At 63.6% G+C, this 223,777-nt stretch carries 228 protein-coding genes, 2 tRNA genes and 2 pseudogenes (2 of these 232 only partly in view); 100 read left to right on the top strand and 132 right to left on the bottom strand.

The annotated features are described in order from the left end of the window. The 7 genes in view from paaH to paaA are tightly spaced (at most 58 nt apart) and all read right to left on the bottom strand, a layout consistent with a single transcriptional unit that may run on beyond the window. On the bottom strand, nt 1-370 hold the beginning of the coding sequence (paaH, locus tag CR103_RS01345; protein WP_099914189.1) for a 3-hydroxyacyl-CoA dehydrogenase PaaH. Its footprint begins 1,211 nt before the window's first position; only the first 370 of its 1,581 coding nucleotides appear in the window; the start codon lies at nt 368-370; its stop codon lies beyond the left edge, outside the window. Between the two features lie 2 nt (nt 371-372). After that, nucleotides 373-1,164 carry a 2-(1,2-epoxy-1,2-dihydrophenyl)acetyl-CoA isomerase PaaG gene (paaG, locus tag CR103_RS01340; protein WP_099914188.1) on the bottom strand — a complete coding sequence of 264 codons (792 nt, stop codon included), beginning with the start codon at nt 1,162-1,164 and terminating at the stop codon, nt 373-375. A gap of 58 nt (nt 1,165-1,222) precedes the next feature. Beyond that, complete coding sequence (gene paaE, locus CR103_RS01335; protein ID WP_099914187.1) at nt 1,223-2,299, bottom strand: 1,2-phenylacetyl-CoA epoxidase subunit PaaE; 1,077 nt, start codon at nt 2,297-2,299, stop codon at nt 1,223-1,225. A 42-nt stretch (nt 2,300-2,341) separates the two neighbouring features. Further along, nucleotides 2,342-2,872: a 1,2-phenylacetyl-CoA epoxidase subunit PaaD gene (paaD, locus tag CR103_RS01330; RefSeq protein ID WP_099914186.1), complete on the bottom strand. Its 531-nt coding sequence runs from the start codon at nt 2,870-2,872 to the stop codon at nt 2,342-2,344. A gap of 5 nt (nt 2,873-2,877) precedes the next feature. Beyond that, nucleotides 2,878-3,651, bottom strand: a complete 774-nt coding sequence (gene paaC / locus CR103_RS01325; RefSeq protein WP_370659407.1) for a 1,2-phenylacetyl-CoA epoxidase subunit PaaC — start codon at nt 3,649-3,651, stop codon at nt 2,878-2,880. Then, the gene (gene paaB / locus CR103_RS01320; protein ID WP_099914185.1) at nt 3,648-3,932 is read right to left on the bottom strand and encodes a 1,2-phenylacetyl-CoA epoxidase subunit PaaB; all 285 of its coding nucleotides are present in this window, start codon (nt 3,930-3,932) and stop codon (nt 3,648-3,650) included. Before paaB ends, paaC begins: the two co-directional genes overlap by 4 nt. A gap of 51 nt (nt 3,933-3,983) precedes the next feature. Next, nucleotides 3,984-4,970 (bottom strand): 1,2-phenylacetyl-CoA epoxidase subunit PaaA, encoded by a 987-nt coding sequence (gene paaA / locus CR103_RS01315; RefSeq protein WP_099914184.1) that lies wholly within the window; start codon nt 4,968-4,970, stop codon nt 3,984-3,986. 202 nt (nt 4,971-5,172) lie between these two features. Between paaA and paaX the strand changes: the two genes are divergently transcribed. Next, nucleotides 5,173-6,093 (top strand): phenylacetic acid degradation operon negative regulatory protein PaaX, encoded by a 921-nt coding sequence (paaX, locus tag CR103_RS01310; protein WP_099914183.1) that lies wholly within the window; start codon nt 5,173-5,175, stop codon nt 6,091-6,093. A gap of 67 nt (nt 6,094-6,160) precedes the next feature. Then, nucleotides 6,161-6,343: a hypothetical protein gene (locus CR103_RS01305; protein ID WP_099914182.1), complete on the top strand. Its 183-nt coding sequence runs from the start codon at nt 6,161-6,163 to the stop codon at nt 6,341-6,343. Nucleotides 6,344-6,398: 55 nt separating this feature from the next. On the opposite strand, the gene CR103_RS01300 is transcribed toward CR103_RS01305, so the two are convergent. After that, entirely contained in the window at nt 6,399-6,659 is a 261-nt protein-coding gene (locus tag CR103_RS01300) for a DUF2442 domain-containing protein (RefSeq protein ID WP_099914321.1), read from the bottom strand. 155 nt (nt 6,660-6,814) lie between these two features. On the opposite strand from CR103_RS01300, the gene CR103_RS01295 reads away from it, so the two are divergent. Next, nucleotides 6,815-7,957, top strand: a complete 1,143-nt coding sequence (locus tag CR103_RS01295) for a M14 family metallopeptidase (RefSeq protein ID WP_099914181.1) — start codon at nt 6,815-6,817, stop codon at nt 7,955-7,957. A 72-nt stretch (nt 7,958-8,029) separates the two neighbouring features. Here CR103_RS01295 and CR103_RS01290 read toward each other — a convergent pair whose 3' ends face one another. The 3 genes from CR103_RS01290 to pmbA all read right to left on the bottom strand — a co-directional run bounded on the left by CR103_RS01290 (nt 8,030) and on the right by pmbA (nt 13,081). Next, on the bottom strand, nt 8,030-10,237 hold the full coding sequence (locus tag CR103_RS01290; protein ID WP_229442593.1) for a TonB-dependent receptor plug domain-containing protein: 2,208 nt from the start codon (nt 10,235-10,237) through the stop codon (nt 8,030-8,032). A gap of 219 nt (nt 10,238-10,456) precedes the next feature. Then, complete coding sequence (locus tag CR103_RS01285) at nt 10,457-11,554, bottom strand: TRAP transporter substrate-binding protein (RefSeq protein WP_099914180.1); 1,098 nt, start codon at nt 11,552-11,554, stop codon at nt 10,457-10,459. 174 nt (nt 11,555-11,728) lie between these two features. Then, nucleotides 11,729-13,081 carry a metalloprotease PmbA gene (pmbA, locus tag CR103_RS01280; protein ID WP_099914179.1) on the bottom strand — a complete coding sequence of 451 codons (1,353 nt, stop codon included), beginning with the start codon at nt 13,079-13,081 and terminating at the stop codon, nt 11,729-11,731. 91 nt (nt 13,082-13,172) lie between these two features. On the opposite strand from pmbA, the gene yjgA reads away from it, so the two are divergent. The 5 genes from yjgA (at nt 13,173) to CR103_RS01255 (ending at nt 15,727) form a co-directional block, all read left to right on the top strand. Continuing rightward, nucleotides 13,173-13,796 carry a ribosome biogenesis factor YjgA gene (gene yjgA / locus CR103_RS01275; protein ID WP_099914178.1) on the top strand — a complete coding sequence of 208 codons (624 nt, stop codon included), beginning with the start codon at nt 13,173-13,175 and terminating at the stop codon, nt 13,794-13,796. Then, nucleotides 13,744-14,391 (top strand): molybdopterin adenylyltransferase, encoded by a 648-nt coding sequence (gene mog / locus CR103_RS01270; RefSeq protein WP_370659406.1) that lies wholly within the window; start codon nt 13,744-13,746, stop codon nt 14,389-14,391. The genes yjgA and mog overlap by 53 nt, the downstream gene beginning before the upstream one ends. 11 nt (nt 14,392-14,402) lie before the next feature. Then, nucleotides 14,403-15,071: an alpha/beta hydrolase gene (locus CR103_RS01265; RefSeq protein ID WP_099914176.1), complete on the top strand. Its 669-nt coding sequence runs from the start codon at nt 14,403-14,405 to the stop codon at nt 15,069-15,071. 173 nt (nt 15,072-15,244) lie between these two features. Next, on the top strand, nt 15,245-15,508 hold the full coding sequence (locus CR103_RS01260) for a hypothetical protein (protein WP_099914175.1): 264 nt from the start codon (nt 15,245-15,247) through the stop codon (nt 15,506-15,508). Between the two features lie 21 nt (nt 15,509-15,529). Continuing rightward, nucleotides 15,530-15,727, top strand: a complete 198-nt coding sequence (locus CR103_RS01255) for a hypothetical protein (RefSeq protein ID WP_099914174.1) — start codon at nt 15,530-15,532, stop codon at nt 15,725-15,727. A gap of 90 nt (nt 15,728-15,817) precedes the next feature. Here CR103_RS01255 and CR103_RS01250 read toward each other — a convergent pair whose 3' ends face one another. The 5 genes from CR103_RS01250 to CR103_RS22385 all read right to left on the bottom strand — a co-directional run bounded on the left by CR103_RS01250 (nt 15,818) and on the right by CR103_RS22385 (nt 20,843). Further along, entirely contained in the window at nt 15,818-16,372 is a 555-nt protein-coding gene (locus CR103_RS01250) for a carboxymuconolactone decarboxylase family protein (RefSeq protein ID WP_099914173.1), read from the bottom strand. Further along, nucleotides 16,369-17,223: a fumarylacetoacetate hydrolase family protein gene (locus tag CR103_RS01245; protein WP_099914172.1), complete on the bottom strand. Its 855-nt coding sequence runs from the start codon at nt 17,221-17,223 to the stop codon at nt 16,369-16,371. The genes CR103_RS01250 and CR103_RS01245 overlap by 4 nt, the downstream gene beginning before the upstream one ends. A gap of 60 nt (nt 17,224-17,283) precedes the next feature. After that, on the bottom strand, nt 17,284-18,498 hold the full coding sequence (locus tag CR103_RS01240) for a YbfB/YjiJ family MFS transporter (protein WP_099914171.1): 1,215 nt from the start codon (nt 18,496-18,498) through the stop codon (nt 17,284-17,286). A 3-nt stretch (nt 18,499-18,501) separates the two neighbouring features. Continuing rightward, nucleotides 18,502-20,568 carry an FAD/NAD(P)-binding protein gene (locus tag CR103_RS01235; protein WP_180279236.1) on the bottom strand — a complete coding sequence of 689 codons (2,067 nt, stop codon included), beginning with the start codon at nt 20,566-20,568 and terminating at the stop codon, nt 18,502-18,504. A gap of 68 nt (nt 20,569-20,636) precedes the next feature. Then, nucleotides 20,637-20,843 carry a hypothetical protein gene (locus CR103_RS22385; RefSeq protein ID WP_180279235.1) on the bottom strand — a complete coding sequence of 69 codons (207 nt, stop codon included), beginning with the start codon at nt 20,841-20,843 and terminating at the stop codon, nt 20,637-20,639. On the opposite strand from CR103_RS22385, the gene CR103_RS01230 reads away from it, so the two are divergent. Continuing rightward, nucleotides 20,826-21,278 carry a cache domain-containing protein gene (locus CR103_RS01230; protein ID WP_099914169.1) on the top strand — a complete coding sequence of 151 codons (453 nt, stop codon included), beginning with the start codon at nt 20,826-20,828 and terminating at the stop codon, nt 21,276-21,278. The two genes, CR103_RS22385 and CR103_RS01230, sit on opposite strands and share 18 nt — an antisense overlap. Before the next feature lie 74 nt (nt 21,279-21,352). Next, nucleotides 21,353-23,086, top strand: a complete 1,734-nt coding sequence (locus CR103_RS01225; protein WP_099914168.1) for a methyl-accepting chemotaxis protein — start codon at nt 21,353-21,355, stop codon at nt 23,084-23,086. 6 nt (nt 23,087-23,092) lie between these two features. On the opposite strand, the gene CR103_RS23945 is transcribed toward CR103_RS01225, so the two are convergent. Next, on the bottom strand, nt 23,093-23,227 hold the full coding sequence (locus CR103_RS23945; RefSeq protein WP_307719655.1) for a hypothetical protein: 135 nt from the start codon (nt 23,225-23,227) through the stop codon (nt 23,093-23,095). 331 nt (nt 23,228-23,558) lie between these two features. Between CR103_RS23945 and CR103_RS01215 the strand changes: the two genes are divergently transcribed. Together CR103_RS01215 and CR103_RS01210 are read left to right on the top strand one after the other, a co-directional pair. Next, nucleotides 23,559-24,416, top strand: a complete 858-nt coding sequence (locus CR103_RS01215; protein ID WP_099914167.1) for an HDOD domain-containing protein — start codon at nt 23,559-23,561, stop codon at nt 24,414-24,416. Between the two features lie 55 nt (nt 24,417-24,471). Next, complete coding sequence (locus tag CR103_RS01210; protein ID WP_099914166.1) at nt 24,472-25,158, top strand: GNAT family N-acetyltransferase; 687 nt, start codon at nt 24,472-24,474, stop codon at nt 25,156-25,158. Here the strand turns inward: CR103_RS01210 and CR103_RS01205 are convergent. Further along, entirely contained in the window at nt 25,155-25,682 is a 528-nt protein-coding gene (locus tag CR103_RS01205) for a DNA-deoxyinosine glycosylase (protein WP_099914165.1), read from the bottom strand. The two genes, CR103_RS01210 and CR103_RS01205, sit on opposite strands and share 4 nt — an antisense overlap. Nucleotides 25,683-25,745: 63 nt before the next feature. Here CR103_RS01205 and CR103_RS01200 point away from each other — a divergent pair, with 63 nt between their 5' ends. After that, on the top strand, nt 25,746-26,204 hold the full coding sequence (locus CR103_RS01200) for an Mpo1 family 2-hydroxy fatty acid dioxygenase (protein ID WP_099914164.1): 459 nt from the start codon (nt 25,746-25,748) through the stop codon (nt 26,202-26,204). Nucleotides 26,205-26,218: 14 nt separating this feature from the next. Here the strand turns inward: CR103_RS01200 and CR103_RS23795 are convergent, their stop codons facing one another. Beyond that, complete coding sequence (locus CR103_RS23795) at nt 26,219-26,344, bottom strand: hypothetical protein (protein ID WP_267873956.1); 126 nt, start codon at nt 26,342-26,344, stop codon at nt 26,219-26,221. A gap of 156 nt (nt 26,345-26,500) precedes the next feature. On the opposite strand from CR103_RS23795, the gene CR103_RS01195 reads away from it, so the two are divergent. Both CR103_RS01195 and CR103_RS01190 read left to right on the top strand, forming a co-directional pair. After that, nucleotides 26,501-27,451, top strand: a complete 951-nt coding sequence (locus CR103_RS01195; RefSeq protein ID WP_099914319.1) for a DMT family transporter — start codon at nt 26,501-26,503, stop codon at nt 27,449-27,451. Beyond that, a complete protein-coding gene (locus CR103_RS01190; RefSeq protein ID WP_099914163.1) occupies nt 27,448-27,960 on the top strand; it encodes a GNAT family N-acetyltransferase in 513 nt (170 codons plus the stop codon). The genes CR103_RS01195 and CR103_RS01190 overlap by 4 nt, the downstream gene beginning before the upstream one ends. A gap of 178 nt (nt 27,961-28,138) precedes the next feature. On the opposite strand, the gene CR103_RS01185 is transcribed toward CR103_RS01190, so the two are convergent. The 9 genes from CR103_RS01185 to CR103_RS01145 form a co-directional block, all read right to left on the bottom strand. Next, complete coding sequence (locus tag CR103_RS01185) at nt 28,139-29,602, bottom strand: glycine betaine ABC transporter substrate-binding protein (protein ID WP_099914318.1); 1,464 nt, start codon at nt 29,600-29,602, stop codon at nt 28,139-28,141. 95 nt (nt 29,603-29,697) lie between these two features. Next, a complete protein-coding gene (gene hutI, locus CR103_RS01180) occupies nt 29,698-30,933 on the bottom strand; it encodes an imidazolonepropionase (RefSeq protein ID WP_099914162.1) in 1,236 nt (411 codons plus the stop codon). Further along, nucleotides 30,930-31,517, bottom strand: coding sequence for a HutD/Ves family protein (locus tag CR103_RS01175; protein WP_099914161.1), 588 nt, complete (start codon nt 31,515-31,517; stop codon nt 30,930-30,932). Before CR103_RS01175 ends, hutI begins: the two co-directional genes overlap by 4 nt. Continuing rightward, on the bottom strand, nt 31,514-32,935 hold the full coding sequence (locus CR103_RS01170) for a formimidoylglutamate deiminase (protein WP_099914317.1): 1,422 nt from the start codon (nt 32,933-32,935) through the stop codon (nt 31,514-31,516). Before CR103_RS01170 ends, CR103_RS01175 begins: the two co-directional genes overlap by 4 nt. Further along, nucleotides 32,932-33,732, bottom strand: a complete 801-nt coding sequence (gene hutG / locus CR103_RS01165) for an N-formylglutamate deformylase (RefSeq protein WP_099914160.1) — start codon at nt 33,730-33,732, stop codon at nt 32,932-32,934. Before hutG ends, CR103_RS01170 begins: the two co-directional genes overlap by 4 nt. A gap of 26 nt (nt 33,733-33,758) precedes the next feature. Then, nucleotides 33,759-35,306: a histidine ammonia-lyase gene (hutH, locus tag CR103_RS01160; protein WP_099914159.1), complete on the bottom strand. Its 1,548-nt coding sequence runs from the start codon at nt 35,304-35,306 to the stop codon at nt 33,759-33,761. Continuing rightward, nucleotides 35,303-37,030 (bottom strand): urocanate hydratase, encoded by a 1,728-nt coding sequence (hutU, locus tag CR103_RS01155; RefSeq protein WP_099914158.1) that lies wholly within the window; start codon nt 37,028-37,030, stop codon nt 35,303-35,305. Before hutU ends, hutH begins: the two co-directional genes overlap by 4 nt. A 104-nt stretch (nt 37,031-37,134) precedes the next feature. Further along, nucleotides 37,135-38,817, bottom strand: a complete 1,683-nt coding sequence (locus CR103_RS01150) for an amidohydrolase (RefSeq protein ID WP_099914316.1) — start codon at nt 38,815-38,817, stop codon at nt 37,135-37,137. A 192-nt stretch (nt 38,818-39,009) separates the two neighbouring features. After that, nucleotides 39,010-39,942: a bifunctional transcriptional activator/DNA repair enzyme AdaA gene (locus CR103_RS01145; RefSeq protein WP_229442617.1), complete on the bottom strand. Its 933-nt coding sequence runs from the start codon at nt 39,940-39,942 to the stop codon at nt 39,010-39,012. Nucleotides 39,943-40,104: 162 nt separating this feature from the next. On the opposite strand from CR103_RS01145, the gene hutC reads away from it, so the two are divergent. The 10 genes from hutC (at nt 40,105) to CR103_RS23130 (ending at nt 47,467) form a co-directional block, all read left to right on the top strand. Continuing rightward, on the top strand, nt 40,105-40,824 hold the full coding sequence (gene hutC / locus CR103_RS01140) for a histidine utilization transcriptional repressor HutC (protein ID WP_099914157.1): 720 nt from the start codon (nt 40,105-40,107) through the stop codon (nt 40,822-40,824). Nucleotides 40,825-41,104: 280 nt separating this feature from the next. After that, on the top strand, nt 41,105-41,431 hold the full coding sequence (trxA, locus tag CR103_RS01135) for a thioredoxin TrxA (RefSeq protein ID WP_099914156.1): 327 nt from the start codon (nt 41,105-41,107) through the stop codon (nt 41,429-41,431). Between the two features lie 141 nt (nt 41,432-41,572). Next, on the top strand, nt 41,573-42,835 hold the full coding sequence (gene rho / locus CR103_RS01130) for a transcription termination factor Rho (protein WP_099787178.1): 1,263 nt from the start codon (nt 41,573-41,575) through the stop codon (nt 42,833-42,835). Nucleotides 42,836-43,109: 274 nt separating this feature from the next. Then, complete coding sequence (locus CR103_RS01125) at nt 43,110-43,379, top strand: type B 50S ribosomal protein L31 (RefSeq protein ID WP_099914155.1); 270 nt, start codon at nt 43,110-43,112, stop codon at nt 43,377-43,379. Between the two features lie 101 nt (nt 43,380-43,480). Continuing rightward, nucleotides 43,481-45,226, top strand: a complete 1,746-nt coding sequence (locus CR103_RS01120) for an ArnT family glycosyltransferase (RefSeq protein ID WP_099914154.1) — start codon at nt 43,481-43,483, stop codon at nt 45,224-45,226. A gap of 170 nt (nt 45,227-45,396) precedes the next feature. Then, nucleotides 45,397-45,867, top strand: coding sequence for a hypothetical protein (locus CR103_RS01115; protein ID WP_099914153.1), 471 nt, complete (start codon nt 45,397-45,399; stop codon nt 45,865-45,867). 110 nt (nt 45,868-45,977) lie between these two features. Further along, nucleotides 45,978-46,062, top strand: a tRNA-Leu gene (locus CR103_RS01110). Nucleotides 46,063-46,227: 165 nt separating this feature from the next. Beyond that, nucleotides 46,228-46,629: an integrase arm-type DNA-binding domain-containing protein gene (locus tag CR103_RS23140; RefSeq protein ID WP_229442591.1), complete on the top strand. Its 402-nt coding sequence runs from the start codon at nt 46,228-46,230 to the stop codon at nt 46,627-46,629. Next, nucleotides 46,520-46,801, top strand: a complete 282-nt coding sequence (locus tag CR103_RS24290; protein WP_441293455.1) for a phage integrase central domain-containing protein — start codon at nt 46,520-46,522, stop codon at nt 46,799-46,801. Before CR103_RS23140 ends, CR103_RS24290 begins: the two co-directional genes overlap by 110 nt. 39 nt (nt 46,802-46,840) lie before the next feature. Next, nucleotides 46,841-47,467, top strand: a complete 627-nt coding sequence (locus CR103_RS23130; RefSeq protein ID WP_229442587.1) for a tyrosine-type recombinase/integrase — start codon at nt 46,841-46,843, stop codon at nt 47,465-47,467. Nucleotides 47,468-47,732: 265 nt separating this feature from the next. Here CR103_RS23130 and CR103_RS01100 read toward each other — a convergent pair whose 3' ends face one another. The 12 genes and pseudogenes from CR103_RS01100 to CR103_RS22380 all read right to left on the bottom strand — a co-directional run. After that, a complete protein-coding gene (locus tag CR103_RS01100; RefSeq protein WP_099914152.1) occupies nt 47,733-48,341 on the bottom strand; it encodes a TadE/TadG family type IV pilus assembly protein in 609 nt (202 codons plus the stop codon). Then, on the bottom strand, nt 48,328-48,807 hold the full coding sequence (locus CR103_RS01095) for a TadE/TadG family type IV pilus assembly protein (protein ID WP_099914151.1): 480 nt from the start codon (nt 48,805-48,807) through the stop codon (nt 48,328-48,330). The genes CR103_RS01100 and CR103_RS01095 overlap by 14 nt, the downstream gene beginning before the upstream one ends. Beyond that, nucleotides 48,804-50,360, bottom strand: coding sequence for a pilus assembly protein TadG-related protein (locus tag CR103_RS01090; protein WP_229442585.1), 1,557 nt, complete (start codon nt 50,358-50,360; stop codon nt 48,804-48,806). The genes CR103_RS01095 and CR103_RS01090 overlap by 4 nt, the downstream gene beginning before the upstream one ends. Next, on the bottom strand, nt 50,332-50,781 hold the full coding sequence (locus CR103_RS21910; protein ID WP_143752489.1) for a hypothetical protein: 450 nt from the start codon (nt 50,779-50,781) through the stop codon (nt 50,332-50,334). The genes CR103_RS01090 and CR103_RS21910 overlap by 29 nt, the downstream gene beginning before the upstream one ends. Nucleotides 50,782-51,512: 731 nt before the next feature. Further along, nucleotides 51,513-52,475 (bottom strand): bifunctional Delta(1)-pyrroline-2-carboxylate/Delta(1)-piperideine-2-carboxylate reductase, encoded by a 963-nt coding sequence (gene lhpI, locus CR103_RS01085; protein WP_099914313.1) that lies wholly within the window; start codon nt 52,473-52,475, stop codon nt 51,513-51,515. A gap of 8 nt (nt 52,476-52,483) precedes the next feature. Further along, entirely contained in the window at nt 52,484-53,239 is a 756-nt protein-coding gene (locus tag CR103_RS01080) for a substrate-binding periplasmic protein (RefSeq protein ID WP_099914150.1), read from the bottom strand. A gap of 92 nt (nt 53,240-53,331) precedes the next feature. After that, nucleotides 53,332-54,480 (bottom strand): glycosyltransferase family 4 protein, encoded by a 1,149-nt coding sequence (locus CR103_RS01075; RefSeq protein ID WP_099914149.1) that lies wholly within the window; start codon nt 54,478-54,480, stop codon nt 53,332-53,334. 31 nt (nt 54,481-54,511) lie between these two features. Beyond that, nucleotides 54,512-55,648: a glycosyltransferase family 4 protein gene (locus tag CR103_RS01070; RefSeq protein ID WP_307719654.1), complete on the bottom strand. Its 1,137-nt coding sequence runs from the start codon at nt 55,646-55,648 to the stop codon at nt 54,512-54,514. After that, nucleotides 55,645-56,592 (bottom strand): GDP-mannose 4,6-dehydratase, encoded by a 948-nt coding sequence (locus tag CR103_RS01065; RefSeq protein ID WP_099914148.1) that lies wholly within the window; start codon nt 56,590-56,592, stop codon nt 55,645-55,647. Before CR103_RS01065 ends, CR103_RS01070 begins: the two co-directional genes overlap by 4 nt. A 1-nt stretch (nt 56,593) precedes the next feature. Continuing rightward, nucleotides 56,594-57,637 (bottom strand): GDP-mannose 4,6-dehydratase, encoded by a 1,044-nt coding sequence (gene gmd, locus CR103_RS01060; protein ID WP_099914147.1) that lies wholly within the window; start codon nt 57,635-57,637, stop codon nt 56,594-56,596. Between the two features lie 241 nt (nt 57,638-57,878). Next, nucleotides 57,879-60,191: an NADP-dependent malic enzyme gene (locus CR103_RS01055; protein ID WP_099914146.1), complete on the bottom strand. Its 2,313-nt coding sequence runs from the start codon at nt 60,189-60,191 to the stop codon at nt 57,879-57,881. 438 nt (nt 60,192-60,629) lie between these two features. Continuing rightward, nucleotides 60,630-61,030 (bottom strand): annotated as a pseudogene (locus CR103_RS22380) (SulP family inorganic anion transporter); the annotation flags it as partial. 2 nt (nt 61,031-61,032) lie between these two features. On the opposite strand from CR103_RS22380, the pseudogene CR103_RS22375 reads away from it, so the two are divergent. From CR103_RS22375 to CR103_RS01005, 10 genes and pseudogenes are all read left to right on the top strand, one after another. Then, nucleotides 61,033-61,182 (top strand): annotated as a pseudogene (locus CR103_RS22375) (Tn3 family transposase); the annotation flags it as partial. Then, nucleotides 61,162-61,326 carry a rubredoxin gene (locus CR103_RS21905; protein ID WP_143752491.1) on the top strand — a complete coding sequence of 55 codons (165 nt, stop codon included), beginning with the start codon at nt 61,162-61,164 and terminating at the stop codon, nt 61,324-61,326. The pseudogene CR103_RS22375 and the gene CR103_RS21905, both read left to right, overlap by 21 nt. 114 nt (nt 61,327-61,440) lie before the next feature. Continuing rightward, nucleotides 61,441-61,623, top strand: coding sequence for a hypothetical protein (locus tag CR103_RS22370; protein WP_180279233.1), 183 nt, complete (start codon nt 61,441-61,443; stop codon nt 61,621-61,623). A gap of 185 nt (nt 61,624-61,808) precedes the next feature. After that, nucleotides 61,809-62,276, top strand: coding sequence for a Dps family protein (locus CR103_RS01035; RefSeq protein ID WP_218968433.1), 468 nt, complete (start codon nt 61,809-61,811; stop codon nt 62,274-62,276). Between the two features lie 53 nt (nt 62,277-62,329). Continuing rightward, entirely contained in the window at nt 62,330-63,307 is a 978-nt protein-coding gene (gene thiL, locus CR103_RS01030) for a thiamine-phosphate kinase (protein ID WP_099914142.1), read from the top strand. Nucleotides 63,308-63,379: 72 nt separating this feature from the next. Then, on the top strand, nt 63,380-63,871 hold the full coding sequence (locus CR103_RS01025) for a CinA family protein (RefSeq protein ID WP_099914311.1): 492 nt from the start codon (nt 63,380-63,382) through the stop codon (nt 63,869-63,871). A 3-nt stretch (nt 63,872-63,874) separates the two neighbouring features. Next, the gene (locus CR103_RS01020) at nt 63,875-64,780 is read left to right on the top strand and encodes a metallophosphoesterase family protein (RefSeq protein WP_099914141.1); all 906 of its coding nucleotides are present in this window, start codon (nt 63,875-63,877) and stop codon (nt 64,778-64,780) included. A 38-nt stretch (nt 64,781-64,818) separates the two neighbouring features. Further along, entirely contained in the window at nt 64,819-65,547 is a 729-nt protein-coding gene (locus CR103_RS01015) for a P-loop NTPase family protein (RefSeq protein WP_099914140.1), read from the top strand. A gap of 5 nt (nt 65,548-65,552) precedes the next feature. Further along, on the top strand, nt 65,553-66,026 hold the full coding sequence (locus CR103_RS01010; RefSeq protein WP_099914139.1) for a hypothetical protein: 474 nt from the start codon (nt 65,553-65,555) through the stop codon (nt 66,024-66,026). A gap of 22 nt (nt 66,027-66,048) precedes the next feature. Next, on the top strand, nt 66,049-67,059 hold the full coding sequence (locus tag CR103_RS01005; RefSeq protein ID WP_099914138.1) for a cation diffusion facilitator family transporter: 1,011 nt from the start codon (nt 66,049-66,051) through the stop codon (nt 67,057-67,059). On the opposite strand, the gene cysK is transcribed toward CR103_RS01005, so the two are convergent. The 3 genes from cysK to tcdA are packed head-to-tail and all read right to left on the bottom strand — an operon-like array spanning nt 67,056 to nt 69,407. Then, nucleotides 67,056-67,988 carry a cysteine synthase A gene (gene cysK / locus CR103_RS01000; protein ID WP_099914137.1) on the bottom strand — a complete coding sequence of 311 codons (933 nt, stop codon included), beginning with the start codon at nt 67,986-67,988 and terminating at the stop codon, nt 67,056-67,058. The genes CR103_RS01005 and cysK overlap by 4 nt on opposite strands. A 50-nt stretch (nt 67,989-68,038) precedes the next feature. Next, nucleotides 68,039-68,503: an FKBP-type peptidyl-prolyl cis-trans isomerase gene (locus CR103_RS00995; RefSeq protein WP_099914310.1), complete on the bottom strand. Its 465-nt coding sequence runs from the start codon at nt 68,501-68,503 to the stop codon at nt 68,039-68,041. Nucleotides 68,504-68,534: 31 nt separating this feature from the next. After that, complete coding sequence (gene tcdA, locus CR103_RS00990; protein WP_099914136.1) at nt 68,535-69,407, bottom strand: tRNA cyclic N6-threonylcarbamoyladenosine(37) synthase TcdA; 873 nt, start codon at nt 69,405-69,407, stop codon at nt 68,535-68,537. Nucleotides 69,408-69,489: 82 nt separating this feature from the next. Here tcdA and pdxH point away from each other — a divergent pair, with 82 nt between their 5' ends. Next, entirely contained in the window at nt 69,490-70,689 is a 1,200-nt protein-coding gene (gene pdxH / locus CR103_RS00985) for a pyridoxamine 5'-phosphate oxidase (RefSeq protein ID WP_099914309.1), read from the top strand. A 26-nt stretch (nt 70,690-70,715) separates the two neighbouring features. Here the strand turns inward: pdxH and CR103_RS00980 are convergent, their stop codons facing one another. Next, nucleotides 70,716-71,393, bottom strand: a complete 678-nt coding sequence (locus CR103_RS00980; RefSeq protein ID WP_099914135.1) for a hypothetical protein — start codon at nt 71,391-71,393, stop codon at nt 70,716-70,718. Nucleotides 71,394-71,489: 96 nt separating this feature from the next. Continuing rightward, on the bottom strand, nt 71,490-72,035 hold the full coding sequence (msrA, locus tag CR103_RS00975) for a peptide-methionine (S)-S-oxide reductase MsrA (RefSeq protein WP_099914134.1): 546 nt from the start codon (nt 72,033-72,035) through the stop codon (nt 71,490-71,492). A gap of 132 nt (nt 72,036-72,167) precedes the next feature. Between msrA and CR103_RS00970 the strand changes: the two genes are divergently transcribed. Beyond that, nucleotides 72,168-72,683, top strand: a complete 516-nt coding sequence (locus CR103_RS00970) for a flavin reductase family protein (RefSeq protein WP_099914133.1) — start codon at nt 72,168-72,170, stop codon at nt 72,681-72,683. A 114-nt stretch (nt 72,684-72,797) separates the two neighbouring features. After that, a complete protein-coding gene (locus CR103_RS00965; protein WP_099914132.1) occupies nt 72,798-73,994 on the top strand; it encodes an acyl-CoA dehydrogenase in 1,197 nt (398 codons plus the stop codon). 975 nt (nt 73,995-74,969) lie between these two features. Here the strand turns inward: CR103_RS00965 and CR103_RS00955 are convergent. Further along, entirely contained in the window at nt 74,970-75,335 is a 366-nt protein-coding gene (locus tag CR103_RS00955; protein ID WP_099914131.1) for a hypothetical protein, read from the bottom strand. A 331-nt stretch (nt 75,336-75,666) separates the two neighbouring features. On the opposite strand from CR103_RS00955, the gene CR103_RS00950 reads away from it, so the two are divergent. Further along, complete coding sequence (locus tag CR103_RS00950; RefSeq protein ID WP_099914130.1) at nt 75,667-76,455, top strand: DinB family protein; 789 nt, start codon at nt 75,667-75,669, stop codon at nt 76,453-76,455. 14 nt (nt 76,456-76,469) lie between these two features. Further along, nucleotides 76,470-77,210, top strand: coding sequence for an alpha/beta fold hydrolase (locus CR103_RS00945; protein WP_099914129.1), 741 nt, complete (start codon nt 76,470-76,472; stop codon nt 77,208-77,210). Between the two features lie 253 nt (nt 77,211-77,463). Here CR103_RS00945 and CR103_RS00940 read toward each other — a convergent pair whose 3' ends face one another. The 11 genes from CR103_RS00940 to CR103_RS00890 form a co-directional block, all read right to left on the bottom strand. Next, nucleotides 77,464-78,144 carry an OmpW/AlkL family protein gene (locus CR103_RS00940; protein WP_180279232.1) on the bottom strand — a complete coding sequence of 227 codons (681 nt, stop codon included), beginning with the start codon at nt 78,142-78,144 and terminating at the stop codon, nt 77,464-77,466. A gap of 66 nt (nt 78,145-78,210) precedes the next feature. Further along, a complete protein-coding gene (locus CR103_RS00935) occupies nt 78,211-79,563 on the bottom strand; it encodes an SGNH/GDSL hydrolase family protein (RefSeq protein ID WP_099914127.1) in 1,353 nt (450 codons plus the stop codon). 226 nt (nt 79,564-79,789) lie between these two features. Beyond that, entirely contained in the window at nt 79,790-80,824 is a 1,035-nt protein-coding gene (locus CR103_RS00930; protein ID WP_370659404.1) for an L-threonylcarbamoyladenylate synthase, read from the bottom strand. 5 nt (nt 80,825-80,829) lie between these two features. Beyond that, nucleotides 80,830-82,047, bottom strand: a complete 1,218-nt coding sequence (locus CR103_RS00925; protein ID WP_099914125.1) for a 5-(carboxyamino)imidazole ribonucleotide synthase — start codon at nt 82,045-82,047, stop codon at nt 80,830-80,832. Next, complete coding sequence (gene purE, locus CR103_RS00920) at nt 82,044-82,565, bottom strand: 5-(carboxyamino)imidazole ribonucleotide mutase (RefSeq protein ID WP_099914124.1); 522 nt, start codon at nt 82,563-82,565, stop codon at nt 82,044-82,046. Before purE ends, CR103_RS00925 begins: the two co-directional genes overlap by 4 nt. Nucleotide 82,566: 1 nt before the next feature. Next, the gene (locus CR103_RS00915) at nt 82,567-83,463 is read right to left on the bottom strand and encodes a phosphoribosylaminoimidazolesuccinocarboxamide synthase (protein WP_099914123.1); all 897 of its coding nucleotides are present in this window, start codon (nt 83,461-83,463) and stop codon (nt 82,567-82,569) included. Between the two features lie 130 nt (nt 83,464-83,593). Then, nucleotides 83,594-84,658 carry a class II fructose-bisphosphate aldolase gene (fba, locus tag CR103_RS00910; protein ID WP_099914122.1) on the bottom strand — a complete coding sequence of 355 codons (1,065 nt, stop codon included), beginning with the start codon at nt 84,656-84,658 and terminating at the stop codon, nt 83,594-83,596. A gap of 81 nt (nt 84,659-84,739) precedes the next feature. Further along, nucleotides 84,740-86,188, bottom strand: a complete 1,449-nt coding sequence (gene pyk / locus CR103_RS00905; protein WP_099914121.1) for a pyruvate kinase — start codon at nt 86,186-86,188, stop codon at nt 84,740-84,742. A 43-nt stretch (nt 86,189-86,231) separates the two neighbouring features. Continuing rightward, nucleotides 86,232-87,437 (bottom strand): phosphoglycerate kinase, encoded by a 1,206-nt coding sequence (locus tag CR103_RS00900; RefSeq protein ID WP_099914120.1) that lies wholly within the window; start codon nt 87,435-87,437, stop codon nt 86,232-86,234. 71 nt (nt 87,438-87,508) lie between these two features. Next, nucleotides 87,509-87,853, bottom strand: a complete 345-nt coding sequence (locus tag CR103_RS00895; protein ID WP_099914119.1) for an AzlD domain-containing protein — start codon at nt 87,851-87,853, stop codon at nt 87,509-87,511. Continuing rightward, nucleotides 87,850-88,599: an AzlC family ABC transporter permease gene (locus tag CR103_RS00890; RefSeq protein ID WP_099914118.1), complete on the bottom strand. Its 750-nt coding sequence runs from the start codon at nt 88,597-88,599 to the stop codon at nt 87,850-87,852. The genes CR103_RS00895 and CR103_RS00890 overlap by 4 nt, the downstream gene beginning before the upstream one ends. Here CR103_RS00890 and CR103_RS21895 point away from each other — a divergent pair, their 5' ends adjacent. The 6 genes from CR103_RS21895 to CR103_RS00865 all read left to right on the top strand — a co-directional run bounded on the left by CR103_RS21895 (nt 88,600) and on the right by CR103_RS00865 (nt 91,460). Then, on the top strand, nt 88,600-88,866 hold the full coding sequence (locus CR103_RS21895) for a hypothetical protein (RefSeq protein ID WP_143752488.1): 267 nt from the start codon (nt 88,600-88,602) through the stop codon (nt 88,864-88,866). Continuing rightward, nucleotides 88,863-89,057: a zinc-finger domain-containing protein gene (locus CR103_RS00885; RefSeq protein ID WP_099914117.1), complete on the top strand. Its 195-nt coding sequence runs from the start codon at nt 88,863-88,865 to the stop codon at nt 89,055-89,057. Before CR103_RS21895 ends, CR103_RS00885 begins: the two co-directional genes overlap by 4 nt. Nucleotides 89,058-89,067: 10 nt before the next feature. Beyond that, nucleotides 89,068-89,496 carry a YybH family protein gene (locus tag CR103_RS00880; protein WP_099914116.1) on the top strand — a complete coding sequence of 143 codons (429 nt, stop codon included), beginning with the start codon at nt 89,068-89,070 and terminating at the stop codon, nt 89,494-89,496. A gap of 39 nt (nt 89,497-89,535) precedes the next feature. Continuing rightward, on the top strand, nt 89,536-90,528 hold the full coding sequence (locus CR103_RS00875; RefSeq protein ID WP_099914115.1) for a YheT family hydrolase: 993 nt from the start codon (nt 89,536-89,538) through the stop codon (nt 90,526-90,528). Then, on the top strand, nt 90,521-91,108 hold the full coding sequence (locus CR103_RS00870; protein ID WP_099914114.1) for a DUF2946 family protein: 588 nt from the start codon (nt 90,521-90,523) through the stop codon (nt 91,106-91,108). Before CR103_RS00875 ends, CR103_RS00870 begins: the two co-directional genes overlap by 8 nt. A gap of 112 nt (nt 91,109-91,220) precedes the next feature. Further along, nucleotides 91,221-91,460 carry a hypothetical protein gene (locus tag CR103_RS00865; RefSeq protein ID WP_099914113.1) on the top strand — a complete coding sequence of 80 codons (240 nt, stop codon included), beginning with the start codon at nt 91,221-91,223 and terminating at the stop codon, nt 91,458-91,460. 8 nt (nt 91,461-91,468) lie between these two features. On the opposite strand, the gene CR103_RS00860 is transcribed toward CR103_RS00865, so the two are convergent. Next, on the bottom strand, nt 91,469-93,082 hold the full coding sequence (locus tag CR103_RS00860) for a M48 family metalloprotease (protein ID WP_502510019.1): 1,614 nt from the start codon (nt 93,080-93,082) through the stop codon (nt 91,469-91,471). A gap of 108 nt (nt 93,083-93,190) precedes the next feature. Here CR103_RS00860 and moaC point away from each other — a divergent pair, with 108 nt between their 5' ends. Further along, on the top strand, nt 93,191-93,694 hold the full coding sequence (moaC, locus tag CR103_RS00855) for a cyclic pyranopterin monophosphate synthase MoaC (protein ID WP_099914307.1): 504 nt from the start codon (nt 93,191-93,193) through the stop codon (nt 93,692-93,694). Nucleotides 93,695-93,743: 49 nt separating this feature from the next. Beyond that, on the top strand, nt 93,744-93,926 hold the full coding sequence (locus CR103_RS21890; protein WP_143752487.1) for a hypothetical protein: 183 nt from the start codon (nt 93,744-93,746) through the stop codon (nt 93,924-93,926). Between the two features lie 21 nt (nt 93,927-93,947). Here CR103_RS21890 and CR103_RS00850 read toward each other — a convergent pair whose 3' ends face one another. From CR103_RS00850 to recA, 7 genes are all read right to left on the bottom strand, one after another. Further along, on the bottom strand, nt 93,948-95,417 hold the full coding sequence (locus CR103_RS00850) for an O-antigen ligase family protein (RefSeq protein WP_180279231.1): 1,470 nt from the start codon (nt 95,415-95,417) through the stop codon (nt 93,948-93,950). Nucleotides 95,418-95,577: 160 nt separating this feature from the next. Beyond that, nucleotides 95,578-96,033, bottom strand: coding sequence for a pilin (locus tag CR103_RS00845; protein WP_229442611.1), 456 nt, complete (start codon nt 96,031-96,033; stop codon nt 95,578-95,580). 407 nt (nt 96,034-96,440) lie between these two features. Further along, the gene (sucD, locus tag CR103_RS00840) at nt 96,441-97,322 is read right to left on the bottom strand and encodes a succinate--CoA ligase subunit alpha (RefSeq protein ID WP_099914110.1); all 882 of its coding nucleotides are present in this window, start codon (nt 97,320-97,322) and stop codon (nt 96,441-96,443) included. 15 nt (nt 97,323-97,337) lie between these two features. Then, on the bottom strand, nt 97,338-98,507 hold the full coding sequence (gene sucC, locus CR103_RS00835) for an ADP-forming succinate--CoA ligase subunit beta (protein ID WP_099914109.1): 1,170 nt from the start codon (nt 98,505-98,507) through the stop codon (nt 97,338-97,340). Between the two features lie 77 nt (nt 98,508-98,584). Then, nucleotides 98,585-99,121: a DUF2889 domain-containing protein gene (locus tag CR103_RS00830; protein WP_307719652.1), complete on the bottom strand. Its 537-nt coding sequence runs from the start codon at nt 99,119-99,121 to the stop codon at nt 98,585-98,587. Nucleotides 99,122-99,484: 363 nt separating this feature from the next. Beyond that, on the bottom strand, nt 99,485-99,940 hold the full coding sequence (gene recX / locus CR103_RS00825; protein ID WP_099914107.1) for a recombination regulator RecX: 456 nt from the start codon (nt 99,938-99,940) through the stop codon (nt 99,485-99,487). Between the two features lie 18 nt (nt 99,941-99,958). Beyond that, nucleotides 99,959-101,047 (bottom strand): recombinase RecA, encoded by a 1,089-nt coding sequence (gene recA / locus CR103_RS00820; protein ID WP_099914106.1) that lies wholly within the window; start codon nt 101,045-101,047, stop codon nt 99,959-99,961. A 209-nt stretch (nt 101,048-101,256) separates the two neighbouring features. Here recA and CR103_RS00815 point away from each other — a divergent pair, with 209 nt between their 5' ends. The 5 genes from CR103_RS00815 to CR103_RS00795 all read left to right on the top strand — a co-directional run bounded on the left by CR103_RS00815 (nt 101,257) and on the right by CR103_RS00795 (nt 107,239). Next, nucleotides 101,257-101,967 carry a response regulator gene (locus CR103_RS00815; protein ID WP_099914105.1) on the top strand — a complete coding sequence of 237 codons (711 nt, stop codon included), beginning with the start codon at nt 101,257-101,259 and terminating at the stop codon, nt 101,965-101,967. Further along, nucleotides 101,964-103,511 (top strand): sensor histidine kinase, encoded by a 1,548-nt coding sequence (locus CR103_RS00810; RefSeq protein ID WP_229442583.1) that lies wholly within the window; start codon nt 101,964-101,966, stop codon nt 103,509-103,511. Before CR103_RS00815 ends, CR103_RS00810 begins: the two co-directional genes overlap by 4 nt. Further along, on the top strand, nt 103,495-103,887 hold the full coding sequence (locus CR103_RS00805; protein WP_307719651.1) for a DUF4212 domain-containing protein: 393 nt from the start codon (nt 103,495-103,497) through the stop codon (nt 103,885-103,887). Before CR103_RS00810 ends, CR103_RS00805 begins: the two co-directional genes overlap by 17 nt. After that, nucleotides 103,884-105,932 (top strand): sodium:solute symporter family protein, encoded by a 2,049-nt coding sequence (locus tag CR103_RS00800; RefSeq protein WP_099914104.1) that lies wholly within the window; start codon nt 103,884-103,886, stop codon nt 105,930-105,932. The genes CR103_RS00805 and CR103_RS00800 overlap by 4 nt, the downstream gene beginning before the upstream one ends. A 92-nt stretch (nt 105,933-106,024) precedes the next feature. Continuing rightward, a complete protein-coding gene (locus tag CR103_RS00795) occupies nt 106,025-107,239 on the top strand; it encodes a 6-phosphofructokinase (protein ID WP_099914103.1) in 1,215 nt (404 codons plus the stop codon). 53 nt (nt 107,240-107,292) lie between these two features. Here the strand turns inward: CR103_RS00795 and purM are convergent, their stop codons facing one another. After that, nucleotides 107,293-108,336, bottom strand: coding sequence for a phosphoribosylformylglycinamidine cyclo-ligase (gene purM, locus CR103_RS00790; RefSeq protein ID WP_099914102.1), 1,044 nt, complete (start codon nt 108,334-108,336; stop codon nt 107,293-107,295). Between the two features lie 137 nt (nt 108,337-108,473). Here purM and CR103_RS00785 point away from each other — a divergent pair, with 137 nt between their 5' ends. From CR103_RS00785 to CR103_RS21885, 7 genes are read left to right on the top strand one after another with little or no spacing between them, the layout of a single operon-like run. Continuing rightward, nucleotides 108,474-109,559 (top strand): AI-2E family transporter, encoded by a 1,086-nt coding sequence (locus CR103_RS00785; RefSeq protein WP_099914101.1) that lies wholly within the window; start codon nt 108,474-108,476, stop codon nt 109,557-109,559. Between the two features lie 58 nt (nt 109,560-109,617). Further along, on the top strand, nt 109,618-110,301 hold the full coding sequence (hda, locus tag CR103_RS00780; RefSeq protein ID WP_099914100.1) for a DnaA regulatory inactivator Hda: 684 nt from the start codon (nt 109,618-109,620) through the stop codon (nt 110,299-110,301). A 10-nt stretch (nt 110,302-110,311) separates the two neighbouring features. Next, a complete protein-coding gene (locus CR103_RS00775; protein ID WP_099914099.1) occupies nt 110,312-110,986 on the top strand; it encodes a histidinol-phosphatase in 675 nt (224 codons plus the stop codon). Then, nucleotides 110,979-112,352 carry a polynucleotide adenylyltransferase PcnB gene (gene pcnB, locus CR103_RS00770; RefSeq protein WP_099914098.1) on the top strand — a complete coding sequence of 458 codons (1,374 nt, stop codon included), beginning with the start codon at nt 110,979-110,981 and terminating at the stop codon, nt 112,350-112,352. The genes CR103_RS00775 and pcnB overlap by 8 nt, the downstream gene beginning before the upstream one ends. Before the next feature lie 3 nt (nt 112,353-112,355). Continuing rightward, the gene (gene folK / locus CR103_RS00765; protein WP_099914097.1) at nt 112,356-112,847 is read left to right on the top strand and encodes a 2-amino-4-hydroxy-6-hydroxymethyldihydropteridine diphosphokinase; all 492 of its coding nucleotides are present in this window, start codon (nt 112,356-112,358) and stop codon (nt 112,845-112,847) included. A gap of 49 nt (nt 112,848-112,896) precedes the next feature. Then, nucleotides 112,897-113,766, top strand: coding sequence for a 3-methyl-2-oxobutanoate hydroxymethyltransferase (panB, locus tag CR103_RS00760; protein ID WP_180279230.1), 870 nt, complete (start codon nt 112,897-112,899; stop codon nt 113,764-113,766). A 22-nt stretch (nt 113,767-113,788) separates the two neighbouring features. Further along, nucleotides 113,789-114,061 carry a hypothetical protein gene (locus CR103_RS21885; protein ID WP_143752486.1) on the top strand — a complete coding sequence of 91 codons (273 nt, stop codon included), beginning with the start codon at nt 113,789-113,791 and terminating at the stop codon, nt 114,059-114,061. A 197-nt stretch (nt 114,062-114,258) separates the two neighbouring features. Here the strand turns inward: CR103_RS21885 and CR103_RS00755 are convergent, their stop codons facing one another. Beyond that, a complete protein-coding gene (locus tag CR103_RS00755; RefSeq protein WP_099914304.1) occupies nt 114,259-115,746 on the bottom strand; it encodes an aldehyde dehydrogenase in 1,488 nt (495 codons plus the stop codon). A gap of 265 nt (nt 115,747-116,011) precedes the next feature. Continuing rightward, the gene (locus CR103_RS23790) at nt 116,012-116,134 is read right to left on the bottom strand and encodes a hypothetical protein (protein ID WP_267873955.1); all 123 of its coding nucleotides are present in this window, start codon (nt 116,132-116,134) and stop codon (nt 116,012-116,014) included. A 16-nt stretch (nt 116,135-116,150) separates the two neighbouring features. On the opposite strand from CR103_RS23790, the gene CR103_RS00750 reads away from it, so the two are divergent. The 3 genes from CR103_RS00750 (at nt 116,151) to CR103_RS00740 (ending at nt 119,352) form a co-directional block, all read left to right on the top strand. Next, nucleotides 116,151-116,399, top strand: a complete 249-nt coding sequence (locus CR103_RS00750) for a hypothetical protein (protein ID WP_188827279.1) — start codon at nt 116,151-116,153, stop codon at nt 116,397-116,399. Nucleotides 116,400-116,579: 180 nt separating this feature from the next. Continuing rightward, entirely contained in the window at nt 116,580-118,046 is a 1,467-nt protein-coding gene (locus CR103_RS00745) for a high affinity choline transporter 1 (RefSeq protein WP_180279229.1), read from the top strand. 214 nt (nt 118,047-118,260) lie between these two features. Further along, nucleotides 118,261-119,352: a DUF5694 domain-containing protein gene (locus CR103_RS00740; RefSeq protein WP_099914094.1), complete on the top strand. Its 1,092-nt coding sequence runs from the start codon at nt 118,261-118,263 to the stop codon at nt 119,350-119,352. On the opposite strand, the gene CR103_RS00735 is transcribed toward CR103_RS00740, so the two are convergent. From CR103_RS00735 to CR103_RS00710, 6 genes are all read right to left on the bottom strand, one after another. After that, complete coding sequence (locus CR103_RS00735; protein WP_099914093.1) at nt 119,341-121,269, bottom strand: serine hydrolase domain-containing protein; 1,929 nt, start codon at nt 121,267-121,269, stop codon at nt 119,341-119,343. The two genes, CR103_RS00740 and CR103_RS00735, sit on opposite strands and share 12 nt — an antisense overlap. A gap of 108 nt (nt 121,270-121,377) precedes the next feature. Continuing rightward, complete coding sequence (locus tag CR103_RS00730) at nt 121,378-122,451, bottom strand: sensor histidine kinase (RefSeq protein WP_229442581.1); 1,074 nt, start codon at nt 122,449-122,451, stop codon at nt 121,378-121,380. 142 nt (nt 122,452-122,593) lie between these two features. Further along, complete coding sequence (locus tag CR103_RS00725; RefSeq protein WP_229442579.1) at nt 122,594-123,298, bottom strand: response regulator transcription factor; 705 nt, start codon at nt 123,296-123,298, stop codon at nt 122,594-122,596. Between the two features lie 95 nt (nt 123,299-123,393). After that, nucleotides 123,394-124,809: an aspartate aminotransferase family protein gene (locus CR103_RS00720; RefSeq protein WP_099914091.1), complete on the bottom strand. Its 1,416-nt coding sequence runs from the start codon at nt 124,807-124,809 to the stop codon at nt 123,394-123,396. 22 nt (nt 124,810-124,831) lie between these two features. After that, nucleotides 124,832-126,202 (bottom strand): glutamine synthetase family protein, encoded by a 1,371-nt coding sequence (locus tag CR103_RS00715; protein WP_099914090.1) that lies wholly within the window; start codon nt 126,200-126,202, stop codon nt 124,832-124,834. Between the two features lie 141 nt (nt 126,203-126,343). Next, nucleotides 126,344-127,105 (bottom strand): gamma-glutamyl-gamma-aminobutyrate hydrolase family protein, encoded by a 762-nt coding sequence (locus CR103_RS00710; protein ID WP_099914089.1) that lies wholly within the window; start codon nt 127,103-127,105, stop codon nt 126,344-126,346. Nucleotides 127,106-127,363: 258 nt separating this feature from the next. Here CR103_RS00710 and gabD point away from each other — a divergent pair, with 258 nt between their 5' ends. Continuing rightward, nucleotides 127,364-128,818 (top strand): NADP-dependent succinate-semialdehyde dehydrogenase, encoded by a 1,455-nt coding sequence (gabD, locus tag CR103_RS00705; protein WP_099914088.1) that lies wholly within the window; start codon nt 127,364-127,366, stop codon nt 128,816-128,818. Between the two features lie 142 nt (nt 128,819-128,960). Here the strand turns inward: gabD and CR103_RS00700 are convergent, their stop codons facing one another. From CR103_RS00700 to CR103_RS00665, 8 genes are all read right to left on the bottom strand, one after another. Beyond that, nucleotides 128,961-129,320, bottom strand: coding sequence for a nucleotide pyrophosphohydrolase (locus CR103_RS00700; protein ID WP_099914087.1), 360 nt, complete (start codon nt 129,318-129,320; stop codon nt 128,961-128,963). A 4-nt stretch (nt 129,321-129,324) separates the two neighbouring features. Then, nucleotides 129,325-129,993, bottom strand: a complete 669-nt coding sequence (gene can, locus CR103_RS00695; RefSeq protein WP_099914086.1) for a carbonate dehydratase — start codon at nt 129,991-129,993, stop codon at nt 129,325-129,327. 67 nt (nt 129,994-130,060) lie between these two features. Then, a complete protein-coding gene (gene dnaJ, locus CR103_RS00690; protein WP_099914085.1) occupies nt 130,061-131,179 on the bottom strand; it encodes a molecular chaperone DnaJ in 1,119 nt (372 codons plus the stop codon). A gap of 100 nt (nt 131,180-131,279) precedes the next feature. Beyond that, nucleotides 131,280-133,229, bottom strand: coding sequence for a molecular chaperone DnaK (gene dnaK / locus CR103_RS00685; protein ID WP_099914084.1), 1,950 nt, complete (start codon nt 133,227-133,229; stop codon nt 131,280-131,282). A gap of 92 nt (nt 133,230-133,321) precedes the next feature. Next, complete coding sequence (gene grpE, locus CR103_RS00680) at nt 133,322-133,864, bottom strand: nucleotide exchange factor GrpE (protein WP_099914083.1); 543 nt, start codon at nt 133,862-133,864, stop codon at nt 133,322-133,324. A 354-nt stretch (nt 133,865-134,218) separates the two neighbouring features. After that, entirely contained in the window at nt 134,219-135,328 is a 1,110-nt protein-coding gene (gene hemH, locus CR103_RS00675; protein WP_099914082.1) for a ferrochelatase, read from the bottom strand. A gap of 277 nt (nt 135,329-135,605) precedes the next feature. After that, complete coding sequence (gene recN / locus CR103_RS00670; protein WP_099914081.1) at nt 135,606-137,270, bottom strand: DNA repair protein RecN; 1,665 nt, start codon at nt 137,268-137,270, stop codon at nt 135,606-135,608. A 51-nt stretch (nt 137,271-137,321) separates the two neighbouring features. Then, nucleotides 137,322-138,224 (bottom strand): NAD kinase, encoded by a 903-nt coding sequence (locus tag CR103_RS00665; RefSeq protein WP_099914080.1) that lies wholly within the window; start codon nt 138,222-138,224, stop codon nt 137,322-137,324. A gap of 86 nt (nt 138,225-138,310) precedes the next feature. Here CR103_RS00665 and CR103_RS24035 point away from each other — a divergent pair, with 86 nt between their 5' ends. From CR103_RS24035 to gloA, 5 genes are all read left to right on the top strand, one after another. Then, entirely contained in the window at nt 138,311-138,544 is a 234-nt protein-coding gene (locus CR103_RS24035; RefSeq protein WP_370659403.1) for a hypothetical protein, read from the top strand. Nucleotides 138,545-138,819: 275 nt separating this feature from the next. Beyond that, nucleotides 138,820-139,140, top strand: a complete 321-nt coding sequence (locus CR103_RS23125; RefSeq protein ID WP_229442576.1) for a hypothetical protein — start codon at nt 138,820-138,822, stop codon at nt 139,138-139,140. Then, the gene (locus tag CR103_RS00650) at nt 139,137-140,459 is read left to right on the top strand and encodes a PQQ-dependent sugar dehydrogenase (RefSeq protein ID WP_229442562.1); all 1,323 of its coding nucleotides are present in this window, start codon (nt 139,137-139,139) and stop codon (nt 140,457-140,459) included. The genes CR103_RS23125 and CR103_RS00650 overlap by 4 nt, the downstream gene beginning before the upstream one ends. A gap of 82 nt (nt 140,460-140,541) precedes the next feature. Beyond that, entirely contained in the window at nt 140,542-140,973 is a 432-nt protein-coding gene (locus CR103_RS00645) for an OsmC family protein (RefSeq protein ID WP_099914078.1), read from the top strand. 69 nt (nt 140,974-141,042) lie between these two features. Continuing rightward, a complete protein-coding gene (gene gloA, locus CR103_RS00640; protein WP_099914077.1) occupies nt 141,043-141,459 on the top strand; it encodes a lactoylglutathione lyase in 417 nt (138 codons plus the stop codon). Nucleotides 141,460-141,482: 23 nt separating this feature from the next. On the opposite strand, the gene CR103_RS00635 is transcribed toward gloA, so the two are convergent. From CR103_RS00635 to CR103_RS00620, 4 genes are all read right to left on the bottom strand, one after another. Next, nucleotides 141,483-142,844, bottom strand: coding sequence for a TolC family outer membrane protein (locus CR103_RS00635; protein ID WP_099914076.1), 1,362 nt, complete (start codon nt 142,842-142,844; stop codon nt 141,483-141,485). 62 nt (nt 142,845-142,906) lie between these two features. Next, entirely contained in the window at nt 142,907-143,230 is a 324-nt protein-coding gene (locus CR103_RS00630; protein ID WP_099914075.1) for a rhodanese-like domain-containing protein, read from the bottom strand. 12 nt (nt 143,231-143,242) lie between these two features. Then, nucleotides 143,243-143,896 carry a protein-L-isoaspartate O-methyltransferase family protein gene (locus CR103_RS00625; protein WP_099914074.1) on the bottom strand — a complete coding sequence of 218 codons (654 nt, stop codon included), beginning with the start codon at nt 143,894-143,896 and terminating at the stop codon, nt 143,243-143,245. A 163-nt stretch (nt 143,897-144,059) separates the two neighbouring features. Beyond that, nucleotides 144,060-144,704, bottom strand: a complete 645-nt coding sequence (locus CR103_RS00620; RefSeq protein ID WP_099914073.1) for a TetR/AcrR family transcriptional regulator — start codon at nt 144,702-144,704, stop codon at nt 144,060-144,062. A gap of 191 nt (nt 144,705-144,895) precedes the next feature. Between CR103_RS00620 and CR103_RS00615 the strand changes: the two genes are divergently transcribed. The 3 genes from CR103_RS00615 to recQ all read left to right on the top strand — a co-directional run bounded on the left by CR103_RS00615 (nt 144,896) and on the right by recQ (nt 147,968). Further along, the gene (locus tag CR103_RS00615; protein ID WP_099914072.1) at nt 144,896-145,174 is read left to right on the top strand and encodes a YkgJ family cysteine cluster protein; all 279 of its coding nucleotides are present in this window, start codon (nt 144,896-144,898) and stop codon (nt 145,172-145,174) included. A gap of 129 nt (nt 145,175-145,303) precedes the next feature. After that, on the top strand, nt 145,304-146,137 hold the full coding sequence (locus CR103_RS00610) for an undecaprenyl-diphosphate phosphatase (protein ID WP_099914071.1): 834 nt from the start codon (nt 145,304-145,306) through the stop codon (nt 146,135-146,137). A 4-nt stretch (nt 146,138-146,141) separates the two neighbouring features. Beyond that, nucleotides 146,142-147,968 carry a DNA helicase RecQ gene (gene recQ, locus CR103_RS00605; RefSeq protein ID WP_099914070.1) on the top strand — a complete coding sequence of 609 codons (1,827 nt, stop codon included), beginning with the start codon at nt 146,142-146,144 and terminating at the stop codon, nt 147,966-147,968. 330 nt (nt 147,969-148,298) lie between these two features. On the opposite strand, the gene trmB is transcribed toward recQ, so the two are convergent. From trmB to CR103_RS23115, 3 genes are all read right to left on the bottom strand, one after another. Then, nucleotides 148,299-148,979, bottom strand: a complete 681-nt coding sequence (trmB, locus tag CR103_RS00595; protein ID WP_099914069.1) for a tRNA (guanosine(46)-N7)-methyltransferase TrmB — start codon at nt 148,977-148,979, stop codon at nt 148,299-148,301. 104 nt (nt 148,980-149,083) lie between these two features. After that, complete coding sequence (locus CR103_RS23120) at nt 149,084-149,458, bottom strand: c-type cytochrome (RefSeq protein ID WP_229442560.1); 375 nt, start codon at nt 149,456-149,458, stop codon at nt 149,084-149,086. After that, the gene (locus tag CR103_RS23115) at nt 149,455-149,997 is read right to left on the bottom strand and encodes a c-type cytochrome (protein WP_229442558.1); all 543 of its coding nucleotides are present in this window, start codon (nt 149,995-149,997) and stop codon (nt 149,455-149,457) included. The genes CR103_RS23120 and CR103_RS23115 overlap by 4 nt, the downstream gene beginning before the upstream one ends. A 93-nt stretch (nt 149,998-150,090) precedes the next feature. Here CR103_RS23115 and CR103_RS00585 point away from each other — a divergent pair, with 93 nt between their 5' ends. Genes CR103_RS00585 through CR103_RS00570 form a run of 4 tightly spaced genes read left to right on the top strand, consistent with a single transcriptional unit; the run spans nt 150,091 to nt 154,402 of the window. Further along, a complete protein-coding gene (locus tag CR103_RS00585) occupies nt 150,091-150,483 on the top strand; it encodes a c-type cytochrome (RefSeq protein WP_229442556.1) in 393 nt (130 codons plus the stop codon). 24 nt (nt 150,484-150,507) lie between these two features. Then, nucleotides 150,508-151,491 carry a cytochrome c oxidase subunit II gene (locus CR103_RS00580; RefSeq protein WP_099914068.1) on the top strand — a complete coding sequence of 328 codons (984 nt, stop codon included), beginning with the start codon at nt 150,508-150,510 and terminating at the stop codon, nt 151,489-151,491. Then, complete coding sequence (locus CR103_RS00575) at nt 151,488-154,043, top strand: cbb3-type cytochrome c oxidase subunit I (RefSeq protein ID WP_099914067.1); 2,556 nt, start codon at nt 151,488-151,490, stop codon at nt 154,041-154,043. Before CR103_RS00580 ends, CR103_RS00575 begins: the two co-directional genes overlap by 4 nt. 2 nt (nt 154,044-154,045) lie before the next feature. Next, a complete protein-coding gene (locus CR103_RS00570) occupies nt 154,046-154,402 on the top strand; it encodes a hypothetical protein (RefSeq protein WP_099914066.1) in 357 nt (118 codons plus the stop codon). Between the two features lie 24 nt (nt 154,403-154,426). Here the strand turns inward: CR103_RS00570 and CR103_RS00565 are convergent, their stop codons facing one another. From CR103_RS00565 to CR103_RS00555, 3 genes are all read right to left on the bottom strand, one after another. Then, nucleotides 154,427-155,752, bottom strand: a complete 1,326-nt coding sequence (locus CR103_RS00565) for a PQQ-dependent sugar dehydrogenase (RefSeq protein WP_099914065.1) — start codon at nt 155,750-155,752, stop codon at nt 154,427-154,429. 203 nt (nt 155,753-155,955) lie between these two features. Next, nucleotides 155,956-156,029, bottom strand: a tRNA-Gly gene (locus CR103_RS00560). 157 nt (nt 156,030-156,186) lie between these two features. Next, on the bottom strand, nt 156,187-156,615 hold the full coding sequence (locus CR103_RS00555) for a hypothetical protein (protein ID WP_143752484.1): 429 nt from the start codon (nt 156,613-156,615) through the stop codon (nt 156,187-156,189). Between the two features lie 137 nt (nt 156,616-156,752). Here CR103_RS00555 and CR103_RS00550 point away from each other — a divergent pair, with 137 nt between their 5' ends. Next, on the top strand, nt 156,753-157,199 hold the full coding sequence (locus CR103_RS00550; RefSeq protein ID WP_099914063.1) for an IS1096 element passenger TnpR family protein: 447 nt from the start codon (nt 156,753-156,755) through the stop codon (nt 157,197-157,199). Nucleotides 157,200-157,270: 71 nt separating this feature from the next. Here the strand turns inward: CR103_RS00550 and CR103_RS24285 are convergent, their stop codons facing one another. Continuing rightward, nucleotides 157,271-157,645, bottom strand: a complete 375-nt coding sequence (locus CR103_RS24285; protein ID WP_441293453.1) for a TOTE conflict system archaeo-eukaryotic primase domain-containing protein — start codon at nt 157,643-157,645, stop codon at nt 157,271-157,273. Further along, nucleotides 157,642-158,187: a hypothetical protein gene (locus CR103_RS00535; RefSeq protein WP_099914062.1), complete on the bottom strand. Its 546-nt coding sequence runs from the start codon at nt 158,185-158,187 to the stop codon at nt 157,642-157,644. Before CR103_RS00535 ends, CR103_RS24285 begins: the two co-directional genes overlap by 4 nt. 597 nt (nt 158,188-158,784) lie before the next feature. Here CR103_RS00535 and CR103_RS00530 point away from each other — a divergent pair. Next, complete coding sequence (locus CR103_RS00530) at nt 158,785-160,107, top strand: amidohydrolase (RefSeq protein ID WP_099914061.1); 1,323 nt, start codon at nt 158,785-158,787, stop codon at nt 160,105-160,107. 218 nt (nt 160,108-160,325) lie between these two features. Here CR103_RS00530 and oxlT read toward each other — a convergent pair whose 3' ends face one another. Further along, nucleotides 160,326-161,648, bottom strand: coding sequence for an oxalate/formate MFS antiporter (oxlT, locus tag CR103_RS00525; protein ID WP_099914060.1), 1,323 nt, complete (start codon nt 161,646-161,648; stop codon nt 160,326-160,328). A 221-nt stretch (nt 161,649-161,869) separates the two neighbouring features. Here oxlT and CR103_RS00520 point away from each other — a divergent pair, with 221 nt between their 5' ends. Continuing rightward, nucleotides 161,870-162,103 (top strand): hypothetical protein, encoded by a 234-nt coding sequence (locus CR103_RS00520; protein ID WP_218968432.1) that lies wholly within the window; start codon nt 161,870-161,872, stop codon nt 162,101-162,103. A gap of 55 nt (nt 162,104-162,158) precedes the next feature. Here CR103_RS00520 and CR103_RS00515 read toward each other — a convergent pair whose 3' ends face one another. From CR103_RS00515 to leuS, 14 genes are all read right to left on the bottom strand, one after another. Further along, nucleotides 162,159-163,739: a UdgX family uracil-DNA binding protein gene (locus CR103_RS00515; RefSeq protein ID WP_099914058.1), complete on the bottom strand. Its 1,581-nt coding sequence runs from the start codon at nt 163,737-163,739 to the stop codon at nt 162,159-162,161. Beyond that, nucleotides 163,715-164,947, bottom strand: a complete 1,233-nt coding sequence (locus tag CR103_RS00510) for a putative DNA modification/repair radical SAM protein (RefSeq protein ID WP_099914057.1) — start codon at nt 164,945-164,947, stop codon at nt 163,715-163,717. Before CR103_RS00510 ends, CR103_RS00515 begins: the two co-directional genes overlap by 25 nt. 84 nt (nt 164,948-165,031) lie before the next feature. Next, complete coding sequence (locus tag CR103_RS00505) at nt 165,032-167,779, bottom strand: M16 family metallopeptidase (RefSeq protein ID WP_099914056.1); 2,748 nt, start codon at nt 167,777-167,779, stop codon at nt 165,032-165,034. A 44-nt stretch (nt 167,780-167,823) separates the two neighbouring features. Further along, the gene (locus CR103_RS00500; RefSeq protein WP_099914055.1) at nt 167,824-169,491 is read right to left on the bottom strand and encodes a tetratricopeptide repeat protein; all 1,668 of its coding nucleotides are present in this window, start codon (nt 169,489-169,491) and stop codon (nt 167,824-167,826) included. 13 nt (nt 169,492-169,504) lie between these two features. Further along, the gene (locus tag CR103_RS00495; protein ID WP_370659402.1) at nt 169,505-171,799 is read right to left on the bottom strand and encodes a putative bifunctional diguanylate cyclase/phosphodiesterase; all 2,295 of its coding nucleotides are present in this window, start codon (nt 171,797-171,799) and stop codon (nt 169,505-169,507) included. 5 nt (nt 171,800-171,804) lie between these two features. Beyond that, nucleotides 171,805-173,997 (bottom strand): HDOD domain-containing protein, encoded by a 2,193-nt coding sequence (locus CR103_RS00490; RefSeq protein WP_180279227.1) that lies wholly within the window; start codon nt 173,995-173,997, stop codon nt 171,805-171,807. A 212-nt stretch (nt 173,998-174,209) separates the two neighbouring features. After that, entirely contained in the window at nt 174,210-175,493 is a 1,284-nt protein-coding gene (locus CR103_RS00485; RefSeq protein ID WP_229442552.1) for a multidrug effflux MFS transporter, read from the bottom strand. Between the two features lie 4 nt (nt 175,494-175,497). Then, the gene (locus CR103_RS00480; RefSeq protein ID WP_441293452.1) at nt 175,498-176,700 is read right to left on the bottom strand and encodes a THUMP domain-containing class I SAM-dependent RNA methyltransferase; all 1,203 of its coding nucleotides are present in this window, start codon (nt 176,698-176,700) and stop codon (nt 175,498-175,500) included. A gap of 81 nt (nt 176,701-176,781) precedes the next feature. Further along, complete coding sequence (locus CR103_RS00475) at nt 176,782-177,390, bottom strand: 2-hydroxychromene-2-carboxylate isomerase (RefSeq protein WP_099914052.1); 609 nt, start codon at nt 177,388-177,390, stop codon at nt 176,782-176,784. A 10-nt stretch (nt 177,391-177,400) separates the two neighbouring features. Then, nucleotides 177,401-177,811, bottom strand: a complete 411-nt coding sequence (locus CR103_RS00470) for a CopD family protein (protein WP_099914051.1) — start codon at nt 177,809-177,811, stop codon at nt 177,401-177,403. An 18-nt stretch (nt 177,812-177,829) separates the two neighbouring features. Next, on the bottom strand, nt 177,830-179,101 hold the full coding sequence (locus CR103_RS00465; protein WP_099914297.1) for a glutamate-5-semialdehyde dehydrogenase: 1,272 nt from the start codon (nt 179,099-179,101) through the stop codon (nt 177,830-177,832). Between the two features lie 31 nt (nt 179,102-179,132). Then, nucleotides 179,133-180,146 carry a DNA polymerase III subunit delta gene (gene holA, locus CR103_RS00460; RefSeq protein WP_099914050.1) on the bottom strand — a complete coding sequence of 338 codons (1,014 nt, stop codon included), beginning with the start codon at nt 180,144-180,146 and terminating at the stop codon, nt 179,133-179,135. Nucleotides 180,147-180,155: 9 nt separating this feature from the next. Then, complete coding sequence (locus CR103_RS00455) at nt 180,156-180,680, bottom strand: LPS-assembly lipoprotein LptE (RefSeq protein WP_099914049.1); 525 nt, start codon at nt 180,678-180,680, stop codon at nt 180,156-180,158. 3 nt (nt 180,681-180,683) lie between these two features. Next, entirely contained in the window at nt 180,684-183,326 is a 2,643-nt protein-coding gene (gene leuS / locus CR103_RS00450; protein ID WP_099914296.1) for a leucine--tRNA ligase, read from the bottom strand. A 198-nt stretch (nt 183,327-183,524) separates the two neighbouring features. Between leuS and CR103_RS00445 the strand changes: the two genes are divergently transcribed. Next, nucleotides 183,525-183,788, top strand: a complete 264-nt coding sequence (locus CR103_RS00445) for a PAAR domain-containing protein (RefSeq protein ID WP_099914048.1) — start codon at nt 183,525-183,527, stop codon at nt 183,786-183,788. A 41-nt stretch (nt 183,789-183,829) separates the two neighbouring features. Beyond that, a complete protein-coding gene (locus tag CR103_RS00440; RefSeq protein ID WP_218968431.1) occupies nt 183,830-184,465 on the top strand; it encodes a hypothetical protein in 636 nt (211 codons plus the stop codon). A gap of 18 nt (nt 184,466-184,483) precedes the next feature. Here the strand turns inward: CR103_RS00440 and CR103_RS00435 are convergent, their stop codons facing one another. The 3 genes from CR103_RS00435 to CR103_RS00425 are packed head-to-tail and all read right to left on the bottom strand — an operon-like array spanning nt 184,484 to nt 186,266. Further along, on the bottom strand, nt 184,484-184,810 hold the full coding sequence (locus CR103_RS00435; RefSeq protein ID WP_099914047.1) for a barstar family protein: 327 nt from the start codon (nt 184,808-184,810) through the stop codon (nt 184,484-184,486). A 37-nt stretch (nt 184,811-184,847) separates the two neighbouring features. Then, complete coding sequence (gene dapB / locus CR103_RS00430; protein ID WP_099914046.1) at nt 184,848-185,651, bottom strand: 4-hydroxy-tetrahydrodipicolinate reductase; 804 nt, start codon at nt 185,649-185,651, stop codon at nt 184,848-184,850. A 12-nt stretch (nt 185,652-185,663) separates the two neighbouring features. Then, nucleotides 185,664-186,266 carry an outer membrane protein assembly factor BamE gene (locus CR103_RS00425; RefSeq protein ID WP_229442550.1) on the bottom strand — a complete coding sequence of 201 codons (603 nt, stop codon included), beginning with the start codon at nt 186,264-186,266 and terminating at the stop codon, nt 185,664-185,666. Nucleotides 186,267-186,344: 78 nt separating this feature from the next. On the opposite strand from CR103_RS00425, the gene fur reads away from it, so the two are divergent. Next, nucleotides 186,345-186,773: a ferric iron uptake transcriptional regulator gene (gene fur, locus CR103_RS00420; RefSeq protein ID WP_099914045.1), complete on the top strand. Its 429-nt coding sequence runs from the start codon at nt 186,345-186,347 to the stop codon at nt 186,771-186,773. 46 nt (nt 186,774-186,819) lie between these two features. On the opposite strand, the gene CR103_RS00415 is transcribed toward fur, so the two are convergent. From CR103_RS00415 to CR103_RS00405, 3 genes are all read right to left on the bottom strand, one after another. After that, the gene (locus CR103_RS00415) at nt 186,820-188,034 is read right to left on the bottom strand and encodes a c-type cytochrome (RefSeq protein ID WP_229442548.1); all 1,215 of its coding nucleotides are present in this window, start codon (nt 188,032-188,034) and stop codon (nt 186,820-186,822) included. Between the two features lie 104 nt (nt 188,035-188,138). Further along, a complete protein-coding gene (hrcA, locus tag CR103_RS00410; protein ID WP_099914043.1) occupies nt 188,139-189,158 on the bottom strand; it encodes a heat-inducible transcriptional repressor HrcA in 1,020 nt (339 codons plus the stop codon). A gap of 129 nt (nt 189,159-189,287) precedes the next feature. Next, nucleotides 189,288-190,019, bottom strand: coding sequence for an HAD family hydrolase (locus CR103_RS00405; protein WP_099914293.1), 732 nt, complete (start codon nt 190,017-190,019; stop codon nt 189,288-189,290). Nucleotides 190,020-190,224: 205 nt separating this feature from the next. Between CR103_RS00405 and CR103_RS00400 the strand changes: the two genes are divergently transcribed. The 3 genes from CR103_RS00400 (at nt 190,225) to CR103_RS00390 (ending at nt 191,914) form a co-directional block, all read left to right on the top strand. Beyond that, complete coding sequence (locus CR103_RS00400; protein WP_099914042.1) at nt 190,225-190,842, top strand: hypothetical protein; 618 nt, start codon at nt 190,225-190,227, stop codon at nt 190,840-190,842. After that, the gene (locus CR103_RS00395; RefSeq protein WP_099914041.1) at nt 190,839-191,456 is read left to right on the top strand and encodes a hypothetical protein; all 618 of its coding nucleotides are present in this window, start codon (nt 190,839-190,841) and stop codon (nt 191,454-191,456) included. The genes CR103_RS00400 and CR103_RS00395 overlap by 4 nt, the downstream gene beginning before the upstream one ends. A gap of 209 nt (nt 191,457-191,665) precedes the next feature. Next, on the top strand, nt 191,666-191,914 hold the full coding sequence (locus CR103_RS00390) for a hypothetical protein (protein ID WP_099914040.1): 249 nt from the start codon (nt 191,666-191,668) through the stop codon (nt 191,912-191,914). Here the strand turns inward: CR103_RS00390 and rsmA are convergent. The 4 genes from rsmA to CR103_RS00370 all read right to left on the bottom strand — a co-directional run bounded on the left by rsmA (nt 191,898) and on the right by CR103_RS00370 (nt 197,492). Then, nucleotides 191,898-192,677, bottom strand: coding sequence for a 16S rRNA (adenine(1518)-N(6)/adenine(1519)-N(6))-dimethyltransferase RsmA (gene rsmA, locus CR103_RS00385; RefSeq protein WP_099914039.1), 780 nt, complete (start codon nt 192,675-192,677; stop codon nt 191,898-191,900). The two genes, CR103_RS00390 and rsmA, sit on opposite strands and share 17 nt — an antisense overlap. 24 nt (nt 192,678-192,701) lie before the next feature. Next, nucleotides 192,702-193,775 (bottom strand): 4-hydroxythreonine-4-phosphate dehydrogenase PdxA, encoded by a 1,074-nt coding sequence (gene pdxA, locus CR103_RS00380; protein ID WP_099914038.1) that lies wholly within the window; start codon nt 193,773-193,775, stop codon nt 192,702-192,704. 19 nt (nt 193,776-193,794) lie between these two features. Continuing rightward, nucleotides 193,795-195,168, bottom strand: a complete 1,374-nt coding sequence (locus tag CR103_RS00375; protein ID WP_099914037.1) for a peptidylprolyl isomerase — start codon at nt 195,166-195,168, stop codon at nt 193,795-193,797. Nucleotides 195,169-195,242: 74 nt separating this feature from the next. Further along, complete coding sequence (locus tag CR103_RS00370) at nt 195,243-197,492, bottom strand: LPS-assembly protein LptD (protein ID WP_099914036.1); 2,250 nt, start codon at nt 197,490-197,492, stop codon at nt 195,243-195,245. A gap of 106 nt (nt 197,493-197,598) precedes the next feature. Here CR103_RS00370 and CR103_RS00365 point away from each other — a divergent pair, with 106 nt between their 5' ends. Genes CR103_RS00365 through CR103_RS00350 form a run of 4 tightly spaced genes read left to right on the top strand, consistent with a single transcriptional unit; the run spans nt 197,599 to nt 201,852 of the window. Next, nucleotides 197,599-198,654, top strand: a complete 1,056-nt coding sequence (locus CR103_RS00365; RefSeq protein WP_099914035.1) for an aminoglycoside phosphotransferase family protein — start codon at nt 197,599-197,601, stop codon at nt 198,652-198,654. A gap of 14 nt (nt 198,655-198,668) precedes the next feature. Further along, entirely contained in the window at nt 198,669-199,388 is a 720-nt protein-coding gene (gene murU, locus CR103_RS00360; RefSeq protein WP_099914292.1) for an N-acetylmuramate alpha-1-phosphate uridylyltransferase MurU, read from the top strand. Further along, nucleotides 199,385-200,716, top strand: a complete 1,332-nt coding sequence (pepP, locus tag CR103_RS00355) for a Xaa-Pro aminopeptidase (RefSeq protein WP_099914034.1) — start codon at nt 199,385-199,387, stop codon at nt 200,714-200,716. The genes murU and pepP overlap by 4 nt, the downstream gene beginning before the upstream one ends. After that, complete coding sequence (locus tag CR103_RS00350) at nt 200,713-201,852, top strand: FAD-dependent monooxygenase (RefSeq protein ID WP_099914033.1); 1,140 nt, start codon at nt 200,713-200,715, stop codon at nt 201,850-201,852. Before pepP ends, CR103_RS00350 begins: the two co-directional genes overlap by 4 nt. Nucleotides 201,853-201,924: 72 nt before the next feature. Here CR103_RS00350 and CR103_RS00345 read toward each other — a convergent pair whose 3' ends face one another. After that, nucleotides 201,925-202,965, bottom strand: a complete 1,041-nt coding sequence (locus tag CR103_RS00345; RefSeq protein ID WP_180279224.1) for a M20/M25/M40 family metallo-hydrolase — start codon at nt 202,963-202,965, stop codon at nt 201,925-201,927. Between the two features lie 76 nt (nt 202,966-203,041). Here CR103_RS00345 and CR103_RS00340 point away from each other — a divergent pair, with 76 nt between their 5' ends. Next, complete coding sequence (locus tag CR103_RS00340) at nt 203,042-203,977, top strand: GGDEF domain-containing protein (protein WP_188827281.1); 936 nt, start codon at nt 203,042-203,044, stop codon at nt 203,975-203,977. 28 nt (nt 203,978-204,005) lie between these two features. Here CR103_RS00340 and CR103_RS00335 read toward each other — a convergent pair whose 3' ends face one another. Genes CR103_RS00335 through CR103_RS00325 form a run of 3 tightly spaced genes read right to left on the bottom strand, consistent with a single transcriptional unit; the run spans nt 204,006 to nt 206,937 of the window. Beyond that, nucleotides 204,006-205,463, bottom strand: coding sequence for an NAD(P)(+) transhydrogenase (Re/Si-specific) subunit beta (locus CR103_RS00335; protein WP_099914291.1), 1,458 nt, complete (start codon nt 205,461-205,463; stop codon nt 204,006-204,008). Between the two features lie 11 nt (nt 205,464-205,474). After that, complete coding sequence (locus CR103_RS00330) at nt 205,475-205,804, bottom strand: NAD(P) transhydrogenase subunit alpha part 2 (protein ID WP_099914030.1); 330 nt, start codon at nt 205,802-205,804, stop codon at nt 205,475-205,477. A gap of 20 nt (nt 205,805-205,824) precedes the next feature. Continuing rightward, the gene (locus tag CR103_RS00325; protein ID WP_099914029.1) at nt 205,825-206,937 is read right to left on the bottom strand and encodes a Re/Si-specific NAD(P)(+) transhydrogenase subunit alpha; all 1,113 of its coding nucleotides are present in this window, start codon (nt 206,935-206,937) and stop codon (nt 205,825-205,827) included. Between the two features lie 243 nt (nt 206,938-207,180). On the opposite strand from CR103_RS00325, the gene CR103_RS00320 reads away from it, so the two are divergent. Together CR103_RS00320 and mnmA are read left to right on the top strand one after the other, a co-directional pair. Further along, complete coding sequence (locus CR103_RS00320; protein WP_099914028.1) at nt 207,181-207,684, top strand: NUDIX hydrolase; 504 nt, start codon at nt 207,181-207,183, stop codon at nt 207,682-207,684. Beyond that, entirely contained in the window at nt 207,681-208,793 is a 1,113-nt protein-coding gene (gene mnmA / locus CR103_RS00315; RefSeq protein ID WP_099914027.1) for a tRNA 2-thiouridine(34) synthase MnmA, read from the top strand. The genes CR103_RS00320 and mnmA overlap by 4 nt, the downstream gene beginning before the upstream one ends. Nucleotides 208,794-209,082: 289 nt before the next feature. Here the strand turns inward: mnmA and CR103_RS00310 are convergent, their stop codons facing one another. From CR103_RS00310 to CR103_RS00300, 3 genes are all read right to left on the bottom strand, one after another. Then, nucleotides 209,083-209,463, bottom strand: a complete 381-nt coding sequence (locus tag CR103_RS00310) for a response regulator (RefSeq protein ID WP_099914026.1) — start codon at nt 209,461-209,463, stop codon at nt 209,083-209,085. A 135-nt stretch (nt 209,464-209,598) separates the two neighbouring features. Further along, nucleotides 209,599-210,378: a 5'-3' exonuclease gene (locus CR103_RS00305; protein WP_099914025.1), complete on the bottom strand. Its 780-nt coding sequence runs from the start codon at nt 210,376-210,378 to the stop codon at nt 209,599-209,601. A 24-nt stretch (nt 210,379-210,402) separates the two neighbouring features. Next, nucleotides 210,403-211,074, bottom strand: coding sequence for a glutathione S-transferase (locus CR103_RS00300; RefSeq protein ID WP_099914024.1), 672 nt, complete (start codon nt 211,072-211,074; stop codon nt 210,403-210,405). 233 nt (nt 211,075-211,307) lie between these two features. Between CR103_RS00300 and CR103_RS00295 the strand changes: the two genes are divergently transcribed. After that, the gene (locus CR103_RS00295) at nt 211,308-213,230 is read left to right on the top strand and encodes a CocE/NonD family hydrolase (RefSeq protein ID WP_099914023.1); all 1,923 of its coding nucleotides are present in this window, start codon (nt 211,308-211,310) and stop codon (nt 213,228-213,230) included. Nucleotides 213,231-213,280: 50 nt separating this feature from the next. Here CR103_RS00295 and CR103_RS00290 read toward each other — a convergent pair whose 3' ends face one another. Genes CR103_RS00290 through CR103_RS00280 form a run of 3 tightly spaced genes read right to left on the bottom strand, consistent with a single transcriptional unit; the run spans nt 213,281 to nt 215,705 of the window. Then, a complete protein-coding gene (locus CR103_RS00290) occupies nt 213,281-213,541 on the bottom strand; it encodes a hypothetical protein (RefSeq protein WP_099914022.1) in 261 nt (86 codons plus the stop codon). Between the two features lies 1 nt (nt 213,542). Continuing rightward, nucleotides 213,543-215,432, bottom strand: coding sequence for a ferrous iron transporter B (feoB, locus tag CR103_RS00285; RefSeq protein WP_099914021.1), 1,890 nt, complete (start codon nt 215,430-215,432; stop codon nt 213,543-213,545). Nucleotides 215,433-215,435: 3 nt separating this feature from the next. Next, complete coding sequence (locus CR103_RS00280) at nt 215,436-215,705, bottom strand: FeoA family protein (protein WP_099914020.1); 270 nt, start codon at nt 215,703-215,705, stop codon at nt 215,436-215,438. 350 nt (nt 215,706-216,055) lie between these two features. Here CR103_RS00280 and CR103_RS00275 point away from each other — a divergent pair, with 350 nt between their 5' ends. From CR103_RS00275 to bfr, 3 genes are all read left to right on the top strand, one after another. Further along, nucleotides 216,056-216,301, top strand: a complete 246-nt coding sequence (locus CR103_RS00275) for a (2Fe-2S)-binding protein (RefSeq protein WP_099914019.1) — start codon at nt 216,056-216,058, stop codon at nt 216,299-216,301. Between the two features lie 8 nt (nt 216,302-216,309). Further along, the gene (locus CR103_RS00270) at nt 216,310-217,014 is read left to right on the top strand and encodes a PepSY-associated TM helix domain-containing protein (RefSeq protein ID WP_099914018.1); all 705 of its coding nucleotides are present in this window, start codon (nt 216,310-216,312) and stop codon (nt 217,012-217,014) included. Nucleotides 217,015-217,078: 64 nt separating this feature from the next. Then, nucleotides 217,079-217,549: a bacterioferritin gene (gene bfr, locus CR103_RS00265; RefSeq protein ID WP_099914017.1), complete on the top strand. Its 471-nt coding sequence runs from the start codon at nt 217,079-217,081 to the stop codon at nt 217,547-217,549. Nucleotides 217,550-217,628: 79 nt separating this feature from the next. On the opposite strand, the gene CR103_RS00260 is transcribed toward bfr, so the two are convergent. Both CR103_RS00260 and CR103_RS00255 read right to left on the bottom strand, forming a co-directional pair. Then, entirely contained in the window at nt 217,629-218,618 is a 990-nt protein-coding gene (locus tag CR103_RS00260) for a PfkB family carbohydrate kinase (RefSeq protein WP_099914016.1), read from the bottom strand. Next, on the bottom strand, nt 218,618-219,226 hold the full coding sequence (locus CR103_RS00255) for a glutathione S-transferase family protein (protein ID WP_099914015.1): 609 nt from the start codon (nt 219,224-219,226) through the stop codon (nt 218,618-218,620). The genes CR103_RS00260 and CR103_RS00255 overlap by 1 nt, the downstream gene beginning before the upstream one ends. 145 nt (nt 219,227-219,371) lie before the next feature. Between CR103_RS00255 and purB the strand changes: the two genes are divergently transcribed. The 4 genes from purB (at nt 219,372) to CR103_RS00235 (ending at nt 222,643) form a co-directional block, all read left to right on the top strand. After that, entirely contained in the window at nt 219,372-220,751 is a 1,380-nt protein-coding gene (purB, locus tag CR103_RS00250) for an adenylosuccinate lyase (protein WP_099914290.1), read from the top strand. A 165-nt stretch (nt 220,752-220,916) separates the two neighbouring features. Then, nucleotides 220,917-221,450 carry a cytochrome b gene (locus CR103_RS00245; RefSeq protein ID WP_370659408.1) on the top strand — a complete coding sequence of 178 codons (534 nt, stop codon included), beginning with the start codon at nt 220,917-220,919 and terminating at the stop codon, nt 221,448-221,450. Nucleotides 221,451-221,470: 20 nt separating this feature from the next. Continuing rightward, the gene (locus CR103_RS00240; protein WP_099914013.1) at nt 221,471-222,034 is read left to right on the top strand and encodes a YceI family protein; all 564 of its coding nucleotides are present in this window, start codon (nt 221,471-221,473) and stop codon (nt 222,032-222,034) included. Nucleotides 222,035-222,073: 39 nt separating this feature from the next. Continuing rightward, nucleotides 222,074-222,643, top strand: coding sequence for a YceI family protein (locus tag CR103_RS00235; protein WP_099914012.1), 570 nt, complete (start codon nt 222,074-222,076; stop codon nt 222,641-222,643). A gap of 75 nt (nt 222,644-222,718) precedes the next feature. Here the strand turns inward: CR103_RS00235 and CR103_RS00230 are convergent, their stop codons facing one another. Beyond that, nucleotides 222,719-223,777: the 3' portion of a hypothetical protein gene (locus tag CR103_RS00230; RefSeq protein ID WP_099914011.1), read on the bottom strand. Its footprint extends 237 nt past the window's final position; the window shows 1,059 of its 1,296 coding nt (coding positions 238-1,296); its start codon lies beyond the right edge, outside the window — the gene reads right to left on this strand; its stop codon occupies nt 222,719-222,721.

The following is a 223,777-nucleotide window of genomic DNA, read 5'->3' as shown; positions in this document are numbered from 1 at the left end:
GGATGCAGGTGTCGGCGACAATGGTTTCGAGTTCGGCGAACAGGCAACGCTTGACCTCGAGATCCTCGACGATCGCCTCGACGACGAGAACGCAATCGCGCACGTCGGCGAGCGTGGCGGCGACCCGTATGCGCGCCTTGGCGGCGTCGGCGTCATGGGCCGTCATGCGGCCCTTCTCGACCAGCCGGGCATACAGCTTGCCGATGGCAGCGATCGCTTTTGCCGCGGCATCAACACGCGTGTCGAACAGGATGACCTGGTGGCCGGCGCTGGCCGCCACCTGCGCGATGCCCGAACCCATGGCGCCGCTGCCGATCACGGCGACGATGCTGCCTTCTTCCAGTGCAGTGTGATTAAAATGCGCTGTCATCGTTACTCTCCGCGGAAATTGGCCGGGCGTTTCGCGATGAACGCGGCGACACCTTCCTTGTAATCATGGCTGTGCCCCAGTTCACGCATCATCGCCGCTTCCAGCTTGAGCTGCTCGGGCAGGGTGTTCGTGTAGCTTGCCTGCAGCGCTTTCTTGGTGAACGCCAGGCCCTTGGTCGGCGCTACTGCGAAGTGCGCGGCCATCGCATTGGCTTGGTCCATCAAGGCGGCGTCGGGCACGCACTTCCAGATCAGGCCCCATTGTTCGGCCGTTTCGGCGTCCAGTTTTTCGCCCAGCATGGCCAGGCCCATGGCGCGCGCGTGGCCGATCAGGCGCGGCAAGTGCCAGGTGCCGCCGGTGTCGGGGATCAGGCCGAGTTTACAAAATACTTCGACGAAGCTGGCCGATTTCGCCGCCAGCACGATGTCGCAGGCGAGCGCGATGTTGGCGCCGGCGCCGGCGGCAACGCCGTTGACGGCGCAGATCACCGGCATCGGCAAGGCTTTGAGCGACAGCACCAGCGGCGCGTAATACTGCTCGACCGAGTCGCCAAGGTCGACGCCTTGCGCGCCCGGTTCGACGGCGCGGTCCGATAAATCCTGGCCGGCGCAAAAGCCGCGGCCGGCGCCGGTCAGCAGCAGCACGCGCACGCTCGGGTCGGTGGCGGTAAGCGCCAGCGCGTGGCGCACTTCCAGGTGCATCGCCTGGGTGAAGCTGTTCAGTTTTTCCGGACGGTTCAGCGTCAATGTGGCGATGCCGTTCTCGATATGGAACAGGATGTTCTGGTAATTCATGTGCTCTCCGAAAAATTTGTACTTATATTTATATTTAGTCGAATTGGTCGAATTGCTCTTATTCGGCCTGGTCGAAGTCGATTACGACCTTGTCGGTCACGGGAAAACTCTGGCACGACAAGACGAAGCCGCGCGCAACCTCGTAGTCTTCCAGCGCGTAGTTGACGTCCATCTCGACCTTGCCTTCGACCAGCTTGCAGCGGCAGGTCGAGCATACGCCAGACTTGCACGAATAGCGCATGTCGATGCCGGCGCGCAGGCCGGCGTCGAGAATCGATTCCTTGTCCTTGTCCATCGTGAAGCTGGTGTGGTTGCCGTCCATGATGACGGTGACGTCGGTCTCGTTGCGTGCCAAGGCGCCCAAGTCGCGTGGCTTGTGCTGATGCTTCGGGACACTGGCGGCGAACAGCTCGATCTTGATGTTTTGCTTGGGCATGCCGGCTTCCTGCAGCGCCGCTGACACCCCGTGCATCATGTCTTCCGGCCCGCAGATGAAGGCGATGTCGATGTCCTCGACCCGAATCCAGTGGCGCAGCAGCTGTTCGGTTTTTTCCCTGGTGATGCGGCCGTTGAACAGGTCGATGTCCTGCTGCTCGCGGCTCATCACGTAAGCTAGCTGCAGCCGCTCCATGTAGATGTCTTTCAGGTCCGTCAGGTCTTCCTTGAAGATGACGCAGGACGAGGCGCGGTTACCGTAAAACAGCGTGAAGCGGCTGTTTGGCTCGGTCAGCAAGGTCGTCTTGATGATCGACAGGATCGGCGTGATGCCGCTGCCAGCGGCAAAGGCGACGTAGTTGCGCGCGTTGGCGGCCGCCAGCGGCACGTTGAAGTGGCCCATCGGCGGCATCACCTCGATCACGGCGCCCGGTTTCAAGGTGTCGTTGGCCCAGGTCGAAAACAGGCCGCTTGCGCAACGCTTGATCGCCACCCGCAGCAGCTTGTCCTGCACCGCCGAGCAGATCGAGTACGAGCGGCGCACGTCTTCGTCGTTGATCAAGGCGCGCAAGGTCAGGTGCTGGCCCTGCTGGTACGTGAAAGTCTCCTGCAGTTCCGGCGGCACGTTGAAGGTAACGGCAATGGTGTCGCGCGTTTCGTTGCGCACCGCGGCGACCGCCAGTGGGTAAAATTTGTTCATGATCGCCTTAGTGGACTTGAAAACCTGATGGCCGTGGTAACTTTAATGGCACTTAAAATAATCGAACGGTTCGCGGCAGTCGAGGCACTTGTAGAGCGCCTTGCACGGCGTCGAGCCGAATTGGCTGGTCAGTTCGGTGTGGTTCGAGCCGCAGTTGGGGCAATCCACCGTCAGTGCGGGCCGCAGCACGCTTCGCTTGACGCCGGCGTGCAGGCCGCTGATGTCGATCACCTGCTGCGCCGGCGGCGCGATGCCGTAGCCCTTCAAAGCCGCCTTGCCGGCCTCGCTCATCCAGTCGGTGGTCCAGGCCGGCGACAGCTGGTTCACCAGCCGCACCGATTGCACGCCGTGGCCGAGCAGCGCTTCGCTCACCGATTCGGCGATCACCTGCATCGCCGGGCAGCCGGAATAGGTCGGAGTGATGGTGACGACGCATTGATCGCCCTGCCACTCGACGGCGCGCACGATGCCCAGGTCGACGATCGAGATCACCGGAATTTCGGGGTCCGAGACCTGGCCGAGCCAGTCCCAGACCTGGGCGCTCGCCGCGTTGGCATCTGGCTGCGGGCGCATTGCCGCTACCACTGGGCGCCGGGATAGGCGCGCTGCAGGAACTGCATCTCGGCGAGGATGAAACCGAGGCGCTCGCTGTGCACGCCCTTCTTGCCGCCGCGCTGCATCCAGGCGTCGGCCGCGGGCATGTTCAGGGTCGCTTCGGCAAAAATTTCGGCGACGTGCTCGAGGAAGTCAGCCCGCAGGCTGTCGGCGACGGGCGCCACGCCCAGCTCCACCATGGCGGTGTCGACGGCGTCGTAGATAAACATCTCGCCGCTGTACATCCACAAGGCGTCGGCCGCGGCCTGGGCCTTGGCGTGGCTTTCGACGCTGCCGTCGCCGAGGCGCACGACCAAATCGCCGCTGCGGCGCAAATGATAGGTCACTTCCTTGAGCGATTTTTCGGCGATTTCGGCCACGCGCGGATCGCTTGAAGAAACCAGCGCCTTAAGGAAAAAATAATGCCAGGTGTCGAAGAAAAACTGGCGCATCATCGTGTCGGCGTAATTGCCGTTCGGCTGCTCGACCAGCAGGCAGCAGCGCATCTGCCGGGCGTCGCGCAGGAAGGCCAGGTCGTCTTCGCTGCGACCAAGGCCTTCGAGTTCGGCGGCATAGGCGTACCACATGCGGGTCTGGCCGAGCAGGTCGAGGGCGACATTGGTGAGGGCCATGTCTTCTTCCAGCGCCGGGCCCTTGCCGCACAACTGGGACAGCTGCTGCGACAGGATCAGGGCGTTGTCGCCCTGGCGCAAAAGATAATTGATCTTGGCGTCCTTGATCTTATTGTCAATCTTCACAGGTTCTTCACTTCTTCAGGCATCGGGAAGAACGTCGGGTGGCGATACACCTTGCTGTTGGCCGGCTCGAACAGTATGTCTTTGTCGGCCGGGCTGGAAGCGACGATGTCAAGGGCGCGCACGACCCAGATCGAGACGCCTTCGTTGCGGCGGGTGTAGACGTCGCGCGCATTATTGATCGCCATTTCGGCGTCGGGGGCGTGCAGGCTGCCCACATGCTTGTGCGCCAGGCCATGCTGACTGCGAATAAAAACTTCCCACAGAGGCCATTCCTTGCTCATTGTCCGCTCCCGGTTCTGCTGAAAATAATGCTTGAGAATTGATCAAACTAATTAAGCCGCGGCGCGCGCCGCTTTCTTGTCGGCGTAGGCCACCAGCGCTTCGCGGAACCAGGCGCCGTCATCCCAGGCCTTGACGCGGGTTTTCAGGCGCTCCTTGTTGCACGGCCCGTTACCCTTGAGGACATTATGGAATTCGCTCCAGTCGATGGCGCCGAATTCGTAGTGGCCGGTCGCGGCGTTGAACTTGAGGTCGGGATCCGGCACCGTCAGGCCGAGGAATTCGGCTTGGGGGACAGTCTGGTCAACCATGCGCTGGCGCAGTTCGTCGTTCGAAAACAGCTTGATGCGCCACTGCGCCGACTGCGCGCTGTTGACCGATTCGGCGTCGGACGGGCCGAACATCATCAACGACGGCCACCACCAGCGGTTCAGCGCGTCCTGCGCCATCGCCTTTTGCTCCGGCGTGCCGTTGCACAGACTGAGCATGATGTCGTAGCCCTGGCGCGCGTGGAACGATTCTTCCTTGCAGACGCGGATCATGGCGCGTGCGTACGGGCCGTACGAGCAGCGGCACAGCGGAATCTGGTTGATGATGGCCGAGCCGTCGACCAGCCAGCCGACCGCGCCCATGTCGGCCCACGACAGGGTCGGGTAATTGAAGATGCTCGAATACTTGGCCTTGCCTGCATTAAGGGCGGCGATCAGGTCGTCGCGCGAGACGCCCAGCGTTTCGGCGGCGCTGTACAGGTACAGGCCGTGGCCGGCTTCGTCCTGGATCTTGGCCAGCAAGATGGACTTGCGTTTGAGCGTGGGGGCGCGCGTCACCCAGTTGCCCTCGGGTAGCTGGCCGACGATCTCGGAGTGGGCGTGCTGGGAAATCTGGCGGATCAGCGTCTTGCGGTAGGCGTCAGGCATCCAGTCCTTCGCCTCGATCTTGACGCCGGCATCGATGCGGGCCTGGAAAGCGCGCTCTTCTTCACCCATGTCGGCGAGCGATTGGACCTGGTTGAGGCCGGTTTCCACCAGTTGCGCGTACATGCTGATCTCCGTTTGCTTAACTCTGATTATCGATAATACGATACACGAATAAAGAAGTACACAGTAAATTTGAATCACATAAATATTGTGTATCCTTATGCCTTTCTTGCAATAAAAAGCAAATTCATCGTGCGCCGATCCGGCGCTAAAGTAAACTGCGGCCTTGCTTGCCAAACCGTCCGGCCGCCCGTGAAAATAACGTATGAAACAACTGACCTGCAGTGAATGGATCGGCCACTTCCTCGCCAGCGAGCCGCCGCGTTCGAAGTCGCTGGTAATGACGATTTTCGGCGACGCCATCGCGCCGCACGGCGGCACGGCGTGGCTGGGTAGCCTGATCGAGCTGCTGGCGCCGTTCGGCGTCAACGACCGCCTGTTGCGCACCAGCGTGTTCCGGCTGGCGCAGGAGGGTTGGCTGCGGGCCAGCCGCGAGCGGCGCCGCAGTTCGTATGCCATCCTGCCGCAGGCGCTGCCGCGTTTCGAGCGCGCCTACCGCCGCATCTACGCGCCGCTCGAGGTCCATTGGGACGGCAACTGGACGCTGGTGCTGGCCGCCGGCGCAGCGCTCGAGGCGCCGCTGCGCGCGGCGCTGCGCAAGGAGCTGCTGTGGGAAGGCTATGCGCTGGTGTCGGCCGGCGTCTTCGGCCATCCGGCAGGCGACCCGGAGGTGCTGCAGGATATCCTCACGCGCCTGGGCGCCGGCGGCAAGCTGTTCGCGGTAAGCGCCACCGCGCTGCCGAACGTGGCCGGGCGGCCGATGCCGGAACTGGTCGGCGAAGGCTGGAACCTGTCGGGCGTGGTCCAAGGCTACCAGCAGTTCATCGACCGTTTTGAGCCACTGCTGGCGGTCGACACCAGCCAGTTGGCGCCAGAGCAGGCCTTCGTCATCCGCACCTTGCTGATTCACGCCTACCGCCGGGTGCAATTGCACGATCCGATGCTGCCGGTCGAGCTGCTGCCCGATCCATGGCCGGGGGCCCGCGCCTACGAGCTGGCGCGCGCGTTGTACCGGGCAATCCACGCCGCCGCCGACGGCCATGTGCTGGCGGCACTGCGGCGCGAAGACGAGCATGTGCCACTGGCCGAGGTGTCGTTCTTCCAGCGCTTTGGCGGGCTTGATTAGGACAACGCTGAGTACTCTGTGGCGCACTCGGGTGTGGGTGCAATCATGCAATTTTTTAACAGTGGAAATGGCGATGCAAATCCGCTTGTCGGGCGCCGCGCTGATTGCGGTTTGCTTCAGTTCCGCAATTTCTATCACCAGCACCGCGCCGATCAACTGCCTGGCCGCCGACGTGGATCTTGAGCAGGCGATATGCGCGCAGCCCGCATTGCTTGCCCGGGACCAGTCGATTTCTGCTCGGCTCGATTGACCGTTTTTTTATTCCCAGCTGGTAAGGCAGTCGAGCCTGGTCCAATGAATCGGGCTTAGCAGTCGTGGCCGGGCCGGTCGTAGTCGCCGGCGAACGGGTTGCGAATGGTGTCGAGCGGCAAGTCGAGGTCGAGGGCGGGCCAGTATAAACGGCTCGCGCTGGGGCACACCACGCCCGTGATCTGGGCGACAGTGGCGTGTTCGAAGCGGGGGAACTCGACGAACGGCAAATACAATTCTTCGGCGCCGAATTGTAGCCAGAAGCCGAGTTTATTGATACTGGTAACCTCGGCATGCGAGAAACAGATGGCGCTCATGGTACTCCCGACGTCGGCTGCGGCAGCGCCGTTGCGCTGCCGAGTTCGAACGGTAGCAAACCCAGGCGTTAAGATTTTGACACGGCACAGGAGATGCGATGGCTGCGCTTCCAGTATCATGGCTATCGCCTTTACCTTCGACAACAGGACCTACCATGTCTATCAAAATCAGCAGCCAGTTCGACGCTGGCGCCATCGACGTCGTCAGCGCTACGAGCGCCGCCAACATCGAACTGAACATCCGCAAGGATTCGCACGCCGACATCACCCAGTGGTTTTATTTCCGCCTGCAGGGTGCGCAAGGGGATGCATGCAGCATCCGCTTCATGAATGCCGGCGACTGCGCCTACCCGGAAGGCTGGAACGGCTACCAGGCGATGGCCAGCTACGACCGGGTCGAGTGGTTTCGCGTGCCGACGGTCTTCGACGGCGCCGTCATGACGATCAGCCACACCCCGGCCATGGACAGCGTGTATTACGCCTACTTCGAACCGTATTCGTGGGAGCGCCATCTCGACCTGATCGACCGCGCGCAGATGTCCGGGCAGGTGCGCGTGCTCGACCTTGGCAGCACGGTCGAGGGGCGCGACATGAATGTGCTGGTGATCGGCGAACCGTCAGCGGCCGGCTCGCCGGACCGCAAAAAAGTGTGGGTGATCGCGCGCCAGCATCCGGGCGAGACGATGGCCGAATGGCTGGTCGAAGGCATGCTCGACGCCCTGCTCGATCCGGCCGACGCTTTTGGACGCCAGTTGCTCAAGGAAGCGGTGTTCTACGTCGTGCCGAACATGAATCCGGACGGCTCGGTGCATGGCAACCTGCGCACCAACGCGGCCGGCGCCAACCTCAACCGCGAATGGAACACGCCATCGATGGAACGCAGCCCGGAGGTTTTTCTGGTCAAGCAAAAGATGCATGAAACCGGCTGCGATTTGTTCCTCGACGTACATGGCGACGAAGGCCTGCCGTACGTGTTCGTGGCCGGCAGCGGCGCGCTGCCGACCTTCACCGCACAGCAGGCGCAGCAGGAGCAACAGTTCGCCGCCGATTTTTGCATCGCCAGCCCGGACTTCCAGACGGAACATGGCTACCCCGAGGCGCCCTACACCGACGAAGTGCTGACGATGGGTTCGCCGCACATCACGCACGCCTTCGGCTGCCTGGCACTGACGCTCGAGCTGCCGTTCAAGGACAATGCCAACGCTCCGGATCCCGAGACCGGTTGGGATGGCGCGCGCAGTGCGCGCCTGGGCGCGGCCATGCTGCAGCCGATTTTGCAGGCACTGCGCCGCGGTTGAGTCAGTAATCGCCGGCCAAGAAAAAACGCCCCGGACTGCGGGGCGTTTTGTTTATGGTCCGTTTATTTGCAATCAGAACTTCATCTCGAGCAGCGCGCGCAGCACCACCGAGGTCGGGGCGATGGTGCTGTCGCTTAGACTGCCGCTGGGGTCGGCATAGCGCGATTGCGTCAGGTTGTCCTGGTGCAGCGCGTTGGCGAGCGATACGCGCAGCTGATTTTTCGGGCTGAGTTTCCACAGCCCGTACAGGTCGAGCGAACGCTTGGGTACCGAATAGGCGTACTGATTGAGCGAAATGCGCACCGGGCCGCCGTTCTGGAAGCTGTAGCTGCCGCCGAGCGTCAGCGGCGCGCTGTCGAGCTTGTAATCGACGCCGACCGTGCCGCTGAACGGCGTCTGCTGGTCGAGCCGGTTGTTCGGGCCCGGCACGGTGGTCAACGTCGACCAGTTGCGCGCCAAGTTGGCGCGCAAATCGATGTTCGGCGCCGTCTTGTAGAGCGAGCGCAGCGGCAGCTTGGCTTCGAGCTCGATGCCACGCGTGTTGGCCACCCCATCGTTGACCGGCATCGATACCCACAGGCCGTCGACCAGGCTGACCTGGTTGCGCGTGATGTCGTCGATGCGGCGCACGAAGGTGCTGGCGGTCAACAGGCCGCCGCCGTCGAGGTAGTGCTCGTAGGCCAGGTCCAGGCCCCACGCCAGTTCGGGTTTCAGCAGCGGGTTGCCCTGCTGGTCGGGGCTGGTCTGGCTGTTGTTGTTGGAGGAGAAGCGGCGCGGTATCAGGCTGCCCACGCCAGGCGCCTTGTAGGTGCGCGTCAGGCCCAGCCGCACTTGGTCGCTCTTGCTGCCAGGGATCTTCCACAGGGTCTGGAACAGCGGACTCCACACGCTCGACTTGTTGTCCACCGGCGCGTAGCCGGCACCGCTGCTGCGCGTCTCGATGCCTTCCCAGCGCAGGCCGGCGTAGACCGACCAACGTGGCGTGACGGTCCATTCATCCTGCGCAAACAACGCCAGCCGGGTGACGTTGGCGGCAAACACCTGGTCGAGGTCTTTCGCCACGCCAGGTACGGGCGACGTTTCGCGCTGGATGCGGTCTTCGTCGCGCTTGCTGTAGCCGGCATCCCAGCCGGCCGCCAGCGCATGGCCTTCGAAGATCGGCGTCGCATACTTGCCGCTGGCGGTTAAACCTTTGTCGACCGCGCTTGAGGTGATCAGGCGCTCGAGCACCTGCTTGCCGGCGGCGTCGAACTGGCGCGACGGCGCGCGCGTGTCGCGCTGGCTGTAATTGACGCCGGCTTTCATGTCGAGCTTGGCGCCCTGGGCCAGCTTGCGGGTCCACGAGAGGTCGCTGCGGAACAGTGCCGAATCCGATTCGATGGCGACATTGGTGGCGCTGTACCGCGGCGCGGCGCCCAGCAGCGTGTGCACTTTTTCGGTGTTGTCGCCGCGAAAGCGGTTGACGTTGATAAAATTTTGCGAAGTGATGACGTCGCCCGGTCCGAGCGTCCAGTTAATCCGCGGCGACAGGTTGAAAGCTTCGAAGTGGCCGCGGTTTTGCTGGTCGGCGCGGCGCAGCAGGATCGGCGCGCCGGCAGCGTTGCCGCCCTCGGTGACGACTTCGGACGGCCGCTCGAATCTGGCATAGGTGATGCCGCCGCCGACCGCGTACGACAGCGGCCCCTTGCGGTCGGCCAGCTGGAAGTTGATGTTGGTGCCGTAGTTGCCGTTGTCTTCCTGCGCGCCCGCCTTGACTTCGCGCTGCGCCGTCACGATGGTACGCTTGAGCACGATATTGATGGCGCCGGCGATGGCTTGTGTGCTGTATTCGGCGGTGGCGGCGCGCATGATCTCGATGCGCTCGATCATGTCGGGCGACAGCGAATCGAGCGAGAATCCGGCCGGACTCGGTTCGCCGTTGAGCAGGATCTGGGTATAGCCGCTGCCCAGGCCACGCATGCGGATATCGCCGCCGCGGCCCTGCACGCCGCCCACCGTCACGCCCGGCAAGCGCTTGAGCACTTCGCCGATGGTGGTGTCGCCGTTGCGCAAAATTTCTTCTTGCGAGACGACGATCTTGGTGGCGGTATCGTTGCGCCGCGCGTCGTACGAGGCGGCGGCGCCCTTGATTTCGACTTTCTGGATTGGCGCCGGGACCTGCTCGGCCGGGACGGCGCCCTGCTGTCCGGCCGCCTGGGCCGCGACCATGCCGAAGATGGCAGGGGCGGCGATCAGCAGGCGAAGGGTAAGCGCGCGTGAAGGAGTGTTGTTGTTAGACATTGTTTTTTTGGAAGTCGTCATGTAATAGGGGGCTGCGGTCGATACCGATGGCGGGCGCCATCATCACAGGTTACGACGAAAAATAGTTGTTATTGCGACAGAATGCTCGAATTCGGGGCCGATCTGCAACAGGACCCGATGCGCGCGATGATGGGCCGGCCCGAACCAAAAACGCCCCAAACTTCGGGGCGTTATATGCTTGTTCTTACTGCCGGCAGCTTACTGGCCCTTGTTGGCGCTGATCAGGTAATTCTGCATGCTGGCCTCGGCCACCGACGCCCAGGTATTCTGCTCGCGGCGGAATACCTTCCACGGCTCGTAAATCTTCTTGAACTTGGGATTTTTCGCCGCTTCCTCTTCCATCATCTCGGTTGCCGCTTTGTAGCCGGCGTCCAGCAGCGCTTTGTTAAAGAAGCGGACCTTCGCGCCGTTCTTGATCAGGCGCGCGAGGGCGGCCGGATTCTTGGCGTCGTAGGACGCCTGCATGCCGACGTGGGCCTCGTAGCTCGCCACCTCGATCGCCGCCTGGTATTGCTTCGGCAGCTTTTCCCATTCCTTGAGGTTGATGTAGAACGACAGCTGCGGCCCGGCTTCCCACCAGCCCGGGGCGTAGTAGAACGGCGCCACTTTATAGATGCCGATCTTTTCATCGTCGTAAGGACCGACCCATTCGGCCGCATCGATCGTGCCTTTTTCCAGCGACGGATAGATATCGGCCGCCGGCAGCTGCTGCGTAACCACGCCCAGGCGCGCCATCGTGCGCCCGGCCAGGCCACTGATGCGCATTTTCAGGCCCTTCAAGTCGGCAACCGTCTTGATCTCCTTGCGGAACCAGCCGCCCATCTGGGTGCCGGTATTGCCACCCATGAAGTTGACGATGTTGTAGCCCTTGTAAAACTCGCGCATCAGATCGCGGCCGCCGCCATGCTCGAACCAGGCGGTTTGCTGGCGCGAGGTCAGACCGAACGGCACCGCGCAATCGAAGGCGAAGGTGGCGTCCTTGCCGACATAGTAATAGGCGGCGGTGTGGCCCATTTCGACGGTGTCGGCACGCACCGCGTCCATCACTTCCAGCGCGGGCACGATCTCGCCCGCGGCAAAAGCGCGGATCGTAAACTTGCCACCGGTCAGCTGGGCAACCCGCTTGGTAAAATTTTCGGATGCGCCGAAGATGGTGTCGAGATTTTTCGGGAAGCTGCTGGCAAGGCGCCAGTTGATGGTCGGCAGGTCGGCCGCCTGAGCCAGCGTTGGCGCGACAGCGGCCGCGCCGACGCTGGCGCCGACTGCTGCTTTTTTGAGAAAAGAACGGCGTTCCATGGTGTTGCCTCCGGTAAGTTCATCGCGGGAAATATCCCAACGTTATTCTTGCTTGGGCTAGTGTATTGGCGCTGTTGAAACCATGCAACGAAAATGTAAAATACGTGCCCCACATGCATGTCGTCCCCGCGCAGCGGGGACGACAGTTCGACGGCTCAACCGGTAAAACGGAAACTAGCTGCCGGCAATTACCATGTTCTCGATCAGGATCGAGCCGGTCGACTTGTTGCCCCGCGTTAGCGTATCGTTGCCGATGGCGACGATTTTCTGGAACATGTCTTTCATGTTGCCGGCGATGGTGATTTCCTCGACCGGGTATTGGATGACGCCATTTTCGACCCAGAAACCGGAGGCGCCGCGCGAATAGTCGCCGGTGACGTAATTGGTGCCCTGCCCCATCAGCTCGGTGACCAGCAGGCCGCGGCCCATCTTGCGCAGCATGCCGGCGAAATCGTCGGCGCGCTTGGTGCTCGACGACGTCATGAACAGGTTATGCGAGCCGCCGGCGTTGCCGGTGGTTTGCATGCCGAGTTTACGCGCCGAATAGGTCGACAGGAAGTAGCCCTGCACGACGCCGTCCTTGACGACGTTGCGGCGCACCGTACGCACGCCCTCTTCATCGAACGGCGCCGAGCCGACTTCGCCGACCAGATGCGGGTCTTCGAGGATCTGGATATGCTTCGGGAACACCGACTGGCCGAGCGAATCGAGCAGGAAGGTCGACTTGCGGTACAACGCACCGCCCGAGGTGGCCTGAACAAAAGCGCCGAGCAGGCCGGCGGCGAGCGGCGCTTCGAACAGCACCGGGCAGGTACGGGTGTCGAGCTTACGGGCGTTCAGACGCGCGAGCGCGCGCTCGGCGGCGTAGCGGCCGACAGCTTCCGGCGAGGCCATCTTGCTGGCGTCGCGCACCGACGTGTACCAGTCGTCGCGCTGCATCTTGGCGCCCTTGCCGGCGATCGGCGCCACCGACAGCGTGTGGCGCGAGAATGGATAGCCGCCGGAGAAGCCACGCGAATTGGCGGAAACGAAGTGCGACTGCTGCACGTGCACGCTGCCGCCCTCGCTGTTGGTGATGCGTGCGTCGACGTCGAAAGCGGCGCCTTCGGCACGCTTGGCCAGTTCTACCGCTTCTTCGGTCGATATGCGCCACGGGTAGCACAGGCGCAGGTCGCGCGGCGCCATTTCGAGCAGTTCGGCTTCGGCCAGGCCGGCGCAGTCGTCGTCGGCAGTGAAGCGGGCGATGTTATAGGCCGCGTCGACGGTGGCGCGCATGGCGGCCGGCGAAAAGTCGGACGTGCTGGCGTTGCCGCGTTTCTGGCCGATATAGACCGTCACGCCCATGCCCTTGTCCTTGTTTTGTTCGATCGTCTCGATTTTGCCACGTCGAACCGACACCGACAGCCCGCTGCCCTCGCTGATGTCGACTGCGGCATCGGTGCCGCCCTTCTCGCGCGCGAACGCCAGAACGTCGGCGGCGAGCTGTTTGAGCTGGTCCTGGGTATGGATAAAAACGGAGTCGTTCATGTCGTGTTTTCGTGGCTGTCCGTGAAAACAGTTATCATAGCAGTCGTTTACTGTTTTCACTGATCGGCCGTGTGCCTGTCAGATTCATATCATGCCAAATCCTAACCGCGGTGCCTGCGGGTTCCAATCCTCCGAATTCGAGCAAGAATACGAGCGTCCTTCCAGGTCCGAAGCCAAGCGCCAGAGCCTCGAAGTGCAAAAGCTGGGCGAGGAACTCGTCAATGAAGCGCGCGACCGCGTCAAGCGGGTGCCGATGCCGGAAGACGTGCGCGACGCCATCCTGATGTGCCAGACCATCACCAACCACGAGGGCCGGCGCCGCCAGATGCAATTCGTCGGCAAGAAGATGCGCACGCTCGATGACGAAGAAATTGCCATCATCCAGCGCACCATCGACAGCTGGAAAGGCATGTCGAAGGCCGATACCGCTTACCTGCACGCGCTCGAGCGTCGCCGCGAAAAGCTGCTGGCCGACGACAAGGCGCTGACGGTATTGTCGGGCGAGCATCCGGAACTGGACGTGCAGCACTTGCGCACCCTGATCCGCAACGCCCGCAAGGACCAGGCCGAGAACAAGCCGCCAAAGGCCTACCGCGAGATTTTCCAGATTCTCAAGGATTTAAGCAAGAAGGGCCAACCGGCCAAATCGGCGGCCGGCGACGATGACGAAAACCTCGACCTGGAACCATCCGACGATGAGCCAGACGACGAATAAGGAACTGGTCATCGGCCTGGTGTCGGTGTCCGACCGCGCCAGCAGCGGCGTGTACGAAGACCAGGGCATCCCCGCGCTGGCCGCGTGGCTGGCGGCGGCGCTCACCACGCCGTACCGGATCGAAACGCGCCTGATTCCGGACGAACGCGCGCACATCGAGCGCACCCTGATCGAACTGGTCGACGAGGAGCGCTGCGACCTGGTGCTCACTACCGGCGGCACCGGACCGGCGCGGCGCGACGTCACGCCGGAAGCGACGCTGGCAGTGGGCACGCGCGAAATGCCGGGCTTCGGCGAGCAGATGCGCCAGATCAGCCTGCGCTTTGTGCCGACCGCGATTTTGTCGCGCCAGCTGGCGGTGATCCGCGAAACGCCCGACCATGCGGCACTGATCATGAACCTGCCGGGCCAGCCGAAAGCGATCAAGGAAACCCTTGAAGGGCTCAAGGACTTGGAGGGCAAACAGGTCGTCGGCGGGATTTTTGCAGCCGTACCGTATTGCGTCGACCTGATCGGCGGGCCGTACATGGAAACCGATCCGGCCGTGTGCAAGGCGTTCCGCCCAAAATCGGCGCTGCGGCCACCACAAACCTGACAGGAATTGGCATGACTGAACTGCTCGACAACATCGAAATCGACACCGCGCCCAATCCTGTCGTCGCGGTCATCTGGATGCACGGCCTGGGCGCCGACGGCAACGACTTCGTGCCAATGGTGCGCGAACTCGACCTGGCCGGCCTGCCGCCGATCCGCTTCGTGTTCCCGCACGCCGACCAGATCCCGGTGACGGTCAACGGCGGCTACGTAATGCGGGCTTGGTACGACATCACCAACGCCGACCTGGTGCGGCGCGAGGACGAAGGCGGCTTGCGCCGCTCGCAGTTGCAGGTCGAGGCACTGATCGCGCGCGAAAAAGCGCGCGGCATCCCGGCCGACCGGATCATCCTGGCCGGCTTTTCGCAAGGCTGCGCGATGACCTTGCAGACCGGCTTGCGCCATCCCGAAAAGCTGGCCGGCCTGATGTGCCTGTCGGGCTACCTGCCGTTGTCGGCCAGCGTCGCCGCCGAGCGCACCGAGGAAAGCCTGGACACGCCGATCTTCATGGTGCACGGCCGCAGCGACGGCGTGATCCCGCTCGCCCGCGCGCAGCAGTCGCGCGATCTGCTCCTGTCGATGGGCTACCAGGTCGAGTGGCACGACTATCCGATGCAGCATTCGCTGTGCCAGGAAGAGGTCGTCGACGTCAGCGCCTGGCTCAAAAAAGTGCTGGCCTGAGCGTCCCGTAGTCCGTCGCCCTCGCAAACGCGGGGGCCTCATTTTTCGCTCGCCGAAGAAATGGGATCCCCGCCTGCGCGGCGATGACGGTTTCGAGGGTAGCTTAGCTATCAAACGCCGTCATTTTTCTGGCGGCGTAAAATCCCCCCAAACAACATCACAGAAAGCACCACATGAAAAAAACCGGCATGGCTAAGAGTGACGCCAAAAAATTGATGGGCCAGATGGTCGCCCCGAACGCCGGCTTCGGCAACAGCGCCGGCATCACCGTCGACCGCCGCGAGCAGCGCAAACTCGATCAGGCGGCCGGCCTGGTGCCGTTTGCCGTCAAGCTCAACAGCGATCTGGTGTTGCAGCTGCAAACCCGGGCGAAGGAACGCGACGTCGACCTTAACGCGCTGGTTGCCGACCTGCTGGCCAAGGGCCTTGCAGCCTGATCATGATCGAAGGGGAATACGATGGCAAAGAAAGAAGAACTTGACGAAGAAACGATGGCGCTGATTAACTGGTGCATCGAAGTGGAGAAGTTTCTCGTCGCCGGCGGCGCCACCCAGGCCGAGGCCCAGGACCATATCGAAGAACAGGTCGAGTGGTTCACCGACCAGTTTTATGACGGCCTGACGCCGGAAGAAGCGGCCAAAGAAGCGCTCGCCTGAGCGCCCGGTCCGCACGCCCTTAAATGGCTGGCAACGGTGATCTCGCTCATGATGCCGGTCACGCCATCGAACGCTGCGCCACAGTGCTATCTAATCGGCCAGCGTCCATCCGGGCGCTGCCGGTGCCGGGGTTTGGGCGGCGTTCATCACCATCGCCAGAAAAGTATAGTAGCCGTTGATGCCCATCAGGTCGACTACGCCGTGCTCGCCGAACAGCGCCAGCGCGGCCGCATAGGTCGCTTCGCTCACCCGTTTTTGCTGATGCAGCTCGATGCTGAACTGGTAAACCGCCGCTTCGTCCGCGCGCATCGACTGCGGCGCGGCGCGCGCGGCAATTGCCGCAATTAGCTCGGCCGAAATGCCCGATTGCGCGGCGATCGGCGCGTGGATTGCCCACTCGACCTGCTGGTTCCAATGGCGCGCGGTGACCAGGATCGCCAGCTCCGACAGCCGCGTGCCGATCGCGCTACGATAGCGCAGGTGTTCGCCCATGCGCTGGGCGTTCTCCATCAACTCGGGGCTGCGCAGCAGCGGCACGAACGGGCCGTACAGCGCGCCGCGCGGGCCATCGATGATGGCCTGGGCGGCGATGCGCTGCTCTGGCGTCATCTGGTTCAGGCCGAGTGGCCCGAGCCGGTCACTCATGTTGCCGTCTTCGGATACGCCAGCACTTGCTGCTGTTGTTCGCCCAGGCCCGCGATACCCAGGCGCAGCGTGTCGCCGGCCTTCAGAAAGCGCGGCGGCGTGCGGCCGATGCCGACGCCGGGCGGCGTGCCGGTGGCGATGATGTCGCCTGGCTCGAGCGTCATGAAGCGCGACAGGTAGCTGACCAGCTGCGCCACCGTGAAGATCATCGTCTCGGTAGAGCCGGTCTGCATCCGCTTGCCGTTCAGTTCCAGGTACAGGTCGAGCCGCTGCACGTCGATCACCTCGTCGCGCGTGACCAGCCACGGGCCGACGGGGCCGAAGCTGTCGCAGCCCTTGCCCTTGTCCCATTGCGAGCTTTCGAACTGGTAGCTGCGCTCGGAGACGTCGTTGACGACGCAAAAACCGGCTACGTAGTCGAGTGCATCGGCCTCGCTGACGTACTGCGCGCGCGTGCCGATCACCACCCCCAGTTCGACTTCCCAGTCTCCTTTTTTCGAGCCGGGCGGCAGCATCACCGGATCGTCCGCGCCGGACAGGCTCGATATGGCTTTCATGAAAACGATCGGCTCGTTCGGGATCGGCATGCCGGTTTCCCGGGCGTGGTCGGCGTAATTGAGACCGATGCCGATGAATTTCCCGACCCCTTTGAGCGGCACGCCGAAGCGCGGTTCGCCGCGCACCAGCGGCAGCGTCTTGACGTCGACCTTCGCCAGCTTGCGCAAGGCTTTGTCGGAGAGCAGTTCGGGACCGATATCGTCGACGATGCCGGCCAGGCTGCGCAGCCTGCCCTCGTCATCGATCAGGCCGGGTTTTTCCTTGCCGGGGCGGCCGTAGCGGACCAGTTTCATATTGTTCTTTCAGAGGGGGCGACAGGCTCGCATTCTACCCGGTCGCGCCGCGGCGGTGTTTCAGGCCGGCGCGAGCTGCTCGCGCCGGCGCAGCAGCGCGATGACGCCGATGCACAAGGCGGAGACGGCCAGTGCGGCGCTGCTGATCACGAACAGCAGCGCGTACGAGTGGCGCGCGCTCATGATCGACACCATGATGCTGGCGGCACCGGCCTGCGCCAGCGAAAAACCGAAGTTCATCGCGGTCCAGTAGCGCCGGTGCTGCGCGGCGCCGCCGATCTCCAGCGCGTAGCTCGATGCGGCGCCGACGATGCCGGGCGAGAAGAAGCCGACCAGCACCGACGACACCAGCAGCGCCGCGCTGCTAGTGGCGAACAGCGGCAGGGCCACGCCCGCCGCTTTCAAAGAGAAGGCAAGCAGCAGCGTCGTCGACAGGCCGATGCGGTCGGCCAGCGCGCCGGTGAGATATGGGCCGCAGGCGGCGCCGGCGCCGAAGCAGGCCCAGAAAAATCCGGCCTCGGCCAGCGGCCGATGCAGTTCGCCCGTGATGTAGTCGGCCCAGAACAGGGTGTGCGGCAGGTAGCCGACGGCGTTGAGCGCGTAGGCGGCCAGCAGCAGCGTGACGGATGCCGGGAAGGGTCTGAATGGTTCGCGTGGTCGCGTCACGGGCCGCGCCGGAACAACGGTAACGGCGGGGGCCGGCGACTGCCAGTGGCTCCAGGTGAGTATCGTCAGCAGCAGGCAGATGGCGCCGAGCGTCAGCCAGGTCAGCGCCAGGCCCTGCTGCATCAGGCTTGGAACCACCGTGGCGGCGGCAACGATGCCCAGGCCGACCCCGGAAAAAATCACGCCGCCAACGCGGCCGCGCCGCGCCACCGGCGTGCGCGGCAGGATCAGCACCGGCGCCTGCACCATCAGGATGGCGCCGCAAGCGCCGGCGATGGTGCGCCAGGACAGGAACCACGCCAGCCCGCCGCCCTGCCAGCCGCAGCTGAAAAAACTCAGCGCGCACAGCAGCATCGACAGCCGCACCATGCGCGCGGCGCTCCAGTAGCGCGACAGCCAGGCCACCAGCCCAATGCCGAGGAAGTAACCAGTCAGGTTGGCCGCACCCAGGTAGCCGGCCTCGGTGCGACTGAACCAGGCCTGCTGCACCAGCAGCGGCAGGATCGCGACGTAGGCGAAGCGGCCGATGCCCACGCCCGTCAGGGTGGCGGCCGCGCCGCACAGGCCGGGGCCGGCCAGGCGCAGGCGGGCCTGCCAGCGGCGCCCCATGCGTCAGTGCTGAAAGTCGGCGGTCAGTTGCGCGCGCGCGAGCGGCGCCGCCGGCGCATCGTCGACGCCGCAATAAAAGGCCGCGCGTTCGTTCGGTGCCTGCTGCGCCTCGGCCGTGCCGGCGTCGACAGCAGCGGCAGCAGCGGCAGCGGCATCGGCAGCAGCATCAGCAGCGACATCAGCGGCGCGGGCGGCATTGCGGGCAGCGATGGCGCTCATCATGTTGCCGACTGCGCGGCCGGCATCGACCATGGTGGTTGAATTGGCGCCGGGCCGCGGCAGCACGAAGGTATAGAATTTGCAGCCCTCAACCAGGGTGCCGAGTGCCCACAGCGTGGTCTGGGCAGCGCCGTCCTGCGCCACCACGTTCATGTTGCGGTCGACCGTGATGCCGCCCGGATGGAACTGGCCGTTCATGAACGGCCGCACGATCCCGCGCTGCACGAGCTTACGCATCAACGGCGACTTGTCCTCCAGCGGTCCGGGCAGCGAGGCGCGGCCGCGCACCAGTACGTTCGCGCTCGCCATTTCACCGGCCCATTGACTGTGCACGGTGAAGCTGGCACCGCTTTCGTCGAGCTCGCAGTAGGCGCCGGGGCCGAAGTCGGCGCGCACAACGCCGGCATCCATCAGCGCCAGCAACTGCGCGATGCGTTCCTTCGGCGGCCCCACCGCGAGCCGGTTCATGATCGGCAAAAATTCTGACAGCACCCAGCGGTGCGAGTGCTCGTACAAGCCGCCGAAGTCGATCGCGCCGCGCACGACGTCACGCACGTCGCGCAGCACGTCACAGGCGGACTTCAACGGGCTGTCGAGATTGCCCAGCTTTGCGTGCTCGAAGTCGCGCCACATGAAACTGCGCAGCCAGTCGTCAAACTGACGCCGGCTTTTCAAAGCCAAGGGCGGCACCGGGTCGACCAGCTTGTCCCACGACAGCTGTTCGCGGCGGTCGATGTGCTGGTCGATCAGCGCCTGGCGCGCCACGGCGTTTTCGCAGGCCATGAATTCGTTACTGAACATCAGCGCCGTCATTTTGTCGCGCTGGGTGTGCAGGTAGGCGAAGTAAAAGGCAAACTGCATGTCGCACCACAACAGCGGAATGATCTGCTTCTGGAAGTCGATCTGGCCGCCGTCGGACTCGGCGCGCAGTGCGTCGAGTTTGGCGAAGGTGAGATATTTTGGCTTGTACTGGCCGAACACGCCCTTCTGGTTGACCGCGCGCGCGGTGAGCGGCAGGCCAGAGCGCGAGTATAGCAAAATCTTCGGTTCCTGGCCGGATGGCCGGTAACGCAAACGGCCGGCCGGTTCCATCTTGCCGCACGGCTCGTAGCGGCCGCCCCTGCCCGCGGTCAGCTGCGAGATCAGGTCGAACGTGGTCAGGCCCATGCCTTCGATGGCCATGGTGTCGCCCGCCGTCACGCTCGAGACGGCATTGCGGATCGGGTATGGTTCGAGCACCAGTTGCAGCCGTGGATTGCGGGTGCGCGCCGCTTCGACCTTCTGAACCAGCGCGCGCTCGGCGTCGCTGAACACTTTGCGCGCATGGCCGGTGGTCAGGTAGACGAAGTCGGCGGGGTAGGCGCAGCCGTCGTACGACACATGCCAGCGGTTGCCCTGCCAGGACAGGTCGTCGACACCAGCGTAATTGTGCAGGAAGATCGTCATGTGCGGCGGTGCCAGCTTTTTCAGGTATTCGAAGCCCCAGCGCAGGTAGTCGCCGAACAGCGCGCGCGAATAGTAGCCATTGCGGTCGATCTCGACCTTGGCGCCGACGCCGTTGGTGCCGCTGCCATTTTTGCTGATCAGCCAGTCCGAAAACGACGGCCCGTACAGCAACGGACCGGCGCCGCGCACGGTGTCGTCCGAAAACTGCGTCATCTGGCAGGCAACGGTGTTGACCAGCAAATGGTCGGCCTGATCGGTGGTGTGGCAACCAGGGCCGAATTCCTTGCTGTCGAACAGGTACAGCTCGATCGGGGTGGCGCTGGCATCGTTGCGCGCGTAGGCAATGATGCGATCAAACACCGATATGCCACGTGGTCCCAAGCCGATAACTGCGATCTTGTACATGTACGCCTCTTTAAATGAATAGCTGCGGAGTGACCAGTGACGGAAACATCGGGTGTTTCCCAAGGAGATTATTTCCGATGAAGAATCATACGAGCAGGAAAAAATGTATAAGTTGCGCCAGCACAATGGCGGAACTTTCTTTTGCCTTCGCCCGACAACCGCGCCGAACCCGCCATGCCGCAAGTTTGCGCCAGCGCAAAAGACCATTTTTTGCGGGCTGTACAGTAGAAGCCGTTAAACAATTTCCCGGAGGAAATATGAAATTTCTTACTCATGCCGCCTTGATCGCCGCCATCAGCTTCGCCCCCGCCGCCTTCGCCGCCGAACCGTCGGAAAAAGATGCCATTGCGATGGTGGAAAAAGGCGTCTCCTTTATGAAGGTGAGTGGCAAGGACGAGATGATCAAACGCATCAATGCAAAAGATGCCGATTATGTGCAAGGGTCGCTGTATCTGACCATGCGCGACACCAAAGGCGTGATCCTGGCTAACCCGGTCAATCCGGCGATGATCGGCAAGGACCTGGTCGACGTGCCCGACGCAGATGGCAAGCTGTTCCGCCGTGAAATCCTTGAGCTGGCCAAGACGAAGGGTAAGGGCTGGGTCGACTACAAGTTCAAGAACCCCGCCAGCGGCAAAGTCGAGGCGAAGACCTCCTACATCTACCTGGTGGGCGACGTCACGCTCGAGGCCGGCATCTACAAGAAGTAAGGGGCCCGGCAACGCTTCAGGTACGGGCGGCGCCGCGTGGCGCCGTCGTCGATTTATCATAGCCAGGAGTTCGCATGCTAAAGAAATTGCGTATTGGCCCGAAATTATTGCTGGCGCCGGGCCTGGTGCTGATCATGCTTATCGTCACGGCGGGCAGCGCCTACTACGGCATGGTGCGGCAGAATGCCTCGCTGGAAAACCTGGTGCAGGTGCGCGCGGCGCGGCTAAAGGCGGCCGCCGACGTGTCGGGCGAAGCGAAGTACGCCCACGCCAACATCTACCAGCTGCTGGCGTGGATCAACGGCAGCTTCGCCCAGGCCAGGGTCGATGGCCTCACCAGCGACATCCACGGCAAGCATGCGACGATCGCCGCCCAGCTGACGGCGCTGGCGGCGGTTGCCGATCCGGCCGAACGCAAGATCATCGATGCCTGCAGCGCCGCGCTGGCGGGTTATCGCAAGAGCGTGCTGGTAACGATCGAGCTGGCGCAGGTCGACCAGTCAACCGCCACCGCGTCGATGAGCAAGGCGGAGAAGGAGTTCGGCCTGCTGAACAGCCAACTGCTGCAACTGTCGACGCTCGAACGCACCCTCAGCGAAGCCGCCTTCGGCGCGGCCAAGTCGGAGTTTCGCACCCTGGTGCTGACGATGGCGGCGCTGGTGCTGCTGTCGATCACGCTGTCGATGCTGGCCACCTTCCTGGTGCGGCGCGCCATGCTGGGCGATATCCGCGCGATCGCCGATGTGGTAGGGGAACTGGCCGAAGGCCGGCTGACGATCGGTGCCGTCAACGACGGACGCGACGAAATCGCCGCCACCTCGCGTGCGCTCGACCACACTATTTCCAGGCTGACGACCACCTTGCGCAGCATCCTTGGCTCGGTGCGTTCGATCGACACTGCGTCACAGGAAATCGCCACCGGCAACTTCGATTTGTCGACCCGCACCGAAATGCAGGCCGCCTCGCTCGAGCAGACCGCCAGCGCGATGGCAACGCTGACGGTGGCGGTCAAGGAAAACGCCAACAACGCCCGGCTTGCCACCGAACTTGCGGCCAGCGCGGCGTCGCTGGCGGCGAACGGCGGCAAGGCCGTCGACCGCGCCGTCAGCACGATGGAGTCAATCAAGGCCAGTTCGCGCAAGATCGTCGAGATCATCGGCGTGATCGACGGCATCTCGTTCCAGACCAATATCCTCGCGCTCAATGCGGCGGTCGAGGCGGCGCGCGCCGGCGAGCAGGGCCGCGGTTTCGCCGTGGTGGCGTCGGAAGTGCGCACGCTGGCGCAGCGCTCGGCGGCGGCGGCGAAGGAGATCAAGTCGCTGATCGCCGCCTCGGTTGCCATCATCGACGGCGGCAGCGCCTCGGTCAACGAGGCCGGTGCCAGCATGGGCAATATCGTCGCCTCGGTGCAGCAGGTCAACGACATCATCGCCCGCATCAGCGTTGCCAGTTCCGAGCAGGCCGACGGCATCGCCGAAGTCAATCACGCGGTCGGCCAGATGGACGACATGACGCAGCAAAACGCCGCTTTGGTGGAACAGGCGGCGGCCGCCGCTGCCAGCCTGCACGAGCAGACCATCAACCTGGGGCAGGCGGTGGCGATCTTCAAGATGGGAGGCGAAGATGAAGCGTCTGACCCGGACCCGCGGCGCCAGCAAGATAGCGCGTTTGACAACGACGGTTTTCATGACCCGGACGAACGCCGCGCGCCGAACAGCGGCATGCGTGGCGCCGCGCCGCGGATCCTGAACAATTCAACCAATTCAACCAATTCGACCAATTCGCGCGGCACCAGAAAAAAGGCCTGAGCCGGCTCAAAAGGGTCGGCGCAAAAAACGCGAGCCGGCCAGAGCGAACCGCCACGGCACCGCCAGCGCCAGCGCCTGGCACAGCCTGCCAGGACCGGAGTACAGCAGGCGAGCGGCGTCCTGGCCGCGCCGCGACCGCATCGCATCGAGCCCGGCCAGCGGCTCGAGCGCGGATCAGCGCCCCCGCGCCATGGCCCTCTTCGCTGTCGTAGGCCGCGGTCTCGACGATGCGCCCGCCGACACCGTCGATCAGCAGCAGCACCCCCCATCAGCTGCCGCGCTACCTCGTGCGAGGGGGCATAAAAGTCGATACCGGCCAACCTCGTGTTCGATGTGTTTGTCATACCCCGAGTCTAGCGCGCGGCATCACACTGTTCTGTCCGCTACGCCACAGATTGCGCAAGTTGGGTGCAGGCAGCAGGGAGTTGGTTTATAGTAGTAAATCTTTTCCCATGGCATTATTATCCGAAAAATGAATAACGCTGCAGTGCTGGCGCCGCCAGGCGCCGACCCGGTCGAGGCGCTGATCAGGTCGATCCGGATCCCTCCCCGTCCCAGCCTGCTCGCCAACTTGCAGGGCGAGCTGGCGTCGGACGAGCCGTCGCTTGACGCCATCGGCCGCATCATCGTCAGCGACGTCGGCATCGCCGCCGCCTTGCTCAAGCTGGCCAATTCCTCGTTCTACGGCGGCCAGCGCAAGGCCAAGTCGGTCGATCAGGCCATCGCTTTGCTCGGCATCGACCAGGTGGCGGCGCTGATGACCGGGCTGTTGGCGCGCCAGGCAATCGGCGCCGACAATGCCGCACTGGCCGCGTTCTGGGACCTGTCTACCCGGCGCGCGCAGGCGATGGTATTCCTGGCGCGCCGGCTGCGCATTGGCGCGCCCGACGTCGCCCACACGTTCGGCCTGTTCTGCGACACCGGCGTGGCACTGCTGCTTGGTCGGTTCGACGATTACGCGGCGACGCTGGCGCTGGCGGGGGCCGATCTGACGCGCTGCTTCAGCGACATCGAAGACAGGCGCCACGGCACCAACCACGTTGCCATCGGCTGCCTGTTGGCGCGCAACTGGGGCTTGCCGCAAGGCGTCTATTGGGCCATCCTGCATCATCACGATTACGCCGTCATCGACGATGCCGCAAGCGACGACGCGGTGCGTTCGCTGGTGGCGCTGTCGCTGCTGGCCGAACGTGCGCTGCAGGCATACCAGGGCCACCGCGAATCGCCCGAATGGAACAAGGGCGGCGAGCGCGCCTGCGCCTATCTCGGCCTGTCGGACGACGAGGCCACCGACCTGCTAGACCAGTTGCTCGACTGCTTCGCCGAATAGCGCAAGCACGCGGCGCCTGCCGTGACGATCTACAATTTCTGCCGAGCGCCGCGACATGCAACGATCTGCCCTCCTCGACCGGATTTTCTGGCATACCCTTACCGGCCCTCACGCCCGATTTGCCGCCGGCGCCGGCGGTGCGCGCCGCTACGCGCGCGGCTTCTCGCCCATCCTGGCGTTCGCCGATGTGCGCCAGCCCGACTTCGCCGCCCTCGCGCCGTACTGCGAAGAAGGCGAACACTTTTATTGCGAAGGCTGGAGCGGCGTTTCGCCCGGCGGCTGGCGGATCGACGCCGAGTCGACCATGTACCGGATGGTATGGAACGCGGCGCCGCCTGCGGCCGACGGCGCGCCGGCGGCGATTGCACTGGGCCTTGCGCACGCACACCAGGCGGTGCAACTGGCGGCGCTGTGCCGCCCCGGTCCGTTCGGCCCGCGCACCATCGAGCTGGGCGACTACTTCGGCTATTTCGACGGTGAGCAACTGGTCGCCATGGCCGGCGAGCGGATGCACGTAGCCGGCCTGCGCGAAATCAGCGGCGTTTGCGTCCATCCCGACTTTCAGGGACGCGGACTGGCGCGCCAGTTGATGGCGAAGCTGGTGCATCGCCAGATGGCGCGCGGCGAGACGCCGTTCCTGCACGTCATGCGCGCCAACGAAGCCGCCCACTTGCTGTATCTGCGGATGGGTTTTGTCGATTACCTGGAGTCGGTGGTACGGGTGGTAACGCCGACGCGCTAAAAAACAATGCGAGCATCCTCATCGAGCGCCAACAGCTGCCACCAGCTCTCCAGTTTGCGATCGAACGACAGCGCTGCATGCGCCGGCGAAGTAGAGGGCAGCACGACGGTCCGGTAGCCGGCGGCGGCGAATTGCATCGCAAACTTGCCTGAGGTCTGGCCGTTGAAGCCGACCATTTCCAGCGCCGGGCACAGGGTGCGCAAACGCGCGAAGTCGTTGGCGGCAGGCTTGCGGATGCTCGAGTCGAGACTGCCTTCGCGTTCGCAGGCACCGAGGACATCCCACAGGCCGACACCGTGCGCCAATAATCGCGGCAAGCGTTCGGCATAGGGCAGCCTGGCCAGGTCCTCGCCAGTGAGCACGGACAGCATCGGCCACAGCTGGTTACGCGGATGCGCATAATACTGTTGCGCGGCGAGCGAGGCGGCGCCCGGGAAACTGCCGAGGATCAGGATGCGCGTGTTGGCGGCGACCACCGGTGCCAAACCGGTCAGACCGGGGGTGGGCGAGGCAGGTTTAATCATGCGGCGATTCTATCCGAGTGTAGACTGTGCAGGCATTTATAAAAAGCCAACGGAGAGCATCGCATGCAACAAACGGCGAAAACGCGGGTAGAGGCGCGCAATATCGACACCTTGCTGGCGAAATACGGCGAAAGTCACCGCAACCACACCAACGAACTGATTCATTTCGTCTGCGTGCCGGTGATCGTGTTCACCTTGCTGGGGATCGTCTGGTGGGTTCATCCACTGGCCGCGGTGGCGGTCAGCCTGGCAGCGCTGTGGTACTACTTTCACCTCTCGCGCCCGTTCGCGGTGGGGATGCTGGTCATGACGCTGCTGATGCTCGCCTTGCTGCGGGCGCTGCCGCCGGCGACCGTGCTGCCGCTGTCGATCGCCATTTTCGTGCTGGCCTGGATCGGCCAGTTGATCGGCCACAAGATCGAGGGCAAGAAGCCATCGTTCTTCGACGACCTGCGCTACCTGCTGATCGGACCGCTGTTCGTGCTGAGCTTTTTGTTCCGGCGCCTGAACGTCGCGTACTGAACGCGGCCGCCCGCTTACCTGTAACCCTGGTAATCGAGGACGGCCGGCGCGTCGCCCTGCCAATTGAGCAGCACGAGCATCGTGCATAGCGCGACATAACCGAGCAGGATAAGGATTTTGAGGCTGAGTGACGGTTTCATGAGCTGGCCTTTTGCACGGTTTAGCCATGATACCGATGGCTGCGCGACGCAAAAAATCGTTGGCAACCGGTTTGTCGCAGCTCAAACTGGATAACGATAACTGTCGTTTTTATAGTAATGCCAACAAGAAACTTCGAAAGCTCGTATACTTTCGCGATGTCCTCACCTCTCCTGTTTGCCATCGCCTCGCTGATCTGGGGCTCGACCTTTTGGGCGATCACCCTGCAGTTGGGCGAAGTCGCGCCGGCAGTCTCGGTCGCCTACCGCTTCGGCATCGCTTGCGCCACCCTGTTTGCCTGGTGCCTGCTGCGCGGCGACCGCCTGCGCCTGCCATGGCGCACCCAGCGCTGGCTGATGCTGCAGGGCTTTTTGACCTTCTGCCTGTCGTACCTGTGCACCTACAACGCAGAGCAGTACCTGGTCTCGGCGCTGGTCGCGGTGTTGTTCGCGCTGATGGTGTTCTGGACGCCGATCTGCAGCCGCATCCTGTTCGGCAGCGCGATCGGCTGGCGCACCTGGTCGGCCGGCGCGGTCGCGATGGGCGGCGTCGGCCTGCTGTTTTCGCGCTCGATCGGCACGGCCTGGCAAGAGATTGTGAAAGGCGGCAGCGGTCATTTTTTGCTCGGCCTTGGCCTGGCGCTGGTGGCAACGATCGCCAGTTCGGCTGGCAACGTGATCGTCGGCAAGGTGCGAGAACAGTGCCCCAATTTGCTGCTGACGATGGCCTGGTCGATGTTTTGGGGCACCGCGCTGGTGCTGGTATGGGTCGCCCTCTCCGGCGAGCGCCTGGTGCTGCCGACCCAGCCGCACTACTGGATGAGCCTGCTCTACCTGTCGATTTTCGGCTCGGTGATCGCTTTTAACGCCTACTTCACGTTGATTAACCGGATCGGCTCGCAAAAAGCGGTGTACGTCGGCGTCGTCACGCCGGTGATCTCGGTGCTGCTGTCGATCCAGCTCGAACACTACCGCCCCGGCGCGCTCGAGTGGCTTGGCATGGTAGTGTGCCTGTCCAGCGTGGCCTGGGCCGTGCGCGCGCCGGCGCCGCGCACGGTGTCAAGCCCAACCGCGCGCATCCAACCAACCCCCGTATTCGAGACTCCATGATTTTTTCCACCGCCGCTGTTACCCCATTTGCGATTCGCCCCGCCAACCCTGCCGACGTTGCCCACATCCACGCCATGATTGTCGAACTGGCCGTGTTCGAAAAGCTCGAACACCTGGTGATCGCCACCGAAGCGCTGCTGCACGAGGGCCTGTTCGGTCAGCATCCATCGTGCGAGGCGATCGTCGGTGTCGAGGCAGGTGAGGTCGTCACTTTCGCCCTGTTCTTCCACAATTTTTCGACTTTCCTCACGCGCAAAGGCCTGTACCTGGAAGACCTGTACGTCAAGCAGGCACAGCGCGGCAAAGGGTTCGGGCGCCAGATGCTGGTCAAGCTGGCCCAGCTCGCCCTCGAGCGCGGCTGCGGCCGTTTCGAATGGTCGGTGCTGGACTGGAACGAGCCGGCGATCCAGTTCTACAAGGGCGTCGGCGCCGACGTCATGCCGGAATGGCGCATCTGCCGCGTCGCCGGCGACGCGCTGACGGAACTGGCCAGCGGCAAGCGCGGGTAATTTTGTAAAGAATCATAAAAAAGCCCACGGCTGAAAACCACCGTGGGCTAACCCATTCGCTGGGGATGGGAGGGGAGACTGGAATTACGTATCGAACGCATCTGTGAAACCAATGCTTCAATAATTACCCAGATGAAAAGTTTCAGGTTGATTTTTGTCAATAGACGGCCACAACAGTCTAGCCTCGCCCGCGCCTGCCGAGCAGCCATTCAAGCACCTCGAACACGCCTTGCGTCAGCAGCGCCAACACGGCCGCCGGGATCGCTCCGGCCAGCAGCATGTCATTGTCATTGAGCGCCAGGCCGATGGTGATCCGTTCGCCGTAACCGCCGGCGCCGATGAAGGCCGCGATGGTGGCGGTGCCCACGCTCATCACTGCCGCCGTCTTGACGCCGGCCAGGATCACCGGCAGCGCCAGCGGCAGGTCGACGTGCAGCAGGCGGCTGCGCCGGTTCAGCCCGAGCGCCAGCGCCGCCATGCGCAGGCCCGGCGGCACTTGCTGGATGCCGGTGCAGGTGTTGCGCACGATCGGCAGCAGCGCGTACACGAACAGCGCCACCAGCGCCGGCACCGTGCCGATCTTCCCCGTGAACGCTATGAGCATCGCCAGCAGGGCCAGCGACGGCACCGTCTGCAGCACCCCGGCCAGCGCCAGCACCGGGTGACGCAGGCGCGGCGCCAACGCCGCCAGCACGCCAAGCGGAATCCCTGCCAGGCAGGCCAGCACCACCGAGAACAGCACCAGCGTGACATGCTCGCGCGTGAGTTTCCACAGGCTCGGGTCGAACAGCTTCGCTGCCAGAGTGCCGCCTTCTTTTGCCGCCGTCGCACTCGGTGTCGCTGTCACGCCGGCCAGCCAGTTGGCGGCAACCAAGGCGAAGCTCCGGCCCTGCAGTTCGGCCGCCCCATTCATTGCGATCATCGCCTCGGCCGAAATCCGGCCCTCCAGCTGTTCGATCGCGTGCCAGGCGGCGGGAAAGCGGCGCGGCGCGTCGAGCCGGTATAGCAGCACCGCGTCGTAGCGCGGAAAATAATGCAAATCGTCGTCCAACAGGCGCAAGCCGTACTGGCCGATCTTGGCGTCGGTCGAATAGATGTCGATCAGGTCGACCTGACGCTGCGCCAGCGCCTCGTAAGCGACGCCGTGATCGAGCCCGCGCGGCTGCTGCGGCAAGCCGTAGCGCTTGGCCAGTCCCGGCCAGCCGTCGGCGCGGCCAATGAATTCGTGCGACAGGCCCAACCTCAGTTCGGGGCGAGACGTCAGGTCCGACATCGTCGCGAAGCTGCCACTGTCGGCGCGCATCGCCAGCGCGTAGGTATTGTTAAAGCCAAGCGGCACACCGACACCGAGGCCGATTTTTGCCAGCGCGACGCGCATCTCGGCCAGCGTCGTCGGCTTCTCGTTTTTGAGGATTTCAAGGTCGATGGTGCCGAGGTATTCCGGATAGACGTCGATGCTGCCGCCCTGCAGCGCGGCCAGCACAATGGCGGTGTTGCCCAGGCCCTGGCGGTGCTCGGCCTTGCCGTGTTGTGCGGCGCTCTGGGTCAGCACCTCGCCGAGGATGTACGATTCGGTGAAGCGTTTCGAGCCGACCTTCAGCACCTTATTGGCGTCGGCCTGCGCAGCGCCGGCCGCCAACATCGCGCCGCTCATAAAAATGAACACCACAGGGATGAACACTGCAAGCCGGCGAACCGCCGTGTCAATTTTGGTGCGCACGCGTTCTCCAGAAACCATCAGGGGCGCCAGCTTACCACCGGCTCGCGCGGTACGCCGCCATTGACCACGCCGCGGCATGGATTAAAGCCCATCGCGTAAGCCAGGTCGGCCGGGCGGTCGATCTCCCACAGTGCGAAATCGGCGCGTTTTCCCACTTCGAGCGTGCCGATCTTGTCCTGACGTCCGAGCGCGCGGGCGGCGTTGACGGTGCAGCCGGCCAGCGCCTCGCGCGGCGTCAGCCGCCACAAGGTGCAGGCCATGTTCATCGCCAGCAGGATCGACATCAAAGGCGAGGAGCCGGGATTGCAGTCGGTCGCCACCGCCATCGGCACCCCGAGCGCGCGCAGCAGCGCCACCGGCGGCACGCGCGTATCGCGCAAAAAATACCAGGCCCCCGGCAGCAGCACGGCAACCGTGCCGGCGCCAGCCATGGCACGGATGCCCGCCTCGCTGACATGCTCGAGGTGGTCGGCCGACAAGCCGCCATAACGCGCCACCAGCTGCGCGCCGCCCTGGTCGGACAGCTGTTCGGCGTGCAGCTTGACCGGCAGGCCAAGCGCGCGCGCGCAAGCGAACACGCGCTCGGTCTGGGCGTTCGAAAACCCGATATGCTCGCAAAACGCGTCGACCGCGTCGACCAGGTTTTGCGCCGCCAGCCGCGGCAGCATCTGAGTGCACACGGCGTCGATGTAGTCGTCCGGCCGGCCGGCAAACTCCGGCGCCAGCGCGTGCGCGCCAAGGAAGGTGGTGACCACGCCAACCGGCAAAATGACGCCGGCGCGGCGCGCCACGCGCAGCATTTTCGCTTCGGTCGCCAGGTCGAGGCCGTAACCGGATTTGATTTCGATCGTGGTCACGCCTTCGGCCAGCAGGCAGGCGATGCGCGGCAGGCTCTGGCGCAGCAATTCGGTTTCATTGGCAGCGCGGGTGGCGCGCACGGTGGCCATAATGCCGCCGCCGGCGCGGGCAATGTCTTCATAAGTGGCGCCGTTCAGGCGCGCTTCGAATTCGTCGCTGCGGTTGCCGGCGTGGACGATGTGGGTGTGGCAGTCGATCAGTCCCGGCGTCATCCAGTGGCCGCCACAGTCAACGGTGGCGGCGTCCTTGCCCGGCGCCTTGGCGCGCGGCCCGATCCAGGCGATGCGGCCGCCCTCGACGCGCACCGCGCCGTCGCGCAGTTCGCCGTTGCAATCACCAAGGTCACCGGCCACCGTCGCCAGGTGGACGTTGGTGAAAAGCGTTGCCCCGGTCATACAGCGGGAGAGCGGTAGAAAAGATCGACGATGAACACGGTCGCCGCCTGTGTCTCGAGCGTCCACACGGTTTCGGTGTCGAACACGATGGCGTCGAAGCGCACCAGGCCGACGCGCTCGTGTTCGCTGCTGACCGACAACGACTCGCCCTCGGCCAGGAACAGCACCGAACGGTCACCCCGCGGCGCGAACACCGAGGAGCCCTCCAGGCGCCGGCGGCCTAACTTGTGATGGCATACCGCGCGCCGGCTCATCACGTTGAAGTCGATGGTGGGGCCGCCGTCGAGGCTGGCCCGGACCGCCGACTCGCCGGCGAACTCGATGATGGCGTCCATCTCGTCGAGCATGAAGCGGCTGTCGTCGATGTCGAGCACCAGGCCGGGTCCTTCGACCAGCGCCAGCGTACGGTCGACGCCGGGGAACAGCGAGAACGGGCCATCCTGTGAAATCGTCGCCAGGCTGATGCGCCAGTCGAAATCGTGGAACAGCGCCCCGGGCGGCAGGGCGAAGATCTCGGTGGTACTGCCGCCGCCGTTTTTCCACGGCACCGGAAGCAGGCCGGCAAACGCAATCAGCATAGTCATGAACGATACTCCCGCAGTGCGACGAGGGTTTGTTTGTAGCGCCGGGCAATGGCGTCCTGGTCGACGTGGCGAGCGTCCCGCACCACCCAGCGCCCGCCCGCCAGCACGTCGCGCACCAGGTTGTCGTTGCCGGCGAAGATGAAGGCGCCGAGCACGTCATCGACGGCGACGCCTTCCAAGTTCGGGTGTTCGCTGTCGAGCACGAGAAGGTCGGCGCGCATGCCGGCGCCAAGTACGCCGACCTTGCGCCCGCTCGCCTGCGCCCCGCCGGCAAGCGCGCCCTGCCACAGGAAGTCGCCGACCCGGCGCTGGCTCGGCGACACCGCCACGTTGCGGCGCTGGTGCCGCAAGCGCTGGCCGTACTCGAGCCAGCGCAACTCTTCGACCGGGCTTTGCGATACGTGGCTGTCGCTGCCGATGCCAAAGCGCCCGCCGGCGGCGATAAACTGCGCCAGCGGATAGAGGCCATCGCCCAGATTCGCCTCGGTGCTCGGACACAATCCGGCCACCGCGCCGCTTCGGGCCACGCGGTCAACTTCATCGGCGTCGATGTGGGTGGCGTGCACCAGGCACCAGCGCTCATCCAACGCAACGTGCTCGGCCAGGTAGCGCAGCGGCCGCATGCCGGTGGCCGCAAGGCACTGGCGCACCTCGTCCTCTTGCTCGGCGATGTGGATGTGCAGCGGCCGGCCGGCCGGCAGCGTCTGCGCCAGTTCCCGGATTTGCGCGATCGTGGCGGCGCGCAGCGAATGCGGCGCAGCGCCGACTTCGAGCTGGCCGCAGCGCTCGGCCTCGAGCGCGTCGACTATGCCAAGCACCTGCGCCGGATCGCTGCGAAAGCGCTGCTGGTCACCCCTCAACGCTTGCTCGCCGAAGCCGGCGTGGCTGTACAGCACCGGCAGCATGGTCAGGCCGATGCCGGCCGCGCGCGCGGCGGCGACGATCCTTTCGGCCGTTTCGGCCGGGCGCGGATACACGCTGCCGCCCGGTGCGCGCTGGAGGTAATGGAATTCGCATACCGCCGTGTAGCCGTGGCGCAGGCACTCGGTAAACAGCTGGGTGGCGATCGCTTCGATCTGGCCGGGGGTGATGTTGCGCGCGAAGCGGTACATCAGGTCGCGCCAGGTCCAGAAGCTGTCCGGATTGTGTGGATTGTGTGGGTTGTGTGGGTTGTGTGGATTGTCGCCGGCGGTTTCGGTCAGCCCGCCCAGCGCGCGCTGGAAGGCGTGCGAATGCAGGTTGACCATGCCGGGCAAGACCAGCTGCGCCTGCTCCACGCCGGGCGGCGCCGCCGCGCCAGGGGTGACCGCCAGCAGGTTTCCTGCGCCGTCCCACTCTAGCAGCACGTCGGCCGCCCAGCCTTGCGCCAGCAGCGTGTGGCGGGCGAACAGCGCGCCCGGGTTGACACTGGCGCTCATGCTGGCGTCCACTGACGCACCCAGCCGGCGGCGGCGCCGATCATCTGGCCCAGCAGGGGCTGGACCTGGGCCGCGAGGTCCGGCCGGTACGCGAACGGCGCGTTCTCGTTCATATACAGGTTCTGGCACATTTCGAGCTGGATCGCATGCACGCCGGCGCTCGGCGCGCCGTAATGGCGGGTGATGTAGCCGCCCTTGAAGCGGCCATCGAGCGCGATGCCAAAGCGCCCGGATGCCCGCGCCGGGGCGATCACAACGTCGGCCAGGGATGCGGCGCACGAAACGCCGCCGGCAGTGCCGAAGTTCAGGTCCGGCAGGCGGCCATCGAAAAACCGCGGCACGGTTGATGCAATCGAATGGGCGTCCCACAGCACCACGCGGCCGTGCAGCGCCAGCAGGCGATCGAGTTCGGCGCGCAGCTGCCGGTGATACGGCCGCCAGTAGCGCGCCAGCCGGTCTGCCACTTCGTCCTTCGATGGCGCCTGGCCATCCTGGTACAGCTGCTCGCGGCCGAACGTATCAAGCGGGCACAGGCTTGTCGTGTCGAGGCCGGGATACAGGTTACTGTCCTCGGGCGGGCGATTCAGGTCGATGACGTAACGCGACCAACGCGCGCTCATGGTCGAAGCACCAACTTCGCCGAGGAAGCCGTACAGTTCGGGCAGGTGCCAGTCGGTGTCGGCCAATGCCTGCGCGCACGGCGCCAGGCGCGCGGCGATGTCATCGGGGATGTCGGTGCCGGCGTGCGGCATCGACACCACCAGCGCAATGCTGCCGGCCGTGAATTGAAAATCCATCACTGAAAATCCATCGTCTGCCCGCCTTATCGATACAGCGTCGAGAACAGTTCCTTGCGCGAGGCGCTCAAGGATCCGCTGATGACCATCTGCTTTGCCGCCTCGATGTCGGGCGCGAAGAAGCGGTCGACTTGGTAAAACGGCACCTCGCGCCGCAGCTGCGCGTGGACCTGTTCGAGGTGCGTTGAACTGGCCAGCGGCCGGTGGAAATCGATGCCCTGGGCCGCCGCCAGCAATTCGATGCCGACGATGACCGCCGTATTGTGCGCCATATCGTCAAGCCGGCGCGCCGCGAAGGTGGCCATGCTGACGTGGTCTTCCTGGTTGGCCGAGGTCGGCAGGCTATCGACGCTGGCCGGATGGGCCAGCGACTTGTTCTCGGACGCCAGCGCGGCGGCGGTGACGTGGGCAATCATGAAGCCGGAATTGACGCCCGCATCGCGCACCAGGAACGGCGGCAGGCCTGACAAGGTGGCGTCGATTAACAGCGCAATGCGGCGTTCGGCCAGCGCGCCGATTTCGGCAATCGCCAGCGCCAGCGTGTCGGCGGCAAAGGCGACCGGCTCGGCATGGAAATTCCCGCCCGAGATGATCTGGCCGCTGTCGGCGAAGATTAGAGGATTGTCGGTCACCGCGTTAGCCTCGATCAGCAAGGTGCGTGCGGCGTTGCCGATGATGTCGAGCACCGCACCCATCACCTGCGGCTGGCAGCGCAGGCTGTACGGATCTTGCACCCGCTCGTCGCCGACCAGGTGTGAGGCGCGGATTGCGCTGCCGGCCACCAGTTCGCGGTACAGCGCGGCGACGGCGATCTGGCCGCTCTGGCCGCGCACCGCGTGCACCCGCGCGTCGAACGCGGCGTCGCTGCCCTTGGCAGCGTCGAGCGAGAGCGCGCCGGCGACAATCGCCGCTTCCAGCAGTCGCTCGGCCATGAACAGGCCATGCAGCGCCAGCGCAGTCGACACCTGGGTGCCGTTGATCAGCGCCAGCCCTTCTTTTGGCGCCAGCACCACCGGCGCGATGGCGGCCGCCTGCAACGCGGCGCCAGCGGCCACCAGCTCGCCGTTAAAGCGCACCTGGCCGACGCCCAGCATCGCCAGCGTCATGTGCGCCAGCGGCGCCAGGTCGCCCGAGGCGCCGACCGAGCCCTTGGCGGGAATCGCCGGCATGATGCCGGCGTTGTATAGCGCGACAAGCGTCTCGACGATCAGCGGACGCACGCCGGAAAAGCCGCGCGCCAGGCTGCCGATCTTCATCAGCATGATGAGGCGCACGACGCCGTCATCCAACAGCGCGCCGGTGCCGACCGCATGCGACAAAATCAGGTTGCGCTGGAGCTGCTCGAGCCGGTCGTCGGCGATGCGGGTCCGGGCCAAAATGCCGAAGCCGGTGTTGATGCCGTAGGCGGCGTCGCCCTTCGCGACAATCGCGCGTACCGCGGCGGCGGACGCCTCGATGACCGGCCAGGCGCTGTCGTCGAGTGCCACCGTTACCGGCGCGACCCACACGGCGCGCAGGTCGGCCAGCGCCATCGCGCCAGGGGTCAGGGTCCAGTTTTCGGTCGCAGTAGTCATGCTTGTTTGAGCATTGGAATATCGAGCTGGTTCCGCGCGGCGCAGGCGATCGCGGTTTCATAACCCGCATCGGCATGGCGCATCACGCCCGAAGCGCTGTCGTTGACCAGCACGCGCGCCAGTCGCCTGGCGGCCGCTTCGCTGCCGTCGGCCACGATGACCATGCCGGCGTGCTGGGAAAAGCCCATGCCGACGCCGCCGCCGTGGTGCAGCGAAACCCAGGTCGCGCCGCCGGCGGTGTTGAGCATGGCATTCAATAGCGGCCAGTCCGACACGGCGTCGGTGCCGTCCTTCATGCTCTCGGTTTCGCGGTTCGGGCTGGCCACCGAGCCGGTGTCGAGATGGTCGCGGCCGATCACCACCGGCGCTTTCAGCTCCCCGCTGCGCACCATTTGGTTGAACGCCAGGCCGGCAAGGTGGCGCTCGCCCAGGCCCAGCCAGCAGATGCGCGCCGGCAGGCCCTGGAACGGAATGCGCGCGCGCGCCATGTCGAGCCAGTGGTGCACCTGCTTTTGCGCCGGGAACAGCTGCTTGATCCTGGCGTCGGTCTTGTAAATATCTTCCGGGTCGCCCGACAGCGCCACCCAGCGAAACGGCCCGCGCCCTTCGCAGAACTGCGGCCGGATATAGGCCGGCACGAAACCGGGGAACGAGAAGGCGTCCGCCACGCCCTGGTCGAAGGCGACCTGGCGGATGTTGTTGCCATAGTCGACAGCCTGGACGCCCATCGCATGGAAGTCGAGGATCGCCTGCACATGGCGCGCGCAGGAGATGGCGGCGGCGGCGCGCAGGCGCGCGTGTTCAAGTGGATCCTTCTGCGCCGCCTTCCACTCGGCTACGCTCCAGCCGGCCGGCAGGTAGCCGTTGATCAGGTCGTGGGCCGAGGTCTGGTCGGTAACAAGGTCAGGCATGATGCCGCCGGCCTTGGCGCGGCGCACCAGCTCGGGCAGCACCTCGGCCGCATTGCCGAGCAGGCCGATCGACACCGCCTCGCGCCTGGCGGTATGGTGAGCCACGCGCGCCAAGGCGTCGTCGATGCCGTCGGCCTGCATGTCGAGGTAGCCGGTGCGCAGGCGAAAGTCGATGCTGTTCTGCTGACACTCGATGGTGAGCGACACGGCGCCGGCGAAGCTGGCCGCCAGCGGCTGGGCGCCGCCCATGCCGCCCAGGCCGGCGGTGAGGATCCAGCGCCCGCCCCAGTCGCCGCCGAAGTGCTGGCGCCCGGCTTCGGCGAAGGTTTCGAACGTGCCCTGCACGATGCCCTGGGTGCCGATGTAGATCCAGCTGCCGGCGGTCATCTGGCCGTACATGAACAGGCCCTTGCGGTCGAGTTCATTAAAATGCTCCCAGGTGGCCCATTTCGGCACCAGGTTCGAATTGGCGATCAGCACGCGCGGGGCGTCCGTATGGGTCTGGAACACGCCGACCGGTTTGCCCGACTGGATCAGCAAGGTCTGGTCGTCTGCCAGGGTGCGCAGCGAGGCGAGGATCTGGTCGAAGCAGGCCCAGTTGCGCGCTGCCCGCCCGATGCTGCCGTATACCACCAGGTGCTGGGGATGCTCCGCCACCTCCGGATCGAGGTTATTTTGCAGCATCCGGTAGGCCGCCTCGGTCAGCCAGCTCTTGCACGACAGCGCGGTGCCGCGCGGCGCGCGGATGACCCGGGTAGGGTCGAAGCGCGGATCAAGGCGCAGGTCGGAATCTTGGCTCGCATCGGTGTTCATGGCAGCTCCGTCGATAAGTGAAGTCGCTCGAGTCTAAGTTGTCTATACAAGATGGTCAACGGTTTTCGGTGCCGTATCAGCCCTATCGCGCCCTGCATACCCGCTTATTTCTGGCCGTACACTTGTCGACCGGCGACCCAGGTTTGCAGCACGACGGTGTTGCGGATCGCCGCGGCCGGTATCTTGAACAGGTCCTGGTCGATGACGATAAAGTCGGCCCACTTGCCCGCCTCGAGCGAGCCTATGGCGTTTTCCTGGTGGCCGGCATAGGCGGCGTCAAGCGTGAAGCAGCGCAGCGCCTGCGTCAGCGTCATGGCTTGCTCGGCATGCCAGCCGCCGGCGGGCATGCCGGCCGCATCCTGGCGCGTGACGGCGGCGTGGATGCCGTAGAACGGATTGGGCGACTCGACCGGGAAGTCGGAACCGCAAGCCAGGCGCGCGCCCTGCTTCATGAAACTGCGCCAGGCATAGGCGCCCTTCATGCGCGCGGGACCAATGCGCTGCTCGGCCATGTTCATGTCGGACGTGGCGTGGGTCGGCTGCATCGACGCGATGATGCCGATATTTTTGAACTGCGCGATGTCGGCCGGTGCCACCACCTGTGCATGCTCGATGCGGTGGCGCAGAAGGCTGCCGCCGGTGGCTGGCGCCAGTGTGCGGTAGGCGCCCAGCACCTGGCGGTTGCCGGCGTCGCCGATGGCGTGGACGTTGACCTGATAGCCCTTCTGCATCGCCTTTTCCATCATCGCGCGCATCTGCGCGTCGCCGCGAAACAGCAGGCCGTGCGACTTCGGTTCGTCGCTGTAGGGTGCGCTCAAGGCCGCGCCGCGGCTGCCGAGGGCGCCGTCGGCGTACAGCTTCACCGCGCGCAGCGCATACATGTCGTTGGCGTACGACTTGAGCGGACCGGCGCTGGCAAGCACGTCGAAGTCGCGCTCGGTGCCGCCGATCATCGCGTACACGCGGGCAGTCAGCTTGCCGTGGTCGGCGTAATCGCGGTACAGGCGGTCGTTGCCGGTGTCGATGCCGGCGTCGTGCACGCTGGTCAGGCCCACGCGGGCGATTTCGGCCAGCGCGCGCTCCAGCGTTGTGCGCGCGGCGGCCTCGGTCTGTTTCGGCAGCACCTTGTTGACCAGGTCCTGGGCGGCGTCGACCAGCACGCCCGTCGCCTTGCCGGCGGCATCGCGCACGATCTTGCCGCCAACCGGGTCGGGCGTGCCGTTGGTGATGCCGGCAAGCTTGAGGGCGGCGCTGTTGGCCCAGCCGGCGTGGCCGTCGACCCGCTCCAGCCACACCGGGCGCTCGAGCACCGCACCATCGAGTTCGGCGGCGGTCGGAAATCGACCCAGCTTCCAGATCTCCTGGTTCCAGCCGCGCCCGCGCAGCCAGCTCTGGCCCGGATTGGCGGCAGCGTAGCTTGCCGTCGCCTTGAGCGCATCGGCCAGCGACGCGCTGCTCGACAGGTCGAGCTGGGTCAGCATGTCGCCCAGGCCAAAGATGTGGCCGTGGGCGTCAATCAGCCCCGGCAGCACGGTCTTGTTTTTCATGTCGATGTGCTTCGCCTTCGGCGCCTTCGCGTTCACGTACGCTGCAACTTCGGCCGCGCTGCCCACCGCGATGATCCGGCCGCTGTCGTCGAAGGCGAGCGCGGTGAACCGCACCAGTTCGTTTTTGCTGTTGAGGGTGTAGCCGTTGGCGTGATCGAGCACCGTATCGGCCTGCGCGGTGTTCAAGGCAGCGAGGGAGGCAACAACAAACAAGGAACATTGCAAGGGAAACAGGCGCATCGATTTTTCTCCGGTCGTCAGGATGGACAGCAATATGGGAAACAGTAATACAGAGTGTATAGAAATTTGCAAAATGGTCAAACTGGTCATTCACACTTACCCGGAATGCATATGTTTCCTGAAAACCGGGTCAGACCCCTTTTTCCTTTTTCACTTTTTCACAGTCGAGCCGGTTGAGCCGGTCAAGCTGCATTACGCGCCGCCCTCGCGCTTTAAAAGCGCCGCCTTGCGCTCGACGCCCCAGCGGTAGCCCGACAGCGCGCCGTCCTGGCGCACCACGCGGTGGCAGGGAATCGCCACCGCGATCGGGTTCGCCGCGCAGGCGCCGGCGACCGCCCGCGCGCCTGCCGCCACGCCGATACGCGCCGCCAATTCGGCATAACTGACAGTTGCGCCGGAAGGAATCGCGCGCAGGGCCTGCCACACGCGCTGCTGGAAAACGGTGCCGCGCACGTCGAGCGGCAGGTCCAGGCCGATGGCCGGCGCCTCCACCAGTCCCACCACCTTCGCCACGGTTGCCTCGAAATCGGCGTCGGCGCCGCGCAGTTCGGCGCGCGGGAAGCGGTCCTGCAGGTCGCGCGCCAGCAGGTCCGGGTCGTCGCCCATCAGGATGGCGCAGATGCCTTTGTCGGTGGCGGCCACGAGGATCGCGCCGAGCGAACAGGCGCCGATGGCAAAGCGGATCGCGCAACCGCTGCCGCCGCCACGGAACGCTGTCGGCGTGATGCCGGTGTGCGATTTGACGACGCGCTGAAAATGGAAGCGGCTCATGGCGCAGGCCTGCGCCAGCGCGTCGAGGTCGGGGGTTTCGGCGGCGGCGTCGATCAGGCGGCAAACCTGCGCCACCGCCTGCGCGTGCCGTTCGGCCAGCGGCGCCAGCTTGGGTTTGCAGCGCAGGCAGGCGCGAAATCCGGCCTGCTCGGCGTCAACACAGCTGTCGTGGAAGCGCACGTTGCGGCGCAAGGCCGCGCGCGCGCCGCACGACGGTCTGCAATAGACACCGGTGCTGCTCACCGAATACCAGAATACGCCGTCGGCGCCGGCGTCGCGCCGTTGCAGCGCGTCCCAGCGCTCGGCGTCGGTGCCGTAGCCGTAGCCGGCGGAAAATTCTCCTTTCACGGTCATCGTTTCTGCCGCGGCGGCGAGCGTTTTTGTGTGCATCATGTTCCTCTGTGTTTTTGTGGCGAACCGCCATCCTGCGCCGCGGCGTGGCGAAAAAAACCCCGCGTCTTGCTTTTGAATTGAAGTGCTAGAATCGGCATTTCGGCCGCACCTTCGGAGGGTAGTTTGGACGAGCAGATCGCGCAAGACAGCACGCCTATTTTCCAGCGCATCAAAGACTACCTGGTGGGCGAGATCGCCGCCGGCACCTGGAAGGAAGGCGAAGTGGTGCCGTCGGAGCTGGCGCTGGTGCGCCAGTTCGGCGTCTCGCGCATGACCGTCAACCGCGCCGTGCGCGAGCTGACGGCCGAGCAGGTGCTGACGCGCCGCCAGGGTTCCGGCACGTTTGTCGCGCCGAAAAAATATCAGGCCACGCTGGTCGAGATCAAAAGCATCGCCGACGAGATCCGCGCCCGCGGCCACGTCCACCGCAGCAGCCTGCGCCTGCTCGAATCGAGCCACGCCGGCGAGTTGCTGGCGCACCAGTTCGCCCTGCTTGCGGGCAGCGCGCTGTTCCATTCCGTGATCGTCCACTTCGATAACGAGGCGCCGATCCAGGTCGAGGACCGCTGGGTCAATCCGGCTTGCGCGCCGCGCTACCTGGAACAAAATTTTTCCGTGATGACGCCGAACGAGCACCTGATGCAGGCGGCGCCGCTGCAAGGCGCCATCTACAGCATCGAAGCACTGCCGGCGCCGCGCGAGGTGGCCGAGATGCTGGCGCTAGAGCTGCGCCAGAGCTGCCTGGTGCTCAGGCGCCGCACCACCTCGATGGGCCAGGTGGCGTCGGTGGTGACGATGTGGCACCCGGGCGCTCTGGTTCAGTATACGGGCAGCGTCAGCTAAGCATCGCCAGGATGCAATAAGTTCGGCCGCCGCATCCGCGCTTGCACAAAACTCAACTTTTCACACGAAGCGTCTCTCTTTTTTTAAAAATAGGTTATTATTTAGTCTAATCCCCCGCCTGACGCCCCCGCGCCGCCCTTCCGCTTATTGAAATAGCGCTTTCCGTCGCCACCATAAGTGTGTTGCAAGAGTGTTGCAAAAAAGGAAGCCCGCCGGCGTGCCGAGCGATCATTCGGCAGTCCTAGGCGTATTTGATCCCCACCCTCTATTGAGGCAAGACATGAGCGAAAATATTAAACACATCAGCGATGCATCCTTCGAAGTCGACGTCCTCAAGTCGGAACGTCCGGTGTTGGTCGATTTCTGGGCCGAATGGTGCGGCCCGTGCAAGGCCATCGGGCCGATCCTCGAGGAAGTTGCCAAGGAATACGACGGCAAGATCCTGATCGCCAAAATGGACGTCGACGCCAACCAGGCCGTGCCGGCCAAGTTCGGCATCCGCGGCATCCCAACGCTGATCCTGTTCAAGAACGGTGTCGCGGCAGCGCAGAAAGTTGGCGCAATGGCCAAGGGCCAGCTGACTTCCTTCATCGACAGCAACATCTGATATGATATGCGACGGCAGCGCGCCCGCACTGTCGTTTTGATCCGGTTGGGAAGTGATTCAGCTTCGTCTGAATTCCTCCTGCCCCGATAAACCCACGCAACTCCCTCCCCTACCTTTATTTCCCGTCACGGGACCCAACTCATGCACTTATCTGAACTGAAGGCGATGCACGTCTCCGCACTACTCGAGATGGCAATTGGCCTCGATATCGACAACGCGGCCCGCCTGCGCAAACAAGAACTGATGTTTGCGATCCTGAAAAAGCGCGCGAAGTCAGGCGAACAAATTTTTGGCGACGGCGCCCTCGAAGTGCTGCCGGACGGCTTCGGCTTTTTGCGCTCGCCCGACGCCAGCTACATGGCCTCGACCGACGACATCTACATCTCGCCGTCGCAGATCCGCCGCTTCAACCTGCACACCGGCGACTCGATCGAAGGCGAAGTGCGCACCCCGAAAGACGGCGAGCGCTATTTCGCATTGGTAAAAGTCGACAAGGTCAACGGCGAGTCGCCGGAAGCGTCGAAGCACCGCATCCTGTTCGAGAACCTGACCCCGCTGCACCCGAACGAGCCACTGCGCCTCGAGCGCGAAATGATGGGCCAGGAAAACATCACCGGCCGTATCATCGACCTGATCGCGCCGATCGGCAAAGGCCAGCGCGGCCTGCTGGTGGCGTCGCCGAAATCGGGCAAATCGGTCATTCTGCAGCACATGGCGCACGCGATCACCGCGAACCATCCCGACTGCACCCTGATCGTGCTGCTGATCGACGAGCGCCCGGAAGAAGTAACGGAAATGCAGCGCTCGGTGCGCGGCGAAGTGGTCGCCTCGACCTTCGACGAGCCGGCCACCCGCCACGTGCAGGTCGCCGAGATGGTGCTGGAAAAAGCCAAGCGCCTGGTCGAGATGAAAAAAGACGTGGTGATCCTGCTCGACTCGATCACCCGCCTGGCGCGCGCCTACAACACCGTCATCCCGGCATCTGGCAAGGTGCTTACCGGTGGTGTCGATGCCAACGCGCTGCAGCGTCCGAAGCGCTTTTTCGGCGCCGCCCGCAACATCGAGGAAGGCGGCTCGCTGACCATCATCGCCACCGCCCTGATCGAAACCGGGTCGCGCATGGACGACGTCATCTTCGAAGAGTTCAAAGGCACCGGCAACATGGAAGTGCACCTCGAGCGCCGCTTGGCCGAGAAGCGCGTCTACCCGGCGATCAACCTGAACAAGTCGGGCACCCGCCGCGAAGAGCTGCTGATCAAACCGGACCAACTGCAAAAGATCTGGATCCTGCGCAAGCTGCTGTACTCGATGGACGAGATCGAAGCGATGGAGTTCATCCTCGACAAGATGAAGGCGACCAAGAACAATAATGAGTTCTTCGACCTGATGAGAAGGGGCGGATAAAACCCGCGGTGAGCCTGGCCGATATGGCCAGGCCGTTTTGCAGACATGCGGCGGTGCCCCATGAAACCCCTGCTGCACCATCACCAAAAGGACGCCGCGGTGTCCTTTTTCGCTGACTGGCGCCTTGGGCCGCCGTTTATTGCCTGATACCTTAAAACGCCTGTATAATCGTCGGTTGCAGTATTTAACCCCTGGCAAGTGATCAGCAATCGGGTCAAGAGGCAAGACGACCGCCGAAGTGCAGTTTGGCTACCAACTTTTAAGAGGCAAGACCATGCGTAAAGATATTCACCCAGATTACCGCGATGTCGTGTTCCACGACGTTTCGTGCGACTTCAAATTCGTTTCCCGCTCGACCATCAACACCCGTGACAAAATCACTCACGAAGGTAAAGAGTACCCACTGGTCAAGATCGAGGTATCGGCTGAATCGCACCCGTTCTACACCGGCAAGCACAAGATCGTCGACACGGCCGGCCGCGTCGAGAAATTCCGCCAGAAATTCGGCGCTGTCGGCTCCAAGACCGCCGTCGCAAACGGCTAAGTTTTCCGCCGCATGTGAAAAAAGCAGCTCCGGCTGCTTTTTTTTCGCGGATACTACCCACTTATTCGAGTCAAGGGCTGTGCCCGCCACAAATGCTATCGATGAAGCCAGTCCGTCTTTCCGCCGCCGCCACCCTGGCCCTGCCCCGCTGGGCCATCTTCGCTTTGGGTTTGCTGTACATCCTGCCCGGGCTGATCGGGCGCGATTTGTGGAAGGACGACGCCGCCAGCTACGGCATCATGTGGACCATGGCGCACGGCAGCCTGGACGACTGGCTGGCGCCCAACATCGCCGGCCTGCCGGCGCTCGACGAAGGCCCGCTGGCGTTCTGGCTGGGCGCCGTCTGCATCAAGCTGTTCGGCTGGCTGGTCGGCGACGTGATGGCCGCGCGCATCTCGACCATCGGCATTTTTGTGACCGGTGCGCTGTCGGTCTGGTACACCGCCTTTCACCTTGGCCGGCGCGCCGATGCCCAGCCGCTGCGGCTGGCCTTCGGCGGCCAGCCCGAGCCGGACGACTACGGCCGCACCCTGGCCGACACCGCGCTGCTGATCTATCTCGGCTGCCTTGGCCTCTTGGTCAACAGCCACGAAACGCTGGCCGTCACGCTGCAAGGCTCGCTGCTGGCGTATTTCCTATACCGCGCGGTGCGCTACGTCGAGGCGCCGAGCACTGCCAATGCCGGCCTGATCGGCCTGGCGCTGGGCGCCCTGACGCTCACGCGCGGCTGGCTGTCGCCCTGCACCCTGATGCTGGCTTTGTTGCTGTGCACCCGTTTCCTCGACATGCCGGCCGGGCGCACGCTGCGCGACATGGCCATTGCCGCACTCGTCGCACTGCTGCTGGCGCTGGTGTGGATCTTGCCGGCCGCAACACTGCACCCCTATCAGCTATCGCCGGTCGCGTCCTGGCAGAGGTGGAACCTGAACCAGATCGGCTGGCCGAGCTGGCATTCGCTCAAGGCGTTTTGCCGAGTCGGGCTGTGGTTTTTCTGGCCGGCCTGGCCGTTTGCCGGCTGGGCGATCTACGCCTGGCGGCGCCAGAGCCGGCTGCTGCACATCGTGCTGCCGCTGAGCTTTGTGGGTGCCTTGACCTTGCTGGTCCTGCTCGACCCGGCGCCCGAAAGTGGCGACTTGCTCAAACTGCTGCCGCCGCTGGCCATCATGGCCGCGTTTGGCCTGCCGGCAATGAAGCGCGGCGCCATCAACGCCATCGACTGGTTCTCGGTGATGGTGCTGACCATGATCGCCGGCCTGGCATGGCTGTGGTGGATCGCCACGCTAACCGGCTGGCCGGCGCAGCTGGCCAAAAATTCAGCGCGCCTGGCGCCCGATTTCCAGAGCGAATTCGGGATGGTCGCCTTCCTGGTGGCCGCTGCCGCCACCATCGGCTGGTTCGTGCTGGTGCACTGGCGCATCTCGCGCCATCCGGCCGTGCTGTGGCGCGCCGTGGTGCTGTCGTCGGGCGGCCTGATCCTGTTCTGGGTGCTAATGATGACCTTGTTGCTGCCCCAGCTCAATTACGGCAAGAGCTACCGCAGCGTGGCCCGGCACATTGCCGCCAACCTGCCAAACAGCGAAGGAGAAGGCGGCGGCTGCATTGCCACCAACGTCTCGCCGGCCCAGCGCGCCTCGTTCGCCTTCTATGGCGGGCTCACCTTCGCCGGGGTCAAAGGCGTCCAGTGCGACCTGCTGCTGCTGCAGGACAGCACCAACCTGAAGGATTCCCGCGAAGTTGAGCAAGCTTTCCGCGGCAAGCATTGGCTGCTGCTGTGGGAAGGCCGGCGCCCGTACGACCGCGAAGAACGTTTTCGCCTGTACCGCCGCGCCACGGTGCCGGCCACATGAAGATCACGGCGAAAATTTCTTACTGATGACGTAACGGCGTGATGGCGCGCTGGCGCCCACGCCCCCCCCCCCAACCGGACACTGCCATGAGAATTGATAAATATCAATTCGCTAATGGCGATGGCGCCGAGAATGACTGAGGGTTAACGGGTCCATTTGGGGAGCTCATCATGAAAAGCGTATCGCTGTCGCAGGTCGTCCGGTCGCACGATAGTTTCCGATTTTTTTGCCCGCTCCAGTCGTGGGGCCAGTCCCTGTCGCTGGCGGTGACGCTATGCGCCGGCCTGGCGTGCATCGCCTTGCTGTTCATGGCGATCGATCCGACAGCACCGGTGGCTTACATCATCGTGCCGGTCCTGCTGGGCGGCCTGGCGCCACTGTTTGCCGCCCTGCCCGGAAAATTCCAGGTGGTGACCCGCTTCCACGCCCATTACTTTCTCAAGACGCTCGACCAGACCATCGTGTCGATGGGCTACAGCGCGCAGCTGCCCGTGACCGGCCACACCCGCCGCTACAGCCGCAGCACGGGCCTGTTCCACTGGAAGGAACACGCCATTGCCGTCACCATGAGCGAGCACGCGATCACCATTGACGGCCCGATCTTTACCTTGCGCATGCTGCAGCAAAAGCTGATCAACTGAGGCGGCGCCGCGCGAAGATTGCGCCACAACGATCGGACTGCATAAAACCCTCGTTTTCTAGCCCGCGGTCGTCTATAATCCTGCTCTTGCGTATGTAGTGCTGTCGTGCTGCCCGGATGGTGGAACTGGTAGACACAGCAGACTCAAAATCTGCCGCTTCGCGGCGTGCCGGTTCGATTCCGGCTCTGGGCACCAGCTTACATACCAACGTTACCAAAGTTTGCCAAAAAGCCCCTAAGAAATCAAACGCTTAGGGGCTTTTTTACGCTCAGGATGCCCGAGTTTGCCAATTGACACTCACTTAGTTTAGGGGCACTATCGGGGGCATTTGCTGATACTGCCCCAAAGGCTGCCCCTAAAATGCCCCGTCTCGTCGCCCCGCTGACCGACATGCGCGTGAAGAACGCGAAGCCCAAGGAGAAGCCCTACAAGCTGGCCGACGGCGGCGGCATGTACCTGGAGATCACTCCCTCAGGATCAAAGCTCTGGCGCATGAAATTTATGCAGTCGTCGGGAAAGGAAAGCCGCCTCTCGTTCGGCGCCTACCCCGAGGTTAGCCTTACCCAAGCGCGCGCTGCGCGCGCAGCGGCGCGGCAACTCAAAGCGACCGATGTTGACCCTGGGCAGGCCAAGCGCGATGTCAAGCTGGCCAATACGGCGGCGGCGCTCAACTCCTTCGAAGCAATGGCGCGCCAGTGGCTCAACAAGACTGCGGCCGAGCGCGCCGAAAGCACGCAGGCGAAAAACACTGCTTTGGCTTGAAAAGAACATCTTCCCCGAAATCGGCTGGATGCCGATATCCACGGTAAAACCGCGCGACGTGCTGGGGGCATTGCAAAAAATTGAAGCGCGTGGCGCCATCGAGTCGGCACACAAGATCAAGCAGATCTGCGGCCAGATATTCCGGCACGCCGTCGCTTCCGGGCTGGCATAACGGGACGTTACGGTCGACCTTCGCGATGCGCTAGCCGCCGTGCCGGAAGCGCACTATGCCGCCATTACCGACCCGAAGCAGGTTGCCGAGCTGCTGCGCGCAATTTATGTCTACACCGGCCACCCCTACGCCACAGCCGCCCTCAAGCTCGCACCTATGCTATTCCAGCGCCCTGGTGAACTTCGGTCCATGAAGTGGGTGGAAATTGACTGGGACAAGGCAGAGTGGAATATCCCCGCCAGGAAAATGAAGATGAAGCGTGATCACCTCGTGCCGCTGTCCACGCAGGCATTGGAACTACTGCGCGGCATCCAGGCCATTTCTGGCCACACCAAATATGTGTTCCCCAGCGTTCGGACTGACGCGCGCTGCATGAGCGATAACACTATTAACGTGGCGCTGCGCAGTATGGGCTACCCCAAGGAAGTAATGACTGGGCATGGTTTCCGGGCGATGGCACGCACGATCATGGACGAGGTACTGGACGAGCGCATTGACCTGATCGAGCACCAACTGGCCCACGCTGTTAAAGACCCGAACGGCCGCGCCTACAACCGGACAGCGCACCTGCCAGCGCGGCGAAATATGATGCAGCGTTGGTCGGACTATTTGGGCACGTTGAGGGCGGGGGCTGAAGTCATCCATTTGCATGGCAAGGCCAAATAAATCTATTCGGCCTTGCCAACCCCGCGGCAAATAATATTTGCTGCTCAACGACTCGGCATCTGCATCAGCATCAGCATCATCATGGTATTCGATTCAACCCCTAGTCCCGACTGGCTAGGCAACCAGCGCATTGGCATTTTGCATGCCACGCAGCGCTCGGCTGGCGAATGATCGTGCCGCCGCGCCGAACTTCATGGCAAGGCCGGTTTTGCTTTCGCCTGCTGCTACGCCCGCGCGCAGCGTACGACATTGTAGGTACCGCCGGTCACGGAGTCGCATTCGATGAGATCCCAAGCGATTCGGCCTTCGCTAAGGTCGTCGCTATGGTCAACGGCATTGAAAAATTGAGTAAGGGAACAATACCCTGGAATTGCATAGGTTCACAATTGGGTGAAATGCCAGATTGACACACCCGTGCCCGCACAATTCGAATGCATGATTCGCTGTTGGGATCAACCAGGCATCCTCTTCGGTTGGCGGCTGGGCTGGACGGGAGAGCGCCCGCCTGGATCGGCATCATTGTCAGAGCGCCATCGGTCTCGCGGCGCACCCACAAGTAATCGATCCGTATCGATTCGTCAGTCAGTTCCTTCATCAGCACCAGTCCACCTGCTGAGCTGCGGAAAATAGCGGATTGTCGGACGTTATTTAATTTGCCGGCGTTGGTGAAATCCGTATTTGAAGCTGCAGTCGCTGCCCTGCGAGTTACCTCTTGAAGCGTATTAAATAGAAACATGAGACGAGCCAATTCAATTACGCCAAACACTACTATGAAGAAAGCAACGATTACCAGGGCAAACTCGACTGCGGCAGCGCCCCGCTGAAGCCGCTTGCGCCTGCACGAATTGCCTATTGGGCGTTTAGTTGCCGACATAAGGCATCCTGACGTCCGCACGTATCCACACACCTTCATTACCCCCAACCTGATCGGAGAACCCGCCGAGAAAAATGTCCGACATCTTCATCCTCACTACTACCCTGACCTGGGTGGGTACACCCCCACCGATACACGCTAAGCTGTCGCAGTAGACTTCAACGCGAGGTGCCACCATCCCGGGATTTAGCTCAGCAATTTCCTCTACAGCTACCGCTTTCGCCAAGGTGGCGATCCCGACGTCCTCACCGTCCGGCCTACTCGTCGCTATCTCCAGGGTCGTCGCATTCGCCAACATGATGACGGCATCATGCGCCGCCTTTTGAGCGACTGTGTAGTGCCAAAGTATGCGTCCGAAAAACAAGGTGAACGCTATCACAAGCATAAGTACTGGTAGGACGATCGCAAACTCGACTGCTGCCACCCCACGCTGGTTCCAAGCATTTTTCAATACGTGATTGTTCATGGGAAGAGCTCCACCTTGCCTCCAATGCTATCGACGGGGACCGCTCCTGCAAACTCAGCGGCCAGGGTGTTGGCAGTGGCCGGAACTGTCATGAAAAACTTTCCGATCGCTAGGACAGTTGCACTGTTGCTCGGCATTGGTGCACAGTCGAGTAGTGGCACATTCAGGACGCGCCGGCCTTTCGCGCCGGGCCTGTGCGCCGCGCTCGGGGCAGAAAAATTTACGCCGGTGAGTGCCTTGTACGGCGTCGACGAGCCTCCCGGATATCCCGCGGATGTCTGGCCTCCATACAAGTTTGACCAGGAGGCCGTTGTAAACGTCGTGTAACCGTTTGGCAAAGGCTCTGGAACGCCGGGGGAGTATGTTGTAAACGGCACGGCTTTGGCGTACGCCCACACAGGGCCATATTGGGCAGCAGGACCGCCGGGAGCGGGCAAGTCGGCAATTGTTTGCAGCTTCGTGCGGCCCGGCGCCGTGCATGTCACGTCCGCGGCGCCCCCGTTACACAATGCGGTCTGCTGACTTGTTGGCGATGGGGGAATGGTCATCCAGGGTATGGCCGAAGAGAAATACGACTTGACGTTCACGTCGGGAGGGGCGGCGTGGAAGTTGCAAAGACCATCTGCATACTGATCAAAACGAGAGTTGAGCTGCTTGTACAAGGATGCGAGCGGAAACGCCGGAACAACTGCAATGGTATCGCCTGTGATGCGTGGAATACCTAGCGTTCCAGTGCAGACGTATGGTCCGACTGACGCCGGTTGCACATCCGCCGCGGAGCCAGGAGTGCCGGGCTGCGCAAGTGGATTCACGAGGAAGTTTGCCCGCAATACTGGTGCTACCCCCGTAGGCGCAAGGTTGTTGAGGTCGTAACTGACCCCGCGCCGGAAGCCATATTGGACCAGTTCAGGGGGCCCTGGTGGGTTGGCGCGCGACGAGTTCGGCGTGTTTGACATGGCGCAAACGGCCAAGGGAGCAGCGTCGATTGTAGCCCGTCCGGCTGTCGCCTCGCTGGCCACGGTCACTGTCACGAAATCAGGCGACACCACGCCCATGAGTAAGGTGCGGACATTGCCGGCATCCGGTAGTTGATCTGTCCTGACCCTGACATAATAGAATCGCCCTGGCGTTGCAGCGGCTGTTCCAGCGTCTACCCAGGCACCCTGCGGGTCGGGGGACGTGCTGAACTTGATTGCAGAGTCAGACCAGCTGAAAGCGGTAGTGTCATACTGGTATTTCAAGGCCGCTACGGCACTTGCGGCAGCGGCCACTGCAGCATTGATACCGCTGGGAGTTCCATTGAGCTTCTTCGCGGCGCCCAGCGCTGCGGCGTTCGCTACATTGCGCAGTTCGACTTTTCGGTTATAGATGAGCCCCAGATCTAACGCCAAGCCGCAAATGCCAACCAGCCCAATAATCATTATGGCGGTTATTACGGCAATTCCTCCTCGCTGATTGCGAAAGGGCGCTGGTTTTTGTCTCAATCGATAGAGAGACGTGTACCGGCTGGTGTTCTGAAGAGAGTCACAAATGCGTGCTTCCATCTCGCTCATGCGCCTTCCCGAATATAAATCCATAACATGCTGCAAGATTTTGCCTTGCAACAAGACTGATTCTATCGACGGACTCGACGCCTTTATTGAGAAATGACAAACCTTCTGATGTCAGCTTTACACGGGCAAAAACGGAAGCTCCTTGCACCCAAGGCGATGGTGCCGGAGAAGGGCGCTTCATCCTTGGTAAGCCAGCGGGCGTGCTCCAGTAACACTGTGCTGCCGGCGCCACGATCAAGTACAGCGGCGGAATTGTTGGTGTGGTGCGTGCATTCGCGGCCGCAGACCATCGCCGTGGCTTTGCCAAGCCCGGATTGGCGCGTGCTTCGCCGAACGTCACGTTAATCTCGACGCATCCAGTGGCGATCTCGACGGCATGGTCGCCGTGCCATTCCAGTGCGACAGCATCAAGCAGCACCAAGCAGCACGCATACGGCCAGCGTATATGGCAGAGTCGTCCGGGCGCCCCGTTGCAGCGACACCGTTCCCGTGCTCCTGCGTACGCAAAACTCTTCAGACGATTCTTCCCTTCAAAGTGGTCAGCCCAGATAGATGGGAGGTCGTACTGCCGGCCCCTAACGCCCAGCATAAGATCATGACAAATATGCTAATTGAGACATCTTTCTTCTCCACCCGCGAAGCAACGCTTCTACCTGTAGGAATGACGAAACATGGATAAGGCGCCGAACATATTTACACTTCAGGAAATATGCGAGATGCTCATCAAGCACGCTGGAATAACAGAGGGGGGTACTGGTCCACAATCGTGGAATTTCAGATGGGCGCTACCTTTGCTGCAGCTGATGGTGGTTTGCCCCTTCCCACCGATCTTGGTTGGTGTAAGTCGGATTGGTCTTCAATCAGTAGCAGCCGACCACCCACAGGCCGTGAACGCGGGTACAGCTGCGAACGCCGCGAAACGGCCACGCACAGCAAAGAAAGCAGCGAAGGTAACGTGATTTAATAACTGGGATTGCGCCGAGCCATACCACTGTTGAGGAGAATATTTGTTTAGGGGCATTTTTAGGGGCACTCCTCCGATCGATCATCAACAAACCTAGCATCCATGGCGGTTTCAAGAGGTTTATCGATTCCGGCTCTGACCAGCTTACATTTCGCAAACCAACACGAAGAGACATAAACCCCTGGATTTCAAGGGTTCGTGTCTTTTTTTTTGCCGCCCGAGTTCTCAAGCACCAGCATCGCCGCCGCCAGATCCTCCAGCGCGGTGCCGACCGATTTAAACACAGTGCGCTCGTTGCCACGCCGGCCCTTGGCCTGGCCGCGGCACAGCGCCTCGAGCGTGCCGCCGATGTCGCTGGGAGCGAACACGCCGCGCGCTATCGGATGAAGCAGGTCGCCCGACTTTTGCAGGGCCTCGAGGGTGTCGACGAACAGGCGCGCGCCGGCGAAGCAGGCGTCGTCGGCTTCACGCATGCGCGGCGTAAAACTGCCGATCAGGTCGAGATGGCTGCCGGGGCGCAGCCACTCGCCGCGAATAATCGGTTCAGTGGCGAGCGTGGCGCAGGCGACGATGTCGGCGCCCCGCGCCGCCGCGTCGAGATCGATGCTGGCACGGGCGTCAAAGCCGTCGGCGCACAATTGTGCCGCCAGCTTCATCGCACTGTTGGGGTTGCGGCTCCACACGATGACTTCCTGGAGCGAAAGCACCTGCCGATAGGCATACGGCAAGAGGCTGGCGACGCGGCCGCTGCCGACCACCAGCAGGCTGGCGGCCCCCGGGGGAGCAAGATAGCGCGCCGCCAGCGCGGAGGCGGCCGCAGTGCGGCGCGCGGTGATCTCGTTGCCGTCGATCTGGGCCAGCGGCTCGCCGGTGGCGGCGTCGTACAGGATATAGGTCGAGAACAGCGCCGGCATGCCGCGCGCTGCGTTGCCGGGGAATATATTGACGGTCTTGATGCCCATGTAGCGCTCCTGCCACGCCGGCATGATCAGCACTGTGCCTGGTGTTAGTTCTCCACCGGGTTGATTGTCGATCGCGTGAACATGCCGGGGCGGCACTTCGCAGCCGGCCACGAACATGGCCTCGATCGCGCCGATCAGCGCGTCGAACGGCAGAGCGTGGCGGGTGGCGGCCGCATCGAAGTGTCGCATCGGCGCACTCATTGTCCGGTCTGCTTGTCGTCGACCCATTTTTCATACTTGCGGTCGATGCGCTTGACAGTGCCGTCGCGCCGCATGGCGTCGACGGCGGCGTTCATCTTGTCGATCAGTTCGGTGGGAACCGCGAGGTTGCAGGCGAGGAAGACGCCGACCCGCTTGAACGACAGCACCGGGACGATCTTCTTCCCCCAGCCGTTACGCGTCGGCAAACTGCTGTCACGGCGGAGTGCCGATGCCCAGACGTCGATGCGGCCCAGCAGCAGCTTGCGCGAATTGATCATGTCGTTGGGGGCGGAGTCGACACGAAAGCCGCGCGCGCGCAGGTATTCGTCGCGCACGTCGCCGTTGTAGGTGCCGATGCGCAACGCGCGCGCGTCTTCCAGCGTGTGCAGACTGTAGTTGCGGTCGGCGCGGCCCAGCAGCACCCATTCCGCGTCATCGGTCGGGCCGACCCATTTAAACAGCGGCTCCCGCTCCGGCGTGCGGGTGGTGGAATACAGGCAAGCATTGGGTTCTTGCTGGGCGAGAGCGTACGCTCGGCGCCACGGCAACAGGTCGATCGCGTAAGCGGTGCCAGTGCGGGCCATGATTTCGACGACTTTGTCGGTACCGCTGCCGATCACCTGGCCATTTTCGAGCATGCTGAGCGGCGGCGAACTTTCGGTCATCAGCCGCAGCCGCGGCGTTTCCGAGGCACACGCCCACGCGCAGAAAGCGGCAAGCAGCGCCGCGACAGATGCTTTGTTCAAAATCATTCGGTGCTTTCCAGCGTGCCGCCAGGCACGGCCACCTGGCACTATGCACCGAGCATACCAGTTGGGGAGAGCAAGTGCCAATCAGCATGAACTCAAACGGCCTGCGCGCCCTCGGTGCGGACCAGGGTACGGCGCGCCACCAGTTCGTGGTATAGCGCGTTGTAGCTGGAAGCCATCGCCTCAGCAGTAAACAGTTGGCGATAGCGCGACTCGGCCCGCTCGCCCATCGCCCGCGCCAGCGCGGGATCGTCCCACAAGGTGCGCATGGCTTCGGCGAACGCTTGTGGGTCGCTCGGCGGCACCACCAGCCCGGTTTCCTGGTCGACGTTGATGTACGACGTACCGGTGCCGATTTCGCTCGAAATCATCGGCTTGCCGTACATCGCGCCTTCCAGCAGCGAAATGCCGAAGGCTTCCGAGCGCAGGTGCGATGGAAACGCCACCGCGTAGCACAGCGTCAGCAGCGCGACCTTGTCGGCTTCGTCGAGCGCGCCGACGAACATCACGTTGTGCAGGCCAAGCCGCGCGGCATGCGCCTTGAGTTCCTGCTCGATCGGCCCGGCGCCGACGATGACGACCGGGTAATTGTTGCTGGCGACGGCGTCGAGCAGGATATGCAAGCCCTTGTAATAGCGCAGCACGCCGACGAACAGGAAGAATTTGTCGCCGGCGCAAGCGCGCCACTTGTCGAGCCGCGCCGGTTCCGGCAGCGGGTAAATGCTCTTGTCGAGGCCGTACGTGATGGTGCGCGTCTTGGCGCGGTAGCGGTCCAGCACCGCCGACGACGCCAGGTAATTGGGCGAGGTGGCGACGATGGTGTCGACGTTTTGCAAGAACCGGTGCTTGAGCGGCTTGTACAGCCGCAGCAGCATTTTCTGGCGCACGATATCGGAGTGGTAGGTCACCAAGGTCGGCTTGTCGACGCCGGCGACGAAATGGGCCAGGTCCATGAACGGCCATGGGAAATGGTAGTGCACCACGTCGCAGGCAGCGGCGCGGCGTTTCAATTCGCCGAAGGCGGCGAACGAAATGCCGTTCGAGGCGATGTTGATGTCGAGCGGCACGCGGCGCACGGTATGGCCCTCGAAGTCGATCGGGCCCAGGTCTTTGCCACGCGTTAAGGTCAGCACTTCGTTGGTCACGCCCAGCCGGCCGGTGCCGACGCACATCTGGCGGATGACCTGCTCGACGCCGCCGATCGAATCGGGGAAATAGTCTTTGTAGAAGTGAAGGACGCGCATAAGATCGGTTTGGGCGGCACGCAGCCGGTGCTTAACTGGATAACAGCGTATGGTACACGGCGGTGGTGCGGCGTGCCGATTCCTGCCACGTCAATTTGGCGGCGCGCATGCGGCCGGCGGCGATGCAGCGCGCGCGCAGGCCCTCGTCGCGCGCCAGCGCCAGCATGGCCGCGCCGATCGCGCCGACGTCGAGCGGATCGACCTCGAGCGCGGCGCCCTGCGTTACTTCCGGCAGCGAGCTGGTGTTCGACGCCACCACCGGCACGCCGGCGGCGAACGCCTCCGCCACCGGGATGCCGAAGCCTTCGTACAGGGACGCAAACACGAACACGCCGGCGCCCGCGTACACATGGCGCAGCGCGGCGCCGCTTGTCAGCGTATTGAGCCACACCACCTGCTCGCCGTTTTCGCTTGCCGCGGCCAGCCGGCGCAGCAGTTCGGAGCAAAGCCAGCCGGCGGCGCCGACGATCACCAGCTGGCGTTCGGCCCGCATCGCGGCCGGCAGCTGCAGATAGGCGGCCAGCAGGCGTTCGACGTTCTTGCGCGGCTGCAGCGTGCCGACGAACAGGAAGTAGCCGGCGCGTAAACCATTGGCGCGCAAGGTCGCCGCCACCGCGTCGGTGTCGGGCACTTGCAGCCAGGCGTCGTCGACGCCGTTCGGCACCACGCTGATGCGGTTCGGGTCGATACCGAAACAAGACACCAGTTCGTCGATCGCGAAATGCGACATCGCGATCACGTGATCGGCCTTGTGCGCGGCCTTGCGCTGCAGCCAGTTTTTCACGCCGCGCAGGCCAGGCCTGCACCACTCGGGATGGCTGATCGGCAGCGCATCGTGCAAGGTCGCGACCTGCGGGCAATCCATCCGCACAATGCGGTAGTCGGTGGCGTGATAGATATCGGCCGGCATGTGCACGCGGTTGGCGCGCGGTGTGAGCAGGTCGCGCAGCGAAGCTGCCTCGAACGACTGCGGCATCGGCTGGCCGACGCTGATGTCGCCCAACGCACCGCCGCGCAGGCGCGGCCACGCGTAAGCGGTCACTGTGCAGCCGGCGCCGGGCAGGTAGCGCAGCATGGCATCGGTGTAGACGCCGATGCCGTCCAGCCGCCCGCCGGTCAGGCCCGGTTCGATCATGTTGGTGCCCAGGCCGACGCGCAGCCCGCTCACGCCTCGAACATCCAACGCAGTGTGTCGGCCAGCGGGATCGGTTCAAGCGGGCCGATGGCCCGCGCCAGCTTGTCGTTGTTGCCGGCCAGTGTCAACACATCGTTGGCGCGCACAAAGGCCGGGTTGACGGACACATCGATATGGTAGCCGGCGATGTGCTCGGCCATGCCGATCACATCGGCGATCGCGTGCGACTGGCCCGAGCAGATGTTGAAGGCTTCGCCGGCGGCGGCAGGACCGGCCGCCAGCAGCCGGCGGTAGGTGCTGGCGACCACCCGGACATCGGAAAAATCGCGCGCGATGGCCAGGTTGCCCAGTTCGATCTTGCGTGCACCGCGGCGGAAATGGGAAACGATTTTTGCGATGAGAAAATTTTCGGCCTGGCCGCGGCCGCTGTAATTGAAGGGCCGCGCGAGGATGACCGGCAGTCTATCCATCCACAACCGCGCCATGTATTCCATCGCCAGCTTCGACACCGCATAGTCATTGGCCGGCGCCGGCACGACGCTCTCGTCGATGCACGCGACGTCGGCGTTGCCGTAGATGTTCGCCGACGACGCCAGCAGCACCGCCGACGCCTTGCGCGACGCGCCGGCCAGCGCTTCGAGCAGGTTGCGGGTGCCGACGACGTTGACGCGGTACATCAGCGCAGCGTCGGCGTGGGCGACAAAGGCAATGCCGGCCAGGTGCACGACGACGTCAGGCTGCACCTGTTCGATGGCGGTGGCCACGGCGGCGCGTTCGCACAGGTCGACTTCGAAGATGTCCGGTCCGCGCGCCTCGCCCGGCAGCACGGTGCCGAACACGCGGTAGCCGGCCGCGGCCAGTTCGCGCGCCATGTAATAGCCGGTGAAGCCGCGCAGGCCGGTGATGAGGGCACGCTTGCCCTGACCTTCGGCCTGTCCGACAGGCGCCACACCGGAAACGATACCAGGCGCGCTCATATCAGAACGAAACGCCGATTTTGTTGCGGCGCATGTCGGCCTCGACCATCATCGCGCACAGTTGCTCGAGCGTGGTATCGGGCGCCCAGCCCAGCACGCGCCGGGCCTTGGACGCGTCGCCGATCAGCAGTTCGACTTCGGCCGGGCGATAGAACTTCGGGCTCACCCGCACCAGCAGCTTGCCGCTGCGGCTGCAATGACCGGTTTCGCTTTCGCCCGCGCCGCTCCATTCGATGCCAACACCGGCGCCCTTGAACGCCATCGTAACGAAGTCGCGCACGCTTTCGGTGCGGTTGGTGGCAAGTACAAAGGTGTCGGGAACGTCGACCTGAAGCATGCGCCACATGCCGTCGACGTATTCCTTGGCGTAACCCCAGTCGCGCTTGGCATCGAGGTTGCCCAGTTCGAGAACGTCGAGTTTGCCGAGCACGATCTTGGCGACCGAGTCGGTGATCTTGCGGGTGACGAACTCGCGCCCGCGCAGCGGCGACTCGTGGTTGAACAGGATGCCGCTGGCGGCGAAAATGCCGTACGACTCACGGTAGTTGACCGTCATCCAGTGCGCATACAGCTTGGCCGCGCCGTACGGGCTGCGCGGGTAGAACGGCGTTTCCTCGACCTGCGGGATCGACTGCACCTTGCCGAACATCTCGGACGTCGAGGCCTGGTAAAACCGCGCCGACGGCTTGACGATGCGGATCGATTCGAGCAGGTTGACCGCACCCAGGCCGGTGATGGTGCCGGTGGCGACCGGCTGCTCGAACGACACGCCGACGAAACTTTGGGCAGCCAAATTATAGACTTCGTCAGGGTCGGCGGACTCCATCAGCCGGATGCCCGACGACAGGTCCGTCAGGTCGTATTCGACCAGCGTCAGGTTCGGATGCGCCTCGATCGCCAGCTCTTCGATGCGCCAGAAATTAACCGAGCTCGAACGGCGATAGGTACCCGTGACGGCGTAACCTTTTTCCAAAAGCAATTGCGCGAGATAGGCGCCATCCTGGCCGGTGATGCCGGTGACCAGGGCTTTTTTTCTTGTTTGCATGTTTATGGTGTGATCGGTGGTGACAAATTGTCGAAACAAGTGTTCTTTCTGACAAGCGGCATTGTAACAGAGCCGCTATCAGTGAATATTGCGATTGAGAAATAAGTGCAATATATACAATATATACAATAAGGTAATTATTATCGCGTCAAAGCCGTACCGCACGGCGCGCGCTTACCAATTGTTACGCAATATAGGAGGAACTTCGGCCAGGTTTCACTGTCCGGCCGAAGTGGCAGAATTACCGCTGGGAGACAGCGTCGACCACGCACAGCGCAGTCATGTTGACGATACGGCGCACGGTGGCCGATGGCGTCAGGATATGCACCGGCTTGGCGCAGCCGAGCAGGATGGGGCCGATGGCCACACCGCTGCCGGCTGCCGTTTTCAGCAGGTTGTAAGCGATGTTGGCCGAATCGATGTCGGGCATTACCAGCAGGTTGGCGTCACCCTTGAGCGTCGAGTTCGGCATCGTCTGGGCGCGCAGCTTCGAGTCGAGCGCGGCGTCGCCGTGCATCTCGCCGTCGACCTCGAGGTTGGGCGCCTTTTGCTGGATTAGTGCCAGCGCCGCGCGCATTTTCTTGGCCGATTCAGTGTTGGCCGAGCCGAAATTCGAATGCGACAGCAGCGCCGCGCGCGGCAGGATGCCGAAGCGGGTCATTTCCTCGGCCGCCATGATGGTGATCTCGGCCAACTGCTCGGCGTTCGGGTTGTCGTTGACGTGGGTGTCGACCATCGCCAGCTGGCGATCCGGCAGGATCAGGATGTTCATTGCCGCATACACGTTCGCGCCGGCGCGCTTGCCCAGCACCTGGTCGATATAGTGCAGGTGCAGCCAGGTGGTGCCGAAGGTGCCGCAGATCATGCCGTCGGCATCGCCCTTGTGGATCATCATCGCCCCGATCAGGCTGTGGCGGCGCCGCATTTCCAGCTTCGCCCAGTCTTGCGTAACGCCCTTGCGGCTGCCCATCTCGTAATACGTCTGCCAGTAGTCGCGGTAGCGCTCGTCGAAGTCCGGATTGATGACATCGAAGTGCTCGCCGATCTTCAGGCGCAGGCCGAATTTCTCGATGCGCTGCGCGAGCACTGCCGGGCGGCCGACCAAAATCGGGCGCGCCAGGTTTTCGTCGATGACGACCTGCACCGCGCGCAGCACGCGCTCTTCTTCACCTTCGGCGTAGACGATGCGCTTCATTGCCGGCGGCGTGTTCTTGGCCACCTGGAACAGCGGCTTCATGAAGGTGCCGCTGCGGTAGACGAACTGCTGCAGGCTCTGGGCATAGGCGTGCAGATCGGCGATCGGCCGCGTCGCCACGCCGGAAATCTCGGCCGCGCGCGCCACTGCCGGCGCGATGTGCGTCAGCAAACGCGGGTCGAACGGCATCGGGATCAGGTATTCCGGGCCGAACGACAGGTTCTTGATGCCGTAGGTGGTGGCGACGATGTCGGACTGTTCGGCGTGGGCCAGGTCGGCGATGGCGTGCACCACCGCAATTTCCATGTCGCGCGTGATGGTGGTGGCGCCGCAATCGAGGGCGCCGCGGAAAATATACGGAAAGCACAGCACGTTGTTGACCTGGTTCGGATAGTCCGAACGGCCGGTTGCCATAACGGCGTCGCTGCGCACCAGCAAGACTTCTTCCGGCAAGATTTCCGGGGTCGGGTTGGCCAGCGCAAGGATCAGCGGCCTGGCCGCCATCGCTGCCACCATCGCCGGTTTCAGCACGCCGCCGGCCGACAGGCCGAGGAAGATGTCGGCGCCGGGAATGACGTCGGCCAGGGTGCGGTGCACTGTCTCCTGGGCAAAGCGCGCCTTGTCCTCGTCCATCAGTTCGACACGGCCCTTGTAGACCACGCCGGCCAGGTCGGTGACGGTGATGTTCTCGATCGGAAAGCCAAGGTCGACCAGCAGCTCGAGGCAGGCCAGCGCAGCCGCGCCGGCGCCCGACACCACCATCTTGCAACTTTTGAGCTGCTTGCCGCACACCTTGACGCCGTTGATAATCGCCGCGCCGACAATGATCGCGGTGCCGTGCTGGTCGTCATGGAAAACCGGAATTTTCATGCGCTTGCGCAGCTGGCGTTCGATGTAGAAGCATTCCGGCGCTTTGATGTCCTCGAGGTTGATGCCCCCAAAAGTAGGCTCGAGCGAGGCAATGATGTCGACCAGCTTGTCCGGATCGGACTCGTTGATCTCGATGTCGAAGACGTCGATGCCGGCAAATTTTTTGAACAGTACGCCCTTGCCTTCCATTACCGGCTTGGCCGCCAGCGGGCCGATATTGCCCAGACCGAGCACGGCGGTGCCGTTGGTGATCACGGCAACCAGGTTGCCGCGCGCGGTATATTTATAGGAGTTGGCCGGGTCGGCCAAGATTTCTTCGCAAGGAGCGGCCACGCCCGGCGTGTACGCCAGGGCTAGGTCGCGCTGGTTCAACACCTGTTTGGTTGGTGCAATGCTGATCTTGCCAGGGCGGGGAAACTGGTGGTATTCGAGCGCTGCAACGCGAAGTTGTTGACGCAGTTCTTCTTTTTTCTCAGATGATGAGTCCATGCTGTGCAGCCTTCCTGTTTTACTGTCGGGAACTGTCGATTTTATCAGACTGATTCTTTCAATAAGCTACGTATTTTCACGAAGCCCGCCCAGCCCCCTATTATTGGAAATTCAAGCACACTAAAACACGAAAAACTATCGATTATATAGAAATAATTGATTTTATTAATCGATTAAATTGCGCTATCGTTTTTCATGCATCGATTGCATTTATTAATTGAATCTTCGGGCAACACGCGACGTGCGGATTGTTGTGGTTGGGCGATACTGCCAAACTCGCCCTTTTTGAACTACGCCCGATATGCGGGCGTCGCTGTCTGCATGATCGGCGGGCCGGCGGTCTAACCAACACGACGGAACCCAAATCATGTTTGTCGGGCCAAACGCACAGCATCATCCACACTCAGGTCACCGAAAGCAGCGTCCGTCAAATCCGGGATGGCTGCCCGGCGCGGCGGTAACGTGAAGCTGTGCTTGCGCCAAAATTCGGTCGGCATTGGCAAAAAAAGGCCGGAATCGGGACGTAGGATCAGGATACCGCTGACCGGCTGCGCTTGCGGATGGGCCGCCTCGCTGACGAAATCATGACTGTCGCCGAGCCGACCAAGGATGGTGACGGATGACTCTGACAAACGCCGTAAGAGCATGATCAGGCTGACTGCAATCGCTCCCAGCAAGCCGTCCAGTACGCCGAAGAGCAACACTGCGAAGACCGCAGCGACACTAATCAGCCTGTCCCTGTGCAGCAAAAAAGAGGGCCGAAAAACAGCAGGGTGAAGGGTGTGGCTGACCGCATGGATAACGATCGCGGCGAGGATCGGCTCCGGCGTCAGGGCGATAGCTGAACCTCAAGCATGTGCGCGCGCATTGGGACGATATCCTGCGCCTGGCGTCGTCGATCAAGCATGGCACCGTGACCGCATCGCTCGCGCTGCGCGAGTTGGGCCGCATTGAACGCACGCTGTTCACCATGAAAACTTACCAATGCATCGTTTGCGGTTTCATCTATGACGAAAGCGCCGGCATGCCGGCCGAAGGCATCGCCGCCGACACCCGGTGGGACGACATCCCGGCCGACTGGTCGTGCCCGGACTGCGGCGTCGCCAAGGCCGACGTCGAGATGGTGGATCTGTAATCATGACGGCGACACTTCCGGTTGTAATCATCGGCTCCGGCATGGCCGCCTACGGTGTCGCCCGCCAATTTCGCAAGCTCGACAAGACCACCCCGCTGACGATGGTCTCTGGCGGTGGCGCCGATCGAACCGAAGGACGACGCGGTACTGGTCGAGACGCCCAGTTGCAAGCTGGCGCCGCCGCCGCAGGGCAGCCGTGGCAAATGGATCAGCGCGGCCGACGGCGAGCGCACGCTCTCGCGCTGTATCGACGAAGAAGGCGTGATGCGCGGCTTCGGCCTGTCGCTGCACAAATAAAATAGCCGGCAGGTAAAACCGCCAAGGATTCCCTGCCATTTTCGAGAACCTGATACGATTGGGCGACATGACAAAATGAGACAAGGCTGCGCCGGTTGCTCGGGCAGCCTTGTCGGCCCGAGCAAACCACAAGCTGATTGACTAATGAGGATTAAACGATGAACAGCCCGAACAATGGAAACAAAATGGTCGATATGGGAATTGCAGACGATGATCGCAAGCAGATCGTCGAAGGCCTGTCCAAACTGCTGGCGGACAGTTACTCCCTCTACCTGAAAACCCACCATTACCACTGGAACGTGACGGGGCCGATGTTTCAAACCTTGCACCTCATGTTCGAGACCCAGTACAACGAACAATGGACTTCCGTGGACCTGATCGCCGAGCGCATCCGCGCGCTGGGCGAGCTCGCTCCCGGGTCGTACGCGCAATTCGCCGCGCTGACGTCGATCCCGCCGACCGTTGGGAACCCGAATGCAGCGGAGATGATTCGCGACCTGGTGGCAGGACAGGCAACCGTCGTGCGAACTGCCAGGGCATTGTTCTTGACCGCTGAAAAAGTGAACGATCAGCCGACCTGCGACCTTCTCACCCAGCGCATGCAAATGCACGAAAAATATGCGTGGATGCTGCGCAGCTTGCTCGAAAACTGAGCACGCAGTCGCGCATCGGCCGGGGTCGGGCTCGAGGGCATGTAAAATTGCACATGCTCTCAGAATTTGACCTCATCAAGCAGTACTTTGTACGCGGCGCGCGCGCAGGCGCCCCCCGCGCGACCCTTGGCATCGGCGACGACTGCGCGCTGCTGACGCCCTCGCCCGGCATGCAGATGGCGATTTCGTCCGACATGCTGGTCGAAGGCCGCCATTTTTTTGCCGGCGCCGACGCTTGCATGCTGGGCCACAAGAGCCTCGCGGTGAACCTGTCCGACTTGGCGGCAATGGGCGCAAAACCCATCGCTTTTACGCTTGCCCTGGCGCTGCCGGCGGCCGACCGGGACTGGCTGGCGGGTTTTTCGCGCGGCCTGTTCGATTTGGCCGACCAATTCGACTGCGAACTGATCGGCGGCGACACGACCCGCGGCCCGCTCACCATCTGCATCACCATCTTCGGCGAACTGGCGCCCGGCCAGGCGTTACGGCGCGATCGCGCGTTGGCCGGCGACGACGTCTGGATCTCGGGCACGCTGGGCGACGCGAGGCTGGCGCTGGCCTGCCTGCAAGGCGAATTAGTGTTTCATCGCGCCACCCTGGAGCAGGCCGCGCCGCGCATGCACATGCCGGCGCCGCGCGTGGCGCTTGGCCGCGCGCTGGCGTGTGGCGGCCTGGCCCACGCCGCGCTGGATATTTCAGACGGGCTGGCCGGCGACCTGGGACACATTTTGGCCGCCTCGAACGTCGGCGCCACGCTCGACGCCGACGCCCTGCCGGCCGGCCCCGCGCTGGCCTCGCAGAGCCGTTCGCTGCGGCGCCAATTTAGCGCCGCCGGCGGCGACGACTACGAATTGTGTTTTACCGCCGCGCCGCGCCATCGCGCCGCTATCGTGGAGGCCGCTGCCGGCTGCGCCACCCTGGTCACCCGTGTCGGCGTTATCGAGCAGGCGCCCGGCCTGCGCTTTGTCGATGCCGACGGCCGGCCGCTGGCGCTGTCGGCGGCTGGCTTCGACCACTTCGCCAGCGCCTGACTCTAGAACACTGGCGCGCATGGTAAAGTCGCTGGCATCGGCTGAAGGGAGTACGACGTGACGAACGACAGGATTGATAACAATATTGATGATATTGCGGCGCGCGTCGGCCAGGCGCTGCATGCCAGGACACTGCTGCTGTGCACCGCCGAATCGTGCACCGGCGGCGGCGTGGCGCAGGCGGTCACCGGCATTGCTGGTTCGAGCGCGTGGTTCGAGCGCGGTTTCGTCACCTATTCGAACGCCTCGAAGGCGGAACTGCTCGGCGTGCCGGCGGCGCTGATCGTGCAATGCGGCGCCGTCAGCGAGGAAGTGGCGGCGGCGATGGCGCAAGGCGCGCTGGCCAATAGCGCGGCGCACGTCGCGCTGTCGATTACCGGCATCGCCGGGCCTGGCGGCGCGATGCCGGGCAAACCGGTCGGCACTGTCTGCTTCGCCTGGAGCCGCGCCGGCGCCACCCGCACCGAGCAACTGGTATTCGGCGGCGACCGCGCCGCGGTGCGCGCGCAGGCAAGCATGTACGCGCTTGCCGGCCTGCTGCTCTTTATTGAAACCATCGAGTAAGCCTTGCCCGCGCCGATCGCACCTACCCTGCTGGCCCTCCCCTCGCTGCTTCTGCTCGCCGCCGGCCTGCCGGCGCCAGCGATTGCGGCCGCCCCTGCCGCCACTACCGTATACGCCGCCGGCGACATCGCGCGTTGCGTACACCTTGATGCGGCCTGGTCGGGCGCCGCCGCCACCGCGGCGCTGATCGAAGCCGGCCTGGCGCTTGACCCGGGGGCCGCGGTGCTGGCGCTGGGCGACTTGACCTATCCGGTCGGCGCGCCGGCAGAATTCACCAACTGCTACGGCCCGACCTGGGGCAAGTTCAAGGACCGCACCTACCCGACGCCGGGCAACCACGAATACGCGACGCCGGGCGCGGCCGGCTACTTCGGCTATTTCGGCGCCGCCGCCGGGCCGGGCTACTACAGCGTGCAATTGGGCGCATGGCGGCTCTATTCGCTCAACAGCAACCTCGCAGCAAACGCCCACGCGGCGCAAATTGCGTGGCTGCGCGGCGAACTGGCGCGCCACCCGGCGCGCTGCACGCTCGCCTACTGGCACCACCCGCTGTATAGTTCCGGAATGAAAGGCAACGACACCCGCATGAAGGATGCGTGGCAGGTGCTCTACGAGGCCGGCGCCGAGATCGTCCTGTCCCGCCACGATCACCTGTACGAGCGGTTTGCGCCGCAAAATGCTAGCGGCCGGCGCGACGCCGAGCGCGGCATGCGCCAGTTTGTCGTCGGCACCGGCGGCGCCTTCCCGACGCCCTTCCTGCGTACGCGGGCCAACAGCGAAGCGCGCGACAGCAACCACAACGGGATACTCAAGCTGGTGCTCGGCGACGATGGCTACGCCTGGCAGTTCCTGCCGGTGGCGGGCGGCGGCGCGGCCGGGCCGGACCGCGGCAGCGACCGCTGTCATTGACGCGCCGCCCGCAATCACATTAACATCTGGAGCATTCGATGCACAACACGGTTCACTTCATCTTGCAGGGCAAAGGCGGTATCGGCAAAACGCTGGTGTCGACCATCCTGGCCCAGTGGCTCGCCGTCAAAGACGAGCAGCCTTTGCGCTGCTACGATACTGACCAGGAAAACGCCACGTTCTCGCGCTACAAGGCGTTGAGCGTCCAGCACGTGCCGGTGATGACGGACACCCGCAACATCGACCCGAAACGCTTCGACGCCTTGATGATCGACCTGCTCGAGGAAGACGGCAACTGCGTCGTCGACAATGGCGCCAACACGTTTTCGCCCCTGATGGGCTACCTGCTCGAGAACGACTGCTTCGACCTGCTGCAGGAGTCCGGGCGCAAGGTCTACATCCACACCATCGTCGGCGGTGGCGACACCTTGCACGACACCGCGATGGGCTTCGTCTCGACCGCCAAATCGACCCGGGTGCCGCTGGTGCTGTGGCAGAACGAGCATTTCGGCCTGCTGCAATCGGCCAGCGGCAAAGTGTTTACCGAGTCGCACACCTACCTTGAAAACGCCGAACGGGTATGCGGGCGCGTGGTGCTCGCGCAGCGCAATGTTGACACCTTCGGCGCCGATATCAAGAAGATGAACATCGCCCGCATGACGGTCGACGAGGTGCGCGCCAGCGACAAGTTCAACGTGATGGAAAAGCAGCGCATCAAGGTGGTGTTCCGCGACCTGTTCGAACAACTCGATAAAGTGGCGTGGTAGCGGCCATGGACCAGCAAAAACTGCGCACCCTCGTGTTCGAGAAAACCGGTGTCCGCATCGACGTCGACGACCCGGTCTTCGCGCTGGTGGCACTCAACGAAGCGGTGCTGGCCGAGGCGGTCGAACGCCACGTCGCCCTGCTCGACAATGCAACGCGCGAACTGGCCGGCCGGCTGCACGATGGCGGCTTGGGCTACCACGCCGGCTCCCTGGCACCGCAGCCGGCGGCGAGCGCATCATCCCAACTGGAGAAGCGGATCATCGTCATCGCCGGCGCCGCGGCGGTGCTGGGGGCGCTGCTGGTCTTGATGGGCCAGGCGCTGTTCTTCAAGCCGGCACCGGCGCCGGTGATCCAGGCGAGCGAGCTGAGCGAAGCGCAGTCGGCGGCGCTGCGCAACGCCGGGAAGCTGGAAAAAATCGTCCAGAAACTCGACGCCAAAACGCGCAATGCGATCCAGGCCGACATGCAAAAACCATGACACAGACACGGAAGATTCAATCATGAACCACGACCACGACCACGAGCCGCGCCCGCACGGCGACCATGGCCATGCGCACGCCCCGACGAAGGCGAAGCACGATCACGCCCATGATCATGGCCACGGCGGCCATGGCCACCACCACCACCCGGTCGATCCGAACGGCAACCAGCGCGCCTTTGCGCTGGCGATTGGCCTCAATACCGTTTTCGTGGCGATCGAATTCGGCTACGGCTTTGTTGCCAACTCGACCGCGCTGATGGCGGACGCCGGCCACAACCTGTCCGACGTGCTCGGCCTGGCGCTGGCATGGGGCGCGGCGGTGCTGTCCAAGACCGCGCCGAACCGGCGCTTCACGTACGGCCTGCGCAGCTCGTCGATCCTGGCGGCGCTGTTCAACGCGCTGCTGTTGATGATGGCGTGCGGGGCGATCGGCTGGGAAGCGGTGCACCGCTTCAGCAACCCGAGCCCGGTGGCCGGCTGGACGGTATCGATGGTGGCGCTGGTCGGGGTGGCGGTCAACGGCCTGTCGGCTTGGCTGTTCATGGCCGGCAGCAAGGACGACATGAACGTGCGTGCGGCCTACCAGCACATGGCGGCCGACGCCGCCATTTCGCTTGGCGTGGTGATGGCCGGCGTCGCCATCATGGTCACCGGCTGGAACTGGCTCGACCCGGCGGTCAGCCTGGTGATCGTAGCGCTGATCGTGCTGACGACCTGGTCGCTGCTGAAGGAATCGCTGCGCCTGGTGCTGGCGGCAGTGCCGGCCAATGTCGACCCGCAACAGGTCAGGCAGTTCCTCGAAGACCGGCCCGGCGTATCGGAAACCCACGACCTGCATATCTGGGCGATGAGCACCACCGAAACCGCCCTCACCGCCCACCTGGTGATGCCGCAAGGCTATCCGGGCGACCAGCAGATCGACGACATCGTCGCCAGGCTGAAGAACGAGTTCTCGATCCACCATTGCACCTTGCAGATCGAACAGGGCACCACCAGCCACGGCTGCTCGCTGCACAGCGAGGCACATTAATTGGCGAGATTGGCGTACAGCGCGGTGCTGAGGTAGCGTTCGCCGAACGACGGGATGATCGTGACGATCAGCTTGCCGGCGTTCTCCGGCCGGCGCGCGACCTGGATCGCCGCCCACAAGGCCGCGCCCGAGGAGATCCCGACCAATAAACCTTCTTCGCGCGCCGCCGCTCTGGCAACCGCGAAAGCGTCGTCGTTCTTGACGCCGATGATTTCATCGTAGATTTTGGTGTTCAGCACGGCCGGCAAAAAACCGGCGCCGATACCCTGCAGCGGGTGTGCCCCCTTGGTCCCTTTGGAAAGGATCGGCGACGCTTCCGGCTCGACAGCGATGACCTGGAAGCCGGGTTTGCGCGATTTCATCACTTCGCCCACGCCGGTGATGGTGCCGCCGGTGCCGATGCCGGCGACCAAAATGTCGGCCTTGCCGTCGGTGTCGCGCCAGATCTCTTCGGCGGTGGTGCGGCGGTGGACTTCGGGGTTGGCGGCGTTGTTGAATTGCTGCGGCATGAACCAGAGCGGGTTGGCCGCGACCAGTTCCTCGGCCCTGCGGATGGCGCCCAGCATGCCTTCCGAACCTGGCGTGAGGATCAGCTCGGCGCCGTAAGCGCGCAGCAAGGTGCGCCGCTCGGTGCTCATGGTGTCGGGCATCACTAGGGTGCAGCGGTAGCCGCGCGCCGCGCACACCATCGCCAGCGCGATGCCGGTGTTGCCGCTGGTGGGCTCGACGATGACGGTGTCGGGCCCAATCCGGCCAGCCGCCTCCGCCGCCTCGATCATCGAAAGGCCGATGCGGTCCTTGACGCTGTGGGCCGGATTGTAAAATTCCAGCTTGGCGACGATTTCGGCCGGCGCGCCCTTGGCCAGGTTGCGGATCCGCACCAGCGGGGTATTGCCGATCAACTCAGTGACATCGTTCGCGATTCTCATGCTGTGTCTCCCCGCTGGTGTTGTTGACGATGTTCCTGCAATATCGCCGGTTATTTAACGTCGAGCAATTCCACATCGAAGACCAGGTCGGAATCGGGCGCAATCGCCCCGCCGCCCGCGCCGCGCTTGCCGTACGCCAGTTCGCTCGGGATGATCAAGGTACGCTTGCCGCCCACCTTCATGCCTTCCACGCCCTGGTCCCAACCCTTGATGACTCTGCCGGCGCCCAACTGGAACTCCAGCGGTTCGCGGCCGGCGTCGAGCGAGGAATCGAACTTGCGTCCGCGCTGGCGGGTGGCCATCGGCTTGTAGTACCAGCCGGTGTAGTTGACCACGACGTTGCTGCCAACGGTGGCTTGCTTGCCGGTGCCGACGACGTTGTCGATCTTGACGAGCGGTTCGGCCACGACAGCGGCAGTGGGGGCGGCGGCCGTGGCTGTTGCTTGGCCGGCGGCCTGGGACATCGATGCGGCCGACAGGCACAGCATCGCGAGAAACATGGTACGACGGATCATGGCGTCTTCTTTCATATGAAAAAAATGTTGATTACACAAGGCTATCATACACCGGGGTCAGAGTTGGCTCTGACCCCGTTGCGCTGTCGGCAAGCTTGCGCAGCAGGTGGGCGGCGGCCACCATGCCGAAACTGGCGGTGACGACGACGCTCGAGCCGAAGCCGGCGCAATTGATCCCTGTAATGCCGGCGATGCCGCGCTGATCGGCATCGAGCGAACAGCCGGCGTCTTCGGCCGGGAACTGCAACGGCTCCATCGAGAACACGGCGTCGACGTTGAACTTGTTCTTCTCGCCGCGCGGAAAACCGTAGTGCGTGCGCAACAACTTGCGCACGCGCTTGAGCAAGGGCTCCTGCTCGGTCTTCGACAGGTCGCGCACGGCAATTTTCGTCGGGTCGGTCTGGCCGCCGGCGCCGCCGATGGTGATCAGGGCAACCGCGTGCTGGCGGCAATACGCGATCAGCGCGGCCTTGTCGCGGGCGCTGTCGATGGCGTCGATGACGTAATCGAAAGTGCCCGCGCCGATCAGCTGGCCCAAGTTGTCGGGGGTGATGAACTGTTCCACCAACGTCACCTTGCAGTACGGGTTGATCTGCGCGATGCGTTCGGCCAGCGCGTCGATCTTGGCCTGGCCGAGGGTAGCGGTGAGCGCCTGGACCTGGCGGTTGATGTTCGATTCGGCGACGTTGTCGAGGTCGATCAGGGTCAGCGCGCCGAGCCCGCTGCGCGCCAGCGCTTCGACGATCCACGAGCCGACGCCGCCGACGCCGATCACGCAGACGTGCGCCGCGCGGAAGCGTTCCAGCGCATTCTGGCCGTATAGCCGGGCTATACCGCCGAAGCGGCGTTCGACATCGACTGGTTCGGCGCAGTCGGCGGGAATAACATTGTTGACGAGTTTCATGCGCCCATTTTAACGGACGTTGCCGGCAGGACTGCTTTAAAATGTTCTCTAGTCAACGAAGAATTTTCCCCGAAAGAACATGATGACACATTCCTTGCCCGATACCGCTCCCGGATTCGACCAGCCGATTGCGGTCTTGAAGCACTGCCACGACCGCATCCGCAAACAGCTTGAAACAATGCAAAAAATGTCGGAACACCTGGCGCGCCACGGCGCCGACGAAGAGGCACGCCAGGCGGCCCAGGCGGTGCTCAAGTATTTCGACAAGTCAGCCCACCTGCACCACGCCGACGAGGAAGATAACCTGGTGCCGATGCTGCAATCGGTGGCCCAAGGCGAGGACGCGGCGACCCTGGCCGCACTGGTGCCCGGCATCCTGCGCGACCACGACGAGATGGATGCGATGTGGCTAGGCCTGCGCGAGGAACTGAACGCGATCGCGGACGGCAGCGCCGCTACACTGACAGCGTCCAACGTGCAGCGCTTCGCCGAGCGCTACAGCAGCCACATGGAACGCGAAGAAACCCGCATCGCGCCGATGGCAAAACGATTATTCAGTGCGGCGCAGATGGCGCAGTTGGGCGAAGCGATGCAGGTGCGGCGCGGTATCTTGCCGGCGCCGATCGCCACCGCAGAAACGACCGGAGAGCGCGTTGCCGCCCTGCGCAAGGATTACGGCCAGGCCACCCTGAACGAAACCGATGTTGCCACCGACCCGTTCGAGCAGTTCAACGCATGGTTCGAGCAGGCGCTGGCCGCTGAAGTGAACGAGCCGAACGCGATGAATGTGGCCACCGTCGACGCCGGCGGCAAGCCGACGTCGCGCATCGTGCTGATCAAGCAATTCGACCGCCGCGGCTTCACCTGGTACACCAATTATGACAGCCAGAAAGGGCGCCAGTTGGCCGCCAACCCGCACGCCGCCCTGCTGTTCTTCTGGAGCGAACTTGAACGCCAAATTCGTATCGAAGGCGTTGTCGAACACACGTCAGCGGAAGAAAGCGACAAGTATTTCCACAGCCGGCCATTGAAAAGCCGGCTGGCAGCCATCGCGTCGGCGCAAAGTGCGCCCGTCGCCGACAGGGCTACGCTCGAACAGCACTACGATGCGGTGGCGGCGCAGTATGGCGAGTTGCCGCCGCGACCCGACCATTGGGGCGGGTTTCGCCTGGTGCCGCAGCGAATCGAATTCTGGCAGGGACGGCGTTCGCGTTTTCATGACCGCATCGTGTACACGCTGCAGCCGGACGGCAGCTGGACACGTGAGCGCTTGCAACCGTAAGGTGCACGCGCCGGCGCCGCTGGCTCTTAGAAACGGTACGACAGCGCCACGCGCAGCACCGGGTAGATGCGCGGTACGTCGCTGATCTGGCTGGCGAAGCTTGCCTGCTCGAGAGCGACATCGCGCGCCAGCGCCTGGCAAACGACAGTGGAAGCGGTGCAGCCGGTACTGACCAGCCGGGCCTCGCCCTTGGCCCGGAAGAAGGCGCCCAAATCGCTCGTGAAATTCCAGCCGGGGGCGGCCTTGACCGCATTGCCCCAGCCGATGCCGATATACGGCGCCGCCGTGCGGTACACCAGGCTGCCGTCGAGGGTGCCGACGTCGGCCGAGCGGTAATTGACGCCATTGACGGTGTAGCTGCCGCCATTGTTGGGCTTGCCCTTGGCGTCGAATTTGCTGCCGTCATAGACCAGGCCGGCGCTCAGGTGGAAACTGCTGTTGTCGCGCACATACCAGTCGATCAGGAAATCAACCGAGCGCAGCCGGGCGTCGATGTCGTAATCGACGGCCCCTTCCGATCCGCTGACAGTAAAATTGCCGCCGTTCAGGCCGACACGCCCATTGACGGTGGGCGCGAGCGGCGCTACCAGGTGGGCGCCAAAACCGGTGGTGCCGAAGTCGGCGGTGACGGCGACCTGGGCCTGCGCGGCGCTGGCCAGCAGCAGGCCGGCGGCCGCGGCAAAGAAAGATTTGTTCGATTTCATATTCGCTATCGGTGATGGATTGGCGCTGAGTTACGCCGCGATATTTTAACCGCGTCTGTCCGCGAAGCAATCACCATTGCAGACGCTGTTGCGTAATTACTTCAGCCGATTCGAAAAAGTTTTCCTGAACTTGCTCACCTTGGGCGCCACTACGAAGGCGCAATACCCCTGCAGCGGGTGCTGGCGGAAATAATCCTGGTGGTAGTCCTCGGCCCGGTACCAGCCTTGCACCGCCGCCAGCTCCGTCACGATCGGCGCATCCCACACATTGGCCATCTCCGCCATCACGTGGCGGGCGGTGGTTTCCTGCTCGGGCGAGGTGAAGTAGATTACCGAGCGGTACTGGGTGCCGACATCGTTGCCCTGCCGGTTCAAGGTGGTCGGGTCGTGGATGGTGAAAAATATCTCGAGGAGGTCGCGGTAGCCGATCTGTTGCGGATCGAACGCGATGCGCACCACTTCGGCGTGGCCGGTGGTGCCGGCGCACACCTGCTCGTAGCTCGGGTCGGTTGCGTGACCGCCCATGTAGCCGGACTCGACCTTCGTCACGCCCAGCACTTCCAGGTACACCGCCTCGAGGCACCAGAAACAGCCACCGCCGAGGATTGCCACATCCGGTTGATGCGCCGCTTGATTCGCCATCTCACACCCCAGCATCTCGTTGCAGATAGCTGTTACTGTAACGCAAAGCGCGGCCATGCGCACCCGCTAGCAAGAGCCAGCAACATCCGGAGCAACAAATTTGGCATAATAGGTCAAACACACAGGGCACCAATGAACACTAGCTCCCCCCGCGCCGCCGCGCGCCAGTTCGACGCCGGGCAGTTCCGTCACGCGTTGTCGCAGTTTGCCACCGGCGTGACCGTCATTACCACCCGGCTCGCCGACGGCAGCTTTCGCGGCCTCACGGCCAGCTCATTTAACTCGGTGTCGCTCGATCCGCCACTGGTGCTATGGAGCCTGGGCGAAGCGGCCAACAGCATGCCGGTATTTAGCGGCAACTCGCATTACGTGATCAACGTGCTGGCGGCCGACCAGGCCGAGCTGGCTGAACGCTTTTCGCGCCGCGGCGACGACCCGTTCGCCAACGTCGAGTACGAACTGTCGCGCACCGGCCAGCCGATCCTGAAGGGAGTTTCGGCCTGGTTCGAGTGCCACAACCGCAGCCGTTATCCCGAGGGCGACCATGTGATCTTTGTCGGCGAAGTCGAAAACTGCGCGGCCAGTCCGCAGACGGCGCTCATTTTTCATGGCGGACGCTTCGGTAGCACCCCGATCCCGGTAAAATAACACTTCAGCAACACCAGCCCCGCCAAGCTGCACACACGTCGCCCCCATGTCGTACACATGTTGCGCCTTGGCCCAAACGGGCCGGCCTCATTGACAAACCAGACAGGACCATCCATGAACCGATCCGAATCGCCGTCCAAGGCCCAATTCCACTGGGACGATGCGCTGCTGCTGAACGACCAGTTGAGCGACGACGAGCGCATGGTGCGCGAGGCCGCCGCCGCCTACTGCCAGGACAAGCTGCAGCCGCGCGTGCTCGAAGCGTTCCGCCACGAGACGATGGATACCTCGATCTTCCGCGAGATGGGCGAACTGGGATTGCTCGGCGCCACTATTCCGCTTGAATACGGCGGCTCGGGGCTGAACTATGTGTGTTACGGCCTGATCGCGCGCGAAGTGGAGCGCGTCGATTCCGGCTACCGCTCGATGATGAGCGTGCAGTCGTCGCTGGTGATGGTGCCGATCTACGAGTTCGGCACCGAAGAGCAGCGCCGCAAATACCTGCCGAAGCTCGCTACCGGCGAATCGATTGGCTGCTTTGGCCTGACCGAGCCGAACCACGGCTCCGACCCGGGCTCGATGATCACCCGCGCCAAAAAAGTGGCCGGCGGCTATAGCCTGTCGGGCGCCAAGATGTGGATTACCAATTCGCCGGTGGCCGACGTGTTCGTGGTGTGGGCCAAGGACGACGAAGGCGCGATCCGCGGCTTCGTGCTGGAAAAAGGCATGGCTGGCCTGTCCGCGCCGGCAATCCACGGCAAGTTTGGCCTGCGCGCCTCGGTGACGGGCGAGATCGTCATGGACAACGTGTTCTGCCCGGAAGAGAACGCCTTTCCGGACGTGCGCGGCTTGAAAGGCCCGTTCACCTGCCTGAACTCGGCGCGCTACGGCATCGCCTGGGGCGCGCTCGGCGCGGCCGAAGCGTGCTGGCACATCGCCCGCCAGTATGTGCTCGACCGCGTCCAGTTCGGCCGGCCGCTGGCGGCCAACCAGCTGGTGCAAAAGAAGCTGGCCGACATGCAGACCGAAATCACGCTCGGCCTGCAGGGCTGCCTGCGGCTGGGCCGCATGAAGGACGACGGCACGGCGTCGCCTGAAATCACGTCGATGATGAAGCGCAACTCGTGCGGCAAGTCGCTCGACATCGCCCGCGTCGCCCGTGACATGCTCGGCGGCAATGGCATCTCCGACGAATTCGGCGTGATCCGCCACATGGTCAACCTCGAGGTCGTCAACACCTACGAGGGCACGCACGACATCCATGCGCTGATCCTGGGACGGGCGCAGACGGGCATCCAGGCGTTTTTCTGATTCGGGCTCGAAGCAATCGGGGGGCTGAGACAAGGCCGGCGACGCTCTTGCGGAGCTGTTGACCAACCCCGGGAAATCAATGAGTTGCGCCATCACCGTCTGCGCCTTCAAGGTCCCCCAAGAGGCTTCCCGGAAAGCCGAGTTTTACAGCCATGTCTGTCCCACGTTTTTACACGGGGAAACTCGGGTTTTTCGAGAAGGACGTCGATCCTGCTGGGTCTTACCGGCGCAACTATCACAAAGAAGTTGGTGCTCAAACTGCGCTGATTCTTCAAACTTTCCTCCAAATCATCTTTATAGTAGCGCCTACGGAAGCCATTACCCCCTAAAAGTTCCGAACAGAGCCGTCAGACCAGCCTTCCGGTGCCCGTTCCCGTATCCCGTATCCCGTATCCCGCGCTCTTGGAAAGTTAGGGGCAAACCTCAACCGCGCGCGCCGCCGGCGCAATCTTAGGCAGTTGCGCTCATCGCACGGTTCGACAGAGAGCCTGGCGATAAAAGAGTTCCCTACCTCTCAGCAGCGTCGATGCTTCAGGCTTCAAGCGAGGACACCCATGGGTACACCGAGATGGTCGACGTCAAGGTTATTTGGAACTAAAGTCGAAAATTTCTATCAATTCCTGAGCCGGGCACGCGCTTGGCATGGCACACGCATCCCATACAGTTGCCCGCTGTCCTCGTCAACGAAAGCCGCGGCCAGCATACGCTCGCGGATCTCGGCCGTACGCTTCGGTTCGAGCTGGTTGCTGAACATCATACTTATCTCGCCGCTGCAGCGGCATGCGCAAATGGGTGATCAGCAGGTCGATCGACTCAGTCTTCAAAATCTAGCGCCGTTCCCGATGGGAAAATGGCATGACTGCGTGAATTCGGGGTGAACAGGGAAAACGGGAAAATAGCACGTTAAGCGGGGACGAGGCTGGCGTTGAAGGGCCGGTTTCGACCCAAAGCTGACATTCTTGGAAACGAACCGGGTTACGTTCTGACCCGATTCGCGGCATGAGTGAGAACTGACCAGCGTTGCGAGACGGCCGGAATGGCCAGTAAGACAATAGCGAAGTACAAAGTAATGTCGAGGATGAGAGCACCTAGGAACAGCTTGTCTTCACCGAACGAGAGCTGCCGCTCTACGGAAACACCCGGTGCGTCAAACAAGTATGCAACCGGGAAGCCGCCCTTTAATACGGGCTTGTAGCACGGATCGACTGCGAGTGGCCCACACAAGTTGCCGTACTGCGCTAGTTCGGGCCCTACGCGCTCAACGTATACCGACAGGAGTGCCAGCGTGATTGCCGAGATAAGTGCAATGCCTATGAGACTTAATTTGGCTGAGAGACGCATGTGCTCCTCATTGTTACGCTCGACTTAAAACTGTCCGCTTTTGGCCGATAGCGGCCTGTCGCCAAACAGAAGTTTTCCGGTAGTGCGTCTTGGTACACCGGACCAAACTACCCGAGAAAAGCGCGTGTGCACGTAAAAGCCTGTCGGATTGCCAAGTGTCCGGAAACGGTACTTTAGACCATTTCCGTCAATGCCAACGGTGCTAAACGGCAATTCCCAAAGCTTAGCGTACTATTTTTTCCGTTTTCTCTCTTCGCCCCAATTCAGTTGACGTCGAGGCTTTATGCTAGTAACGTCGCATTTTGAAACGTTATTTTTTAGACGGATAAAAATGCATTCTCGCTTCGACCGCTTCCGCATTACTTCGCTAGGGCGACAACTCGAGCGTCTGATTGACAGTCCCGAGCGGTACATCGAGTTCGCGGCCCTTTCACGCGCCGAGGTGCCGGCGGTATCGGCTATCGTGCATGATCTGCGGAAGCTGTTCCCCGAAGTGCAGTATGACCAGACGGCCAAGCAGTTTTGCGGGGCGATGGTGGCAGAAGTGATGCGCCGCAGGCACCACGATGTGTTGCGTCCGCGCGGCCGCGTACTGGGCGACTTCTTCACCTATGGCGTGGTGTGGATGGCCGAACCACAGCGCGCAGCTGTCGATGCGTTGCTGGCGCGGCTGGCGGCCATGCCCGACGAGATGACGCGGGTGATGCTTGCCATGCCCGCCGGGCGCTGGCGCACGCGCCCGGGCGGCACTGGCTTCTCGCTCGTCGAGCATATTTGCCACCTGCGCGACCTTGATCGCGACGTCTATCGCGAACGCATCGCACGTCTGCTTGCCGAGGATGGACCCGCTCTGGCGTCGGTCGACGGCGTCGCGATGGCTGCCGAGCGCCGCTATGCGGAACAGGACTGCGCCACCGCACTGGCTGGCTTCAGGCGGGCACGCGCCGACCTTCTGGCCCAACTGACGGCAACGACACCCCAGCAGCGCCAACGCTACGGCATCGTCGATGGCGCGCGCCGCGTCACGCTCGGCGAGCTGGTCGAAGACATCTACCATCACGACCGTACCCACATTCTGGAGTTGGACGAACTCGACGCCGATAGCCTCACGCAATATTAAGGAGAAAACAAGATATGACGACCCCGATCCTGCTCATTCATGGTCTGTTTGGCTCGCTGTCCGATCCGCGCATCGCAGCGGCATTTGGCGAGACGACTGTGCTTGCGCCCGACCTGCTGGGCTATGGCGCATATCGCTCGGCCGACACGGACGGCATAACGATTGAAGCGCAAGCCGACCATGTCGCCGCCTGGATGCGGCAGCGCGGCGACGCACCGGCACATGTCGTTGGCCACTCAATCGGAGGGGCTATCGCGATGTTCTTCGCCAGCCGCCACCCCGAGCTGACGCGATCGCCCACCAGCATCGAGGGTAACTTTACGCTCAAGGACGCCTTCTGGTCGAACCAGATCGCGCAGATGGCATTGTCCGAGGTGGAGGCAATCGTGGATGGCTACAAGGCTAACGTCGGTGGATGGATCTCGGCGTCAAATGTCGCTCCGACCCAATGGGCGCTCGACGTGGCGCAGCGCTGGCTGCACAACCAGCCGACATCGACAGTGCGGGCGCAAGCGCGCGCGGTCGTGGCGGCGACCGGCGGTGCGGAATACCTTGACTTGGTGCGCTGCTTGCTCGACGCCGGCCCGCCGTTTCATCTCATCGGCGGCGCACGCTCGCGCGCCGACTGGGACGTGCCCGACTGGGTCGCTCGGATAGCGGCGTCCAATTCGGACATCGCGGCGACGGGCCATCTGATGATGCTCGATGCACCCGAGCGCTTTGCCGCCGCCATCATGTCGAACTGTCGAGTATAAAGGCCATATTGTCGCCCTCGACTCTTGCTGCGCATCGGATTGCGCCTATAGCCATAGGGCCTGCTGAGCTAACAGCATTTGAAGATGCCTTTGAGCACGAGGTGACGGCGCAGACAGCCATTTTTATTTGCCATATGCGCATCCAAAAGGCCGGGCGGCATGAGCGCCACCCGGCATCAAGTTGAGCGATTACATGTGGCCGCTCGGGTCTACCGCTACACAAGACCGTCCGTCAACCGCACCCCCGGCGCTTCTAGAATTTGTACCCGATGGCCAGGATCACGGCCAGCGGATCGAGACGCACGCTTTGCGTTTGCCCCGTCGCATACCTGGTCTGCACCTCGAGCTTCGACTTCGTCACCGTCAGGTCGACGAACCAGCGCGGATTGATGTTGACCGCCACGCCGGCTTGCAGCGTCGCTGCCGCCTTGGCGCCGATGCTGAAGGTGGTGGCCGGCCCGCCGGTGTTGAGCAGCGCCGTCAATTTGCCCGAGCCGGTTTCCTTCTGAAAGTACGCATACGTCACTCCCAGCCCGACGAACGGACGCAGCATCGCTTCAGGCTGGAAAAAACGGTACTGGATAAAGGCGCTCGGCAGCAGCGCTTCCGCCGTGCCCAGCTGTCCGGTGCCGGCCTGCGTGCCGGCGCCGGACAGCTTGAGCTTGTATGGCAGGTTAAGGCCAAGCTCGGCGGAGATATTGTCGGTCAGGCCGTAGGCGACGATCAACACCGGTGCGGTGGCGTCGCCGACTGCCACTTTGCTGCCTGGGAACGCCGGTGCCGACAGGTCGCCGCTGTCGCCTTCCGGCGTGATTTTGCCGGCGCCGATCTTGGCGCTGAACTGGCCCGCGCTCTGCGCCGAGGCGTTCGCCGCCAGTCCCATTGCGCATGCTGCCGCCAGCAGCGTGACGACGCTCTTCATACGTTGATTCATTGTGTCTCCTGATTCATGTGAGGTGTGGCTCGCGCCAATCGCATTGTCTTTACCGCGCACTCAGCCTTACAGCCAGCCCTTCTGCAGCATGTACTTCGACACGTAGCGTGCCAGCAGCAGATGGACAAACGGCGTCGGGTGCACCGAGTCGGCGAACGCGTAGCGGCTGACATCGCCGGCGATCAGGTTGCCGCCGTTGCACACCAGTGAGCTTCCCAGCGGGTTCTTGGCGGCAGACAGGTCGCACGCGGGCGTGGTCACGTTGGTCAAGCCGTAAGGAGCGGGATTGGTGGCCTGGTCGTGGCTGGCCCAAAACGCGTCGACGTACGCCACCTTCGGTTCGGACGCCAGGCCCGTGCCGAGGGTGTCGTTGAAGGTCTTCACCATGGCGTTGACCAGCGCCAGCGTGGCGGCGTCGTAGCCTGCCGAGGACGGCGTGGTGCCGATGTCGGGCATGTTGTTGACCACTACGTAGTTGGCGCCATTGGCGATGATCCGGGTCTTCACCAACGCGGTCAGCTCGGTCGCCGCGGTCGCCATTGCGGCCACCAGGCTCGGGCTGGTGGCCGCAAAGTAGGCGGCGCCGGCCTTGGCGCCAGCCGCTTGCGCGCTCGCGACCATCGGGCCATACACGGCTGGCGCGCCGACTGCCGAATTGCCGGGCTGAATGGCGGCGGCGCCAACCGCGGCGGCGATCACGCTGGCGTCGGTACGGCCGGGACGGGCCGATTCGGTCTTCAGGGCCAGGCCGATTGCCTGCGCCGCGGTCTGCGGATTGGTCGCGCCGGCTGCCAGCGAGCCAACCAGCGTCGTGCCGAAGCTGGCGCTGCCGGCCGCCGTGGCGCCGGCCGACAGGCCACCCAACTGCATGAAGACGTCGTTGGCGCCGGCCATTACCAGCACCAGTTCAGTGCCGGAAAATTTACCGCTGGACACGCTCAAGTGATTCTGGATCTGGGTGGCGACCGGGACGGTCAGTGCACCGAGCGGGCTGCCGGTCAGCTTGTGCGATGGGCCGACCGGATTGGTCACGCGCGAGCCGCCCTGGGCATAATTGGTGCAGCCGGCATGAAAGACGATCGGCACCGCGAAACCCTTGGTAGAGTCGCCTTCGAGTCCGGTCTGGGCAGCGCACGGCGCCGGCAGGCTGAACTGCGTGGCCATCAGTTCGGTCCAGTTCTTGCCGGTCAACGCCGGATTGACCGTCGTGAGGTCGCCATTGATGCCGAACTTGCCGCCGCCAAGCGCCTTGACGGTGCCCACGGCGTACGAGCCAACGTCCGACAGGCTGTCACCGAACACCACCTGGGCGCTGAACTTGGTCTTTTGGGTCTGGTTGCCGCCGGAACTGCCATCGCCGCCGCAAGCGGTCAAGGCTGCGGCGGCGATCAGCGCAATCGCGAAATGATGTTGACGCATTGTGTCTCCTAATGTTTTTGAACGTAACGGATACTATCGAACGAGCGTGCTATTTGCCGCCCGACTAATATGCCAGTGTTCGATTTACCTGTATAGAAAAAAACATTGTTTTTGCGTCAGTTCTTCGCAACAAGCGCGCGCCCGTATCAGGCTGGCTCAGCGGGCCAGAACCCACTTGAAACATCGCGCGACGGCGTCACCAGGACGGAGCCAGGGAGAAAACTTTTTAAGGCGCTTGTTGGTTGAGCAATCCATGGACGATGCCACTGGAGCCGTGCGCGGCGCGGCGCAGGCGGTCGTTGACGCCGAGCCAGGCGTCGCCCTGCGGCGGCGCCTCGACCAGGATCAGGTCGGCGCCGGTGGTGTCCATGGCCCGCAGCGACGCATACAGGGCGTGCGCAAAGCCGTCAGGAGAGGCAGGCAGGCGGATGTCAGCGTGGGCGGCCGGCATCGCCGAGTAGTGAATCAGCGCGATTTTACGGCCAGCAAGCTGCAATTGAGCGAGCGTGGTTCTCAACGTTGCGCTGTCCTGCATCGCCACCGGCGTGTGCGGGGCGTAATGCGATGCGAGGGTGCCGGAAGCGCGCGGGGCGGCCGCGTCGGGCGCGGCGGGCAACTGGTCGATCACCGCGGCGATGGCCTCGGCGCTGATGCTGCCGGGCCGCAGCAGCACCGGACCGTGGCTGGCCAGGCGCGACAAATCGACGATGGTCGACTCGATGCCAACCTCGCTGGCGCCGCCGTCGAGCACCATGGCGAGGGCACCGCCGGTTTCGCACTCAGCGCGAAATTCGTCACGCACGTGCTGGGCAGTGGTCGGACTGACGTTGCCGAACTTGTTGGCCGACGGCGCCGCGATGCCGCCGCCGCCGCCCTTGAATGCCTGCAGCAGCGCAATCGCCACCGGGTGCGACGGGCAGCGCAGGCCGACCGTGTCCTGCCCGCCCGAAACGGCGGCGGGAATATGGGCGGCGCGTTTGAGGATCATCGTCAAGGGACCGGGCCAGAACGCCGCGGCCAGCTGGTGCGCTTCGCCGGGGATCTCGTCGGCCCAGTAGTCGAGCGCGGCGCCGGGCGCGAGATGGACGATCACCGGATGATCTTGCGGGCGGCCCTTGGCGGCGTAGATCGCGGCGACGGCGGCCGGGTTCTCGGCGTCCGCCCCCAGCCCGTACACGGTTTCGGTCGGAAAGCCGACCAGCGCGCCCTGTTCGAGCGCGCGCGCGGCAGCGGCGATCAGCGCCACGGCGGGTTGGTTCACGCCGGTCACAACGCGATGTTGAGGATGATACAGGCGGCGCGCAGCTGTTGCTGCGCTTCGGCCAGGGAGGCCGCCACGAACGTCGCATGCCCCATCTTGCGCCCGCGCCGGGCGTCTTCCTTGCCGTACAGGTGCAGGCAGGCGCCCGGCAGCGCCGCTACTTTGTCCCAGGCCGGCTCGCGCGCGCCTGCAGCATCACTTTCTGAAAGGCCGTCAACCCCGTCAACCCCGTCAAACCACAGGTCGCCCAGAATGTTGAGCATCACCGCCGGCGAATGCTGGCGGACGTCGCCCAGCGGCAGCCGTGCCATCGCCCGTACCTGCTGGGCGAACTGGCTGGTGACGCAGGCGTCGATCGTGTAGTGGCCGCTGTTGTGCGGGCGCGGCGCCATTTCATTGACCACCAGGCTGCCGTCAGCCAGCACGAAAAACTCGACGCACAGCACGCCGACATAGCCGAGCCGCTCGACGATGGCGCGCGCCGCATCCTGGGCCTTGCGGGCGCAGGCGGCATCGACGTTCGGCCCCGGTACCGTGGTGGTGAACAGAATGCCGTCGCGGTGGACGTTTTCGGCGATCGGATAGACCACCGAGACGCCATCGACGCCGCGCGCCGTCAGCACCGACACCTCGTACGCCAGCGGCAGCATTTTTTCAAGCAGGCACGTCACGCCCATGGCGGCAAACGCCGCTGCCACGTCGGCGCGGGTGTCGACCCGCACCTGGCCCTTGCCGTCGTAACCCATGCGCACCGTTTTAAGGATGCCTGGCAGCAGCGCGTCAGCAATGGCGGCGACGTCGTCCATCGAAGCGATGACCTGGTGCGGCGCCGGCAGCACACCGGACGCTGCCGCGCAGTCGACAAAAAAACGCTTTTCGGCGATGCGGTCCTGGGCCACTGACACGCAGTCAGCGGACGGGGCGACAAAGCTGGCGCCTGCCAGCAGCGCCATGCTGTCGGCCGGGACGTTTTCAAATTCGGTGGTGACGGCGGCGCACAGGCGGGTCAGTTCGGCCAGCGCTTGCGGGTCGCTGTAGTCGGCCGTGATCAGGCGTTCGGCGACGTCGCCGGCCGGGCAAACGGCGGCCGGTTCCAGCACGGCGACCTTGTAGCCCATGGCTTGGGCGGCGTGGGCGAACATGCGGCCGAGCTGGCCGCCACCCATGACGCCGAGCCAGGTCGGCGGATTGGCTTGCGGTAAAAAAGGCAACGGCTTGTTCATACGGGTGGCAACGTCATCGCTTTGGCGGCGGCGCTCTGCTCGCCGCGGAACGCTTCGAGCTTGTCGGCGAGCGCGGCGTCGGTGCCGGCCAGGATCGCCACGGCGGTCAGCGCCGCATTGGCGGCGCCGGCTTCGCCGATGGCAAAGGTGGCCACCGGCACGCCTTTGGGCATCTGGACGATCGACAGCAGCGAATCCTCGCCGCGCAGGTATTTGGAAGGCACCGGCACACCCAGCACCGGCACGATGGTCTTGGCGGCGAGCATGCCCGGCAGGTGGGCGGCGCCGCCGGCGCCGGCGATGATCGCGCGCAGGCCGCGCGCACGCGCGCCGGCGGCGTAAGCGAACATGTCGTCGGGCATGCGGTGCGCCGAAATCACCTGCGCTTCATGCGCTATGCCGAACTGCTCGAGCATCGATACGGCGTGGCGCATGACGTCCCAGTCGGACGAGGAACCCATCACCACGCCGACCAGCGGCGATTTTGCTTTGTCTGCGCTATCTGCATTGTCGGCCATCTTAGGCTTTCAACTTCGAGCCGGTGAGGCGTTCGATCGCCTCGAAGTATTTGGCCTGGGTCTTGTCGATAATGTCCGGCGGCAGGTTCGGCGCCGGCGCCGTCTTGTTCCATTCGGTCAAGGTTTCGAGGTAGTCGCGCACAAACTGCTTGTCGAACGACGGCGGCGAGCTGCCCGGCTGGTATGAATCGGCCGGCCAGAAGCGCGACGAATCGGCGGTCAGCACTTCGTCCATCAGGTGCAGCTCGCCATGCGTGTCGAGGCCGAATTCGAACTTGGTATCGGCGATGATGATGCCGCGGGTGGCGGCGAATTCGCTGGCGGCCTGGTACAGCCTGATGCTGATGTCGCGGATGGTGGCCGACAGTTCGGTACCGATGCGCCGCTCCATGTCGTCGTAGCTGATGTTTTCGTCGTGCTCGCCGAGGTCGGCCTTGGCGGCCGGCGTGAAAATCGGCTCGGGCAGCTTATCGGCCTGGCGCAGGCCTTCCGGCAATCGAATACCGCAAATGCTGCCGGTGGCCTGGTAATCCTTCCAGCCGGAGCCGATCAGGTAGCCGCGCACGACCGCTTCGACCATGATCGGTTCGAGCCGCTTGGCGACGACGGCGCGCCCGCGCACCTGTTCGGCTTCGCCTGGCGCCACTACCGACTCCGGCGCGATGCCGGTCAGGTGATTCGGCACGATGTCGCCCAGTTTGTCGAACCAGAAGTCGGTCATCTGGTTTAATACCATGCCCTTGCCCGGAATCGGTTGGTTCATGACGACGTCGAAGGCCGACAGGCGGTCGGTGGTGACGATCAGGATCTTGTCGTCGCCGACGGCGTAGTTGTCGCGCACCTTGCCGCGGCCGAGCAGCGCCAGGGAGGTGATGGTGGATTGGTAGAGGCTGTTCATAGAATGGGGTACCGAAAAAGCGGGCCGGCGCTTGTGGCCGGCGGGAGGAAGTCAGGCCGCGAGCGCTAGCGGGCGGCCTGTTCGAAGCAGTATTCTACTTGACGATCTGCGTTTTACTTGCCGAGCTGTTTTACTTGACGATCTGCGCCAGGTCGCCCTTGCTATAACGCTCGGCCATCTTATCGAGCGGGACCGGCTTGATTTTGGCGGCCATGCCTTCGCAGCCGAACGACATCATGCGCGATTTGCAGATCAGGGTTGCCGCTTCGCGCGCCGGCTTGAGAAAGTCGCGCGGGTCGAACTTCGACGGGTTCTCGAACAGGTATTTACGCGTCGCTGCCGTCATCGCCAGGCGGATGTCGGTATCGATGTTGATCTTGCGAACGCCGTGGCGGATGCCTTCCTGAATCTCTTCGACCGGCACGCCGTAGGTTTCCTTCATGTCGCCGCCGAATTCGCGGATGATTGCGAGTAACTCCTGCGGCACCGACGACGAACCGTGCATCACCAGGTGGGTGTTGGGAATGCGCGCGTGGATTTCCTTGATGCGGTCGATGGCCAGGATGTCGCCGGTCGGCTTGCGGCTGAATTTGTAGGCGCCGTGCGAGGTGCCGATGGCAATCGCCAGCGCGTCGCACTGAGTGCGGGCGACGAAATCGGCGGCTTGCGAGGCGTCGGTGAGCAGCTGCTCGCGCGTCATGGTGCCGTCGGCGCCGTGGCCGTCTTCCTTGTCGCCCATCATCGTTTCGAGCGAGCCGAGCACGCCCAGTTCGGCTTCGACCGACACCCCGATCGAGTGCGCGAACTTGACCACTTCGCGCGACACGGCGACGTTGTAGTCGTAGCTGGCGACGCTCTTGCCGTCGGCCTCGAGCGAGCCGTCCATCATCACCGAGGTAAAACCGGAGCGGATCGCGGTCATGCACACGGCCGGCGTCTGGCCGTGGTCCTGGTGCATGACGACCGGGATGTGCGGATAGGATTCGATGGCAGCGTCGATCAAGTGGCGCAGGAACGGCTCGCCCGCGTACTTGCGCGCGCCGGCCGAGGCTTGCATGATCACCGGGCTGCCGGTGGCGTCGGCGGCGGCCATGATGGCCTGCACCTGTTCGAGGTTGTTGACGTTAAACGCCGGCAAGCCGTAGCCATTTTCGGCGGCATGGTCTAGCAGTTGACGCAGGGATACGAGGGCCATGGTAGTACTCCAAACAATAGTGAAAATCGGTGCCTGTGCAATGCCAGGCGTTTTAATTGTAATCGCGGGTTAATCGCCGTTTTAATCAAATTCGCCGACACGCACGATTTTAAGGGCGTTGGTGCCGCCGACCTGCCCCATCGGCTCGCCCCAGGTGACGACAATCATGTCACCCTTCTTGACGATACCTTTGGCAACCATCAAATCCTCGGCCTGCTTGAGCACCGCGGCGCTGTCGCCATGCTGCATCAGGTGATAGCCGTGGACGTTGCGGTACTGCGCCACCTTGCGCTGGGTGCTGACGATCGGCGTGAGCGCAAAGATCGGCGTGTCGACCCGGTGCCGGCTCATCCACAGCGCGGTCGAACCGGACTCGGTCAGCGCGACGATCGCCTTTACGCCCAGGTGGTGGGCGGTAAACAGCGTGCCGTAGGCGATCGACTGGTCGATGCGGGTGAATTTAACGTTAAGAAAATCGGTATCGAGGGTGTTGTCTTCCGAGCGCTCCGCTTCGATGCAGACGGCCGCCATCATCTCGACCGTTTCGATCGGATACTTGCCGGTCGCCGTTTCGGCCGACGTCATCACGGCGTCGGTGCCGTCGAGCACGGCGTTGGCGACGTCGGACACTTCGGCCCGGGTCGGCACCGCGTTGACGATCATCGACTCCATCATCTGGGTCGCGGTGATGGTCAGCTTGTTGGAGGCGCGCGCCATGCGGATCATGCGTTTTTGCAGCGCCGGTACCGCCGCGTTGCCCACTTCCACCGCCAGGTCGCCGCGCGCCACCATGATGCCGTCGGAGGCGTCGAGGATTTCCTGCAGCGCCGGAATCGCTTCGGCGCGCTCGATCTTGGCGATCAGCATCGGCTTGTGGTGGTAGGGCTCACCGGCGATGTTGGCCAACTGGCGCGCCATTTCCATGTCGGTGGCGCATTTCGGGAACGAGATCGCCAGGTAGTCGGCCTGGAAACTCATCGCCGTCTTGATATCTTCCATGTCCTTGGCGGTCAGCGCCGGCGCGGTCAGGCCGCCACCTTGGCGGTTGATGCCCTTGTTGTTCGACAGCACGCCGCCGACCCGCACCGTGGTGTGGATTTCATGGCCGGCCACGCGCTCGACGATCAGCACGATCAGGCCATCGTTGAGCAGCAGCTTGTCGCCGGGACGGACGTCGCGCGGCAGCGCCTTGTAGTCGAGGCCGGCGCGCTCCTGGTTGCCCAGTTCGCCGTTCTCGCCCCACTTGGCGTCGAGGATGAATTTGGCGCCGGTCTCGAGGTCGACCTTGCCGTCTTCAAATTTGCCGACCCGGATTTTCGGCCCCTGCATGTCGGCCATGATCGCCACTTCGCGGCCGCACTCGGCCGCCGCGCGGCGCACCGCAGCGGCGCGCTCGATATGGTCTTGCGCGGTGCCGTGGGAAAAGTTCAGCCGCACGACATCGACTCCCGCGCGGATCATGCGTACCAGCATCTCGTAGTCCGACGAGGCCGGGCCGATGGTTGCGACGATCTTGGTGCCACGTAACATAATAGAGTGTCTTCCGGTTAGGGCAGCCGGGCCGCGCTGCCGATCAGTGGGAACTGCGTTGCAACAGGATCTCGACCGCTGGCAAAGTTTTCCCTTCGAGAAACTCCAGGAAAGCGCCGCCGCCGGTGGAGATATAGCCGATTTTATCGGTAATATTGTATTTTGCAATCGCCGCGAGGGTGTCGCCGCCGCCCGCGATCGAGAACGCCGGTGAATTGGCAATCGCCAGCGCCAGCGTTTTGGTGCCTTCGGCGAACTGGTCGAATTCGAACACACCGACCGGACCGTTCCAGACGATGGTGCCGGCCTGCGCGATCTGCGCCGCCAGCGTGGCCGCGGTGCGCGGGCCGATGTCGAGGATCATGTCGTCGTCCTCGACGTCGGCGACATCCTTGACGGTGGCCGCGGCGGTCGGCGAAAACGCCTTGGCGCACACCACGTCGACCGGAATCGGCACCACGGCGCCGCGCGCGGCCATCATGTCGATGATCGCTTTGGCTTCGCTCACCAGGTCCGCTTCGACCAGCGACTTGCCGATGTTCAGTCCGACCGCTTTCATGAACGTGTTGGCGATGCCGCCGCCGACGATCAGGTGGTCGACCTTGTCGGCCAGCGCTTTTAATATCGACAGCTTGGACGACACTTTCGAACCGGCCACGATCGCCAGCAGCGGGCGCTTCGGCGCGCCCAGCGCCAGGCCCAAGGCGTCGAGTTCGGCCGCCAGCAGCGGCCCGGCGCAGACGAGCGGCGCGAATTTGGCGATGCCGTGGGTGGTTGCCTCGGCGCGGTGGGCGGTGCCGAAGGCGTCGTTGACGTAGATGTCGCACAACTTCGCCATCTTCCGGGCCAGGGCGTCGTCGTTGTTCTTCTCGCCGACGTTGACGCGGCAGTTTTCCAGCAGCACGACCTGGCCTGGCGCCACGTCGACGCCGTCGATCCAGTTTTGCTTGAGTTCAACCGGCTGGCCCAGCAGCTCGGCCAGGCGCACGCCGACCGGCGCCAGGCTATCCGCCGGCTTGAACGCGCCTTCGGTCGGGCGCCCCAGGTGCGACGTCACCATCACCGCGGCGCCGGCGCCCTGCGCCGCGCGGATCGCCGGTACCGAGGCACGGATGCGGGTGTCTTCGGTGATGTTGCCGGCGTCGTCTTGCGGCACATTCAGGTCGGCGCGGATGAACACGCGCTTGCCGGCCAGTAGCCCCTGGTCGATCAAATCTTGCAGTCGGGTGAAATTGAGGACGGCGTGCATGGCTTCCCGGGGTGAAAGTGGTAAGAACGCTATTTTACCTGATGAACAAGGTATACAAGACGCCAGGTCAGCTACCCACCCGCACCGAACACATGAAAAACGCGCAACACCGTAAACACCAGCATGCCGAACACGATCGTTTGCAGCATGTTACGCCGCACCAGGTAGAACGCCACGGCAGCTGCGCCGGCCAGCAATTTCGGATTCGATAGCCCGATGTGCAGCTGGCCGCCGCCGTTGACAAGCAGGTCGGGCGCGATGATCGCCGCCAGCGCGCAGCCCGGCGCGTAGCGCAGCACTTCGTGCACCCGCTTCGGGATCGTGATGTGGTGGCCGACCAGCCAGAACGAGCTGCGGGTGGCGGCAGTGGCCAGCGCCAGCACGCCGATGACGGCCCAGATTTCCCAGTCGCTCATGGTCTTCCCTTGAAACGTTCGAGTGTTTCCTCGACCGCCATCGCGGTCAGCATGCCGACCACCACCGCGGCCAGCAGGCCCAGCTTGTACGGCAGGCCGGCCGCGGCCACCGCCACCGCGCCGGCCACCAGCACGCCGCACAGAGCGGCCTTGTTGATGACCAGCGGGACCATGATGCAGACGATCGCCAGCGTGCCGGCAAAGCCGAGCCCCCACTGCGGCGGCACCACACTGCCCAGAAAAACGCCGGCGATCGAGCCCACTTGCCAGGCGGCCCAGTTCGGGTACATCAGCCCTTTCAGGTACGACAGCTTGCCCGGCGCCGGCGCCTCGACGGGGAAGCGCTGCAGGAACAGCGCCACCGAGATGTCGCCCGAGATGTAGCCGAGGGCGAAGCGCTGGCGCCACGGCAAATGGGAAAAATGCGGCGCCAGCAAGGCGGAAAAAATGACGAAGCGCAGGTTGACCGCCAGCGCGGTGGCGAAAATCACCCACACCGGGGCGCTGGTGGCGATCAGCGGCAGCGACGCCAGCTGGGCGGACCCGGCGAACACCAGCAGCGTCATGCCGAGCGCCTGGGGAATCGACAGGCCCGCCTTGACCATCGCGATGCCGACCACCAGGCCCCACGCGGCGATGCCGAACAGCGTCGGCAGGCCGGCGCTGAACCCGGCGCGCCAGGCTTCCTGGTCGTGGGCGTCGGCGGCCGACGGCGCCGCAGGTAGCGCCGACTCAGGCAGGCTCATGTGGCTTTCCGGCCACAGCGCGGGCAGGCTGGCGAGATCAGGAACAAAGATGAGGACGAAGACAAAAACAAAGAACGAGGGAACATCAGGACCACTAACTTGGGTGTGGCGCGCGCACCGCTTTGCATCAAAACTGCATCGAAACGGGGCAACAGGCGGATTTCGTCGAAGCTGTATTTTACCGATCATATCGGTGCGGCGCTCGAATCCGCTAAAATCGTGGTTTTGAAATGGCCGCAAGCGGCCCGCCTCACGGAGAAATCATGAACCAGAACAAAATCGCCGCGGTCGAACTCGAAGCCAAAGACTTGCCCGCGCATTGCCCCAACCCGGCCATGCCGCTGTGGTCGTCCCATCCGCGCGTGTTCCTCGATTTCGGCCACGACGGCACGGCCAAGTGCCAGTACTGCGGCACCGAATACCGCCTCAAGGCGGGCACCGTGCTGGCCCACCACTGATCGGCGCGGCATGAAAAAAGTCCAGCAACTCAATGGCAGCGCGGCCGAGGTCGAAGCCGCGTTTTATGACGCGCTGAACCGCGCCGACGTCGACGCGCTGATGCTGCTGTGGGCCGACGACGACGAGATCTTCTGCATCCATCCGGGCGGTCCGCGGCTGCATGGGCACGCCGCCATCCAGGCCTCGTGGGAAGCGATCCTTGCCCAGGGCGCGCTGCAGATCCGGCCATCCCAGCTGCACCAGGCGCACAATTTGATGAGCTCGGTACATACCGTGATCGAAGGCGGCGTCAGCGCCGGCAGCGAGGTGGCCCACCTGGTCGCCACCAACGTCTACATGAAGACGCCGCAGGGCTGGCGCATGGTGATGCACCACGTCTCGGTGGCGCCGGGCGCGGCGCCGGGCGCCACCCAGCCGCCCGCTTCCAAGCTGCATTGAGCGGCGTCAGCTAGCATGACAAGCAGCACGGCAAGTCATATGTCTTATCGCGCTCCAGCCTGGCTGCCGGGCGGTCATTTGCAAACCATATATCCGGCGCTGGCCCTGCGCGCGCCAAACGTGGCCTACCGTCGCGAGCGCTGGGACACGCCGGACGGCGACTTCGTCGACGTCGATTTCGTCGACGGTGAACCCGACAAGCCGCTGGTGGTGCTGTTCCACGGCCTCGAAGGCTCGTCGCAAAGCCATTACGCCAAAGCCATGATGGCCGAAGTGGCGGCGCGCGGCTGGTCCGGCGCGGTGCCGCATTTTCGCGGCTGCTCGGGCGAGGCGAATCGGGCGCCGCGCTTCTACCACTCGGGCGACGCCAATGAAGTCGACTGGATCCTGCGCCGCCTGCGCCCGCGCGCTGGTGGCAAGTTGTACGCCACCGGCGTTTCGCTGGGCGGCAACGCGCTGCTGCGCTGGCTGGGCGAATCGCAACATCAGGCCGAACTGGTCGATGGCGCCTGCGCCGTATCGGCGCCGCTCGACCTGGCGCGTGGCGGCGCGGCGCTGTCGATCGGCGCCAACCGCATCTACACCCGCATGTTCCTGCGCACCCTCATACCAAAAAGCCTGGCCAAGCTGGCCCACTATCCGGGCCTGTTCGACCGCGACGCGCTGCTGGCCGCGCGCGACCTATACGCTTTTGACAACGTCGTCACCGCGCCGCTGCACGGTTACCGCGATACCGACGACTACTGGAACCGCGCCAGCGCCATGCACGTGTTGAACGACATCACCGTGCCAACGCTGGTGCTGAACGCGCGCAACGATCCGTTTTTGCCCGGCATTTACCTGCCGACCGGCGCGGCGCCGAACGTGCTGCTCGAGTTTCCCGAGCAGGGCGGCCATGTCGGCTTTGCCAACGCCCCCCTGCCCGGCCGGCTCGACTGGCTGCCGCGCCGCCTGTGCCATTTCCTGGAAGGCGAAGCGGGCACGCGCGCGCCGGCGCCGGCGCAACTGTGGGAAGCTGGCAGCCATGGATGATATCGTCAGGCGGGCCATGGCCAAGTGGCCGAACGTACCGGATTGCTACGGCTGGCTGGCGCTCGACGCGCGCGGCGCCTGGCGCATGCGCGACGAACGCGCCCAGCACCTGAACCGGGCGGGCGACAAGGTGACCCAGCCGAAGCTGCTCGACTTCATCAACCGCAATTACGCCGCCGACGAGCGCGGCTGCTGGTATTTCCAGAACGGTCCGCAACGCGTATTCGTCAACCTCGAGGCGGCGCCGTTCATTGCCCGCACCGACCCGCAACAGGGGCTGCTGCTGCATACCGGCGCGCCTTTCACCAACGTGGAGCGCGGCTTCATGACCAACATGGGCGAACTGATTCTGGAAGGCACAAGCAAGCTCGCCCAGGTCGACGACCGGGACCTGGCCCAGCTGTTGGTTGCGCTGCAGCTCGATGGCAAAGCCGCTGGCGACGATGCGCTGCTGGCGTGGCTCGACGGCGCGCCAGGCAAACTGTGCCTGCCCTATCTGCAACAGGTGGTGCCGCTGGAACGGGTCGCGGCAGCACACGTGCCGGCTCGCTTTGGCTTCCAGCGCGCGCCCGCCCCCTGATACAGCTCATATTTTTCCCAGCGTGTTTGCTTTCCTGTAAATTGCTCCACTGATAACGGCAGCCGGCGCCACATGGACGTGTCGCGGCGCCGAAGCATCCGCCCGCTCCGGGTTGAAGATCTACATCAATACCATCCGGCAGTCGAATGCGAACGGCGGCCTGCGCGCGCGCGCCGGCAAGCTATTCAACGACGGCCCCGCACTGGCCTCCGGTGAGTCGATATTGCTGACGCGAATTTCGCATCTCCCGCTGCCGACGGTAGCGCTACTGCCGATGGGGAATCGATTGCTGCTGATCGGCCTGGACAGGACGGGCTACCTGAACCGCACGGTGGTATGGCCGCCCAACTGACTTGGCTGCTACTTCTCCTTCTTTTCCTTCTTTTCTTCGCGCACGCGTTCGCTCAGTTCGCGCTCGCGCGCATCGATCAGCGCCAGGTCGTAAAACGAGGCGTCGGACGCCTTGCGGGCGATGCCGAGCTGATCTACCGCAGCCGGCACCGCGCCGCTGAGCACGTACGATTCGGCCAGCGCGATGTGCTGCAGCGTCTGCTTACCTTGGGCGGCGTAGGTCTTCGCCAGCAAGTCGTACAGCTTGGGCTCCTCGCGGTACAGGCGCACCTCCTCGCGCAGGAAGGCGACGGCCTGCTCGAGCATGCCGCTGGCGATCATCGCCTGGGCGTACTGGCGGGCGATGCCGCGCGACAGCGGGAACTGTTGATACGCCTGCTCCGCCTCCTTCAGCGTCTGCGACCCCAAAGTGGCCGGCTGGCCGGGAGCCAGCTTGATGTCGAGCGACAGGCTGGCAAACATGGCCGCGCCGTCCGAGGTGCTCTGCCCGGTCGAAAACACCGCCCCCGTAGTCGGCTTCATTGTCGCGCGCGCCTTGGCAAGACGCTCGCCGGCTGTCGCCAGCTCGGCTTTTCTCAACGCCAGCAGCGCCAGGCCGTAGTGGCCGGCGGCTTGCTGCTGGCGGCTTTGCAGCTTCAGCTGCGCTTCGAACGCAGCAGCGGCATCGATGCGGCCCTGGGCACTCTCGTCCTGCAGCACGCGGGCGCGGGCGCGCACCAGGTGGAACTCGAGGCCGTCGACACGCTGGCGGAACGGCGCCTCGCGGATGCGCGCGCGGATGTCGGTGATCCGTTCCGAACTCAAAGGATGGCTCATCAGCCAAGGCGGCGTCAGGTCGGAATACACCTTGGTGGCGCTTTGCATGCGCTGGAAAAAAGCCACCATGCCGGACGTATCGAAACCGGCCGCGTCCATGATCTGGAAGCCGACGCGGTCGGCCTCGCGCTCGGCGTCGCGCGAGAAATTGAGCTGGCGCTGGATTGCCAAACCCTGGCCGCCCATGAACACGCCCACCGCCGCATCCGGCCCCGCCTTCGAGGCAAGCGCGGCGAGGATCAGCGCCGCCAGCGGCATCAAGGCATCCTGCTTCTGCTGGCCGATCATGCGCGCAATGTGGCGTTGGGTAACGTGGCCAATTTCGTGCGACAGCACCGATGCCAGTTCGGACTCGTTCTGCGCCGCGATGACCAAAGCCGAGTGCACCGCGATGAAGCCGCCCGGCAGCGCAAAGGCGTTGAGCATCGGATCGCGCACCGCAAAAAAATAAAAGTCGGCGCCGGTCTCGCCGCGCGCGCCGGGATAGGCCGCCACCAGCGCGCTGCCGAAGTTGTTCAGGTATTCGAGGATGGCGTCGTCGTCGAGGAAATCGCGGTCGCGCCTGACGTCACGCATGATCTCTTCACCCAGCTTGCGCTCGATCAGTGGCGACAAGTCGCCGCGCGCGCTGTCGCCCAGGTTCGGCAGGCTGTTGTTGTTCGGCTTGAGCTGCTGGGCGATACCGGCGCCGGGCGCCGTCGCCAGTGCGGCAAGCGCGCACACGCACGCGCCGGCGAGCAGCCGGCGCAGTCGGGGGGGGCCGGGCCGTCCAGCGGCGCGGCGTGGAACTGGGGAATCGGTTTTCAATTTCACGGTGCTATCATACCTGTAACCGTCCCCGCCTTGGCGCACCGCGCCGGCACGAACCGGACCAACGAACGTCCGCCCACCTTCCTTCAGTTTCAAGCAGCCTCGATGACTATCACAGACAACCCCGCAAACACAGGCCTGACCCACTTCGACAGCACCGGCCAGGCCCACATGGTCGACGTCGGCGCCAAGGCCGAGACGCAACGCGTTGCCGTCGCCGCCGGCGCCATCCGCATGCTGCCGGCGACGCTGGCGCTCATTGTGTCGGGCACCGCGAAAAAGGGCGACGTGCTCGGCATCGCGCGGATCGCCGCCATCATGGCCGCCAAGCGTACCAGCGACCTGATCCCCCTGTGTCACCCGCTGGCGCTGACGCGGGTGACGGTCGACTTCGACGTCGACGCGCCGGCCAACAGCGTGCGCTGCCGCGCGCAGGTGGAAACCTTCGGCAAGACCGGGGTCGAAATGGAAGCGCTGACGGCGGTGCAGATCGGCCTGCTGACTATCTACGACATGTGCAAGGCGGTCGATCGGGGCATGGTGATGACGGACGTGCGGGTGCTGGAAAAGCATGGGGGAAAAAGCGGCGACTGGAGCGCGGTGGCGTAGCGGCGCTGCAAGCACGGGCAAGGACCGTAACCGGGGCGGCGAACAAAGAGTGCGCGAGTTCGATTTCGAGGCGATGCGATGCGATGCGATGCGTTTGCAGGTCGACGGCCGGCTGCAGTTAATCACCCACCGCGGTTTCAGGCCGGTGCAGCATTTCTCGACCTTGATCGGCGACGTCAATGACGAGTACATGATTGTCAGGATTGCGGCCGGGAACGGCGCGCCGGTTTAGCTCACTTGTTTAAGCTCCGGGTCAGAAGTATCCGTTGATCCAGATGCGGGGATTGTTCCGCCCCTGATTCTCCTTCGCTGCAGCTGCTCCAAGGCTGCCACGGCTGCCCATGTCCGAACCGGTGCCGATTACTACTGCCGCCAGTGCGAGCAGCAACAGCACGGTGTTAACACAGCGCCGCAATCTCGGCTGGCGCGGCAACTGGCTAGTCGAGTTGATCGACATCACCCAACCGGACGCGCATCCGATGTACAGGGCAATCCAGAGTTGGCTGACGGGCATGATGATGGAGCCCGACACCAGGCCATCGACGAGAATTGCCAGGCCGGTCGCTATCCAGGCCGCCAGCATGTTTTGGTTGCCGTGATCGTCAGCAGAAATACGCGACGCGGTCAGCACCAGGCGCCGCATTGACAGTCCAATGGCGGCAAGCAGGCACAGGAGCGCAGGCAAGCCCCACTCGGCACCGATTTGCAATATCCAGTTGTGAGGGTGCGCGGAGAGTTGCCCGTCGATCGCAAAGTGGGCGTAGTGAAGCGGACCCACGCCCGACCACGGATGGGCTGCGATCAACTCGAGGGCGCGCGTCCATAACGGCCCCCTGAGAGATGTCGGGTCGGCAGCGGTGCGTTGCACAACCTGGCCCGCAAGGCCAAACGGTTCAAGTCCGATTGCCGCGGGAATCCAGGTGAAGAAAACGGCGTACATCGCCATGCCCGCCAAGGCGGTTAACAGCATTGTTTTGCAAAAAGCGCTGGCGTGCTTCCCCCGCACGGCGAAAACACCTACGGTCCCGGCCAACAAGCCGACAAACGTGCCGCGTCCCGCCGTGATGAACAGCAGCGTCCAGCAAAATGCCGTCAGGGCCAAATAGCCCCATTTTGCTTTCCAACCCGGTTTGTCGAGCGCACAGAGCAAGACCAGCAAAGGCAGGCTAATCGTCTGCGCGTGATTCAGGAAGCGGATGTTGCTAAATCCTGGGGTGAAATCCTCAACGCTCGGCTGGCTGCGGAGCGCAAGCGCCGTCAAATAAATCACCACAATTTCGAGTGCATACAGGGCGCTGCCGATCGCGCACGCTTTCAGCACAATCGGGACGTAGTGCTTGCTGTCACCGGCAACTTCTTCGGCGATACGAAGGGCAAGCAGGAACAACATCAGAAAAATTGCGACCTCGAGGAACGCATGGCGGGGCGACATTGCAAGCGCACTTGATACGGAGCCCAACAAGAAGAAAGCCAGGACTGACCACGACAGGAAGTCCCGGTTAGATGACATCGTGGCGAGGGGGTTGCTTTTGCGGAACAAGGCGTTGATGCAAAAAAGACTTAAAAACGCGATTTGCAGCAACCGCTGGTCGTCATGGCCTCGATCCAGAAAATAGCTGCAACCGATTACCGCGCTCAGCAGCATGCTGGTGAAAATACCCGTTCTATCGTCCAGGAACTTGACGCCGGGCGGCCTGCCAAACGGCGGATGGGTGGACGACATTGGCTGCCTTTGAGGTGATGGGACGATCATGACGGCGCAATGTGACGCTGGCGAAATCAGCTGTGCTACCGTTCCCCCTGCCAGTCGCCGCACTTCATTAAATTATGACGCATAATAAAAAAGCCGCCCTCAGGCGACTTTTGAGTATGCTACCGGCGAATTAGCTGCCGCTGGCGTTGTTCTTGGTAACTGCGGCGACCGCTGCCGTGTTGGTCGCGGTGGTTGCATTGACCCAAGTCATCGCCGAAGTGCCCAGGGTTGGGGTCATGGTAATCAACAGGCCGGAGGTGCCCGAACCAATGTCTGCCAGAGTCAACTGGACCACGCCGTTCGCAAGGACCGTACCTGCGGTGACTTCTTTGGTAGCGGTAAATGCCGGGATGTTGGCAGCAGCAGTTCCGCTGGTGCAGGTGGCTACGCTACCGGTCTCTTGGGCGCACATTGCAACTGCGTTCTTGAGCACGCCGCCTGACGACAGCGCGTTGGCGATTTTTGCCTTGACGGTGTAATCGCTGTAAGCCGGAATTGCCACTGCGGCCAGAATACCGATAATTGCAACCACGATCATCAATTCGATCAGGGTGAAACCAGCTTGTGCTTTTTTAACCATTTTCATCGATTTCATTTTATTGCTCCTTTGGGGGGTGAGTTGTAGGTTCCGTGCTACTGTCTTTACATATAGCAATATGTGTGCCAGCCCAGGAATACGCGATTTCGTTAAGGTTAAAGCATGAAATCGGGCTTTGATTGACGTTTATCGTCGGCTTGGCTGACGTTTTTCGTCAGTCGCTGCCAAAAATTGTCAGCATGGCAGCCACTTCAGCAAAATCTGGCAGCGAAACGCATGCGCGTGCCGGTCAACTCGAGCACGTTGCCATCGCGCAGCAGGCGCGCAACATGATCAGTTTTGCCATTGTCGGCCGCCATCTGGGGGCTGTAAACGTACAACGGGGAGCGTTACCGCTCCCCGTTGATTGTGCTTGGGCTGCTGCCGGGTTTGTCGCCCGGCGCAAATGCTTAAAATTACAACATTGCCTGCAGCAGGCGCGCCATCTCGGACGGGTTCTTGGTGGCCTTGATGCCGCACTCTTCCATGATGTCGAGCTTCGCTTGCGCGGTATCGGCGCCGCCCGAGATCAGCGCGCCGGCGTGGCCCATGCGCTTGCCCGGAGGCGCGGTGACGCCGGCGATGAAGCACACCACCGGCTTTTTCATGTTGTCCTTGATCCAGTACGCGGCATTCCCCTCGTCCGGTCCGCCGATCTCGCCGATCATGATGACCGCATCGGTATCAGGATCGTCATTGAACATGCGCATGATGTCGATGTGTTTGAGGCCGTTGATCGGGTCGCCGCCGATGCCGACCGCCGACGATTGGCCAAGGCCAAGCGCCGTCAGCTGTCCGACTGCTTCGTACGTCAGCGTGCCGGAGCGCGATACCACGCCGATGCGGCCCTTGCGGTGGATGTGGCCCGGCATGATGCCGATCTTGATTTCGTCCGGCGTGATCAGGCCCGGGCAGTTGGGACCGAGCAGCAAGGTCTTCGAGCCGGCTTTCGCCATGCGGTCCTTCAATGCCATCATGTCGCGCACGGGAATGCCTTCGGTGATGCAGATCGCCAGATCGAGTTCGGCTTCGACCGCTTCCCAGATCGCGGCGGCGGCGCCGGATGGCGGTACGTAGATCACCGACACGTTGGCGCCGGTTTCTTTTTTCGCTTCAGCGACGGTGGCGAAAATCGGGATGCCTTCGAAATCTTCGCCGGCCTTCTTCGGGTTGACGCCGGCGACGAAGCATTCCTTGCCGTTCGCGTAGTCGCGGCAGCCGCGGGTATGGAACTGACCGGTCTTGCCGGTGATTCCCTGGGTGACTACTTTTGTATCTTTATTGATCAGGATCGACATGTTTATTCCTTCGGATTAGGCTTTACCAGCAGCAGCGGCGACAACGGCTTTCGCGGCGTCTTCCATCGTATCGGCGGCAATGATCGGCAGGCCGGAGTCAGCCAGCATCTTCTTGCCGATGTCTTCGTTGGTGCCCTTCATGCGTACCACCAACGGCACCTGCAGCGAGACCGCCTTCGACGCGGCGATCACGCCTTCGGCGATGACGTCGCAACGCATGATGCCGCCGAAGATGTTGACCAGGATTGCCTTCAGGCCCGGGTTTTTCAGCATAATCTTGAACGCTTCGGTGACCTTCTCGGCCGTGGCGCCGCCGCCGACGTCGAGGAAGTTGGCCGGCTCACCGCCGAACAGCTTGATGGTGTCCATGGTTGCCATCGCCAGGCCGGCGCCGTTGACCAGGCAGCCGATGTTGCCGTCGAGAGAAATATAGGCGAGATCGAATTTCGACGCTTCGACTTCGGCCGCATCTTCTTCGTCGAGATCGCGGTAGGCGACGATTTCAGGCTGGCGGTACAGCGCATTGGCGTCGAAATTGAACTTGGCGTCGAGGGCGATGACACGGCCGGAGCCGTCGACCACGAGCGGGTTGATTTCGGCCAGCGACGAGTCGGTGTCCCAATAGGCTTTGTACAGGCCCTTGAGCTGGACGCGGGCGTCGGCAATCGATGCGGCCGGCACGCCGATCTTGGTCGAGATGTCGTCGGCTTCGGCGTCGGTCAGGCCGACGGCCGGATCGATGGCGATCTGGTGGATTTTTTCCGGGTTCGAGTGTGCAACTTCCTCGATGTCCATACCGCCTTCGGAAGAGGCCATCAGCACGACGCGCTGGCTGACGCGGTCGGTAACCATCGACACGTACAGTTCCTGTTTGATGTCGGCGCCTTCTTCGATCAAGAGGCGGCGCACTTTTTGCCCTTCAGGGCCGGTCTGGTGCGTGACGAGCTGCATGCCCATGATCTGCTCTGCAAATTGTTTGACCTGCTCGAGCGACTTGGCTACCTTGACGCCGCCGCCTTTGCCGCGGCCGCCTGCATGGATCTGCGCCTTGACTACCCAGACCGGGCTGCCCAGGGTTTCGGCCGCTTTGACGGCTTCTTCCACCGACATGCACGGGATACCGCGCGGTACCGTCACTCCGAACTTCCGGAGGATTTCTTTGCCTTGATACTCATGGATTTTCATGCTGGCTTCCCTTCGTCTGATACTGATTTTTAGAAATACGGTTGAACTACGGATGATTGAAGCGTCAACGACAACTGCTAACTGGGCACAGGTTTCACGTGCCAGCGCGGATAATATTTCGCCACCGCCGGGCCGTCGACGCGCAGCGCATAACAGCGGTCGAGCTGGAATGGGCGCACGGTCGATTCATCGGCGCCATCGCCATCGCGCGTCTTGATGACGTCGTTGGCGTAGGCCTGGATCGCGGCGGTGGGCAGGATGAGAGAAAGTTCGGTCAGGTGAGTGCAGCCGAGGACGCCGGAAAGACGGTCCTTCAGGCGCAGCCGGAAATGGTTCGTCAGCGACAGGCCAATCAGGCTCTTGTAGGCCGGCGCGATGGTGTCGCAATAGCCCGGGTAGGGCACTGCGTCGGAGGCCGCTTCGGCGTCGACGATGACCAGTTCACGGTTGATGGTGATGCGCAGTTTCAGGTCGTGCACCGGATCGCCGCCCTCGCGCAGGCCCGATGCGAGCGCGATGTCGCGCGTTTTGACGTCGGTGATGCGGGCATCGAGGTCCCACAGGCCATCGTCGCGCGCGTAGGCGTCTACTTGGATAGCACGGGTATGGCGCAAAGTGCGAGGCACGGAAGGAGACAGGGGCATAGGCACCAAGGCCGGCAATGCGGCGGTAAAAAAGTGATGCAGCCGTGTGCTGATGCACGCCCCCGCAGCTTCTACGGAGACAACCGCTCATGCGACGCTGCTAAAACACTAAAATTCTAGCACACACGTGACCTCAGTTGCGCTGCAACATTAGTTTTGACCGGAATTGACCGGCCTTATTGCATCTTTGGGAAAGTTGTGGTGACGGCGGGGGCACGAAGGTAAATTGGTGTCTGCCAGATGGTGGCGTAAAAAAAGCGCGGCGCCTTCCGCCGGTGAGGAGCATGCGTTTGCAACGGTGGTTGCCGACGCATACAGCGGAAGGCGCTTTGCTTAATCGTCGTCGGGACAGGTGCCCCGCATCGCGGCGCGCACGGCGTTGTGCGAAAAGCCGCGCTGCATCAGGAAGCGCATTTGCTTGCCGCGCCCCTCGGCGTCGAGGGCGACGGCGCCGAACTTGCGCTGCCATACTTCGCAGGCGCGCGCCACTTCGCTGTCGGCAAGCCCGAACTTGAGCTCTTTCAGCGCTGCGCCATTGACGCCATGGCTCTGCAATTCGGCAACAATGCGGCTGTTGCCGTAACGCGCCGAGCGCCGGTGAATCAGCGATTCGGAAAAACGTTCCTGCGACAGCCAGTTGTTTTTTTCGAGGAAGTCGAGCAAGGCGTCGACGTCGTCGCCCTCTTGCGCATACTTCGACAGCTTGCGCCCCAGCTCGAGCCGGCTGTGCTCCCGCATCGATAAAAAACGCAGGGCACGACCTTTCAGGCTCAGTTGTGGCGCGGCCATCTCGTCAGGCCGCCATACTTATTCGGCGACCGCTTTCAGCTTGGCGACGGGAGCAGGCTTGGCCGCCTCCTCGCCGGGAACCGGCGGCAATTCGCGCACGCCGAGCGCGGCACGTACCTTGTTTTCAATCTCGCGCGCCAATGCCGGACGCTCGACCAGATACGTGCGGGCGTTGTCCTTGCCCTGGCCGATGCGCTCGCCGTTGTAGCTGTACCATGAGCCGGACTTTTCGACGATCTTGTTGTCGGCGCCAAGGTCGAGGATTTCGCCTTCGCGCGACGTGCCGGAACCGTACAGGATATCGAAGTGGGCTTCCTTGAACGGCGGCGCGATCTTGTTCTTGACGACCTTGACCTTGGTTTCGTTGCCAATCACTTCGTCGCCCGACTTGATCGAACCGGTACGGCGGATGTCGAGGCGGACCGACGCGTAGAACTTGAGCGCGTTACCACCGGTGGTGGTCTCGGGGCTGCCGAACATGACGCCGATTTTCATGCGGATCTGGTTGATGAAGATGACCAGCGTGTTGGTGCGGTTGATCGAACCGGTCAGCTTGCGCAGCGCTTGCGACATCAGGCGCGCCTGCAGGCCGGGCAGCGAGTCGCCCATGTCGCCTTCGATCTCGGCGCGCGGTGTGAGCGCGGCCACCGAGTCGATGACGATCAGGTCGACGCTGCCCGAACGCACCAGCGCGTCGCAGATTTCGAGCGCCTGCTCGCCGGTGTCGGGCTGCGAAATGAGCAGCTCGGACAGGTTGATGCCGAGCTTTTGCGCGTAACCGACGTCGAGCGCGTGCTCGGCATCGATGAACGCGCAGGTGCCGCCGAGCTTTTGCATCTGTGCGATGGTCTGCAAGGTCAAGGTGGTCTTGCCCGACGATTCAGGGCCGTAGATCTCGACCACGCGGCCGCGCGGCAGGCCGCCGACGCCGAGCGCGATGTCGAGGCCAAGCGAGCCGGTCGAGACGACCTGCACTTCTTCGACCGGGGCGTTGCCGTCCATGCGCATCACCGAGCCCTTGCCGAACTGCTTTTCGATCTGCGCCAGCGCGGCGGCCAACGCCTTGCCTTTTTCAGCAGCGTTCAAATTCATTTTCTTCTCGTCCATGATTTTCTCTCAGTCTGGGATGCTAGAAAAGGCCGGAGCAATCGCTCCAGCGCAGAATAATTCAGTACTGTACAGGCATACAGTAGTTTTTGCAAGCGGTATGCACAACGTGCACCAAAAATGTCAAAACGGCTCCGTCTGCACCAAAAACTCGCGTTGCGCGCTCAAATGAAACACAATGTGCACTTCGATATCAGGGATTTGCCGCCATGCGTATTTTACTTGCCGAAGATGATAGCGTGCTTGCCGATGGTTTGACGCGCTCCTTGCGTCAATCGGGCTATGCGATCGACTGCGTCAAGAACGGCCAGGAGGCGGACACGGCGTTATCGACCCAGGAATTCGACCTGCTGATTCTCGACCTCGGCTTGCCGAAGATGAGCGGGCTGGAAGTGCTGCGCCGCCTGCGCTCGCGTTCGTCGCTGCTGCCGGTGCTGATCCTGACGGCGGCCGACTCGATCGAGCAGCGCGTCAATGGCCTCGACCTCGGCGCCGACGATTACATGGCCAAGCCGTTCGCGCTGTCGGAACTGGAGGCGCGGGTGCGCGCGTTGACCCGGCGCGGCGCCGGCGGCGGCCCCACCGTGGTCCGCCACGGCCCGCTGGTGTACGACCAGGTCGGGCGCAGCGCCTACATCAACGACCAGATGCTGGACCTGTCGGCGCGCGAGCTGGGTCTGCTCGAGATCCTGCTGGCGCGCACCGGCCGGCTGGTGTCGAAGGAGCAGTTGGTCGACCATTTGTGCGAATGGGGCGAGGAAGTGTCGAACAACGCGATCGAGGTATACGTGCACCGGCTGCGCAAGAAGATCGAAGTGGGCGGGGTGCGCATCGCCACCGTGCGCGGCCTCGGTTACTGCCTCGAACGCTACCCCGAAGCGGCGCGGCCGGCGCCTGACGCGGGCCACGAATCGAAGTGAAGCCGCGCGACCAGCCAGCAGCGCCGCCCGCCGCAGCTGACCCTTCGCCGGCCGGGCAGACGTACCAGCCGGCCAATCCGGAGCCGGACGAAAACATCCAGCACTCGCTGTTCGGCGAAATCCTCGACTGGATGCTGGCGCCGCTGCTGCTGCTGTGGCCGATGAGTATCGCAATCACTTACCTGGTGGCGAAGTCGATCGCCAACCAGCCGTTCGACCATGCGCTCGAAGACAGCGTCACCGTGCTGGCGCAGCAGGTAGTCGACACCGACGGCAAGGTGGTGTCGCGGCTGCCCGGCAGCGCGCGCGACATCCTGCGCGCCGACGACGTCGACAATGTCTATTTTCAGATCACCGGGCCGCGCGCCGAATACGTCGACGGCGACCGCGACCTGCCGGCGCCGACGGAGGAGGAACGCGAACGCGCGTTCGGCCCGAGCGTGCGCTTTCGCAACGACAGCATGCGCGGCACCCCGGTGCGGGTCGCCTATTCTTACGTCAACCTGCGGCTGGTGGCAGCGCGCGGCGACGAGCCGCGCCTCGCATTGGTACAGGTGGCCGAGACGCTCGACAAGCGCGCCCAGCTGGCCAACGAGATCATCAAGGGCGTGATCCTGCCGCAGTTCATCATCCTGCCGATCGTGCTGGCGCTGGTGTGGCTCGCGCTGGCGCGCGGGTTGTCGCCGCTGGCCCAGCTGCAGGAGCGCATTCGCGCGCGCCGGCCGGACGATTTGTCGCCGATCGATTCGCGCCAGGTGCCGGAAGAAATTTCGCCGCTGGTCGGTTCCCTCAACGACATGCTGGGACGGCTGTCGCACACCATCGACATGCAAAAACGCTTCATTGCCGACGCCGCCCACCAGATGAAGACGCCGCTGGCGGGCATGCGAATGCAGTCGGAACTGGCGTTGCGCCAGCGCAGCCCGGACGAAATTCACCATTCCCTTATCCAGCTGGCCAAGAGCTCGGAGTCGGCCACCCGGCTGGTGAACCAGCTGCTGGCGCTGGCGCGGGCCGAAAACCAGCCGCAGGCAGGCCTGGCGTTCGAGACGGTGGAGCTGGCAGCGCTGGCGCGCGCCACGCTGCTGGACTGGGTGCAAGCCTCGTTCGTGCAGCAGATCGACCTCGGTTTCGAGCAACCCGACGGTTCGGTCGAGATTGCCGGCAACGCGATGATGCTGCGCGAACTGCTGTCGAACCTGATCGACAATGCGCTGCGCTACACGCCGGCGGGCGGCAGCGTCACGGTGCGCGTGCGGCGCGACGGCATCGACCCGGTCCTGGAAGTCGAAGATACCGGGCCGGGCATTGCGCCGGCCGAACGCGAGCGCGTGTTCGAGCGCTTCTACCGCATCCTCGGCAGCGGCGCCGCCGGCAGCGGGCTGGGGCTGGCGATCGTGCGCGAGATCGGCCACCAGCATGACGCCCAAGTCGAGGTCTTCAACAACCCGCGCAGCGGCAGCGGCATGCTGAAAAAATCCCCCGGCAGCCTGTTCCGTGTGACCTTCCCAACCCTTGATGCGCCCGATGACGATGCCGACTGACCCGATCCCCCTCCCGCTTCCCGCTTCGAGCGCGCCGGTCCTCGACGACGCCGGCGCCGCGGCCCAGCGCCAGCTGGCGGTTTTGGGGGCCCGCAGCCGCCACTGGCAGCGCACCCGGCGTCTGAGCTTCGTGCTGCTGGCCCTTTGGCTGGCCGCCACTTTCTGCAGCGTGTTTTTCGCCCGCGAGCTGGCCGCTTTGTCGCTGTTCGGCTGGCCGCTGTCGTTCTACCTGGCCGCGCAAGGCACTGCGCTGATCTACCTGGCCATCGTCGGCGCCTACGCCGCCGGCGTGCATCATTTCGACCGGCGCTACGCGCGCGAACTGGGGCCAGGGGCAGCACATGAGGGCAAAACGGCGCGCGGAGAGACGCCATGATCGCGGCCCGCGCGCGCTTTGCGCGGCTGTCGCGCCACTACCTGTATTTCACCGGCTGCTTCGGCGCCTTCCTGCTGGCGCTGGCGATACTGGAAAAGCAAGGCATGCCGCGCGTATGGATCGGCTACCTGTTCATGTTCGCCACTATCGTGCTGTACGCCGCCATCGGCGTGTTCAGCCGCACTTCGAATGTATCGGAATATTATGTGGCGGGGCGGCGCGTGCCGGCGCTGTTCAACGGCATGGCCACCGCCGCCGACTGGATCTCGGCGGCCAGCTTCATCAGCCTGGCCGGCGGGCTGTACCTGCGCGGCTTCGACGGCCTGGCCTACATCATGGGATGGACCGGCGGCTACTGCCTGGTGGCGCTGTTGATCGCACCCTACCTGCGCAAGTTCGCCCAGTACACCATCCCCGATTTCCTGGCCGCGCGCTACGCCGGCGGCGCCGGCGGGCGCGGCACCCCGGTGCGGCTGATGGCGGTCGGCGCCACCATCATCGTCTCGTTCACCTATGTCGTGGCGCAGATCTACGCGGTCGGGCTGATTGCCTCGCGCTTCACCGGGGTCGATTTCTCGGTCGGTATTTTCCTCGGCCTGGCATCGATCCTGGTGTGCTCCTTCCTTGGCGGCATGCGGGCGATCACCTGGACCCAGGTGGCCCAGTACATCATCATCCTGGTGGCTTTTTTGATCCCGACCATGTGGCTGTCGGCCAAGCACGCCGACAATCCGCTGCCACATGTGGCATACGGCGCCGTGCTGCCGAAGCTGGCGGCGCGCGAGGCGCAGCTGGCAAGCGACCCAAAGGAGCTGGCGGTGCGCGCCATCTTTACGCAGCGCGCCGATGCATACGCGCAGCGCATCAAGGCCCTGCCAGCGTCGTGGGAAGCGGGCAGGCTCGACATCTTGCGCGAGCTCGACGCGGTACGGCGGCGCGCCGGTTCGCTGATCGATATCCGCGCCACCGAGCGCCGGCTGGCGGCCTATCCGAAGACGGCCGACGAGGCGGCGCGGCTGTGGGCCGACCTGCAGGCGGCGAACCTGGCGCGCGCGCTGCCGCCCGAGCCGCACGCGACGCCGTTCCCCGGCCCTGACCGCGAGCAGTCCGACAGCCGCCGCAACAATTTTTTGGCGCTGGTATTTTGCCTGATGCTGGGCACCGCGGCGCTGCCGCATATCCTGATGCGCTCCTACACCACGCCGTCGGTGCGCGAAACGCGGGTGTCGGTGTTCTGGACCCTGTTTTTCATCCTGCTGGTGTATCTCTCCATCCCGGCGCTGGCGGTGATGGTCAAATACGACATCTACACCCAGCTGGTCGGCAGCGAATTCTCGCACCTGCCGAACTGGGTCTCGTACTGGGCCAGCGTCGACAAGCAAAATCCGCTGATCGCGATTGCCGACATCAACCGCGACGGCATTGTGCAGCTGGCCGAAATCGCCATCGACGGCGACGTGCTGGTGCTGGCCACGCCTGAAATCGGCGGCCTGCCGTACGTAATTTCGGGGCTGGTAGCGGCCGGCGGGCTGGCCGCCGCGCTGTCGACCGCCGACGGCCTGCTGCTGGCGATCTCGAACGCGCTGTCGCACGACGTCTATTACAAGGTCGTCGATCCGGCCGCCTCGACCCAGAAGCGGGTGACGATATCGAAGCTGCTGCTGCTGGCGGTCGCCTTCAGCGCCGCCTACGTCGCCTCGCAAAAGCCGGCCGACATCCTCTCGCTGGTCGGGGCGGCGTTCTCGCTGGCCGGTTCCACGTTGTTTCCGGCGCTGGTACTGGGCGTGTTCTGGAAGCGCGCCAACCACATCGGCGCGCTGGCCGGCATGGTGTCGGGCTTCGCCGTCTGCACCTACTACATGCTGCACACCCATCCGATCCTGGGCGGCAGCGCGGCCGGCCAGTGGTTTCATATCGCGCCGATTTCGGCCGGCGTGTTCGGCGTGCCGGCCGGGATGGCGGTACTGGTCGCGGTCAGCCTGCTGACACGCGCGCCGGACGCGCTCAGCAATAGTTTCATCGACCACATCCGGGCGCCGGAATAAGTTGTTGCAGAGCCTGAGAGCCTGCTAAAGGCCGGCCGGGCGTAATTTGCAGTAATCTGGAAGCAGTTTGCCAACACTCAAAGGAGGTTCGCATGTCATCGGGAAAAATTCTGGTCGCTCAGGGCGGCGGTCCGACCGCCGTCATCAATCAGTCGATGGTGGGGGTGGTGCTGGAGGCGCGCCGCTTCCCGCAGGTAACCAGGGTGTATGGCGCGCTGCACGGCGTGCGCGGCATCGTCAACGAACAATTCATCGACCTGAGCTGCGAAACCGTCGCCAACCTCGAGCTGGTGGCGGCGACGCCGTCGTCGGCCCTCGGCTCGACCCGCGACAAGCCCGACATCGCCTACTGCCAGCAGATTTTCGACGTCCTGCGCGCCCATGAGATCGAGCATTTCTTTTACATCGGCGGCAACGATTCGTCCGACACCGTGCGCATCGTCAGCCTCGAAGCGCAAAAGGCCGGCTACCCGCTGCGCTGCATCCACATTCCGAAAACTATCGACAACGACCTGGTCGGCAACGACCACACGCCCGGTTTCCCGTCGGCGGCGCGCTTCGTCGCCCAAGCCTTCGCCGGCGCCAATCTCGACAATGCCGCGTTGCCCGGCGTGTATGTCGGCGTGGTGATGGGCCGCCACGCCGGTTTCCTGACCGCCGCCGCCGCGCTCGGAAAAAAATTTCCCGACGACGGCCCGCACCTGATCTACCTGCCCGAGCGCACCTTCTCGCTCGACGCTTTTTTGGCCGACGTCAAGCAGACCTATGCGAAGTACGGCCGCTGCGTGATCGCCGTGTCCGAAGGGATCCACGACGCTTCCGGCGAAGCGATCGCCAGCCTGCTGTCGAAGGAAGTCGAGCGCGACGCCCACGGCAACGTCCAGCTGTCGGGCACCGGCGCGCTGGCCGACCTGCTGTGCAATGAAATCAAGGACAAACTGGGTATCAAGCGGGTGCGCGGCGACACCTTCGGCTACCTGCAGCGCTCGTTCATCGGCTGCGTGTCCGACGTCGACCAGCGGGAAGCGCGCGAAGTGGGCGAAAAGGCGGTGCAGTACGCCATGTGGGGCGAGCACGACGGCTCGGTTGCCATCCGCCGCAGCGGGGATTACTCGGTCGAGTACGCGCTGGTGCCGCTCGAATCGGTGGCCGGCAAGACGCGCGTGATGGAGGACGAATTCATCGCCGCCAGCGGCACCGACGTCACCGACGCCTTCCGCCAGTACCTGCGCCCTCTGCTCGGCGCCAGCATGCCGGACGCGCACCGCCTGCGCGCGGCGCCAGTGGCCAAGATTCTTAACAAATAAGCCGGCGAGAGTTAATCGGGCGCGCTCTGGCGGCGCCCGTCAGTTGACGATCTTCAGATGACGATCGTCTGGTGTTCGTCGCCAGCGCGCGCGCGGATGGCGCCGACCCGGAACACGGTCTCGCCGGCCGCGCTCAGCTGCGCAAAGGCGGCGTCGGCCTGTTCTGGCGCGACGATGACGATCATGCCGATGCCGCAGTTGAACACGCGGTGCATCTCGGCGTCGGCCACGCCGCCGTGCTGCTGCAGCCAGTGGAACAGCGGCGGCATTGTCCATGCGGTGGAATCGAGCAGCGCCGTCAGGTGCGGCTGCAGCACGCGCGGGATGTTCTCGACCAGGCCGCCGCCGGTGATGTGGACCATGCCCTTGACGTCGATCGTCTCCATCAGCGCCAGCAGCGGCTTGACGTAGATGCGGGTCGGCTCCATCAGCACGTCGGCCAGTTTGCGGCCGTGGAAGTCGCCGTCGAGGTCGGGCTTGGCCACTTCGATGATCTTGCGCACCAGCGAATAACCGTTCGAGTGCACGCCTGACGAAGCCAGGCCGAGCACGACGTCGCCGGCGGCAATCCGGGTGCCGTCGATGATCTTCGACTTTTCCACCGCGCCGACGGCAAACCCGGCAAGATCGTATTCGCCGGCCGGGTACATGCTCGGCATTTCGGCCGTTTCGCCGCCGATCAGGGCGCAACCGGCCTGCTCGCAGCCTTTGGCGATGCCGCCTATGACAGCGGTGGCGGTCGGCACGTCGAGCTTGCCGCAGGCAAAATAGTCGAGGAAGAACAGCGGCTCGGCGCCCTGCACCAGGATGTCGTTGACGCTCATGGCGACCAGGTCGATGCCGACCGTGTCGTGCCGGTTCAGTTCGAACGCGAGTTTAAGCTTGGTGCCGACGCCGTCGGTACCCGACACCAGCACCGGCTCCTTGAATTTTTTACTGATCTCGAACAGGGCGCCGAAACCGCCGATCCCTTTCAACACGCCTTCGCGCATGGTGCGTTTGGCCAGCGGCTTGATCGCCTCCACCAGGGCATCGCCCGCATCGATATCGACACCGGCATCGCGGTAGGAAAGTGAAACATTTGAAGGTTGGCTCATGGTGGTTTTGGCAGCGAAGGCGGTAAAATAGAAGGCGGCAGAACAATTGCACGCGCGAGGCGATCGCAAAGGTCAATTCGCTATTTTATCAAAACGGCCCGTCCACCACACAATTAACCAAAACAGACCACCAATACATGCCATTTTCTTTCACGCCGGAACAGAAGCAAACGGGGTTTTGGCTGGGTGTATGGCTCGCGTTCGTGGTGCTGTTGTATGCGCTGGGACCGGTACTGACCCCGTTCATCGCCGCCGCCATCCTCGCCTACGCACTCAACGGCGGCGTCGATTACCTCGCCCAGCGCCGCATCGGCCGGCTCCTGGTACCGCGCGCGCTGGCGGTGGTGCTGGTGATGCTGGTGTTCCTGTCGGCCGTCAGCGCACTGGCGCTGATCGTCATCCCGGTGCTGGAAATCGAAATCCCGCTGCTGCTCGAACACATTCCCGCTTTCCTGGTCCGCCTCGACCAGCAGCTGTCGCCGCGGCTGGCGGCCATCGGCATCAAGGTCAAGCTCGACGGCACCGGCCTTCGCGGCCTGCTGACCCAGCAGTTCGCCAGCGGCGACGTCGACCAGCTTTGGACCACCCTGCTGTCGTCGGCGCGCATCGGCGGCACCCGCGTGCTCGGCTGGATCGTGACCTTGATCCTGATTCCCGTAGCGCTGTTTTACTTGCTGCTCGACTGGCACAAGATGCTCGACCGGATCAGCGGCGCCGTGCCGCGCCGCTGGGTGGCGCAGACCCTCGCCATGGCGCAGGAAGTCAACATCCTGCTGGCCCAGTACCTGCGCGGCCAATTGCTGGTCATGCTGGTGCTGGCGGCGTATTACTCGGTCGGCCTGACGATCGCCGGCTTCGACGTCGCGCTACCGGTCGGCATCCTTACCGGCCTGCTGGTGTTCATCCCCTACCTCGGCTTCGGGATCGGGTTGATTTTGGCCCTGGTCGCCGCGGTGCTGCAGTTCGCCGACTGGAGCGGCCTGGTCGCGGTGGCCGTGATCTATGGCGCCGGCCAGCTCATCGAGGGCTTTTTCCTGACGCCGCGCCTGGTGGGCGAGCGCATCGGCTTGAATCCGCTGGCCGTCATCTTTGCCCTGCTCGCCTTCGGTCAGCTGTTCGGCTTCGTCGGCGTGCTGCTCGCGCTGCCCGCCTCGGCCGTGTTGATGGTGGCGTTTCGCCACTTGCGCCACCACTATCTGCGCAGCAGCTTCTATAATGCCTGATGTACACACAGCACATGCCAGCAAACTTGTATGAGACTAACCCTTTGAAACGATCGCCATGAAACAGCTGGTGCTCGATTTGGGCGCAGACCAGGCGCAAAGCCTCGACAGCTTCGAGGTCGGACAGAACGCCGAACTGGCGCATCTGATGCATCAGTTCGCCTCTCGCAGCTCGCGCGAACACTTCGCCTACCTGTGGGGCGAGACCGCCGCCGGCAAAACCCACCTGCTGCACGCGCTGGCCGCCACCCCCGCTTCGCGCTACATTGGCGCCTGCGCGTTGGAGGGCGCCTTCACCTATTCGCCCGACGTCAGCCTGTACCTGCTCGACGACTGCGGGCAGCTATCGCCCGAGGCCCAGATCGAGGCGTTCGCGCTGTTCAACCAGATCCGCGAGCATGGCGCCTACATGGTGTCGACCGGCCCGGTGCCGCCCGCGGTGCTGCCGGTGCGCGAAGACCTGCGCACGCGCATGGGCTGGGGCCTGGTGTACCAGATCCACGGCCTGTCCGACGACGAGAAGATCGCCGCCCTGACGCATGCGGCCGACGCCCGCGGTTTGACGCTGTCGGCCAGCGTGTTACCCTACCTGCTGTCCCATTTTCGGCGCGACATGCGCTCCCTGTCGACGATGCTGGACGCACTCGATCAGTATTCCCTCGAAACCCAGCGCCCGGTGACCTTGCCGCTGCTACGCGACCTGCTGCAGCAGGCCAAGGTCGAAGGCGAACTTAAACCATGAACCGCACACCATGAACAAACTGGCCCTGTTTGACCTCGACCACACGCTGCTGCCGCTCGACTCCGACTACGAGTGGGGCCAGTTCCTGGTGCGCACCGGCGCCGTCGAGCCGAAAGCCTTCAAGCGCGCCAACGACGATTTTTTTGCCCAGTACCAGGCCGGCACGCTCGACCCGGTCGAATACCTCGAGTTCGCGCTCGGCACGCTGGCGCGTTTTACACGGCCCCAGCTCGATGCGATGCACTGCCAGTTCATGCTTGAGGTGATCGAGCCGTCGATTTTGCCGGCCGCGCGCGCGTTGCTGCAACAGCATGCCGATAGCGGCGACCTGGTGGTGATCATCACCGCCACCAACCGCTTCGTCACCGCGCCGATTGCCGCCGCGCTGGGCGTGGAGCACCTGATCGCCGCCATGCCCGAGGAAGACGCGCACGGTAACCTGACCGGCAAGCTGCTCGGCATCCCCACGTCCGGCGCCGGCAAGGTCACCCACACCCACGCCTGGCTGGAAAAAATCGGCAAGCCGCTCGCCGCGTTCGAGAGCAGCCATTTCTACAGCGATTCGCACAACGATATTCCCCTGCTGTCCGTCGTCACCCACCCTGTTGCAACCAATCCCGATGCCACGCTGGCAACCCACGCTACGAACTTTGGCTGGCCCTCACTTTATCTATTCAATGATTAAAAAATTCATCCGCAAGATCCTCGGCGTCAAAGACAAGCCAGCGCGCGACCCGGCCGAACCGATCGTCCTCGGGCCGGCCGAACACGGCATCGATCCGAAACTGGTGTCGTCGAACGCGATCCGCGTCACGTCCTCGCTGCAGGAAGCCGGCTTCAAGGCTTTTGTGGTCGGCGGCGCGGTGCGCGACCTGCTGCTGGGGGTCAAGCCGAAAGACTTCGACATCGCCACCGACGCCACGCCCGATCAGGTCAAGCGGCTGTTCCGGCGCGCCTTCATCATCGGCCGGCGCTTCCAGATCGTCCACGTGATGTTCGGCCAGGACCTGCTCGAGGTGACCACGTTTCGCGGCGCCGGCGAAGCCAACGCGCCCAAGGATGAACACGGGCGCGTCCTGCGCGACAACAGCTTCGGGCCGCAGCACGAAGACGCGATGCGGCGCGACTTCACCATCAACGCCATGTACTACGACCCGGCCACCCAGATGGTGCTCGACTACCACGGCGGCATCGCCGACATCCGCGACAAGACATTGCGCATCATCGGCCAGCCCGAAGCGCGCTACCGCGAAGACCCGGTGCGCATGCTGCGCGTGGTGCGCTTCGCGGCGCGGCTGCAATTTACCATCGAGCCGACAACGCGCGCGCCGATCGCGGTGATGGCGCCGCTGATCGACAACGTGCCGGCCGCCCGCGTATTCGACGAGATGCTCAAGCTGCTCATGAGCGGCCATGCGCTGGCCTGCCTGCAGCAACTGCGCAAGGAAGGCCTGCACCACGGCCTGCTGCCGCTGCTCGACGTCGTGCTCGAGCAGCCGATCGGCATGAAGTTCGTGACCCTGGCTTTGGGGTCGACGGACGAGCGGGTCAGGGCCGGCAAGGGCGTCTCCCCCGGCTTCCTGTTTGCCTCGCTGCTGTGGCACCAGGTGGTGGAAAAATGGACTGCCTACCGCGCCGCCGGCGAATCGCCCATCCCGGCGCTGCACCTGGCCGCCGACGACGTGCTCGATTCGCAGACCGAACAGCTGGCGCTGCAGCGCAAGATCGCTTCCGACATGCGCGACATCTGGTCGATGCAGCCGCGCTTCGAGCGGCGCAGCGGCAAGGCGCCGTACAAGCTGCTCGAGCACGTGCGCTTTCGCGCCGGCTACGACTTCCTGCTGCTGCGCTGCGAGTCCGGCGAAATCGACATGGAGCTGGGCGAATGGTGGACCGCGTTCTATGACGCCGACGCCAGTGAGCGCGAAGACCTGCTCACCAGCGAGCGGGTTGCCCCGGCTGCGGCAAAACGCAAGCGCGCCCCGCGCCGCGCCGCGCGCAAGGGCGACATCGATGGCGCGGCCGTGAGCGGAACCACGAGCGACGAGTGACGCGTGAATAGGAAGCGAACAACAATCGCCTACATCGGCATCGGCGCCAACCTGGGCGACGCCCGGGCCAACGTCGACGATGCGCTGGCGCGCCTTGCCGCGCTGCCGGCAACGACGCTGCTGCTGCGCTCATCTCACTACCGCAGCGCGCCGCTCGAATCGTCGGGCGACGATTACGTCAACGCCGTGGCCTGCATCGACACGCAACTGGCTGCCAGCGACCTGTTGGCCGCGCTGCACGCCATTGAACTTGCGCACGGGCGCGAACGGCCGTACCGCAACGCGCCGCGCACGCTCGACCTCGACATCCTGCTGTACGGCGACGAACTGATCGATTTACCGGCGCTGCGCGTGCCGCACCCGCGCATGCACGAGCGCGCCTTCGTGCTGGCGCCGCTGCTCGAAATCGCGCCCGGCATCGAGGTGCCCGGCCGCGGCCCGGCGCACCGGTTGTTGAGCGCCGTGGCCGGCCAGGCAATCAGCAAGATTGACTGACTCGCATTACACTAACGTTGCGCTCTATTTTCAACTTTCAGGACAACCAATGAGTTCTTATTTGCAGGGTAAAGAGATGACCGGCGCCAGCACGGAAGTGGCCGCGCCGGCCAAGCAGGTGGCGCCGAAAGCGGTGACGATCCCGGCGCTGAACGCCATGCGCGCGGCAGGCAACCCGATCGTCATGCTGACCTGCTACGACGCCAGCTTCGCGTCGCTGATGGACCGCTGCGGCGTTCACATCCTGCTGATCGGCGATTCGCTCGGCATGGTCTGCAACGGCCACCAGTCGACCTTGCCCGTCACGGTAGCGGAAGTGGCGTACCACACCGCCGCGGTAGCGCGCGGCAGCAAAAGCGCGATGATCGTCGCCGACCTGCCGTTCGGCGCCTACGCTACCCGCGAGGCGGCGTTCGACAACGCCGTCAAGCTGATGCAGGCGGGCGCCCACATGGTCAAGCTCGAAGGCGGCGCCTGGCTGGCCGACACCGTCAAATTCCTCACCGAGCGCGCGGTGCCGGTGTGCGCCCACCTCGGCCTGACGCCGCAGTCGGTACACCAGCTGGGCGGCTACAAGGTGCAGGGCAAGACGCTCGAAAGCGCCGAGCAGCTCAAGGCCGACGCGCTGCTGCTGCAGCAAGCCGGCGCCTCGCTGCTGGTGTTGGAGGCGATTCCGGCCGCCCTCGGCAAGGAAACCACCGATTCGCTGACGATGCCGACGATCGGCATCGGCGCAGGTCCCGATTGCTCCGGCCAGGTGCTGGTGATGCACGACATGCTGGGCGTGTTCCCGGGCCGCAAGGCGCGCTTCGTCAAAAATTTCATGGATGGCGAAGTGACGACCATCGAGGGCGCCGTGACCGCGTACGTGAATGCCGTCACCGACCGCAGCTTCCCGGCACTGGAGCACTGCTTCTAAGGCTGAACGAGGGGGTTCCGCCATGACCCACGCTGACGACTTCGCCCGCATTTTCATCGCGCTGTGGCCGGATTCGGCCATACGCGAACAATTGCGGGCCTGGCGCGACAGCCGCGCGTGGCCAAAACCGGCCGCGCCGGACGCGCGATGGAGTCGAAACTGGGCGTTGGTGCGCAATACGAGCTCGTTCGCCACGACCCTGCAACAATCGAATAGGGCGGCACTTGGACAGCAGCCGGCTTGCGCCGCGACCGCGATCCGCGTTGATTCACCAAGCGCGCCGAAGCCTGACTGAAGTCGCACATGATTCGGCTATGTCGATCGTACGCGCCGTATGGGCGGCAATATATCAAGCCAACCGAAAGACCGTCATCCTCGCGCGTACCCAGAGCCATAGTGAGCGCGCCATGTCTGTCAAGCATGCTCAGCATGGGTCCCCGCATTCGCGAGGATGACGTGGTTTTGGTGTGCCGGGGTTCCCGGTGTTCCCGGCTACCCGATCTGGATCCAGGTCGTCTTCAGCTCGGTGTACTTGTCGATCGCGTGCAGCGACTTGTCGCGGCCGTTGCCGGACTGCTTGACGCCGCCGAACGGCACCGTCATGTCGTCGCTGTCGTACTGGTTGACGTGGACGGTGCCGGCGCGCAGCGCCCGCGCGGTCTGGATCGCCTTCGTCAAATCGCGCGTCCATACCGCCGCCTGCAGGCCGTACGGCGTCGAATTGGCCTGGCGAATCGCGTCCTTGATATCGGTGAAGCTGAGGACCGACAGCACCGGCCCGAAAATTTCTTCGTTGGCGATGCTCATCGAACCGTCGACGCCGTCGAACAGCGTCGGCGCGATGTAGAAGCCGCCGCTGTCGAGCCTGGCCGCCTCACCACCCGCCACCAGCCTGGCGCCGGCCGCCTTGCCGGCCGCGATGTAGCCCATCACCGTTTTCATTTGCGTGGCGTCGACAATGGCGCCCATCACGGTCGCTTCGTCGAGCGGATCGCCCGGCTGGAAGCGCGGCATCATCGCCAGCGCCTTGTCGAGAAATTGCTCCCTGATCGATTCTTCGACAAACAGGCGCGACGGCGCATTGCAGCTTTCGCCCTGGTTGAAATAGATCGAGCCGATCGCCGCGCTCACCGCCGCATCCAGGTCCGGGCAGTCGGCGCAGACGATGTTGGCAGACTTGCCGCCCAGCTCGGTCCAGGCGCGCTTCAGGTTCGACTGGCCGGCCATCTGCATGATTTTTTTGCCGACCGGGGTCGAGCCGGTAAAGGCGATGCAGTCGACGTCCATGTGCAGCGCCAGCGCGGCGCCGGCGTCGATGCCGAAACCGGGCACGACGTTGAACACGCCGGCGGGAATGCCTGCCTCGAGCGCGATCTCGGCCAGCTTGAGCGCCGATAGCGGCGATTTTTCAGACGGTTTCAGAACCACGCTGTTGCCGGCGGCCAGGGCCGGGGCGATCTTCCAGGCCGTCATGATCAACGGGTAATTCCACGGCACGATGGCGCCCACCACGCCGACCGGTTCGCGCGTAATCAACGCCAGGCTGGCGTCGCCGGTTGGCGCGATCTCGTCGTAGATTTTGTCGATCGCCTCGCCGTACCAGCGGATGCAGTTGGCGCACGACGCCACGTCGACGCTCTGGCTGTACTTGATCGGCTTGCCCATGTCGAGCGTTTCGAGCAGCGCCAGCTCGGCCGTGTTTTTCAGGATCAGGTCGGCAAATTTGATGAGCGTGCGCTTGCGTGCGGCCGGCGATTTGCCGGCCCAGCGCCGGTCTTCGAAAGCGGCGCGCGCCGCCGCCACGGCAGCGTCGATGTCGGCCACGCCGCCACGCGCCACCTTCGCCAGCAGTCGGCCGTCGATCGGCGAGTGGTCGTCGAAAGTCTGTTCCGAGGCCGCCCAGGTGCGCTGGCCGTTGATGAAGGCGCGGCCGTCGATTTCGAGCGCCGATGCGCGTTCATGCCACTGGGTTGCTGCCATCTTCATCTCCTAAAAAACTTCGCCGTCGCAGCGAGAATGAACTTATTCTACTCCGCCCGCTTGTGCCGATTCCTCGTTATTGGTCATTGTCCTTCGTCGCGTTTGCCGCCAGCAGCGACAAACGCGACGAAATAATAGTCGAAGCGGGCGCGGTCGTCGGCCTGGCAGGCGCCGGAGCACGTCGTCGCCGCCGAGTTCCCTGTCGGCGAGAGAACGCTGCATCGAGCCCTGCTGTGGATCCAGTGGCGTTTTCATCGTTTGTCTTTTATCTGGACATCGCAGGTGACGGATGGCCGCTCAGCAGGCCATCGACCCTGGCAAGGCTGGCATCGATCTCGAGGCCGGCGTCGGTGATGCGCAGGCGCGAGGTGCCTTTTTTGACATACATGGCAACTGGTGCCAGGTTGCTGGACAAACGCCGGCACGTCGGCCACGCTGTGAACGGTGTTGTAGATGCCGGTGAGCGCGGTGAACGACTGCGCGGCGCTGTTGCCCGGCTGGGCTGCCCGCAGCCAGTCGAAGAGAGGAACCACCAGCCGAATCGCCCGCCCCTACAGCGCGCAAAATCCGGTCTCGCCGATCAGCGGACTGAGGTGTTCGGCCAGGCGCTGCCATCGATGCATCAGCGTCTGATTGCGCGCATCGTGGAGTAAAAATTATAGCCCCGTCCCAAAATTTGCAAATTCAAGCGGGCAAGGCGGCGAAGCCGACGCAAGATTGCCCCCAAACCCACAAGCCGCTGAAACATGACAATATCGCCACAGCGGCGTTCTACCGCTATAATCGGCGGATTTTCCGGGTTGAACATCTCCCCGACGAGCGCGCAGGAAACCATGAATACCATACTGATTACGTCTGTTGTCCTGTATCTGGTCGCGACCCTCGCCCTCGGCGTCTGGGCCGGTACCCGCATCAAGAACACCAGCGACTTCGCGGTGGCCGGCCGCAGCCTGCCCTTGATCATGGTCGTCACCACCACCTTTGCCACCTGGTTCGGCGCCGAGACGGTGATGGGCATTCCCGCCAAATTCTTGCAAGGCGGTCTGAACGCGGTGGTGGAAGACCCGTTCGGCGCCGGCACCTGCCTGATCCTGGTCGGCGTATTTTTCGCCGCCAAGTTGTACCGGCTCAACCTCATGACGATCGGCGACTATTACCGCGAGCGCTACGGCAAAGGTGTCGAGATCTTTTGCTCGACGGCGATTATCCTGTCCTACCTCGGCTGGGTCGCGGCGCAGATCACTGCCCTCGGCCTGGTGTTCTCGGTGCTCACCGACGGCGCCATGTCGGAAACGGCCGGCATGATCGTCGGCACCCTGGCGGTGCTGGTCTACGTCGTCGCCGGCGGTTTTCTGGCGGTGGCGATCACCGATTTCATCCAGATGATCGTGCTGGTGATCGGCCTGTCCGTCATCGCCTGGTTTAGCGCCGACCTGGCCGGCGGGGTAGCCCCGGTGATGGCAATGGCGGGCCAGGCCGACTTGTGGAAATTTTTGCCGCCGCCGACCTTTACCGATATCGCTTTTTTTATCGGCGCCGCGGTCACCATTATGTTCGGCAGCATCCCGCAGCAGGATATCTACCAGCGCGTGATGTCGGCCAAGAACGCGCCCACCGCGCGGGCCGGCGCCATCATCGGCGGCGTCAGCTACATCCTGTTCGCCTTCGTGCCGATGTTTATCGTCGCCTGCGCCGTCATCGTCATGGGCCAGAACGCGCTCGACCTCGCCAAAAACGACTATCAGCGCTTACTGCCTACTTTTGTCCTGACCAAGATGCCGCTGGCGATGCAGATCCTGTTCTTCGGCGCGCTGCTCTCGGCCATCAAGAGCACCACGTCGGCGACCTTGCTGGCGCCATCGACGAGCTTCGTCGAAAACATTCTCGAGCACCTGCGCCCGGGCATGAACGACCGCCAGCGGCTGTTCGCGATGCGCTGCTCAATCGTGGTGTTCGCCGCCCTGGTGCTGAGCTACGCAATCGCCATGAAAGGCACCCCGATCTACGAACTGGTGTCGTCGGCCTATCAGGTCACGCTGGTCGGCGCCTTCGTGCCGCTGGTGCTGGGCCTGTACTGGCAGCGCGCCAGCACCCAGGGCGCGGTGCTGTCGCTGGCAGCCGGCATTGGCACCTGGCTGCTGTTTTTTCCGCAGTTGACGAACCTGGGCACAATATTCCCTGGCCAGCTGGCCGGACTGATCGCCGCGTTCGCCGGCATGGTGCTCGGATCGCTGCTGCCGCAGGTCATGAAGAACCGCCCCCAGCCGCGTCAGCACGGCGCCGTCGGCGCCAAAGCCTGAGCGGCGCTCGCAAAAGCGCCGGACAACATGGTTTGCCACGAACAGGCGGCCTGAGCTTTTCATCACGGCAATGCCAACAGCGTTTCATTCCACCAAACACGCATCCTGTCGCACGCTCCCATCGTGAACTGCCGCATACGCCTACAGTAGCCTTTCTACGCCGAACCACGTCCACTGGCGTGCTCGTCGACCCATCATGAGAGGAAACAATCAAATGCTGCAACGAGTAACTGGCCTGGCCATGGCCGCCATGCTGTGCGCCGCAAGCGCAAGCGCCCAGCAAAGTGCGGCAATCTTCGACCCCGGCAAACTGAAGGGACCGGCGAAGGGCTTGCCGAACGAGGTGCTGGTCCTCGGTACGGCCCACCTGGCGCAGCTGCCGGCTACCTTCCAAAGCGCCGGCCTGCGAATCCTGAACCAGCGCCTGCTTGCCTGGAAGCCCGGGATCATCGTCATCGAGAAGCTGTCCGGTCCGCAGTGCGCCTTCATGCGCCAGTACCCGCATCGCTACAAGGAGACGGTGCGGACGTATTGCTGGGATCCGGCGCCGGCGCGTGTCGCCACCGGCCTCGACGTGTCGGCCGCGACCTTTGAAATCGACCGGCTGCTCGCCAGCTGGCCCGCCGCCCCGACGCCATCCCAGCGGCGCCACCTCGCTAGCGTGTTCCTCGCCGGCGGCGAACGGATCTCGGCGCTGGTGCAGTGGCTGCGCCTGCCCGACACGGAGCGGCATGCCGGCGACGGCCTCGATGCCACCCTTGTCGCAACGCTCGACAAGTTGCGCAGCGAGCGCAGTGAAGACGCGTCGATCGCCGCGCCACTGGCGGCGGCGCTGGGGCTCGAGCGCGTCTACGGCATGGACGACCATACGGCAGATACGCCGGATGCGTCCGACACGGCGCGCAAAGCGTCCGGTGACGCCATTCAACAAGCCTGGGACAATCCCGCCACCGCCAAGCGCAAACAGGTAGACGCGCAGCTGCAACCCCGTCTTGCCGATGCGGAAGGCGTCATGGCGCTGTATCGCGCCCTCAACGTGCCGTCACAGGCCAGGCTCGTCTACGACAGCGACTTCGGCGCGGCCCTCGAAGAAGGCTCCCCGCAACAATTTGGCCGCGGCTATGTCGCCTATTGGGAGACGCGCAACCTGCGCATGGCGTCGAACATCCGGGAAACCATCGGCAACCTGCCGGGCCGCCGCACGCTGGTCATCGTCGGCGCCTCGCACAAAGGATATCTCGACGCTTATTTGAACCAGATGCACGATGTGCGGATCGTGTCGTCCGACCAGGTGCTATTGCCATAGCCGAAACGGCACCAGGCCCCACGCTGCCAGGACGGCCAGCAACTGCAGTACGGCGGCCAAGGCGATGCGATCGCTGGTGTGTCCTCGCTGTCGTGCTCGCCACAGCCCCCAGGCCATGGCAAACGGCAGCAAGCCTGTCGCTGCCGCCAGCAGCAAACTCGCTGCCGTGCGATCGCCCAGTTGAAGAAAGGACTGCGTGTAAAAAAAGGGCACGGGCAGCAGCAGAGCAAGGATAGACGCCAGTGGTATCGTCAGCACAGGCGCTGTTGTTGCTGTTGCTGTTGTTGATGCTGCGGACCGGCGACGGATGACGCAGCACCATAGTCCCCATACCAGCACATACGCCAGTCCAGCCAGGCCGGCCGCCAGGGTTCCCCATAGCCACAGCATGCGGCCCCACGGCACTTGTTCGTAGGTGCGCAGACCGTCGTTCATGAAGCGCCGGCCATCGTCTGAGCGCATCAGCACGTGGGATGGCGCAATACGGTCGCTGGTCTGAAACAGCAATCCGCCAGCCGGGGAAAGCGCCTTGGACGCGCCTTGAAAAGGAATCAGGTGCAGCAGTGTGCCATCCCAGTCGAGCCGCCGAAAATTAAAGACGACGTCCGTCCATGCGAGGCTCGAGACGGTGAACGACATCGGCACATACCAGCCCGGCCAGTCTGCCATTGGCGCCACGGGCGGCGTTTCCACGTTGGCCGGCTTGGCCCGCACGCCCTGCGGTGACAGCGCCAGGTCAGCGATCAGGCGCTTGTAGAATTGCTCATAGTCGGCGCCTTCGCTGTCGGCATTGAAGGCGATGAAAAAAGCCTTGTTTTGCGGTCGGTAGACGCATAACATCGCCACGTAACCGACTGTTCCGCCGGGGTGGCACGCACCGATCGCACCGTGGCGGTCGCGCACTGCCAACGCCAGACCGTGGCCGGCCGTCAAACCGGCCAACGCCGCATCGGTGCCGGCCGGGCGATCGAGCTGTTGCATCAGGTCGGCGCGCACCAGGCCAGCGCCGTCGCCCATCAGCATCACCGCAAGGCGGGCCATGTCGGCGGCCGTCGTCGTGAACTGTCCGGCTGGTCGCAAATAGATGGGTACGGCAGCCTGCGGCGCGCCTTGCTCAAAATGGCCCATGGCCAGGCGCTTGTCGGCGAACGGCCCTTCTTGCGTGACGAACTCGAACGTGCTGTCGGCCATGCCAAGCGGGCGCAGCAGTTTGGTATCCAGGTAGCGTTCGTAGCGCTCGCCGCTGACAGCCTCGATGACCATGCCCAGTAACGCGTAGTTCATGTTCGAATACGCATAGCGACTGCTTGGCCGCGCATGCACCGTCAACAGCGAAGCATCGCCGGCAAAGCCAGCGGCCAGGGGCGTATCCGGGCGCGGCTCCAGGCTGAACATCTGCCAAAAACGGATGTTATCGAGTCCTGACGTGTGGGCCAGCAGATGGCGTACGCGCACCGGATCGCCGCCACGCCATGGATTGGTGAATGCCAGGCCCGGCAGCAATGCGGCCACTGGCGTATCCAGCGTCAACTTGCTATCCGTGACGAGACGCAACACGCCAAGCGCAAGCAAGGTTTTGGCGACCGATCCGACATGCACCCTGGTGTCTACCGCCATGCGCTCGCCGGTGGCGACGTTCTTCAGGCCCGCCGCTGCCGTGGCGGTGACGCCACCAGGGCCGACCGTACTCCAGAGCGCACCGGCAAGTCCTGCACGCGGCAAGGCTTGCTCGAAAACAGACTGCAAAGGCAGACCGGTGTTGCTGGCGTGAGCGCTGCACACGAGCGTGTTCAGCAGAAAACAAGCCAAGGCGAGGCACAGGCGTGGCATGCGCAGTTGTACAGTGTTGATCATGAAGTAAGGTCGTCGACAGCGCGCAGCGATTTGACCTGCGCATATGCCGGCATGGATGCCCATGCGAGGATGAGGAAGCTGATCAGCAGTTTCATTGCGTGCAGTCAAAAAAATGGACGAGCACACAGGATGGCGAGCCGGCGGTGAAACGCGGGTGAATTCCGGCTGATCTCAGTGCGCGCGGATTGGCACGATCTCGACGCGATACGCCGTCGCGCCGGCATGAAACCCGATTTTCCAGCGCATTGTCTCGGCGATGCGCCGAAGCAGATGCTGGCCGTGCAGAAACCCCTGCATCCTGCCGGTCCGGGCAGGATCGACCGTGTTGCACAGGCTAAGCACGCCGTCGGCGAACGACAGTAGCAGGCGTGAATTGGCCCCACCATGGAACAGGGCATTGCCCACGCAGTTATTGATGATCAGCATGGACAAATGCCGGTTTCCCAGTACCTCCAGCCGATCCGGCAGGTCAAGCGCCAGGCGTTCGCCTTCCCAGTCGCCATTGTCGAGCAGGCGTAACAGGCTTTCCTCGATACAGCCGCGCAGATCGAACGTCTCCTGTGCGATGTGCTCGGCACGCGCCAGGGCGAACAGCACATCGATGGTAGTACCAATTTCATCCAGACCGGCCTGCAGCTGCGCCACGTCGTCGGTGTCCAGCGCACGCGCTTGCGCCAGTGCGACGATATTGTTCATGACCGTGAGCGGCGTTCGCAACTCATGGCTGACGTCACGCGTGAATGCATGCTCCCGGTTCAGCGAAGAGTGCAGTTCGGCTATCGTGGTACCGAGCTTTTTCGCCAGGTAGCCGATTTCGTCCGGGCGGTGCCGGGCGCTCAATTCGATCGTACTTTTCTGCGACAGACCGCGTACTTCATTGGCCAGCACCTGGAGCGGAGAAACCAGCCGCTTCGACAGCAGGTAGGCCAGCAACAGCGCCAGGGCGATCAACCCCAGCGCAACTGCGATCAGCACGCCGCCGACGTCCTGGAACAGTTTCGTCACAACCAGCAGCGGACGGACATCGGCCAGCAGGTAAATACGTTGCGGACCGGACTGTGCGGGCAGGTCGAGCGAGCGCAGGTGATAGTGCTGGCCGGTGTCGGTGAAGATTTCAGCACGTCCGCGGCCCGCGACGACCTGTTCGCGCACGATTGGCGGCAGCGCCTCGACGCTGCGGTAAGCACGGATGATCTCATCGGCAGCCGGCCTGATGTCGCCGTGCAGGCGGAAATGCGCCGTCATGGCCGCCGCTTCGCGTTTCAGCAAGCGATCGATCAGCATGTCTTCGGTGACGTAGGAAATGACCAACGCCAGCCCGGTATAGCAAACGCAAATCAGTACGGTGAAACCGGCCAGTGCGGCAAACAGGCCATGCCGGATCGACCTAGCCACGGTTGATCTCACCCAGTTCCAGCCGATAGCCGAGCTGGGGAATGGTCACGATCAACTTTTGGGCGCTGGCCAGCTCCAGTTGCTTGCGCAACGCATAGATGTGCGATTTGAGGGCGTCGCTGTCCGGCGGATTAGCACCCCACAACTCGTGCATCAGCGCGGACCGGGATAGCGCGTGCGGGTACACGGTGCACATCTTGAGCAGGATCCTGAAACCGGCCAGCGTCAGCGGCACCGGTACGCCGTTGTAGAGCGTGCGCTTTTCGCGCAGCAAAAGCGTCAGCGGGCCAAGCTGCATTTCCTGGCTGACGTGCAGTTGTCCGCGTCGCGCCAGCGCTTCACAACGCAGGGCAAGCTCGCGCAGGTCGAACGGCTTGGTCAGGTAATCGTCCGCGCCGTCGTGAAAGCCGCGTGCCTTGTCTTCGAAAGCATCGCGCGCAGTGAGCATCAACACCGGCACATTGCGCGGTGCACGCGCCTTGATCGCACGGCAGACATCGAGGCCGTCCATGTCGGGAAGATTCAGGTCGAGCAGAACGACATCGTAGGCGTTGCGCGTGGCCAGATCGATGGCGAGCGCGCCGCTGGCGGCATGGTCGGTCTGCCACTTCAGTCCGTCCAAAAAATCCACGATCTGGCGTGCGATCGTCGGATGGTCTTCTACTACCAGTATCGTCAAGGGGCTGCGGTTCATCATTCGGCTGCGGGGCTAAGTAGCCGCAATGTAACAGACATTCGGCCAAAATTTGCTTTTTGGCAAATATGGCCCGCAACTGCGGCCGGCACTGAAACTTAAGCCGCAATCCCGCGCCGGCGCAGCTCCGCCAGCGTGTCGTCCAGCGCCGCGCCGATCTTGCCTGTCATTTCGTCGATCTGTTCGCGCGTCGTCACCAGAGGCGGCGCGATGATCATCCGGTCGCCCACCGCGCGCATGATGATGCCGCGCTCGAACATGTAGCCGCGGCAGATCATGCCCACCCCCAGGTCGCCGTCGAACACCTCGTTGCCGTGCACGGTCGCGCCCTTCCGGCGCACCAGGTTCAGGCCGGCGACGAAGCCGCAGCTGTCGGCGTGGCCAACCAGCGGATGGTCAGCCAGGGCGGTAAACTTCTGCTTGAGGTACGGCCCGGTATCCTGCGCCACCTTTTCCACCAGTTGTTCATCGCGCAGGATGCGGATATTCTCGAGCGCGGCGGCGCAAGCGACCGGATGGCCGGAATAGGTAAACCCGTGATTGAAGTCGCCGCCCTTTTCCGTCAGCACGGCGGCCACGCGGTCGCCCACCAGCACGCCGCCGAGCGGAATGTAGCCGGAGGTGACGCCCTTGGCGAACGCGATCAGGTCCGGCTTGATGCCCAACAGGGTTGAGCCGAACCAGGCGCCGAGCCGGCCGAAGCCGCAGATTACTTCGTCGGCAATCAGCAAGATGCCGTACTTGTCGCAGATGCGCTGTATTTCGGGCCAATAGGTCGGCGGCGGGATGATCACGCCGCCGGCGCCCTGTACCGGCTCGCCGATGAAGGCGGCGACGTTGTCGGGACCGAGTTCGCGGATGCGCTCTTCCAGCCAGCCGGCCGCGACCAGGCCGAATTCGTCAGGCGTCATGCCGCTGCCGCCCTCGAGATAGCTCGGCTGGCCGATGTGGACGATGCCGGGCACCATCGGGCCACCCTGGGCGTGCATGCCGGCCATGCCGCCCAGCGAGACGCCGGCGATGGTGCTGCCGTGGTAGGCGTTGTGGCGGCTGATGATGACGTGGCGCTCGCTCTGGCCCATCAGCTCCCAGTAACGCCGCACCATCCGCACGATGGTGTCGTTCGCCTCCGAGCCGGAACCGGTGAAGAAGACGTGGTTGAACTGCGGCGGCGAGACGTCGACCAGCAACGCGGCCAGCTGCACCGCCGGCAAGTTGGTGGTGTTGAAAAAGCTGTTATAGAACGGCAGCGTTTGCATCTGCTTGTAGACCGCATCGGCCATGCTGGTACGCCCGTAGCCGATGTTCACGCACCACAGCCCGGACATGGCGTCGAGGATCTTGTGGCCGTCCGAATCCCACAGGTAGATGCCGTCGCCCTTGACCATCACGCGCGCGCCACGCGCGGCCAGCGCATTGTGGTCGGTGAACGGATGGAGGTAATGGGCCGAGTCGAGTTGCTGGATGGCCTGGGTGTCGAACTGAACCTTGTCGAGTTGCTTGGTAATGTCCATGGTGGTGCTCTCGGTTTTTCGGTTACACGTGCAGCAGCAGATGCTCGCGTTCCCACGGGCTGATGACGGTCATGAATTCCTGGTGCTCCAGGTCCTTGATGGCGGCGTAGACGTCGATGAAACGGTCGCCCAGCACGGTGCGCAGCTTGTCTTCGCCGCGCAGCAGCGCCAGCGCCTCCGGCAGGCCCTGCGGCAGCTCGAACGGCATTTCGTAGGCGCTGCCCGTCATCATTTGGGTCGGTTCGATCTGCTCGGTCATGCCGAGGTAACCGCAGGCCAGCGTCACCGCCAGCGCCAAGTAGGGATTGGCGTCGGCGCCGATGATGCGGTTCTCGACACGCCGGTCCTGCACTCCCGATTCGGGCACCCGGAAGCCCACCGTGCGGTTGTCGATGCCCCACTGGATGTTGATCGGCGCGGCGGTGTGGCGCACGATGCGGCGGTACGAATTGACGTATGGCGCGACGATCGCCATGGCCGACGGCATGTAGCGCTGCAGCCCGCCGATGTAGTGCTTGAAGATCGGCGCTGCCGAACCGTCGTCGCTGCTGAAGATGTTGCGGCCGGTCTTGATGTCGACCACGCTCTGGTGCACGTGCATCGCCGAGCCAGGTTCGCCCGCCATCGGCTTGGCCATGAAGGTGGCGTACATGTCGTGCTTCAACGCCGCCTCGCGCAAGGTGCGCTTGAAAAAGAACACTTTGTCGGCCAGGCCCAACGGGTCGCCGTGCAGGAAGTTGATTTCCATCTGGCCGGCGCCGATCTCGTGGATCAGCGTGTCGACGTCGAGATTCATCAGCTCGCAGTAGTCGTAGATGTCCTCGAACAGCGGATCGAATTCATTGACCGCGTCGATGCTGTAGACCTGGCGGCTGGTTTCGGCGCGCCCGCTGCGCCCGACCGGCGCGCGCAGCGGCAGGTCCGGATCGATGTTCTTGGCCGTCAGGTAGAACTCCAGTTCGGGCGCCACCACTGGCTTCCAGCCCTTGTCGGCGTACAGCTTGAGCACGCGGCGCAGTACCGTGCGCGGTGCGAAGTCGACCATGGCGCCGTCGGAAAAATAGCAGTCGTGGATCACCTGCGCGGTGGGGTCGACCGCCCACGGCACCATCGTGATCGTGGTCGGGTCGGCTTTCAGGATCATGTCGCGGTCGGTGGTCGAAATGGCGCGGTCGTACGGCCCGTCATCGACCGGGTAGTTGCCGGTGACGGTCATGCCGAGCACCGCTTCGGGGATGCGCATGCCGCGCTCCTGGGTGAATTTCGCGCGCGGCATGATCTTGCCGCGCGCGACCCCGGTCAGGTCGGGGATCAGGCATTCGATTTCGGTGACCCGTTTTTCATTGAGCCACAAGTCCATGTCGGTATAGGTAAAATTTTCGCGGATAGCCATCGTTCTCTCTCATTTGTCTGGTTCGGGCCGCGGCAGCTGCGGCCGCAAGCGCTAGGGATGTGGGAGCAAAGAAACGTCACGGCAGCTAAGGCACGCCAAAGGCGGCCCATTGGTCGCACAGGCCCATGCTGCTCATGCCGCTCATGCTGGCCTCCCGCGCGCGGCGAGATAGGAGCGGCAGGCCTGGCCGAAGGCGTCGAACAGCCGCAGCGACACCGGGTTGTCGGCCAGCGCCCATTCGGGATGCCACTGCAGCGCCAGGGTAAAGCCGGGCGAGCCGGTCACCGAGAACGCCTCGACGACGCCGTCGGCGGCGCGCGCCTCGACCGCCAGCCCGCCGGCAAGCAGGTTGACGCCCTGCCCGTGCAGCGAATTGACGCCGATGTCCGCCGGGCCGAGGATGCGCGCCAACACCCCGCCCGGCACCAACGTCACCGTGTGGGCGATGCCGTACTGCTGATCGAGCGGATGATCGGGGTTTTCGCGGTGATCCATCAAGCCTTCGACGCCGTGCAGCGCCTGGTGCAGGCTGCCGCCGAGAGCGACGTTCATCTCCTGGAAGCCGCGGCAGATCGCCAGGATCGGGATGCCGCGCCGGATCGCGGCGCGAATCAGCGGCATGGTGGTGGCGTCGCGCGCCGGGTCCTGCGGCAGTGCGGGATCGAGCACTTCTTGCGCATAATGGCTGGGGTGGACGTTGGAGGCCGAGCCGGTCAGCAAGATGCCGTCGCAGGCGCCGAGCATGGTCTCGAGTTCGAGTTCAGCGCCCAGCGCTGGCAGGATCAGGGGCGCGCAGCCGGCCCCCTTGACGACGGCTTCGACGTATTTGGCTTGCACCGTGTGAAACTGGTGGGAACCGATATCGCAGGTGCAGGCTGGAACTAGGACAATGGGACGGAGCATGAGGTCTACCTGATCAATTGTTGTCGCACTCGGACCATGATAAATCGAAAGCGACATTTATGCGAAACAGTTGTTGATCGAGATCAAACGTACAGCTTTGCACTGGTCCGAGCCGCGCGTTATTAAAAGAATACCTGCTTACGGCCGCCATTGGCAACACCAACCGCCGTGCCAAGCCCGGCCGGTGCGGCGCGGCACGGCAAAAAAAGGCTACTATGACGTTCTGCGATGAATTTTCACCATGATTGAGGAAGCGATATGCTGAACCTGAAAGACCCTTCCCTGCTGCGCCAGCAGTCCTACATCAACGGCGAGTGGTGCGACGCCGACGACGCTTCCACCATCACGGTGACCAATCCGGCCACCGGCGAATCGATCGGCACCGTGCCGCACATGGGCGCGGTTGAAACGAAGCGGGCGATCGACGCCGCCAACGCCGCCTGGCCGGCCTGGCGCAAGACGACGGCCAAGGAACGCAGCCTTATCCTGCGCAAGTGGAACGACCTGATGCTGGAAAACGCCGACGACCTGGCGCTGATCATGACCGCCGAGCAAGGTAAACCTTTGCCGGAAGCAAAAGGCGAAGTGGCCTACGCCGCCTCGTTCTTCGAGTGGTTCGGCGAACAGGCCAAGCGGATCGAGGGCGACACCTTGCAGTCGCCATGGCTTGATCGCCGCACGGTCGTCACGCGCGAGCCGATCGGCGTGTGCGCGGCGATTACGCCGTGGAATTTTCCTGCCGCGATGATTACCCGCAAGGTCGGCCCGGCGCTGGCCGCCGGCTGTCCGATCGTCGTCAAGCCGGCCGAGCTGACGCCGTTTTCGGCCATCGCGCTGGCGGTGCTGGCCGAGCGCGCAGGCGTACCGAAAGGCGTGTTTTCCGTCATCACCGGCGACTCGAAGTCGATCGGCTTGGAGATGACCAGCAATCCGATCGTGCGCAAGGTGAGCTTTACCGGTTCGACCCAGGTCGGCCGTCTATTGATGGCGCAGTCGGCACCGACCATCAAGAAGCTGTCGCTCGAACTGGGCGGCAACGCGCCGTTCATCGTCTTCGACGACGCCGACATCGACGCCGCCGTCGAGGGCGCGATCGCCTCCAAATACCGCAACGCCGGCCAGACGTGCGTGTGCGCCAACCGGCTGTACGTGCAGGACGGCGTCTACGACCAGTTCGCCGACAAACTGGTCGCCGCGGTAGCCAAGCTAAAAGTCGGCAACGGCCAGCAAGCGGGCGTCACGCAAGGACCGCTGATCGAAGAAAAAGCCGTCGTCAAGGTCGAGCAGCACATCGCCGACGCGCTGTCGAAAGGCGCGCGCCTGATCGCCGGCGGCAAGCGCCACGCGCTCGGCCACAGTTTTTTTCAGCCGACCATTCTGGCCGACGTCGACGCCAGCATGCTGGTGGCGACCGAAGAAACCTTCGGCCCGCTGGCGCCGCTGTTCCGTTTTAAAACCGAAGCGGAAGTGATCGCCATGGCGAACGACACCGAGTTCGGCCTGGCGGCGTATTTTTATTCGCGCGACATCGGCCGCGTGTGGCGGGTGGCAGAAGCGCTCGAGAGCGGCATGGTGGGCGTCAATACCGGGCTGATCTCGAACGAGATCGCGCCGTTCGGCGGGGTCAAGCAGTCCGGCCTGGGGCGAGAAGGCTCGAAGTACGGGATGGATGATTATCTGGTGATGAAATATATTTGCATGGGCGGGATTTAAACAGCCCCCTGACACGTCGTCCTCGCGAATGCGGGGGACCCAATTTTTCGGCAATATCGACAATGCCTGGCTTCGTCCGTTAAAAAGATGATCAACTAATCGGGCAAACTGGGTCACCGGGTTCGCGAGCATCATTCGGCACCTACTCGCCTGGATACTCCGAATACTTGCGCGCATCCCCGCGCACCTTGTCGGCCGGATATTTGGCGCGATTCAGCACCATCTTTTCCAGCACCGCCGCGTGTAAATCGACGTCGAGCTTGTCGGCCAGCCGGATCAAGTACACCAGCACGTCGGCCATCTCGTGACGCACCTGCGCCAGCTTGTTTGGGCCCAGTTCCACCGCATCGCCGCGCGCCAGCCACTGGAAGTGTTCCAGCAGTTCGGCCGCTTCCACCGTCAGCGCCGCCGACAGATTCTTCGGCGTGTGAAACTGGTCCCAGTCGCGCTCGTCGACGAACTGGCGCACCATGTCGCGCAGGCCCGTCAGTTCGGTGGCCATCGCTTTAGGCCTCGTAGGAAGCCAGGCGCACTTCAAGTTTTGGGGCGAGTTCCTCGATGCTGCCCACGCTCATGCCGAGGTCGCGCAGCAAGCCGTCGTGCAAGCCGTACACCCAGCCGTGCACGCTCAGCTTCTGGCCGCGCTCCCAGGCGTCGCGCACCACGGTCGTTTGCGCCACGTTGATGACCTGTTCGGTCACGTTCAGCTCGCACAGGCGGTTGGCGCGGTCCCTGACCGGCATCGCTTCGCCAAGGTATTTCTCGTGCTTCTGGTGCACGTCCTGGACGTGGCGCAGCCAGTTGTCGGCCAGGCCGACGCGCTGGTTGGTCATTGCCGCGTGCACGCCGGAACAGCCGTAATGGCCGCAAACGATGATGTGCTTGACCTTCAGCACGTCGATGGCGAATTGCAGCACGGTCAGGCAATTCAAATCGGAATGGACCACCACGTTGGCGATGTTGCGGTGAACGAACAGCTCGCCCGGCGCCAGGCCCAGCAGCTCATTGGCAGGCACCCGGCTGTCGGAGCAGCCGATCCACAGGTACTCGGGCGACTGCTGTGCGGCCAGCGCCTTGAAAAATTCGGGGTCCCTGGCTACCATTGCCGCCGCCCAGTTGCGGTTGCGCTCGAACAATTCGTCGGTGGTGAGACCACTGCCTCTTACTTGTGTCATTAGTATTCCTGTTCGCGAAAAAAAACCGCTGAGGGGCGCTAGCCTTGCTCAGCGGTTCAATGGGGTCTTATTCGAAAAAATCCTTGACCTTGTCCATCCAGCCCTTGCTTTGCGGACTGTGCTTGGAGCCGCCCTCGACCGTCAGGCGCTCGAATTCCTTCAGCAGGTCTTTTTGCTTGTCGGTCAGCTTGACCGGGGTTTCGACGGCGACGTGGCAGAACAAATCGCCCGCGTAACCGGAGCGCACGCCCTTGATGCCCTTGGCCTTCAGGCGGAACGTCTTGCCCGACTGCGTGCCTTCGGGGATCGTAAACGATACCTTGCCCGACAATGTCGGCACTTCGATGTCGCCGCCCAAGGTCGCCTTGACGAACGAGATCGGCATTTCGCAATGCAGGTCATCGCCTTCGCGCTGGAACACCGCGTGCGGCTTGATGTGGATTTCCACATACAGGTCGCCCGGCGGGCCGCCGTTGGTGCCCGGCTCGCCGTTGCCCGACGAGCGGATCCGCATGCCGTTGTCGATGCCGACCGGAATTTTCACTTCCAGCGTCTTGTTGCGCTTGATGCGTCCGGCGCCGCCGCATGGCGCGCACGGATCGGTGACGACCTTGCCGCTGCCATGGCATTTCGGGCACGTTTGCTGGATGCTGAAGAAGCCTTGCTGCATGCGCACCTGGCCGTGGCCGGCACAAGTGGTGCAGGTGGTTGGCGACGTGCCCGGTTTGGCGCCGCTGCCGTGGCAGGTGTCGCACTTGTCCCAGCTCGGCACCCGGATGGTAGTGTCAAAGCCGTGCGCGGCCTGCTCGAGGGTGATCTCGAGGTTGTAGCGCAGGTCGGCGCCGCGGTACACCTGCGGGCCGGCACCGCGCCCGCGCCCGGCGCCGCCGCCGAAGATATCGCCAAAGATGTCGCCGAAGCTGTCGGCGAAGCCGCCCTGGCCGCCGCCGCCCATGTTCGGATCGACGCCGGCGTGACCGTGGCGGTCATACGCTTCGCGCTTTTCCGGGTTGGTCAGCATCTCGTACGCTTCCTTGACTTCCTTGAACTTTTCTTCCGATTCCTTGTTGTCCGGATTGCGGTCCGGATGGTATTTCATCGCCAGCTTGCGATACGACTTCTTGATTTCTTCCTCGGAAGCGTTCTTGGCGACCCCGAGGATCTCGTAAAAATCACGTTTTGCCATTTTTTGGCACCTTGCTGTCTGTCTGACTACTTGATCTTAATATGTAAAAAAACCGAGCCGGTTGAGCGGCTCGGCATTCTACTACAACCCGCTTGCGGGATTACTTGGCGTCTTTGACTTCCTTGAAGTCGGCGTCGACGACGTCGTCCTGCTTGCCGCCGGCGTCAGTGCCGCCGGCTTGCTGCTGGCCGCTGCCTTCCGCACCCGCGCCGGCCTGCTGCTGCGCTTGCTGGTCGGCATACATCTTCTCGCCCAGCTTTTGCGATGCGGTCGACAGCGCCGCCACCTTGGCGTCGATCTCGGCCTTGTCAGCCGATTTGAGCGACGTCTCCAACGCGGTGATCGCGCCCTGGATGGCTTCCTTCTCGCCGGCCTCTAACTTGTCGCCGTATTCGGTGAGCGATTTTTTGGTCGAGTGCACCAGCGCGTCGGCCTGATTGCGTGACTCGGCCAGCTCGCGCAGCTTGTGATCTTCTTCGGCGTTGAGCTCGGCGTCTTTGACCATTTTCTGGATTTCCGCTTCGGTCAGGCCGGAGTTTGCCTTGATCGTGATCTTGTTCTCTTTGCCGGTGGCCTTGTCTTTTGCGCCGACGTGCAAAATGCCGTTGGCGTCGATGTCGAACGTCACTTCGATCTGCGGCGTGCCGCGCGATGCCGGCGGGATGCCTTCGAGGTTAAATTCGCCCAGGCCTTTGTTGCCGACAGCGATTTCGCGCTCGCCCTGGTAGACCTTGATCGTCACCGCAGGCTGATTGTCGTCGGCGGTCGAGAACACTTGCGAGAACTTGGTCGGGATTGTGGTGTTCTTGTGAATCATCTTGGTCATCACGCCGCCCAGGGTTTCGATACCCAGCGACAATGGCGTCACGTCGAGCAGCAGCAAATCCTTGCGCTCGCCCGACAGCACCGAGCCCTGGATCGCCGCGCCAACCGCCACCGCTTCGTCCGGGTTGACGTCCTTGCGCGGCTCCTTGCCGAAAAATTCCTTGACCTTTTCCTGCACCTTCGGCATGCGCGTCATGCCGCCAACCAAAATGATGTCGTCGATGTCGGTTACCTTGACGCCGGCGTCCTTGATTGCCACCCGGCATGGCTCGATGGTGGCGGCGATCAGTTCCTCGACCAGCGACTCGAGCTTGGCACGGGTCATTTTCAGCGTCAGGTGGACCGGCGCGCCGTTCGCCATGGCGATGTACGGCTCGTTGATTTCCGTTTGCGCGGCCGACGACAGTTCGATCTTGGCGCGCTCGGCCGAAGCCTTGATGCGCTGCAGGGCGATAGGATCTTTTTTCAGGTCGAGGCCGTTGATTTTCTTGAACTCGTCGATGATGTAATCGATGATGCGCTGGTCGAAATCTTCGCCGCCGAGGAAAGTGTCGCCATTGGTCGACAGCACTTCGAACTGCTTTTCGCCGTCGACGTTGGCGATCTCGATGATGGAGATGTCGAACGTGCCGCCGCCGAGGTCGTACACGGCGATCTTGCGGTCGCCCTTGTCGGTGCGGTCCAGGCCGAACGCCAGTGCGGCCGCGGTCGGCTCGTTGATGATGCGCTTGACGTCCAGGCCGGCGATGCGACCGGCGTCCTTGGTAGCCTGGCGCTGGGAGTCGTTGAAGTAAGCCGGCACGGTGATGACCGCCTCGGTGACTTCTTCGCCAAGGTAGTCTTCGGCGGTTTTCTTCATCTTGCGCAGGATTTCCGCGGAAACTTGCTGGGAGGCCAGCTTCTTGCCACGCACGCCGATCCAGGCGTCGCCATTTTCTGCTTTGACGATTTCGTACGGCATCAGACCGATGTCTTTTTGAACTTCTTTCTCGTCAAACTTGCGGCCGATCAGGCGTTTGACGGCAAACAGGGTGTTCTTCGGGTTGGTGACCGCCTGGCGTTTCGCCGGCGCGCCAACCAGGATCTCGCCATCTTCCTGATATGCAATGATCGACGGCGTCGTGCGCGCGCCTTCCGCATTCTCGATTACCTTTGGTTGACCATTTTCCATGATCGCGACGCAGGAGTTGGTTGTTCCCAAGTCGATACCGATAATTCTGCCCATGATTTTTTTCCTTTTAAGTGCTAAGTTTCAGATATGTCAAATATGCGGAACAAGTGTGCGCTTTCAAGAGCTTACAAAGCCGCACCTTGCTTTTATTTTGCTTGCGCGGCCGTGACGATCGCCGGGCGCAGCAGGCGGTCGGCAATCATATAGCCTTTTTGCAATACGTTGACTACCGTGTTGGCTTCCTGGTCGGCCGGTACCACTGCCACGGCCTGGTGCTTCATCGGATCGAGCTTGTCGCCCTGGGCCGGCATCACTTCGACCAGCCGATTTTTCTCGAAAGCGGACGTCATCTGCTTGAGCGTCATTTCGACGCCTTCCTTGAGCGACTCGATCGACGGCGCTTCGACCTTCAATGCCATCTCGAGACTGTCGCGTACCGGCAGCATGGCCTCGGCAAAGCTCTCGACGGCGAACTTGTGCGCCTTGCTGACGTCTTCCTGGGCGCGGCGGCGGATATTCTCGCCTTCCGCCTTGGCACGCATGAACGCATCGTGCATCTCGGCCAGCTTGGCCTCGGTCGCGCTCAGCTGCTGTTCAAGCTCATTGAGCGCCGGGGTGCCTGCTACCTGATTCGCTTCACCCTCGCCGTCTATTGGCTGGGAAACTTCCTGGTTTTCTTGGTCTTGCATCGAAAAACTCCTAAAATCAATGACTTAGCGTTAAATTAGACGTGTCTTGCTAACAACAGAGAGAGCAGATGGGGTTATATCCTACAGTTTCAAGGGAGATTCTTGCCCGCAGGCCGGCTCGGCGACATGTAAGCGTTGTTACAAGTTTTACGAAACGGAATCTTTACCAGAGGAGCTAACGCCCTACTATCTGCCTGACAACGTCTTGGCGGCGCACCGAGTGCCGCGAACGTGCCAGGGAGGGCTTCATGAAACTGCAACTGATCACCGCCAGCGTCATCGCTTACACCATCTTTGCGATGGCGTTGATCTGCTATGCCGAGCTGACGCTGTCCTGAACCGCCGGTTCGATCGTCATCGCTCGGCGCCCAGCGCCAGCGCCCGTTCGCGGCCGATTTCCGCGTCCTTCTTTTCAGCCTCGCGCTGGGCCGGCGTCATCATCGTCGGCCAGCCGATCAGGTGCTGCTCGGCGATTTCGGCAAAGCCGGCAATCCACGACGGATCTTCGTTCAGGCAGGCGATGTAGTGGAACTGCTTGCCGCCGGCGGCGAGGAAATCGTGCTTCGCCTCCATCGCGATCTCTTCCAGCGTTTCCAGGCAATCGCTGGTAAACCCCGGGCAGATCACGTCGATCCGCTCGATGCCGTCGCGCGCCAGCTGCTGCAAGGTCGGCGCGGTGTACGGCTGCAGCCACTCGGCCTTGCCGAAGCGCGACTGGAAGGTGACGACGTACTGGTCCGGTTTCAAGCGCAGCTTCGCCGCCAGCAGGCGCGCCGTCTTGTAGCATTCGCAATGGTAAGGGTCGCCCAGCAACAGGGTGCGCTTCGGCACCCCGTGAAAGCTCATCAGCAGTTTCTGGCCGCGGCCGTTGGTTTCCCAGAACGCCAGCACGCTGTCATGCAATGCATCGATGTAGCTGTCATGGTCGTGGTAGTGCTTCACCATGCGCAGCTCGGGCATATTGCGCACCTTCGCATAGTGGGCGAACACGGCGTCGTAGATCGACGCGGTGGTGGTGCCCGAATATTGCGGGTAGGCCGGCAGGATGACCACGCGCTCGCAATGTTCGGCTTTCAGCTTGTCGAGCACTTCCGGCAGCGACGGCGAGCCGTAGCGCATCGCCATCACCACCCGCAGCGCGTCGTGGCCGCGTTCGCCCAGCGCGCCGCGCAGCAGCGTCGCCTGCTTCTGGGTATGCACTTTCAGGGGCGAGCCCTCGCGCGTCCAGATGCTTTCATACTTTTTCGCCGACTTGCCCGAGCGGAAAGGCAGGATGATCAGGTTCAGGATGAGCCACCATACCAGGCGCGGAATTTCAACCACCCGCGGGTCCGACAGGAACTCCTTCAGGTAGCGCCGTACCGCACCGCGTGTCGGCTCGTCGGGGGTGCCAAGGTTGACCAGCACGACCGCGCTGCGGGCCACGGTGCCGTGAATAAAAGGGGGTTCTTTTCGGAAGGACATGGAGGGCTGTGTGGAAAATGGAGGCAAGGCCGCTATTATAGATTCGCCACCTCGCGAAATGACGTTTTTTAACCAAACCGCACATTGGCGCCGTCGTCAAGGTCAACCCCGGGGTCTGACCCAAGAAGCAGGTCAGACCCTGAGCCGTTCAGAAACCGCGAGGGGAAGTACTGATCCCCACCTAAAGGAGTTTACTGTCCCGCTCGTGCCCGAATGTCGGAACTGACCCCGGAATTGCTCTTTGTAAGTAAGCATTTTATGCCGCCGTTCTGGTGGTTCAAGACGCCAGCAGTTCGCGCGCGTGCTTGCGGGTGATCGCGGTGATTTCGAGCCCGCCGAGCATGCGGGCGACTTCTTCGACCCGGGATTTGCTATCCAACACGTCGATGTGGGAGACGGTCTTGCCCGCTGGCGTGGTGCCCTTGGCGACCTGGAAATGCTGATTGGCCTGGCTGGCGACCTGCGGCAGGTGGGTCACGCACAGCACCTGGCGCTGCTGGCCGAGGCGTTTGAGCAAGCGGCCAACCACTTCGGCAACGGCGCCGCCGATGCCGCTGTCGACCTCGTCGAAAATCAGGGTCGGCGTGGTGGTGGCGTTCGAGGTGATGACAGAAATGGCCAGCGCGATGCGCGCCAATTCGCCGCCGGAGGCAACTTTTGCCAGCGGACGCGGCGCGACGCCGGCGTGGCCGGCCACCAGAAATTCGACCTGCTCGAGGCCGCTCGAACCCGGTTCGCACGGGTTCAGGCCGACGGCAAACCTGCCGCCCGTCATGTTCAATTCCTGCATTGCGGCGGTGACCTGGCTGCCGAGCTGTTTGGCGGCGGCGGCGCGGATCTTCGACAACTTGGCGGCCGCTTCCATGTAGCGCGCCTCGACCAGCGCTTCCTGCTTGCGCAAACCGTCGAGGTCGGTGGCGTCGGCCAGTTGCAGCAGGCGCGCCGACAGCAACGCGTGTTCGTCCGGCAATTCGTCGGGCGTGACCCGGAACTTGCGGGCAGTGCCGTGGATGGCCTCCAGCCGCGCGTCGACCTGACGCAGCCGTTCGGGATCGAGCTCGACCCGGTCGAGGTAGTCGTTGAGCGCGTACACCGCTTCCTGCAGCTGGATGCGGGCCGGCTCCATGCAGTCGAGCACGCCTTGAAGGCCGGCGTCGACGTCGACCAGCTTGCCGAGCTTGGTGTTGAGCGCGGCCAGTTGCGACAGGATCGGGTGGTCCGATTCGGAAATCGCGGCCAGCGCTTCCTGGGCGCCTTCGAGCAGGCTGGCGGCGTGCGACAGGCGGCTGTGCTCGTTGCTGATGTCGGCCCATTCGCCGGGCTTGACCGCCAGCTTGTCGAGTTCGCCAACCTGCCATTCGAGCCGCTCGCGCTCGGCCAGCACGTTGCGCGCGTCTTTTTCGAATTCCTCGCGCTGGCGCACCATGGCGCGCCACTGCTTGTGGATGGCGGCCACTTCGTGCGCCAGCGCGGCGGCGGCGGCGTCGCGCAAGCCGGCCTGATTGTCGAGCAACGCGCGCTGGGCCTCGCTTTTGAGCAGCGACTGGTGGGCGTGCTGGCCGTGGATGTCGACCAGCATGTCGCCGAGATCGCGCAGCTGGGTGGCGGTGGCGGCAATGCCGTTGATGAACGCTTTCGAGCGGCCGGCGTTGTCGATCACGCGGCGCAACAGCGCGCCGCCGTCCTCGATGGAAAATTCGTTCTGATCGAGCCAGGCGCCAGCGGCCGCGCTGACGGTAAAATCGGCGCTGATGTCGGCCTTGGCGGCACCTTCGCGCACCACCGAGGCGTCACCGCGCCCGCCCAGCGCCAGTTGCAGCGCGTCGATCAGGATCGACTTGCCGGCGCCGGTTTCGCCCGTGAAGACGGAAAAGCCGCTGGCGAACTCAAGTTCGATGGTGTCGACGATGACGAAATCGCGGATGGTCAGTGTACGCAGCATGCGGGTTTCAATTGAGTGTCGATTCAGTAGGTTGGCGGGTTGGCGAACAGCTTACGTGAGCTTGCCCTCGTCCGACGGATATTCGTTCCAGTGCAGCTTTTCGCGCAGCGTGTCGTAGTAGCTCCAGCCTTCCGGATGCAGGAACGTGATGCAGTTGGGCGAGCGCGAGATAGTGATCTGGTCGCCGTGGACCAGGCTGGCGAAAGTCTGCATGTCGAAGTTGACGCTGACGTCGCGCCCGCTGACGATCTCGATCACGATCTCGCTCGAGTCAGGCACCACGATCGGCCGGTTCGACAGCGCGTGCGGGGCAATCGGCACCAGCACGATGCCCGACAGGTTCGGGTGCAGCAGCGGGCCGCCGGCCGACAACGCGTACGCGGTCGAGCCGGTCGGCGTCGAGATGATCAGGCCGTCGGAGCGCTGGTTGTACATGAAGTGGCCGTCGACCGTCACTTTCAGCTCGACCATGCCGGCGCCGGCGCCGCGCGCCACCACCACGTCATTGACCGCCAGCCCGTAGGTGATCGTGACGCCGGCACGCATCACCCGCCCTTCGAGCAAGGTGCGCTTTTCCGCCTTCGACTTGCCGCTCAAGATGTCGTCGAGCACCGGGATCATGCGCTCGGTCGGAATGTCGGTCATGAAGCCGAGCCGCCCTTGGTTAATGCCGATCAAGGGCACATCGTAAGGCGCCAGCTGGCGCGCGATGCCGAGCATGGTGCCGTCGCCGCCCATGATGATGGCGGCGCACGCCGTTTGGCCGATCTCGGCCGCGCTCATGGCGGCGATGCCGGGCAGGCCGAGGTGGGCCGCGGTCTCCGTTTCGAACACCACGCGGTAGCCGGCGCCTTGCAGGTAATCGACGATGCCGGCGACCGGTTTTTCGATGTCGGCGGTGTTGTGTCGGACCACCAGCGCGACGGTTTTTTGCGGGGCAGGCGTAGTTGGCATAAAATTTCGAAGGGGTTATGTAGATGACACTGGATGCTACGAGGCGACACGCAGCAGATTAACCCAAAAACCGCACACTTGTGTAGGTGGCGGTCACTGTATGCATTCCCAGTATAGGGGGCAGCGCGGCTTTTCGGCAAGCGGGGTTCCCGTGTTGCTCGCCCGTGCCACCCCGGTCAGATAACGAGAGTGGCAGCGAATACGGCAGCGAACACGACGGCGACATGTGTTCGCCGTCGTGCCGGCTTGAACCCGGGTACAGCTGCTTCCGGTACAAGGCCAGCGCTGGCATCAGGCAGAACATGGCATACGGCATATAAGCAAAAAGCTGCCCTTAAATAGCGCCACCGCCTGCCACGCCGGATTAAAGCGGCCCAGCTTGGTCGGTGATGACTGCGCCGTCATCAGTTCGTTCGGCCCGCATTTGAACAACGCGAACAACAGGAAGGAGAGGGTCAGGTACAGGCGCAGCGACCAAATCATCCGTCATTTACTTGCAAAATTTTATTATTTCTTCGCGCCAATGAATGGCAACTGCGCGCCCCGATTCCCCTTGCCGTCTTAAAATTAGTACAACAGATCACAGGAGGTTCGAATGGATAACACCAGCAGCAAGGACAGCAAACCGAAACACCCCACGATCAACACTGCAGCGCCGACCAAGGACGACGGCGTCAAGCGCATGCCGCACGAGCGCGACGAGTCGCCCGAAGGCGTCGACCAGGAGCCGCGCGGCGTCATGAAGCAGGCCGCGGCCGACCTCGAGCGGGGATTGGTCGATACCGACATGCACGGCATGCCAGGCCTCCCGCCGGCCGCCGGGCCATCCGGCCAGGCCAAGCCGTTGCAAGATGCGGCGGACGGCATGCGCGACCAGGCTGCGCCTAATTCAACTGAAGACAAGCCTGGACAATGACCAGGATGATTAAAATCACCGGTTTGGCGCTCGCCCTGTCGACCATCGCCGCCGCCGCCGTGGCGCAAACCGCGGTGCCAACGTATGCGGTCGGCTTCGGCCCCAACCCGGTGCTGCCGGCCCCGCAAAAGACGCTGTTGCCGACGGTGAACGTGGCGCCGGCCGAAGGCTGGCCGGCGGGCGCCACGCCGGTCGCCGCCAGCGGCATGGCGGTGACTGCTTACGCCGCCGGGCTGGACCACCCGCGCTGGCTGTACGTGCTGCCGAACGGCGACGTGCTGGTGGCCGAAACCAACAAGCCGGTGCCCACCGAAAAGGAGTCCAGCGGCATCAAGGCCGCGGTGACGAAGTTCCAAATGAAAAGAGCCGGTGCCGGGGTGGCCTCGGCGAACCGCATCACGCTGCTGCGCGGCGTCGGCGCCGACGGTGCGGCGGCCAGCAAGACGATTTTCCTCGAAGGGCTCAACTCACCGTTCGGCATGGCGCTGGTCGGCAGCGACCTGTATATCGCCAACGCCGATGCCGTGCTGCGCTTTCCTTACCAGACGGGCGAAACCCGGATCGCCGCCAAGGGCGAGAAGGTAATCGACCTGCCGGCCGGTATCAACCACCACTGGACCAAGAACATCGTCGCCAGTCCCGACGGCAAGCGCCTGTATGTGTCGGTTGGCTCGAACAGCAATATCGGCGAAAACGGCATGGACAAGGAAGAAGGCCGCGCCGCGATCTGGGAAATCAACCGCGCCAGCGGCAAGAGCCGGGTGTTCGCGAGCGGCCTGCGCAATCCCGTCGGCATGAGCTTCAACCCGTTCAACGCGGTGCTGTGGACCAGCGTCAACGAGCGCGATGAACTCGGCAACGACCTGGTGCCCGACTACATGACGTCGGTAAAGGAAGGCGCGTTCTATGGCTGGCCGTACAGTTATTACGGCCAGCATGTCGACACCCGCATCACGCCGGCCCGGCCCGAGCTGGTGGCCAAAGCTATTTCGCCCGACTACGCCCTCGGCGCCCACACCGCTTCGCTCGGCCTGGCGTTCTATAACGGCGCGCTGTTCCCGGACTTTAAAAATGGCGCGCTGGTGGGACAACACGGTTCGTGGAACCGCAAACCGGCTTCCGGCTACAAGCTGGTGTTCGTGCCGTTCGCCGGCGGCAAGCCGAGCGCTGCGCCGCAGGACGTGCTGACCGGCTTCCTCAGTCCCGCCGGCCACGCGTGGGGCCGGCCGGTTGGGGTGGCGGTCGACAAGGGCGGCGCGATCCTGCTCGCCGACGACGTCGGCAACGTGGTGTGGCGGGTGACGCCGGCAGCGAAGTAAATAAATAAATCAAGGCGAATTTTCAACCCACCCCGTCCAAGCCATCCGGCCTGGACGGGGTTCTTACAAAAAGGAGCACCTCATGATCATCAAGAAAAGTGGCAGTGCCGTCTGGAGCGGCGGCATCAAGGATGGCATCGGCAGCGTATCGACCGAGAGCGGCGTGCTGGCCAAGGCGCCCTACGGCTTCAACTCCCGCTTCGAAGGCGGCAAGGGCACCAATCCCGAGGAACTGATCGCCGCCGCCCACGCCGGCTGCTTCACGATGGCGCTGTCGGGCGTGCTGGGCGAAGCCGGCATGACGGCGAAGGAAATGAACACGACGGCCACCGTGACGCTCGAAAAAGTGGAAGGCGGGTTTTCGATCAGCGCCGTTCACCTGACGTTGGTGGCGTCGATTCCCGGCGCGAATCAGCACGCATTCGATGCAGCCGCCCTCAAGGCCAAGGAAAATTGTCCGGTGTCGAAACTGTTCAACGCCAACATCACGCTCGACGCGCGGCTACAGGGTTAAGCCGGTCAGCACGAAATCGCCGGAGCGCATAAAATCGGTGCTTCTTGACTCATTTCAGAAAGATTCACGATGCGCATCTTGCACACCATGTTACGGGTCGGCGACCTGCAGCGCTCCATCGATTTCTATACCAAGGTGCTCGGCATGAAGCTGCTGCGCACCAGCGACAATCCCGAGTACAAGTACACGCTGGCGTTCGTCGGCTACGGCAACAACCCCGACCATGCGGAGCTCGAGCTGACGTACAACTACGGCGAGGACAAGTACGAGATGGGCACCGCCTACGGCCACATCGCCATTTCAGCCAACGACATCTACGCTGCGTGCGAACTGGTGCGCGCACATGGCGGCAACGTCACGCGCGCGCCGGGCCCGGTCAAGGGCGGCAGCACGGTGATCGCTTTCGTCACCGATCCGGATGGCTACAAGGTCGAGCTCATCGAACGCAAGGATGGCACCGGCGGCGCGGGACTGAACGCGGGATAGGACGCTCAGGATGAGCCAGTGCGTTACTTCTGCAGCAGATTATTCACCGGCACCAGGTCCCCTTCGGCCAGCGACCCGGACGCCGCTTTCAGGCGCAGGCCATTCATGATCGTGTCGTAGCGCGCGCGCGACAGGTCGCGGCGGGTCGAGTACAACTGGCGCTGCGCATTGAGCACGTCGATATTGATCCGCACGCCAACCTGGTAGCCGAGCTTGTTCGACTCCAGCGCCGACTGGCTCGAAATTTCCGCCGCTTCCAGTGCCTTTACCTGCGCCAGGCCGCTGTTGACGCCGAGGTAGGACTGGCGCGCCGACTGGGCCGCGTTGCGCCGCGTCGATTCCAGGTCGTTGCGCGCCTTGTCTTCCAGCGCGATCGATTCGCGCACCCGGCTGGTCACGGCAAAGCCGTTGAAGATCGGCACGCTCCACTGCACGCCAACCGCGTTGTTGTTGGAGGAACCGGATTGCAAGGTCTGGCCGCTGACCTTGCTGTGGGTCGAACTGGCGACCAGGTCGAGGCTCGGATAGTGGCCCGAGCGCTGGCGGCCGATTTCGCGCTTGGCGACTTCGAGCGACAACTGCGACACCACCACGCCATAGTTCTGGTTCTCGGCCGACGACACCCACGGCTCGATCAGCGCCGGTTGCGGTGACGCCAGCGCAACGCCGGCCTTCAAGGTTGCCAGGCTGGCCGGCATGGTGCCGATGACCGCCTGCAGCGCGCTTTTCTTGTTTTCCAGGTCATTGACGCCGGCAAACTCCTGCGCCACGACCAAGTCATACGCAGCTTGCGCTTCGTGGGTGTCGGTGATGGTCTGGGTACCGACCTCGAAATTGCGCTTGGCCGACGCCAGCTGCTCGGTGGTCGCGGTCTTTTGCGCGCGCGTCGATTCGAGCGTGTCCTGTGCGGCCAGCACGTCGAAGTACGCCTGCGAGACGCGCGTGATCAGGTCTTGCTGGGCCTGGGCAAACTGGGCTTCCGTGATCGACTGCTGGAGCTTGCCTTGCTCGTAGGTCTGCCAGCGGTCCCAGCGAAACAGCGGCTGCGACAGCGCCAGCGTGTATTGGTTGGTGTTGAGGGCCGCGCCGCCGCTGCGCACGGCACCCGGCACGCCGGTCGTCGGCGAGGTAACAACCGCACCTTCGTTGAACGGAGAAAAATTGCCGTCGTTGCGGACATAGCTGCCCGACAGGCCAACCGTCGGCAACAAGCTTGCTTTCCCCTGCGCAATCCGCTCGCGGCCGGCTGTCTGCGATGCGCGCGCACTGGCATACACGGCGTCGTTCGCCAGCGCCTGCTGGTAGACCTGGATCAGGTCGGCCGCCTGGGCGTTGAGCGAAACAAAAGCGCTGGCGATCAGCATGGCGATCAGGGGGTTCTGCATTGCTTTCTCCGTTCGAGACATCATAAAAATAGTTAAAAAGTGCGTCCGCTTCAGCGCTATTATTAGTATTTCGACATCGCCGGATCGACCTGCACAGCCCAGGCGTGAATTCCGCCCGTCAAATTCGTTACCTTACCAAATCCGTTGCGCTCCAAAAAGGCAGCGACGGCCATGCTGCGCGCGCCGTGATGGCAGATGCAGACGATCTCGACATCCTCGTCGAGTTCTTCGATGCGGGCCGGTATCGTGTTCATCGGGATCAGGGTCGAGCCTTCGATGCTGCACGTTGCGAATTCCCAGTTCTCGCGCACGTCGAGCAGCAGCGGGCGCAGACGCGACGGGTCGCCCAGCCGGGCGGCCAGCTCAAGAGCGGTGACGTGTTCCATGGCTGCCCCGGCTTAAAACCTGAAGCGCGACGGCGTCGTCGCCGACGACAGGTACTTGACGTTGGTCTCGAACACCTTGACCGTGTCGTACGCCGTCTCCGACACACGGGTGATGATGCTGGCCGACATCACCGGCGCCATGCCCAGGATCGCGGCGATGCGCCCGCCCACTTTCACTTGCTTGAGAAACGCTTCCGGCAGCACTTCCAGCGCGCCCGAAATGACGATCACGTCGAACGGTGCGCCATTGGTCCAGCCTTGCGCGCCATTGCCCAGCTCGACCGTGACGTTGGTCACGCCGGCGTTGGCCAGGTTCGCCTGCGCCATCGCTTTGAGTTCCGGCAGGATTTCGACGGTCGTCACGTGCCGGCCCTTGTGCGCCAGCAGCGCCGCCATGTAGCCGGAGCCGGCGCCGATTTCCAGCACCGTCTCGTGTTTTTTCAGCTGCACTTCCTGCAGTAGTCGCGCTTCGAGCTTCGGCGTCAACATCGCCTCGCCGCCCGCTAACGGGATTTCGGTGTCGGCGAATGCGAGGTTCTTGCAGGCCGCGGGCACGAATTGCTCGCGCTTGACGACGACCAGCAGATCGAGCACGTCCTGGTCCAGCACGTTCCAAGGACGGATCTGCTGTTCGATCATATTGAAACGGGCTTGCTGAATATTCATGTGAGACTCGGGTAAGTGGAAATGATAATCCGATATTTTATCGTTGAATGGCCTCAGTTCACACATCTTAACGACATGCCTGCCGAGATCGCCTAAAATTGCGACAGTCTGCAGTTTGGAGGGGTTGAACGCCCGCCAAGACCGATATGGCGGTTTTGGCAATTCACGCGGCGGGCTCGGGCAGCAAGCCGTGCAGCGCCATGTCGAGAAAGGCGTCGATAAAAGCGATCGGGTCGAGCGAATTAAGGTCGCACGGGCCCACCGGGTGCTTCCAGGTTTGCAGCATCAGCATCGGCGCAATCAGCACCTGGGTCGTGATGGTGATGTCGATCGGGCGAAATTCCCCGCGCACCACTGCGCGCTCGAGCATGCTGGCGAACATCCGGGTGCCGCGCGCGATCACTTCTTCCTGGTAAAAGCAGGCAATGTCCGGAAAATTGCCGGCTTCAGCCATGATCAGCTTGGTAAGACCCGAGGCTTTGGCCGCTCCCAGGCGCTGCCACCAGTTATGCATTACGCTGCGCAGCAAGTCGGCGCTGTGGCCGTCGAAGCCGGCGATAATGTCTTCGGCGTGACCGATCACCGGCACGACGCTGTCGCGCACCACCGCCTTGAACAGCTCTTCCTTGTTGGTAAAGTAAAGATACAGCGTGCCTTTCGACACGCCAGCGCACTTGGCGACGTCTTCCAGCCGGGTCGAGGCGAAGCCGCGTTCGACAAACAGGTCGAGCGCCGCCGCCAGCAATTCCTGCGGCCGCGCATCCTTGCGCCGCTCCCAGCGCGGCTTGGTGTCAAACGGACATTGCATTGGCGTGTTTCCGGTAACTTACTTGCGGGTCATTAACGACGAGTGAATAATATAGTCGCGCAGGTAGGTGCCGTCAAGCATGCAGCAAGGGCCCTGTACTGTTGTTTGACGGCACTGCGCTCCCTGCGACGCCGCCAAGTCATCGTAGCCAAGTCATCGTATATACTGGCGCCACTTCCAGGACAATCACCATGACCAGCACCAGCACCAGCCATGCCGCCAGTTGCCGCCCCGGCTGCGGCGCCTGCTGTACCGCCCCGTCGATCTCCTCGGCCATCCCCGGCATGCCGAACGGCAAAGCTGCCGGGGTGCGCTGCGTTCAGTTGGGTGACGACAATGGCTGCAAAATCTTCGGCCACCCCGGCCGGCCGGCCGTCTGCGCCAGCCTGCAGCCGTCGCCTGACATGTGCGGCGTCGACCGCGCCCACGCGATGCTGTTTTTGGCCACGCTGGAGCGGTTGACCTGCTGAAAAACAAGGCCTGCCGTTGCGGCCATGCCTGCCACCACAGGCTTGCTCGTGGTAAGCTTCGACCCCGCGCAGTGCCGGCTTTCCGGCTCGCAAATTCCAGATTCCAAACTACCCATCTAAAAATAATACATGGACATCCTTCTTGCGATCAAAGCCATCATCATGGGCCTGGTCGAAGGTTTCACCGAGTTCTTGCCGATCTCGTCGACCGGCCACCTGATCCTGGCCGGCAGCCTGCTCAACTTTACTGGCGAAAAAGTCAAGGTCTTTGAAATCGCCATCCAGGCCGGCGCCATGCTGGCCGTGATATGGGAATTTCGCGTGCGCATCGGCGCCGTGCTGGCCGGCCTGACGAGCGACCCGAAACAGCAAAAATTCGTCGTCAACCTGATCGTCGCGTTCCTGCCTGCCGCTGTCCTCGGCCTGTTCTTCGCCAAAATGATCAAGCAACACCTGTTCTCGCCGGTGCCGGTGGCGTTGGCCTTCATCGTCGGTGGTATCGTCATCCTGTGGGTCGAGAAGCGCAACAAGAGCCGCGTCGGACTGGCCCGCATCGAGTCGGTCGACGACATGACCATCAGGGACGCCTTCAAGATCGGCTGCGCCCAGGCGTTCGCGCTGATCCCGGGCACCAGCCGTTCGGGCGCCACCATTATCGGCGGCATGCTGTTCGGCCTGTCGCGCAAGGCTTCCACCGAGTTTTCGTTCTTCCTCGCCATCCCGACCCTGCTGGCGGCCACCGGCTATTCGGTCTACAAGGACCGCGCACTGCTATCCGTGGCCGACCTGCCGCTGTTTGGCATCGGCGGCGTCGCATCCTTTATTTCGGCGTTCCTGTGCGTACGTTGGCTGCTGCGCTTCATCAGCACGCACGACTTCACCGTGTTTGCCTGGTACCGCATCGTGTTCGGCATTGTCGTCATCGCCACTGCCCATTACAACTGGGTCGTGTGGGCGGATTGATATCATGAGTAGCGACATCGGCGCGCGCGCCCTCGAACAACTGCAAACCGTGTTCGGCTACCCGGCCTTTCGCGGCCAGCAGGGCGACATCGTCGAACACGTCGCCAGCGGTGGCGACGCGCTGGTGCTGATGCCGACCGGCGGCGGCAAGTCGCTGTGCTACCAGATTCCGGCGCTGCTGCGCGACGGCGTCGGCGTGGTGGTGTCGCCGCTGATCGCGCTGATGCAAGACCAGGTCGACGCGCTGGCCGAAGTCGGCGTGCGCGCCGCTTTCCTCAATTCGACCCAGACGTTCGAAGAGTCGATGCGCATCGAACGGCTGGTGCGCACCGGCGAGATCGACCTGGTGTACGTCGCGCCCGAGCGCTTGATGACGCCGCGCTGCCTGGAGCTGTTCGAAGCGTCGAAGATCGCCCTGTTCGCGATCGACGAGGCGCACTGCGTGTCGCAGTGGGGCCACGATTTCCGCCCCGAATACATCAAGCTGTCGATCCTGCACGAGCGTTTTCCGGACGTGCCGCGCATCGCGCTCACCGCCACCGCCGACCACCAGACGCGTACCGAAATCGCGCTGCGCCTGCAGCTGGGTGACGCGCGCAAGTTCGTCTCGTCGTTCGACCGCCCCAACATCCGCTACCAGATCGTCGAGAAAGCCAACGGGCGCAAGCAGCTGCTCGACTTCATCAGCGCCGAACACGTTGGCGACGCCGGCATCGTCTACTGCCTGTCGCGCAAGAAGGTCGAGGAAACGGCCGAATTCCTCAATGAGAACGGTATTCGCGCCCTGCCCTACCACGCCGGCATGGAGTATCCAAAGCGCAGCGCCAACCAGTCGCGCTTCCTGCGCGAGGAAAGCATCGTGATGGTGGCGACGATTGCCTTCGGCATGGGCATCGACAAGCCGGACGTGCGTTTTGTCTGCCACCTCGATCTGCCCAAGAGCATCGAGGGCTACTACCAGGAGACCGGGCGCGCCGGGCGCGACGGCCTGCCGGCCAGCGCCTGGATGGCGTACGGCCTGCAAGACGTGGTGCTGCAGCGCCGCATGATCGACGAGTCCGAGGCCGACGAAACGTTCAAGCGGGTGCTGTCGGTCAAACTCGACGCCATGCTGGGGCTGTGCGAGACCATGAGCTGCCGGCGCACGCGCTTGCTCGAATATTTCGGCGAACGCTCGAGCCCGTGCGGCAATTGCGATACTTGCCTGGTCCCGCCGGTGTCGTTCGACGCCACCGTGCCGGTGCAAAAGCTGCTGTCGGCGATCTACCGGGTCGACCAGCGCTTCGCCGCCGGCCACGTGATCGACGTGCTGCGCGGCGTGTCGACCGACCGCATCACCCAATGGCACCACGATTCGCTGTCGGTGTACGGCGTCGGCAGCGAGAAAACCGAAGCGGAATGGCGCGCCATCCTGCGCCAGACCATCGCGCTCGGGCTGGTGACGGTCGACCATGAAGTCTACAGCTCATTGAAGCTGACCGACGCGGCGCGCCCGGTGCTCAAGGGCGGCCAGAAGGTGCAGCTGCGCCAGTACCAGAAGCCGGTCAAGCAAAAGCGCGCTACTACCTCCTCCACCGCCAAGGGCCACGTCGAGATGGACCTGTCGAAGTCGGAGCAGGCCATTTTCGAGAAGCTGCGCTGGTGGCGGGTCGAGACCGCGCGCTCCCATGGCGTGCCGGCGTATGTGATTTTTGTGGACGCCACCTTGCGCGAGATCGCCAAAGTCAAGCCGACGTCGCTGCAGGACCTGCGCGGCGTAACAGGCGTGGGCGAAAAAAAGCTGGTGTCGTACGGCGACGAGATCGTCGCCCTGATCAGCGAAATGCTCTGATTATTTTAAATAAGTACATCGCCGTCAGTCCCTGAACAGGTGGGCGAACGTGCGGCTGACCGGCAGTTTTTCGTCGCTCCCGCGCAGCAGCGCCTCGGAATCGGCCAGCACTACGCGCGTCGACCGCATACTGGTCGTAGGCGGTGGCGAAGACAATGTGCGCCAGCTTGCCGATACGCTCGGCCACTTCTCGTCGTCCTCATTTGGCCGCTTCGATTGGCACGACGATGTCGGCGATGGTGCTTGGCCCGGCGTCACGCGGCGTCACGCTTGCGTTGTCGCCGCATGCCATCTGGAGCCGGCGCCGCAGGGACGAACGACGAATCGGGCTTACTTTTTCGCAAACACCAGGTCCCATACGCCGTGCCCGAGCTTGATGCCGCGGTTTTCGAATTTTGTGAGCGGACGGTAGGCCGGCTGCGGCGCATACCCTTCGGCGCTGTTTTGCAGCAGCGGCTCGGCCCCCAGCACATCGAGCATCTGCACCGCGTAGTCTTCCCAATCGGTGGCGCAATGCAGGTAGCCGCCGGGCGCGAGCTTCTCGGCCAGCAGCTTGACTAACGGCGGCTGCAGCAGGCGGCGTTTGTTGTGGCGCGCCTTGTGCCACGGATCCGGAAAAAAGACGTGGACGCCGGCCAATGACGCGTCGGGGATCATCTGGTTGAGCACCTCGACCGCGTCGTGCTGGATCAGGCGCAGGTTAGTGACCCCCTGCTCGCCGATCTGCTTGAGCAGGCTGCCGACGCCCGGCGTGTGCACTTCGACGCCGATGAAATCCTTGTCAGGCATGCTTCTGGCGATGTGCGACGTGGTGTCGCCCATGCCGAAGCCGATCTCGAGGATTACCGGCGCCTTGCGCCCGAACGCTTGCTCGAAGTCGAGTGGCGCCTTGGCGTATTCGATCAAAAATTTCGGCCCCAGTTCTTCCAGCGCGCGCGCCTGGGCGATCGAAAGCCGGCCGGCACGGGTGACGAAACTGCGGATGCGGTGCTCGGTAGGGTCGTACAACATCGGGCGGGCGCTGCCGCCTGGAGGAGAATCTGAAGACATGGGATGCGATGGTAAAAAATAAGGTTCGGGCGTCATTATATCTTGCAAGCTACGTTCGCTTTCGCTTAGCGCCGGGTCAGCAAGTAGGCCGACATGTCGCGCGCATCCGCTTGCGTCACGTCGAGCACCGGCATGGCGGTGAGCGGGTCGATCTGCCTCGGGTTGCGGATCCACCTGATCAGGTTTTCCTGGTTGTTCGGCAGCGAGCCGGCGATGAATTTGCGCTCGGCCAGGCCGCCTAGCGGCCGGCCGACAAACACCTCTGACCCGGTCACGCCGGGAATCATGTGGCATGCGCTGCAGGCATACTGGGTCAGCGCCACCTTGCCGCGCTCCGGGTTGCCGGCCAGCGCAGATAGCGCGCGGCGCTCGCCGCAGGCGCTCAGCGCCAACGCCAGTGCGGTCGCCAGCACTGCCGCCGACAAGATCGCGCGCCTCATCGGCTCGCCTCGCGCGCGGTGATTTCGTCGTAGGCTTTCGGCGTCAGCGAAGGCAGCCGGTGCATGAACGCGACCACCGCCCACAGGTCCTCGTCGGCCAGGTGGTATTCCCACGCGGGCATGCCGCTCAGCTTGATGCCATGGCGGGTGATCCAGTACAGCTCGCCGGCTTTCCAGCGCCGCGTGGCGCCGACCAGGGGGCCAGGCAAGGGCTGCATGCTCTTGCCCCAGTCGGACTGGGCAAAGCCGGGCCCGCCGTGGCACTGCGCGCAGTTATCGCGGTACACCTGCGCGCCGCGCCGTATCTGCCGCGGCGCCGTCAGCGCCGGCACCGTCACGGCGCGCGCATGGTGGCGAACCGACTCGCGCATGCCCTGTTCCAGCACGCTATAAACAACTTGAAAGTGCTGGCGTGTCGCGCCGACGTTGTACCAGCCGGCCTTGAGCACGACGACGCCGAGCAGCACGCCCGCCAGCGCCGCCAGCACCAGGGTGGTGGCGGCGGTGATAAGAATCAGGCGCGTGCGGTTGGAAGGCATGGGGGAAGCGCTCGGTAGCGCGTTCGGTTGAAAAAAACGCCAGCATTTTTTCTTGTATTATATATAGCAATTAAGCTTTCGCAGGGTTCAACCGTGCGCGTGTTTCCCACCCATGCAGCCTCAGCCGGTGCCGTTGCGGCGGCATTTTTTTTTACATTGGCGCTGGCTGCCTGCAGTGAAAGCCCGGCGCCGCTGCGCGTGGTGGGTGGCGATGCGACACTGGGTAGGCGGCTGATCGGCCAGTACCAGTGCGGATCGTGTCACACCATTCCTGACGTCCCCGCGGCGCGCGGCACTGCCGGTCCGTCACTCGATCGCTTTGGCCGCAACAGCTACATCGCCGGCGCCATTCCCAACCAGCCAGATGCGCTTGGCGCTTGGCTGGTGAACCCCGCCGCCGTCAAGCCGGGCACGTCGATGCCGGACCTGGGCGTCTCGCCCGGCGAAGCGCGCCACATGGCGGCCTACCTGTACACGCTGCAATGAGCACGCTGCAATGAGTACGCTTCAATGAACGTTCCCTCGCAGTCGGTGCTGCATCCGGCCGGACCTGACGCGGTCATCATCGGCCAATTCGCGTGGGTGATGTTCGGCGCCGGTGCGCTGATTTTCATTACCGTCATGGCGCTGCTTGCGCTCGGGGTGCGCGGCCGGCCACGCCCTGTGCGTCCGATGCGCTGGATTGCCGGCGCCGGCATTGCGTTCCCCGCCGTGGTGCTGTCGGCGCTGCTGGCCTGGAGCACCTGGCGCAGTGCGCAGCTGACGCCGCAGTCGTCGCAGCAGTCGCTGGCCATCTCCGTCACCGCCAAAATGTGGTGGTGGGAAGTGCGCTACCGCGACAAGGCGAGCGGGCGCGAAGTCATCACCGCCAACGAAATCCACATTCCCGTCGGACGAGCGGTCTACCTCGGGCTCACTTCCAGCGACGTCATCCACAGCCTGTGGGTGCCGGCGCTGAACGGAAAAAGAGACATGGTGCCGGGCCGCGTGACGGGCCTGACCGTACACGCCGATACGCCCGGCGTGTACCGCGGCCAGTGCGCCGAATATTGCGGTGAGCAGCACGCGCGCATGGCACTGCACGTGGTGGCCGAAACGGAGCAAGAGTTCGACGCCTGGCTGGCGCGCCAACTGGAGCCGGCCGCACCGCCGCGGGATGCCTTCCTGGCGCGCGGGCGCCAGGCGTTCATCGACCAGCGCTGCGGCGCCTGTCACACGATCCGCGGCGTGACCGGTGTGACCGGCGTGGCTGGTGTGGCTGGTGTGGCAGGTGTGGCAGGCCTGGTTGGCGAACCACGGCTGGGACCGGACCTGACCCACGTCGGCAGCCGCCTGCACATCGCGGCCGGCACGCTGCGCACCCACCGCGGCACGCTGGCCGGCTGGATCGCCGATCCGCAGGCCATCAAGCCTGGCGCGCGCATGCCTGCTGCCGCCGATCTTGACGGCGAGTCGCTGCGCGCCCTCGCCGCCTACCTCGAGCATCTCAAATGACAGCCGCCGTCCCTGACACCCTGCCCAGCGCCCTGCCCAGCGCCTTGCCCAGCTCCTTGCCGCGCCCCGCCGGGGAACTCGAACGCCTTCAAGCGGCGTGGAAGACGCCTGTCGGCTGGCGCTTTTTCTCCAGCGTCAACAACACCAGCATCGGCCTGCTGTACATCGGCACGGCACTGCTGTTCTTCGTTCTCGCCGGGATTCTGGGCCTGATGATGCGCGCCCAGCTCGCAGTGCCGGAAAATACCCTGCTCAGTGCCGCCACCTACAACCAGGTGTTCACCATGCACGGCACGGTGATGATGTTCCTGTTCGCGATACCGGTGGTCGAAGCGATTGCGGTCTACCTGCTGCCCAACATGCTCGGCGCGCGCGACCTGCCGTTCCCGCGCCTGTCGGCGTATGCGTTCTGGGCCTATGCGATCGGCGGGCTGGCATTTTTCTGCACCCTGTTCGCCGGGCTGGCGCCGGACGGCGGCTGGTTCATGTATCCGCCGCTGACAGGCAAGCAGTATTCGCCTGGCCTGAACGCTGACTTCTGGCTGCTCGGGATCGGCTTCATCGAAATCTCGGCGATTGCCGGCGCGATCGAACTGATCGTCGGCATCCTGTTCACCCGCGCGCCCGGCATGACGCTGGGCCGGATGCCGGTGTACGCCTGGGCCATGCTGGTGGTCGGCGTGATGATCGTGTTTGCCTTTCCCGCCATCATCGCCGGCACCGCGCTGCTCGAGCTCGAGCGCGCCTACGACTGGCCGTTTTTCATCGCCGACCGCGGCGGCGACCCGATCCTCTGGCAGCACCTGTTCTGGTTCTTCGGCCATCCCGAGGTGTACATCATCTTCCTGCCGGCGGCCGGCATGGTGTCGACCATGATCCCGACGATTGCCGGCACGCCGCTGGTAGGGCGCACCCAGATCGTCGTGGCGCTGGTGGCGGTCGGGTTCTTCAGTTTTGCGCTGTGGGCGCATCACATGTTCACCGCCGGCCTGGGCGTGCTGGAGATGAGCTTCGTGTCCGCCGCCAGCATGGCAGTTGCAGTGCCGACTGCGATCCAGCTGTTCGCCTGGATCGCAACGCTGTGGCGCGGCACTGTGCGCATCACCGGGCCGACGCTGTTCCTGCTCGGCTTCATGTTCATTTTCGTGCTCGGCGGGCTGACCGGCGTGATGGTGGCGGTGCTGCCGTTCAACTGGCAGGTGCACGACACCTATTTCGTGGTCGCCCACTTTCACTACGTGCTCATCGGCGGCATGGTGTTCCCGGTGTTCGCGGCGATGTATTACTGGATCCCGCTCATCAATGGCAACCGGTTGTCGGAGCCGGTGGCGCGCTGGGTGTTCGCGCTGATGTTCGGCGGCTTCAACCTGGCCTTCTTCCCGATGCACATCACCGGCCTGCTCGGCATGCCGCGCCGGGTCTACACGTACGCGGCCGACCTGGGGTGGAACGGCCTGAACCTGGCGTCGACGGTGGGCGCCTTCATCCTCGCCGCCGGCGTACTGCTGTTCGTCGCCGATGCGGTGCGCACTTTCCGCAAGGTCGGCAAGCAGGTCGGCAACCCGTGGAAGGCGGCGACGCTGGAATGGCTGCCGTCGGAATACTACAACAACCGCAGCATCCCGCACATCACGTCGATGGAGCCGCTGTGGGACCAGCCCGGGCTCGCCGCCGAGGTCGAGGCTGGCCGCCACTACCTGCCGGGCAGCGCCAGCGGCAAGCGCGAAACGATCGTCACCAGCCCGGTCAGCGCCGAGCCGCGCTACGTACTGATCCTGCCGACCGACAGCTGGTGGCCGCTGATTGCCGCCGCCGGCACGGCCGGCTTCTTCCTGCTGCTGACCGTCAAGATGACGCTCATTGCGTTCGCTTGCGGCATCGCTGCGGTGACCGCCATCATCGTCTGGCTATGGCAGGGCGACCGGCCGGCGCCGATCGAGACGGCGAAAGTATCGGACACGCTGACGCTGCCGGTCGGCGCCACCGGCGCGGCGGCGCCATCGTGGTGGGCGACGATCATCATGCTGGTGGTCGACGCCAGCATCTTCGCGTCGTTCGTGTTCGCCTACATTCACATCTCGATGCGCCTGACGGTGTGCCCGCCGCCGAATGCCGCGCTGGCCGATCCGCTGTGGCCGTGGCTGTCCGGCAGCCTGCTGGTGGCCGGCTCGGCACTGTTCGCCCTAGCGCGGCGCAGCATTGACATCGGCACCGGCGCCGGCAAGCCGGTCCTGCCATGGCTGGTGCTGGCCGCGCTGGCGTGCATGGGCGCCGCGTTCGCCTGCGACTTCAACGGCCATCGCCTGGCAGGACTGGAGCCCACCAGCCTTGCATGGAGCGCGGCGGTGGCGGCGCTGCTGGCCTACCAGGGGCTGCACGTTGCCGGCATCGCGCTGGCCGCACTGTACCTGTGTGCGCGCGCGTGGAGCGGACACGTGACGTCCGCCAGCCGCGCCACGCTCGACAACACCGCGCTGATGTGGCATTACACGACGCTGCAGGGCATTGCCGCGTCGCTGGCGATCCATATCGTGCCAACGCTGATGGGGTGAACATGAGCGACCGCTTTTTCATTCGGCTGCTGTACGGGACCTTGCCGCTGCTAGTATGGGCGTTTCACTTCTTTGCCGTCTACCTGTTGGTGGCGGCGCAGTGCAGCCCCGCGCTCATCACGCCGCAGGCGCCGCGCCACGCGATGCTGGCGATGTTGTCGGTACTGGCGCTCGGCGCGTGCGCGACGCTGCTGTGGCGTGCCCGCGCCACGCTGCGCGATGGCGCGAAAGATGGCGCGAAAAACGACGCGAACACCCCCCGCCTGCTTGACTGGGCGCAGGCCGGCGGCGCAGTGCTGGCAATGTTGGGAGTCATCTGGACCAGCGTGCCGGTGCTGATGATCGACGGCTGCGGCTAGCTTCGCTGGCGCACCATCGCACCATCACTGCATCGCGGCAGGCCTGACGCGCCACACCGCGTTGCCGACGTCGTCCGCCACCAGCAGCGCACCAGCCTTGTCCACCGCGACGCCGACCGGGCGGCCGAAAGCGTCGCCGTCCTGGTTGACGAAACCGGTCAGGATCTCGGCAGGTTTGCCGCTCGGCTTGCCGTTTGCAAAGGGGACGAACACGACGTTGTAGCCACTGAGCGGCTTGCGGTTCCACGATCCGTGCTGGCCGATAAAGGCGCCGCCCGCGTACTGCGGCGGGAACAGGCTGCCCTCGTAAAATACCAGGCCAAGCGCGGCCACGTGCGCGCCGAGCGCGTAGTCGGGCACAATGGCTTTCGCTACCATGTCGGGCCGCGGCGGCGTGACCCGGGCGTCGACGTGGCTGCCGAAATAGCTGTACGGCCAGCCGTAGAAACCGCCGTCCTTCACCGACGTCAGGTAATCGGGCACCAGGTCGCTGCCAAGTTCGTCGCGCTCGTTCACGACCGTCCACAGCGCGCCGCTGTGTGGCTGCCAGCCCATCCCGTTGGGATTGCGCAGGCCCGATGCGAACAGCCGCGTGGCGGCGGTTTTCAAGTCGATTTCAAGGATCGCCGCGCGGTTGGTTTCCTTGTCGATGCCGTTCTCGGCGACGTTGCTGTTCGAGCCGACGGTGGCGTACAGCTTGCTGCCATCCTTGCTGGCGATGATGTTCTTGGTCCAATGATGATTGATCGGGCCGCCCGGCAGCGCCGCCACCGTGACCGGCGCGGCGTTGACCGCCGTCTCGCCGGCGCGGTAAGGGAAACGCACGACGGCGTCGGCGTTGGCGACGTACAGCACGTCGCCGACGAGGGCGATGCCGAACGGCGAGTTCAGGCCCTTGAGGAATTCGGTGCGGGTTTCAGCGACGCCGTCGCCATCGGCATCGCGCAGCAGGGTGATGCGGTTCGCACTTGGCACCGCGGCGCCCGCCCTTTCCATCACCTTCTTCATGATGAACCCCTTGATGCCCTTGCCGGCTTCCGGCCGCGGCGGCGCATTGGTCTCGGCCACCAGCACGTCGCCGTTAGGCAGCACATACAGCCAGCGCGGATGATTCAGGCCGGTCGCCAGCGGGTTGACCACCATGCCCGCCGCCGCCGTCGGCATGACGCCGGCAGGCCAGCCCCTGGCGGGCGCAATGTCCACTGTCGGGATGAGCGACTTGGTGGGCGCCGGAATCGTCGGCGCCGGGCCGACACCGGCAAACGCCGGCAGGCGGGATTTTTCGGCGCAGGCGGCAACGCCGAGCAGCAGGCCGGCGGCCAGCAGACGGCGGGAAGTGGCGTCACGCATTGAGGATCTCCTTGGACAGTTGCGATGGAAGCAATCCGGCCAATTCTATATACATTCGATAACGTCGATCGCGCGATACGGCGCGCGCGGCAAAGCCGCAAGGCATCATCATTGCCTGCATCGTCGGTGCGTTGGGAAGCGAAGAAAACTGATGCGGCGCGAACTGGCCGGAAAGGGCGAAATCAACTGGTCGTTGATCTGGCTGGAGCGGGTGAAGGGAATCGAACCCTCGTCGTAAGCTTGGGAAGCTTCTGCTCTACCATTGAGCTACACCCGCGACAGTCGCATTCTACGCGGGTTTGACGCCGTTTGACAAATTTCAGGCTCAGCAGGTGTGATGGAAAATGGGATGGCCGGTAATCGCCAGATTTTTCTTTTCAAATGCTGGTCGGTAACGATCAGGATGGTGACAAACATGAGACTGCGATTGAATCTTAGTACCGAGGAGCGCACGACGCGCGGGCGAGATGGGGCAGCAGGTAGCCGACGAATTCGAGGTGCACCTCAACAATGTCGAGAACTGGCGCCAGCTCAGCGATTTGGCCCGTAACGCGGGTGGCACCTCCAGGACACTGTAGCGCCGGTGGGAGCGCGCGGATCATACGCCGCTCAGCCGCAACAGCATCAAAGAGTATTTGAAGAGCATGGCGTTTCGCTACAAGCGTTGCCGCCCCAGCTTGATACACTGCTATGATCATGGATGGCTCAGCCACTGTGTGCCCAACCGGGTGCTCGCCGTACTGGCAGAGGCTCATCAGCGCTGTCGCGCCGGATGACGCGAGGAGCGTTGTCGCCGACGTCATCTCTTTTAACATCGGGACGATCTTCAGCAATTTTTTGTAGTTTTCTTGATTTACGTTCATGTCGGTAAACCGCGTTGGTTTCGTTATCGATACCATCCCGCTTCCGTCCAATCCAGGCAAGCGTTTTCACCGACGCCGCCCTGGACGTAGATGCAAGCACTCACGTCACCACACCGAATATTTTCAACAGACGAGCAATGAGCGGAATTTTTACAATGGTAATCGAGTGCGTCGGCGGCAGGCATTTCAAAGAGCCGTACCAGTTCGTATTGGACGTGCCGGTCGAATCGACGCTGGGGGACTTGGCGTCGTACATCCTTGGCATGCTCGACTTCGAGGACGACGATCACTTGGACGAGTTCTACCTCGCAAACGGTACGCACGGCAAGAAGACATGGTTCACGCCAGACGGCGAATGGGATGAGGACGACGCGCACGTCACGGATATCCGCTTGTCGAAAATATTTCCGCTGCCCAAGCATAAGAAGCTGTACTATTTTTACGATTTCGGCGCTTCTTGGTGTTTTCAGATCACCAAACAAGGCCGGCAGACAGCGGCGCTGGCGGCCAACAGATATCCGTGCATCGTGTCCGAAACGGGCGCCAAGCCGAAGGAGTTCGGCGACAATGAGGACTGGGATTGACCCTTCTCGCGCAGCATGTCGTCTTTGAGGCCACGTATTGACCCCACGCCGCGCGATCAGCGCCACTGCCGTCACCGTCTTGCCAAAGGCAGCGGGAGCACACAGCACTCCTGCATCGTGGCCAAGCATTGCAGCAACAGCAATTTCCTGGTCCAATCGCAGCGTGCCGGCAAAATCGACAGCGAGCGCCTCCCCCGCAAACCTCTCAAATCTCTCATCAGTGAGATCGCAGCCGATGCCCGCGCCTTATAGACCGAATCGGACAGCTTCTTCAATAAACGATTGCCGCATTGCCCACATTTGATACGCGGCTTATCGCATATCCCGGTGCACCATTCGTTGGCGCAGGCCGGCGCATAAACCGATTTCCCCGTACTCGTGCTTTCCCATCGGTTCGGATAGACATCGGTGCGACCGCGAAAAAGACGCCGAAACAGCGCGATCAATTATTGAGCCCGTATTTTTCCTGCAAATCGTCCATCTCATCACCCACTCCGTATCCGAAGTTGTGGCAGGTATATCCGACAGCGGCGAGCCGCTCCCGCAATGCCAGGCGCTCGATCTCAGGCAAACTGGAACTCGTTTTTAATGCCAGCTCGAACATCCGTACCAATGCATCAAAATAACCTTCGTCCTCCATGCCGAACTCATTACAAAACCCCGATGCTTGTTCGCAGTAGTACACCATCAATTCGACTAACGCATCGGCTTGACCGATGGCCTTTTTATAGTCAGCAATGGCTTTCTTAGCCTTGGATACTGATGTCCCCTGATTCCTGTACACATCAGGCGAGATCCAGCGTGCTATCGCGCTCTTGTACGGTCCAAGCACATCGCTGCCGAGGTCAAGTCGTGCATGAAGAAAGTCCCGATTTTCCTTTACACCCGCATATAAGCCCTGCACAAGTGCAAGCAGCGCCGCACGGTCAAAATTGCTAAGGGCACCCTTAACGTCGCTCCAGGTTGGAGATGCTTTCTTTGTCGCCATGACTGGTCGTAATCCTGTTTGATGTAGACATCGATGGCATGTGCACCAGAGGGCCGCCCATACCTGTTTCGTGGCGATTATGCCAGGTTTGATGTCGGTGTCGGGTTGCCAGAAGATCGCAGTCCACGGTATTCTGCCCAAACAGCGAAGTATCGTAAATCGGGTGTAACGCTTAACGGAGGAAGCTGTCGATGACCGACGGCGCGATTCGACAACTCCAGCTTTTGCGAACACATCAGCAGCTTTTCTGAACCATGGTGGGGTCGAAAATGTGATGGCTGTGAACTCCTTCGTTTGCGTGGAGTCGTTGAGATTGGTAATTTTTGCGCTTTTGGCACGATGTTGCCCCCCCCGAACTGCCGGTAAGGCGATCGCGGCCACGCCAGACGTGTGAGGCGAATTGTCACCCTTCCGCCTACTTTTCGGTATAGGGTTGATAATATTTTTATCCTTGGTTTGATTCCGCCCCGGATTTGGTGCACCGCCCAGCCCCTTGTCTCGTTGATCATTTTTGCTCAATGCAAAAAAGTTACTTGCGTTTCATATTTGCATGTAAATTATGTGTTGTCGAAGTTTCTACCAGAGAAGGTTTGCCTGATGAAAAAATACCTCGTTGCCGCCTTTGTAGTCGGAGCGACCTGCGCGTTGCCTGCTGTGGCCGGCGATTTGTCGCAGGTCATTGCCAAGGATTACGACAACCACCTCGCTTCGCTGTTTGACTATTTCCATCGAAACCCCGAACTATCTTTCCTCGAAACCAAAACCGCAGCGCGCCTTGCAAGCGAATTGCGTGCGGCCGGCTTTCAGGTCACCGAAGGCGTCGGCAAGACTGGCGTAGTGGCGATCCTGAAAAATGGCCCGGGGCCAATGGTCATGATGCGGGCCGACATGGACGGCTTGCCGATGCTCGAAAAGTCGGGGCTGGCCAATGCCTCGAAGGCAATGCAGAAGGACACCGAGGGGACGCTGACACCGGTGGCGCACTCCTGCGGTCACGACGTCCACATGACCAGCCTGGTTGGCACCGCGCGCCGCATGGCAGCCGAACGAAACACATGGTCAGGCACGTTGATGCTGATCGGCCAGCCGGCTGAGGAGCGCATTGGCGGGGCGCTATTGATGATGAAGGACGACTTATGGAAGCGCTTTGGCCAGCCAGACTACGCCCTGGGCTTTCACGTCAAAGCCGATATGGAAGCAGGCAAGGTGCACGCCTCTGAAACGTCGCCGTATTCGGGCGCCGACACCATGGAGATCCTGATCAAGGGCGTGGGTGCGCACGGGGCGCAGCCACACCGCGGCAAAGATCCGGTCGTGTTGGGCGCACTCATCGTGGTGGGGCTGCAAACTATCGTCAGCCGTGAGCTCGGTCCACGCGAGCCGGGTCTGATTACGGTCGGATCCTTCCATGGCGGCACCAAGGCCAACATCATCGGCGACAACGCCAAGCTGCAGTTAACAATTCGCAGCGAGAGCGCGGCCACGCGCAATTTGCTTCTCAAGGCCATCAAGCGCATGGCCGAAAATACCGCGCGCGCTGCTGGCATGGCCGAGAATGAACTACCGGAAGTAAACTTGGTCGATACGCCGGCACTGCCGGTTTTGAACACTATCGCTTTGGTGCAACGCCTTAAGGCGGCGTGGATCGCGCAGATGGGGACGAACGCCTTTGGCGAAGAGGTGTTCCGCGAAGGAATGGGGGCCGAAGATTTTCCTCAATTTACTACCGAGCCGTATATCCCCAGCGTCTATTTTACGGTAGGCGGGACGCCGGCGGAAGACATCGCGCGTGCCAGCGCGGGCACATTGACTCTTCCGACACATCATAGCCCATTGTTTAAAATTGCACAGGGCCCGGCCGTCAAGACCGGCGTCGAGGCTACAGTCGTAGCACTACACGAGCTGATGCCAAAGAAATAGATCCGGCTTGCTGAAGCATCAATAGGGGCGCTATGGCGTGGAGACGCGCGAACAGCCGGATCGATATCGCTGAGTCGTTGAGCGCCCCCCTGGATAGCTTCATCGCTTTCGCAGGCTGCGCATTCGCCATGAGCGATGAGCAGACATTGTCCAGGCCTTCCTTTCGCGTATGGGACAGCACCACGGCGGCAGGTGTCGACCTGCGGCTGCGGTCACGCCTATGCCGGTGAAACACCGCTTTTGATAAACGATTCTTTTGCATACAGGCGCTGGGAATCGGCAACATGGCTGGCGAGGACCGGGCGCAGCACTACGATCGCAAGGACGACGGCGATCAGGTCCATGGTTGCAACGGCGAACAGGACTGTCGACCAGGTGCCGGTCTCTTCCATCATCATGTTGCCCACTGGGACGAACAGCGCACCTACGCCCTTGGCCATGTACAGCACCCCGTAGATTTTACCGATGTGTTTGGTCCCGAAGGCGTCGCCCGCCAGCGCCGAAAATAGCGAATATACTTCGCCCCAGGCAAGGAACACGACACCGGACAGGATCAGGAACGCATACGGGTTGCTGCCGAAACAGCCGAGCGCGATGATGCCGAAGCCTTCGAGCGTGAACGCGATTACCATAGTCTTCTGGCGGCCGATATGGTCGGAGATCCAGCCGAACAGCGGGCGCGAAATACCGTTCATGATGCGGTCCAGCATGAGTGCGAGCGGCAGGGAAGCCATCACGAAGAAGTAGAAGTCCACCTTAAATTCCTTGATGCCGAAATCGGTTGCGATAACGCCGAGCTGGGCCACCGCCATCATGCCGCCGGTGACGATCAGGATGAACATGATGAACATGATCCAGAACAGCCGGGTTTGCATCGCTTCCCTCAGCGTGTAGTTGCGGGTGCCCTGCGCCAGCAGGGGCGACGCGTTCACTTCGGACGCTTTCGGGGCGCGCAGAAACCATGCGGCTACGAACGCGACCGAACCTTGCAAGATGCCGAAAAAAAGGAAGCTGTGCTGGAATCCCGACGACGCAATCATCGACGCGATCGGCAGGATCGTCGCCGCCGAGCCGGCGCCGTAAGCACCGGCCACCAAGCCGACGGCAAGCCCGCGACGGTCCGGGAACCACCTGAGCGCATTGTTGATACAGGTGGCATAGATCGAGCCGACGCCGATACCGCCGACGGCAGCCCCGATATAAAACCCGGTGAGCGTAGTCGCTTGCGAATTGATGACCCACGAAGCCCCCAGGAACACGGCGCCAAAGACGACGATCAGGCGCGGGCCAAATTTGTCAATGAAATAGCCTTCGAGCGGGGCCAGCCATGTCTGGACGATGACGAAAATCGTGAAAGAGAGCTGGATTTTGGCGCGCGGCCAGCCAAAGGCATGCTGAATCTCGGGAACGAACAAGGTCCAGGCGTACTGGATGTTCGCTGCGGCGGCCATACAGACGACGCAGGCCGTCAGCCGTATCCAACGGCCTTTGTCAGTGGCCGCCGCGCGGAAGCGAACTGTGGTTGCCGATGATTTGTTCATGGCGGGCTCATTTAAAAAGCGTGGCGGTTTCAAGTACAAGGCGCAACACTGGGTTAATTAACAGTGTCGGCCGAAGTTGCCACAAACCAGACCCAACACCGGTAAATAAATAGTGTCGGTCCGATCTTGTCACAATGCTTTGTGCTGAGTTCAAACAACATGAGGCAATTCATTATTGCCGTTGGGAACGTTGATCCTGGACCCTGGCAATGCCGGCTTTTATGAGCAGCGACTGCGGCACCGGCAGCTTTTTCCCGACAAACGACGGCGTGATCATCGATGACGTGAACACCTGCAAGACGCTGCGGCCGAACATGCACATCACGCAGGCCAGGCAGACGCTGACAATTAGGTGCAGCAAGCCTGCATATCGACCAGCCGGCAGGTTCTACGCGACGGACATCGAACGGATCATCGCCAGCCTGGAGTCGGCCAAACAAGGTGTCGCTTGTTGACTGGTGAAACTGGCGATGGCAGCCGCCGCGCGGCTCAGCGATCAGCGATCAGTTATCAACTAAGGCCGTCCCCATTCACCAGGCGTTGCGCCAGCTTCAGGCCGTCGACGATCACCGCCCTCGCCTGCGCTTTTGCCGCCTCGTCCGGCACCCGCAGCACGTACGACGGGTGATAGACCGTCACCACCCAGCGCCCGTCATGCCGGATCGGGGTGCCGACATGGTCTTTCAAGGTCACGCTGCTGTTACCGAGCACCGCCTTGAGCGCGGTGCTGCCGAGCGCGACGACGACGTCCGGCTGCGCGTGCGCCAGCTCCTGGTCGAGCCAGTAGCGGCAAGCCTCTACTTCGCGCTGGGCCGGCGTCTTGTGCAGCCGCAGCTTGCCGCGCGGCTCCCACTTGAAATGTTTGACCGCATTGGTGAGATAGACTTCTTGGCGGTCGAGGCCGGCGTCGAGCATCATCCGGTCCAGCAACTGGCCGGCCGGGCCGACGAAGGGCGCACCTGCCAGGTCTTCCTGGTCGCCGGGCTGCTCGCCGACCAGCATGAGGCGCGCGCGTTTTGGCCCGACGCCGCCGACCGCCTGGGTGGCGTGCTGCCACAGGTCGCAGCGCCGGCATTGGTCGAGCGTGGATGGCGCCTCGCGCTGCGGTTGCGCCTGGTCGGCAGCAATCGGGATGGTGGTGCCGCGGCGCTGGCCGACCGCATCGAACTGGCCGGTACGGCGCGCGCCCAGCGCGGCCTGCGATACCATCTCCGGTACCACGTTACCCTCCGGCAAATTTTTCCAGAAGCGCGACGGGATATGGCTGGCCAGCAGCTTGGCATTGAGCCGCGCCGGGTTGAAGATGCTGCGGTAGTAGGTCAGCCACAGCGCCTCGCCGGCATCGTCGAACTCGGCGGCGCTGCGCAACAGCGGGCCGGTGTGGTGCAGCATTTCGCCGTCCCACGCCACGCTGGCGTCGGGCGTGGCGATCAGCCAACTCGTGCGGCCCATGCGGGCGACGAAGTGCCGCGCTACTTTTGCCAGCACGTCGTGGGTCGGCTCGAACCAGGCCACGAAGCGCGGCGCGCCGTCGGCCTCGGGACGCTCGCGGAAACGCACGTAGGCATGCATGTCGTGTTCCTCGCGGTGTACCGCCTTGACCATCGCGTGCAGCCGGTTGCCGTCCTCGTCAGCGGCCGACATCACCACCTGTTCGCCATGCTGCCAACGCCACACGACGCGGTACAGGAAGGCCCAGCGGTCGGCCACCCGGCAGCAGGCGGCCGTTTCCAGCATGTCCATCAGCTTGCGCGGCAAACGCAGGGTCGGATGGGCGGACGCAAGCCCAGCCTGACCTGTCGCTTCGCCCGGGGTTTCGCCCGGGGTTTCGCCATCTGTTTCGCCAGCAGTTTTATCCGGCGTCTGATCGCCCGGTTGACCCGCAGTTTGATCCGGCATTCCGCCCGCCGAAAACAGGTCGCCGCCACCGGCGTGCTCGATCCATGTGACCGTATGGGGCGCGATGTCGAATGCGAGCAGTTCGCGCGCGGCCGAGCGCCACTGCGCAAAGCCCTCCACCAACAGTGGCTGGCCGGCGCGGGCCGCGGCGGCGGCGCGGCCGACGACTAGGCCGCTTTCAGTTCCGTCCATAAACTCATCTGCTGCGGCGCTGCGGCGAGCGAACGGCGCAACACCTCGGAAGACGCCGCCCCATTGGCCGGCGAATAGTCGGCGGTGACGATAAAGGGGGCGATTTTTTTCATGCTGCAACGCAGCCGGGACAGGTCGACGTAGCGGATCTGGCGCAGCTGGCGCAGTTCGACCAGCCGCTTGGCGTTGCGCAGGCCGATACCGGGAACGCGCGCGATCATGCTGGCGTCGGCCAGGTTCAGGTCCATCGGAAAATGCTCGCGGTGGGCCAGCGCCCAGGCCAGCTTGGGATCGATGTCGAGCGCGAGGTTGCCGCCGGTGGCCGGCAACAGCTCGCTGGCCTGGAAGCCATAGCTGCGCAGCAGGAAATCGGCTTGATAAAGCCGGTGCTCGCGCAGCATCGGCGGCGGTGCCAGCGGCACGCTGGCGGGACTTTGCGGGATCGGACTGAACGCCGAGTAGTAGACGCGCTTGAGCTTATAGCTGTTGTACAGCGTTTCGGCGGTCGACAGGATGATTTGGTCGTCGCTGGCGTCGGCGCCGACGATCATCTGCGTGCTTTGGCCGGCTGGCGCGAACTTCGGCGCCCTCGGCTCTTGGGTGCTTTCGTCGAGCTTGCGGCGGATCGCACCCATCGCCAGCTTGATGGTGTGCACGCTTTTTTCCGGCGCCAGCCGCGCGACGCTGGCGGCGGTCGGCAGCTCGATGTTGACACTGAGGCGGTCGGCATATTTGCCGGCGGCGGCGATCAGGTCGGGATCGGCGTCGGGAATGGTTTTCAGGTGGATGTAGCCGCGGAAATTGTGCACTTCGCGCAGCTGGCGCGCGATGGCCACCAGTTGTTCCATCGTGTAGTCGGCCGAGCGGATGATGCCGGAACTGAGGAACAGGCCGTCGATGTAGTTGCGCAGGTAAAAATCGATCGTCAGCTTGACGACTTCATCGACGGAAAACCGCGCGCGCGGCACGTTCGACGTGCGGCGGTTGACGCAATACTGGCAATCGTAAATGCAAAAATTGGTCAGCAGGATTTTTAACAGCGAGACGCAACGGCCGTCCGGCGTATAGCTGTGGCAGATGCCCATGCCGCTGGTGGCGCCGATGCCGTCCTTGCCCTCGGACGAACGCTTGGGCGCGCCACTGCTGGCGCAGGAGGCGTCGTATTTGGCTGCGTCAGCGAGAATTTCGAGCTTGTCGGTCAGTTCCATCGCCTGGGCGCCTTACTGTATGTTTATACAGTATCTTACACCATTGACGATAGGACGGCGCTCGATTGGTGCCTGCACACCAAGTCAGCGCGCGAGCGGATTTCCCTCAGCGTCCAGGACAACCACCTCGCCCCAGTTCAAATCGCGCACCCCTTTTTCGATCTTGCGCAGGTCGCCGATCACCAGCCAGGTCAGTTGCTCGGGCCGCACAAACTTGCGCGCCGCCGTCGCCAGTTGCGGTTCGGACAGGTTGCGGATATTGCCGGCGTAATCGGACCAGTAATGGTCGGGTAATTTCAGGTTGATCGCGGTGATCGCGGCCGCTTCGAGCGCGGCCAGGGTGCCGAAACGGCCGGCCAGGCGGGCACTCATGTTGCGCATGATACTGGCGTACTCCGCGCCCACCAGCGGACGCTCGCCGGCCACGCCGCGGATTTCCTTCGCCACTTCCAGCATCGATTCGCGCGTCTTGTCGGTCTGCACCGGCGCCGTCACCATCAGGGCGCGCTGGCCGCGCGTAGTACTCAAACTGCCGGCGGTGCCGTAGCTCCAGTGCTTGTCGAGCCGCAGGTTGCGGTTCATGCGCGAAGTCGCCATGCCGCCGAAATTTTGCATCACCGGTTCCATCGCCAGGTCTTCCGGCTGGCCTTGCTGCTGCGAGAGGTGGGCGGCGACGATGGTCGACTGCGGCGCGTCCGGCTTGTCGACCAGATAGATTTTCGCACCGGCAGTTGTCGCCACCGCGGCGCCGTCTTTGGCCGGGGCGCTGCCGGCGCGCCATGCGCCGAAGCTGGCCTCGAGCGCCGGCATCAGTTTTGCCAAGGTGGTGTCGCCGGTGACGACCAAGGTAGCGCTGCCCGGCTTGAACCACGCCGCGTGCCACGCTGCCAGGTCGTCGCGTTTGATGGCGCCGATGGTTTTTTCGGTGCCGGCGGCAGGCCGGCCGTAGGCGTGTAAAGGGCCGTACAGCAGTGCCGGCATCAGGCGCTGCGCGAGGGAGGTTGGCTGGGCGCGCTCCTGGCCGAGCTGGGCTAGGCGGCGCTGTTTTTGCAGCGCAAACTGGTCGGCGCCAAAGGCCGGGTTGAGCGCGGCATCGGCCATGATCGCCAGCGACGGCGCCAGGTTGGCGGACGTCGATTGCAGCCGCACCAGCGACATGTCGGCGAGCGTGCCGGTGTTCATCCGCGCCCCAAACGCCTCGAGCGCGTCCGACATCTGGAAGGCGGTACGCGTCTTGCTGCCCTGCTCAAGCAGGTCGAGCGCCAGCGATGCCACGCCAGCTGCGCCCGGCGCGTCGGACGCGGCGCCGGCGTCCAGCACCAGCGCGACATTGACGATCGGCGCCGTGTGGCGTTCGATCAGCATCACTTTCAAGCCGTTTTTCAGCTCGGCGCGCGTAATGTGCGGGAACTTGACGTCGGGCGCGGCGCCCAGTGCCGGCAACTGCTTGCGGTCCAACGTCGAAGCGGCCGCCGCCAGCCTGGCAAACGGCTTGACCGTCATCGTGTAGTGGTTAGCGCGCAGCCACTTGTTGGCGGCGGCCTTGACCTGGGCCGGCGTGGCATTCGCCATTTGTTCGAGCTGGCCGAGGTAGGCATCTGGCGCGCCGCCGTACGTCTCGCTCTCGGCGAGGATGTCGGAGCGCCCGCCCATGCCGCCAAGACGCTCGATGGCGCGCGAGAAATCGGCTAGGCTGCGCGTTTTTACGCGCGCCAGTTCCGCCGCGCTCGGCCCCTTGTCGAGCAGGTCGGCCAATACGAGGTCGACCTCGCGCTCGACCGCGCGCGGATCGACACCCGGCTTGACCAGTACCGTAATGGTGAAGCTGCCCGCCAGTTCGCCATCCTTGATCGAAGCGCTGACTGCTGTCGCCATGCCTTTTTCGTAGACCAGGCGGCGCTCCAGGTGCGCGCTCTTCGAACCGGCCAGCACGTTGGCGAACAGGTCGAGCCGGCGCACCTCCACATCCTTCCACGCTGCCGTATGGTAGCTGCGCGCGATACGCACCTGCGGCACGTGGTCTTCCATTTCGTCGCGGATGTTGCGCTCCAACGCGGGAATCCAGGTCTCGGTGCGCGGCAGCGGCGGGCCCGGCGGGATCGCCCCAAAATACCTGGTTACCAGTTCGAGCGCCTTTTGCGGCGTGATGTCGCCGGCCAGCGAGATGACGGCGTTGTTCGGGCCATAATAAGTGCGGTACCACTCCTTGATGTCGTCCAGCGACGCCGCGTTCAGGTCGTCCATGCTGCCGATCGTCGACCATGAGTACGGGTGCGAGTACGGATACATCTTGGCGCTCACTTCGTTGCGCACGCGGCCATACGGTTGGTTCTCGCCCTGGCGTTTTTCGTTTTGCACCACGCCGCGTTCGCGCTCGAGCATCTCCTTCGAAATATGGTTGGCCAAGAACCCCATGCGGTCCGATTCGAGGAACAGCGTGCGCTCCAGCGCCGACACCGGCACGTCCTCGAAAAAATTGGTGCGGTCGGTATTGGTGGTGCCGTTGCGGTTGTTGGCGCCGAGGTCGTCCATCGCTTCGCGAAAGCCGTGCGGGTAGTTCTCCGAGCCGTTGAAAAAGAAGTGCTCGAACAAGTGGGCAAAGCCGGTCTTGCCGCGCTTTTCGTTGCGCGAACCGACGTGGTACCACAGGTTCACGCCGACCACGGGCACGCTGTGGTCCTGGTGGACGATCAGCGTCAGGCCGTTCGGCAGGACAAATTTTTCATACGCGATGGCGTAGGCAGTCCGGTCGAATTTTATCGGCGCCGCCGGCGCCGCATGCGCGGCCACCGAAAATCCGAACGCGAGGGACATCAGGAGCTTGATTTTCATCTGTTTCCGTATAAAAAAAATTAATCGGGTTTGCAGTAAGTGATTCAAGCGGCGCGCGGCAGGTCCGCCTGCGACGCGAACAGCGCGCGCTGCGCCGGGTTCATGCGTTCGGCGGCGCGCCTGACGTAGCGGGCGGCGGCCTCGATGCCGGCTTGCCCGGCGCGCTCGAGCCACAGCGATGCTTCGACCAGGTCGGCGTGCGTGCCCTGGCCGCCAAGCTGCATCAGGCCGACGTTGAACTGGGCGCGGGCATGGCCCTGGCGGGCGGCGCACAGGTACCAGTCATGGGCGGCGGCGTAATCTTGCGGCACGCCGTGGCCGCTGTCGTGGCGCAGGCCGAGCGCGAACTGCGCCATCGCGTGGCCGCGCTCGGCCGCCTTCAGGTACCAGCCGTAGGCTTCGGCGCTGGCACGCGCGGGGTCGACGCCGGGGCCGGGGCTGGGATCAACCCCGGCGTCGAGCATGGCGCCGACCTTGAATTGCGCGGCGGCGTAATCCTGTTCGGCGGCGCGCAAGTACCACGCCATCGCCGCCTGGTCATCTTGCGCCACGCCGATGCCGTTCTCGCAGCGCAGCGCGAGGTCGAACTGGGCCCGCAGGTGGCCTTGTTCGGCCGCCTTGCGGTACCAGTCGACGGCCTGCACCGGGTCGGCCTCGACGCCGCTGGTGCTGGTGCTGCTGCTATCACTATCGAGCAGCTGCGCCAGGTGATATTGGGCGCTGGCGAAACCTTGCTCGGCAGCCTTGCGGTACCACTGCGCGGCCTCGGCGAAATTTTGGCCGAGGCCCTGGCCGAACTCATGGCGCAGGCCGAGGTTGTCCTGGGCGCCGGCGTGGCCCTGGTCGGCGGCCTTGCGGTACCAGCCGAGCGCGGTCGCTTCGTCGCGCGGCACGCCCTGGCCGTTGTCGTATATGAGGCCAAGGTTGAACTGCGAACTGGCGTGGCCCTGCGCGGCCGCGCGGCGGTACCAGCCGATCGCCTTCGGACCGTCCTGGGCGACGTCCTGCCCTTTTTCGTAGCGCAGCGCCAGGTTGAACTGGGCCGGCGCGTAGCCCTGCTCGGCGGCTTTGCGGAACCAAGACAGCGCCTGCTGGGCGTCGCGCTGCACGCCCTGGCCGTTATCGTAGCGCAAGGCGAGGTTGAACTGCGCGCGCGCATATCCCTGCTCGGCGGCCTTGCGGTACCAGCCGATGGCCTGCCTGAAATCCTGCGCCACGCCCTTGCCGCTGTCGTACATCATGCCCAGGTTGTTCTGCGCGCCGGCATCGCCCTGGCCGGCGGCCTGGCTGAACCAGTGCATCGCCTGACGCAGTTCCTGCGCCACGCCCTGGCCTTTCGCGTAGAGCCAGCCAAGGTTGTATTGCGCCGCGGCGTAACCCTGCTCGGCGGCCTTGCGATACCAGTTTGCCGCCTGCTGATAATCCTGGCCGACGCCCCGGCCCTTCTGGTACATCACGCCGAGGTTGTACTGGGCCTGTTCGACGCCGGAGGTGGCCGCCAGGCGGTACCAGGCGACGGCCAGTTCGTCGTTTTGCGCCACGCCCTGGCCGTTGACGTACATGAAGCCCAGGCTGTGCTGGGCATTGGCGATACCGCGTTCGGCCAGCCCTTTGGTGCGCAGGAATTCTGCCGTGTGTGCAGCCGTGTGTGAAGCTGAACCCGCAGCCGAATTCCCGGTGGACGCGCGCGCTGGGGCCGGGTGCGGTGGCATCACGGCGCCAGGGTCAAGCCTGGATCGACACGACGTTCGGCGCGTTGTGCGCAACGGCGGATGTGAGCGGCAAAGCCGAACCGCCGGCCGCATCCTGCTCGCGCAGCAGGTTGATGAAGTTGGTCAGCGCGATCGGGCGGTGGAACAGGTAGCCCTGCATCGTCAGGCAACCGTTCGACTTCAGGTAGCGCGCCTGGACGTCGGTTTCCACCCCTTCGGCGATCAGGTGCAGGCCGAGGCCGCGGGCGATCGAAATGATCGCCAGGATCACCGGATAGTGGCCGTGCTCGTCATGGATCTCCTTGACGAACGACTGGTCGATCTTGATGGTGTGGATCGGGAAGCGGTGCAGGTAGGACAGCGACGAATAGCCGGTGCCGAAGTCGTCGATCGCCACCGAGATGCCGAGCTGGCACAGCTTATTGAGCTGTTCGATCGCGTACTGCGGATTGCGGATGCAGATGTTTTCGGTGATCTCAACCTCGATCTGGGCCGGCGAAATGCCGTAGCGCACCAGCGCGCCGCGCATCTTCTCGAAAAAATCGCCGCGGTCGAGGTATTGCGGCGACAGGTTCAGCGACAGCCGGATCGCCTCACCGCCGGAAGCGTTCCATTGCAGCAGGTCGCGGCACAACGCGCCGATCATCCAGTCGGAGATCGGCAGCATCAGGCCATTGTCTTCGGCGAACGGCAGGAACTCGCCGGCGTTGAGCAACCCGCGCTGCGGATGGTTCCAGCGCATCAGGCCTTCGGCGCCGATGATGCGCCCGGTGATGACGTCCATCTGCGGCTGGTAGTACATCTCCAGTTCGTTCTGTTCGAGCGCCTTGCGCAGGCTCTGCTCGAGCGCGATTTTCTGGTGCGAGATGTCGAGCATCGAATCGTGATAGAAGCTGTGGCCGTTCTTGCCGAGCGCCTTGACCTGGTACATGGCGATGTCGGCGTGGCGCAGCAGCTCGTCGATCGACTCGCCGTCGCCCGGATAGATGGCGATGCCGATCGATGCCGAGATGTGCACTTCATGGCCATCAAGGTCGAACGGCTGGTGCAGGCATTCGAGGAACTTGTCGGCGATGATCTTGGCATCGCCGCGGTCGCGCAGCTCCGGCAGCACGATGGTGAATTCGTCGCCGCCCTGGCGCGCCAGGGTGTCGCTGCGGCGCAGGCAAGCCTTCAGGCGCACCGCCACCTGCTGCAGCAGTTCGTCGCCCTTGACGTGGCCGAGCGTGTCGTTGACCAGCTTGAAGCGGTCGAGGTCGATGAACATCACGGCCAGCTCGGTAAGCTTGCGCTTGGCCTGGATCACGGCCAGTCCGAGGCGGTCCTTGAACAGCATGCGGTTCGGCAGGTCGGTCAGGATGTCATGATAGGCCTGGTAGGAAATGACTTCTTCAGCCCGCTTGCGGTCGGTGATGTCGCGCGCCACGCCATAGGTGCCGAAAAACTCCAGCTTCTTGACGTCGTGGTCGGGCACATGCATGCCGATCGAATTGAGCGAGATCGTCATCAAGGTATTGTTGAACGTGCGGTCGGCGTTGCCGCTGGCGTGGCAGCGCAAACGCAGCTCGACGTTGCGCGAGGCGCGCTCGTCGACGCGGCGCTCGTTGAACACGTAGCGCGCGCGCTCGAGGTCTTCCTCGTGCACCATGACCGAGTAGTGCTTGCCGATCAGGTCTTCGCGCGCGAATCCCAGCAACTGGTAGGCGCGGTCGTTGATGAACGTGAAGCGGCCTTCATGGTTGAGCGTGTAGATGATGTCGGGCGAACTGTCGACCAGGTAGCGGTACAGCTTTTCCGAGTTCTCGAGCTGCGAGGCGATGCGCAGGTTGGCCAGTTCCAGGCGGCGCTGCTGCAGCGCGTTGGCGACCGTCTTGAGCAGCTCTTCGCGGCTGTAGGGCTTGCGCAGGTAATCGTAGGCGCCGCGCTTGAGGGCGCCGATCGCCGCGTCGATGCCCACTTCGCCGCTCATCACGATGACATCGGTTTCGATGCCGCTGTCGTTGATGAAGTCCATGATGTCGTGCCCGCTCATGTCGGGCAAGCGCAAATCGAGCAGCACCAGGTCGAACTTCATGCGCCCCAGATGGGCTAGCGCCTCGCTGCCGCAGGCGGCGGTCGTCAGGTGGTAGTCGCGGTCGCGCAGCAGTTCGTAGAGCGACGACAGCAGGCGCGGCTCGTCGTCGACCAGCAGGATGCGGGGCAGGTTGTCGGATTCGAAGTGGGAGGCCTGGGCAGGGGCTTGAACCGGCGCTGTCTCGTGGACGTTGTCGGAAGCCATGGTTGCGAAGGCTGCGGTTGCGTTCATCATCACCTTTAAATTGAGTCCATCGCCCGGGCTTTGGCGCCGGTAGCCATGCCCACCAAGCTTGCCCCACCCGCCGCCGCCGGCAGCAAAATTTCAAACGTCGTGCCGGTGCGGCCGCTGCGGCAGGTAATCTGCCCGCCGAGCTTCTTGACCAGGCCGTGCACGATCGACAGGCCGAGGCCGCGGTGGGCGCCGTCCTTGGTGCTGCGCACCGCCGAAAACAGGTTGGCCAGCACTTCCGGCGCCAGGCCCGGACCGTTGTCGCTGACCACCAGCTCGACGTACAGTGAGCGTTCACGGTTGACGTGGCGGCGGTTGCCGATGTCGATGCGCCCGCTCGGGCCAAGCGCCTCGACCGCATTTTTGACCAGGTTGACCAGGATCTGCTTGAGGATGTCGGCGTCGCCCTCGATCTCGGCGGCGGCGTCCACCATGCTGGTGACGATCTGCACCGCCGGCGGCACGAACTCGGTGGCGCGGAACAGGCGCAGCACATCGTCGACGACGCGCGCGACGTTGGTGGCGTTGGTGGCACGCTGCGATCCGGACGGCTGCAGGTCGGCCAGGCCGTTGATCAGCTGGCCGACGCGGTCGATTTCCTCGTTCAGGATCGACATCTCGCCGGCCGCCGGTTCGCGCTTGGCCAGCTTGCCGTCCAAGACGCTCAAATAATTCTTGATGATCGACAGCGGGTTGTTCACTTCGTGCACCACCCGGCGCGACGCTTCGCGGTATTCTTCGGCGACGTGGGCCAGCTGGCGGCGCGCGTTGCCGCGCTCGGACAGCGCCGTTTCGAGCGCGCCCGCAGCCTGGACGCCGAACGCCTGCATGAAGCGCTCGCGCTTCATGCAGGCCGGCACCTGCCACGCTGCTAGGCCGCCGATCATCACGCCAAGGCTACGCCCGCCGGCGACCAACGGCACGCACACCAGGCTGTCGGTGCCGAGCAGGCGAAACAGCTGTTCTTCGGCCAGCCCGAGCGATTGCCCATCGCGCTTGACGAAGGCCAGCTTGCGATCGAGGGCGGCCTGGGCGACGACGCCGCCGCGGTTGAGCGGAATCGAGAACTCGGCGATGCGCTGCTGCTCGGCGGTCGGCATGCCGACCAGCGCGTGGCCGGTCGGGTTTTCCAGCAGGATGACGGTATTGTCGAAGTCGAACAGGATGCGCGCCGAGCGCACCATCGATTCGAGCAGGCCGCTTTCGCCCTGCTGGCGGGCGAAGCCCTGACCCACTTCCGACACCAGCACCAGGTTGCGCACTTCCTCGGACAGGCGCTGGCGCACCGGGTCGACTGGTGCCGGCGGTGCATACGCCGCCGGGCTCGGGATGTCGTCGGCGCCGGCCAGGTCGATGCCGAGGTGGGCGGCCGACTTCTCGACCTGGCGCATGGCGGCCGCTTTCACAGCGTCGACATCGGCCAGCTCGACGCCGCATATCCGGGAGGCGTCAGCGATGGCGTCGGCGTCCGTGTCGTGGCCCGCTTCCCCGGTCAACCCATGGCACGACATCAGGTGCGCCAGGCGCACGATGCGGATCAACGGGTGGCTCGACTCGAGGCGCGCGCTCGGCTCATGGTGATACAGCACGGAGTCGGCCAGGAAGGAATCGAGGTGCCAGCGCTCGATCAGCCAGGCGCCTGCTTCGGCGTGGGTGATCTGCATGGTGCGCTGCTCGACCGCGCACAGGTCTTCGTCGTCGCGCGCGGTAAAATTGAAGGTGTATTCTTTCGGCGCGGTGGCCAGCAACGCCAGGCGGCCGACATTGTGCAACAGGCCGGCCAAGTAAGCTTCCTCGAGGTGCGGGTATTCCATCCGCTTGGCCAGCTGGCGCGCGACGACGGCGGCGGTAAGCGAATTTTTCCAGAACGCGCGCAGGTCGGTGCTGCCCGAATGAGGAAAGTTATTAAAGGTCTGGAACACCGCTTCGCTGATGACCAGCGTCTTGATCATGTCGGTGCCGAGGGCGGCCAGCGACTGCTCGAGGCAGATGGCGCGGCTGGCGCGATGGTAAGCCGAGCTGTTGGCCACCGCCAGGATTTTGCTGGTCATGCCGGCATCGTTCGAAATGAGCGCGGCCAGCTCAGGCATGCCGAGGTCGTCGGCCTGCAAGTGCTCGATCAACTTGATGAGTATCTGCGGCATCGCCGGCAGACGGGCAATCAGCAGTCGATTGCGAATATCATGGTCTGATTGATGCATGGTCTCGGGCACGGCCGCCAATTGATCGATGGGTTCCAGGTGGCGCTCAGGGGCTAGGCAGCCACGACTTATTTTTTCAAGCAACGCACAGAGCAAGGTTTTGGGCTCTGTCCAGGCATTTAAGGCGGTGGTCTTAGCATAAATATACGAGATTTCCCGTTGGGAACAATAATTCCCGGAAAAATTTCCAAGTTTGCCACAGTCAAACGATGTTATCTGCCGGCTTGATTTGACAAAATGCGCCGATATTGCCTCGACATAAACCATAGTGCCAGGGCGGCAAGACCAAAGCCGAGCTGGCCGAGCGCCAGCCACAGCACCGAATGCGACAGGAACGGCGCGATCACGCCGGCCACCAGGGCGCCCAGCAAGGTCTGGGCGAACGACTGGCAGGAGGCGACCGTGCCGCGGATGTGCGGGAACAGGTCGAGCGTGAGCAAGGTGGCGCCGGGGGCGATGATCGACATGCCGAAGGTGTAGAAGAACATCGGCAGCACCGACCAGGGAAGCGCCGGCGGGTAAAACAGGTGGTACGCGACATTGGCCGCGGCGGCGGCGATCTGGAAGCAAAAGCCGATGCCGATCTGGCGCGCGAACGTCATGCGACCGGCGAAACGGTTGGCTGTCAGCGCGCCGAGAAAAATGCCGGAGACGGTCGGCACGAACAGCCACGCGAACTCGTCGGGACCGAGAAGCAGGTGCACCGGCAGCATCACGGGCGCCGCCGTGATGAACAGGAACAGGCCGGCGAAGTTGCAGGCAACGATGCCCGCCTTCATGTGAAACAGCGGCGAGCGGAAGATGTCGCCGTAATTCTTGGCCAGGTAGCCGGGGTTGAACGGCTGGCGTTTGTCGGGCGGCAGCGTCTCCGGCAGATAGCGGTAGCAGACGGCGAACAGCAGCACGCTGTACACCAGCAGGAACAGGAAGATGGTGCGCCAGTCGAACAATTTGACGATCCAGCCGCCCAGCACCGGCGCGATGGCCGGCGCGATCGAAAAAATCATTGTCACCATCGACAGCAGGCGCGCCGCCGCCGCATCCGAATACAGGTCGCGGATGATGGCGCGCCCGACGACGGTGCCGGCGCCGGCCGACATGCCTTGCAGGATGCGAAATATCCACAGGTAGTGCACCGAGTGCGAGGCGGCGCAGCCGAAGGTGCCGACGGCAAACACCACCAGCGCGCACAAGACGATGTTGCGGCGCCCGAAAGCGTCCGACAGCGCGCCGTGCCACAGCACCATGCCGGAGAACGCCAGCATGTAGGCGGTCAGGGTTTGCTGCACCTCGATCGCGCTGGCGTTCAGATCGGCCTGGATGTTGGGGAAGGCCGGCAGGTAGGCGTCGATCGAGAACGGTCCCAGCATCGACAGCGAGGCAAGCAGCGCCGCCAGCGCCCCGGCGCTTAGCAGCGCGGTCCTGTGGCTTGGGGGCAGCGGCACCGGCACCACCGGGTCGGACGGCAGGTCGGGCGGCGGCGGTTGCGGGAACACGTGCTTACACCTGCTTGGGCTTGGCTTCCTCGCGGCGGTTGTAGCCGGCCACCATGTCGAAGCGGAATAGCCGGCATTCGAGGGCGCCATTAAAAAACGGCGTCTTGCGCGCTTCTTTCAGGCGCAGCAGCTTCGGTAAAGTCAGGTCGGCGGTGAACAGGAACACGGTCCAGCCGGCGAAACGCTGCTTGAGCGTGGTGCCGAGGGCGGCGTAGAACGACACGCTCATCTCGTCGGCCGGCATGGTGGAGTCGCCGCGCACGCCGATCCGCTCGCCGTACGGCGGGTTGGTCAGCAGGATGCCCGGCTGCGCCGTCGGCGGTTTGACTTCCTGCGCCTCGATCTGCTTGAGCGGCACCTCGAACGTGATGCCAGCAATGCGCAGGTTATGGCGGGTCATTTCGATCATGTCGCCCGAAATGTCGCTGCCGAAAATGGTGGGCTCAAGGGGCAGCACGTTCGGCTTGACGGCGGCCTTCATCGCCTGCCACGGGGCGGCTACAAAACCGTTGAATTTTTCGAAGGCGAAGCTGCGCCGCATGCCGGGCGGTGTTCCCTGGACGATCTGGGCCGCTTCGATCAGGATGGTGCCGGAGCCGCACATCGGGTCGAACAGCACCGTTCCCGGTTTCCAGCCCGCTACCCGCAGCATGCCGGCGGCGAGGTTTTCGCGCAGCGGCGCGTCGCCGGTCTCCTCGCGCCAGCCGCGCTTGAACAGCGCTTCGCCCGAAGTGTCGAGGTAGACCGTAAAGTTGCGCTGGTCGAGGAAGCCGACGATGCGGATGTCCGGTTCACCCGTGTTGACCGACGGCCGCTTGCCGACCAGGTCGCGGAAACGGTCGCACACCGCGTCCTTGATTTTGAGGGTGGTGAATTCGAGGCTGCGCAGCGGCGACTTGATGGCGGTGACGTCGACCCGGATCGTATGGTCGACGCCGAACCAGTCTTCCCACGGCTGCGCCAGCGTCAGGTCGTAGATGTCGTTCTCGTTGGCGTAGCTCGCGTGGGCGATGCGCATCAGCACGCGCGAGGCGATGCGCGAGTGCAGGTTGACCAGGTAGGAATCAAGCAGGTGACCGGAGCAGTGAACCCCGCCCGGCACTTGGTTGTGAACTTTCATGGTGGTGCTTTGCAAGGCGATTTCGCCCAGTTCTTCGGCCAGCGCCGCTTCCATGCCGCGCGGGCAGGGACAGAAATATGAAGCCATCAGGGGGTCCTTTTATCCGTTAAAAAAATGAGTCGTATGGGTGAACGCCAGCGTCCGCCCGAATGATTGAAGCGGGCAATTCTATACTGCTTTGGCCAGCGCACGCTCGACGAAATCGAGCCGGTCCTGGCCCCAGAAGCCGACGCCGTCGACGACGTACCACGGGGCGCCGAACACGTTGGCGGCCATGGCGTCGTCGGTATTGCGCTCGTACTGTTCCTGCACGCCGGCGGTCTGCGCCGACTTCACCAGCATGCGGCCGTCGAAGCCGCAGTTGCTCGCCACTTGCGCCAGGGTGTCGCCGTCGGCGATGTTCTTGTCGGCGGCCCACAGCGCGCGCATGACGGCGCCGGCGAGTTCCAGCGCGGCTTCAGCGCCCAGGCTGGTGCGGGCGGCGATGATCAGTTTGGCAGCAGCGTCCGGCGGGATCGGGAAGAAGGTCGGCTGCGGGTTCAACGGCAGGCCGAGCTGCTGCGACCAGCGCGCCAGTTCGAGCAGGCGGTAGGCCTGGCGCTGCGGCGCGCGCTTGGCCAGCGGCAGCCCGCCGGAGGCGCCGAACACCTTGCCCAGGTCAAACGGCTTGATGTCGACGTGAGCGCCGGCCGCCTTTGCCAGCGCGACGAGGCGATCGTGGCCGAGGTAGGTCCAGGGCGAATGCGGGGTCAGGAAGTATTCAATGGTTTTGCTCATTCGAACTCCATCAGAAAGGTTTGACGACAACCAGGATCGTGATCGCGAGCAGCAGCACGACCGGCGCTTCGTTGAACCAGCGGTACCACGTGTGGGTGCGGCGGTTGGCGCCGTTTTCAAATTTCTTCAGCACCGAGCCGCACGCGTGATGGTAGCCGATCGTCACGATCACCAGCACCAGCTTGGCGTGCAGCCAGCCGCCCTTGAAACCGTAGCCGAGCCACAGCCAGATGCCGAACGCGAGCGCCGGAAACATCAGGATCGTGGTGAAGCGGTAAAGCTTGCGCGCCATCAGCAGCAAGCGCGCGGTGGCATTGGCCTCGGTTTCCTGCGCCAGGTTGACGAAGATGCGCGGCAAATAAAACAGGCCGGCAAACCAGGAGGCGATGAAGACAATATGAAACGCTTTAATCCAGAGCATGGGGGGTTCCGTTCAATTTTAGCTGCGTATTTCGCCGTGTCCGAACACGACGTACTTCAATGATGTTAGCCCTTCCAGCCCGACCGGGCCGCGCGCGTGCAGCTTGTCGTTCGAGATGCCAATTTCGGCGCCGAGGCCATATTCGAAACCGTCGGCGAAGCGGGTCGAGGCGTTCACCATCACCGAGGCCGAATCGACTTCGCGCAGGAAGCGCAAGGCGTCGCTGTAGTCTTCGGTGACGATGGCGTCGGTGTGGTGCGACGACCAGGTGTTGATATGCTCGATTGCTTCGTCGATGCCGGCCACCACTTTGACGGCCAGGATCGGTCCCAGATATTCGGTACTCCAGTCGTCAAGGGTGGCGGCGGCCAGGTGCGGGTAGGCCGCCGCGGCCAGCAGCGCGAACGCTTCCGGGTCGGCGCGCAGCTCGACCTGTTTTTCCAGGTACAGCGCGGCCAGTTGTGGCAGCACGGTGGCGGCAATGGCGCGCCCGACCAACAATGTTTCCATCGTGTTGCAGGTGCCGTAGCGGTGGCACTTGGCGTTGAACGCGATCGGCAGTGCTTTCGCCAGGTCGGCCTTGGCGTCGATGTAGACGTGGCAGATGCCGTCGAGGTGCTTGATCATCGGTACTGTCGCTTCTTCGATCAGGCGCGCAATAAGGCCTTTGCCGCCGCGCGGCACGATGACGTCGATGTATTGCGGCATGGTGATCATGGCGCCGACGGCGGCGCGGTCGACCGTGTCGACGACCTGCACGCCGTGCGCCGGCAGGCCGGCGCCAAGCAATCCTTCGGCGACGATGGCGGCCAGCGCCCGGTTGCAGTGGATCGCTTCCGAGCCGCCGCGCAGGATGGCGGCGTTGCCGCTCTTGATGCACAGGCCCGCCGCGTCGACCGTGACGTTGGGCCGCGCTTCGTAGATGATGCCGATGACGCCCAGCGGCACCCGCATCTGGCCGACCTGGATGCCGCTCGGACGAAACTTCATGTTGGAAATCTCGCCGATCGGGTCGGCCAGCGCGACCATCTGGCGCAGCCCCTCGACCATGGTGGCGATGGCCGATTCCGACAGCTCGAGGCGCTCGACCAGCGCCGGCGCCAGGCCGGCCGCGCCGGCGGCATCGAGGTCGAGCCGGTTGGCCGCGCGCAGCAGGGCGGCATCGCGTTTGACCGCGTCGGCGATCAAGAGCAGCGCGCGGTTGCGGGTGGCGGTGTCGGCGCGCGCCATCGCGCGCGCCGCACTGCGTGCCTGGAGCCCTACCTGTTGCATGTATTCAGCGATGTTCATGGTTGTCATTTTCATGTTGATTCGGACTGGCTTAGCGCGCCACCTTTAATGCCAGCTGCAGCATGGCGTCCCATGCGTCGCCGGCAAAATCTTTGGCGCGCAATCCCTTGATCATCTTGTCGACCTGGGCGGCGTCCTGCAAGCCTTGTTCCAGCGTCTCCAGCGCGATGCGGCGCAGCGCCGGCGCCATCAGGCGTTCTTTGGCGCCCCAGATGCGGTATTCCTTGAGCACTTCGCCAAGCGGGCGGCCGTTCGCCGTCGCCGCTTTCAGTTTCAACAGCGTGCGGATTTCGTCGGCCACCGCCCACAGTACCAGCGGCAGCGCCTCGCCCTCGCCCTTCAAGCCTTCGAGCATGCGCACCAGGCGCGCGGTATCCCCGGCCAGCATTGCCTCGGACAGCTTGAAGACGTCGTAGCGCGCCACGTTCAGCACCGCGTCCTGGACCTGCTCGAACGTCAGTTTGCCGGCGTCGTGCAACAAGCCGAGCTTGAGGATTTCCTGGTGCGCCGCCAGCAGGTTGCCTTCGACCCGGTCGGCGATGAAGTCAAGACCCGGGCGGTCCACGCTCTGGCCTTGCGCGGCGAGGCGCACACCGATCCAGCCCGGCAGCGCGGCGCGCTCGATGCTTGGGATCTCGATGTACACGGCGCCCTGCTGCAGGCTGGCAACCCAGGCCGCCTTGGCGGTCTGCCAGTCCAGCTTGGGCAGCGTGATCAGGGTCAGGTTGTCGGGGCTGAGGTCCTTGGCGTAGCTTTGCAGCGCAGCGCCGCCGTCCTTGCCCGGTTTGCCGGTCGGGATGCGCAGCTCGATCAGTTTCTTGTCGCCGAACAGCGACATCGCCTGGTTCGCCGCCAGCAGCTCGCCCCACTTGAAATTGCGCTCGACGGTAAGGACGTCGCGCTCCGAGTAGCCGTTGGCGCGGGCGGCGCGGCGGATCTTGTCGGCCGCCTCCAGCGCCAGCAAATGCTCGTCGCTGGTGATCACGTACAGCGGCGCGATCGTCCTGGCGAGGTGAGCTTCGAGTCCATCAACGCGCAATTGCATCGGTAATCCTTACACGCGCTTGATGGCGGCCAGGCGGCGCAGGATCTGCTGGACCAGGTCGGACTGCATGTCGCGGTACAGCAGCGCTTCTTCGGATTCCTTCGCCAGCACCTGGGTCTCGTTGAAAGCGATCGAGCGCTTCAAACTGATCTCGGTGGCGCCGAGCATTTCGGCGTCCTTGGCGTCGCGCACGCGAAACACCAGCGTATAGGTCAGCAGGTATTCGCGCACCCGGCCCTGGCTGTTGAGCGACAGGATCGCCTTGCCGCGCGTTTCCGACAGTACGTCGAGCTTGGCGTCGGCCTTGGCCGGATCGGCGACCACGACCGCATCGCCGCCGCGCAGGTTGCGCCGTAGTTCGACGCCGAGCGGCGAGGTCTCGGAAAAACCCAGGTAGATGCTCTGGAACGGCATGTGGTACTGGCCGTTCGAGCCGCGCAGCTGAAAGCCGCAGCTCGACAAGGCCAGCGCCAGCAACAGGGGGCCAAAAAACAGGGCGCCGGCGCGCACAATCGAGGTTGGCAAAATAGTCATCGCTTACACCACGATGCTGATCAACTTGCCGGGCACGACGATCACCTTTTTCGGCGCCGTCTCGATGTATTTTTTGACCGCCTCGCAGGCCAGCGCCTGCGCTTCGATCGCCGCCTTGTCGGCGTCCCTGGCGACCATGATCGAGCCGCGCAGCTTGCCGTTCACCTGGATCATCATCTCGATCTCGGCCTGCACCAAAGCCTGCGGGTCGACTTGCGGCCATGGAGCGTTCAGGATGTCGCCATGGACGGCGCTGTAACCGAGCTCTTCCCACAGCACGTGGGTGATGTGCGGTGCTATCGGGTTGAGCACGCGCAGGAAGATCGACAGGCCTTCGGCGATGACCGCATCCGACGCCGCGCCGGCGTCAAGTTTGGCGGACTCCATCGTGTTGAGCATCTTCATGCAGGCCGACACCACCGTGTTGTACTGGATGCGTTTCAAGTCATAGTCGGCCTGCTGCAGGATTTTGTGCAGTTCGCGGCGCAGCGTTTTCTGCGCTTCGTTCAAGCCGTCCTTTGACGGATCGGCCAGTTCCGAGGCGATGCGCGGCGACTGCGCGAAGGCAAATGCCCACACCCGGCGCAGGAAGCGGCTGGCGCCTTCGACGCCGCTGTCGGACCACTCGAGCGTCTGCTCCGGGGGCGAGGCGAACATGGTAAACAAGCGCGCGGTGTCGGCGCCGTACTGGCCGATCTGCGCCTGCGGGTCGATGCCGTTGTTCTTCGACTTCGACATCTTTTCGGTGCCGCCGATTTCCACTTTCTGACAGTCGGCCTTGAGCAGCGCGCCTTGCGGGCGGCCCTTGTCGTCCAGCGTCAGGTCGATGTCGGCCGGGTTGAACCAGGTTTTTTTACCGGCTTCGTCTTCGCGGTAGTACGTCTCGTTGAGCACCATGCCCTGGGTGAGCAGGTTGACGAACGGCTCGTCGAACTTGATCAGGCCAAGGTCGCGCATGATCTTGGTCCAGAAGCGCGCATACAGCAGGTGCATGACGGCGTGCTCGATGCCGCCGATGTACTGGTCCATCGGCATCCAGTAATCGTTGCGCGCGTCGACCATCGCATCAACCGAACCTGGCGACGTGTAGCGCATGTAGTACCACGACGAATCGACGAAGGTGTCCATGGTGTCGGTTTCGCGCCGCGCCGGTTTGCCGCATTGCGGGCAATCGCACGCCAGAAACGCTTCGTCCTTGTTGAGCGGGTTGCCGCTGCCGTCGGGGACCAGGTGCTCGGGCAGCACCACCGGCAGGTCTTTTTCGGGCACCGGCACGGTGCCGCAATCGGCGCAGTGGATCATCGGGATCGGCGTGCCCCAGTAGCGCTGGCGCGAGATGCCCCAGTCGCGCAGGCGGAAAGTGACTTTCTTTTCGCCCAGGCCGAGGGCGGCGAGGTCGCCGGCGATGGCGTGGACGGCGGCAATGTAGTCGAGGCCATCATACTTGCCCGAATTAACCATCACGCCATGTTGCTTGTCGCCATACCATTCCTGCCAGAGCGCCAGTGAAAACTCCTTGCCGGCGACGGCCACCACCTGCCTGATCGGCAGCCGGTACTTGGTGGCAAAGGCGAAATCGCGCTCGTCGTGGGCCGGCACGCCCATCACGGCGCCGTCGCCGTAGGTGATCAAGACGTAATTGCCGACCCAGACTTCGATTTGGTCGCCGCTCAAAGGATGGGTGACGAACAGCCCTGTCGGCATGCCCTTCTTTTCCATCGTCGCCATGTCCGCTTCGATCACGCTGCCCAGCTTGCACTCGGCGATGAAGGCGGCCAAGTCCGGGTTGGTCTGCGCGGCATGCGCGGCCAGCGCGTGTTCCGGCGCCACGGCGCAGAACGTCACGCCCAGGATGGTGTCGACGCGGGTAGTAAAGACATGCATCTTGCCGTCGCCGATCAACTCGCCGGCGGCATCCCGGATGGTGTGCGGGAAGGCGAAGCGCACGCCGGCCGACTTGCCGATCCAGTTGGCCTGCATGACGCGCACGCGCTCGGGCCAGCCCGGCAGCTTGTTGTCGACATAATCGAGCAACTCGTCGGCGTAGTCGGTGATGCGGGCGTAGTACATCGGAATTTCGCGCTTTTCGATCAGCGCGCCGGAACGCCAGCCGCGGCCATCGACGACTTGCTCATTGGCCAGCACGGTCTGGTCGATCGGGTCCCAGTTCACGGTACCGGTTTTTTTGTAGATGATGCCCTTTTCGAGCATCTTGAGGAACATCCACTGGTTCCACTTGTAGTATTCCGGCTTGCAGGCAGTCATCTCGCGCGACCAGTCGATCGCCAGGCCCATCGATTCCATCTGCTCGCGCATGTGGGCGATGTTGGCGTAGGTCCACTGTGCCGGCGGCACGTTGTTGGCCATTGCGGCGTTTTCCGCCGGCATGCCGAACGCATCCCAGCCCATCGGCATCAGCACGTTGTAGCCGTTCATGCGCAGATAGCGGTACATCACGTCGTTGATCGTATAGTTGCGCACGTGGCCCATGTGCAGCTTGCCCGACGGGTAAGGCAGCATCGAGCAAGCGTAATACTTGCCTTTTGGGAAACGTGGGTCGTTTTCCACCGCCTTGTAGGCATCGATCGCCTTCCAGTGCAATTGGGCGGCTTGTTCGACGTCGGCGGGACTATATTTATCTTGCATGATGGTCAAAGGGCAGGAAGTGGAGTTGAACCGAACATTATACTGGTTCATCTTCCTTCAAGGCCAGGCCAGGACCGCGCAGCGCAGATCGACAACCCGGCTGCCGTGCCGATCCGGTCAAATCGACGCCGCCTTGCTCAATCATACTGATCACTGCAGGCCGGCTTTGCTGCCTGCGAACTACCACGGGGGGGCAACATGGCAGGCGAAATCATCCGGCAAGGCGACAAAACCCGCCACGGCGGCACCGTCATCGAAGGTTCAGCCGTCGACATTTGCCATGGCAAGCCGATTGCCTACCTCGGCCACAAGACCTCGTGCCCGCAGTGCAAAGGCACCTACCCCATCGTCGACGGGGCGCCGGTCACCAGCCTGTATGGCAAGGGCGTCGCCCTGGCCGGCATGAAAACGGCGTGCGGCGCGGTACTCGTCGCCGGCCAGTTTACCGACACGGTCGGGTAGCTGGCAATTGCGCTGCCTGCCGCCAACCGAGGCTCACCGCCATGACGACCGCACCGCGCCCACCGACAACCGACAGTACGCCGTCCGCCGACTTTTTTGCCCACCAAACCAGGCATGAATTGAGCGGCCCGCAGTGGGTGGCGCGCTTCCCGGGAAGCCGGCTGACGCACGACCTCGACCCGGTGTTTCGCGTCGCCGTCGAGAACTTCCTGGCGGCGCTGGCCGGCGCCGGGGCCAGCGTTCACATCTCCAGCACCTTGCGGCCCAAACAGCGCGCTTACCTGATGCATTGGGCCCACCAGGTGATGCGCAATGATCTCTCGCCCACGCGCGTGCCGGCCATGGCGGGGGTGCCGATCCAATGGGCGCATCCGAGCCTGGCTGCCTCGATCGGCGCTTGCACGGCGATGGTGGAGGGGTTCTGCATCGGCCACCTGCGCGCCGATGTCGCCCCGTCCCTCAACACGCTGCATGCGAGCGGCGAGGCGATCGACATGACGATCGAATGGAGCAGGACGTTATCGATAAAAACGCACAACGGCGCGCGTGTCGACATTGCCTCCGAGCCGCGCACCGGCATGAACCCGCAGCTGCACGCGGTGGGCCTGGGCTACGGCGTCGTCAAGTATGCGGGCGGCACCAAGGACAAGCCGCACTGGTCAATCAACGGCCACTAGCCGATATCGGCCGCGCACTTACCGTAGCACCAGCGCCAGTGCCGGCTTTTCGCCATAGTCGGCATACCGTTCGTTGATGCCGGCGACGCAGTACGTCACTTCCTCGAGCAGCTCGGGCGCTTTTTCGCGCAGCGCCGCCGCATTGTCGATGACAATCTCGAGCACTTCGTTTGGCTTCAAGCGAAATTTGCTCATGCCGTCGGCGTCGCGCAGGTAACTCAGGCAATCGACCCAGGCGTCCATCGTATTGGAGTACGCTTGCGGAAAGCCGAAGGCGGCCTTGCTCGCGGCATGAAAACTGTCCCAGCCGTCGATTGCGGCCCCGTTGATTGCGGCACTTGCCATGTTTTTCTCCTGTTACTGGTGCAGACCACGGGCCCGCTCACAGACCCAGCACGTCCCGCATGTCGTACAGCCCGCTCGACTTGTCGGCCAAAAAGCGCGCGGCGCGCAGGGCGCCGTGGGCGTAGGTGACGCGGCTACTCGACTTGTGGCTGATTTCGATGCGCTCGCCGTCGCCGGCAAACAGCACGGTATGGTCGCCGACGATGTCGCCGCCGCGGATGGTGGCAAAACCGATGGTGGACGGATCGCGCGCGCCGGTGACGCCTTCGCGCCCGTACACGGCGCATTGCTTCAAGTCGCGCCCGAGCGCGCCGGCGATCACTTCACCCATCATCAAAGCGGTGCCGGACGGCGCATCGACCTTGTGGCGGTGGTGGGCTTCGACGATTTCGATGTCGTAGCCTTCGGCGAAACTTTTTGCGGCCATCTCGAGCAGCTTGAGGGTGACGTTGACGCCGACGCTCATGTTGGGCGCGAACACGATGGCGGTCTTTTCGGCCGCTTGACGAATGGCCGCCTTGCCGGCGTCGTCGAAGCCGGTGGTGCCGATGACCATCGCGATGCCGTGCTCGGCGCAGTAAGCCAGGTGGGCCAGCGTGCCCTCGGGGCGGGTGAAGTCGATCAGGCAGCGCGCCCCGGCCAGCGCGGTGGCCAGGCTTGACGTGATCGCCACTCCGGCCGGCCGGCCGAGAAACGCCCCGGCGTCGTGGCCGAGCGCGGGCGAACCTGCAACGTCGAGCGCGCCGGACAGACGCACGTCGCTCGCCGCGGCGATTGCCTCGACCAGCATTTTGCCCATCCGCCCGCTGGCGCCGGCAATCGCTATTTTCAATTCGGTCATGGTGGACGCCGCTTATTTATTGATCTGGATGCTGGCCGAGCCGGCTTCTTCTTTTTTCGGCGCCTCTTTGGCGGTGACCTTGGCCGGACCGGCGATGCGTGCGATGTATTCTTTTTCGGTCGGCAGATTGCCGCCATCGAATTTTTCCACCTTGTCGTCTTTAAAATAGACGGTCACGCGGGCCTGGGTCAGTTCGCCATTGCCGCGCGTCAAGTAAAACGGATAGTCCCAGCGATTCGCGTGGAACACGTCCGTCAGCAGCGGCGTGCCAAAGATGAACTTGACCTGCTCACGGGTCTGGCCGACTTTCAGCTGGGCCAGCATTTCCTGGGAAATGAAGTTGCCCTGCTGGATATCCGGACGGTAAGGCGACAGTACCCACAGGAATTTTTGCAGTTTCGTCACGGTGCTGGTCTGCGCGCCGGCGTTGGCAGCGGCGGCGGCCTTGCCGGCGTCGGCGGCGAGGGCCGCCGGCGAGGTCGAGACGGGCGCTGCGGGCCGGGTCTGGTTACGCCATGCGGCGCAGCCGGACAGCGTCAGCACGGCGCACATGGCGGCCGCCACGAGCGGGGCACGGCTGTTAAAACGGTGCAAAACAACATTCTTGACGCGCATAGGTGACCTCAAAACGTTTGAGCGCTAGCTCCAAAACGCTATATCATAAAGCACTATCCTAATCTACGAGCAACAAACATGAGTAACAATCCTAGCGACCTCAAGGCGAGCGGCCTGAAGGCAACCCTGCCCCGACTGAAAATTCTCGAGATTTTCCAGAACAGCGAAGTGCGGCACCTGACCGCCGAAGATGTCTACAAAACCCTGCTGACCGAAAACCTCGACGTCGGCCTGGCCACCGTGTACCGGGTGCTGACCCAGTTCGAACAAGCCGGCTTGCTCAATCGTAACCACTTCGAAACCGGCAAGGCCATTTTTGAACTGAACGCCGGCTCCCACCACGATCACCTGGTGTGCCTGGACTGCGGGCGCGTGGAAGAATTCTTCGACGAGGAAATCGAGTCGCGCCAGCACATGATCGCCGTCGAGCGCGGCTTCAATATTGCCGAGCATGCGCTGGCGATTTACGGCAACTGCATCAAGCCGGCCTGCCCGCACCGGCATTGAGACTCGCCGGTTTGGCGTGGTCAGATCAACAAGCCGGGGCGCATCGTCAAATCGACTTGAGGTACTCGGTCAGGTCGGCAATTTCGGCCGCGCTCAGGCCGAGCGCTTTGCGAGTGTTGTAAGTTGTCACGACATCGCCCAGCGTGGCCGCGCTGCCATTATGGAAATAGGGTGCGTGCTGCCACAGCCCGCGCAGCGGCGCGGTGCGGTACATTTTGGTGGCGCTGCGCGACGCATAGCTCGGCGCGCCGCCCGGTTCCGGCTCGCTGACGACGTCGGAGACCGGATGCAGTCGCATGTTGGCATCGGTAAATTGAGCACCGCTGTGGCAGCTGATGCATTGCCCGCGGCTGGAAAACACCAGCTTGCCGCGGCTAGCGGCGGCAACGTCGAAGCTTCCCGGCGGCGGTGCCGGCGCCTCCAGCGAGAGCTGATAAGCCTGCAGCGCCGGCAGTTTCGCGCTGACCAAGTCAAGCGTGCCGTAGGTAACGCTCACGCCGAGGCGACTATCCGAAAACGATCCCTGTCCACCCATCTGGGTCACTGCGACATAGCGGTTCCAGTAGGCAACGTCGTCGCCGTCGCCGGTCGAGGTGATGCGGTGAATGCCCTTGAGCCCATACGCAGGCGGTATCGCCTGCGGGCCGTTCTTGCCATCGAGATTGAAGCGCGGGTCGTACTTGCCCTTGCCCCAGGAATTGTAGACGACCTTGACGGCGTCGCTGAGCGCCGGCGACAGTGCGATGATGGCGCCGGGATTAAGGTCGCGATTGGCCCAGCCGTCGAGCCGCTTGCCAATTCCCGGGGCAAACGAATTGTCCACCGTCGAGTGGCACAGCGCGCAAGTGACGCCGACCCGCGTCAACGTGTCCTTGCCGCTGACCGTTTCCACCTTGCCGACCAAGCCGACAACCGCATTGAGCTTGAGCAGCGCGACCGTTGTCGCTGGGCTTTTCAGGTCGACGCTGCCATCCTGGATGCCCTTTACCACTGCCGCCGGCAACGCTTCGGCATCGACCTTCAGGCCAACCGCCAGCGCCGTCACCGGGTCAACCGCCGCCGGGATTACTTCGTGCAGCCGCCAGGTATCGCTCCACTGCCTTTCGTCGCCAAAGGTGTCGAAACGGAAAATCTGTTTGCCCTGCTCGATCGTGGCCGGGTCGGCCGGCGCCTCGTCGTTAGCATTGTTGCTGTTGCAACCGCTTGCCAGCAAGATCATCATGCCGGCGCTACCGGTCCATATTGCCTGAATAGTGTTCATCGTTGCTCCTCGCCGCCAGCTCGATTGGCCGTGTGGAGGTTGGATGATGGCCGCATGCCCATAGTTCCTGGCGCGGCATGGCAAACGCCGGGCGGCGAGAAAAATCAGCTGTGGCTCAGCGCATTCGACAGCAGCTTGGCAGTGATGTCGACAATCGGGATCACCCGTTCGTACGCCATGCGGGTCGGGCCGATCACCCCCAAGGTGCCGACGATGCGCCCGTTCACTTCGTAGGGTGCGGTGACCACGCTCATTTCGTCCATCGGCACCAGGTTCGATTCGCCGCCAATAAAAATCTGCACGCCGGTGGCCTTGCTGGAAAAGTCGAGCAGCTGCATGAGCCCCGTTTTTTGCTCGAACATCTCGAACATCTGGCGCAGCGACGTCATGTTCGACGATAAATCCGACACCGACAGCAAGTTGCGCTCGCCCGAGATCACCATGTCGTCCGAATGATCGGTCATCGCTTCGCTGCCCGCCTCCACCGCCGCCTGCATCAGCCGGCTCATGTCGTCGCTCAGCTGGCGCAGCTCGCCCGTGACGCGGGCGCGCACCTGCTCGAACGACAGGCCGCCATAGTTCTGGTTGATGTAGTTGGCCGACTGCACCAGTTGGCTCGGGGTATAGTCGACGTCGGTCAGCAGCATGCGGTTCTGGACGTCGCCGCGCGGATCGACGATCACCAGCAGGATGCGTTTTTCGGACAGGCGCAAAAATTCGATCTGCTGGAACACCGATTCGCGCCGCGGCGACAGTACCACGCCGGCGAACTGCGACAGCGACGACAGCATCTGCGCCGCGTTCGAAATGATTTTTTGCGGCTGGTGCTGCGATTGCAGGCGCATGCGGGCGTCGACCGCGTGCTCGTCGATGTGCTGTACCGTCAGCAAGGTGTCGACGAAAATGCGGTAGCCGCGCGGGGTCGGGATGCGGCCAGCCGATGTATGAGGGCTGGAAACATAGCCCATTTCCTCGAGGTCGGACATGATGTTGCGGATGGTCGCCGGCGACAGGTCGAGCCCCGAAATCTTCGACAGCGCGCGCGAGCCGACCGGCTGGCCGTCGGCGATGTAGCGCTCGACGAGCGCCTTCAACAGGGTTTGAGCACGGGTATCGAGTAGCATTTTTACGGTGTTCGTACGGTGATGGTGCGGTGGTCGGTATGGTGCGGGCCTGGCGGCCAGGCGAACACCCTCCTGGCGCCCCCATTATGCACGCTACACTGCCGCCTGTGCGGCTGGGTGCAGCAAACGTCAGCAGTCATGCGCGCGCCGTAGCCAGTCGAGCAACTCACCGAAATCGGCGCAGATCGCGTCCGGCACCACACCGTGCTCCAGGTGGCGCGCGCTGCCGGTGCGGTTGAGCCAGACGGCGCGCAATCCTGCCTGCTGGGCGCCGCGCACGTCGAGCAGCACGTCGTCGCCGACGTAGACCGCGTCCTGCGGCGCCACGTCAAGGGCGCGGCAGGCGGCCAGGAAGATCGCCGCATCCGGCTTGGCGTACCCGAGCTCGTGCGCCGCGACCGACACCTTGAAATGGTGCGACAGGCCGATCGCGCGCAGGTCGGCGTTGCCGTTCGAAATAGAACCGATCAGCACCTGCCGGCCGAGCCGTTCGAGGCCGGGCAACACGTCATCGTACAGCGCGACGGCGTTGCGGGCGGCGAAGAAACACGCCATTGCCAACTCGACCTTGGCGCTGTCCTCGCCGGCCTGCTCGAAGGCGGCGTGCAGGCCGGCGCGCCTCAGTTGGCCCAGGTCGAGGTGGTATTCGGGCCGGCGCGCCATCAGTTCCAGCCTGGCCTGGCGCAGGCTGTCGATCGAGTGAAGCGCCGCCACCTGCGGCGCGTGCAGCAGCAGCCATGCGTACAAGGTCAGCTCGGCCTGGGCGATGACGGGCCCGATCGGCCACAGCGTGTCGTCGAGGTCGAACAAGACGGCTTTCGGCCAGGCGGGGCGATTGGTATCAGGATTGGACTCAGTCATGGCGACGGCGGCGAATGGAAGTGACGGCAACTCCAGCATAGCGATGCTGCGCTGGAAAATCAAATCGGCGGCCAGGGCGTTACAACGTGATACATGAGGAATGGCGGTGTCGTTGGCAAATGCACTAAAATGACGACCAAATTGTCTGTTTCGCGGCTTCGGCACCAGCCATTCCCGCCCTACCCTGTCTGTTCTTGGAGAAAACATGAAAAGTCTGACCCTGCGTGCGAGCGTCGCGCTCGCGTGCGCCTTGAGCCTTGCCGCGTGCGGTGGCAGCAGCGGCAACCTGTTGTTGGGCGGTAGAATCGACGGCCTGTTCAAGCCTGGGCTGGTGCTGCAGAACAAGAATGGCCCCCTGCTTCCCATCGCGGCCGGCACGACCACGTTCGCCTTCCATGAGCTGATCGGCAACGACGAGGAATTCGAGGTCAAGATCGCGACCCAGCCAACCGGCGCCAAATGCACCCTGGCGGACAACAAGGGAAAGTCGGGTGCGTTCAACATCACGTCGATCATCATCACCTGCGCCACCAACACCTACGACCTCGGAGGCACGATCACAGGCCTCGACAGCGGCAGCCTGGTGCTGGTGAACGGCTCGGATCGCGCTACGGTGACAGCCGGAGCTCCGGGCGCCACCATCGGTTTCAAGATGAGTCAGGTTGCCGATGGCGCGCCGTATGGCGTCACCGTGCTGACCCAGCCGAGCGGGCGCACCTGCAGCGTCGAGAATGGCGTCAACACCATGGGCACGGCAGAAATCGCCAACATCAAGGTCACTTGCAAACCGGCTGCCGCCACCCCTTCTGGAGAATCCGTATGACATGCAATTTCACGCGCCCGGCGCTCGCCCTGGCCCTGGCCCTGACCCTGGCCGCTTGCGGCGGCAAGGCGACTTTTCCGGTCTCCGGCACTATCGAAGGCTTGCAATACGGCGGCCTGGTATTGAGCACCAACGGCATGGACTTGCCGATAGCGGCAAACGCGACCTCGTTTACCTTTCCTAACACGCTGTCGTACGGCGAGGTCTACAACGTGACTATGAAAGCGTCGCCGGCGCATCAAACCTGCTTGGTCGGATCATTTACCAGCCGGATCACCGGCGTCACCTACAATGGCGCCACCGATACCGCCGGCCGGTTCGGCGCAATCAACATCGGCGTGGGGTGTACCACGAACCAGGTGGCGCTCGGCGGCAAGATCACCGGCCTCACTTCGGCCGGCCTGCAACTGAACAACGGCAGCGTCCCCTTCATCGCCCCGCTCGCCGCCGACGCCTCATTCACCTTCCCCACGGTTGAATTTGGCAAGTCGTACAGTATCACTGTGCTGGCCCAGCCCCTCAATGAGACCTGCAGCGTGTCGTCGAACGGCACCGGCGTCATGGGCGACCTTGCCCCGGCCGGTATCGAAGTGACGTGCGTTAAAAAGACGTGATCGAGATATTTGCAGGAACAATATCTGTTATTTGAAAGATAAATTGGCCTAATATGCTGTGACGCAGCATAATGCATCCGTCTCCTCCAAGTCTCCTCAAAAAGAATTGGATTTAAGCCCGCCAAACAGCGGGCTTTTTTTTCGCCGCACATGTCGCTTTCACCTGGCAATACTGGCATGATAGGACCACACCATCTACAGGAGGTTTTGTGCCGACCGAACAGATTGGAGAGTACGAGATCGATTATTCGGGGATCAGGCTGCTCGACGTCGACGGCTGGGCTGCTTGCGTGACGATCTACGGACCGTCGCCCAACCCGATGCACCGCAACAGCATCGTGCCGGCGCAGCGGGTGGCGCTCGAGCACGTGTTCGCCACCGAGATCGAAGCCGAAGCCGTGGCGCGCACGTCGGCCATCGCGATGCTGGAAGAAAAGTCGGTCAGGCCGCCGGTTTGAGAAGATTGGCCAGCGCCACATACTGAACCAGGCCGATCGCTTCCGGTCGCACCGTCGGGTCGATGCCGGCTTCGACGATCTGCGCCTCGGTAAACATGCCGGCCAGGCAGTTGCGGACCACCTTGCGGCGTTGCGAGAACGCCTTCAACACCACCGCCTCCAGGGTCGGGCCGTCGCACGCCAGCCGCTGCGCCACCGGCACCATGCGCACGATCGCCGACTCGACCTGCGGCGGCGGATCGAAAGCGGTAGGCGGCACGATGAACATCAGCTTCATGTCATAGCGCCACTGCAGCATCACCGACAGCCGGCCATACACCTTGCCGCCCGGCTCGGCCACCATGCGCTCGACCACTTCCTTTTGCAGCATGAAATGCTGGTCTTCGATCAGGTGGGCAAAGTCGGCCAGGTGAAACAGCAGCGGGCTGGAAATGTTGTACGGCAGGTTGCCGACCACCCGCAGCTTCTGCCCTGGCGGCACCGGGATCTGGCCGTAATCGAATTTCAAGGCGTCGCCCGAGTGGATCGTCAGCTTGTCGCGCGGGAAAGTTTTTTCCAGTCGCGCCACCAGGTCGCGGTCCAGTTCGACAACGTGCATGTGGCCCAGGTGTTTGAGCAGCAGCGCCGTCATTGCCGCCAGCCCGGGTCCGATCTCGACCATCGCCTGGCCCGCTTGCGGGCCGATGGCGTCGATGATGTCGGCGAGGACGAATCTGTCGGTCAAAAAATTCTGGCCGAAGCGTTTGCGGGCAACGTGTTTCATTGATTGTTTACTTTATTTGATGGGTCAGGAAGGGCTGTGCTGGGCGGCGACCATCTCCAGGGCGCAGCGAATCGCCTGCTCCATGCTGGCGCAGTCGGCCAGCCCGAGGCCTTGGGCGGCCAGGTCGAGCGCAGTGCCATGGTCGACCGAAGTGCGGATCAGCGGCAACCCAAGGGTGATGTTGACGCCGCGCCCGAAAGTGGCGTACTTGAGCACCGGCAAGCCCTGGTCATGGTACATCGCCAGCACGCAATCGGCATCGCGCAAGTATTTCGGCTGGAACAGCGTGTCGGCCGGATACGGGCCGCGCGCGTCGATGCCGCGCGCGCGCGCTGCCGCCAACGCCGGGGCGATGGTATCGATCTCTTCGCGACCGAGATAGCCGTTTTCGCCGGCATGGGGATTCAAGCCGGCGACCAGGATACGCGGTACCTGGACACCGAACTTGCGCTTGAGGTCGGCATCGACGATGTCGAGCACGCGCCCCAAGGCATCGAAGGTAATGGCGTCGGCCACCGCGCGCAGCGGCAGGTGGGTGGTGGCCAGCGCCACGCGTAACGCGGTTCCACCGGCGACCGCGCTTTGATCAAGTTCGCCGGCAAGCATCATCACCACCAGCGGCGTTGCGGTTTTTTCGGCCAGGTATTCGGTATGGCCGGAAAACGCCACGCCGGCATCGTTGATGGTGCTTTTTTGCAGCGGCGCGGTGACCATCGCCTCGAACCAGCCCGCTTCGATGCCTTCGACCGCGAGGTCGAGCGTGGCCAGCACGGCGCGGCCGTTGGCCCGATCGAGGATGCCGGGCCTGACGTGGGCAACCAGCGGCACGTCGATCACGGTAAGGCGATCAGGGCCGAATTGCGGCAGGCCACCGTTGCGCAGTGCCATGGTCGACAGCGCGGCGACCTTGATGTCAGGGTCGAGCAGGCTGGCGGTAAGCGCCAGGAAGGCGGCGTCGCCCAGCAGCACGCAGTTGACCTCGCGCCGCATCGCCCACGCCGCGCGCAACGAGATTTCCGGGCCGATGCCGGCCGGCTCGCCCGTGGTGATGGCGATGACGGGACGGCCGGCGCCGGGCGCCGGGGTTGCGCCGATCATGCCTTTTCCTGTCATACCCTTACTTCTCCTCGCGGAACTCGACGTAAGCACGATCACGCACCTGGCGCGCCCAGTCTTCGCTCGCTTCCTGCAGCTTGCGCTCGCGAATCACCTGGCGGGCCGCAACGCGCTGGCGCTCTTTCGAGGCGTCGTCGCTCTTGCGCTCCAACACTTCGATCAGGTGGAAGCCGAACGGGGTTTCGACCGCGCCGCTCACTTCGCCCGGCTTCAAAGCGGCCACGGCGGTTTCGAATTCGGGCACCGAGTCGCCCGGGTACAGCCAGCCGAGGTCGCCGCCCTTGGCCGCCGAGCCGTCGTTCGAAAACAGCCGCGCCAGTTCCTCGAACTTGGCGGCCTTGTTGTCGAGCCGCTCCTTCAATTCGCCCAGCTTGCGCTTGGCGTCGGCCGCCGTCATGGTCGGGGTGACCTTGAGCAGGATGTGGCGCACGCGGGTTTGCTGCTGGGCCACGGCTTTTTCCTTGTCGTCCGCAACGGCGTTGCGCTTGCCGACCAGCTTGAGCAGGTGAAAGCCGGTGTTGCTGCGCATGACAGGCGTAACCTGGCCCGGCGACAGCTTGACGAGCGCCTCGGCGAACAGCGGCGGCAGGCGGTTCGGGTCGCGCCAGCCGATTTCGCCACCCTTGAGCGCGTCCGGCGCGTCCGAATAAGTGGCGGCGGTCTTGGCGAAATCGGCGCCGGTGCGCAGCTGGCGCGCCACTTCGTCGGCGCGCGCCTTGCGGGCAGCGATCTGCTCGGGAGAAGCGTTCTCGGGGATCCGCACCATGATTTGCGAAATGTTTATTTCGACCTGGTCGGCAACGGCAGCCTGCTCGGCGGCCAGGTAGGTGTCGACCTCGGCGTCGGAAATCTGGATCTTGTTGTCGACTTCATGCTCGCGCAGGCGCTGCATCATCATTTCGTTGCGGATCTCTTCGCGGAAAGTGGCGTACGGCATGCCTTCCTTTTCCATCTGGTTGCGCATGTCTTGCAGCGACATTTTTTGCTGCTCGGCGATGCGGCCGATCGCGCGGTCGAGTTCCTGGTCGCTGACCTTGACGCCCATTTCCTTGGCCAGCTGCTGCTGCGCGCGCTCGACGATCATCGCTTCGACCACCTGGCGCTGCAGGTCGGCCGCGGCGGGCATCGGCGCGCTGGCCGCTTTCATGCGTGCCTCGATCGAGCGCACCCGCGCGGCAAGTTCATTTCTGGTGATGACGTCGTCGTTGACCACCACCGCGATCGAATCGATGACGTTGGCCGAGCTGGACGCCGGCGGCAGGAAGCCGCCGGAGGGCTTGGCGACGGCGGGAGCGGCTGGCTTGGCCGTCTGGGCGGCGGCCTGGCCGGCGATGAGCGTACACAGCAGGAGCGCTGCGGTCTTCAGTTGGTGCATACGGATATTACGCATAATCTGGGAAACACTCATATTCAGGTGAATCAAAAAAATCGGTCGGGCCGCTTGAATACTTAGCGGCCGCTTTCCGGATTGAGCCTGGCGTAGCCGGGAATGTTCTTGTAAAACGATTCAAGCGGGTTGCCAAGTCCGAGTTTCGACAGGCCATTCAGTTCAAGCTGGAAAAACACCGGGGTCGAGGTCGTCTGGGCCGCCGTCACGAAGCGCTGCGCGCCCATCCGGAATACCCAGCAATCGGCCTTGTATTCAAGTCCGATAAGGCTCTCGAGCACCTTGCGGTCGCGCAGCGAATAGCTGACCCGGCCAACACCGAACCAGCGCAGCGACAGCGGCCACTGGCTCGACAGATCGAGATTCTTGAAGCTGTCGCGCACGTAGCGGTATTCGGCGTTGACCACTTTTTTCGCACCTGGCTGCCAGCGCACGCCGTAGTTCGAGCTGAACACGCTGCGGTTGCTTGCATTGTATTGTAACGCGCTGTCCAGGCTCCAGTCTTCGGCGATGCGGCCGGCCGCGGCCAGCAGCACGTCGGAACGGCTCCGGTTCAGCTTGACGGTGGGGTCGAGCTGCACGCGCTCGTCGCTGAAATAGAAACGCTGTCCGAACGCCAGGCGCAAGCGTTCGGCGCCGTTCGGCTCCATGTAGCGCGACACCAGCGCCGTCGTGACCTGGTTGGCGTCGGCAACGCGGTCAGCGCCGATAAAACGGTTCTCGGTGAAGATCTGGGCGAAATTGAAGCCGGCCTCGGCGCTGTCGAAATTGGGCAACTTGCTCTGGTCGCGGTACGGCGTGCGCACGTAAAACAGGCGCGGCTCGAGCGTCTGGGTGACGGCGCGGCCGAACAGCTTGCTGTCGCGCTCGAACACCATGCCGCTGTCGAGCGACAAGGTGGGCAACACGCGGCTCTGCACATGGGCGGCGGTCCCCGGCATGCCCGGCTTGGCGGGGAGTGCATCGATGTCGTACTTGGTGGCGTGCAGCATGACCTTCGGCGTGATGAAATAGCCCGGCCGCACGAACGGATAGGACAGCTGCGGCATGACCACCGCGCGACTAGCCTGGACCAAAGTCGGATGCGAGAAGCGGGTAACCTCGGCGTCGAGCGCCCAGTCGAAACCGCCGCCGACGTCGTAGCGTCCGGCGTGAAAATTAATTTGCGGCAAGCGGTCGTACGGGCGCGGCACCGTCAGGCGTGGATCCGCCGCCGCCGCCGCCGGGTCTTGCAGCACCTGGTAATTTTGCACCCGCGCTGTCAGGCTCCAGTAGCGCGACTGGTAATCGGTGCGCAGTTCGCGCAGCAGCTGGCGCTCGGCGCTGTTGGCGACCGACTTCGAAAAATCGCTCGGATATTGATCGTCCGACGCCGCGTGCGCGAACCAGCCATACGACCAGCCCGGCGCCACCGCCTGCGAATGCTGGGAGTGCACCAGCCAGCGGTCGGTATTGGTGACGCGGTCCCCGACCAGCACTTCGGCGTGGGTTTCGCCCGAGTACGGGCCGGCGCCGGTTTCGCCGATGTAGCGCCCGGTAGCGCCCAACTGCAGGCCGCGCCGCAAGATCATGCGCGGGTACACCGTCAGGTCGCGGTTCGGCGCAATGTTAAAATAGTACGGCACCATGACCTCGCCCGACCCCTTCGAGCCGAAGCCGATCGACGGCGGCAGCCAGCCGGAACGGCGCGCGCCCGACAGCGAAAACGACATCGCCGGCGTGCCAATGATCGGCACGCCCTTGAAGTAGACAATTGTCTTGCCGGTGGTGCCGACGTCGCGCCCGGAATCGAGCTTGAGCGTGTCGGCCTTCAGGTACCAGTCGGGATTCGGCCCCTCGCAGGTGCTGTAGGTGCCGTCGGTCACCAGCGCCACTTCCTCGTTGATGAAGTCGATGCGACTGGCCTTGCCCTGCGCATTGTTCAGTTCCATCCGGTATTGCGGATTGAGCAGCCAGCCCTTGCCCGAATCGAAATTCAGCTGCAGCGCGTCGCCCTTGTAGCGGTCGCCGAAGCGCCACATGTTGACGTTGCCGCTGGCGCTCATCTGGTCCTCGACCGCCTTATAGCAGGCGGTATCGGCCGTCATGCGGGTCTGGCCCTTGATGATTTCAGCGTCGCGCGCGAGGTTCAATTCGCGATCGGGACGGCCGGTGATTTCCTCGGCGCGGATGGTAACCGGCGCGTTCGGGTCGTCGACCTTGGCCCGCTTGGGCGCGTTCTGCGCATGCAGCGGCGCCGCAGTGGCGGTAACGAGCGCACCCAGGACGTAGACCCAGGTTTGCGACGGGAAGGAGGCTGGCAACCAGCTCATGAAACGCGTGTGAACACCATTGAAGGGCGATTTATTGGGGCTAATCCCTTATTATATGGGAATCTCCACCTTCCTTCCGGATTCTACAGGCCGCTTCATGTCTTCCATGTCACCAAATACCCCCGCACCGACCTCGCCCGACGCCCGCCTGACCCAACTTACCGCTTGGCTGGACACCCTCGGCCTGGTCGAGGTCGACAGCCGTCGTCCCGCCTCGTCGGACGCCAGTTTCCGGCGCTACTTCCGGCTCGACGTGCTGGCCGCCCAGCAAGACAAGCTCGGCCTTGACCCCACCCTGATCGCGATGGATGCACCGCCCGAGCGCGAAAACGTGCCGGCCTTTATCCACGTCGCCGGCTTGCTGCAGGATGCCGGCGTCAACGTGCCGGCGATCGTCGCGCGCGACGTCGCGAACGGCTTCCTGCTGCTGTCGGACCTGGGCAGCACCACCTTTTTGCAGCGTTTGAGCATCGACAACGCCAGCAGCATGTATGCAAACGCGGTCGCTGCGCTGATCAAATTCCAGCTGCACAGCCAGCCCGGCGTGCTGCTCGACTTCGACCGCGCCTTTGTGCTGCGCGAAATGAATTTGTTCCCCGAATGGTTCGTCGGCAAGCACCTCGGCGTGACCATGACGCCGCCGCAGCAGGCCCAGCTGGACGGCGTGTTCGAGGCGATCGCCGCCAATGTGCTGGCGCAGCAGCAGGTGTTCATGCACCGCGATTTTCATTCGCGCAACCTGATGTTCATGGAGCAGAACAATCCCGGCGTGCTCGACTTCCAGGACGCCGTGTTCGGCCCCGTCACCTACGACCTTGCCTCGCTGCTGCGCGACGCCTACATCCAGTGGGACGAGGAAATCGTGCTCGACTGGGTAGTGCGCTACTGGCAGGCGGCCAAAAAAGTCGGGCTGCCGGTCAATCCCGACATCGACGCTTTTTATCGGGACTTCGAATTCATGGCCCTGCAGCGCCACTTAAAAATCCTCGGCATCTTCTGCCGCCTGAACTACCGCGACGGCAAGCCGATCTACATGGGCGACCTGCCGACCGTACTCGACTACGTGCGCAAGACCGCCAACCGCTACGCAGCCCTCAAACCACTGGTCCGCCTGCTCGACACGTTCGAGGAAAAGTCGCCGCAAGTGGGCTACACTTTTTGATGTCGGGGATTGCCATGAAAGCCATGATTTTTGCCGCCGGCCGCGGCGAGCGCATGCGTCCGCTGACCGACGCCTGCCCCAAGCCGCTGCTCAAAGTGCGCGGCCGGCCTTTGATCACCTGGCACGTGCTGAACCTGGTACGCGCCGGCATTACCGAGATCGTCATCAACCACGCCCACCTGGGCCACATGATCGAAGAAGAGCTGGGCGACGGCAGCAAATACGGCGCCCGCATTGCGTACTCGCACGAAGCGCTGGCCCTGGAAACGGCCGGTGGCATCGCCAACGCGCTGCACCTGCTGGGAGATAAGCCGTTCCTGGCGGTGTCGGGCGACATCTATTGTCCCTACTTCGACTTCGAGCAGGTCAAGGATGTTTTGCACGACAACGACGTCCTGGGCAACCCCTACCCGCCGGCAAAGCGCGACGCCTGCTGGCTGTACCTGACCCCCAACCCGTGGCACAACCCGATTGGTGACTTCGGGCTCGACATGTACACCCTGTCGAACACCGGCACGCCCAAATGGAACTTCGCCGGCATCGGCGTCTACCGCCCCGAGATGTTCGCCGACATCACGCCGGGCGAACATGCGCGCTTTTCGCCGCTGATGCGCAGGTACATCGACCTTGGCCTGGTCGGCGGCGAAGTGTATGACGGCGAGTGGGTCAACGTCGGCACCATCGCCCAGCTCGACGCGCTCAACGCGCCGCTGGTCAAACAGGCCGGCGCGTGAACCGCTATGGCGAGCGGCGCGCGCGCCTGTGCGCACAGATGCAACCGGGTGCGGTGGCGATCCTGCCGACCGCGCCGGAAGCCATGCGCAACAGCGACAGCGAATACCCCTACCGTCACGACAGCTATTTTTATTATCTGACCGGTTTTACCGAGCCCGACAGCGTGCTGGTGCTGGTTGCCGCCCAGGCCGGCCAGGCCGCGCAGGCGATCCTGTTCTGCCGCCAGAAGAGCGTCGAGCGCGAAGTCTGGGATGGCTTTCGCCATGGCCCGGACGGCGCGCGCGCCGCGTTCGGCTTCGATTTCGCCTTCCCGATCGAAGAACTCAACAAGGAGATGGCGCGCCTGCTGGCGAACGCGCCGGCGGTGTATTACGCGTTGGGCCACAGCGCCGCCCTCGACCTGCAGATGAAGACCTGGCTGCAGGCGGTGCGGTGCCAGGCGCGTAGCGGCGTCACCGCCCCCACCGTCGCTCACGATCTGCTGGTGCTGCTGGGCGAAATGCGCCTGTTTAAGGACGACTTTGAGCAGGTGCTGATGCGGCGCGCCGGCGCCATTTCCGGCGCTGCCCACCTGCGGGCGATGCGCGCATCAAAGCCCGGCATGTTCGAGTACGAAATCGAAGCCGAACTGCTGCACGAATTCCGTCGCAGCGGCGCCCAGTATCCGGCCTATACGCCGATCGTCGCCGCCGGCGCCAATGCCTGCGTGCTGCACTACAACGCCAATAACGCGCAGAGCCGCGACGGCGACCTGATCCTGATCGACGCCGGCTGCGAACTCGACAGCTACGCGTCCGACATCACCCGCACCTATCCGGTCAACGGCCGCTTTTCAACGCCGCAGCGGCTGTTGTACGACCTGGTGCTGGCCGCCCAGTCGGCCGCGCTGGCGGCGGTGCAGCCGGGCCGGCGCTACAGCGACATCCACGACAGCGCCGTGAGCGTGCTGGTGCAAGGCATGCTCGAGCTTGGGCTGCTCGACAAGACGGTCTACGGCAACGTCGACAACGCTATTGCCGAACGCGCCCACCTGCAGTTTTACATGCACGGCACCGGCCACTGGCTCGGCCTCGACGTCCACGACGTCGGCGCCTACCGCGACGTGCACGCCGAAGGCAAGCCGTCGCGCCCCCTGGCGCCCGGCATGGTGCTCACGGTCGAACCGGGCATCTACGTGCGCCCCGCCGCCGGCGTGCCGGAACAGTTCTGGAACATCGGCATCCGCATCGAGGACGACGTGCTCGTTACGCCAGGCGGCTACAGCATCTTGTCGGAGGGCGCGCCGCGGCTGGTTGCCGACATCGAAGCAGCAATGGGCCAACGATGAACAATCCTGTCGAAGTCGCCATTTGCGGCGCCGGCCCGGTCGGCATGGCGCTGGCCGTGCTGCTGGCCAGGCGCGGGGTAGCACCGGCGCGGATCGCCCTGATCGACGCCAAGCCGCTCGACCAGGCCTTGAGCGACCCGCGCTCGATTGCGTTGTCGTACGGCAGCCGGCTGCTGCTCGAGGAAGCCGGCGCCTGGCCGCTGGCGGCAACCGAGATCCACCAGGTCCACGTATCGCGCCGCGGCCACCTCGGGCGCAGCATGCTCGATCGTTTTGAACAGGACGTGCCGGCGCTCGGCTATGTTGCACGCTATGGCGACCTGGTATCGGCACTGTCGAGCGCCTGCGAGCGCGCCGGTATCGCGGCGATGCGCCCGGCACGCGTCACCGTCATGCACGAAGAGGTTGACGGCGTGACGTTGCGCCTCGACGACGGCAGCGATTTACGCGCCGCCATCGCGGTGCAGGCCGAAGGCGGCGTATTCGGCAGCCAGGAGCCGCGCGCGCTGCAGCGCGACTATTTTCAGAGCGGCTTGATTGCGCGCGTGGCAGCGAGCGCGCCGATTGCCCACCGCGCTTACGAACGATTTACCGACGAAGGCCCGCTGGCGCTGCTGCCGCAGGATGGCGCCGACGGTTTGCAGTACGCGCTGGTGTGGTGCGTGCGCACGGACGCCGCCGCCGGCCTGCTGGCGCTGGACGACACCGCCTTCCTCGCCCGGCTTGGCGATGCCTTCGGCGGACGGCTCGGGCGTTTTACCCGCACCTCCAGCCGCGCCGCGTATCCGCTCGGCCTGAACGCCGAGCCGCGCGCCACCAGCCGCACGGTGGCGATCGGCAATGCGGCCCAGACCTTGCATCCGGTCGCCGGCCAGGGACTGAACCTCGGCCTGCGCGACGCCTTTGTGCTGGCCCGCCTGCTGTCGCGCGAAGCCACGCCTGAAACCCTGCTCGCTTTCGACGCCGGGCGCCAGGCCGACCGCAAGCTCACCGTCGGCCTGACCGACGCGATGGCGCGCGCCTTTGCCGGCACCGGGCCGGCGCAAACCCTGCTCGGCCTGTCGCTCGGCGCGCTCGACGTCGTCAAGCCGGCGCGCATGCTGCTGGCGGAGCTGATGATGTTCGGCCGGCGCTGATGATGGTCGTCCCCGCTGTGCGAGGACGACGTTTAACCACTCTTCTGTCGCAACGGTGGCGCTTGACCCGCCCTACTTCAAACCAGCATCCAGCGTCGCCGCCACATCCACCAGCAAATTCGCTACGCCCGTAAAAAACCCCTGGTTGATATTTTCAAAGGTGTCGCTCGGCGCGTGGTAATCGGCATGGTCCTCGACGCCAAAATACAGGAACGGCACGCCGGCCTCGTGGAACGGCCCGTGATCGGAGGAGCCGGTCCAGTCTTCGACGGCGCCGGCCAGCAGTGGCGAGCGGTCGTGGCCGAGCTTGACGGCGACGCTGCTGCGGGCAGCGGCCTGCGCCACCAGCGGCGTCAAGGCCGGCGTGTAGCTGGTACCGGCCACGTAGATCTGGTTACTGTCGTTGTGGCTGACCATGTCGAGGTTCAGGTTCAACGCCAGCTGCGCTTTCGGGAACGGCAGGGCGGCGAGAAAGGCGCGCGCGCCCTGTAATCCCAGCTCTTCGCCGTCGAACGCGGCGAACACGATCGAATGGCGCGGCGGATGGTCCTTGAACCACGCCGCGATCGCCAGCATCGCCGCCACGCCGGACGCATTGTCGTCGGCGCCGGGATACAGTTTGCCTTCCATGATGCCGAGGTGGTCGTAGTGCGCCGAGACGACGATGAAGCGTTCGGCGCTGGTGCCGCCAGCGCTGCCAGGGATGTAGCCAACGTAGTTCACAGCTGATGGATACGCGCTCGTGTACGGCCGCCCCGGCGTGATCAGCGCCGCGATGCTGTGGCGGGTGAAGCCGAACGGCTTGGCATATGCGGCGCCGAACGGCTTGAGCCCGAGTGCTTCGAAGCGGCTTTGCAGGAATGCCTGGGCCTTGCGGCTGCCATCGCTGCCGGTGCGGCGCCCGCCAAATTCGTCGGAAGCGAGGATGCGCACGTCGTCCAGCAGGCGCGCGCTGTCGACCTTCGGCGCCAGCGCGTCGGCGGCCGCTGTCGACGGCAGCGCGGGCGCGATACGCGCCAGCTCGAGCCTGCTTGCGACAACGAAATACGCGCCACATATAGCCAGCAGCACGGCCAACAGCGCCGCCACCGCCAGCAAACGGGAAGTCTTCATATCGGGTCCGGAAATGGTTACTATCAATCCGGAGCATAGCAAATGTAACGTGTCGGTGCGACAATACTCTTCCATAATGGGAATCGAAAAGCAGATCATGAACAAGGACTTGCCATCGACGCTGTTCGGGCGCGTGCTCGACGGCTCGCTCGACGCCGCCCTCATCATCGACCAGGACAGCAGGATTGGCTACCTGAACGCGGCGATGCTGGCACTGTCGGGCTACACGCGGGACGAGTTGATCGGCCAGCCGCTGGACGGCCTGCTGCCCGACGGGATGGCATCCCAACACCGTCGCTACGTGCACGACTACGTCAGCACCGGCGCCATCTCGGCCGTGCTGGGCCACGTGCGCGAGTTCGAATTGCGCGAGCGCGGCGGCGCCATGATCCCGATCGAATTAAAGGCGCTCGACCTCGGCGTCGAGGACAGCGTCCAATATTTCGGCGCCTTCCTGGTCGACCTGCGGCAGCGCCGCGCCGAGCAGGAGAAAACTGCGGCGCTGCTGGCCCAGCTCGAACAGGAAGCAATGACCGATCCGCTGACGGCGCTGCCGAACCGGCGCGCCTACGACGCCGAACTGGCGCGGGTCGCTGCCCGCAGCCGCCGCAACAAGTCGCCAATCTCGGTGGGCGTGGCCGACATCGACCATTTCAAGAACGTCAACGACACCTACGGCCACCCGGTCGGCGACGTCGTGCTGTGCGAGGTCAGCAAGGCGATCGAGCGGGCCGCGCGCGGCACCGATTTCGTCGCCCGCACCGGCGGCGAGGAATTCGGCATGCTGCTTCCCGACACCGCCATCGAGATGGCCGGCGTGGTTGCCGAGCGCATGCGCAAGGCGGTCGAAGAAACCAGCGTGACGACGCCTGACGGCGCCTGCATCCGGGTGACGATCAGCATCGGCCTGGCGCCGCTGGCGCCAGATGCTGCGCCCGACGCGGCGCTGGCCAGCGCCGACGCGGCGCTGTACCAGGCCAAGAACCAGGGGCGTAACCGGGTCGTCAGTTAAGGTTGCGACGATCTACTGGCGAGAAGATCTAATCGACCGCCTTGACCATCGCCTCGATCACTTTCTTGGCGTCGCCGAACACCATCATGGTGTTCGGCTGGTAGAACAGGTCGTTGTCCAGGCCCGCGTAACCGGAGGCCATCGAGCGCTTGTTGACGATGATGCTCTTGGCCCGGTACGCCTCCAGGATCGGCATGCCGGCAATCGCCGATTTCGGATCCTTGGCCGCCGGATTGACGACGTCGTTGGCGCCCAGCACCAGCACCACGTCGGTCTGGCCGAATTCGCCATTGATGTCTTCCATCTCGAACACCTGGTCGTACGGCACCTCGGCTTCGGCCAGCAGCACGTTCATGTGGCCCGGCATGCGCCCCGCCACCGGGTGGATCGCGTATTTGACGATCACGCCCTTGTGGGTGAGTTTTTCAACCAGTTCCTTCAGGGCATGCTGGGCGCGCGCCACCGCCAGGCCGTAGCCGGGGACGATGATCACGGTTTCGGCGTTGCTCATGATGAAGGCCGCATCTTCGGCCGAGCCGGCCTTGTGCGGTTTCTGTTCCTGCGCGCCGCCGACAGCATCGACCGGTGCGCCGCCGAAGCCGCCCAGGATCACGTTGAAGAACGAACGGTTCATCGCCTTGCACATGATGTACGACAGGATCGCGCCGGAGGACCCCACCAGCGAGCCGGCGATGATCAGCATCGAGTTATTCAGCGAAAACCCGATGCCGGCGGCAGCCCAACCGGAATAACTGTTAAGCATCGACACCACCACCGGCATGTCGGCGCCGCCGATCGGGATGATGATCAGCACGCCCAGGATAAAAGCGAGCACGGTCATGATGATGAACGGAGTCCAGGCCGGCGCCACGCCGTCGGCGAAGCAAAATACCAGTCCCAGCACGATGATGGCGATCGCCACCACCAGGTTGACGATGTGCTGGCCGGGGAAGCTGACCGGCGCGCCCTGGAACAGGCGGAACTTGTATTTGCCCGACAGCTTGCCGAAGGCAATGACGGAACCGGAGAACGTCAGCGCGCCCACAAAAGTACCGATGAACAGTTCGAGCCGGTTACCGAACGGCAGCGCCGTTTCGCGCGTGGCGATGTTGAACGCCCAGGGTTCGGACACCGCGGCGATCGCGATGCAGACGGCCGCCAGGCCGATCAGCGAGTGCATTGCCGCGACCAGTTCCGGCATCTTCGTCATCTCGACTTTTTTCGCCGCATAGGTGCCGATCGCGCCGCCGACCACGACGCCGCCGATCACCAGACCAAAACCCATGCCGCCGGTCGTTGCCGCCTGCGAATTGAGCTTGAAGATCAGCGCCACGGTGGTGACGGCGGCAATCGCCATCCCGCCCATGCCGAAGGCGTTGCCGGTCCTTGCCGTCGACGGCGACGACAGGCCCTTCAACGCCTGGATGAAGCAGACCGACGCGATCAGGTACATCATCGTGACCAGGTTCATGCTCACTAAATTCATGATCGAATTGTTCATGCCTTCTCTCCCGCATTGAGCGCGGCCAGCTTGGCCTTCGGTTCCTTCTTCTTGAACATCTCCAGCATGCGCTGGGTGACCAAGAAGCCGCCGAACACATTGACCGCCGCCAGCGCCACCGCCAAGGTGCCTGCGACCTGGCCGACAATGCCTTCGGTCAGGCCCGCCGCCAGCATGGCGCCGACGATGATGATCGCCGAAATGGCGTTGGTGACCGCCATCAGCGGCGTATGCAGCGCCGGGGTGACGGTCCATACCACGTGGTAGCCGACGTAAATGGCCAGCACGAAGATGATGAGATTGATGACTGTGTGACTGATTTCCACTGTTTCCTCCTTATTTCGAATTATTTGCGCAGCACTTCGCCGCCCGAGCAGATCAGCGACGCTTTCAGAATGTCGTCTTCGCGGTCGATCACCAGCTGGTCGTCCTTGTCGATGATCAGCTTGAGGAAATCGAGCACGTTGCGCGCGTATAGCGCCGACGCATCGGCCGCCACCAGGGTGGCGAGATCGGGCTCGCCGACGATGTAGACGCCGTGCTTGAGCACCGTCTTGTTCATTTCCGACAACGGGCAATTGCCGCCTTGCGAGACGGCCAGGTCGACGATCACCGAGCCGGGCTTCATCGCTTTAACCGTCTCTTCCGAGATCAGCACCGGCGCCGGGCGGCCCGGGATCAGCGCGGTGGTGATGATGATGTCGGCCAGCTTGGCGCGTTCGTGCACCAGTTCGGCCTGGCGCCGCATCCAGTCGGCCGGCATGGCGCGCGCATAGCCGCCCGCGCCCTTGGCGATTTCGCGCTCTTCGTCCGTGATGAACGGCACGTCGATGAACTTGGCGCCGAGCGACTCGACCTGCTCTTTTACCGGCGGGCGCACGTCGGACGCTTCGATCACCGCGCCCAGCCTTTTTGCGGTAGCGATGGCCTGCAATCCGGCGACGCCGACGCCCATCACCAGCACGCGCGCGGCCTTGACGGTGCCGGCCGCGGTCATCAGCATCGGCATGAAGCGCTGGTAGGTATTGGCCGCCACCATCACCGCCTTGTAGCCGGCGATGTTGGCCTGCGACGACAGCACGTCCATCGACTGCGCGCGCGTGATGCGCGGCACCGCTTCCAGCGCGAACGCCTGCAGGTTGCTTGCAGCCATCGCGGCGGTATTGGCGGCGTCGAAGGGATTGAGCATACCGATCAGGACCGCCGCGCTTTTCATCAGGGCGCGTTCGGCATCCACCGGGGCGCGCACCTTAAGCACGACGTCGCAGCCGAATGCGTCCGCGGCGCTGCCAATGGTGGCGCCGGCGGCCACATAGGCCTCGTCGATGATGGACGCCTGCAGGCCGGCGCCCGATTGCACGATGACCTGGTGCTTGGCGGCGAGCTTCTTGACTGTCTCTGGCGTTGCAGCGACGCGGGTTTCCCCCGGCCGCGTTTCGGCCGGTATGCCTATTCTCATAAAAATGCCTCCTGATTATTAAACTGGCTATAATATTACACGGAAAATATGTAAAATCTAGCTTACGCCAAATATTGTGTCGAATAATCGACGGCGGAGTGTCCACATTGCGCCCAAGCCCGGATCGTTAAAAAGCTGTCTCAGGTCAATGAAATATTGGCGTGTTTCGGCGTCGCCAAGTTGTACGGACGGGCGCGGCGGGCACGGCCAAGGTAGAATGTCGGCTCTATTTGAAAGCCGCCCATGCCAAATACCTGGAAACCATCGGTTACTGTCGCCGCCGTCATCGAGCGCGACGGCTATTTTTTGCTGGTCGAGGAGGAAACCAGCGACGGCGTGAGGCTGAACCAGCCGGCCGGTCATCTCGACCCGCACGAGTCGCTCGAGCAGGCAGTGGTGCGCGAAGTGCTCGAAGAGACCGCCCACGACTTTACCCCAAGCGCGCTGGTCGGCATGTACATGTCGCGCTACCGCTCCAAGCGGCGCAGCATCGACGTGACGTACCTGCGCTTCACTTTCTGCGGCAGCGCCGGCCGTGAACACGATCAGCCGCTCGATCAAGGCATCATCCGCAGCCTGTGGATGACGCGCGACGAGATCGCCGCCTGCCAGGAGCGCCACCGCAGCCCGATCGTGCTGCGCTGCGTCGACGATTACCTGGCCGGCATACGGGCGCCCCTGGCCCTGCTGCACACGCACGCCTCGGTGTTCGAGGGCGCTCTGACGCTCGATACGGAAGCATCATGAGCCGCAAAAAAGTCGTGATCGGAATGTCGGGCGGTGTCGATTCCTCGGTGGCGGCGTGGATGCTGAAGGAACAAGGCTATGAAGTGATCGGCCTGTTCATGAAAAACTGGGAAGACGACGACGACTCCGAATTCTGCTCGTCGCGCCAGGACTGGATCGACGCGGCCAGCGTGGCCGACGTCGTCGGGGTCGACATCGAAGCGGTCAATTTCGCCGCCGAGTACAAGGACCGCGTGTTCGCCGAGTTCCTGCGCGAGTACCAGGCCGGGCGCACGCCGAACCCGGATGTGCTGTGCAATGCCGAAATCAAGTTCAAGGCTTTTCTCGACCATGCGATGCACCTGGGCGCCGACCTGATCGCCACCGGCCACTATGCGCGCGTGCGCCAGCAACCAAGTGACGGCAAGTTCGAATTGCTGAAAGCGGTCGACGCGACCAAGGACCAGAGCTACTTCCTGCACCGGCTGAACCAGGCGCAGTTGTCGAAGACGCTGTTCCCGCTCGGCGAAATCGCGAAAACCGAGGTGCGCAAGCTGGCCGAAAAGCTGGCCCTGCCGAACGCGGCGAAAAAGGATTCGACCGGCATCTGCTTCATCGGCGAGCGCCCGTTCCGCGATTTCCTGAACCGCTATTTGTCGTACCAGCCGGGACCGATGAAAACCGACGACGGCAAGACGGTCGGCCAGCACGTCGGCCTGTCGTTCTACACGCTGGGCCAGCGCAAGGGCATCGGCATCGGCGGGCTCAAGGCGCACCGCAACGCCGACGGCACCAGCGAACCGTGGTTCGTCGCCCGCAAGGACATCGACAACAACACCTTGTACATCGTGCAGGGACACGACCACCCGTGGCTGCTGTCGTCGTCGCTGGCCACGGCCCAGGCCAGCTGGGTGGCCGGCACGGCGCCGCCAGCGCGCATGCTGGCCGCCAAGACGCGCTACCGCCAGGCCGACGTCGAATGCGGATTGGTGCCGAACGGCGACGACCGCTTCGAGCTGCGCTTTACCGACCCGCAGTGGGCGGTGACGCCGGGGCAATCGGCGGTGCTGTACGACGGCGACGTGTGCCTGGGCGGCGGGATTATCGACAGTTCGATACCGGTCCGATAGCGACGTCGCCCTCGCGCACGAGGGTGTCGCAAAACGTCGCTGAACTCTAGAACCGTCGTCCCCGCGCACGCGGGGACCCAGTTTGCACGATAAGCTGATCAACTTTTGACGGACGACGCCGGGCGTTGTCGCTGTTCCCAAAAAATTGGGTCCCCGCATGCGCGAGGACGACGTGGCAATTGCGGCCACTCGACGTTTTGCGACACCTTTGCACGCGGGGACCCAAGCGCGCAGCCGGTCAATGAAGTCAAGCGGCCATTTAGCTTTTTGACGAAATGACTTTGCGATTTTAGCCTTGCTGTTTCCTGATCATTGCCAGCACGGTATTGCGGATCGTCTTCAGCACCGCGTCGGCCTTGAACGGCTTGACGATGAAGCCTTGCACGCCGCTCGCCATCGCCGCCTGCACGATTGGTGCGTCGATCGCACCGGCGAGCATGAAAATGAGGGTCTTGGGAAAGGTCGCGCGAATCTGCGCGACGACCTGCTCGCCGTCCTCCATCTGCTCGCGTGCGATGCAGATGAAATGCGGATAAAATTTCTGCGCCAGCGCGAACCCCTTGCTGCTGGTGTGCGCCAGCCCGACCACCTCGTAGCCGCCTTCCGTCAACACTGTATTCAACACGCCGCGCGCGATTGCGCTGCCGTCGACGATCACTGCCTTTAACATGACCCGCCTTTTTTCCCGTTCGTCGCCTGCCGTTCCCGCCACGCCGTCAGTTCAAGCCGATAGCGCTCCAACGCCTCTTCATACAAGTCGAGCGCGCGCGCGGGGCCGGATCGTCGTCAACGTTGTTGGAACGGCTCATACAAAGTGCGCATACGCCAGCATCTTCCACGTCACGCCCAGCTGGACGTCGGTTTTCAGCCGCACCAGCTGGCGCGACAAGGCCAGTGTCTCACGCTCGGCGCGCAGCCTTTCGCCGATCGGCGTTTTTAAAATGCCGGCGCCGGCCATCACCGCGTCGACGTCGCCGTAGGCATTGAGCAGCTTGGCCGCGGTTTTCATGCCGACCTTCGACACGCCCGGCACGCCGTCGGTGACGTCGCCCATCAAAGCGAGCAGGTCCACCAGCAATTCGGGTGCCACGCCGAACTTGTTGCGCACCCAGGCGTCGTCGTGCCACTCGCTCTTGAAGTGGTCCCACACCAGAGCGCCGTGCGCGATCAGGCCGTGCAGGTCCTTGTCGGTGGTGGCGATGATGGCCTCGCCGCGGCCTTCCGACAGCCAGCGCATCACGCCGGTGGCAATCACGTCGTCGGCCTCGACGCCGGGCACCATCAGCACGTGCAGGCCTTCGCCTTCGAGCCTGGCATAGAACGACGGCAGCGCCTCACGCAAAAACGACGGCATCGGCGCGCGCTGCTCGCGGTAGCGTGAATACAGCGCATGGCGCCAGGTAGGGCCGCCGAAATCGAAGGCCGGCAGCACGTGGGTCGGCCCATGCGCGGCGAGCAGCTTGCGAAACGACGACAGCGCATGGCGCAGCGCGACGTCGGCTTTTTCAGGCGAATCGGGTTCGGGCGACGCTTCGTACACGCGCCGCACGATGTTGAGGCCGTCGATGGCGAGCAGTTTGCCCATCCGGTTTTCCTTATCTATGCTTGTTTATTTTGCAAAATCGTACTTGCCGCCGCGCTCCAGCGCGCGCACGTAGGCGGGACGCGCGTGGATATGGTCGAGAAAGGCGATGAGCTTCGGATGGTTGTCGCCAAGGCCGCCGCGCGCGCTTGCCGCTTCCAGCACGAAGCTGACCTGAATGTCGGCGGCGCTGAAGTCGTCGCCGGCGAACCATTGCGCCTTGCCCAGCTGCGCTTCCATGTAATCGAGGTGCAGTTTGATTTGCGGCGAGACGTAACTGCCCTTGACCTTTTGCGCGATTGCGCGCGCGATCGGCTTGACGAAGAACGGCATCGGCGACGTTTCGACCTTGTCGAACACCAGTTTCAACAGCAGCGGCGTCATCGCCGATCCTTCGGCGTAATGCAAAAAATACGTATAGCGCAGTTTGTCCGGCGTGCCGGCGGCCGGCGCCAGGCGGCCGTTACCATAACGCTCGAGCAGGTATTCGATGATGGCACCCGATTCGGCCACCGTCGCATCGCCATCGGTAATCACGGGCGACTTGCCGAGCGGATGAATGGCGCGCAGTTCAAGCGGCGCCAGCATTGTTTTCGGGTCGCGCTGGTACTTGCGGATCTCGTATTCCAGGCCCAGTTCTTCAAGCAGCCAGAGGATGCGCTGGGAGCGCGAATTGTTGAGGTGGTGGACAACGATCATCGTCAGCTTTCGCCTGTGGGGAATGGCTGCCAGCTTAGCATTGTTGACACGGTTTTGCCCAGCGTCAGGGCAGGCTACGGCTGCCGCCCGTGTTCGGACTGTATTGGCCGATTGCGCAGGCCGAGTCGTTCCGTCCGCTGACGTAAACAGGCAACACCGTTGCCCGGCGATTGCCTGCGGCGGCGGCGTCCGCTACTATGCAGCCCAACCAATCGCTTTCTGTGGAGAAATCAATGTCCCGCCGAATCACGCTTTCGCTGCCCTCGCTTTCGCTCGTCCTGATGGCGCTGCACGCGCCCGCCTCTTCACAGGCCCAGACCGCCGCCATGGCGCCGGACATCCCGAGCGCCAAGTTCGAAGCGCTCATGCCTGGTGCCGACTACGTCAAGCAAGTCGTGATGATCCCGATGCGCGACGGCGTCAAGTTGTACACCGTGATCGTGCTGCCCAAAAATGCTTTGCACGCGCCGATGATGCTGACCCGTACGCCGTACAACGCCGCCAAGCGCGCCGCGCGCAACAAAAGCCCGCACATGGCGTCGATGCTGCCCGAAGGCGACGACAATTTTGTGGCCGCCGGCTACATCCGCGTGTTCCAGGACGTGCGCGGCAAGCACGGCTCGGAAGGCGATTACGTGATGACGCGCCCGATCCGCGGCCCTCTCAACGATACCAAAGTCGACCACGCCACCGACGCCTACGACACCATCGACTGGCTGGTCAAGAACGTCAAGCAAAGTAACGGCAAGGTCGGCATGGTCGGCTCGTCCTACGAAGGCTTCACCGTGCTGATGGCGCTGGCCGACCCGCACCCGGCGCTGAAAGCGGCCGTGCCAATGAGCCCGATGGTCGACGGCTGGCGCGGCGACGACTGGTTTCATAACGGTGCTTTCCGCACCAACAATTTCGACTACATCGGCGGCCAGACCGCCGCGCGCGGCGAAGGCGCCCCGCTCGCCACCGGCACCTACGACGACTACGAGTCGATGCTCAAAGCCGGCTCGATGGCGGACTTCGCCAGCAAATTCGGCGTCGACCAGCTCAATTTCTCAAAAAAGATTTTCGAGCATCCGGCCTACGACAGCTTCTGGCAGGAACAGGCGCTCGACCGCATCCTGGCGAGCCGGCCCCTGACGGTGCCGACCATGACGGTGGTCGGGCGCTGGGACCAGGAAGACATCTACGGCGCCTACGCCAGCTATGACGCGCTTGAACCGAAGGACAAGCTGAACAAGCTGAACTACCTGGTGGTCGGGCCGTGGCGCCACAGCGGCGTCAACTACAACGGTTCCAGCCTGGGCGCGCTCAAATTCACCGGCGACACCGCGGCGCAATTTCGCCGCGACGTCATGCAGCCGTTCTTCGACCAGTACCTCATGGACAGCGCGCCGCAGGCCGACACGCCGCCGGTGTTCTCGTACCAGACCGGCACCAACAAGTGGCAGCGCCTGGCCAAGTGGCCGCTGGCCGCGGCCAGCACGCCGATCTACCTGAAGGACGGTTTCGGTCTCGGCTTCGACCAGCCGGCGGGCGCCGCCCAGTTCGACGAATACGTCGCCGATCCGGCCAAGCCGGTGCCGTTCGTGCAGCGCCCGGTGCGCATGGCCGATAGCGCGGTGTGGAAGCCGTGGCTGGTGGCCGACCAGCGCGGCTACTCCAACCGCACCGACGTGCTGACCTACGTTACCGAGCCGCTGCGCGCGCCGCTGCAGATTTCCGGCCAGCCGATGGTCAACCTGTTCGCCTCGACCAGCGGCACCGACGCCGACTGGGTGGTCAAGCTGATCGACGTCTATCCGGACGAAGTGGCGTCGCAGCCGGAACTGGGCGGCTACCAGCTCGGCATTGCGATGGAGATCTTCCGCGGCCGCTACCGCCAGGGACTCGACAAGGCGGTCGCGATTTCCGCCGGCAAGGTCGAAAACTACCGCTTCGCGCTGCCGAACGCCGACCACGTATTCCTGCCCGGCCACCGCGTGATGGTGCAAATCCAGTCGAGCTGGTTCCCGCTGTATGACCGCAATCCGCAAACCTTCGTGCCGAATATTTTCTTTGCCAAGCCGGGCGACTACCGCAAGGCGACCCAGCGCGTTTATCACGCGCCTGGCATGGCATCGACGATCGAACTGCCAGTGGTGGGAAAAGCCGGGCTGTAGGCGTCGTCGTCGGAGCGCTCCCTAGACTCAATGCATGGGCGCGCGCACCCTCAGCGCCGAACGATCCTGATAACATTCGGGTTCGCATTCGACTCCGGCTTCGCACACGCCTTGCACCCGTCGTTACCACTGCCGCACCCACTGCCGCAACTTGCCCCCGTACCCAGCAAGCGCGCCATCTGCGCCTGGCTGACGCCGCGCGCCGTAAAAAAATACACCAGCTTCGTGCGCCAGGTCAGCGGAGAATATGTGCGCATCACGTACAGCGCTGCCAAGCCAACGATGAGCGCCACGATCGCATTCTGGATCATCTCAGCCTCCCATCGACAGCGCGACGCGGTAGGTGATGAACGAGGCGATATACGCCAGCGCGAACATGTAGAACGCCATGATCAGCGGCCAGCGCATGCCGCCGGTTTCGCGCTTGACCACCGACAGCGTCGACAGGCACTGTGGCGCGAACACGTACCACGCCAGCAGCGACAGCGCGGTGGCCAAGGTCCACGACTGGGCGATGATGGGCGTGAGCGAACTGGCCAGTGCCTCGCCGCTTTGCGACAGCGCGTACACCGTGCCGAGGGCGCCGACCGCCACTTCGCGCGCGGCCATGCCCGGCACCAGCGCGATGCAGATCTGCCAGCCGAAACCGATCGGCTCGAAAATGACGGCCATGCCGCGCCCGATCATGCCGGCGATGCTGTAATAAATGGCCGGATGGGTGGCGCCTTCGGGCGCGCCGGGAAAACTCGACAAAAACCACACCAGCACCATCAGGGTCAGGATGATCGTGCCGACCCGGGTCAGGAAGATTTTTGCACGCTCCCACAGTCCCAGCGCCAGGTTATGCAGGTGCGGCCAATGGTAGCTTGGCAGCTCCATCATCAGCGGCTGCTGCGCACTTGAGCCCATAATGCGCTTGAAGACCCAGGCCACCGCCATCGCGCTGGCGATGCCGGCAAAATACAGCGCGAACAGCACCAGTCCCTGCAGGTTCATGAAGCCGCCGACGTCGCGGTTTGGGATGAAGGCGGCGATGATCAGCGCGTACACCGGCAGGCGCGCCGAACACGTCATCAAGGGCGCGATCATGATGGTGACGAGCCGGTCGCGCCGATTCTGGATCGTGCGGGCGGCCATGATGCCGGGGATGGCGCAGGCAAAGCTCGACAGCAGCGGAATGAAGGCGCGCCCCGACAACCCGACGCCGCCCATCAGGCGGTCGAGCAAAAAGGCGGCGCGCGGCAGGTAGCCGCAGTCTTCCAGTGCCAGAATAAAGAAAAACAAAATGAGAATCTGTGGCAGGAACACCAGCACGCTGCCGACGCCGCCCAGGATGCCTTCGACCAGCAGGCTGCGCAGCATGCCGTCGCCCATGTAGGCACCTAACCATTGGCCGACGCCGTCGACACCGCCCTTGATCATTTCCATCGGCAGCGCGGCCCAGCTGAACACGGCCTGGAACACCAGGAACATCAGCGCGGCGAGCAGGATCGGCCCGACGATCGGGTGCAGCACGACCTGGTCGATTTTCTCGGTGAGGTTGCCGGTATCGTTGGCGTGGCTGGTGCAGGCGTCCAGGATGCGCCGCACTTCGTGCTGGGTGTCTTCGACCGAAATGGCGTCGATGGCCGACAGCGCGTTCGAGGTGCGCGGCGCTTCGTCGGGCATCTGGTCGAGCGCGCGCAGCAGGGATTTCTCGCCGCCGCTTTGCACTGCCACGGTTTCCACCACCGGCATGCCCAGTTCGGCGGCAAGCTTGTCGGCATCGATGACGATGCCGCGTTTTTTCGCGACGTCGACCATGTTCAGCGCCAGCACCATCGGCAGGCCGAGGCGCTGCACTTCGAGCACCAGCCGCAGATTCAGGCGCAGGTTGGTGGCGTTGACGACGCAGACGACGGCGTCGGGCGCCTGTTCGCCGGCGCGTAGACCAGCCACGACGTCGCGCGTAATGGCTTCATCGGGAGTGTGGGCGGCCAGGCTGTAGGCGCCCGGCAGATCGAGCAGGCGAAAGCTGCGCCCGGCCGGCGAGCTGAAGCTGCCTTCCTTGCGTTCAACGGTGACGCCGGCGTAATTGGCGACCTTCTGGCGCGCGCCGGTAAGGCGGTTGAACAGGGCGGTCTTGCCGCAGTTCGGATTGCCAAGCAGCGCGACCAGCGGCGTGCGGGCGCGGGCTTGTATCTTCCGCTCTACAGCACCCATGGTTTATTCCGGCTTGACCGATACCAGCGCGGCTTCGAAACGGCGCAGCGCGAAGGTCGACTGGCCGACCTTGATCGCCAGCGGTCCACCCTGCAAGCCGCGGCGCAGCATGCGGATCCGCTCACCGGGCACGAAGCCGAGCTCCATCAGGCGGCGCGAAATGTCGGCACCCGCGCCGGCGCCGTGCAGCCCGGTCGGCGCCAGGCAGATCACGGTGCCGCCTTGTCCTGCCGCCAGGGTGTCGAGTGTGGTCAGTGTCGAAGCAAGAGTCATGATGCGCTTTGGTCGGTTGTGTTGTCGCACTAATGAGACAGGAGACAGGAAACAGGAGCAGACAGGGTCAGCCGGAGTCATAGGTCAGATACTAGCATCATAAACGGTAATGCGAATTATTTCTATTTACGATGCTAAGATTTTGCGGCTGACGTCGATACCGCCGCAACAAAATCCGGCAGGCTGGCGCCCTTGTTTCCTTGCAAAACATGAGCTTATACAAGAATTTCGCGCAAAAATTGCTTGCATTGACGATCGAGTTGCGCCAGAATCACAATCTTAATGATAATGATTCTCATTATGGGTAAGTCGGCAACTGTCGAGCTGCCCACCTGACAGAAGGTGTAAAAATGATTGTTTGTGTCTGTAACAACATCTCCGATCGTGAAATCCGCCAGGCGGTCGACCTTGGTCTGGTGTCGATGGACGAGCTGCGCCGCGACCTCGGTGTGGCTACTTGCTGCGGCAACTGCGCCAGCTATGCGGCGGACGTTCTCGCCACCCACCTTCACGGCATCGGCGCCAGCGCCCACGCCAACACTAACAGCAACACCAGCGTCACCGAATTGTCGTTCCGTTCGCGCCAGGCTGCCTGAGCGCCTGCATGCAGTCGGTCGCCGCGGCGCTACAGCCTGAACACGCCAAGGCGCCGCGCGCATCGGTGCCGGCCGATTCGCGCTCAAGCCGCGCCACCTTCCTCAAGTGGCTGCGCAAGATGCATGGCTGGATCGGCTTGTGGGGCGCAGCGCTCGGCCTGCTGTTCGGCGCCTCCGGCATCTTGCTGAACCACCGTGACGTCCTGAAAATCCCCGCCGTGCAAAAACAGGAATCGACCATCCAGCTGGCACTGCCGGCGCCGGCGCCGGCCAACGCCGCGCTAATGGCGGCCTGGCTGCGGCAGTCGCTGGCGCTGCCGCTTGACGCGACCAGGGTCAAGGCCGACGAGGCGCGTGCCGTCGCATGGGGCGACAAGTCGCTCACCCAGCCGGCGCGCTGGAGCGCGTCGTTCATTGCGCCCGCCGCCAGCGTGCAAGCGGAATACTGGGTCGGCAACAACTTCATCACCGTCAAGCGCAGCGACACCAACGCTTTTGGCGTGTTGTCGAACCTGCACAAGGGCGTCGGCATGAGCGTCATCTGGATCCTGCTGGTCGATACCCTGGCCGGCTCGATCATGCTGCTGTCGATCAGCGGCGTGCTGCTGTGGGCGATGATGACGCGCAAACGCCTGGTCGGCACGGCCATCGGCGCGGCGTCGCTGGCGGTGTTGTTCGGCGTCGCGCTGCAGTCGATCGGGCAGACGCTGTAAATTTGCCCGCGCCGCGCCTGCGGTTTGCTATCATGTTCCTTTATTAAATCCTCGAAAGCACCCCATGAAGGGCGATCCAAACATCATCCGGCTGCTTAACGCTCAGCTGACGAACGAACTGACCGCGGTCAACCAGTACTTCCTGCACGCGCGCATGTACCGGCACTGGGGCCTGGAAAAGCTGGGCAAGAAGGAATACGAAGAATCGATCGGCGAAATGAAGCACGCCGACAAGCTGATCGACCGCATCCTGATGCTCGACGGCCTGCCCAATCTACAGGCGCTGCACAAGCTCTTGATCGGCGAGAACACCCAGGAAATGCTCGAAGCCGACCTGCAGCTTGAAAAAGCGGCCCAAGTGACGGTCAAGGAAGGGGTGCTGGCAGCCGAACAAGCCGGCGACTATGTGTCGCGCGAGCTGTTTGTGCTGATCCTCGAGGACACCGAGGAGCATATCGATTGGCTTGAAACCCAGCTCGACCTGATCGCCAAAATCGGCATCCAGAATTATCTGCAAAGCCAGATGGGCGAGTAAGCACGGCGCGAAACCGTCACCACCAGCCCCTGGCTTCAGGGGCTTTTTTATGCCGGTCGCATCTGCCAAGCGGCGCGCATCAGGCGGCGCGCCAGCGCGTCACCCACTTGTCGTAAAAGCCGATATTGTCCGGCACGGCGCCGCTGATGGCGCAGATCGCGCCGGCGAACTCGTTGGCGCGCGCCAGCGTCAATTCGAGCGGCCAGCCGCGTGCGCGCCCCAACAGGAAAATGGCGCAGAAGGCGTCGCCGGCGCCCACCGTGTCGATGACGAACGGCGGCGCCGGATTGTCGCGGTTGACGATCAAAGCGCCGTCGGCGCCGAAATACACCGAGCCGCGATGGCCCAGCGTGACGATCAGCGCTTCGAGCGAAAACATGTCGAGCAGGGCGCGGCAGGCGGCGCGCCCTGCTTCGCTCTCGAGCGACGTCGCCGGATCGATCTGGAAAAACCAGGAAAACAGCGCCTGCAGCTCTTCCTCGTTGACCTTGACGATATCGGCGGCCTGCAGCGACTCGGTGACGCAGCCACGGTCGGTCTGGCCGTCGCGCAGGTTAAGGTCGAGGAAGCGGGTGGCGCCGGTTTCGCCATCTGCACCAATGGCGCCGAGCAGCCGGTAGAGCGTGTCGTGCGAGCGCTGGCCGCGCTGCGCCAGCGTGCCGAAGTAAATCGCCGCCGGCGTGACGCCGGCCAAAGCCGCCAATGCCTGGTGCGGATCGATGAAATCATAGGCTTGCTTGGGCAGGATCACGAAGCGGTGGCCACCCAAGCGGCGCTCGACCAGCACGCGGCCGGTCTCTTCCATGCGATCGATCTGCAAGCCGCTTTCGAGCATCGCGAAGCGCTCGAACTCGGCGCGTACGACGGCGCCGTTCTGGTCGCTGCCGATGCGCGTGACCATCAGCTGCGGCGCCATGAAGGCGGCCAGGTTGCGGGCGACGTTGAACGGCGCGCCGCCGACCATCTGCTCGGTGACGAAATCATCGACCAGCGCTTCGCCAAAGACAACCGTAACCACCGGGCGCTGATCCAGCTTATCCAGCTGATCGACCTGCACGCCAAATGGCATCACTGCGGCACGGTGTCTTTAAACGATGGCCGTTCGGACAGCTTGTCGAACAGCCGCGCGAGGTTGGCGTAGTCGCCGCGCCAGTCGATCTCGGGGAAGCGGAACAGCAGCCAGCCGAGGGTGCAGCCGACGGCGACGTCGGCCAGCGTGTAATGGTTGCCCTTGCAGAAAGGCGACTCGCCGAGGTTGGCCGACATGACGGCCAGGCCGGCGTGGACCTTGCACATCTGGCGCTCGACCCAGGCGGCACTTTGCTGCTCGGCCGGGCGCAGGGTTTTTTCCAGGCGCGCCAAAATGGCGGCCTCGGCCACGCCATCGGACAGCGCTTGCCACACCTTGACGTCGGCGCGGTCGCGCCCGTGTGGCGGCAACAGCTTGCACACCGGTGTCAAGGTGTCGAGGTATTCGGCGATCACGCGCGAGTCGTACATCGGGCTGCCGTCTTCCATGATCAGGCAGGGCACCTTGCCCAGCGGGTTGGACAGGTGGATGGCGGTATCGAAGCCCCAGACATTTTCGAGCTCGAAATCGTAGTCGAGCTTCTTTTCCGCCAGCACGACACGCACTTTGCGGACATAGGGACTGCCAATCGAACCGATGAGTTTCATAGACGCTTAAAAAGATGATTTGCGGCCAGTATAGCATCGGCCCACAGCCCCACGGCCGGGCCGCGGCGCGATTTTCGTGGCGCCGCAACAAGGCCGCACCATGCTGCCGGTGGTAAAATCGCTGTTTTGCACACCCCTGCCCCCCATGACCCCTACCGCCCCGTACTCCACCCTTTCCGCGCTGTCCCCGCTCGACGGCCGCTACGCCGCCAAGACCGACAAGCTGCGCCCGATCCTGTCCGAAGCGGGCTTCATGCACCACCGCGTCAAGGTCGAGATCTCTTGGCTGCAGGCGCTGTCGCAGGCCGGTTTTGCCGAAATCAAGCCGTTCTCGAAAGAAGCCAGCGCGCTGCTCGACAAGATGGCGGCCGATTTCACCGATGCCGACGCCGGGCGCATCAAGGCCATCGAAGCGGTTACCAACCACGACGTCAAGGCGGTCGAGTACTGGCTCAAGGAACAGGTCAAGGACGTGCCGGAACTGGTCGCGGCGACCGAATTCATCCATTTTGCCTGCACCTCGGAAGACATCAACAACACCTCGCACGGCATGATGCTCAAGGCCGCGCGCGACGGCGTCATTGTGCCGGCGCTGCAAGATCTGGCGCGTAAATTGCGCGAGATCGCGCATGCCAACGCGGCGCTGCCGATGCTCTCGCGCACCCACGGCCAGACCGCCAGCCCGACCACGCTGGGCAAGGAAATCGCCAACGTCGTCGCCCGGCTCGAGCGCGCCGTGCAGCGCATCGGCGCCGTCGAAATCCTCGGCAAGATGAACGGCGCGGTCGGCAACTACAACGCTCACCTGTCAGCCTACCCGGATTTCGACTGGGCGGCGTTTTCCAAAGCCGTCGTCGAGCAGCGCCTTGGCCTGACGTTCAATCCGTACACCATCCAGATCGAGCCGCACGACTACATGGCCGAGCTGTTCGACGCCATCGCCCGCGCCAACACCATCCTGCTCGACCTGAACCGCGACATCTGGACCTACGTGTCGCTGGGCTACTTCAAGCAGCGCCTCAAGGAGGGCGAAATCGGCTCGTCGACCATGCCGCACAAGGTCAACCCGATCGACTTCGAAAACTCCGAAGGCAACCTGGGCATGGCCAACGCGGTGCTCAAGCACATGGCCGAAAAGCTGCCGGTGTCGCGCATGCAGCGCGACCTGACCGACTCCACCGTCCTGCGCAACATCGGCGTCGGCTTCGGCTATTCGCTGCTGGCCTACGACAGCTGCCTGCGCGGTCTTAACAAGCTGGAAGTGAACGCCGCCCGGCTCGCACAGGACCTCGACGCCAACTGGGAAGTGCTGGCCGAGCCGGTGCAGACGGTGATGCGCCGTTACGGCATCGCCAACCCGTACGAGCAGCTCAAGGAACTGACGCGTGGCAAGGGCATTTCGAAAGATGCGCTGCGCGAGTTCATCCTTACCCTGGCGGTGCCGCAGGAAGCGAAAAACTTGCTGCTGGCGATGACGCCGGCGAACTACATCGGTATTGCGGCCAAGCTGGCGGCGGAGATTTAAGCTTTTTCGCTTGCGATCGCCGTAATCGGTAGGCGCATCAATGGGGTCCTCGCGATTGCGGGGCCGCCATTGACGCGGCGTTCAGTTAAAGCAGCCCTGCGCCAATCCATGCACATCCGGCAATTCTGCGCTACTATTAGTCCTAACACGTACTAATACCGAGAAATCACCCCGATGCAGCGCTATACCCGTCCTGCCATCCTTCTCCACTGGCTGATCGCGCTCATGATCATCGGCGCCTTTACCATGGGCCTGGTGATGACCGACATCCCCGGCATCACGCCGACCAAGCTGAAATATTATTCATGGCACAAATGGGCTGGCGTGACGATCCTGGCGCTGGCTGCCCTACGCCTGTTGTGGCGCCTGGCGAACCGGGCTCCGGCCTACCCGGCCGCCATGCCGCGCTGGCAGCAATCATCGGCGCACTATCTGCACGGCCTGCTGTACGTGCTGATGTTCGCGGTGCCGCTGTCGGGTTATTTTTATACCTTGTCAGCCGGCGTGCCGGTGGTATATTTTGGTTTGTTCAAGTTGCCGCTACTGATAGACGCCAACCCTGAATTGAAGCCAGTCCTCAAGGCGTTGCACTATTGGCTGAACATGGGCCTGGCCGGCGCGGTCGGCCTGCACACCGCCGCGGCCCTCAAGCACGCCTTCATCGACCGCGACGGCGTCATGCAGCGCATGCTGCCTTAATAAATTTTTATGGAAAATCCATGACACTGTCACGCCGCCTGTTGCCCCTTTTGCCCGCATCCCTGATCGCTGTCGCGTTGACCGTAGGCGCCGTCCCGCTCAAAACCGACCCCGCCTACAGCAGCGTGTCTGTCACCTTCAAGCAGATGAATGTGCCGGTCGACGCCAAATTCAAGAAAGTCAGCGCCAGCATCGATTATGACGCCGCCAAACCGGAATTGGCGAAGGCGAGCGTCGACATCGATACCGCCAGCCTCGATTTGGGCGAAGCGGAAATGAACAAGGAAGTAGCCAAGAAGGACTGGTTCAACTCGGCCCAGTACCCGAAGGCCAGTTTCGTCTCGTCGTCGATCAAGCCGGCCGGCGCGGGCAAGCTGAACGTGACGGGCAAGCTGTCGATCAAGGGCAAGAGCGCCGACGTCACTTTCCCCCTGACTATCAAGCTTGAGGCCGGCAAGCAGGTGTTCGAAGGCGCCTTGCCAATCAAGCGGTTGGCGTTCAATATCGGCGACGGCGAATGGAAAGACACCAGCATGGTCGCCGACGAGGTTGTCATTAAATTCCGCGTCACCGCGGCGCAGTAACGTTTCGCAATAACTCTATTCCAACTATAAGGAACTCCCATGAATTCGAAGCACCTGGTCGTTGCCCTCATCGCTGCCGTCTCGGCGTCCGCGTTCGCTGCCGACACCTACACCATCGAGCCGAACCATACCTACCCGAGCTTTGAAGCGGACCACATGGGCATTTCTGTCTGGCGCGGCAAGTTCACCAAGACCAGCGGCACCATCGAACTCGACCGCGCTGCGCGCACCGGCGCGCTCGACATCACGATCGACGCCACCTCGCTCGACTTCGGCCACGAAAAAATGAACAACCACGCCAAGGGCGCTGATATTTTCGACGTCGTCAAATTCCCCACCGCTCAGTACAAGTCGAAGTCGATGACGTTTAAAGACAATATCCCGGTATCGGTCGACGGCGAACTGACCTTGCACGGCGTGACCAAGCCGGTCAAGCTGACGATCAACAAGTTCAAGTGCATCATGCACCCAATGCTCAAGCGTGAAGTGTGCGGCGCCGACGCATCAGCCGAATTCAACCGCGCCGACTTTGGTATCACGTTCGGCTTGCCGAAGTTCGCGCCGGAAGTGAAGTTGGCAATCCAGGTCGAAGCGATCAAGCAAAACTGAGTTTTTCGCTGAGGAAACGTAAAAAGTCCCGCTTCCAAAAGGAAACGGGGCTTTTTACTGTTTACTTCCGGTTACCTACCGCTTCACAGTTGCGCCATCAACCTTGTCCCATGCGGCGCGGGTAGCCGAGCGGGCCTGGTCCCAGCTCAAGCGCGACGTGCCCTTGGACGCGTTCCACTGGTCCGACAGGTCGCGCTCGGCGCTGTCGAAGCTCTGGCCGACGTAATGGCCGCGGCTGTTGTAGCCGAGCTGGTAAGCAGGGCCGTAGTCGTCGTAGGTGTATTGCGGCGAATAGTAGGAAGCGCTCTGGTAGGAGTTCTGCCAGTAAGCCGACTCTTCCACTGGATTCACCAGGCTGCCCGCGGCATGGCCTGCCGCGCCGCCAGCCATGCCGCCAATTGCCGCGCCTGCCGCCATGCCGGTCGGGCCGCCAGCCGCGCCAACCGCCGCCCCGCCGCCCGCACCGACACCCTTGTTCAAGTAATGGCCCGACAGATCGTCTTGCTGTTTCGGATTCACCACTTCGGCCGCGCCACGGCCGGCCAGGCCGCCGGCAATGCCACCGATTGCCGCACCGGCTGCCATGCCGACCGGACCGCCGATGATGCCGGCGGTGGCGCCCATCGCGGCGCCGCTGCCGGCACCTACCCCCTTGGCCAGATGGTGTTCGCCGAGGTCATCACCAGTTTTTGGGTTGACCACTTCGGCTGCGCCCTTGCCTGCCAGGCCACCGGTGATGCCGCCGGTGGCCGCGCCCGCCAACGTACCGATCGGGCCGGCCACCGAGCCGATCATCGCGCCCGTTGCCGCGCCGCCGGCAGCGCCGACGCCGGTGCCGATGATGTGCTCACCGGCGTTGTCGGACCAACTGCGGCCGATGTGCGCCGCGTCTTCATCCGAACGCGGGGTCACGCCCATCAGGATGCCACCGTTCTTGATGCCATCTTCGTAATGCCCGGCACGCTCTTCAGGGATGCCGGCGCCGATCAGCGCACCGACCAGGCCGCCCGTCAAGCCGCCGGCGCCAGCGCCGGCCAGGGCCGCCGCGATCGGGCCAGCCACTACCAGGCCGATACCTGGCAGCACCAAGGTGGTGCCGAGGGCGGCGACACCGGCCAGCACGGCACCGATGGT

Source organism: Massilia psychrophila (genome assembly GCF_002760665.1).
Taxonomy (GTDB): domain Bacteria; phylum Pseudomonadota; class Gammaproteobacteria; order Burkholderiales; family Burkholderiaceae_D; genus JAFCUW01.
The sequence above is the reverse complement of the archived record's forward strand: the minus strand, read 5'-3'. Positions and strand labels throughout refer to the sequence as shown.

Excerpts from the sequence above, each read along its gene's own strand:
- paaG (WP_099914188.1), bottom strand. The coding sequence starts at position 1,164 with ATGAATTACCAGAACATCCTGTTCCATATCGAGAACGGCATCGCCACA.
- paaE (WP_099914187.1), bottom strand. The coding sequence starts at position 2,299 with ATGAACAAATTTTACCCACTGGCGGTCGCCGCGGTGCGCAACGAAACG.
- paaD (WP_099914186.1), bottom strand. The coding sequence starts at position 2,872 with ATGCGCCCGCAGCCAGATGCCAACGCGGCGAGCGCCCAGGTCTGGGAC.
- paaB (WP_099914185.1), bottom strand. The coding sequence starts at position 3,932 with ATGAGCAAGGAATGGCCTCTGTGGGAAGTTTTTATTCGCAGTCAGCAT.
- paaA (WP_099914184.1), bottom strand. The coding sequence starts at position 4,970 with ATGTACGCGCAACTGGTGGAAACCGGCCTCAACCAGGTCCAATCGCTC.
- paaX (WP_099914183.1), top strand. The coding sequence starts at position 5,173 with ATGAAACAACTGACCTGCAGTGAATGGATCGGCCACTTCCTCGCCAGC.
- CR103_RS01305 (WP_099914182.1), top strand. The coding sequence starts at position 6,161 with ATGGCGATGCAAATCCGCTTGTCGGGCGCCGCGCTGATTGCGGTTTGC.
- CR103_RS01300 (WP_099914321.1), bottom strand. The coding sequence starts at position 6,659 with ATGAGCGCCATCTGTTTCTCGCATGCCGAGGTTACCAGTATCAATAAA.
- CR103_RS01295 (WP_099914181.1), top strand. The coding sequence starts at position 6,815 with ATGTCTATCAAAATCAGCAGCCAGTTCGACGCTGGCGCCATCGACGTC.
- CR103_RS01290 (WP_229442593.1), bottom strand. The coding sequence starts at position 10,237 with ATGTCTAACAACAACACTCCTTCACGCGCGCTTACCCTTCGCCTGCTG.
- CR103_RS01285 (WP_099914180.1), bottom strand. The coding sequence starts at position 11,554 with ATGGAACGCCGTTCTTTTCTCAAAAAAGCAGCAGTCGGCGCCAGCGTC.
- pmbA (WP_099914179.1), bottom strand. The coding sequence starts at position 13,081 with ATGAACGACTCCGTTTTTATCCATACCCAGGACCAGCTCAAACAGCTC.
- yjgA (WP_099914178.1), top strand. The coding sequence starts at position 13,173 with ATGCCAAATCCTAACCGCGGTGCCTGCGGGTTCCAATCCTCCGAATTC.
- mog (WP_370659406.1), top strand. The coding sequence starts at position 13,744 with ATGACGAAAACCTCGACCTGGAACCATCCGACGATGAGCCAGACGACG.
- CR103_RS01265 (WP_099914176.1), top strand. The coding sequence starts at position 14,403 with ATGACTGAACTGCTCGACAACATCGAAATCGACACCGCGCCCAATCCT.
- CR103_RS01260 (WP_099914175.1), top strand. The coding sequence starts at position 15,245 with ATGAAAAAAACCGGCATGGCTAAGAGTGACGCCAAAAAATTGATGGGC.
- CR103_RS01255 (WP_099914174.1), top strand. The coding sequence starts at position 15,530 with ATGGCAAAGAAAGAAGAACTTGACGAAGAAACGATGGCGCTGATTAAC.
- CR103_RS01250 (WP_099914173.1), bottom strand. The coding sequence starts at position 16,372 with ATGAGTGACCGGCTCGGGCCACTCGGCCTGAACCAGATGACGCCAGAG.
- CR103_RS01245 (WP_099914172.1), bottom strand. The coding sequence starts at position 17,223 with ATGAAACTGGTCCGCTACGGCCGCCCCGGCAAGGAAAAACCCGGCCTG.
- CR103_RS01240 (WP_099914171.1), bottom strand. The coding sequence starts at position 18,498 with ATGGGGCGCCGCTGGCAGGCCCGCCTGCGCCTGGCCGGCCCCGGCCTG.
- CR103_RS01235 (WP_180279236.1), bottom strand. The coding sequence starts at position 20,568 with ATGTACAAGATCGCAGTTATCGGCTTGGGACCACGTGGCATATCGGTG.
- CR103_RS01230 (WP_099914169.1), top strand. The coding sequence starts at position 20,826 with ATGAAATTTCTTACTCATGCCGCCTTGATCGCCGCCATCAGCTTCGCC.
- CR103_RS22385 (WP_180279235.1), bottom strand. The coding sequence starts at position 20,843 with ATGAGTAAGAAATTTCATATTTCCTCCGGGAAATTGTTTAACGGCTTC.
- CR103_RS01225 (WP_099914168.1), top strand. The coding sequence starts at position 21,353 with ATGCTAAAGAAATTGCGTATTGGCCCGAAATTATTGCTGGCGCCGGGC.
- CR103_RS23945 (WP_307719655.1), bottom strand. The coding sequence starts at position 23,227 with ATGCGGTCGCGGCGCGGCCAGGACGCCGCTCGCCTGCTGTACTCCGGT.
- CR103_RS01215 (WP_099914167.1), top strand. The coding sequence starts at position 23,559 with ATGAATAACGCTGCAGTGCTGGCGCCGCCAGGCGCCGACCCGGTCGAG.
- CR103_RS01210 (WP_099914166.1), top strand. The coding sequence starts at position 24,472 with ATGCAACGATCTGCCCTCCTCGACCGGATTTTCTGGCATACCCTTACC.
- CR103_RS01205 (WP_099914165.1), bottom strand. The coding sequence starts at position 25,682 with ATGATTAAACCTGCCTCGCCCACCCCCGGTCTGACCGGTTTGGCACCG.
- CR103_RS01200 (WP_099914164.1), top strand. The coding sequence starts at position 25,746 with ATGCAACAAACGGCGAAAACGCGGGTAGAGGCGCGCAATATCGACACC.
- CR103_RS23795 (WP_267873956.1), bottom strand. The coding sequence starts at position 26,344 with ATGAAACCGTCACTCAGCCTCAAAATCCTTATCCTGCTCGGTTATGTC.
- CR103_RS01195 (WP_099914319.1), top strand. The coding sequence starts at position 26,501 with ATGTCCTCACCTCTCCTGTTTGCCATCGCCTCGCTGATCTGGGGCTCG.
- CR103_RS01190 (WP_099914163.1), top strand. The coding sequence starts at position 27,448 with ATGATTTTTTCCACCGCCGCTGTTACCCCATTTGCGATTCGCCCCGCC.
- CR103_RS01185 (WP_099914318.1), bottom strand. The coding sequence starts at position 29,602 with ATGTTGGCGGCCGGCGCTGCGCAGGCCGACGCCAATAAGGTGCTGAAG.
- hutI (WP_099914162.1), bottom strand. The coding sequence starts at position 30,933 with ATGACCGGGGCAACGCTTTTCACCAACGTCCACCTGGCGACGGTGGCC.
- CR103_RS01175 (WP_099914161.1), bottom strand. The coding sequence starts at position 31,517 with ATGACTATGCTGATTGCGTTTGCCGGCCTGCTTCCGGTGCCGTGGAAA.
- CR103_RS01170 (WP_099914317.1), bottom strand. The coding sequence starts at position 32,935 with ATGAGCGCCAGTGTCAACCCGGGCGCGCTGTTCGCCCGCCACACGCTG.
- hutG (WP_099914160.1), bottom strand. The coding sequence starts at position 33,732 with ATGGATTTTCAATTCACGGCCGGCAGCATTGCGCTGGTGGTGTCGATG.
- hutH (WP_099914159.1), bottom strand. The coding sequence starts at position 35,306 with ATGACTACTGCGACCGAAAACTGGACCCTGACCCCTGGCGCGATGGCG.
- hutU (WP_099914158.1), bottom strand. The coding sequence starts at position 37,030 with ATGAACACCGATGCGAGCCAAGATTCCGACCTGCGCCTTGATCCGCGC.
- CR103_RS01150 (WP_099914316.1), bottom strand. The coding sequence starts at position 38,817 with ATGCGCCTGTTTCCCTTGCAATGTTCCTTGTTTGTTGTTGCCTCCCTC.
- CR103_RS01145 (WP_229442617.1), bottom strand. The coding sequence starts at position 39,942 with ATGACCGTGAAAGGAGAATTTTCCGCCGGCTACGGCTACGGCACCGAC.
- trxA (WP_099914156.1), top strand. The coding sequence starts at position 41,105 with ATGAGCGAAAATATTAAACACATCAGCGATGCATCCTTCGAAGTCGAC.
- rho (WP_099787178.1), top strand. The coding sequence starts at position 41,573 with ATGCACTTATCTGAACTGAAGGCGATGCACGTCTCCGCACTACTCGAG.
- CR103_RS01125 (WP_099914155.1), top strand. The coding sequence starts at position 43,110 with ATGCGTAAAGATATTCACCCAGATTACCGCGATGTCGTGTTCCACGAC.
- CR103_RS01120 (WP_099914154.1), top strand. The coding sequence starts at position 43,481 with ATGAAGCCAGTCCGTCTTTCCGCCGCCGCCACCCTGGCCCTGCCCCGC.
- CR103_RS01115 (WP_099914153.1), top strand. The coding sequence starts at position 45,397 with ATGAAAAGCGTATCGCTGTCGCAGGTCGTCCGGTCGCACGATAGTTTC.
- CR103_RS23140 (WP_229442591.1), top strand. The coding sequence starts at position 46,228 with ATGCCCCGTCTCGTCGCCCCGCTGACCGACATGCGCGTGAAGAACGCG.
- CR103_RS01100 (WP_099914152.1), bottom strand. The coding sequence starts at position 48,341 with ATGTCGGCAACTAAACGCCCAATAGGCAATTCGTGCAGGCGCAAGCGG.
- CR103_RS01095 (WP_099914151.1), bottom strand. The coding sequence starts at position 48,807 with ATGAACAATCACGTATTGAAAAATGCTTGGAACCAGCGTGGGGTGGCA.
- CR103_RS01090 (WP_229442585.1), bottom strand. The coding sequence starts at position 50,360 with ATGAGCGAGATGGAAGCACGCATTTGTGACTCTCTTCAGAACACCAGC.
- lhpI (WP_099914313.1), bottom strand. The coding sequence starts at position 52,475 with ATGCGACACTTCGATGCGGCCGCCACCCGCCACGCTCTGCCGTTCGAC.
- CR103_RS01080 (WP_099914150.1), bottom strand. The coding sequence starts at position 53,239 with ATGATTTTGAACAAAGCATCTGTCGCGGCGCTGCTTGCCGCTTTCTGC.
- CR103_RS01075 (WP_099914149.1), bottom strand. The coding sequence starts at position 54,480 with ATGCGCGTCCTTCACTTCTACAAAGACTATTTCCCCGATTCGATCGGC.
- CR103_RS01065 (WP_099914148.1), bottom strand. The coding sequence starts at position 56,592 with ATGAGCGCGCCTGGTATCGTTTCCGGTGTGGCGCCTGTCGGACAGGCC.
- gmd (WP_099914147.1), bottom strand. The coding sequence starts at position 57,637 with ATGCAAACAAGAAAAAAAGCCCTGGTCACCGGCATCACCGGCCAGGAT.
- CR103_RS01055 (WP_099914146.1), bottom strand. The coding sequence starts at position 60,191 with ATGGACTCATCATCTGAGAAAAAAGAAGAACTGCGTCAACAACTTCGC.
- CR103_RS21905 (WP_143752491.1), top strand. The coding sequence starts at position 61,162 with ATGAAAACTTACCAATGCATCGTTTGCGGTTTCATCTATGACGAAAGC.
- CR103_RS01035 (WP_218968433.1), top strand. The coding sequence starts at position 61,809 with ATGGTCGATATGGGAATTGCAGACGATGATCGCAAGCAGATCGTCGAA.
- thiL (WP_099914142.1), top strand. The coding sequence starts at position 62,330 with ATGCTCTCAGAATTTGACCTCATCAAGCAGTACTTTGTACGCGGCGCG.
- CR103_RS01015 (WP_099914140.1), top strand. The coding sequence starts at position 64,819 with ATGCACAACACGGTTCACTTCATCTTGCAGGGCAAAGGCGGTATCGGC.
- CR103_RS01010 (WP_099914139.1), top strand. The coding sequence starts at position 65,553 with ATGGACCAGCAAAAACTGCGCACCCTCGTGTTCGAGAAAACCGGTGTC.
- CR103_RS01005 (WP_099914138.1), top strand. The coding sequence starts at position 66,049 with ATGAACCACGACCACGACCACGAGCCGCGCCCGCACGGCGACCATGGC.
- cysK (WP_099914137.1), bottom strand. The coding sequence starts at position 67,988 with ATGAGAATCGCGAACGATGTCACTGAGTTGATCGGCAATACCCCGCTG.
- CR103_RS00995 (WP_099914310.1), bottom strand. The coding sequence starts at position 68,503 with ATGATCCGTCGTACCATGTTTCTCGCGATGCTGTGCCTGTCGGCCGCA.
- tcdA (WP_099914136.1), bottom strand. The coding sequence starts at position 69,407 with ATGAAACTCGTCAACAATGTTATTCCCGCCGACTGCGCCGAACCAGTC.
- pdxH (WP_099914309.1), top strand. The coding sequence starts at position 69,490 with ATGACACATTCCTTGCCCGATACCGCTCCCGGATTCGACCAGCCGATT.
- CR103_RS00980 (WP_099914135.1), bottom strand. The coding sequence starts at position 71,393 with ATGAAATCGAACAAATCTTTCTTTGCCGCGGCCGCCGGCCTGCTGCTG.
- msrA (WP_099914134.1), bottom strand. The coding sequence starts at position 72,035 with ATGGCGAATCAAGCGGCGCATCAACCGGATGTGGCAATCCTCGGCGGT.
- CR103_RS00970 (WP_099914133.1), top strand. The coding sequence starts at position 72,168 with ATGAACACTAGCTCCCCCCGCGCCGCCGCGCGCCAGTTCGACGCCGGG.
- CR103_RS00965 (WP_099914132.1), top strand. The coding sequence starts at position 72,798 with ATGAACCGATCCGAATCGCCGTCCAAGGCCCAATTCCACTGGGACGAT.
- CR103_RS00955 (WP_099914131.1), bottom strand. The coding sequence starts at position 75,335 with ATGCGTCTCTCAGCCAAATTAAGTCTCATAGGCATTGCACTTATCTCG.
- CR103_RS00950 (WP_099914130.1), top strand. The coding sequence starts at position 75,667 with ATGCATTCTCGCTTCGACCGCTTCCGCATTACTTCGCTAGGGCGACAA.
- CR103_RS00945 (WP_099914129.1), top strand. The coding sequence starts at position 76,470 with ATGACGACCCCGATCCTGCTCATTCATGGTCTGTTTGGCTCGCTGTCC.
- CR103_RS00940 (WP_180279232.1), bottom strand. The coding sequence starts at position 78,144 with ATGAATCAACGTATGAAGAGCGTCGTCACGCTGCTGGCGGCAGCATGC.
- CR103_RS00935 (WP_099914127.1), bottom strand. The coding sequence starts at position 79,563 with ATGCGTCAACATCATTTCGCGATTGCGCTGATCGCCGCCGCAGCCTTG.
- CR103_RS00925 (WP_099914125.1), bottom strand. The coding sequence starts at position 82,047 with ATGAACAAGCCGTTGCCTTTTTTACCGCAAGCCAATCCGCCGACCTGG.
- purE (WP_099914124.1), bottom strand. The coding sequence starts at position 82,565 with ATGGCCGACAATGCAGATAGCGCAGACAAAGCAAAATCGCCGCTGGTC.
- CR103_RS00915 (WP_099914123.1), bottom strand. The coding sequence starts at position 83,463 with ATGAACAGCCTCTACCAATCCACCATCACCTCCCTGGCGCTGCTCGGC.
- fba (WP_099914122.1), bottom strand. The coding sequence starts at position 84,658 with ATGGCCCTCGTATCCCTGCGTCAACTGCTAGACCATGCCGCCGAAAAT.
- pyk (WP_099914121.1), bottom strand. The coding sequence starts at position 86,188 with ATGTTACGTGGCACCAAGATCGTCGCAACCATCGGCCCGGCCTCGTCG.
- CR103_RS00900 (WP_099914120.1), bottom strand. The coding sequence starts at position 87,437 with ATGCACGCCGTCCTCAATTTCACCCGACTGCAAGATTTGATCGACCAG.
- CR103_RS00895 (WP_099914119.1), bottom strand. The coding sequence starts at position 87,853 with ATGAGCGACTGGGAAATCTGGGCCGTCATCGGCGTGCTGGCGCTGGCC.
- CR103_RS00890 (WP_099914118.1), bottom strand. The coding sequence starts at position 88,599 with ATGAGCCTGCCTGAGTCGGCGCTACCTGCGGCGCCGTCGGCCGCCGAC.
- CR103_RS00885 (WP_099914117.1), top strand. The coding sequence starts at position 88,863 with ATGAACCAGAACAAAATCGCCGCGGTCGAACTCGAAGCCAAAGACTTG.
- CR103_RS00880 (WP_099914116.1), top strand. The coding sequence starts at position 89,068 with ATGAAAAAAGTCCAGCAACTCAATGGCAGCGCGGCCGAGGTCGAAGCC.
- CR103_RS00875 (WP_099914115.1), top strand. The coding sequence starts at position 89,536 with ATGTCTTATCGCGCTCCAGCCTGGCTGCCGGGCGGTCATTTGCAAACC.
- CR103_RS00870 (WP_099914114.1), top strand. The coding sequence starts at position 90,521 with ATGGATGATATCGTCAGGCGGGCCATGGCCAAGTGGCCGAACGTACCG.
- moaC (WP_099914307.1), top strand. The coding sequence starts at position 93,191 with ATGACTATCACAGACAACCCCGCAAACACAGGCCTGACCCACTTCGAC.
- CR103_RS00850 (WP_180279231.1), bottom strand. The coding sequence starts at position 95,417 with ATGTCGTCCACCCATCCGCCGTTTGGCAGGCCGCCCGGCGTCAAGTTC.
- CR103_RS00845 (WP_229442611.1), bottom strand. The coding sequence starts at position 96,033 with ATGAAAATGGTTAAAAAAGCACAAGCTGGTTTCACCCTGATCGAATTG.
- sucD (WP_099914110.1), bottom strand. The coding sequence starts at position 97,322 with ATGTCGATCCTGATCAATAAAGATACAAAAGTAGTCACCCAGGGAATC.
- sucC (WP_099914109.1), bottom strand. The coding sequence starts at position 98,507 with ATGAAAATCCATGAGTATCAAGGCAAAGAAATCCTCCGGAAGTTCGGA.
- recX (WP_099914107.1), bottom strand. The coding sequence starts at position 99,940 with ATGGCCGCGCCACAACTGAGCCTGAAAGGTCGTGCCCTGCGTTTTTTA.
- recA (WP_099914106.1), bottom strand. The coding sequence starts at position 101,047 with ATGGACGAGAAGAAAATGAATTTGAACGCTGCTGAAAAAGGCAAGGCG.
- CR103_RS00815 (WP_099914105.1), top strand. The coding sequence starts at position 101,257 with ATGCGTATTTTACTTGCCGAAGATGATAGCGTGCTTGCCGATGGTTTG.
- CR103_RS00805 (WP_307719651.1), top strand. The coding sequence starts at position 103,495 with ATGACGATGCCGACTGACCCGATCCCCCTCCCGCTTCCCGCTTCGAGC.
- CR103_RS00800 (WP_099914104.1), top strand. The coding sequence starts at position 103,884 with ATGATCGCGGCCCGCGCGCGCTTTGCGCGGCTGTCGCGCCACTACCTG.
- CR103_RS00795 (WP_099914103.1), top strand. The coding sequence starts at position 106,025 with ATGTCATCGGGAAAAATTCTGGTCGCTCAGGGCGGCGGTCCGACCGCC.
- purM (WP_099914102.1), bottom strand. The coding sequence starts at position 108,336 with ATGAGCCAACCTTCAAATGTTTCACTTTCCTACCGCGATGCCGGTGTC.
- CR103_RS00785 (WP_099914101.1), top strand. The coding sequence starts at position 108,474 with ATGCCATTTTCTTTCACGCCGGAACAGAAGCAAACGGGGTTTTGGCTG.
- hda (WP_099914100.1), top strand. The coding sequence starts at position 109,618 with ATGAAACAGCTGGTGCTCGATTTGGGCGCAGACCAGGCGCAAAGCCTC.
- CR103_RS00775 (WP_099914099.1), top strand. The coding sequence starts at position 110,312 with ATGAACAAACTGGCCCTGTTTGACCTCGACCACACGCTGCTGCCGCTC.
- pcnB (WP_099914098.1), top strand. The coding sequence starts at position 110,979 with ATGATTAAAAAATTCATCCGCAAGATCCTCGGCGTCAAAGACAAGCCA.
- panB (WP_180279230.1), top strand. The coding sequence starts at position 112,897 with ATGAGTTCTTATTTGCAGGGTAAAGAGATGACCGGCGCCAGCACGGAA.
- CR103_RS21885 (WP_143752486.1), top strand. The coding sequence starts at position 113,789 with ATGACCCACGCTGACGACTTCGCCCGCATTTTCATCGCGCTGTGGCCG.
- CR103_RS00755 (WP_099914304.1), bottom strand. The coding sequence starts at position 115,746 with ATGGCAGCAACCCAGTGGCATGAACGCGCATCGGCGCTCGAAATCGAC.
- CR103_RS23790 (WP_267873955.1), bottom strand. The coding sequence starts at position 116,134 with ATGTATGTCAAAAAAGGCACCTCGCGCCTGCGCATCACCGACGCCGGC.
- CR103_RS00745 (WP_180279229.1), top strand. The coding sequence starts at position 116,580 with ATGAATACCATACTGATTACGTCTGTTGTCCTGTATCTGGTCGCGACC.
- CR103_RS00740 (WP_099914094.1), top strand. The coding sequence starts at position 118,261 with ATGCTGCAACGAGTAACTGGCCTGGCCATGGCCGCCATGCTGTGCGCC.
- CR103_RS00735 (WP_099914093.1), bottom strand. The coding sequence starts at position 121,269 with ATGGGCATCCATGCCGGCATATGCGCAGGTCAAATCGCTGCGCGCTGT.
- CR103_RS00730 (WP_229442581.1), bottom strand. The coding sequence starts at position 122,451 with ATGACGGCGCATTTCCGCCTGCACGGCGACATCAGGCCGGCTGCCGAT.
- CR103_RS00725 (WP_229442579.1), bottom strand. The coding sequence starts at position 123,298 with ATGATGAACCGCAGCCCCTTGACGATACTGGTAGTAGAAGACCATCCG.
- CR103_RS00720 (WP_099914091.1), bottom strand. The coding sequence starts at position 124,809 with ATGGACATTACCAAGCAACTCGACAAGGTTCAGTTCGACACCCAGGCC.
- CR103_RS00715 (WP_099914090.1), bottom strand. The coding sequence starts at position 126,202 with ATGGCTATCCGCGAAAATTTTACCTATACCGACATGGACTTGTGGCTC.
- CR103_RS00710 (WP_099914089.1), bottom strand. The coding sequence starts at position 127,105 with ATGCTCCGTCCCATTGTCCTAGTTCCAGCCTGCACCTGCGATATCGGT.
- gabD (WP_099914088.1), top strand. The coding sequence starts at position 127,364 with ATGCTGAACCTGAAAGACCCTTCCCTGCTGCGCCAGCAGTCCTACATC.
- CR103_RS00700 (WP_099914087.1), bottom strand. The coding sequence starts at position 129,320 with ATGGCCACCGAACTGACGGGCCTGCGCGACATGGTGCGCCAGTTCGTC.
- can (WP_099914086.1), bottom strand. The coding sequence starts at position 129,993 with ATGACACAAGTAAGAGGCAGTGGTCTCACCACCGACGAATTGTTCGAG.
- dnaJ (WP_099914085.1), bottom strand. The coding sequence starts at position 131,179 with ATGGCAAAACGTGATTTTTACGAGATCCTCGGGGTCGCCAAGAACGCT.
- dnaK (WP_099914084.1), bottom strand. The coding sequence starts at position 133,229 with ATGGGCAGAATTATCGGTATCGACTTGGGAACAACCAACTCCTGCGTC.
- grpE (WP_099914083.1), bottom strand. The coding sequence starts at position 133,864 with ATGCAAGACCAAGAAAACCAGGAAGTTTCCCAGCCAATAGACGGCGAG.
- hemH (WP_099914082.1), bottom strand. The coding sequence starts at position 135,328 with ATGTCCTTCCGAAAAGAACCCCCTTTTATTCACGGCACCGTGGCCCGC.
- recN (WP_099914081.1), bottom strand. The coding sequence starts at position 137,270 with ATGCTGCGTACACTGACCATCCGCGATTTCGTCATCGTCGACACCATC.
- CR103_RS00665 (WP_099914080.1), bottom strand. The coding sequence starts at position 138,224 with ATGCCAACTACGCCTGCCCCGCAAAAAACCGTCGCGCTGGTGGTCCGA.
- CR103_RS23125 (WP_229442576.1), top strand. The coding sequence starts at position 138,820 with ATGGATAACACCAGCAGCAAGGACAGCAAACCGAAACACCCCACGATC.
- CR103_RS00650 (WP_229442562.1), top strand. The coding sequence starts at position 139,137 with ATGACCAGGATGATTAAAATCACCGGTTTGGCGCTCGCCCTGTCGACC.
- CR103_RS00645 (WP_099914078.1), top strand. The coding sequence starts at position 140,542 with ATGATCATCAAGAAAAGTGGCAGTGCCGTCTGGAGCGGCGGCATCAAG.
- gloA (WP_099914077.1), top strand. The coding sequence starts at position 141,043 with ATGCGCATCTTGCACACCATGTTACGGGTCGGCGACCTGCAGCGCTCC.
- CR103_RS00635 (WP_099914076.1), bottom strand. The coding sequence starts at position 142,844 with ATGCAGAACCCCCTGATCGCCATGCTGATCGCCAGCGCTTTTGTTTCG.
- CR103_RS00630 (WP_099914075.1), bottom strand. The coding sequence starts at position 143,230 with ATGGAACACGTCACCGCTCTTGAGCTGGCCGCCCGGCTGGGCGACCCG.
- CR103_RS00625 (WP_099914074.1), bottom strand. The coding sequence starts at position 143,896 with ATGAATATTCAGCAAGCCCGTTTCAATATGATCGAACAGCAGATCCGT.
- CR103_RS00620 (WP_099914073.1), bottom strand. The coding sequence starts at position 144,704 with ATGCAATGTCCGTTTGACACCAAGCCGCGCTGGGAGCGGCGCAAGGAT.
- CR103_RS00615 (WP_099914072.1), top strand. The coding sequence starts at position 144,896 with ATGACCAGCACCAGCACCAGCCATGCCGCCAGTTGCCGCCCCGGCTGC.
- CR103_RS00610 (WP_099914071.1), top strand. The coding sequence starts at position 145,304 with ATGGACATCCTTCTTGCGATCAAAGCCATCATCATGGGCCTGGTCGAA.
- recQ (WP_099914070.1), top strand. The coding sequence starts at position 146,142 with ATGAGTAGCGACATCGGCGCGCGCGCCCTCGAACAACTGCAAACCGTG.
- trmB (WP_099914069.1), bottom strand. The coding sequence starts at position 148,979 with ATGTTGTACGACCCTACCGAGCACCGCATCCGCAGTTTCGTCACCCGT.
- CR103_RS23120 (WP_229442560.1), bottom strand. The coding sequence starts at position 149,458 with ATGAGGCGCGCGATCTTGTCGGCGGCAGTGCTGGCGACCGCACTGGCG.
- CR103_RS23115 (WP_229442558.1), bottom strand. The coding sequence starts at position 149,997 with ATGCCTTCCAACCGCACGCGCCTGATTCTTATCACCGCCGCCACCACC.
- CR103_RS00580 (WP_099914068.1), top strand. The coding sequence starts at position 150,508 with ATGAACGTTCCCTCGCAGTCGGTGCTGCATCCGGCCGGACCTGACGCG.
- CR103_RS00575 (WP_099914067.1), top strand. The coding sequence starts at position 151,488 with ATGACAGCCGCCGTCCCTGACACCCTGCCCAGCGCCCTGCCCAGCGCC.
- CR103_RS00570 (WP_099914066.1), top strand. The coding sequence starts at position 154,046 with ATGAGCGACCGCTTTTTCATTCGGCTGCTGTACGGGACCTTGCCGCTG.
- CR103_RS00565 (WP_099914065.1), bottom strand. The coding sequence starts at position 155,752 with ATGCGTGACGCCACTTCCCGCCGTCTGCTGGCCGCCGGCCTGCTGCTC.
- CR103_RS00555 (WP_143752484.1), bottom strand. The coding sequence starts at position 156,615 with ATGAACGTAAATCAAGAAAACTACAAAAAATTGCTGAAGATCGTCCCG.
- CR103_RS00550 (WP_099914063.1), top strand. The coding sequence starts at position 156,753 with ATGAGCGGAATTTTTACAATGGTAATCGAGTGCGTCGGCGGCAGGCAT.
- CR103_RS00535 (WP_099914062.1), bottom strand. The coding sequence starts at position 158,187 with ATGGCGACAAAGAAAGCATCTCCAACCTGGAGCGACGTTAAGGGTGCC.
- CR103_RS00530 (WP_099914061.1), top strand. The coding sequence starts at position 158,785 with ATGAAAAAATACCTCGTTGCCGCCTTTGTAGTCGGAGCGACCTGCGCG.
- oxlT (WP_099914060.1), bottom strand. The coding sequence starts at position 161,648 with ATGAACAAATCATCGGCAACCACAGTTCGCTTCCGCGCGGCGGCCACT.
- CR103_RS00520 (WP_218968432.1), top strand. The coding sequence starts at position 161,870 with ATGAGCAGCGACTGCGGCACCGGCAGCTTTTTCCCGACAAACGACGGC.
- CR103_RS00515 (WP_099914058.1), bottom strand. The coding sequence starts at position 163,739 with ATGGACGGAACTGAAAGCGGCCTAGTCGTCGGCCGCGCCGCCGCCGCG.
- CR103_RS00510 (WP_099914057.1), bottom strand. The coding sequence starts at position 164,947 with ATGGAACTGACCGACAAGCTCGAAATTCTCGCTGACGCAGCCAAATAC.
- CR103_RS00505 (WP_099914056.1), bottom strand. The coding sequence starts at position 167,779 with ATGAAAATCAAGCTCCTGATGTCCCTCGCGTTCGGATTTTCGGTGGCC.
- CR103_RS00500 (WP_099914055.1), bottom strand. The coding sequence starts at position 169,491 with ATGCCACCGCACCCGGCCCCAGCGCGCGCGTCCACCGGGAATTCGGCT.
- CR103_RS00495 (WP_370659402.1), bottom strand. The coding sequence starts at position 171,799 with ATGATGAACGCAACCGCAGCCTTCGCAACCATGGCTTCCGACAACGTC.
- CR103_RS00490 (WP_180279227.1), bottom strand. The coding sequence starts at position 173,997 with ATGCATCAATCAGACCATGATATTCGCAATCGACTGCTGATTGCCCGT.
- CR103_RS00480 (WP_441293452.1), bottom strand. The coding sequence starts at position 176,700 with ATGGCTTCATATTTCTGTCCCTGCCCGCGCGGCATGGAAGCGGCGCTG.
- CR103_RS00475 (WP_099914052.1), bottom strand. The coding sequence starts at position 177,390 with ATGAGCAAAACCATTGAATACTTCCTGACCCCGCATTCGCCCTGGACC.
- CR103_RS00470 (WP_099914051.1), bottom strand. The coding sequence starts at position 177,811 with ATGCTCTGGATTAAAGCGTTTCATATTGTCTTCATCGCCTCCTGGTTT.
- CR103_RS00465 (WP_099914297.1), bottom strand. The coding sequence starts at position 179,101 with ATGAACATCGCTGAATACATGCAACAGGTAGGGCTCCAGGCACGCAGT.
- holA (WP_099914050.1), bottom strand. The coding sequence starts at position 180,146 with ATGCAATTGCGCGTTGATGGACTCGAAGCTCACCTCGCCAGGACGATC.
- CR103_RS00455 (WP_099914049.1), bottom strand. The coding sequence starts at position 180,680 with ATGACTATTTTGCCAACCTCGATTGTGCGCGCCGGCGCCCTGTTTTTT.
- leuS (WP_099914296.1), bottom strand. The coding sequence starts at position 183,326 with ATGCAAGATAAATATAGTCCCGCCGACGTCGAACAAGCCGCCCAATTG.
- CR103_RS00445 (WP_099914048.1), top strand. The coding sequence starts at position 183,525 with ATGGCAGGCGAAATCATCCGGCAAGGCGACAAAACCCGCCACGGCGGC.
- CR103_RS00440 (WP_218968431.1), top strand. The coding sequence starts at position 183,830 with ATGACGACCGCACCGCGCCCACCGACAACCGACAGTACGCCGTCCGCC.
- CR103_RS00435 (WP_099914047.1), bottom strand. The coding sequence starts at position 184,810 with ATGGCAAGTGCCGCAATCAACGGGGCCGCAATCGACGGCTGGGACAGT.
- dapB (WP_099914046.1), bottom strand. The coding sequence starts at position 185,651 with ATGACCGAATTGAAAATAGCGATTGCCGGCGCCAGCGGGCGGATGGGC.
- CR103_RS00425 (WP_229442550.1), bottom strand. The coding sequence starts at position 186,266 with ATGCGCGTCAAGAATGTTGTTTTGCACCGTTTTAACAGCCGTGCCCCG.
- fur (WP_099914045.1), top strand. The coding sequence starts at position 186,345 with ATGAGTAACAATCCTAGCGACCTCAAGGCGAGCGGCCTGAAGGCAACC.
- CR103_RS00415 (WP_229442548.1), bottom strand. The coding sequence starts at position 188,034 with ATGAACACTATTCAGGCAATATGGACCGGTAGCGCCGGCATGATGATC.
- hrcA (WP_099914043.1), bottom strand. The coding sequence starts at position 189,158 with ATGCTACTCGATACCCGTGCTCAAACCCTGTTGAAGGCGCTCGTCGAG.
- CR103_RS00405 (WP_099914293.1), bottom strand. The coding sequence starts at position 190,019 with ATGACTGAGTCCAATCCTGATACCAATCGCCCCGCCTGGCCGAAAGCC.
- CR103_RS00400 (WP_099914042.1), top strand. The coding sequence starts at position 190,225 with ATGAAAAGTCTGACCCTGCGTGCGAGCGTCGCGCTCGCGTGCGCCTTG.
- CR103_RS00395 (WP_099914041.1), top strand. The coding sequence starts at position 190,839 with ATGACATGCAATTTCACGCGCCCGGCGCTCGCCCTGGCCCTGGCCCTG.
- rsmA (WP_099914039.1), bottom strand. The coding sequence starts at position 192,677 with ATGAAACACGTTGCCCGCAAACGCTTCGGCCAGAATTTTTTGACCGAC.
- pdxA (WP_099914038.1), bottom strand. The coding sequence starts at position 193,775 with ATGATCGGCGCAACCCCGGCGCCCGGCGCCGGCCGTCCCGTCATCGCC.
- CR103_RS00375 (WP_099914037.1), bottom strand. The coding sequence starts at position 195,168 with ATGCACCAACTGAAGACCGCAGCGCTCCTGCTGTGTACGCTCATCGCC.
- CR103_RS00370 (WP_099914036.1), bottom strand. The coding sequence starts at position 197,492 with ATGAGCTGGTTGCCAGCCTCCTTCCCGTCGCAAACCTGGGTCTACGTC.
- CR103_RS00365 (WP_099914035.1), top strand. The coding sequence starts at position 197,599 with ATGTCACCAAATACCCCCGCACCGACCTCGCCCGACGCCCGCCTGACC.
- murU (WP_099914292.1), top strand. The coding sequence starts at position 198,669 with ATGAAAGCCATGATTTTTGCCGCCGGCCGCGGCGAGCGCATGCGTCCG.
- CR103_RS00350 (WP_099914033.1), top strand. The coding sequence starts at position 200,713 with ATGAACAATCCTGTCGAAGTCGCCATTTGCGGCGCCGGCCCGGTCGGC.
- CR103_RS00345 (WP_180279224.1), bottom strand. The coding sequence starts at position 202,965 with ATGAAGACTTCCCGTTTGCTGGCGGTGGCGGCGCTGTTGGCCGTGCTG.
- CR103_RS00340 (WP_188827281.1), top strand. The coding sequence starts at position 203,042 with ATGGGAATCGAAAAGCAGATCATGAACAAGGACTTGCCATCGACGCTG.
- CR103_RS00335 (WP_099914291.1), bottom strand. The coding sequence starts at position 205,463 with ATGAATTTAGTGAGCATGAACCTGGTCACGATGATGTACCTGATCGCG.
- CR103_RS00325 (WP_099914029.1), bottom strand. The coding sequence starts at position 206,937 with ATGAGAATAGGCATACCGGCCGAAACGCGGCCGGGGGAAACCCGCGTC.
- CR103_RS00320 (WP_099914028.1), top strand. The coding sequence starts at position 207,181 with ATGCCAAATACCTGGAAACCATCGGTTACTGTCGCCGCCGTCATCGAG.
- mnmA (WP_099914027.1), top strand. The coding sequence starts at position 207,681 with ATGAGCCGCAAAAAAGTCGTGATCGGAATGTCGGGCGGTGTCGATTCC.
- CR103_RS00310 (WP_099914026.1), bottom strand. The coding sequence starts at position 209,463 with ATGTTAAAGGCAGTGATCGTCGACGGCAGCGCAATCGCGCGCGGCGTG.
- CR103_RS00305 (WP_099914025.1), bottom strand. The coding sequence starts at position 210,378 with ATGGGCAAACTGCTCGCCATCGACGGCCTCAACATCGTGCGGCGCGTG.
- CR103_RS00300 (WP_099914024.1), bottom strand. The coding sequence starts at position 211,074 with ATGATCGTTGTCCACCACCTCAACAATTCGCGCTCCCAGCGCATCCTC.
- CR103_RS00295 (WP_099914023.1), top strand. The coding sequence starts at position 211,308 with ATGTCCCGCCGAATCACGCTTTCGCTGCCCTCGCTTTCGCTCGTCCTG.
- CR103_RS00290 (WP_099914022.1), bottom strand. The coding sequence starts at position 213,541 with ATGATCCAGAATGCGATCGTGGCGCTCATCGTTGGCTTGGCAGCGCTG.
- feoB (WP_099914021.1), bottom strand. The coding sequence starts at position 215,432 with ATGGGTGCTGTAGAGCGGAAGATACAAGCCCGCGCCCGCACGCCGCTG.
- CR103_RS00280 (WP_099914020.1), bottom strand. The coding sequence starts at position 215,705 with ATGACTCTTGCTTCGACACTGACCACACTCGACACCCTGGCGGCAGGA.
- CR103_RS00275 (WP_099914019.1), top strand. The coding sequence starts at position 216,056 with ATGATTGTTTGTGTCTGTAACAACATCTCCGATCGTGAAATCCGCCAG.
- CR103_RS00270 (WP_099914018.1), top strand. The coding sequence starts at position 216,310 with ATGCAGTCGGTCGCCGCGGCGCTACAGCCTGAACACGCCAAGGCGCCG.
- bfr (WP_099914017.1), top strand. The coding sequence starts at position 217,079 with ATGAAGGGCGATCCAAACATCATCCGGCTGCTTAACGCTCAGCTGACG.
- CR103_RS00260 (WP_099914016.1), bottom strand. The coding sequence starts at position 218,618 with ATGCCATTTGGCGTGCAGGTCGATCAGCTGGATAAGCTGGATCAGCGC.
- CR103_RS00255 (WP_099914015.1), bottom strand. The coding sequence starts at position 219,226 with ATGAAACTCATCGGTTCGATTGGCAGTCCCTATGTCCGCAAAGTGCGT.
- purB (WP_099914290.1), top strand. The coding sequence starts at position 219,372 with ATGACCCCTACCGCCCCGTACTCCACCCTTTCCGCGCTGTCCCCGCTC.
- CR103_RS00240 (WP_099914013.1), top strand. The coding sequence starts at position 221,471 with ATGACACTGTCACGCCGCCTGTTGCCCCTTTTGCCCGCATCCCTGATC.
- CR103_RS00235 (WP_099914012.1), top strand. The coding sequence starts at position 222,074 with ATGAATTCGAAGCACCTGGTCGTTGCCCTCATCGCTGCCGTCTCGGCG.